This window comes from Pseudomonas xantholysinigenes, assembly GCF_014268885.2.
Classification (GTDB): Bacteria; Pseudomonadota; Gammaproteobacteria; order Pseudomonadales; family Pseudomonadaceae; genus Aquipseudomonas; species Aquipseudomonas xantholysinigenes.
In genome coordinates, this window is the sequence record NZ_CP077095.1 from 4,850,001 (window position 1) to 5,080,686 (window position 230,686).

198 protein-coding genes, 2 tRNA genes, 3 pseudogenes and 1 riboswitch (1 of these 204 running past the window's edge) are annotated in these 230,686 nt (G+C 64.8%); of the genes and pseudogenes, 95 read left to right on the forward strand and 108 right to left on the reverse strand.

Translation table 11 applies throughout. From position 1 onward, the window contains the following. Positions 1-8: 8 nt before the first annotated feature. Positions 9-1,502: a CoA-acylating methylmalonate-semialdehyde dehydrogenase gene (locus HU772_RS21650; RefSeq protein ID WP_186662640.1), complete on the reverse strand. Its 1,494-nt coding sequence runs from the start codon at positions 1,500-1,502 to the stop codon at positions 9-11. A gap of 71 nt (positions 1,503-1,573) precedes the next feature. Next, entirely contained in the window at positions 1,574-2,920 is a 1,347-nt protein-coding gene (aptA, locus tag HU772_RS21655) for an omega-aminotransferase AptA (protein WP_186662639.1), read from the reverse strand. Positions 2,921-3,039: 119 nt separating this feature from the next. On the opposite strand from aptA, the gene HU772_RS21660 reads away from it, so the two are divergent. The 6 genes from HU772_RS21660 (at position 3,040) to HU772_RS21685 (ending at position 8,865) form a co-directional block, all read left to right on the forward strand. Next, a complete protein-coding gene (locus HU772_RS21660; protein WP_186662638.1) occupies positions 3,040-3,957 on the forward strand; it encodes a LysR family transcriptional regulator in 918 nt (305 codons plus the stop codon). Positions 3,958-4,042: 85 nt separating this feature from the next. Continuing rightward, positions 4,043-4,705 (forward strand): TetR/AcrR family transcriptional regulator, encoded by a 663-nt coding sequence (locus tag HU772_RS21665; RefSeq protein ID WP_186662637.1) that lies wholly within the window; start codon positions 4,043-4,045, stop codon positions 4,703-4,705. Between the two features lie 9 nt (positions 4,706-4,714). Beyond that, positions 4,715-5,299: an IMPACT family protein gene (locus HU772_RS21670; protein WP_186662636.1), complete on the forward strand. Its 585-nt coding sequence runs from the start codon at positions 4,715-4,717 to the stop codon at positions 5,297-5,299. A gap of 371 nt (positions 5,300-5,670) precedes the next feature. After that, positions 5,671-6,357, forward strand: a complete 687-nt coding sequence (locus tag HU772_RS21675; protein ID WP_186662635.1) for an SDR family oxidoreductase — start codon at positions 5,671-5,673, stop codon at positions 6,355-6,357. A 120-nt stretch (positions 6,358-6,477) separates the two neighbouring features. Next, entirely contained in the window at positions 6,478-7,833 is a 1,356-nt protein-coding gene (locus HU772_RS21680; RefSeq protein WP_186662634.1) for an 8-oxoguanine deaminase, read from the forward strand. Between the two features lie 81 nt (positions 7,834-7,914). Continuing rightward, complete coding sequence (locus HU772_RS21685; protein WP_186662633.1) at positions 7,915-8,865, forward strand: adenosine deaminase; 951 nt, start codon at positions 7,915-7,917, stop codon at positions 8,863-8,865. On the opposite strand, the gene HU772_RS21690 is transcribed toward HU772_RS21685, so the two are convergent. The 3 genes from HU772_RS21690 to HU772_RS21700 all read right to left on the reverse strand — a co-directional run bounded on the left by HU772_RS21690 (position 8,862) and on the right by HU772_RS21700 (position 11,626). Then, positions 8,862-9,572 carry an ArsR/SmtB family transcription factor gene (locus HU772_RS21690; protein ID WP_186662632.1) on the reverse strand — a complete coding sequence of 237 codons (711 nt, stop codon included), beginning with the start codon at positions 9,570-9,572 and terminating at the stop codon, positions 8,862-8,864. The genes HU772_RS21685 and HU772_RS21690 overlap by 4 nt on opposite strands. Before the next feature lie 535 nt (positions 9,573-10,107). Continuing rightward, on the reverse strand, positions 10,108-11,289 hold the full coding sequence (locus HU772_RS21695; protein ID WP_186662631.1) for a multidrug effflux MFS transporter: 1,182 nt from the start codon (positions 11,287-11,289) through the stop codon (positions 10,108-10,110). A 139-nt stretch (positions 11,290-11,428) separates the two neighbouring features. Continuing rightward, positions 11,429-11,626, reverse strand: a complete 198-nt coding sequence (locus HU772_RS21700; RefSeq protein WP_186662630.1) for a heavy-metal-associated domain-containing protein — start codon at positions 11,624-11,626, stop codon at positions 11,429-11,431. Positions 11,627-11,773: 147 nt separating this feature from the next. Between HU772_RS21700 and HU772_RS21705 the strand changes: the two genes are divergently transcribed. Genes HU772_RS21705 through cueR form a run of 3 tightly spaced genes read left to right on the forward strand, consistent with a single transcriptional unit; the run spans position 11,774 to position 15,015 of the window. Continuing rightward, positions 11,774-12,160 (forward strand): hypothetical protein, encoded by a 387-nt coding sequence (locus HU772_RS21705; RefSeq protein ID WP_186662629.1) that lies wholly within the window; start codon positions 11,774-11,776, stop codon positions 12,158-12,160. 54 nt (positions 12,161-12,214) lie between these two features. Continuing rightward, positions 12,215-14,614 (forward strand): heavy metal translocating P-type ATPase, encoded by a 2,400-nt coding sequence (locus HU772_RS21710; RefSeq protein ID WP_186662628.1) that lies wholly within the window; start codon positions 12,215-12,217, stop codon positions 14,612-14,614. Next, positions 14,611-15,015 (forward strand): Cu(I)-responsive transcriptional regulator, encoded by a 405-nt coding sequence (cueR, locus tag HU772_RS21715; protein ID WP_186662627.1) that lies wholly within the window; start codon positions 14,611-14,613, stop codon positions 15,013-15,015. Before HU772_RS21710 ends, cueR begins: the two co-directional genes overlap by 4 nt. 24 nt (positions 15,016-15,039) lie before the next feature. On the opposite strand, the gene HU772_RS21720 is transcribed toward cueR, so the two are convergent. Further along, entirely contained in the window at positions 15,040-15,816 is a 777-nt protein-coding gene (locus HU772_RS21720; protein WP_186662626.1) for an AraC family transcriptional regulator, read from the reverse strand. A gap of 102 nt (positions 15,817-15,918) precedes the next feature. Continuing rightward, positions 15,919-17,196 carry an acetyl-CoA C-acetyltransferase gene (locus HU772_RS21725; protein ID WP_186662625.1) on the reverse strand — a complete coding sequence of 426 codons (1,278 nt, stop codon included), beginning with the start codon at positions 17,194-17,196 and terminating at the stop codon, positions 15,919-15,921. A 112-nt stretch (positions 17,197-17,308) separates the two neighbouring features. Between HU772_RS21725 and HU772_RS21730 the strand changes: the two genes are divergently transcribed. Genes HU772_RS21730 through HU772_RS21755 form a run of 6 tightly spaced genes read left to right on the forward strand, consistent with a single transcriptional unit; the run spans position 17,309 to position 21,851 of the window. After that, entirely contained in the window at positions 17,309-18,661 is a 1,353-nt protein-coding gene (locus HU772_RS21730) for a 3-oxoacyl-ACP reductase (RefSeq protein ID WP_186662624.1), read from the forward strand. A gap of 2 nt (positions 18,662-18,663) precedes the next feature. Next, positions 18,664-19,515, forward strand: coding sequence for a MaoC family dehydratase (locus HU772_RS21735; RefSeq protein ID WP_186662623.1), 852 nt, complete (start codon positions 18,664-18,666; stop codon positions 19,513-19,515). A gap of 56 nt (positions 19,516-19,571) precedes the next feature. Then, positions 19,572-19,877 (forward strand): MazG-like family protein, encoded by a 306-nt coding sequence (locus HU772_RS21740; protein ID WP_186662622.1) that lies wholly within the window; start codon positions 19,572-19,574, stop codon positions 19,875-19,877. Next, a complete protein-coding gene (locus HU772_RS21745; protein WP_186662621.1) occupies positions 19,874-20,623 on the forward strand; it encodes a methyltransferase domain-containing protein in 750 nt (249 codons plus the stop codon). The genes HU772_RS21740 and HU772_RS21745 overlap by 4 nt, the downstream gene beginning before the upstream one ends. A gap of 20 nt (positions 20,624-20,643) precedes the next feature. After that, a complete protein-coding gene (locus HU772_RS21750) occupies positions 20,644-21,270 on the forward strand; it encodes a DUF4136 domain-containing protein (protein WP_186662620.1) in 627 nt (208 codons plus the stop codon). A gap of 20 nt (positions 21,271-21,290) precedes the next feature. Next, entirely contained in the window at positions 21,291-21,851 is a 561-nt protein-coding gene (locus HU772_RS21755; RefSeq protein WP_186662619.1) for a DUF4136 domain-containing protein, read from the forward strand. A 35-nt stretch (positions 21,852-21,886) separates the two neighbouring features. Here the strand turns inward: HU772_RS21755 and HU772_RS21760 are convergent, their stop codons facing one another. Then, positions 21,887-22,858: an IS110 family RNA-guided transposase gene (locus tag HU772_RS21760; RefSeq protein WP_217858722.1), complete on the reverse strand. Its 972-nt coding sequence runs from the start codon at positions 22,856-22,858 to the stop codon at positions 21,887-21,889. 361 nt (positions 22,859-23,219) lie between these two features. On the opposite strand from HU772_RS21760, the gene HU772_RS21765 reads away from it, so the two are divergent. Next, positions 23,220-25,172, forward strand: a complete 1,953-nt coding sequence (locus tag HU772_RS21765) for a pilus assembly protein TadG-related protein (RefSeq protein ID WP_225923070.1) — start codon at positions 23,220-23,222, stop codon at positions 25,170-25,172. On the opposite strand, the gene HU772_RS21770 is transcribed toward HU772_RS21765, so the two are convergent. Continuing rightward, positions 25,157-27,781, reverse strand: coding sequence for a PAS domain-containing sensor histidine kinase (locus HU772_RS21770; RefSeq protein WP_189665125.1), 2,625 nt, complete (start codon positions 27,779-27,781; stop codon positions 25,157-25,159). The two genes, HU772_RS21765 and HU772_RS21770, sit on opposite strands and share 16 nt — an antisense overlap. Before the next feature lie 8 nt (positions 27,782-27,789). Beyond that, positions 27,790-28,233, reverse strand: coding sequence for a TadE/TadG family type IV pilus assembly protein (locus HU772_RS21775; protein ID WP_186662269.1), 444 nt, complete (start codon positions 28,231-28,233; stop codon positions 27,790-27,792). Between the two features lie 75 nt (positions 28,234-28,308). Between HU772_RS21775 and HU772_RS21780 the strand changes: the two genes are divergently transcribed. Together HU772_RS21780 and HU772_RS21785 are read left to right on the forward strand one after the other, a co-directional pair. Beyond that, positions 28,309-28,779, forward strand: coding sequence for an A24 family peptidase (locus HU772_RS21780; protein ID WP_186662270.1), 471 nt, complete (start codon positions 28,309-28,311; stop codon positions 28,777-28,779). A 112-nt stretch (positions 28,780-28,891) separates the two neighbouring features. Continuing rightward, the gene (locus HU772_RS21785) at positions 28,892-29,674 is read left to right on the forward strand and encodes a response regulator (protein ID WP_189665126.1); all 783 of its coding nucleotides are present in this window, start codon (positions 28,892-28,894) and stop codon (positions 29,672-29,674) included. 21 nt (positions 29,675-29,695) lie between these two features. On the opposite strand, the gene HU772_RS21790 is transcribed toward HU772_RS21785, so the two are convergent. From HU772_RS21790 to cpaB, 8 genes are all read right to left on the reverse strand, one after another. After that, complete coding sequence (locus HU772_RS21790; protein WP_186662272.1) at positions 29,696-29,953, reverse strand: DUF3613 domain-containing protein; 258 nt, start codon at positions 29,951-29,953, stop codon at positions 29,696-29,698. 13 nt (positions 29,954-29,966) lie between these two features. Then, positions 29,967-30,668, reverse strand: coding sequence for a tetratricopeptide repeat protein (locus HU772_RS21795; RefSeq protein WP_186662273.1), 702 nt, complete (start codon positions 30,666-30,668; stop codon positions 29,967-29,969). A gap of 90 nt (positions 30,669-30,758) precedes the next feature. After that, positions 30,759-31,646, reverse strand: coding sequence for a type II secretion system F family protein (locus tag HU772_RS21800; RefSeq protein ID WP_186662274.1), 888 nt, complete (start codon positions 31,644-31,646; stop codon positions 30,759-30,761). A 2-nt stretch (positions 31,647-31,648) separates the two neighbouring features. Further along, the gene (locus HU772_RS21805) at positions 31,649-32,527 is read right to left on the reverse strand and encodes a type II secretion system F family protein (RefSeq protein ID WP_186662275.1); all 879 of its coding nucleotides are present in this window, start codon (positions 32,525-32,527) and stop codon (positions 31,649-31,651) included. Next, positions 32,527-33,783, reverse strand: a complete 1,257-nt coding sequence (locus HU772_RS21810; RefSeq protein ID WP_186662276.1) for a TadA family conjugal transfer-associated ATPase — start codon at positions 33,781-33,783, stop codon at positions 32,527-32,529. Before HU772_RS21810 ends, HU772_RS21805 begins: the two co-directional genes overlap by 1 nt. Beyond that, the gene (locus tag HU772_RS21815; RefSeq protein WP_186662277.1) at positions 33,780-34,970 is read right to left on the reverse strand and encodes a CpaE/TadZ family protein; all 1,191 of its coding nucleotides are present in this window, start codon (positions 34,968-34,970) and stop codon (positions 33,780-33,782) included. The genes HU772_RS21810 and HU772_RS21815 overlap by 4 nt, the downstream gene beginning before the upstream one ends. Then, a complete protein-coding gene (locus tag HU772_RS21820) occupies positions 34,967-36,199 on the reverse strand; it encodes a type II and III secretion system protein family protein (RefSeq protein ID WP_186662278.1) in 1,233 nt (410 codons plus the stop codon). Before HU772_RS21820 ends, HU772_RS21815 begins: the two co-directional genes overlap by 4 nt. Before the next feature lie 18 nt (positions 36,200-36,217). Further along, positions 36,218-37,165 carry a Flp pilus assembly protein CpaB gene (gene cpaB / locus HU772_RS21825; protein ID WP_186662279.1) on the reverse strand — a complete coding sequence of 316 codons (948 nt, stop codon included), beginning with the start codon at positions 37,163-37,165 and terminating at the stop codon, positions 36,218-36,220. A gap of 290 nt (positions 37,166-37,455) precedes the next feature. On the opposite strand from cpaB, the gene HU772_RS21830 reads away from it, so the two are divergent. Continuing rightward, positions 37,456-37,638 carry a Flp family type IVb pilin gene (locus HU772_RS21830; RefSeq protein WP_186662280.1) on the forward strand — a complete coding sequence of 61 codons (183 nt, stop codon included), beginning with the start codon at positions 37,456-37,458 and terminating at the stop codon, positions 37,636-37,638. Between the two features lie 46 nt (positions 37,639-37,684). Next, on the forward strand, positions 37,685-38,092 hold the full coding sequence (locus HU772_RS21835) for a response regulator (RefSeq protein WP_186662281.1): 408 nt from the start codon (positions 37,685-37,687) through the stop codon (positions 38,090-38,092). 9 nt (positions 38,093-38,101) lie between these two features. Here the strand turns inward: HU772_RS21835 and HU772_RS21840 are convergent, their stop codons facing one another. Beyond that, entirely contained in the window at positions 38,102-39,769 is a 1,668-nt protein-coding gene (locus HU772_RS21840; protein WP_186662282.1) for a ShlB/FhaC/HecB family hemolysin secretion/activation protein, read from the reverse strand. A gap of 364 nt (positions 39,770-40,133) precedes the next feature. After that, positions 40,134-42,467, reverse strand: a complete 2,334-nt coding sequence (gene pbpC, locus HU772_RS21845; RefSeq protein WP_186662283.1) for a peptidoglycan glycosyltransferase PbpC — start codon at positions 42,465-42,467, stop codon at positions 40,134-40,136. Between the two features lie 68 nt (positions 42,468-42,535). Here pbpC and HU772_RS21850 point away from each other — a divergent pair, with 68 nt between their 5' ends. Next, on the forward strand, positions 42,536-42,829 hold the full coding sequence (locus tag HU772_RS21850) for a hypothetical protein (RefSeq protein ID WP_186662284.1): 294 nt from the start codon (positions 42,536-42,538) through the stop codon (positions 42,827-42,829). Between the two features lie 112 nt (positions 42,830-42,941). On the opposite strand, the gene HU772_RS21855 is transcribed toward HU772_RS21850, so the two are convergent. Beyond that, entirely contained in the window at positions 42,942-47,846 is a 4,905-nt protein-coding gene (locus tag HU772_RS21855) for an alpha-2-macroglobulin (protein WP_186662285.1), read from the reverse strand. 268 nt (positions 47,847-48,114) lie between these two features. Between HU772_RS21855 and HU772_RS21860 the strand changes: the two genes are divergently transcribed. Then, positions 48,115-49,452: an MATE family efflux transporter gene (locus HU772_RS21860; RefSeq protein ID WP_186662286.1), complete on the forward strand. Its 1,338-nt coding sequence runs from the start codon at positions 48,115-48,117 to the stop codon at positions 49,450-49,452. 131 nt (positions 49,453-49,583) lie between these two features. Here HU772_RS21860 and HU772_RS21865 read toward each other — a convergent pair whose 3' ends face one another. The 5 genes from HU772_RS21865 to HU772_RS21885 all read right to left on the reverse strand — a co-directional run bounded on the left by HU772_RS21865 (position 49,584) and on the right by HU772_RS21885 (position 54,606). Then, positions 49,584-50,039: an REP-associated tyrosine transposase gene (locus HU772_RS21865; RefSeq protein ID WP_186662287.1), complete on the reverse strand. Its 456-nt coding sequence runs from the start codon at positions 50,037-50,039 to the stop codon at positions 49,584-49,586. Between the two features lie 212 nt (positions 50,040-50,251). After that, entirely contained in the window at positions 50,252-52,165 is a 1,914-nt protein-coding gene (gene speA, locus HU772_RS21870; protein ID WP_186662288.1) for an arginine decarboxylase, read from the reverse strand. A gap of 153 nt (positions 52,166-52,318) precedes the next feature. After that, entirely contained in the window at positions 52,319-52,690 is a 372-nt protein-coding gene (locus tag HU772_RS21875; protein WP_186662289.1) for a translation initiation factor Sui1, read from the reverse strand. Positions 52,691-53,000: 310 nt separating this feature from the next. Beyond that, a complete protein-coding gene (locus tag HU772_RS21880; RefSeq protein WP_186662290.1) occupies positions 53,001-53,537 on the reverse strand; it encodes an NUDIX hydrolase in 537 nt (178 codons plus the stop codon). A 1-nt stretch (position 53,538) separates the two neighbouring features. Further along, on the reverse strand, positions 53,539-54,606 hold the full coding sequence (locus HU772_RS21885; RefSeq protein ID WP_186662291.1) for a DUF2333 family protein: 1,068 nt from the start codon (positions 54,604-54,606) through the stop codon (positions 53,539-53,541). A 250-nt stretch (positions 54,607-54,856) separates the two neighbouring features. Between HU772_RS21885 and HU772_RS21890 the strand changes: the two genes are divergently transcribed. From HU772_RS21890 to accC, 6 genes are all read left to right on the forward strand, one after another. Beyond that, the gene (locus tag HU772_RS21890) at positions 54,857-56,473 is read left to right on the forward strand and encodes a diguanylate cyclase (RefSeq protein WP_186662292.1); all 1,617 of its coding nucleotides are present in this window, start codon (positions 54,857-54,859) and stop codon (positions 56,471-56,473) included. 1,403 nt (positions 56,474-57,876) lie between these two features. Continuing rightward, positions 57,877-58,656: a methyl-accepting chemotaxis protein gene (locus HU772_RS25380; protein ID WP_437182455.1), complete on the forward strand. Its 780-nt coding sequence runs from the start codon at positions 57,877-57,879 to the stop codon at positions 58,654-58,656. Between the two features lie 207 nt (positions 58,657-58,863). Continuing rightward, positions 58,864-60,621 (forward strand): protein-disulfide reductase DsbD, encoded by a 1,758-nt coding sequence (locus tag HU772_RS21900; RefSeq protein WP_186662294.1) that lies wholly within the window; start codon positions 58,864-58,866, stop codon positions 60,619-60,621. Positions 60,622-60,799: 178 nt separating this feature from the next. Further along, on the forward strand, positions 60,800-61,252 hold the full coding sequence (gene aroQ, locus HU772_RS21905; RefSeq protein WP_011535870.1) for a type II 3-dehydroquinate dehydratase: 453 nt from the start codon (positions 60,800-60,802) through the stop codon (positions 61,250-61,252). 100 nt (positions 61,253-61,352) lie between these two features. Further along, positions 61,353-61,826 carry an acetyl-CoA carboxylase biotin carboxyl carrier protein gene (gene accB, locus HU772_RS21910; RefSeq protein WP_186662295.1) on the forward strand — a complete coding sequence of 158 codons (474 nt, stop codon included), beginning with the start codon at positions 61,353-61,355 and terminating at the stop codon, positions 61,824-61,826. 17 nt (positions 61,827-61,843) lie between these two features. Beyond that, positions 61,844-63,199 (forward strand): acetyl-CoA carboxylase biotin carboxylase subunit, encoded by a 1,356-nt coding sequence (accC, locus tag HU772_RS21915; RefSeq protein ID WP_186662296.1) that lies wholly within the window; start codon positions 61,844-61,846, stop codon positions 63,197-63,199. A gap of 94 nt (positions 63,200-63,293) precedes the next feature. Here the strand turns inward: accC and HU772_RS21920 are convergent, their stop codons facing one another. After that, positions 63,294-64,265 (reverse strand): IS110 family RNA-guided transposase, encoded by a 972-nt coding sequence (locus tag HU772_RS21920; protein WP_217858722.1) that lies wholly within the window; start codon positions 64,263-64,265, stop codon positions 63,294-63,296. Positions 64,266-64,723: 458 nt separating this feature from the next. Here HU772_RS21920 and prmA point away from each other — a divergent pair, with 458 nt between their 5' ends. The 8 genes from prmA to HU772_RS21960 all read left to right on the forward strand — a co-directional run bounded on the left by prmA (position 64,724) and on the right by HU772_RS21960 (position 75,308). Then, the gene (prmA, locus tag HU772_RS21925; protein ID WP_186660701.1) at positions 64,724-65,602 is read left to right on the forward strand and encodes a 50S ribosomal protein L11 methyltransferase; all 879 of its coding nucleotides are present in this window, start codon (positions 64,724-64,726) and stop codon (positions 65,600-65,602) included. A 42-nt stretch (positions 65,603-65,644) separates the two neighbouring features. Beyond that, positions 65,645-66,958 carry a DUF3426 domain-containing protein gene (locus tag HU772_RS21930; protein ID WP_186660703.1) on the forward strand — a complete coding sequence of 438 codons (1,314 nt, stop codon included), beginning with the start codon at positions 65,645-65,647 and terminating at the stop codon, positions 66,956-66,958. A gap of 205 nt (positions 66,959-67,163) precedes the next feature. After that, positions 67,164-68,177, forward strand: a complete 1,014-nt coding sequence (gene dusB / locus HU772_RS21935; protein ID WP_186660704.1) for a tRNA dihydrouridine synthase DusB — start codon at positions 67,164-67,166, stop codon at positions 68,175-68,177. Further along, positions 68,174-68,494 carry a DNA-binding transcriptional regulator Fis gene (gene fis, locus HU772_RS21940; protein WP_134692528.1) on the forward strand — a complete coding sequence of 107 codons (321 nt, stop codon included), beginning with the start codon at positions 68,174-68,176 and terminating at the stop codon, positions 68,492-68,494. Before dusB ends, fis begins: the two co-directional genes overlap by 4 nt. Before the next feature lie 79 nt (positions 68,495-68,573). Continuing rightward, complete coding sequence (purH, locus tag HU772_RS21945) at positions 68,574-70,181, forward strand: bifunctional phosphoribosylaminoimidazolecarboxamide formyltransferase/IMP cyclohydrolase (RefSeq protein WP_186660705.1); 1,608 nt, start codon at positions 68,574-68,576, stop codon at positions 70,179-70,181. A gap of 183 nt (positions 70,182-70,364) precedes the next feature. Then, positions 70,365-71,660: a phosphoribosylamine--glycine ligase gene (gene purD / locus HU772_RS21950; RefSeq protein WP_186660707.1), complete on the forward strand. Its 1,296-nt coding sequence runs from the start codon at positions 70,365-70,367 to the stop codon at positions 71,658-71,660. Positions 71,661-71,796: 136 nt separating this feature from the next. After that, positions 71,797-74,562, forward strand: coding sequence for a hybrid sensor histidine kinase/response regulator (locus tag HU772_RS21955; protein WP_186660709.1), 2,766 nt, complete (start codon positions 71,797-71,799; stop codon positions 74,560-74,562). 149 nt (positions 74,563-74,711) lie between these two features. Beyond that, complete coding sequence (locus HU772_RS21960) at positions 74,712-75,308, forward strand: MarC family protein (protein ID WP_186660711.1); 597 nt, start codon at positions 74,712-74,714, stop codon at positions 75,306-75,308. A gap of 46 nt (positions 75,309-75,354) precedes the next feature. On the opposite strand, the gene HU772_RS21965 is transcribed toward HU772_RS21960, so the two are convergent. From HU772_RS21965 to cobG, 5 genes are all read right to left on the reverse strand, one after another. Continuing rightward, positions 75,355-76,044 carry a hypothetical protein gene (locus tag HU772_RS21965; RefSeq protein WP_186660713.1) on the reverse strand — a complete coding sequence of 230 codons (690 nt, stop codon included), beginning with the start codon at positions 76,042-76,044 and terminating at the stop codon, positions 75,355-75,357. 96 nt (positions 76,045-76,140) lie between these two features. Next, positions 76,141-77,841, reverse strand: coding sequence for a precorrin-3B C(17)-methyltransferase (gene cobJ / locus HU772_RS21970; RefSeq protein WP_186660715.1), 1,701 nt, complete (start codon positions 77,839-77,841; stop codon positions 76,141-76,143). Continuing rightward, on the reverse strand, positions 77,829-78,563 hold the full coding sequence (locus tag HU772_RS21975) for a precorrin-2 C(20)-methyltransferase (protein WP_186660717.1): 735 nt from the start codon (positions 78,561-78,563) through the stop codon (positions 77,829-77,831). Before HU772_RS21975 ends, cobJ begins: the two co-directional genes overlap by 13 nt. After that, positions 78,560-79,186, reverse strand: a complete 627-nt coding sequence (locus tag HU772_RS21980) for a precorrin-8X methylmutase (RefSeq protein ID WP_011535884.1) — start codon at positions 79,184-79,186, stop codon at positions 78,560-78,562. Before HU772_RS21980 ends, HU772_RS21975 begins: the two co-directional genes overlap by 4 nt. After that, positions 79,179-80,504 carry a precorrin-3B synthase gene (gene cobG / locus HU772_RS21985; RefSeq protein WP_186660719.1) on the reverse strand — a complete coding sequence of 442 codons (1,326 nt, stop codon included), beginning with the start codon at positions 80,502-80,504 and terminating at the stop codon, positions 79,179-79,181. Before cobG ends, HU772_RS21980 begins: the two co-directional genes overlap by 8 nt. 215 nt (positions 80,505-80,719) lie before the next feature. On the opposite strand from cobG, the gene cbiE reads away from it, so the two are divergent. The 13 genes from cbiE to cycA all read left to right on the forward strand — a co-directional run bounded on the left by cbiE (position 80,720) and on the right by cycA (position 92,635). Further along, positions 80,720-81,931: a precorrin-6y C5,15-methyltransferase (decarboxylating) subunit CbiE gene (gene cbiE / locus HU772_RS21990; protein WP_186660721.1), complete on the forward strand. Its 1,212-nt coding sequence runs from the start codon at positions 80,720-80,722 to the stop codon at positions 81,929-81,931. Then, entirely contained in the window at positions 81,924-83,018 is a 1,095-nt protein-coding gene (locus HU772_RS21995) for a cobalt-precorrin-5B (C(1))-methyltransferase (RefSeq protein WP_186660722.1), read from the forward strand. The genes cbiE and HU772_RS21995 overlap by 8 nt, the downstream gene beginning before the upstream one ends. Further along, on the forward strand, positions 83,015-83,743 hold the full coding sequence (locus HU772_RS22000) for a cobalt-precorrin-6A reductase (protein WP_186660723.1): 729 nt from the start codon (positions 83,015-83,017) through the stop codon (positions 83,741-83,743). The genes HU772_RS21995 and HU772_RS22000 overlap by 4 nt, the downstream gene beginning before the upstream one ends. Before the next feature lie 83 nt (positions 83,744-83,826). Then, positions 83,827-84,057, forward strand: coding sequence for a type II toxin-antitoxin system VapB family antitoxin (gene vapB, locus HU772_RS22005; RefSeq protein WP_186660724.1), 231 nt, complete (start codon positions 83,827-83,829; stop codon positions 84,055-84,057). Continuing rightward, positions 84,057-84,467, forward strand: coding sequence for a type II toxin-antitoxin system tRNA(fMet)-specific endonuclease VapC (vapC, locus tag HU772_RS22010; protein ID WP_186660725.1), 411 nt, complete (start codon positions 84,057-84,059; stop codon positions 84,465-84,467). The genes vapB and vapC overlap by 1 nt, the downstream gene beginning before the upstream one ends. 73 nt (positions 84,468-84,540) lie before the next feature. Next, positions 84,541-84,978: an NfeD family protein gene (locus HU772_RS22015; protein ID WP_186660726.1), complete on the forward strand. Its 438-nt coding sequence runs from the start codon at positions 84,541-84,543 to the stop codon at positions 84,976-84,978. Positions 84,979-85,005: 27 nt separating this feature from the next. Next, entirely contained in the window at positions 85,006-85,860 is an 855-nt protein-coding gene (locus HU772_RS22020) for an SPFH domain-containing protein (protein WP_110735010.1), read from the forward strand. A gap of 185 nt (positions 85,861-86,045) precedes the next feature. Then, positions 86,046-86,435, forward strand: a complete 390-nt coding sequence (locus HU772_RS22025; RefSeq protein WP_186660727.1) for a DUF2946 domain-containing protein — start codon at positions 86,046-86,048, stop codon at positions 86,433-86,435. A 47-nt stretch (positions 86,436-86,482) separates the two neighbouring features. Continuing rightward, positions 86,483-86,965, forward strand: a complete 483-nt coding sequence (locus HU772_RS22030) for a copper chaperone PCu(A)C (protein WP_186660728.1) — start codon at positions 86,483-86,485, stop codon at positions 86,963-86,965. 24 nt (positions 86,966-86,989) lie between these two features. Then, positions 86,990-87,421, forward strand: a complete 432-nt coding sequence (locus tag HU772_RS22035) for a DUF2946 domain-containing protein (RefSeq protein ID WP_186660729.1) — start codon at positions 86,990-86,992, stop codon at positions 87,419-87,421. Between the two features lie 69 nt (positions 87,422-87,490). Next, positions 87,491-89,551, forward strand: coding sequence for a TonB-dependent copper receptor (locus HU772_RS22040; protein ID WP_186660731.1), 2,061 nt, complete (start codon positions 87,491-87,493; stop codon positions 89,549-89,551). 58 nt (positions 89,552-89,609) lie between these two features. Further along, positions 89,610-90,977, forward strand: a complete 1,368-nt coding sequence (locus HU772_RS22045; RefSeq protein WP_186660733.1) for a PepSY-associated TM helix domain-containing protein — start codon at positions 89,610-89,612, stop codon at positions 90,975-90,977. 242 nt (positions 90,978-91,219) lie between these two features. Then, complete coding sequence (cycA, locus tag HU772_RS22050; RefSeq protein ID WP_186660735.1) at positions 91,220-92,635, forward strand: D-serine/D-alanine/glycine transporter; 1,416 nt, start codon at positions 91,220-91,222, stop codon at positions 92,633-92,635. Positions 92,636-92,767: 132 nt separating this feature from the next. On the opposite strand, the gene HU772_RS22055 is transcribed toward cycA, so the two are convergent. Then, positions 92,768-93,067 (reverse strand): hypothetical protein, encoded by a 300-nt coding sequence (locus HU772_RS22055; protein ID WP_186660737.1) that lies wholly within the window; start codon positions 93,065-93,067, stop codon positions 92,768-92,770. 518 nt (positions 93,068-93,585) lie between these two features. On the opposite strand from HU772_RS22055, the gene urtA reads away from it, so the two are divergent. The 7 genes from urtA (at position 93,586) to HU772_RS22090 (ending at position 100,332) form a co-directional block, all read left to right on the forward strand. Next, complete coding sequence (gene urtA / locus HU772_RS22060; protein WP_186660738.1) at positions 93,586-94,851, forward strand: urea ABC transporter substrate-binding protein; 1,266 nt, start codon at positions 93,586-93,588, stop codon at positions 94,849-94,851. A gap of 138 nt (positions 94,852-94,989) precedes the next feature. Next, positions 94,990-96,477, forward strand: a complete 1,488-nt coding sequence (gene urtB / locus HU772_RS22065) for an urea ABC transporter permease subunit UrtB (RefSeq protein WP_186660739.1) — start codon at positions 94,990-94,992, stop codon at positions 96,475-96,477. After that, entirely contained in the window at positions 96,477-97,556 is a 1,080-nt protein-coding gene (gene urtC / locus HU772_RS22070; RefSeq protein WP_186660740.1) for an urea ABC transporter permease subunit UrtC, read from the forward strand. The genes urtB and urtC overlap by 1 nt, the downstream gene beginning before the upstream one ends. Beyond that, positions 97,553-98,410: an urea ABC transporter ATP-binding protein UrtD gene (gene urtD, locus HU772_RS22075; protein ID WP_186660741.1), complete on the forward strand. Its 858-nt coding sequence runs from the start codon at positions 97,553-97,555 to the stop codon at positions 98,408-98,410. Before urtC ends, urtD begins: the two co-directional genes overlap by 4 nt. A gap of 128 nt (positions 98,411-98,538) precedes the next feature. Next, a complete protein-coding gene (gene urtE, locus HU772_RS22080) occupies positions 98,539-99,237 on the forward strand; it encodes an urea ABC transporter ATP-binding subunit UrtE (RefSeq protein WP_186660742.1) in 699 nt (232 codons plus the stop codon). 31 nt (positions 99,238-99,268) lie between these two features. Continuing rightward, positions 99,269-99,793, forward strand: a complete 525-nt coding sequence (locus HU772_RS22085; protein ID WP_186660743.1) for a GNAT family N-acetyltransferase — start codon at positions 99,269-99,271, stop codon at positions 99,791-99,793. 5 nt (positions 99,794-99,798) lie between these two features. Further along, complete coding sequence (locus HU772_RS22090) at positions 99,799-100,332, forward strand: GNAT family N-acetyltransferase (protein WP_186660744.1); 534 nt, start codon at positions 99,799-99,801, stop codon at positions 100,330-100,332. 130 nt (positions 100,333-100,462) lie between these two features. Here the strand turns inward: HU772_RS22090 and HU772_RS22095 are convergent, their stop codons facing one another. Both HU772_RS22095 and cbpA read right to left on the reverse strand, forming a co-directional pair. Beyond that, positions 100,463-100,768 carry a chaperone modulator CbpM gene (locus tag HU772_RS22095; protein ID WP_011535907.1) on the reverse strand — a complete coding sequence of 102 codons (306 nt, stop codon included), beginning with the start codon at positions 100,766-100,768 and terminating at the stop codon, positions 100,463-100,465. Between the two features lie 2 nt (positions 100,769-100,770). Further along, on the reverse strand, positions 100,771-101,730 hold the full coding sequence (gene cbpA, locus HU772_RS22100) for a curved DNA-binding protein (protein ID WP_186660746.1): 960 nt from the start codon (positions 101,728-101,730) through the stop codon (positions 100,771-100,773). Between the two features lie 163 nt (positions 101,731-101,893). Here cbpA and HU772_RS22105 point away from each other — a divergent pair, with 163 nt between their 5' ends. Next, positions 101,894-103,159: an Hsp70 family protein gene (locus HU772_RS22105; RefSeq protein WP_186660748.1), complete on the forward strand. Its 1,266-nt coding sequence runs from the start codon at positions 101,894-101,896 to the stop codon at positions 103,157-103,159. A gap of 111 nt (positions 103,160-103,270) precedes the next feature. On the opposite strand, the gene HU772_RS22110 is transcribed toward HU772_RS22105, so the two are convergent. From HU772_RS22110 to HU772_RS22120, 3 genes are all read right to left on the reverse strand, one after another. Further along, positions 103,271-104,278: an AI-2E family transporter gene (locus tag HU772_RS22110; protein ID WP_186660749.1), complete on the reverse strand. Its 1,008-nt coding sequence runs from the start codon at positions 104,276-104,278 to the stop codon at positions 103,271-103,273. Positions 104,279-104,348: 70 nt separating this feature from the next. Beyond that, on the reverse strand, positions 104,349-104,642 hold the full coding sequence (locus tag HU772_RS22115; RefSeq protein WP_186660750.1) for a PsiF family protein: 294 nt from the start codon (positions 104,640-104,642) through the stop codon (positions 104,349-104,351). Between the two features lie 63 nt (positions 104,643-104,705). Beyond that, positions 104,706-105,494, reverse strand: coding sequence for an AraC family transcriptional regulator (locus HU772_RS22120; protein ID WP_186660751.1), 789 nt, complete (start codon positions 105,492-105,494; stop codon positions 104,706-104,708). A 203-nt stretch (positions 105,495-105,697) separates the two neighbouring features. On the opposite strand from HU772_RS22120, the gene HU772_RS22125 reads away from it, so the two are divergent. Next, positions 105,698-106,570 (forward strand): DMT family transporter, encoded by an 873-nt coding sequence (locus tag HU772_RS22125; RefSeq protein WP_186660752.1) that lies wholly within the window; start codon positions 105,698-105,700, stop codon positions 106,568-106,570. A gap of 114 nt (positions 106,571-106,684) precedes the next feature. Here the strand turns inward: HU772_RS22125 and HU772_RS22130 are convergent, their stop codons facing one another. Continuing rightward, the gene (locus HU772_RS22130) at positions 106,685-107,575 is read right to left on the reverse strand and encodes a lipase family alpha/beta hydrolase (protein WP_186660789.1); all 891 of its coding nucleotides are present in this window, start codon (positions 107,573-107,575) and stop codon (positions 106,685-106,687) included. Between the two features lie 124 nt (positions 107,576-107,699). On the opposite strand from HU772_RS22130, the gene osmE reads away from it, so the two are divergent. Next, a complete protein-coding gene (gene osmE / locus HU772_RS22135; RefSeq protein ID WP_186660753.1) occupies positions 107,700-108,041 on the forward strand; it encodes an osmotically-inducible lipoprotein OsmE in 342 nt (113 codons plus the stop codon). A gap of 27 nt (positions 108,042-108,068) precedes the next feature. Then, complete coding sequence (locus tag HU772_RS22140; RefSeq protein WP_186660754.1) at positions 108,069-108,596, forward strand: ferritin-like domain-containing protein; 528 nt, start codon at positions 108,069-108,071, stop codon at positions 108,594-108,596. Positions 108,597-108,709: 113 nt separating this feature from the next. Here HU772_RS22140 and HU772_RS22145 read toward each other — a convergent pair whose 3' ends face one another. Beyond that, entirely contained in the window at positions 108,710-110,776 is a 2,067-nt protein-coding gene (locus HU772_RS22145) for an AsmA family protein (RefSeq protein WP_186660755.1), read from the reverse strand. 340 nt (positions 110,777-111,116) lie between these two features. On the opposite strand from HU772_RS22145, the gene HU772_RS22150 reads away from it, so the two are divergent. The 3 genes from HU772_RS22150 (at position 111,117) to HU772_RS22160 (ending at position 113,568) form a co-directional block, all read left to right on the forward strand. Beyond that, positions 111,117-111,572, forward strand: coding sequence for a phage infection protein (locus HU772_RS22150; protein WP_186660757.1), 456 nt, complete (start codon positions 111,117-111,119; stop codon positions 111,570-111,572). A 123-nt stretch (positions 111,573-111,695) separates the two neighbouring features. Next, positions 111,696-112,328, forward strand: a complete 633-nt coding sequence (locus tag HU772_RS22155; RefSeq protein ID WP_186660758.1) for a TetR family transcriptional regulator — start codon at positions 111,696-111,698, stop codon at positions 112,326-112,328. 151 nt (positions 112,329-112,479) lie between these two features. Next, positions 112,480-113,568: an AGE family epimerase/isomerase gene (locus HU772_RS22160; protein WP_186660759.1), complete on the forward strand. Its 1,089-nt coding sequence runs from the start codon at positions 112,480-112,482 to the stop codon at positions 113,566-113,568. A gap of 117 nt (positions 113,569-113,685) precedes the next feature. On the opposite strand, the gene HU772_RS22165 is transcribed toward HU772_RS22160, so the two are convergent. From HU772_RS22165 to HU772_RS22190, 6 genes are all read right to left on the reverse strand, one after another. Beyond that, positions 113,686-114,453: an SDR family oxidoreductase gene (locus HU772_RS22165; RefSeq protein WP_094012220.1), complete on the reverse strand. Its 768-nt coding sequence runs from the start codon at positions 114,451-114,453 to the stop codon at positions 113,686-113,688. Positions 114,454-115,082: 629 nt separating this feature from the next. Further along, on the reverse strand, positions 115,083-115,799 hold the full coding sequence (locus HU772_RS22170) for an ABC transporter ATP-binding protein (protein WP_186660760.1): 717 nt from the start codon (positions 115,797-115,799) through the stop codon (positions 115,083-115,085). Beyond that, a complete protein-coding gene (locus HU772_RS22175; RefSeq protein WP_186660761.1) occupies positions 115,796-116,671 on the reverse strand; it encodes an ABC transporter ATP-binding protein in 876 nt (291 codons plus the stop codon). The genes HU772_RS22170 and HU772_RS22175 overlap by 4 nt, the downstream gene beginning before the upstream one ends. After that, positions 116,668-117,969 (reverse strand): high-affinity branched-chain amino acid ABC transporter permease LivM, encoded by a 1,302-nt coding sequence (gene livM / locus HU772_RS22180; RefSeq protein WP_186660762.1) that lies wholly within the window; start codon positions 117,967-117,969, stop codon positions 116,668-116,670. Before livM ends, HU772_RS22175 begins: the two co-directional genes overlap by 4 nt. Positions 117,970-117,971: 2 nt before the next feature. After that, a complete protein-coding gene (locus tag HU772_RS22185; protein WP_186660763.1) occupies positions 117,972-118,886 on the reverse strand; it encodes an ABC transporter permease subunit in 915 nt (304 codons plus the stop codon). 153 nt (positions 118,887-119,039) lie between these two features. Next, positions 119,040-120,176: a branched-chain amino acid ABC transporter substrate-binding protein gene (locus HU772_RS22190; protein WP_186660764.1), complete on the reverse strand. Its 1,137-nt coding sequence runs from the start codon at positions 120,174-120,176 to the stop codon at positions 119,040-119,042. A gap of 575 nt (positions 120,177-120,751) precedes the next feature. Here HU772_RS22190 and pncB point away from each other — a divergent pair. Both pncB and nadE read left to right on the forward strand, forming a co-directional pair. Continuing rightward, a complete protein-coding gene (pncB, locus tag HU772_RS22195; protein WP_186660766.1) occupies positions 120,752-121,957 on the forward strand; it encodes a nicotinate phosphoribosyltransferase in 1,206 nt (401 codons plus the stop codon). A 3-nt stretch (positions 121,958-121,960) separates the two neighbouring features. Next, on the forward strand, positions 121,961-122,788 hold the full coding sequence (nadE, locus tag HU772_RS22200; protein ID WP_186660767.1) for an NAD(+) synthase: 828 nt from the start codon (positions 121,961-121,963) through the stop codon (positions 122,786-122,788). Positions 122,789-122,898: 110 nt separating this feature from the next. On the opposite strand, the gene azu is transcribed toward nadE, so the two are convergent. Further along, positions 122,899-123,345: an azurin gene (gene azu / locus HU772_RS22205; RefSeq protein WP_050707129.1), complete on the reverse strand. Its 447-nt coding sequence runs from the start codon at positions 123,343-123,345 to the stop codon at positions 122,899-122,901. Between the two features lie 344 nt (positions 123,346-123,689). Here azu and HU772_RS22210 point away from each other — a divergent pair, with 344 nt between their 5' ends. Further along, the gene (locus tag HU772_RS22210; RefSeq protein WP_186660768.1) at positions 123,690-124,277 is read left to right on the forward strand and encodes a cytokinin riboside 5'-monophosphate phosphoribohydrolase; all 588 of its coding nucleotides are present in this window, start codon (positions 123,690-123,692) and stop codon (positions 124,275-124,277) included. A gap of 129 nt (positions 124,278-124,406) precedes the next feature. On the opposite strand, the gene HU772_RS22215 is transcribed toward HU772_RS22210, so the two are convergent. The 8 genes from HU772_RS22215 to rnr form a co-directional block, all read right to left on the reverse strand. Continuing rightward, positions 124,407-126,704 (reverse strand): YgiQ family radical SAM protein, encoded by a 2,298-nt coding sequence (locus HU772_RS22215; RefSeq protein ID WP_186660769.1) that lies wholly within the window; start codon positions 126,702-126,704, stop codon positions 124,407-124,409. Positions 126,705-126,917: 213 nt separating this feature from the next. Then, positions 126,918-128,315: a replicative DNA helicase gene (gene dnaB / locus HU772_RS22220; protein ID WP_186660770.1), complete on the reverse strand. Its 1,398-nt coding sequence runs from the start codon at positions 128,313-128,315 to the stop codon at positions 126,918-126,920. Positions 128,316-128,428: 113 nt separating this feature from the next. Continuing rightward, positions 128,429-128,875, reverse strand: coding sequence for a 50S ribosomal protein L9 (gene rplI / locus HU772_RS22225; RefSeq protein ID WP_134690280.1), 447 nt, complete (start codon positions 128,873-128,875; stop codon positions 128,429-128,431). 20 nt (positions 128,876-128,895) lie between these two features. Next, on the reverse strand, positions 128,896-129,762 hold the full coding sequence (locus HU772_RS22230) for a hypothetical protein (protein ID WP_186660771.1): 867 nt from the start codon (positions 129,760-129,762) through the stop codon (positions 128,896-128,898). A gap of 34 nt (positions 129,763-129,796) precedes the next feature. Beyond that, complete coding sequence (gene rpsR, locus HU772_RS22235) at positions 129,797-130,027, reverse strand: 30S ribosomal protein S18 (RefSeq protein WP_003249563.1); 231 nt, start codon at positions 130,025-130,027, stop codon at positions 129,797-129,799. Positions 130,028-130,056: 29 nt separating this feature from the next. Beyond that, complete coding sequence (rpsF, locus tag HU772_RS22240; RefSeq protein ID WP_011535936.1) at positions 130,057-130,482, reverse strand: 30S ribosomal protein S6; 426 nt, start codon at positions 130,480-130,482, stop codon at positions 130,057-130,059. Between the two features lie 241 nt (positions 130,483-130,723). Next, a complete protein-coding gene (rlmB, locus tag HU772_RS22245) occupies positions 130,724-131,470 on the reverse strand; it encodes a 23S rRNA (guanosine(2251)-2'-O)-methyltransferase RlmB (protein WP_186660772.1) in 747 nt (248 codons plus the stop codon). Beyond that, positions 131,467-134,043 (reverse strand): ribonuclease R, encoded by a 2,577-nt coding sequence (rnr, locus tag HU772_RS22250; RefSeq protein ID WP_186660773.1) that lies wholly within the window; start codon positions 134,041-134,043, stop codon positions 131,467-131,469. Before rnr ends, rlmB begins: the two co-directional genes overlap by 4 nt. A 271-nt stretch (positions 134,044-134,314) precedes the next feature. Here rnr and HU772_RS22255 point away from each other — a divergent pair. The 4 genes from HU772_RS22255 (at position 134,315) to HU772_RS22270 (ending at position 137,439) form a co-directional block, all read left to right on the forward strand. Continuing rightward, a tRNA-Leu gene (locus tag HU772_RS22255) sits at positions 134,315-134,401 on the forward strand. 88 nt (positions 134,402-134,489) lie between these two features. Further along, positions 134,490-134,576: transfer RNA gene (locus HU772_RS22260), tRNA-Leu, on the forward strand. A 284-nt stretch (positions 134,577-134,860) separates the two neighbouring features. Then, positions 134,861-135,874 (forward strand): extracellular solute-binding protein, encoded by a 1,014-nt coding sequence (locus HU772_RS22265; RefSeq protein WP_186660775.1) that lies wholly within the window; start codon positions 134,861-134,863, stop codon positions 135,872-135,874. Then, complete coding sequence (locus HU772_RS22270) at positions 135,874-137,439, forward strand: ABC transporter permease (protein ID WP_186660776.1); 1,566 nt, start codon at positions 135,874-135,876, stop codon at positions 137,437-137,439. The genes HU772_RS22265 and HU772_RS22270 overlap by 1 nt, the downstream gene beginning before the upstream one ends. Positions 137,440-137,740: 301 nt before the next feature. On the opposite strand, the pseudogene HU772_RS25385 reads toward HU772_RS22270, so the two are convergent. From HU772_RS25385 to HU772_RS22330, 13 genes and pseudogenes are all read right to left on the reverse strand, one after another. After that, a pseudogene (locus HU772_RS25385) lies at positions 137,741-138,256 on the reverse strand (methyl-accepting chemotaxis protein); the annotation flags it as partial. Positions 138,257-138,646: 390 nt separating this feature from the next. Then, positions 138,647-139,339 (reverse strand): annotated as a pseudogene (locus HU772_RS25390) (methyl-accepting chemotaxis protein); the annotation flags it as partial. A 609-nt stretch (positions 139,340-139,948) separates the two neighbouring features. Then, a complete protein-coding gene (locus tag HU772_RS22280; protein ID WP_186660778.1) occupies positions 139,949-141,241 on the reverse strand; it encodes an adenylosuccinate synthase in 1,293 nt (430 codons plus the stop codon). 56 nt (positions 141,242-141,297) lie between these two features. After that, positions 141,298-142,485: an ATP phosphoribosyltransferase regulatory subunit gene (locus HU772_RS22285; protein WP_186660779.1), complete on the reverse strand. Its 1,188-nt coding sequence runs from the start codon at positions 142,483-142,485 to the stop codon at positions 141,298-141,300. Between the two features lie 292 nt (positions 142,486-142,777). Then, positions 142,778-143,647, reverse strand: coding sequence for a protease modulator HflC (gene hflC / locus HU772_RS22290; RefSeq protein ID WP_134690290.1), 870 nt, complete (start codon positions 143,645-143,647; stop codon positions 142,778-142,780). Continuing rightward, positions 143,647-144,831 carry an FtsH protease activity modulator HflK gene (hflK, locus tag HU772_RS22295; protein ID WP_186660780.1) on the reverse strand — a complete coding sequence of 395 codons (1,185 nt, stop codon included), beginning with the start codon at positions 144,829-144,831 and terminating at the stop codon, positions 143,647-143,649. Before hflK ends, hflC begins: the two co-directional genes overlap by 1 nt. Positions 144,832-144,927: 96 nt before the next feature. Continuing rightward, positions 144,928-146,229, reverse strand: a complete 1,302-nt coding sequence (gene hflX, locus HU772_RS22300) for a ribosome rescue GTPase HflX (RefSeq protein ID WP_186660781.1) — start codon at positions 146,227-146,229, stop codon at positions 144,928-144,930. 15 nt (positions 146,230-146,244) lie between these two features. Further along, positions 146,245-146,505: an RNA chaperone Hfq gene (gene hfq / locus HU772_RS22305; protein WP_134690293.1), complete on the reverse strand. Its 261-nt coding sequence runs from the start codon at positions 146,503-146,505 to the stop codon at positions 146,245-146,247. A 94-nt stretch (positions 146,506-146,599) separates the two neighbouring features. Then, positions 146,600-147,571 carry a tRNA (adenosine(37)-N6)-dimethylallyltransferase MiaA gene (gene miaA, locus HU772_RS22310; RefSeq protein ID WP_186660782.1) on the reverse strand — a complete coding sequence of 324 codons (972 nt, stop codon included), beginning with the start codon at positions 147,569-147,571 and terminating at the stop codon, positions 146,600-146,602. A gap of 1 nt (position 147,572) precedes the next feature. Beyond that, positions 147,573-149,474 carry a DNA mismatch repair endonuclease MutL gene (gene mutL, locus HU772_RS22315; RefSeq protein WP_186660783.1) on the reverse strand — a complete coding sequence of 634 codons (1,902 nt, stop codon included), beginning with the start codon at positions 149,472-149,474 and terminating at the stop codon, positions 147,573-147,575. Then, a complete protein-coding gene (locus HU772_RS22320; protein WP_437182410.1) occupies positions 149,471-150,913 on the reverse strand; it encodes an N-acetylmuramoyl-L-alanine amidase in 1,443 nt (480 codons plus the stop codon). Before HU772_RS22320 ends, mutL begins: the two co-directional genes overlap by 4 nt. Then, positions 150,914-151,366: a tRNA (adenosine(37)-N6)-threonylcarbamoyltransferase complex ATPase subunit type 1 TsaE gene (tsaE, locus tag HU772_RS22325; RefSeq protein WP_437182456.1), complete on the reverse strand. Its 453-nt coding sequence runs from the start codon at positions 151,364-151,366 to the stop codon at positions 150,914-150,916. Positions 151,367-151,374: 8 nt separating this feature from the next. Beyond that, positions 151,375-152,235, reverse strand: a complete 861-nt coding sequence (locus HU772_RS22330) for an NAD(P)H-hydrate dehydratase (protein ID WP_186660787.1) — start codon at positions 152,233-152,235, stop codon at positions 151,375-151,377. A 64-nt stretch (positions 152,236-152,299) separates the two neighbouring features. Between HU772_RS22330 and queG the strand changes: the two genes are divergently transcribed. After that, entirely contained in the window at positions 152,300-153,364 is a 1,065-nt protein-coding gene (gene queG / locus HU772_RS22335; protein WP_186660788.1) for a tRNA epoxyqueuosine(34) reductase QueG, read from the forward strand. Between the two features lie 916 nt (positions 153,365-154,280). Here the strand turns inward: queG and HU772_RS22340 are convergent. Both HU772_RS22340 and orn read right to left on the reverse strand, forming a co-directional pair. Then, complete coding sequence (locus HU772_RS22340) at positions 154,281-154,892, reverse strand: trimeric intracellular cation channel family protein (RefSeq protein WP_023630647.1); 612 nt, start codon at positions 154,890-154,892, stop codon at positions 154,281-154,283. A gap of 92 nt (positions 154,893-154,984) precedes the next feature. Next, complete coding sequence (gene orn / locus HU772_RS22345; RefSeq protein ID WP_186662773.1) at positions 154,985-155,527, reverse strand: oligoribonuclease; 543 nt, start codon at positions 155,525-155,527, stop codon at positions 154,985-154,987. 108 nt (positions 155,528-155,635) lie between these two features. Here orn and rsgA point away from each other — a divergent pair, with 108 nt between their 5' ends. Together rsgA and HU772_RS22355 are read left to right on the forward strand one after the other, a co-directional pair. Further along, positions 155,636-156,667, forward strand: a complete 1,032-nt coding sequence (gene rsgA / locus HU772_RS22350; RefSeq protein WP_186662774.1) for a small ribosomal subunit biogenesis GTPase RsgA — start codon at positions 155,636-155,638, stop codon at positions 156,665-156,667. Between the two features lie 133 nt (positions 156,668-156,800). Then, the gene (locus tag HU772_RS22355; protein ID WP_186662775.1) at positions 156,801-157,280 is read left to right on the forward strand and encodes a molecular chaperone Tir; all 480 of its coding nucleotides are present in this window, start codon (positions 156,801-156,803) and stop codon (positions 157,278-157,280) included. Between the two features lie 104 nt (positions 157,281-157,384). Here the strand turns inward: HU772_RS22355 and motB are convergent, their stop codons facing one another. Further along, complete coding sequence (motB, locus tag HU772_RS22360; RefSeq protein ID WP_186662776.1) at positions 157,385-158,395, reverse strand: flagellar motor protein MotB; 1,011 nt, start codon at positions 158,393-158,395, stop codon at positions 157,385-157,387. Between the two features lie 3 nt (positions 158,396-158,398). Further along, on the reverse strand, positions 158,399-159,250 hold the full coding sequence (gene motA / locus HU772_RS22365; protein WP_186662777.1) for a flagellar motor stator protein MotA: 852 nt from the start codon (positions 159,248-159,250) through the stop codon (positions 158,399-158,401). Positions 159,251-159,380: 130 nt separating this feature from the next. Between motA and HU772_RS22370 the strand changes: the two genes are divergently transcribed. From HU772_RS22370 to asd, 3 genes are read left to right on the forward strand one after another with little or no spacing between them, the layout of a single operon-like run. Next, the gene (locus HU772_RS22370; RefSeq protein WP_186662778.1) at positions 159,381-160,916 is read left to right on the forward strand and encodes an HDOD domain-containing protein; all 1,536 of its coding nucleotides are present in this window, start codon (positions 159,381-159,383) and stop codon (positions 160,914-160,916) included. Positions 160,917-160,960: 44 nt separating this feature from the next. After that, positions 160,961-161,770: a thiosulfate sulfurtransferase gene (gene rhdA / locus HU772_RS22375; protein ID WP_186662779.1), complete on the forward strand. Its 810-nt coding sequence runs from the start codon at positions 160,961-160,963 to the stop codon at positions 161,768-161,770. Positions 161,771-161,779: 9 nt separating this feature from the next. Then, positions 161,780-162,643: an archaetidylserine decarboxylase gene (gene asd, locus HU772_RS22380; protein WP_186662780.1), complete on the forward strand. Its 864-nt coding sequence runs from the start codon at positions 161,780-161,782 to the stop codon at positions 162,641-162,643. 146 nt (positions 162,644-162,789) lie between these two features. Here asd and HU772_RS25050 read toward each other — a convergent pair whose 3' ends face one another. The 3 genes from HU772_RS25050 to serB form a co-directional block, all read right to left on the reverse strand. After that, entirely contained in the window at positions 162,790-162,972 is a 183-nt protein-coding gene (locus HU772_RS25050) for a hypothetical protein (protein ID WP_225923071.1), read from the reverse strand. A 60-nt stretch (positions 162,973-163,032) separates the two neighbouring features. Beyond that, entirely contained in the window at positions 163,033-163,761 is a 729-nt protein-coding gene (locus HU772_RS22385) for an IS110 family RNA-guided transposase (protein WP_225923072.1), read from the reverse strand. Between the two features lie 288 nt (positions 163,762-164,049). Then, complete coding sequence (serB, locus tag HU772_RS22390; RefSeq protein WP_186662742.1) at positions 164,050-165,264, reverse strand: phosphoserine phosphatase SerB; 1,215 nt, start codon at positions 165,262-165,264, stop codon at positions 164,050-164,052. Positions 165,265-165,399: 135 nt separating this feature from the next. Between serB and HU772_RS22395 the strand changes: the two genes are divergently transcribed. Continuing rightward, entirely contained in the window at positions 165,400-166,854 is a 1,455-nt protein-coding gene (locus HU772_RS22395; protein WP_186662743.1) for a histidine kinase, read from the forward strand. Positions 166,855-167,067: 213 nt separating this feature from the next. On the opposite strand, the gene HU772_RS22400 is transcribed toward HU772_RS22395, so the two are convergent. The 9 genes from HU772_RS22400 to HU772_RS22440 form a co-directional block, all read right to left on the reverse strand. After that, entirely contained in the window at positions 167,068-167,778 is a 711-nt protein-coding gene (locus HU772_RS22400) for a PqiC family protein (protein WP_186662744.1), read from the reverse strand. 174 nt (positions 167,779-167,952) lie between these two features. Further along, positions 167,953-170,211 (reverse strand): DNA topoisomerase IV subunit A, encoded by a 2,259-nt coding sequence (gene parC / locus HU772_RS22405; RefSeq protein WP_186662745.1) that lies wholly within the window; start codon positions 170,209-170,211, stop codon positions 167,953-167,955. Positions 170,212-170,221: 10 nt separating this feature from the next. Further along, entirely contained in the window at positions 170,222-170,740 is a 519-nt protein-coding gene (locus HU772_RS22410; protein WP_186662746.1) for a retropepsin-like aspartic protease family protein, read from the reverse strand. Continuing rightward, the gene (locus tag HU772_RS22415; RefSeq protein ID WP_186662747.1) at positions 170,737-171,723 is read right to left on the reverse strand and encodes an esterase-like activity of phytase family protein; all 987 of its coding nucleotides are present in this window, start codon (positions 171,721-171,723) and stop codon (positions 170,737-170,739) included. Before HU772_RS22415 ends, HU772_RS22410 begins: the two co-directional genes overlap by 4 nt. After that, positions 171,720-173,624, reverse strand: a complete 1,905-nt coding sequence (gene parE, locus HU772_RS22420; protein WP_186662748.1) for a DNA topoisomerase IV subunit B — start codon at positions 173,622-173,624, stop codon at positions 171,720-171,722. Before parE ends, HU772_RS22415 begins: the two co-directional genes overlap by 4 nt. A gap of 33 nt (positions 173,625-173,657) precedes the next feature. Further along, positions 173,658-174,266: a YqiA/YcfP family alpha/beta fold hydrolase gene (locus HU772_RS22425; RefSeq protein ID WP_186662749.1), complete on the reverse strand. Its 609-nt coding sequence runs from the start codon at positions 174,264-174,266 to the stop codon at positions 173,658-173,660. A gap of 556 nt (positions 174,267-174,822) precedes the next feature. Beyond that, entirely contained in the window at positions 174,823-175,626 is an 804-nt protein-coding gene (cpdA, locus tag HU772_RS22430; protein WP_186662786.1) for a 3',5'-cyclic-AMP phosphodiesterase, read from the reverse strand. 85 nt (positions 175,627-175,711) lie between these two features. Next, on the reverse strand, positions 175,712-176,164 hold the full coding sequence (locus tag HU772_RS22435; RefSeq protein ID WP_186662787.1) for a DUF1249 domain-containing protein: 453 nt from the start codon (positions 176,162-176,164) through the stop codon (positions 175,712-175,714). After that, entirely contained in the window at positions 176,155-176,772 is a 618-nt protein-coding gene (locus HU772_RS22440; protein ID WP_186662788.1) for an NUDIX domain-containing protein, read from the reverse strand. Before HU772_RS22440 ends, HU772_RS22435 begins: the two co-directional genes overlap by 10 nt. A 185-nt stretch (positions 176,773-176,957) precedes the next feature. Here HU772_RS22440 and HU772_RS22445 point away from each other — a divergent pair, with 185 nt between their 5' ends. Then, the gene (locus tag HU772_RS22445) at positions 176,958-177,704 is read left to right on the forward strand and encodes an RsiV family protein (protein ID WP_186662789.1); all 747 of its coding nucleotides are present in this window, start codon (positions 176,958-176,960) and stop codon (positions 177,702-177,704) included. Here the strand turns inward: HU772_RS22445 and cytX are convergent. Then, on the reverse strand, positions 177,673-178,956 hold the full coding sequence (cytX, locus tag HU772_RS22450) for a putative hydroxymethylpyrimidine transporter CytX (RefSeq protein WP_186662790.1): 1,284 nt from the start codon (positions 178,954-178,956) through the stop codon (positions 177,673-177,675). The two genes, HU772_RS22445 and cytX, sit on opposite strands and share 32 nt — an antisense overlap. 148 nt (positions 178,957-179,104) lie before the next feature. Beyond that, positions 179,105-180,985, reverse strand: a complete 1,881-nt coding sequence (thiC, locus tag HU772_RS22455; protein ID WP_186662791.1) for a phosphomethylpyrimidine synthase ThiC — start codon at positions 180,983-180,985, stop codon at positions 179,105-179,107. A gap of 155 nt (positions 180,986-181,140) precedes the next feature. Further along, positions 181,141-181,247: riboswitch (TPP riboswitch) on the reverse strand. A 163-nt stretch (positions 181,248-181,410) separates the two neighbouring features. On the opposite strand from thiC, the gene HU772_RS22460 reads away from it, so the two are divergent. Together HU772_RS22460 and HU772_RS22465 are read left to right on the forward strand one after the other, a co-directional pair. Further along, positions 181,411-182,844, forward strand: coding sequence for a TolC family outer membrane protein (locus tag HU772_RS22460; protein WP_186662792.1), 1,434 nt, complete (start codon positions 181,411-181,413; stop codon positions 182,842-182,844). 370 nt (positions 182,845-183,214) lie between these two features. After that, positions 183,215-184,186: an IS110 family RNA-guided transposase gene (locus HU772_RS22465; protein WP_217858722.1), complete on the forward strand. Its 972-nt coding sequence runs from the start codon at positions 183,215-183,217 to the stop codon at positions 184,184-184,186. Between the two features lie 41 nt (positions 184,187-184,227). On the opposite strand, the gene waaA is transcribed toward HU772_RS22465, so the two are convergent. Then, positions 184,228-185,499 carry a lipid IV(A) 3-deoxy-D-manno-octulosonic acid transferase gene (gene waaA / locus HU772_RS22470; RefSeq protein ID WP_186656155.1) on the reverse strand — a complete coding sequence of 424 codons (1,272 nt, stop codon included), beginning with the start codon at positions 185,497-185,499 and terminating at the stop codon, positions 184,228-184,230. 52 nt (positions 185,500-185,551) lie between these two features. Continuing rightward, complete coding sequence (locus tag HU772_RS22475) at positions 185,552-186,442, reverse strand: LysR family transcriptional regulator (protein ID WP_186656157.1); 891 nt, start codon at positions 186,440-186,442, stop codon at positions 185,552-185,554. Between the two features lie 89 nt (positions 186,443-186,531). On the opposite strand from HU772_RS22475, the gene HU772_RS22480 reads away from it, so the two are divergent. From HU772_RS22480 to HU772_RS22495, 4 genes are all read left to right on the forward strand, one after another. Then, positions 186,532-186,864, forward strand: coding sequence for a DMT family transporter (locus HU772_RS22480; RefSeq protein ID WP_023632892.1), 333 nt, complete (start codon positions 186,532-186,534; stop codon positions 186,862-186,864). Positions 186,865-187,029: 165 nt separating this feature from the next. Further along, the gene (locus HU772_RS22485; RefSeq protein ID WP_186656159.1) at positions 187,030-188,205 is read left to right on the forward strand and encodes an NAD(P)/FAD-dependent oxidoreductase; all 1,176 of its coding nucleotides are present in this window, start codon (positions 187,030-187,032) and stop codon (positions 188,203-188,205) included. Next, positions 188,202-189,014, forward strand: coding sequence for an aldo/keto reductase (locus HU772_RS22490; RefSeq protein WP_186656161.1), 813 nt, complete (start codon positions 188,202-188,204; stop codon positions 189,012-189,014). The genes HU772_RS22485 and HU772_RS22490 overlap by 4 nt, the downstream gene beginning before the upstream one ends. A 37-nt stretch (positions 189,015-189,051) precedes the next feature. After that, complete coding sequence (locus HU772_RS22495; RefSeq protein ID WP_186656164.1) at positions 189,052-190,005, forward strand: metal ABC transporter ATPase; 954 nt, start codon at positions 189,052-189,054, stop codon at positions 190,003-190,005. Positions 190,006-190,110: 105 nt separating this feature from the next. On the opposite strand, the gene hldE is transcribed toward HU772_RS22495, so the two are convergent. After that, positions 190,111-191,532, reverse strand: a complete 1,422-nt coding sequence (gene hldE / locus HU772_RS22500; protein ID WP_186656166.1) for a bifunctional D-glycero-beta-D-manno-heptose-7-phosphate kinase/D-glycero-beta-D-manno-heptose 1-phosphate adenylyltransferase HldE — start codon at positions 191,530-191,532, stop codon at positions 190,111-190,113. Positions 191,533-191,671: 139 nt separating this feature from the next. Then, the gene (msbA, locus tag HU772_RS22505) at positions 191,672-193,477 is read right to left on the reverse strand and encodes a lipid A export permease/ATP-binding protein MsbA (RefSeq protein ID WP_186656178.1); all 1,806 of its coding nucleotides are present in this window, start codon (positions 193,475-193,477) and stop codon (positions 191,672-191,674) included. Between the two features lie 147 nt (positions 193,478-193,624). Between msbA and HU772_RS22510 the strand changes: the two genes are divergently transcribed. Next, positions 193,625-195,469, forward strand: a complete 1,845-nt coding sequence (locus HU772_RS22510; RefSeq protein WP_186656194.1) for a bifunctional O-antigen ligase/aminoglycoside phosphotransferase family protein — start codon at positions 193,625-193,627, stop codon at positions 195,467-195,469. Between the two features lie 48 nt (positions 195,470-195,517). On the opposite strand, the gene HU772_RS22515 is transcribed toward HU772_RS22510, so the two are convergent. From HU772_RS22515 to putP, 9 genes are all read right to left on the reverse strand, one after another. Then, positions 195,518-196,402: a glycosyltransferase gene (locus HU772_RS22515; protein ID WP_186656196.1), complete on the reverse strand. Its 885-nt coding sequence runs from the start codon at positions 196,400-196,402 to the stop codon at positions 195,518-195,520. After that, positions 196,399-197,550 (reverse strand): glycosyltransferase, encoded by a 1,152-nt coding sequence (locus HU772_RS22520; RefSeq protein ID WP_186656198.1) that lies wholly within the window; start codon positions 197,548-197,550, stop codon positions 196,399-196,401. The genes HU772_RS22515 and HU772_RS22520 overlap by 4 nt, the downstream gene beginning before the upstream one ends. Beyond that, a complete protein-coding gene (locus HU772_RS22525; RefSeq protein WP_225923168.1) occupies positions 197,547-198,368 on the reverse strand; it encodes a DUF6625 family protein in 822 nt (273 codons plus the stop codon). Before HU772_RS22525 ends, HU772_RS22520 begins: the two co-directional genes overlap by 4 nt. 103 nt (positions 198,369-198,471) lie before the next feature. Then, positions 198,472-199,872 carry a PIG-L deacetylase family protein gene (locus tag HU772_RS22530; protein ID WP_186656209.1) on the reverse strand — a complete coding sequence of 467 codons (1,401 nt, stop codon included), beginning with the start codon at positions 199,870-199,872 and terminating at the stop codon, positions 198,472-198,474. Then, the gene (locus tag HU772_RS22535; RefSeq protein ID WP_186656211.1) at positions 199,869-200,765 is read right to left on the reverse strand and encodes an antimicrobial resistance protein Mig-14; all 897 of its coding nucleotides are present in this window, start codon (positions 200,763-200,765) and stop codon (positions 199,869-199,871) included. The genes HU772_RS22530 and HU772_RS22535 overlap by 4 nt, the downstream gene beginning before the upstream one ends. Then, positions 200,765-201,895 carry a glycosyltransferase gene (locus HU772_RS22540; protein WP_186656213.1) on the reverse strand — a complete coding sequence of 377 codons (1,131 nt, stop codon included), beginning with the start codon at positions 201,893-201,895 and terminating at the stop codon, positions 200,765-200,767. The genes HU772_RS22535 and HU772_RS22540 overlap by 1 nt, the downstream gene beginning before the upstream one ends. Beyond that, positions 201,879-203,636, reverse strand: coding sequence for a carbamoyltransferase family protein (locus HU772_RS22545; protein ID WP_186656215.1), 1,758 nt, complete (start codon positions 203,634-203,636; stop codon positions 201,879-201,881). The genes HU772_RS22540 and HU772_RS22545 overlap by 17 nt, the downstream gene beginning before the upstream one ends. Before the next feature lie 248 nt (positions 203,637-203,884). Next, a complete protein-coding gene (locus tag HU772_RS22550; protein WP_186656217.1) occupies positions 203,885-204,721 on the reverse strand; it encodes a 23S rRNA (adenine(2030)-N(6))-methyltransferase RlmJ in 837 nt (278 codons plus the stop codon). A gap of 163 nt (positions 204,722-204,884) precedes the next feature. Next, on the reverse strand, positions 204,885-206,363 hold the full coding sequence (gene putP, locus HU772_RS22555; protein ID WP_186656220.1) for a sodium/proline symporter PutP: 1,479 nt from the start codon (positions 206,361-206,363) through the stop codon (positions 204,885-204,887). A gap of 360 nt (positions 206,364-206,723) precedes the next feature. Between putP and putA the strand changes: the two genes are divergently transcribed. Next, a complete protein-coding gene (putA, locus tag HU772_RS22560) occupies positions 206,724-210,674 on the forward strand; it encodes a trifunctional transcriptional regulator/proline dehydrogenase/L-glutamate gamma-semialdehyde dehydrogenase (RefSeq protein WP_186656232.1) in 3,951 nt (1,316 codons plus the stop codon). 280 nt (positions 210,675-210,954) lie between these two features. Here putA and HU772_RS22565 read toward each other — a convergent pair whose 3' ends face one another. After that, positions 210,955-211,218 carry a DUF3077 domain-containing protein gene (locus HU772_RS22565; protein WP_050704112.1) on the reverse strand — a complete coding sequence of 88 codons (264 nt, stop codon included), beginning with the start codon at positions 211,216-211,218 and terminating at the stop codon, positions 210,955-210,957. Positions 211,219-211,371: 153 nt separating this feature from the next. Continuing rightward, the gene (locus tag HU772_RS22570) at positions 211,372-211,614 is read right to left on the reverse strand and encodes a hypothetical protein (protein ID WP_186656234.1); all 243 of its coding nucleotides are present in this window, start codon (positions 211,612-211,614) and stop codon (positions 211,372-211,374) included. An 818-nt stretch (positions 211,615-212,432) separates the two neighbouring features. Between HU772_RS22570 and HU772_RS22575 the strand changes: the two genes are divergently transcribed. Continuing rightward, positions 212,433-214,229, forward strand: a complete 1,797-nt coding sequence (locus HU772_RS22575) for an acyl-CoA dehydrogenase (RefSeq protein ID WP_186656236.1) — start codon at positions 212,433-212,435, stop codon at positions 214,227-214,229. Between the two features lie 128 nt (positions 214,230-214,357). On the opposite strand, the gene HU772_RS22580 is transcribed toward HU772_RS22575, so the two are convergent. Then, on the reverse strand, positions 214,358-214,807 hold the full coding sequence (locus tag HU772_RS22580; RefSeq protein WP_186656239.1) for a hypothetical protein: 450 nt from the start codon (positions 214,805-214,807) through the stop codon (positions 214,358-214,360). Next, on the reverse strand, positions 214,808-215,521 hold the full coding sequence (locus HU772_RS22585) for a hypothetical protein (protein ID WP_186656241.1): 714 nt from the start codon (positions 215,519-215,521) through the stop codon (positions 214,808-214,810). It abuts the gene before it with no gap. 124 nt (positions 215,522-215,645) lie between these two features. Here HU772_RS22585 and HU772_RS25395 point away from each other — a divergent pair. The 7 genes and pseudogenes from HU772_RS25395 to yccS all read left to right on the forward strand — a co-directional run. Further along, positions 215,646-215,765: pseudogene (locus tag HU772_RS25395) on the forward strand (hypothetical protein); the annotation flags it as partial. Positions 215,766-215,795: 30 nt separating this feature from the next. After that, positions 215,796-217,238 carry a TldD/PmbA family protein gene (locus HU772_RS22595; RefSeq protein ID WP_186656245.1) on the forward strand — a complete coding sequence of 481 codons (1,443 nt, stop codon included), beginning with the start codon at positions 215,796-215,798 and terminating at the stop codon, positions 217,236-217,238. After that, positions 217,238-218,569 (forward strand): TldD/PmbA family protein, encoded by a 1,332-nt coding sequence (locus tag HU772_RS22600; protein WP_186656247.1) that lies wholly within the window; start codon positions 217,238-217,240, stop codon positions 218,567-218,569. The genes HU772_RS22595 and HU772_RS22600 overlap by 1 nt, the downstream gene beginning before the upstream one ends. Positions 218,570-218,732: 163 nt before the next feature. Continuing rightward, on the forward strand, positions 218,733-220,160 hold the full coding sequence (gene mdtD, locus HU772_RS22605; RefSeq protein WP_186656249.1) for a multidrug transporter subunit MdtD: 1,428 nt from the start codon (positions 218,733-218,735) through the stop codon (positions 220,158-220,160). Positions 220,161-220,271: 111 nt separating this feature from the next. Continuing rightward, on the forward strand, positions 220,272-221,609 hold the full coding sequence (gene dbpA / locus HU772_RS22610) for an ATP-dependent RNA helicase DbpA (protein ID WP_230962665.1): 1,338 nt from the start codon (positions 220,272-220,274) through the stop codon (positions 221,607-221,609). Between the two features lie 126 nt (positions 221,610-221,735). Further along, positions 221,736-222,917, forward strand: coding sequence for a BaiN/RdsA family NAD(P)/FAD-dependent oxidoreductase (locus HU772_RS22615; RefSeq protein ID WP_186656251.1), 1,182 nt, complete (start codon positions 221,736-221,738; stop codon positions 222,915-222,917). 211 nt (positions 222,918-223,128) lie between these two features. Next, positions 223,129-225,312 (forward strand): YccS family putative transporter, encoded by a 2,184-nt coding sequence (gene yccS, locus HU772_RS22620; protein ID WP_186656254.1) that lies wholly within the window; start codon positions 223,129-223,131, stop codon positions 225,310-225,312. 118 nt (positions 225,313-225,430) lie between these two features. Here yccS and HU772_RS22625 read toward each other — a convergent pair whose 3' ends face one another. Beyond that, positions 225,431-226,168, reverse strand: coding sequence for a substrate-binding periplasmic protein (locus HU772_RS22625; RefSeq protein WP_186656257.1), 738 nt, complete (start codon positions 226,166-226,168; stop codon positions 225,431-225,433). A 212-nt stretch (positions 226,169-226,380) separates the two neighbouring features. Here HU772_RS22625 and HU772_RS22630 point away from each other — a divergent pair, with 212 nt between their 5' ends. Then, the gene (locus tag HU772_RS22630; RefSeq protein WP_186656259.1) at positions 226,381-226,833 is read left to right on the forward strand and encodes a GNAT family N-acetyltransferase; all 453 of its coding nucleotides are present in this window, start codon (positions 226,381-226,383) and stop codon (positions 226,831-226,833) included. Positions 226,834-227,004: 171 nt separating this feature from the next. Here the strand turns inward: HU772_RS22630 and HU772_RS22635 are convergent, their stop codons facing one another. The 4 genes from HU772_RS22635 to fba all read right to left on the reverse strand — a co-directional run. Continuing rightward, positions 227,005-227,307: a winged helix-turn-helix domain-containing protein gene (locus HU772_RS22635; protein ID WP_186656261.1), complete on the reverse strand. Its 303-nt coding sequence runs from the start codon at positions 227,305-227,307 to the stop codon at positions 227,005-227,007. Between the two features lie 14 nt (positions 227,308-227,321). Further along, a complete protein-coding gene (locus HU772_RS22640; RefSeq protein WP_186656263.1) occupies positions 227,322-227,822 on the reverse strand; it encodes a M48 metallopeptidase family protein in 501 nt (166 codons plus the stop codon). A gap of 39 nt (positions 227,823-227,861) precedes the next feature. Continuing rightward, the gene (locus HU772_RS22645) at positions 227,862-229,979 is read right to left on the reverse strand and encodes a putative bifunctional diguanylate cyclase/phosphodiesterase (RefSeq protein WP_186656265.1); all 2,118 of its coding nucleotides are present in this window, start codon (positions 229,977-229,979) and stop codon (positions 227,862-227,864) included. Between the two features lie 226 nt (positions 229,980-230,205). Continuing rightward, positions 230,206-230,686 carry the 3' end of a class II fructose-bisphosphate aldolase gene (gene fba, locus HU772_RS22650; protein ID WP_186656267.1) on the reverse strand. The gene runs 584 nt beyond the window's last position, so 481 of the gene's 1,065 nt are visible here — the last part of the coding sequence; its start codon lies off the right edge, out of view; the stop codon is at positions 230,206-230,208.

The following is a 230,686-nucleotide window of genomic DNA, read 5'->3' on the forward strand; positions in this document are numbered from 1 at the left end:
CCTATCCCTTACAAGCTAGGGAACGCAAACTGCGATGCCTCATGGCTAGCCCGCTGCGGCCAACGCTGGGTAATCGCCTTGCGACGGGTATAGAAGCGCACACCGTCCGGGCCATAAGCATGCAGGTCACCGAACAACGAACGCTTCCAACCACCAAAGCTGTGGTACGCCACCGGCACCGGCAGCGGTACGTTCACCCCAACCATCCCCACTTCGATCTCGTCGCAGAACAGCCGGGCCGCCTCACCGTCGCGGGTAAAGATGCAGGTGCCATTACCGTACTCATGCTCGTTGATCAGCTGCATCGCCTGCTCCAGGCTGTTCACCCGAACAACACACAGCACCGGGCCGAAGATCTCTTCCTTATAGATGCGCATCTCAGGCGTGACGTTGTCGAACAACGTGCCACCGACAAAGTAGCCATCTTCGTTACCTGCCACACGATAGCCACGGCCATCGACCACCAGCTTGGCGCCAGCGGCAACACCCTCATCGATGTAGCCAACTACCTTGTCGCGGGCCGCGGCAGTCACCAATGGCCCCATGTCCAACCCACAGGAAGTACCGGCACCAATCTTCAACGCCTTGATCTGCGGCTCCAGCTTGGCGATCAGGGCATCGGCCACCTGGTCACCCACGCAGACCGCCACCGAGATAGCCATGCAACGCTCGCCGCACGAACCATAGGCAGCGCCCATCAGCGCGCTGACCGCATTGTCCAGGTCGGCATCGGGCATCAGTACCGCGTGGTTCTTCGCGCCACCCAGGGCCTGGACGCGCTTGCCGCGCTTGGTGCCCTCGGCATAGATGTACTCGGCGATCGGGGTCGAACCAACGAAGCTCAGCGCCTTGACCTCCGGCGCCTCGATCAGCGCATCGACCGCCTCTTTGTCGCCATGCACGACGTTCAGGATGCCCTTCGGCAGGCCAGCTTCGAGCAGCAGCTGCGCGATGAACAGCGTAGAACTCGGGTCACGCTCGGAAGGCTTGAGAATAAATGCGTTACCACAGGCGATCGCCAGCGGGTACATCCACAGCGGCACCATGGCCGGGAAGTTGAACGGGGTGATACCAGCAACCACGCCCAGCGGCTGGAAGTCCGACCAGGCATCGATGTTCGGGCCGACATTGCGGCTGTACTCGCCCTTGAGCACTTCCGGGGCCGCGCAGGCGAACTCGACGTTCTCGATGCCGCGCTTGAGCTCACCGGCGGCGTCTTCCAGGGTCTTGCCATGCTCCTCGCTGATCATTTGCGAGATCTTCGCCTCGTTCTGCTCAAGCAGTTGCTTGAAGCGGAACATCACCTGGGCGCGCTTGGCCGGCGGGGTGTTGCGCCAGGCCGGGAACGCAGCCTTGGCCGAGTCGATGGCCTGCTGGACGGTGGCACGGCTGGCCAGCTCGACCTTGCGCACGGCCTGGCCGGTGGACGGGTTGAAGACGTCAGCGGTACGTTCGCCCTTGGTGACCAGCTCGCCGTGGATCAGGTGCTGAACAATGCTCATGCAAAACTCCATATAAAGAAGGTGGAGGCAGGCGCGCAAGGCTCACGCGCCCGACATCGAATTCGGAAAGATCAGTCGACCTTGTTCAGGGCTTCGCCCACCGCGTCGAACAGGCGATCCAGTTCCTGCGGCTGGGTGTTGAAGGTTGGCCCGAACTGCAGGGTGTCGCCGCCGAAGCGCACATAGAAGCCGGCTTGCCACAGCTTCATCGCTGCCTCGTACGGGCGAACGATGGCATCACCGTCGCGCGCAGCGATCTGGATCGCGCCGGCCAGGCCGTAATTGCGGATGTCGACGACATTCTTGGTGCCCTTGACACCATGCAGCAGCTTCTCGAAGTGCGGCGCCAGTTCGGCGGCGGACTGCACCAGGTTTTCCTTCTGCAGCAGGTCCAGCGCGGCGATACCGGCGGCGCAGGCAACCGGGTGTGCCGAGTAGGTGTAGCCGTGGGGGAATTCCACCGCGTACTCAGGGGTCGGCTGGTTCATGAAGGTCTGGTAGATCTCGCCGGTGGCGATCACCGCGCCCATCGGGATAGCGCCGTTGGTGACCTGCTTGGCGATGCACATCAGATCCGGGGTGACGCCGAAGGCTTCGGCTCCGGTCATGGCGCCCATGCGCCCGAAGCCGGTGATGACTTCGTCGAAGATCAGCAGGATGTTGTGCTGGGTGCAGATATCGCGCAGGCGCTTCAGGTAACCCTTCGGCGGCGGCAGCACACCAGCGGAGCCGGCCAGCGGCTCGACGATCACTGCGGCGATGTTCGAGGCATCGTGCAGCTCGATCAGCTTGAGCATCTCGTCGGCCAGGGCGATGCCGCCCTCTTCGGGCATGCCCTTGCTGAACACGTTGGCCGGCAGCACGGTGTGTGGCAGGTGATCGACGTCCAGCAGTTGGCCGAACAGCTTGCGGTTGCCGTTGACCCCGCCCAGGCTGGTGCCGGCGATATTCACCCCGTGGTAGCCACGGGCACGGCCGATGATTTTGGTCTTGGTGGCCTGGCCTTTCAGGCGCCAGTAGGCGCGCACCATCTTCAGCGCGGTGTCGGCGCACTCGGAACCGGAGTTGGTGAAGAACACGTGGTTGAGGTCGCCCGGCACCAGGTTGGCGATTTTCTCGGCCAGCTGGAAGGCCAGCGGGTGGCCGAACTGGAAGGCCGGCGAATAGTCGAGCGTCGCGACCTGACGAGCAACCGCCTCGCTGATTTCCTTGCGGGTATGCCCGGCGCCGCAGGTCCACAGGCCCGACAGGGCGTCGAACACCTTGCGGCCCTTGTCGTCGACCAGGTAGTTGCCTTCGGCCGCCACGATCAGGCGCGGGTCACGCTGGAAGTTGCGATTGGCGGTGTAGGGCATCCAGTGGGCGTCCAGCTTGAGCTGGCTGGCGATACCGGCGTGGGCGGTCTCGGGCATGTTCATCGGGCGGTTCCTCGAAAGACGATTAGGCAACGATGGATGTTGTTGCAGCTAAATTGGCACGGCGATAAAGTCCAGAAAACCCAACATTTCTAACCTTCATTCCGCAGCGTGCTAAACATATGAGCAGACGCCCCGATCCCCTCGCCCAGGTCAGCGACTTCGATATTCGCTTGCTGAAAATCTACCGCAGCGTGGTGGAGTGCGGCGGCTTCTCGGCGGCGGAGAATGTCCTCGGCATAGGCCGCTCGGCGATCAGCCAGCAAATGAACGATCTGGAACAACGCCTCGGCCTGCGCCTGTGCCAACGTGGTCGCGCCGGGTTTTCGCTGACCGAGGAAGGCCGCGAGGTGTACCACTCGGCCCTACAATTGCTCAGCGCCCTGGAAACCTTCCGCACCGAGGTCAACGGGCTGCATCAGCATTTGCGCGGTGAATTGAACATCGGCCTGACCGATAACCTGGTGACCCTGCCGCACATGCGTATCACCCATGCCCTGGCTGAACTGAAGGACCGAGGCCCCGACGTGCGTATCCAGATCCGCATGATCGCCCCGAGCCAGGTCGAGCAAGGCGTGCTCGACGGCAGCCTGCACGTCGGAGTGGTGCCGCAGACCAGCCCGCTGTCGGGGCTCGAGTACCAACCGCTGTACAGCGAACGCTCGTTGCTTTATTGCGCGGTCGGCCACCCGCTGTTCTATGCCGACGACCAACAGATCGACGATGAGCGCCTCAACGGCCAGGATGCCATCGCCCCGACCTTCCGCCTGCCCGCTGACATCCAGGCGCATTACCAGGCGCTGCACTGCACCGCCAGCGCCTCGGACCGCGAAGGCATGGCCTTTCTGATCCTCACCGGGCGCTACATCGGCTACCTGCCCGACCATTACGCCAGCTTCTGGGTGCAACAAGGCCGCCTGCGCGCCCTCAAGCCGGCGCAGCGCTTCTACGACCTGAGCCTGAGCTGGGTGACACGCAAGGGCCGGCGGCCGAACCTGGTGCTGGAAAGCTTCCTCGAAAGCCTGGCTGCGACACGTTGATACCCATCCGGGCCGCAAATGCTTGTCACTTCGGCCCAGGCAGGTAATCTGTCGGACATTCGTAACGACCCGTCCGGAATCGTCCATGACCCTAGAAGTCCCTGCGCATCGCTCCCCCGCCTCGGGCAAGCCCGCCGGCCGCATCCGCCAGAAGAACGAGCAGGCCATCATCCAGGCCGCCGAAGACGAATTCGCCCGCCACGGCTACAAGGGCACGAGCATGAACACCATCGCGCTCAAGGCCGGGCTGCCCAAGGCCAACCTGCACTACTACTTCACCAACAAACTAGGCCTGTACATCGCCGTGCTGAGCAACATCATCGAGCTGTGGGACAGCACCTTCAACGCCCTGAGCGTCGAGGACGACCCGGCCGAGGCACTGAGCCACTACATCCGTACCAAGATGGAGTTCTCCAGGCGTAATCCTCAGGCCTCGCGGATCTTCGCCATGGAAGTGATCAGCGGCGGCGAGTGCCTGAGCGAGTATTTCAGCGCCGACTACCGCGACTGGTTCCGTGGCCGCGCCGCCGTGTTCCAGGCCTGGATCGACGCCGGCAAAATGGACCGGGTCGACCCGGTGCACCTGATCTTTCTGCTGTGGGGCAGCACCCAGCACTACGCCGACTTCGCCACCCAGATCTGCCAGGTCACCGGCCGCAGCCGCCTGACCAAGCAGGACATGGAAGACGCCAGCAACAATCTTATCCACATCATTCTCAAAGGCTGCGGCATCACTACGCCTGCCTGATCCGGACCTATGCCTTCTACCCTGCTCGAGCTCTGCGAGTTCCGCGAGGACATTCGCAAGAGCCGTTTCATCACCCTCGCCGGCCCTATCAGCAGCACCGCCGAGGCAATGGCCTTCATCGAACGCCATAGCGACCTGGCCGCCACGCACAACTGCTGGGCCTGGAAGCTCGGTGCCCAGTACCGCAGCAGCGACGACGGCGAACCCGGCGGCACCGCAGGCCGGCCAATCCTTGCCGCCATCGAGGCCCAGGATTGCGACCAGGTCGTGGTCCTGGTGATCCGCTGGTATGGCGGTATCCAGTTGGGCACCGGTGGCCTGGCCCGGGCCTATGGCGGTGGTGCCAACAAATGCCTGCAACAGGCACCGAAGCGGCTGTTGGTGCAACGCAGCGAGTTCAGCTGCAGCTGCACCTTCAGCGAGTTGGCGCTGCTCAAGCTGCGCCTGGCCGAGGTGGATGGGCTGGTACTGGACGAACAATTCACTGCCAATGGCGTCGACCTGCAAATCGCCCTGGGTGATGCGCACCTGGACACTTTGCAACAGCAACTGGCCGACCTCAGCCGCGGGCGGATCCTGCTGGAACGCCGCTGAGGGTTGCCCACAACTACTGTGGGCGTGCCTGTGGATAAGCTTGGGGCATTTCGATACAGGCCTTTACCGGCAAGGCCTGCGAGGCTTTGAGCATATTTTGATCACAGCCGTATGACAGGCGCGCAAAGCGAACGGGATCAGTCAGTTATCCCCAACCTGTGAATGAAATTGCCCCCGGCACAAGCAATTTCAAGGCATTGCGCTTGCACACAGATACTGTGGAGCAGCTTGTGGATAACCCGTGAGGTAATGCGCCTGCCCCCGCAATTACGGGGCTCCGGCGGCACTGATCATTTTTTGACCGGCCCAGGCGTGGAGCCTTGGTCTGGAGTATGCTCCTGAGCCAGCACACACCTTTCAGGAGCCCCGCAATGACCGCACAGAAAACCGCCCTGATCATCGGCGCCTCGCGTGGCCTGGGCCTAGGCCTGGTACAACGGCTGCACGAGGACGGCTGGAACGTCGTCGCCACCGTACGCGACCCGCACAAGCCCGGCGCACTGGCTGAGGTCCCCGGCGTGCGCATCGAACGCCTGGAGATGAACGACACCGCGCAGCTCGATGGCCTCAAGCAACGTCTGCAAGGCGAGCTGTTCGACCTGGTATTCGTCAACGCCGGAGTCATGGGCCCGCTGCCGCAGGACCTGGAGCGCGTCCAGGCGCAGGAAGTCGGCGAGCTGTTCATGACCAACGCCGTGGCGCCGATCCGTGTTGCCCGCCGCCTGGCCAGCCAGGTCCGTCAGGGCAGCGGCGTGCTGGCGTTCATGAGCTCTATCCTCGGCAGCGTGACCATCCCCGACGGCGGTGAAATCTGCCTGTACAAGGCCAGCAAGGCCGCGCTCAACTCGATGATCAACAGCTTCGTGGTCGAACTGCAGCGCCCCGACCTGTGCGTGCTGGCCATGCATCCGGGCTGGGTGAAGACCGACATGGGCGGCGAAAACGCCGAGATCGACGTGCTCACCAGCACCCGCGGCATGCTCGAGCAGATCAAGGCGCACACTGGCAACGGCGGCCTGCGTTTCATCAACTACAAGGGCGAAGCGCTGACCTGGTGAATTGAAAGCCGCGTGGCGAGGCAGTAGACTCCAAGCCTCGCCCCCGCGGCGGACCTGGATCAGCAGACAGGGCAACACTGAGCTGGCTAACCTGAACCCACTTTCAGAGGAGCCGGCACCATGCCCGCGACCCGTATCTGGTTGAAATCCCCCCTTGCCATCTTCACCGCCAACGATGCCGACGCCCGAGGCGGCCTGGTCATCGAAGATGGCCGCATCGCCGAATTGCTCGGCGCCGGTCAATCGCCCAACCTCCCCTGCGACCAGGTGTTCGACGCCCGTGACCACGTGGTACTGCCCGGCCTGATCAACACCCATCATCACTTCTATCAGACCCTCACCCGCGCCTGGGCGCCGGTGGTCAACCAACCGCTGTTCCCGTGGCTCAAGACCCTCTACCCGGTGTGGGCGCGCCTGACCCCGGCCAAGCTGGAGCTGGCCAGCCAGGTCGCCCTGGCCGAGCTGCTGTTGTCGGGGTGCACCACTGCCGCCGACCACCACTACCTGTTCCCCGAAGGCCTGGACAACGCCATCGATGTACAGGTCGAAGCCGTGCGCAAACTGGGCATGCGCGCCATGCTCACCCGCGGCTCGATGAGCCTGGGGGAAAAGGACGGTGGCCTGCCGCCGCAACAGACCGTGCAGCAGGGCGAAGTGATCCTCGCCGACAGCCAGCGACTTATCCACAGCTACCACGAGCGTGGCGATGGCGCGCGCATCCAGATCGCCCTGGCGCCGTGCTCACCGTTCTCGGTCACCCCAGAGATCATGCGCGCCAGCGCCGACCTGGCTGAAGAACTGGACGTGCGCCTGCACACCCACCTGGCCGAAACCCTCGATGAAGAAGACTTCTGCCTGCAACGCTTCGGCCTGCGTACCGTCGACTACCTCGACAGTGTCGGCTGGCTCGGTCCGCGTACCTGGCTGGCCCATGGCATTCACTTCAACCCCGATGAAATCGCCCGCCTCGGCGCCGCCGGCACCGGCATCTGCCACTGCCCAAGCTCGAACATGCGCCTGGCCTCGGGCATCTGCCCGACCGTCGAGCTGGATGCCGCCGGCGCCACCGTGGGCCTGGGCGTGGACGGTTCGGCCTCCAATGACGCTTCGAACATGATTCTCGAAGCGCGTCAGGCCCTGTACCTGCAACGCCTGCGCTATGGCGCCGAACTGATCACCCCGGAACGCGCCCTGGGCTGGGCGACCCGGGGCTCGGCCAAACTGCTGGGCCGTAGCGATATCGGCGAACTGGCCGTGGGCAAGCAAGCCGACCTGGCGCTGTTCAAACTCGACGAACTGCGCTTCTCCGGCAGCCATGACCCGCTCTCGGCCTTGCTGCTGTGCGGCGCCGACCGGGCCGACCGGGTGATGGTCGGCGGCCAGTGGCGCGTCATCGACGGGCAGATCGAAGGCCTCGACGTGCAGGGCCTGATCGCCAACCACCGCCAGGCCGCCGCGCAACTGATCGCCGGTTGAGCAACCAGGGCCTGGCCGGGCGCAATGCCCGGCCAGGCCCTGTAGAATGTCGGCCAACCGTACCTGATCGAGATTGCACACATGTATGAATGGCTGAACGCCTTGCCCAAGGCGGAACTGCACATGCACCTGGAGGGTTCGCTGGAACCCGAACTGCTGTTCGCCCTGGCCGAACGCAACAAAGTCGCCCTGCCCTGGGCCGATGTCGACACCCTGCGCGGCGCCTACGCCTTCAACAACCTGCAGGAATTCCTCGACCTTTACTACCAGGGCGCCGGCGTTCTGCGCACCGAACAGGACTTCTATGACCTGACCTGGGCCTACCTGCAACGCTGCAAGGCGCAGAACGTGATCCATACCGAGCCGTTCTTCGATCCGCAGACCCACACCGACCGTGGCATCCCTTTCGAAGTGGTGTTGAACGGCATCAACCAGGCGCTCAAGGATGGCCGCGAACAACTGGGGATCGGCAGCGGCCTGATCCTCAGTTTCCTGCGCCACCTGAGCGAAGACGAAGCCCACAAGACCCTTGACCAGGCCCTGCCGTTCCGCGACGCCTTCGTCGCCGTAGGCCTGGACAGCTCGGAAAAAGGCCACCCGCCAAGCAAGTTCCAACGCGTGTTCGACCGTGCCCGCAGCGAGGGCTTCCTGACCGTTGCCCATGCCGGCGAGGAAGGCCCAGCCGAATACATCTGGGAAGCACTCGACCTGCTGAAGATCCAGCGTATTGACCACGGCGTGCGCGCCATCGAGGACGAGCGGCTGATGCAGCGCATCATCGACGAGCAAATCCCGCTGACGGTCTGCCCGCTGTCCAACACCAAGCTGTGCGTGTTCGACCACATGCGCCAGCACAACATCCTCGACATGCTCGAGCGCGGCGTGAAGGTCACGGTCAACTCCGACGACCCAGCCTACTTTGGTGGCTATGTCACCGAGAACTTCCACGCCCTGCACGAGCACCTGGGCATGACCCAGGACCAGGCCCGCCGCCTGGCGCAGAACAGCCTCGACGCGCGTCTAGTACGCTAACCGGCCTGGCGCGCCGACAAGCGGGCGATAGCATTGATCTGCCGCAACCCGGACGGTGTGAGTTGCACCGCCCGGTTGCCGTCCTGCTCACGGACCCAGCCCGACTGCAGGAACAATTTGAGAAACGCCTGCCCCAGACGCCCGCCCAGGTGCGCCCCCTGATCGCTCCACTCACTGCAATGGCAAGCCACACAACCACGCCTGCCATCGGGCACCAGTGCGTCGATGAACACCCCAAGGGCCTCCAGGCGCGCCTTGCCTTCGGCACTCACGCACAACTGCGGCGCGCTCCCCTCGAGCCAACCACTGTCAAGCAAGCGCTGGAACAACTCGGCAGCCACCTCACCGCCCAAGTGATCGCCACACAGCCGTGCCCTGCGCATCGACAGCGGAATTTGCAACGCAGTTGCCTTGCGCTCATTCCTTGCGGTCTCCAGGCGCACGCTGGCCAGTGCCTCGACCGCCGCACAGATCTCGGGCGTGGCCAGTCGGAAGTAACGCTTGCGGCCACGGGGCTCGAGCCTCAACAACCCAGCCGTGGACAGCAGCGACAGGTGCGCGCAGGCAGAAGCCGTGCTGAGCCCGGTGAGCAGTGCCAACTCATCCGCGGCCCGCGGCGTGCCATCGATCAGTGCCCATAACATGGCACTGCGCTTGGGATCGGCCATCAGGCTGGCGACCTGACTGATGCTGCGGACTTCGTTCATGAACCTGAGGCTCCCTGGTGACTCTAGCCGGTTGGGCGGGGAAATAGCGCTATCTGATACTGGATGCCGGGGCAGTATAAAACCTCTCGCCGCTGGCCTGCCGAGCCCTGTAGGAAATCGCCGGGCATCCTCCGACTTAGGTGTCCCGGCCCATGCCACACCAGCCAATACCTTGTGATACAGCGGCTGCAAGGCAACAGTCGTCAGTATCCCCACAGCCCTCAACTACAAGTCCTACAGACACGTTAAAAAATATCCACTTCAAAGCAGAATGCTCTCCTCCCGCCAACCGCCATGACCGTCAGTCAGGGTACTGATGCCGATCATGGCAAGCGCTTCGCATGGCGCTAAACTGCATCCGCTCTCGCTCACTGGAGGTTGATCACGATGAAAATTGTCGTCAGTGCGTCGAATCGAAATGCCACCTGCCCTTGGCAAGTCCAGCTGGACCAGCATGTGGTGAGTTTTCGCAACGAAGCCGAGGCACGAGCGTTCGTTGCCCTGCTGGAAGCGCGCCTGAACGCGCCGCATGCGCTTACCCCTGGCGCCTGGCCTGCGAACGTCGGGTCAACAGCGCGACACTGACCACCAGGGCGCCACACAGGCTGATCACCAGGGCCATGGGCACCGCGCTGCCGTCGTGCAGCACCCCGACCAACGCCGCGGCACCCGCGGCGACGCTGAACTGCAGGCAACCCATCAGCGCCGAGGCGCTGCCGGCACGGGCGCCCTGCCCACTCATGGCACACGCCGAAGCGTTGGGAATGATGCACCCAAGGCTGGCGATGCAGACGAACAGCGGCACCAGCAACGGCCACAGCTGCGCCGGGCGCAATGCCGCCACCAGCAGCAGCGCCAGCGCCGCCGCCAGGTACAACCAGACCGCGCGAGCCAGCAGGAAGGCCGGTCCGCGCTTGGCCAGCAGGCGCGCATTGACCTGGGCCATCAGGATGAAGCCGGCGGCATTGGTGCCGAACAGCCAGCCATAGTGCTCGGCGGGCACGCCATACAACTTGATGAAGACGAAAGGCGAACCGGCGATGTAGGCAAACATACCGGCAATGGCAATCCCGCCGGTCAGCGCGTGCCCGATGAACACCCGATCACCGAGCAGCCGCAGGTATTGGCGCAACGCTCCCGACAACGGCTGGCGCGGCACATGGGGCGGCAGGCTTTCCGGCAGGCCCAGGCCGACCGCCAGGAGGCAGGCGGCGCTGAACAGGCTCAGGGCCAGAAAGATCGACTGCCAGCCGGACACATTGACCAGCACGCCGCCAAGCATCGGTGCAAGGATCGGCGCCAGCCCCATTACCAGCATCAACTGCGAGAACACCTTGGCCGACGCCACCGCGTCGCACTTGTCACTGACGATCGCCCGCGACAGCACCATGCCCGCGCAGCCGCCCAATGCCTGGACGAAGCGCGCCACGATCAGGCTGTCGAGGTTCGGCGCGTAGGCGCAGGCCAGCGACGCCAGGGTGAACAAGGCAACACCGAACAACAGCGGCATGCGCCGGCCAAATCGGTCGGCGACCGGGCCGTAGGCCAGCTGGCCGAGGGACAGGCCGAGGAAATACGCGGCCAGGGTGGCCTGTACGTGCTTCTCGTCGGTGGCAAAGGCATGGGCCATCGCTGGGAAAGCGGGCAGATAGAAGTCGATCGCCAAGGGCCCGAACGCACTGAGTGCGCCGAGAATCAGCAGGGTTCGCAGGTTCATGGAGAATCCATAGCAGGCTAAGCAAGTCCGCTAGTCTACCTGCATGGGATCGCCGGGCGTTGAAAACCTTTGCAATAATTTCTCCGGTTTTTGCCCCTGTAGGCGCCTACGGCATGGCGTCTACAGGATCAAACCGTCATCAGGCCAACTCGGCCTGATAGCCCTCGTCGCGAATCGCCGCGAGGATCTGCTCCGAGGCCAGGGCACTCTGCACCCGTACCTGTCGCGCCGCCAGGTCCACTTCCACCTGCGCCGCCGCATCCTGCTCCTGCACCGCCCGGGTCACGCCTTTCACACAGTGGCCACAGGTCATGCCTTGCACATTGAACACTTGCATCGAAGTTACCTCCTGGCTGGGTTTTGCCCAGTCTCATCCTTGCCATCGGGGCAAGGTCAAGTTCTGCGTGCAGCGGCCGGGCTGGAAATCCGCGCGCGGCTCGGCCAAGCTGCGCCATTGACGATTTTGCCAAGCAGGAGATTCTTCATGATCAGGGCAGCATTGGGCCTTGTCGGACTACTGGGCGCGCTGGCCGTGGTGCCACCGGCCAGCGCCGAGGGCAACACCGACTACAGCGTGCTGATGATTTCCCGGGAGCGCCTGGAAGTGGCCACCAGTTGCGAGATCGGTATCTACCTCAACGATCAGTTGGCCGCGCGGCTGTTCCAGGAGCAATCCACCTCGTTCAACCTGCCGCCCGGCCCTGTCGATGTACGCATGCGCCTGCTGCCCGGGCAGATGCCCGGCTGCGCCGCGGGCGTCGAGGACCAACGCAGCACGCGCCTGAACCTCAAGGCCGGACAGATCAGCAAGTACCGCATCGCCACCGGTCCACATGGCCTGGAGTTGAGGCAGGCCAACCTGGGCTATTGACCTTGCCCGCATGGCAAGGTTGATGCTGGAGGCCAGTCCACGGAGGAGAGAGCCATGCCCGCATCCACCACCTTCGACCTGCCCATCGTCGGCATGACCTGCGCCAGTTGCGCAGGTCGGGTCGAACGCGCCCTGCGCAAGGTCACCGGCACCGAACATGTCAGCGTCAACCTCGCCACCGAGCAGGCCCGGGTCCAGGCCCCGGCCGACAGCCTGCCGGCGCTGGTCGACGCCGTGCGCGATGCCGGCTACAGCGTGCCCACCCGCACCCTTGAACTGCAGATCGGCGGCATGACCTGCGCCAGCTGCGTCGGCCGTGTCGAACGCGCCTTGCACAAGCTGCCGGGGGTGGAGCAGGTCAGTGTCAACCTGGCCAACGAGCGCGCCCACCTCGAAGTGCTGCAGGCGGTCGATGACGCCGCACTGATCGCCGCGGTGGAAAAGGCCGGCTACAGCGCCAGCCTGCCGCGTCGCGATCACGACGACCAGGCCCAGGCACAACGTCGCCTGCGCAACGAGCGCCTGGCGGTTGGCGTCGCCCTGCTGCTGGCCCTGCCCTTGGTCCTGCCAATGCTGGTGCAACCCTTCGGCCTGCACTGGATGCTGCCGGCCTGGGCGCAATTCCTGCTGGCCACACCTGTGCAATTCATCCTCGGCGCGCGCTTCTATGTCGCGGCCTGGAAGGCCGTGCGCGCCGGCGCCGGCAACATGGACCTGCTGGTTGCCCTGGGCACCAGCGCCGGCTACGGCCTGAGCCTGTACCAATGGGCCAACGCCCCTGCCGGTATGGCGCCGCACCTGTATTTCGAGGCTTCGGCGGTGGTGATCGCCCTGGTACTGCTGGGCAAGTACCTGGAGAGCCGCGCCAAGCGCCAGACCGCCAGCGCCATCCGCGCCCTCGAAGCCCTGCGCCCGGAACGCGCGATACGGGTGCTCGACGGCCGCGAGGAAGAAGTCGCGATCAGCCAGCTGCGCCTGGGTGACCGGGTGCTGGTCAAACCCGGTGAGCGTTTCCCCGTCGACGGTGAAGTACTCGAGGGCAACAGCCACGCCGATGAGGCACTGATCAGCGGCGAAAGCCTGCCAGTACCCAAGCAACCCGGCGATGCGGTCACCGGAGGCGCCATCAACGGTGAAGGCCGCTTGCTGGTGGAGACCCGCGCGCTCGGCACCGAGACCGTCCTGGCGCGGATCATTCGCCTGGTGGAAGACGCCCAGGCGGCCAAGGCACCGATCCAGAAGCTGGTCGACCGGGTCAGCCAGGTATTCGTCCCTGCGGTGCTGGTACTGGCCCTGATCACCCTGGTTGGCTGGTGGCTGGCCGGCGCACCACTGGAAACAGCCCTGATCAACGCCGTCGCCGTGCTGGTGATCGCCTGCCCTTGCGCTCTTGGCCTGGCCACGCCGGCAGCGATCATGGCCGGTACCGGCGTCGCCGCCCGCCACGGCATCCTGATCAAGGACGCCGAAGCCCTGGAGCGCGCCCATGCGGTAAACCGCGTGGTATTCGACAAGACCGGCACCCTGACCTCCGGCAGCCCGCGTATCGTCCATCGCCAGTCGGCGAGCGGCGATGACAGTGAGCTGCTACGCCTGGCCGGTGCCTTGCAACGCGGTAGCGAACACCCGCTGGCCAAGGCCGTGCTCGACGCCTGTGCCGAACAGAACCTGGAGGTGCCGCAGGTGGTGGCCAGCCAAGCGCTTGCCGGGCGCGGTATTGCCGGGCAGGTAGAGGGACGCGAACTGGCCCTGGGCAACCATCGCCTGCTCGACGAAAGCGCCCTGGCGCCCGGCGACCTGGCCGCCCGCGCGCAGGCCTGGGAAGCCGAAGGGCGCACATTGTCCTGGCTGGTCGAGCGCGGTAGCCAGGCGCGGGTCCTGGGCCTGTTCGCCTTCGGCGACAGCCTCAAGCCCGGCGCCGATGCCGCCATCGCCGCGCTGCACCAGCGGGGCATCAGCAGCCACCTGCTGACCGGCGACAACCGCGGCAGCGCCAAGGTGGTGGCCGAGGCCCTGGGTATCGACGACGTCCACGCCGAAGTGCTGCCGGCCGACAAGGCCGCCACCGTGACCGCCCTCAAGCGCGACGGCGTGGTGGCCATGGTCGGCGACGGTATCAACGACGCCCCGGCCCTGGCCGCCGCCGATATCGGCATCGCCATGGGCGGCGGCACCGATGTGGCCATGCAGGCCGCCGGCATTACCCTGATGCGCGGCGATCCGCGCCTGGTGCCCGCGGCCCTGGAAATCAGCCGCAAGACCTACGCGAAGATCCGCCAGAACCTGTTCTGGGCCTTCATCTACAACCTGGTCGGCATTCCCCTGGCCGCCCTCGGTTACCTCAACCCGGTTCTGGCCGGCGCCGCCATGGCCCTGTCCAGCGTCAGCGTGGTGAGCAACGCCCTGTGGTTGAAGACCTGGAAACCCACCGTCCAGCATCAGGAGGTGCCATGAACATCGGCCAGGCCGCCCGCCGCAGCGGGCTCAGCGCCAAGATGATCCGCTATTACGAGTCCATCGGCTTGCTGCGCCCGGCCATGCGCAGCGACAGCGGCTACCGCCTGTATCAGCAGGAGGACCTGCACAGCCTGGCGTTCATCAAGCGCTCGCGAGACCTGGGCTTTTCCCTGGAAGAAGTGGCCAGACTGCTCACCCTGTGGCAGGACCGCCAGCGCGCCAGCGCCGATGTGAAGGCCCTGGCCATCCAGCATATCGACGCACTGAACCGGCGTATCGAAGAACTGGTCAGCCTGCGCGACACGTTGGGCGAGCTGGTGGCGCACTGCCAGGGCGATGACCGTCCGGATTGCCCGATTCTCAAGGACCTGGCCAATGGCGGCAGCTGCTGCCATTGACCCAGAGGGCCTGCGCCTGGGCGCTCAAAGCCTGAGTTCCCCCGGCGTCGCTCCGAACAATTGCTTGAACGCGGCGATGTACGCCGAGGTCGAGTCATAGCCACAACCCAGCGCGGCCTGGGTCACGCTCTCCCCCACCTCCAGCAGCGCCAGCGACGATAGCAGGCGCATGCGCTGGCGCCAGTTGCGAAAGCTCAGGCCGGTTTCGCGCTGGAACAAACGCATCAGGGTCTTCTCCGACAGGCTCAGCTGCGCGGCCCATTGCTGGAGGGTCTGTGGCTGGTCGGGCGCGGCGATCAGGCCATTGCACAGTGCCAATAGCCCGGGGTGGCGCGGCAACGGCAACGAAAAGCCTACCTCGGGCAAGCCACGCAGTTGATCCAGCAACACTGCCACCAAGCGCGCCTCGACGCTGTCGCCTTGCGGGTAATCCACCGTGAAGGTGCAGAACTGCTTGATCAGCTCGCGCGCCAACGGCGTGACCTCCAGCACCCGACACTGCGCCACCGCCCAGGGGCAGGCATCGCTGCGCACATAAAGGCTGCGCATTTCGGCCTGCATCGATGTCACCACCTCATGCTCGGTGCCGGCCGGAATCCACACGCCCCACTGCGGCGGGGCGAAATAGCTGCCAGTGCTGGTGTAGACGCCCAATACGCCGCTGATGGCATAGGAGAACTGCACCCAGTCATGGCGATGGCGGGTCGTCCAGGAGCCGGCGTCCAGACGCTCGGCGCGGGCGTAGAGCGGCCTGGGAAGCTGGGTCAGGGCGGGGATCGTGCGTGGTCCGTTGGTCGACATGAGAACGCTCGATGATGCGAGGCGGACAAGCATACCAGCAGGCCCCACTTTAGTCGGCGAACACCGGCACAGCCGGTGCTCATCATCGCTGACTGCAACGGCCTAGCGCTCGATGATTGCCGTCACGCCCTGCCCGCTCGCCGCGCAGATGGAAATCAGCCCACGCCCCTTGCCCCGGGTCTTCAGCAGTTTGGCCATGTTCGCCAAGATACGGCCGCCGGTGGCGGCGAATGGATGCCCGGCGGCCAGCGAGCTGCCCTTGACGTTCAGCTTCGCCCGGTCGATGGCCCCCAACGGGGCGTCCAGGCCCAGCCGCGAGCGGCAATAGGCCGGGTCCTCCCAGGCCTTGAGGGTGCACAACACCTGGGCGGCGAACGCCTCGTGGATTTCGTAGTAGTCGAAGTCCTGCAGGCTCAGGCCGTTGCGCGCGAGCAAGCGCGGCACCGCATACACTGGCGCCATCAGCAGGCCTTCCTGGCCATTGACGAAATCGACCGCCGCCGTTTCGCCATCGACCAGGTAGGCCTGCACCTCGAGGCCATGGGCCTCGGCCCAGGCCTCGCTGCCCATCAGCACCATCGAGGCGCCATCGGTCAGCGGCGTGGAGTTGCCCGCGGTCAAGGTGCCCTGGCCGCTGCGGTCGAACACCGGCTGCAGCTTGGCCAGTTGCTCCAGGGTCAGGTCCGGACGCAGGTTGTTGTCACGGGTCAGCCCCAAATAGGGGGTCAGCAGGTCATCGTGCCAGCCCTCGGCGTAGGCCGCCGCCAGGTGCTGGTGGCTGAGCAGCGCCAGTTCGTCCTGCTCGGCGCGCTGGATGCTCCAGGTATGGGCCATGCGCTCGCAATGCTCGCCCATGGACAAGCCGGTGCGCGGCTCGCCGTTACGCGGCAGCTCGGGCTTGAAATGACGCGGGCGCAACTTCAGCAATGGCCACAGCCGATCGGCCAGGGTCTTGGCTCGGTTGGCCTGCAGCAGGATCTGGCGCAAGCCTTCATTGACCGCGATCGGCGCATCTGAGGTGGTGTCGACACCACCGGCAATGGCGCTGTCGATCTGCCCGAGGGCGATCTTGTTGGCCACCAGCAACGCCGCCTCCAGCCCGGTGCCGCATGCCTGCTGGATGTCGTAGGCCGGCGTCTGCGGCGACAGCCTCGAGCCGAGCACGCACTCGCGGGTCAGGTTCATGTCCCGCGACTGCTTGAGCACCGCGCCTGCCGCCACCTCGCCCAGGCGCAGGCCGTGCAGCCGGTAACGCTCCACCAGGCCTTCGAGCGCCGCCGTGAGCATCGCCTGGTTGCTGGCCTTGGCGTAAGCGCCATTGGAGCGGGCAAAGGGGATCCGGTTACCACCCAGGATCGCCACCCGGCGAGTTGAACGCATGCGTGTTCCTCCTGAAACAAAATTATCCGTGCTAGCTTCTTTTAGCTCATTCGAACGACCCTGCCACAACTTTGGTCCACACTTGCAAGCTTGCCTTCAGGGAGAACCGTACATGAGCGACCGCTATCTGGGCTTTGCCAACTCCACCCTTGGCCGACGTCTGGTCGAAGCCCTGGGCCTGCCGCGCCCGGTACCACTGGAACGTTGGCAGGCTGGCCGGCTGCGCCCGATCGAAGGGGCGCTGCTGCTCGGAGGCGGGCCATTGGCAGCCGAAGTGGCCGCCATCGCCCCCCGCCTGACCGCCGATTGCTACAGTTTCAACGGCGAGTCGCTCGCCGTGCCGGCCTGGGTTGCCGGCCTGGGACCGAAACTCAAGGCAGTGGTGTTCGATGCCAGCACGCTCTCGGACAGCGACGCGCTCAAGCAGTTGCGCGAATTCTTCCAGCCATTGCTGCGCAGCCTGGCGCCCTGTGCCCATCTGCTGATCCTCGGCCGCGCCCCGGAGCTTGTCGAAGACCCTGCGGCCAGTGTCGCCCAACGCGCGCTGGAAGGTTTCAGTCGCTCCCTGGGCAAGGAGCTGCGCAATGGCGCCACCGTCAACCTGCTGTATGTCGGCGCGGGCGCCGAGGCGCAGCTCGAAGGCGCGCTGCGCTTCTTCCTCTCGCCCAAGAGCGCATTCGTCTGCGGCCAGGTGCTGCGCCTGTCGGCCTGCGCCAGCCAGGTCGAAGACTGGACGCGCCCGCTGGCCGGGCGCCGGGCACTGGTCACCGGTGCCGCGCGGGGCATCGGCGCGGCCATTGCCGAAACCCTGGCGCGCGATGGCGCCGACGTGATCCTGCTCGACGTGCCCCAAGCCCAACGCGACCTCGACGCCCTCGCCGCACGCCTGGGCGGTGCGGCCCTGGCCCTGGACATCTGCGCCGGCGACGCGGCCGCGCAACTGGTCGAAGCCCTGCCGAGCGGCCTGGATATCCTCGTGCACAACGCCGGCATCACCCGCGACAAGACCCTCGCCAACATGACCCCGGAATACTGGGACGCAGTGCTGGCGGTCAACCTCAAGGCACCCCAGGTGCTGACCCAGGCGTTGTTCGAGGCCGACAAACTGCACGACGACGCGCGCGTCACCTTGCTGGCCTCGGTCAGCGGCATTGCCGGCAACCGCGGCCAGTCCAACTATGCCGCCAGCAAGGCCGGGCTGATCGGTTTCGCCCAGGCCTGGGCGCCGCGCCTGGCCACGCGGGGTGCCAGCATCAACGCGGTGGCACCGGGCTTCATCGAGACCCACATGACCGCCGCCATGCCCCTGGGCCTGCGTGAAGCCGGGCGACGCCTGAGTTCGCTGGGCCAGGGCGGTCTGCCCCAGGATGTCGCCGAAGCCATCGCCTGGCTCAGCCAGCCTGGTTCGGGGGCGGTCAACGGCCAGGCCTTGCGGGTCTGCGGCCAGGCGCTGATGGGAGCATGAGCATGAACCGTCCCTGGCATGACCTGCACCACCCCGACAGCCGCCTGGGCCTCTATTTGCGTGCCCTCGGCAAACGCCGGATCACGGGCAGTCAGCTGCCGGCGCAAGGGCTGCGCTGTTTCCTGCGGGTGGATCCAGGCAACCTGGCGGCCTACCGCCGGCTGTGCCACTTCGCCGACGACGGGCGCCTGCCTGGCACCTATCCCCATGTCATGGCCTTCAGTCTGCAATTGCAGCTGCTCACCGCCCGCGACTTCCCCTTCCCACTGCTGGGCCTGGTCCACCTGCACAACAGTGTGCAGGTCATGCGCCCGCTGGGAGGCATCGACGGTCTGCGCTTCGCTGTGCATGCCGACAACCTGCAAGCCCACGCCAAAGGCGCTACCTTCGACCTGGTCACCACGGCCGAGGACGGCCTCGGCCTGCTGTGGCGCGAAACCAGCCGCATGCTGGTGCGGGGCCTGAAGCTGGAACAACAGGCCGATGCCGTGCCTGAAGCACCGCCCGAACTGCTGCCGGAGGCGACCCGCTGGTACGCCGACAGCGACATCGGCCGGCGCTACGCACGGGTCTGCGGCGACTACAATCCGATCCATCTGAGCCGCCTGAGCGCGCGCCTGTTCGGTTTCCCCCGGGCCATCGCCCACGGCATGTGGAGCCAGGCCATGGCCCTGGCGGCATTGTCCGGGCACCTGCCCACGGCGGGTTATACCTTCGAGGTCGACTTCCGCAAACCGCTGCGCCTGCCCTCAGAGGTGGTGTTGAGCGCCAGCGCAGCCGGCCCGAGCGGTGCCCTCAGGCTCGATGGCCATGGCGGGCTGGTGCATATGGTCGGTGCCTGGCATTCACACTGACACCCCTTGCTTTGCAACGGACCTCGCCGGAAGCTATGCGCCACGAGGAGACCCCGATGAACCTGCAAGAACTGACCGAACGCCTGCACCGTATCCGCGACAACAACGACTGGCGCGGCTTCCACAGCCCAAAGAACCTGGCCATGGCCGCCAGCGTCGAAATGGCCGAACTGGTGGAAATCTTCCAGTGGCTGAGCGAGGACGAGTCCCGTCAGCTGCCCGCCGACAAACTCGCCCACGCCGGCCAGGAAGTGGGCGATATCGTCCTCTACCTGTTGCTGCTGTGCAGCGAACTGGGGCTGGACATGGATGCCGTGGTGCGAGCCAAACTGGCCGACAGCGAGAGGCGCTTCGCCAAATGAACGACCGTCACTTCGATGAACTGGCCAGCCGCTTCGCCGAGAAGATCTACGGCGGCGCCAAAGGCGCGATCCGCCTGGCGGTGCTCCAGGCGGACCTGGCCGAAGCCCTGCCCGAGCGCCCGCTGCGCGTGCTCGACATCGGTGCCGGGCTGGGCCACATGGCCCTGTGGCTGGCCCAGCGCGGCCATCAGCTGACCCTCGCCGAGCCCGCCGCGCCGATGCTCGACGGCGCCCGCGCACGCTTTGCCGAAGCCGGCGCGACAGCGACCTTCATCCAGGCGCCATGGCAGGACCTGCTCGGCCAGCTCACCGAGCGCTACGACCTGGTGCTGTGCCATGCCGTGCTCGAATGGCTGGCCGAGCCCGAGAGCATCCTGCCGGTGCTGCACCAGTTGACCGCCCCGGGCGGCTGGCTGTCGCTGGCGTTCTACAACCGCGACGCGCTGGTCTATCGCAACTTGCTCAAGGGCCATTTCCGCAAGCTGCGCAGCAACCGCCTGGCCGGCGAGAAGCAGAGCCTGACCCCACAGAAACCGCTTGATCCGCGTGAGCTCAAGGCGCAACTTGGAGCTGACTGGCAGGTCGAAAGCGAAAGTGGTGTACGGGTCTTCCATGACTACATGCCCAAGCAATTCCAGGACCAGGCCGAACTGCTCGACCTGCTGGAAATGGAGCTGGCGCACCGCCGCCACCCCAGCTTCGCCGGGCTGGGCCGCTACCTGCACTGGATCTGCCGGCCACACTGAAGCATCCGCCAGGAGGATTAATGGCGTACCGTCTGTTCTGCCTGGCCCTGCTACCCTTCGCCCTGGCTGCCTGCCAGGGCGCCAACCCCTATGTCGCCAGCAGCCAGCCACTGCCGCCGGCACCGCCCCAGGCCGCCAGCACCTTCGACGCCAGCGCCTACCCGGCGCCACCGCGCGACTATGGCCGCTACCGCAGCTGGCGCTGGCGCAACGATCAGTTGCCCAATGGCCTGGTCAACGCGGCCCCAGGCCAACTGGCCGACGCCGTGAGCAGCGCGCTCGACCAGCACGGCTTGCGCCCGGCCCATGGCACTGCCGCCGACCTGCTGGTCAGTGCCGATGTGCGCCTGGAGCGACGCCTGCGCCAGGTGCGCGACTACGACCCCTACTATGGGCCCTATCCCTATGGCGGCATCGGCTACAGCGGCTACCGCAATGGCTATGGCGCCTATGGCAGCGTGCCGATCGTGCGCACCTACGAAGTCGAGGTGATGGTGGTGCGCATCGACCTGTACGACGCTCGCGACGGCCGACCGGTGTGGAGCGCCAGCGCCGAAAGCGGCAGCGACAAGGACGCGCCGCGTGAGCGCGAAAGCGCCCTGCGCGAATCGGTGAGCAAGGCGATGAGCGGCTATCCTCCCAGTTAATCTCGAACCGGAGAACCATCATGTTGCGCCGTCTCATTCTACTGTCCCTGGCCCTGTTGCTCAGCGCCTGTTCGAGCAACAACGTGCAACAGGACTTCGATGCCAGCCGTGACTTCGCCGCCTATCGCAGCTGGGCCTGGCAGGAGCCAGGGCTGCAATACCGTCCGGACGACCCACGGATCAAGAGCGACCTGACCGAGCAGCGTATCCGTCAGGCTGTGGCCGGCCAGCTCGACCAGCGTGGCCTGCGCCCGGTGCAGGGCAATGCCCGGCCTGACGTCAAGGTGCGCGCCTACCTGATCGTCGAGCAACGCCAGCAGCAGATCACCACCAACTATGGCGGGGCCTGGGGCGGCTATTGGGGAGGCTACTGGGGCGGGCCGATGTACAACGAGACCCGCAGCGTCGACTACAAGGTGGCGACCATCCAGGTCGACCTGTTCGATGGCCGCGACGGCAAGCTGGTGTGGCGCGGCAGTGCCGAGCAGATCATGAACAACTACCCACCCAGCCCGCAGGAGCGCAACGCCGCGATCCAGAAGACCGTGACCCAGGTGCTGAGCAACTATCCGCCGCACTGAGGCCTGCGCGTGCCCTGTAGATACCGTCTTGACCCTCACCCCGCAAGAGGGATTTTGGGGTCAAACGGTATCCCCGACTTCACCACCCCGTAAACCAGGTGCAGCAGCTTGCGCATCGCCGCGCAGACGATCTGTTTGTAAGCTTTGTGCCGGCTGCTCAACCGCTCTGCCAGTTCCTTCACAACAGGGTTATGTCTGATTGAGACAGTGCCTGACATCCACAAGCCTGCACGCAGCCTTGAGGCGCCTGTACGCGAAATAGTGCTCTTACCTATGAACTCTCCCGATTGCTGCACCACTGGGTTTAAGCCTGAAAACGCGACAATCGCAGAAGGGCTTTGGTATTTCAGTGGATCGCCCAGTTCGGCGAGCAGCAACGTAGCAGTGGTGTCACCCAAACCATCAATCGAGGTAATCAGCTCACGTCGCTTGCGCAGGTCTGGATCATCATCGATCGTCTGCTCGATGGCCTTCCTGGTCTTTTCCAGCTCTTCGTTGATGTGCCCGATTACGTCTTGAATCGACTGCTGTACCGCATCTAGTGCGACATCCAAACGATTCTGCTCCATCTGGCGCATTTCCTTGAGGTCGTCCAGTCGCCGCACCAGAGCACGCAAGCGGCGCTGCGCAGGGGGCTCAGGCTCCCACTGGCGAAGCGAGACAGCCTTTTGTTGGCCATAGGCAGCAATGACTTTGGCGTCAGCCTTATCTGTTTTGACGCGCCGAAGCTCCACGTCAGCGAATTTCGCAATCACCGCCGGGTTCAGAATGCACACCCGATAACCTTGGTTGTGACAGTGCTCGGCCAGCGCTTCGTGATAGATGCCTGTAGCCTCCATAACAATCCAGGCGCCTGGTTCAGCATGGCGCTCAAGCCAGTCGCTAAACTGCCTGAACCCTCCAGGATCATTGGACAGCTTGGCTTTGGTGCGCATCTTGCCATTGGGGAGCGGGATGGCAATGTCGAAAGATTTTTTGGCGACATCAACGCCAACAAAGACGGACATGATCTCCTCCTTCAAACTACGAAAGTCGATCACCCTACACTCAGTTCAACCTTGTTAATGCGTGCTCACGCCGGGGGCGGGCACTAGATACCGTTCGAACTCGTCGAGTGGGGTTGGAAGACCAGAGCGTTATCTACAGTGCGGGCTTGATGCCCTTGGAGCGGCTCTGCTTCAAGGCCTTCCCTCGATGATCAGTCGAGAACTTTCGCCTCTAGGGAGGCGAAAGTCGAGATACAAGGAGCGGCCTTGTGCCGCTCCTACAAAGGCCACAGCCAACAAGCAAGGCAACTTGCCATCATCTTGACTACACTCCTTGCACCGCCGCCGCGCTGCCGGGCCTCTGGCCGGCAAAGGAGTGCCCGTGGTTACCCGTTCCGCTGTGCGCCAACGCGGCGCGATCGGCCTGATGGCCGTCTTGACCCTCGGCCTGGCCCTGGTGTTCATGCTGCTGACTGTCGACGGCGGGCGGCTTTACCTGGAGCAGCGCAAGCTCCAGCGCATCGCCGATATGGCGGCCCTGGAGGCCGCGGAACATGGCGGCCAGTGCGGCGGCAGCGGCACCCAGGCCAGCACCCTGGCACGCACCGCGGCCACCCGCAACGGCCATTCCCCGCTCAACCCGCTGACCGCCAGCTGCGGTTACTTGCGCACCGGCAACAACAACCTGCGCACCTTCATCGCCGACGCCACGCGCCATGAGGCGATCAAGGTCGAAGTCAGCAACGTCGTGGTCACCAGTGTGGCCGGTGGGGTCTATGCCCTGGTACAAGGCGGCGCGCTGGCGCGGACCACCACCCTGCATGCCAGCGCGGTGGCTGCCAACCCCGGCCCACCCCAGGCGATGCTGAGCATTCGCACCACGCTGGCCACGGTCAACTCGAACCAGGGTTCGCTGCTCAATGGCTTGCTCAAGGCCCTCGGCGGCTCGACGCAAATCGACCTGCTCGGCTGGCAAGGCATCGCCACGACCCGCCTCAACCTGCTGCACTACCTCGATCAGCTGGCAATCGACCTGAACTTGAAAGTGGGCGACTACCAGCAGCTGCTGAACCTCGACACCAGCGCCACTGTCTTGCTGCAAGCGGCGGTCAAGGTGCTGCAGCAAAGCGGCGCCGCCGCCGATGTGATCACCAACCTGGGCAAGGTGGCGCTGGACCTGCCTGCCGGCGGCTTGCGCCTGGGCGAGCTGCTGGACCTGCAGAATGGCACCGCCCAGGCCGGCCTGGATGCCAGCATCCAGCTGCTACAACTGGTGCAGGGGGTGATCCAGCTGGCGGCCAGCGAACGGGCGGTGAACGCCGATCTGCCGATCAGTGTGCTTGGCCTGGCCAATGGCCGGGTACAACTGCGGGTGATCGAGCCCCAGCAGATTTCCTCGGTGGGTGATCCTCGCAGCGACGCGCTGCGCGTGCACACCGCCCAGGTCCGCGCCCTGGTATCCCTCGACCTGCCGCTGCTGAGCGGCATCGCCGGCCTGCTCAACGCCGTGCTGGACCTGGCGGCGCCACTGACCAACGTGCTCAACAACCTGCTTAGCCTCAACCTGCTGGGCACCGTGCAATCGCTGACCTGCGCCCTGGGCGTGCCGTGCAAGGTCAGTGACATCAAGTTGCTGGACACCCAGGTGCATATCGACATCGGCCTGGAGGTCGCCGAGGGCACCAGCCGCCTACGCCCGGCACCGCCCGACAACTACAGTTGCACGCCCAGGAGCCTGACCACCCTCACCCAGCGCTCGGCGGCGAAGATCGCCATCGGCAAGTTCGACTCACCCGCGGACTTCCTCAGCAACGGCACCGCCGTGGTCAAGGCACTGCCGCTGATCGACATCGGCACCAATACCTGCAGCCGTCTGCTGATCCTGCCGCCGTCCTGCGGCACCCGGGTGCCCTATGCCGGCGGTGGCATCGGCCTGAGGGTCGACGCCAAGGTGCTGGGCAGCGGGCCCACCGAGAAAGCCCTGGTGTTCGCCCGGACGACGCCGACCTGGGAAATTGGCGACGAGCCGTTCTTCCAACGCATGGACAACGACTCGACACAGGTGGTCGCCAGCCTTACCGATACCTTGGCCGGGATTCATCTGGAAGCCTACCGGCCCACCGCGAACAGCGGGTTGGGCCAGGTGCTGGTGCTGACCGCCGGGTTGCTGGACGGGGTGAAGAACATCCTCGAGCCACTGATCAAGAACCTGCTCAGCCCACTGCTCGACCCGCTGCTCAACACCTTGCTCAAGGTGCTGGGCATCGACCTGCTCAATGCCGAGGTCGGCGCCAACCTCAGTTGCACCAGCGGCCACGCTCAGCTGGTGATGTGAAGCGGTAGCTCGATACAGAAACAAGCCCCTTCACCGGCGTTGGCCACCGTCAAGCTGCCACCCATGTGGGCGACGATGCCGTGGCTGACCGACAGCCCGAGCCCGGTCCCGACCCCAGCGGGCTTGGTGGTGAAGAAGGGCTCGAAGATGCGCTCATGCAACAGCGGATCGATGCCGCCAGCGTTGTCGTCCACCAGCAGGCGTACACACTGCCGGTCGAGCAACTGGCGCACGCGGATCCACGGCTGTGCGCGACCCTGCTCGAGCAAGGCATCGCGGGCATTGACCAGCAAGTTGATCAGCACCTGCTCCAGCTGGTCCTGATGCCCAAGCACCTGTGGCTGCTCGCCGGGGCATTCGAGCCGCAACGCCACGCCCTTGCCGCGCAAGCCTTCCTCCAGCAATGCCCGGGCCCCTTCAACCGCGGCCCAGGCACGGAACGGCACATGTTCGAGCGCCGAACGCCGGCCATACACACGCATGTGCTCCACCAACCGCGCGGCGCGCTCGACCTGCGCCTCGATACGGCGCAGCTTGTCCTCCAGGTAGGCCGGGTCGGCTACGCCGTTTTCCAGACGTTTGAGGGTATTGGCCACCGCCATGCGCATCACGTTGAGCGGTTGGTTGATCTCGTGCACCAGGCCGGTGGCCAGCTCACCGAGGGTGGCCATCTTGGCCCCTTGCAGCAGCTGCTGCTGGCTGCGCCGAACCTCAGTGTTGTCGCGCCCCACGGCCTGGACCTCGAGCAAGCGTCCGGCGTCATCGAACAAACCGCGCTCGGCCCACACCCACCAGGCATGCTCGCGCCCCGGCAGCTGCAGGCAGATTTCCGCGCTGCTCAACGGCTGTTCCGGGGTGAGCGTGCGCAAGCGCGACACAAAGGCTTCGCGTTGGCCAGCGGACAACCACTGCCCCAGGTCGGCGCCTTCCAGCTGTGCCGGTGTGCAGCCCAGGTAGTCGGCCAATGGCCGGTTGCCGAACAGCACGGTCAAGTCCGGGCGGTAACGGCAGATCATCGCCGGCGAATCCTCCACCAGCACCCGGTAGCGCTCTTCGCTCTGGCGCATGCGCTCGGCCGCCTCGGTGGCCTCGCTGACATCCAGCCACAGGCCAACCACCTCCACCGGCTGGCCGAGGTCGTCGCGCAGCAAGCGCGCTTCATCGAGCATCCAGTGGTAGCCGCCCAACTGGTCGCGCAGCCGATAGCGACACCGCACCTGGCCTTCGCGCAACAAGTCGCGGGTGCGCTGCAGCCATAGCGCGCGGTCGTCCGGATGCACCGCCAGGCCGGGCTGGCGCGCCTGTTCGCTGTCCGCCGCCCAGCCCAGCAACGGCGCCAGGCTGGCACTGAAGAAGGTGCTGTGCAGCGCGCCCTCGGCATAGTGCTGTACGTAGATCACCGCAGGCGAGCTGGCGATCAGGTTTTCCAGCCGCGCCCGGGCAGCGCCGGCCTGCTGTTCCTGGGCCTTGAGGGCACTGATGTCGAGCAGGAAGCCACGGACCTGGCCGCCGCGCCCATGGCCAGCCCAGTGCAGCCAGCGGGGCGCCTGCTGACTGTCGCCGGTCAGTAGGCGCAGGTTCAGGCCCAGCACCTGCCCTTCGCGGGCCTGGGCCAACGCCAGCTGCGCCGGCTCGCGGTCGGCCGGGTGCAGATGCGCCAGCCACTGCGGCTCGCTGATCCGGGATGGCAGCGCGAGGGTGCGGGCCAGGGCCGGGTCCAGTTGCAGGTCGCCCTGCGCCGGCCATTGCCACCAGCCCGCGCCCAATTGCTGCTGCAAGTCGTCCAGATGGCCGGCCTGCTCATGCAACTGCTGGCGCCGATGGCGAACCAGCAAAGGTTCGATCAGGGTACGCGCCAGGGCCAGGGCCATGTCGGCCGGCGGCGCCTGGGGAGCGCCGGCGCACAGCAGCCATGCCTCGGCGTCCTGGCCCAATCGGCACGGCACCATGAACAGCGAGATGCCGCCGCACAGGGCCAGCAACTCCTGGTCGTCATTGGCCTCGACCAGGCCCTGGGCCGACAACGCCTGCAACCGCGCCTGCAAGACCTGCTCGGCGGGCCAGGGCCAGGCGCCCTCGCTGCTGACATAGTGACGCCAGCCCTCGGCCTCGCGCAGCATCAGGCGCAACGACCTGGCCTGCCAATGATCGGCCAGTACCTGCAATTGCTCCTGGGTGGTCTGCGCCAAGCGTGAAACCCCGCATTCACGCAGGGCGTGGCCGATCTCGCCGAGCAAGGGGCGCTGGCGGTCCCAGCGCTGCTCGCGCAGCAAGTCGCCGATATCGAACAGCTGCAACAGCCAGCCCTGGGCCTGGCGCAGCAGCCAGCCGCGGGTGTGCAGGGCATGGCCCATGACCGTGTGAAAATCCAGGTCCAGCGGCTGGCCCTGCCAATCGGCGGGCTCGCCCTCGAGCACCAGCCAACTGTGCCGTAGCAAATAGTCGTGCACCTGCGCGCCAGGCTGACCCGGCAGTGCCAGCAAGGTGCGCAGCGGGCCGGCCAGGCGCAGCACCCGCGCCTGGTCATCGAGCCACAGTTGCAGGCCGACCGCCGCAGGCGCCTGCGGTTCGGCAACAGCCGTGGGCGCCGTGCGCCAGCGATCGAACAAGCCACCACTCACAGTTGCAGGCTCGCCGTGGCCTGCAGGCGTGCAGGCAGCTTCGGCACCTCGCCCACCAGCGGCAGCACCAGGGTCGGCAAGACCCGGGTGAGGCGGTCGCGCGGATAGTCGATAACCACTGTCAGCACCTTGTCGGCACCGACGCTGACCCGGGTATCGGTGATCACGCTGAAGCCCAGGGCGTTGGGCATCCACGCCAATTGCTGGCCAATCACCTGGCGGGCCACGCCCTGCACATCCAGCGCGTAGGTCTGGCTGCTCGGGTCCACCGCCACGCAGCGGCGCACCGCCTCGCTGCTGGCCTGGTTGAAGGACTGCAGCATCAGCATCGGCAGGGCATAGCTGACCAGGCCATAGAACACCGCGAAGAACACCATGAATACCGCGACAAACTCGATGGCTGCCGCGCCTTTTTGCTGTCGCGCCGGGCTTGCTTTCATGATCGCGTCTACCCTGACTCTGAGACCTGAGTGAAAGCATAGATCCGTTCAACGAATAGGGATGGCCATTTGCCAATGCACAGCATTGTTCTCCTGATGTGGCTTGCCTTGTGCACCGAACAAGATGTCCGTGAACGACAGATCTCCAACAGCCTCACCCTCGGTGTGGCCGCCTGTGCGCTGGTCTGGCTGTTCGCCACCGGGCGCAGCTGGATCGGCGCCGAGGCCAGCGAGGCGGGTTGGGCGCTGGCCATCGTCATGCTGCTCACCCTGCCCGGCTACATGCTTGGCCGGTTCGGCGCAGGCGACGTCAAGCTGATGGGTGCCCTGGCCCTGGCCACCAGCCCGCAATATGTGCTCGGCACCTTCATCGGCGCCGGGGTCACGGTCGTGGCCTGGCTGCTCAGCCGTCGCCGCCTGTGGACCCTGCTCAATCCCAAGGTGAAGAAACGCTTGCAGGCGCTGGCCGAACAAGTCGGCGACAAGCAGCCGTTCGCCCCTTATGTGCTGGCCGGCTTCCTGCTGACCGCCGTCTGGATCCAATAATCGACCGTACGGTCGGATGCAGGACAAGGCCGATGTACATAATTGCAAAGTGCGACTACTTTTCTACCTGCCGGAGCGCCTGGCCCGGGAGCAGGGCCGATACAACAGGGAGTTGATCGTGAACAAGTCCGTCAGTGAGGTGAAGATTCTGGTTGTCGACGACCAGCCGCTGATCGTCGAAGAGTTGTGCGAGTTCCTCGAACGCGAGGGTTATCGCTGTGTCCCGGCCCATTCCACGGGCCAGGCCATCGACTGCTACAAGGCCGACGAAACCATCGGCCTGGTGCTGTGCGACCTGCACATGCCCGAGCGCGATGGCATCGAGCTGGTCCGCGCCTTGAAGCAGATCACCGGAGCACAGCGGATGTTCGAGGCGATCATGCTGACTGGCCGTGCCGACAAGCAGGATGTGATCCGCGCGCTGCGCGAAGGCTTCGCCGATTACTACCAGAAACCCATGGACCTGGACGAACTGCTCGAGGGCGTGCGCCGCCAGGAGGCCGCGCTGCTGGAGCGGCGCCGCAATTTCCGCGAACTGGGTAGCCTCAACCAGCGTCTGCAGGAGCTGGCCGAATCCATCGACGACCTTTACCAGGACCTGGAAAAAGCCCGCGGCCAAGGTGCCCACCGGCGCGCCACCGATGTCGAGGAGAGCGAGCAGGAATTGCCGGCGGCGTTCGAGAAGCTGTCACCGCGGCAGCTGGAAGTCGCCCGGCTGGTGAGCAAGGGCAAGACCAACTACCAGATCGCCTGCGAGCTGGGCATCACCGAAAACACCGTGAAGCTCTACGTGTCACAGGTACTGCGCCTGACCCACATGCACAACCGCACGCAGCTGGCGCTGGCGATGGCACCGCGTACGTCGCCGGTGCACCAGCGCTTTACCACGCACTGAGGGGCGCCTGCGCCAGCCGCATCAACCGCCATTGTTCGATGAACTGATCTTGGTCCAGCGGTAGAAGTCCGGAATCGCATACTTGTAGCTGTCCAGCCAGCGCTGCATGGCCTGGTCACGCTCCTTGTCGGTCTGCACCTGGCGCACCGGGGACGCCTGGCGGTTGCTCGCCTGCACCTGCAACAACGCTTCGGTGGCGGTTTGTGCCTGCGGCGGGTCGTCGGCCATGGCCAGCAGGGGGGTAATGACACACGCCAGAACGATGCTTGGCTTGAACATGCTCACCTCCAGGTCAATTGAGCGTTGCCGCCGATGGCGTTCCCGTCAGCGCCAGCGGCCCACGCCCGCTGGCCCGGATGCGCTGCGCCCGGGCCTGGGCCTCGGCGAACTGCGCCGGCTGCAAGTGCAGGCGCTTGACCAGGTCCTCGGCCTGGTCCCAGTGATCCTGCAGCAACGACAAGGTCACCAGGTTCACCGCAGGCAAGGGGTTGTCGTCCCTGAGTTCGATGGCGGTGAGGAACTCGAAGCGCGCCTGCTCGTGATTGCCCAGGTTCATCTGCACCACGCCCAGGTCGTTGCGTACTTTTTCATCGGTGGGCGCCAGGCGCGCCGCCCGTTGCAGGTTGCGCAGGGCCTGGACGTCGTCGCCACGGGCCGCGGCCAACTGCCCCAGGCCATGCTCGCCTTCGGCCGCCAGGCAGCCGCCGAGCAGGCTGCGGTACAGCGGCTCGGCCTCGCCGCGGCCAAGCAGGCGCAACACCTTGGCCTTGCGCAGACGCACCTGGTCGAGGGTGTCGGGCAATTGCTCGAGGTGGGCAAGCCCGGCGTGGGGGCGGCCTTCGTTGATCATCTGGTCGGCCATGTCCAGGCTCAGTTGCTGGTCGGCATCAGGCTTGCCGCAGCTGCCGCCAAACAGGTGGGCCAAGCCATCGGGTTGCTGACCGGCGCAACCGGCGAGCAGTAGCAGACTGCTGAACAACAGGATCGCTTTCATTGCCCTTCTCCCTTTCACTGCACCGCTCTCATGCAACAAACGTCACGCTTTCATTGAGGGTGACCTGTGGAAGCGAACAGTCCCCCGCGTTCACGACCCCAATGCCCGCGCCAACGCGGAAAAACCCGGCCCGGCCAGGACGATGAGCAAGGCCGGGAACAAAAACACCATCATCACCGCCGACATCTTCGCCGACATCTTCGACACCCGCTCCTGCAAGCCGGTCAGGCGTCGGTCGTCGAGCAGCTCCTTGAGCGCCAGCAGCGACTTCATCGAACCACTGCCCTGCACCAGCAACTGCTGCAAGATCACGCAGGTGTCGATCAATTCATCCACCGCCAGCAGCCGCGCGCTCTTCTCCAACTCCGGTCCCAGGGCCAGGCCCGAATCTACCCGCTGCAACACCAGGCGCAGCTCGTCACTGATGTTCGGCACTAGGCTGCGGCCCTCGTGGGCCAATACCCGCAAGGCCTGCTCCACGGCCAGGCCGGTCTCGAACAGGATGCGCAACAACGGGATCAACAAGCTGACTTCCGCGGCGATCTGCCGCTGCCGGCGTGCCGCCGCGACCGCCAGCAGGCGCTTGGGCAACAGGTAGCCCGCCCCCAGGGCGCACAGCACCAGCACGCTCCAGTGCCCACGGCTCTCCCCCGGCACGCCGTGCGCCAGCAACACCACCACGCCCACCGCCAGCAACGGCAACCCCAACTGCACGGCGGCGAACAACGCCCGCTGCCGGCTGCGTCGCCAGCCGAGCCGATCGAGCAAGGCCTGGGTCTCGCCATCGAGCCGCTGCAGGCGCCGCCCCAACGGGCTGCTGCCCAGCCACTGCAACCAGTCGCCCAGGCGTTCATCGCGTCCCAGACGCCCCTGCAAACGCCGCTGCACCCGCTGGCGAGCCTGCACCTGGCGCGCGGCCTGCCAGGCCAGCAAGGCGAAACCGGCGAACAGGCACAGGGCGCAGAGCAACAGGGCCATGTTCACAAACTCCTCATCATGCGCCACAGCACCAGGCAGCCAACGGCCTGCAGGGCGAAGGCGAACAGCAGCATCATCTGCCCGCTGCCATCGCGCCACATGGCCAGCAGGTAACCGGGGTTAGCGATCAGGAAGTAGCCGACCATCGCCATCGGCAGCGCGCCGAGGATCCACGCGGTGATGCGCGTCTCACCGGTCATCGCGCGCAGTTGGCGGTCGCCTTGCTCGTGCTCGCGAATCAGCTTGATCAGGTTTTCCAGCAGCTCGCTGGCGTTGCCACCATGGCGCTGGTTGATGCGCAGACCCAGGGCGAACATGCGCAGCTCGGCCTGGCCGTAGAGTTCGGCCAGTTCACTGACCGCGTCCTCCAGCGGCACGCCCAGCTGCACGTTGCGCCGCACCCGCAGCATTGCTGAGCGCAGCGGTTCACGGGTGCTGTCGACACCGCCGAGCACTGCCTCGCTGAGGGTGCGCCCGGCCTTGAGGCTGCGCACGCTGTAGTCGAGCAACCCCGGCAGTTGCTGGATGATCCGCTGCAAGCGACGGCGGCAACGCCAGCTCAGGTACAGGTGCCCCAGCAGCGGCAGGCCGAGCAGAACCATCAACGCCGCCACCCAGCCGCCAGCCAAGCCCGCCAGCAGGGTCGACGCCAGCCAGGCCGCCAGCCACGGGCGCGGCGAAAAGTCGGCGTGGGCCAAACCGGCGCGCTGCAACAGTGGATCGAGCCAGTCACGCCGGGCGTTGCCGCTGCGCACGGCACGATAGGCGCGGCCCAGACGCTGGAGGATGCGTTCCTCGCCCCGCTTGTACAGGCCCAGGCGCAACAGCAGCAACGCCATGCCCAGGCACAGCGGGGCCAACGCCAGCAGCAGCGGCCCCATTACAGCACCCCCTCGTGGCGCAGCTTGCTGCCCGCCGGGTTCGGCGCCTCGCGCAGAAAGCCATCGCCGCTGCACCGGTCGAGGCGGAACAGGGTGTTGGTGACATACACATCGTCGCGCACGCCGACCACCTCCAACACCTCGCTCACGCAGCGCCGGCCGTCGGCCAGGCGGGTCAGCTGGATCACCACGTCCAGGGCGGCGCAGATCATCTGCCGCAGGGTCTTCTCGGCCACCTGGCGCCCGGTGAGACCCACCAGGGTTTCCAGGCGCAACAAGGCATCCTGGGCGGTGTTGGCGTGCACCGTGCTCATCGAGCCGTCATGGCCGGTGTTCATCGCGGTCATCACATCGAGCACCTCGGCGCCGCGGATCTCGCCGAGGATGATGCGGTCGGGGCGCATGCGCAGGGCGTTGCGGATCAGCTCGCTGGCCTTGATCTCGCCATGCCCTTCGGCATTCGGCGGGCGGGTCTCCAGGCGCACCACATGCGGATGGTGCAGTTGCAGCTCGGCCACATCCTCGATGGTCACCAGACGCTCCTGGGGCGCGATCATCTGGCTGAGGATGTTCAACAGCGTGGTCTTGCCGGTGCCGGTGCCGCCACTGACGAGAATATTGCAGCGCCGGCCCACGGCCCGTTCAAGGAAATCGTAGATGGCCTGGTCGATGGCCCGGGTGGCCAGCAGGTCGGCGCTCTTGAGCATGTCCTGGCGAAACTTGCGAATCGACAGGCAGGGCCCGTCCAACGCCACCGGCGGGATGATGGCGTTGACCCGGCTGCCATCGGGCATGCGCGCGTCGACCATCGGCGACGACTCGTCCAGGCGTCGGCCCAGCGGCGCCAGAATGCGCTGCATCACTCGCTCGACATGGTGCGCGTCGATGAAGCGCAGGTCGGTCTGCTGCAGCAACCCGGCACGCTCGACGAACACCCGGTACGGGCCGTTGACCAGGATCTCGGTGACACTCGGGTCACGCAACAGCACTTCCAACGGCCCATAGCCGGTCAGTTCGTCGACGATCTCCTCGGCCAGGCGCTCCATTTCGTAACGCGACAACGCCAGGCGCAGCCGTGCCACGTAGTCGCCCACCTGTTCGAGGATGAATTGCGCTAGCGCCGGTCGTGGGCCTTCGAGCAGGTTGCGGCCGCTGTCCTCGATGGCATCGATGACATGCCGGTGCAAGGCGCGCTTGAGCACCTGCGGGTCGCTCGCCGCATGGCGGGGCCCGCCGAACGGTTCCTCGAGGCTCATCGGTTGCCCCACAGCCGGCGCAGCCAGGCATGGGCCGGCGGCGCCAGGTTTTCCGAGCGGCGCGCCAGGCGCTCGCCGAGCCCGCGCAGAGCCTGGGTCAGGCCTTCGCGCGGGGCCAGTTCGAACAGGCTCAGGCCTTGGTTCTTGGCGTTCAGGCGGACCTCCGGGCTGTGCGGCATGACATTGAGCAGAGGCAGGCCATAGCGCTTGGCCAGGGTCTCGGCGTCCGGCGCCACATGGCGCAGGTAGCGATCCACCAGCAGGCTGGCATGCTCGAGCTTGATGCCACGGTCACGCCACTGCTCGAGCACGTCCAGGTTGCGCCGGCAATCGAGGATGTTCTGGTCGGTGTACAGGATCAGCTTGTCGCAATGGCTGACGATGGTGCGCAGCGCCTCGCTGTCGGCCTGCCCGGTCAGGTTCACGACGATGTGCTGGAAGTGCTGGCGCAGGGCACCGAGCAGCATGTACAGCTCGGCGGCGCTGGTCTGGCCGAGGGATTCGTCGCTGTCGGCGTAGGCGAGGATACGCAGGCCGCCTTTGTCACGGCTGAAGGCGCTGTCGATCAGGGTCGCGTCGAGCCGGCGCAGGTGACGCAAGGCGTCGCCAAAGTGGAACGAAGCCTCCAGCCCCAGCAACGCCAGGCTGTCGCCGCGCGGCAGGCCGAGGTCGAGCAGCAAGGTCTGCTGGCCGCTGTCCTGTACCACCCGCGCCAGATGGGTGGTGAGCAACGCGCCATCGGCGCCATGCTGGGCGCCGTAGAGCACGGTGAGACCGCCCAGGTTGGGATTGCTGGCCACCGTCGGCAGGCGTTTGCCCAGGCGCCGCACCAATCCGGCCACCTCGCTGGCACGCGAGCCATAGGCGACGAAGTCTCGGGCCCCGGCACGCATGGCGTGCAGCACCAGCTGGTTGTCCATGCCATCGCCCAGGGCGACGATCGCCAGCATCGGCTTGGCCTCCAGCAGGCCTTCGATCAGCGCGCACTGGCCGATCAGTTGCTCGCGGTCCAGGCCGATGAACACCAGGTTGCTGAAGGTCATGTCGACCAGCGCCAGCAACTCATCGAGGCTCGGGTTGCTGGCCCCGATCACTTGGCCGAGGGGCGCCAGGGCGCCCTGCAGCCAGTGCAGGTCTTCCTCGTTGCGGGTCAGGGCCAGGTAGGTGTGGTTCAGGCTCTCGTTCATTGGGACAACCCGCCACGGCTTTCGAGGTTGCCGTTTTCCATGAAGAACAGCCGGCCCCAGCTGGGGTCGTAGGTGCGCAGGCGCTCGCCGGGCAGCTCGGGCAGGCGCGCATTGGCGGCCAATGGCTGGACCAGGTGCGGGGTGACGATCATCAGCAGTTCGGTCTCTTCGCGGTTGAGCGTCGACTGCCGGAAGAACGCACCGATGATCGGCAGGTTGCCCAGGCCTGGCAGCTTGTCCACGTTGGAGCGCACATTGCTGCTGATCAGGCCACTGATGATGAAGCTCTCGCCGTCGGCCAGGGAGATGCTGGTGTCGGTGCGGCGCACGCTCAACCCCGGCACCCGGGTGCCGGCAATGACCACCGCGTTGTTGAAATCAAGCTCGCTGACCTCCGGCGCCACCTTCAGGGTGATGCGGTCGCGGCTGACTACCGTTGGGGTCAGCGCCAGGCGCACGCCGAACTCCTTGTACTCGATCGACACGTTGTCGCTGCCGCTGCTGGGCACCGGAATGGGAATCTCGCCACCGGCCAGGAAACTTGCGGTCAGGCCGCTGAGCACCGTGAGGCTTGGCCGCGCCAGGGTGTAGGCGAAACCGCTGTTTTCCAGGGCGTTGATCATCGCCAGGAAACGCCCGTTGTTGCCGCCCAGGACGATGTTGAACACATCGTCCTTGAGCGGGATGCCCGCGATATCGGTCGGCCGCACCGAGGTCCCGGGCACGGTGCCCGGCGAACCGATCAGGCTGTTGGAGCCCTTGAAGAACAGTCGGGCACCGGCCTCCTTGTACTTGAGTCGGCGCACCTCGACGAAGCGAATATCGGCCTGTACCTGTACCGGAAGGTCCGCCTGCGCCGAAGGCAGTTGCGCGGTCTCGGTCATGTCGGCGCTGGCCCGGCCCTTGACGAACAGCATGGCCCGGTGCGGCTGCGCGGCACAGTGGGTCCACAGCATCAGGCTGGTGCTGCCCTGCCCCACCGCCGTCAGCAGCACCGCCCGTTCGCCGCTGGGCTGGACATCGGCGACCTTCGGCTCGCCCACCGCCGCGCGGGTGATCGTCAGCGGCAGGCGCAGTTCCTGCTGCAGGCCCTGGTCCAGCTCGATCACCGAGGGCAACTGGTCGAAGGCCGCGCAGCCCTTGCCAGCCGCCTGTGCCAGCGGCGCCAGCAGTGCCAGGCCCAGCAGCAGCCACCCAGTGCCTGGGGAGATACGCAAAGAACGTCGCATGCAATGCATCCTTGCCGGTCAGGGAGTCTTGTGGTTGTCGCCGCTCTGCGCGCCGCGAATGATCTGCATGGCGGGCGCACCGCCAGCGGCGATCGCCGCGGAGCTGGCCAGGGGCACCTGGGACAGCTGGCTGAAGCGATAGAGGCTGCGGTTGGCGTTGTCCAGTTGCGCGCTGGCATCCTGGCCGGACCAATAGGCCGCCAGGCGCTGTTCGTCGGCACTGCGCACCGCCAGGCGCAAGGTGCCGGCCTGGGCGGCCAGCATCAGGCGGCTGGCCAGGGCCTCGGGCACGGCCAGGCCGACGGTGCGGGTCGTGTTGCTGCTTAGCGCCTGCTGCTCGCGACGGGCCTTCTGCTCCTCGGCGGTCTGTGCCGGACGCCCATCGTTGGCCAAGCCGGTCTGCTGGTCGACGCTGAGCACGCGCAAGGCGGGCAACACCACCTGGGCGGACGACTGCGGGTTGTTGTTCTCTTCACGCAGGAACAGCAGCACATCGACATAGTCGCCGGGGCGCAGTTGCCCGGCGGCGCCGATCACATCGTCCACCGCCACGGCCACCGCTCGCTCATGGGGGCGGATCATCCGCGCCAGCGGGCCACCGGCCTGAAAGCTCGATTCATCCAGCCAACTGCCCGCCGCCAGCGGCCGCGCACTGCTGCGCCCAAGCGCCTGGTCGATTTGCTGGAAGGCCCCGGCAGGCACGACCTGCAGGCGTTCTACAAGAAGGTCGTCAACGCTCAGTGGGGTATTGGCCGGTACCGCCCGACGCAGCACCACGATGGGCGAGCGCGCAGGCTCTGGAGGGGCGGCGGGGATCACCGGGGCGGGCGCGGCAACTTCATTGGGTGCCATTGGCGGTGCTGCGGGCAGCTCGGCCGGGCGGCTCAGGCGCAGCCCCCAATAGCCGGCCAACAAGGCCGCGAAGAGGAACAGGCCGGCGAGGATCAGGGTCAGGCGACTGCTCATTTGCACGCTCCCTCCACGCCCGAAACCAATGATGGCAAAAAGTAACTATTTCGCTATTGGACGGTAGCTGAGCCGCCATCTTTCGCCATTAGCTGTGCCGTTTTTTTCGAGCCATGAAATTGACGCGCAAACAAAACAGGCACTTGGACTCACTACTTGCGAACAATACTTTTGGATTAATGCCTTGTTACATTTGCAGCCTGCCACGGCTTGGCGATGCTCTGATGGCAAAGGGGTATCACTGAGCCAGCCCCGACTACCGGCGCCCAACGAGCGCAAGGAGCACTGCCATGCTGCTGCAACAGATCCTCATCCATTGCAAAGCCTTCCTGCACAGCAAGGACGGCGCGTCCGGCATCGAGTACGCGGTGATCGCGGCCATGGTCGCGGTGGTGCTGGCCGGGTTCGTCACGCCCATCTCCACCGAGGTCTCGGCGATCATGACCACCATAAAGACCGCGATCACCCAATAACCCCCGGCGGGATGCATGACCCGTAGTCCCTGACCAGGAGCCGACCATGCCCCATTCTTCCTTGCGGCAACAGATCCTGCTGGTGGACGACGAGGAAGAGGCCTTGCTGGAACTGGCCGAGCTGCTGGAGAACGAAGGCTTCAGTTGCCATACCGCCACTTCGGTGAAAGCCGCCCTGCAACAACTGACCCGGCACCCGGACGTGGCGCTGGTGATCACCGACCTGCGCATGCCCGAGGAAAGTGGCATCGGCCTGGTCCGGCGCTTGCGCGAGCACACCGCGCGCCAGCACCTGCCGGTGATCGTCATGTCCGGGCATGCCGACATGGACGATGTCAGCGACCTGCTGCGCCTGCAGGTGCTGGACCTGTTCCGCAAGCCGATCTACCACGCACGCCTGCTCGAGACATTGGAGAACCTGTTTCCCAAGCCGTTGATGCAGGCCGTCAAATAGCGAGCGCTCCTACAGCTGATAACTGAAACTCAGGTTCAGCCGTGGTCGCCGGTTGAGGCTGTCCAGGGCGATGTCCGACATTGGCTTGGCCACCTCGACCGCGATGTTGTAGTGGCGCGCATCGCCAAAGCGCAGCCCCATTGCCGCCGATGACAGCTTGGTGTCCTTCACCGCCAGTTCGTTGAACCAGGCCCGCGCCGTGTCGAGTACCACGTACGGCTGCACGACCTTGAGCCATCCACCGTCACGGTGGACGCTGTAGTTGACCTCATAAGCCAGCCCCCAGCCCTTGTCGCCGGAGCCTTGCTCATTGGGATAACCGCGCCCGAAGTGCTGCCCGCCAAACCATGCCCGCTCGCTGTCGGGCAGGCTGTCGTTGCTCCAGTAGGCCGCCGCCGAGAGCACGCCCTGCCAGTCGTCGGTGAAGTTGTCGCTCTGCACGCCCGCAACCCGCAGGCGCAGAAAGTCCAGGTCGTGGTCGCCATTGCTGTTCGCGCCCAGGCGGTCGAGGCCCTGGTAGACCCCGGCACTGAGGATGCGCAGGCGCCGCGCCTCGGCCTTGTGCCAGTCGCCCTCAAAGGACAGCGCGCGAATGTCGGTCGCGCTGTCCAGGCGCAGCGGAACGCCCATTGCCTGATAGTCGATGCGCTCATCGACCACATAGAAGCGCCCGACCACCTCCAGCCATTCGCTGGGCGAGGCGATCAACGATTGGCTGATGCCCACCGAGTAACGTTCGCTCTCGCGGTGCGGGCTCAGGTCGATGCCGTTGTCCAGGCGCACACGCACCCTGGAATCACTGCGGTAGCGCGAGGCCGACAACAGCAGCCGCGAGCCCTCGGTATCGAGGAACTGGCTGTAGTCGAGACGGTAGTAATGCGCCTTGTCCTCGCCGGGCGGCACCAGCACGCTGGCGCTCAGTTGCTCGGCGAAGCGGGTCTGCGCGTTGCTGCTGGCGCCCAGCAGCGCCTGCAGATCATCGCGGCTGCCGTCGTTGAGGCTCAGTGAGGTGCTGAACGGCGCGCGCGCGACCTGGGCCAGCAGCCGGGTGGCGCCGTCCGTGCTGGCCGGGGGCTGCACCAGGGCCTGGAAGCTCACCCCGGGGATACGCCCGGCCAGGCTGGTATAGCGTTCGAGACTCTCGCGGGTCAGCGGACGCTCGGCCTTTAGCCGGTCCATCAGTTGACCGAGGTAGGCCCGCGCCGCGCCGATATCGCCCTCGATCCGGTAGTCGTGGATATAGCCTTCCACCAGCACCACCCGCACCCGGCCATCGGCGAAGTCCTGGGGTGGCAGGTAGGCGTACGACAGCAAGTAGCCGTCCTGCTGGTAGCGTTGGGTCAGGCGGTGGGTGACCTCGGTCAGCTCGGCGAGGGTCACCTCGCGGCCGATCAGTGACTGGTAGTGCTCGCGCAGGTCGCTCAGGGGGTAGACGGTACCGCCTTCGAAGCGCACCTTGCGCACCGCCACCGGCGTGCCCATCAGCAGCGGTTGGCGGGCGCTGCCAAGGGTGGCTACATGCAAGTTGACGGGGCCGGGACGATAGGCGTCCAGCGGCAGGTTCGGCGCAGGCAGGCAGCGCTCGGTTTCGTTGCTGTTGAGGAAACCCGGCAGGGATTCGGCCCGGGCCAGGCTGGCCATGGACAGCGCCAGCATCGTCACCAGCAATCGGCGCATTCGGACACTCCATGATCCTCAGGTGGCTGGGTGACCGACGCATGGCGCCGGCCGCTCTCACTCACCTTGAGCGTAGCCCGTCGCACCAGCATGTACTGTCTGTGGGCCCTTTCGCGGGTAAACCCGCTCCCACAGGAGATGCACTTGCCCTGAGATCAGGGCGATCCCTGTGGCCACAGCCACCAAGGCTGGCTCCTAGAGGAGGAGCACCTGCGCTGAGATAAGTGCAATCACTGTGGGAGCAACTGTCTTGCTCAATTTCTAGAATCTGGCGCGATCCGTGTGGGAGCGGGCTTGCCCGCGAACACCGGCACAGCCGGTGCCAGGCACCGCTTGCTTCACGGATAACCCCGTTACCACGGTGTTACTCGCTGACCTGAAACGCCACCCGCGCCGTCTCGCCGCTCTCATCCAGCGCACTCAACTCGATACTGCCCGCCTGTTCGAAACGCACCGGCAAGCTGTCCTGCCCCTGGGTCTCACCCAGCGGCTGGCCATTGAGGAACCACCAGCGGCGCCCCGCGCCGCCCAAGGCCGATACCCGCAACTGCAAAGGCTCGTGACTGGTAGCCGGGCGGCGCAGGTTGTCGCCGGCGCGCACGCCGACGATCGACAGCGGCGGCGCGCTGGCCAGCACCTGCGGCGGGCAGGCCGGATCTACCGCGGGCAGCCGCGCCGCGCGTCGCTCACCTCGAGGCAGCCAGGGCTCCAGCGGGGCCGGCCACAAGACGACATCGTGGGCCTTGGCCCCGGGACAGCCAACGTCGACGCGCAGGCCCTGGTCGTTGCGCCACACCGTCTCGCGCAAGCCCAGCCCAAGGGGCTGGTCAGCCGCCAGCAAGGTCGGCGGGGTGGTGCCGTCCAGGGTCCAGGCGAAGCGCTGACGGCGGCAGTTGGGGTCCTGGCGGTTCATCGGCTGGCCCAGGGGCCAACAGATCGCCGCCACGCCCACCGACGCCGGCACTGGTTCGACCTGCACCTCGATGCCGCGCTGGCTGTCGCGATTGCTCAGCAGGTCGTGCACCTGCAGCATCAGCGGCGCCGCCGAGGCCAGACCGAACTGGCCCGGTACCGGCGTGCCGTCGGGGCGGCCAATCCAGACGCCGATCAGGTAGCGCGGGCCGACGCCCACCGACCAGGCATCGCGAAAGCCGTAGCTGGTACCGGTCTTCCACGCCAGTTGCGGGCGCTGCACCAGTTCGGCATGGGGATCGCGGTCTGGCCGGGCCTGGCCGCTGAGGATGCGCCGGGTGATCCAGGCCGAGCCTGGCGACAGCAGGCGCCGCTCCAGCAACGGATCCTGGGGTTGCAGGCGAATCTTCGCGCTGTTGCCGCCACGGCCGAACGCGGCGTAGCCACCGACCAGGTCCTCCAGGCGGCTGCCCGCGCCGCCGAGGATCAGCGACAAGTTCGGCTCGGCCAGCGGCGGCAACACCAGCGGCATGCCGCCCATGCGCATCTGCGCGGCGAAGCGCTTCGGGCCGTAGGCCTCGAGCAGCTGCACCGCCGGCAAGTTGAGCGACAACGCCAGCGCCGAGCTGGCCGACACCGGGCCGCTGAAGCCCATGGAGAAGTTGCCGGGGCGGTAGTCGCCATAGCGCCGGGGCACATCCTGCAGCAGCGATTCGGAATGGATCAGGCCGTCGTCCATGGCCATGGCATAGAGGAACGGCTTGAGGGTCGAGCCGGGTGAGCGCAAGGCGTGGATCATGTCGACATGGCCGAAGCGGCGCTCGTCGCCCAGGTCGATGGAACCGAGATAGGCGCGTACCGCCATGTTCGGGGTTTCCACCACCAGCAGCGCCGCCGAGGTGCGCTCGGGCAGGCGCGCACGCCAGCCCAGCAGCAGGTCTTCGAGACGCCGCTGCAGGGCGGCGTCGATCGTGGTGCGGATCAGTGGCGGGCTGTTTGCTGTGTTCAGGCGCCGGGCCAGCAAGGGTGCCAGCGCCGGCTCCTGGCGAGGTGCGAGCAGCAAGGGCTCTTCGCGGGCCTCGTCGATACGCTGGGCCGGCCACACCTGGTATTCGGCCAGGCGTTGCAGCACCTTGTCGCGGGCACGCTGGGCACGCTCGGGATGGCGATCCGGGCGCAGGCGACTCGGCGCCTGGGGCAGCACGGCGAGCAACGCGGCCTCGGCCGGGGTCAGGTGCTGCGGCGACTTGCCCAGGTAGGCCCAACTGGCCGCGGCCACGCCCTGCAAGGTGCCGCCGAACGGGGCCCGGTTGAGGTACAGCTGCAGGATCTCGGCCTTGGACAGGTGCCACTCCAGCTGCGCGGTGCGCCACAGTTGGCGCAACTTGCCGGCCAGGGTGCGATCGTGTGGATCGAGCAGGCGCGCCACCTGCATCGACAGCGTGCTGCCGCCAGACACCACCCGCCCGCCCCGCAGGTTGAGCCAGGCCGCGCGGGCCAGGGCCATGGGGTTGACTCCGGGATGCTGATAGAACCAGCGGTCCTCGTAGGCCAGCAGGGCCTCCAGGTACAAGGGCGAGACTTGTTCCGGGCTGACCGGATAGCGCCACACGCCGTCGGCATCGGCGAAGCGCCACAACGGCGTGCCGTCCTCGGCCAGCACCACCCGCGCCAGGTCGTCGCCGGGCATGGGCAACGGCCACAACCGATCGGCCAGCCACAACAAGGCCAGGATCACCAGCAGCGTGGCCGCCGCACGACGCAGCGGGCGCGCTAAGCTTGGCATCGGGAACCGACCGGGCCAGGTGATGGCCAAAGGCTGGGAGTCCGTGATTCGTTGATCAGGAAGCGACTATGCATGTAGAAGGTTTTTTCGAGTGGCTGGGCCAGGTACTGGGTTCGGTGATCCGCTTCATCGTCGACGGCCTGGGCGGATTGTTCAACCTGCTGGCCAACGCCGGTGGCAATTTCATCGATGGCCTGGCGCGCACGCTGGGCATGGACACCTCGCTGGTCAGCATCCTCGCGCTTATCGTTGGCCTGATGCTGCTGTACGCGGCGGTGCGCGCATTCATGCGGGCGTCGATCATCCTCGGGATCATCTGGGCGTTGCTGGGGTTGTGGGTGTTGAGTTGGGTCGTCCATTGAACATCGCATAGACGGATACAGAATCCTGTGGGAGCGGGTTTACCCGCGAATGCGATGGTGGCATCACCGACGTATTCGCGGGTAAACCCGCTCCCACAGGGGCTGTGCTGATCTAACGACCTCTTACAACCATCTCACCCTGGCTGTCGCCAATCGCCTGCAGGGTCGGCCGGTACATCGACTCCACCTGCGGCGGCGGGATGCGGTAGCTGCCCGGGGTCACCGCGCGGGCCAGGTAAAGCAAGTGAGTGGTGCCGTAGCTGTCGAGCTTGAGCGCGGCCACGTAGCGATCGTCACGGTACTCCTGGTGCACCACGCTGGCGTTCTGCATCGACTCGCGCCATTGCTTCACCGCACTGCTGGCGTTGTCCAGGCTGGCGGCACTCTGCGCCAGGTTCTGGTTTTCCAGCTCCAGGCCCGCTGGCAGCAGGTCCACCACCAGGGCATCCGGTACCTGGTCCTGGGCCTTGAGCGCCAGGTGCACCAGCACCAGGTCGCCGCTGCGCAGGTTGCGTACATCCAGCGCCTGGCCGTTCATGCCCAGGTACTCGCGGCGGATCTCCATGCCATTGCCGCTGGCGGCCGGGGCCTGGCGTGGGTAACCAGACAAGGTCAGTTGCTGGTACAGGGTGTCGCCACCCTGGTTCTGCACGGTCAGCGGCGAGGCCAGCAGCGGGCCTTCTAGCTTCATGCCGGTATCGTTGTTATCGAACTCACGCACTTCACCGGCGCTGTCCAGGCGGGCTTTCCAGTTGCCTTCCGGCTTGCCCAGCAGGCCACGGCCGGCGAGGAACAGCGCATTGCGCTCCTGGGTCGACAGCCAGCGGTTGGCGGCCAGCTCGTCGGACAGGCCGAACAGGCGCTGGTCGACCTGGTTGCCGGCGAGGTTGTTCTCCTGCAGCAGGGCGAGGATCAGCGCCTGGTCACGCAGGGCGCTGCCATAATCGGCCATCCAGCCTTTGCTGCGGGTCACCGCCAGGCCGGCCTGCAATGCCTGCTGCGCACGCTGCTTGTCGCCCATCTTGTCCAGTGCCACCGCCAGCTGCACCAGCGGCAGGCCCGAGCGGGCATCGGCGCGGCGCTCGAACAGGCTGCGCAGGGCGCCCAGCGGCGCCTGTTGGCTGCGCGCCAGCACCAGGCCGGCGTAGGCCTGCACGGCAAAGCGGGTGTGGTCGGCGTTCTGGCTGTAGTCGACCTCGATCAGGTTGCGCTCCTGCACATAACGCAGCAGGCGCTCGCTGGCCTTTTTCAGCACTTCGGCCGGTACGCCGTAGCCTTGCTCACGGGCACGCAACAGAAAGTCGGTGACATAAGCCGTCAGCCAGTACTCTTCCTCGCTGTCCGAACTCCACAGGCCGAAGCTGCCGTTGTAGCGCTGCATGCCCAGCAGGTGCTCGATGCCCATCTCGATCTTGCGCTTGCGCACATCGGCCGGCTCGCCCTTGATGCCCAGGCGCTTGAGGCTGTCGGCATCGGCGTACAGCGACGGGTACAGGCCACTGGTGGTCTGCTCCAGGCAGCCGTAGGGGTAGGCTTCCAGGGCGCGGATCTGTTCAGCGAGGTTCAGTGGTGGGCGGCTCGACAGCGCCAGGCTCGCCTCCAGGCCCGCCGGTTCGAACTCGGCCAGGTCGCTCTCCGGCAGGCTCCAGGGTTGGTCCTTGAGGGCCACGCGGTAGTGCTTGAGCATGGCCGGATAGGCCGGGCGCACGCCCAGTGTCCATTCACGCTCGAAGGCGTTGGCCGGCTCTCCCGGCAGTTGCAAGCCCTCGACCCGCACCCGCACCTTGCCCTGGCCCAGGCCGCCCTGGGCCTGCACCGGGATCATCAGGGTGGTGCGCTGGCCCTCGGCCAGGCTGACGTTCTGCTGGGCACCGCCGACCAGGCTCAACTGCCCTTCAGCGATCAGTTGCACACTCAGTTGTTGGGCGCGACCGGACAGGTTGGCCAGGTCCAGCGCCAGGCTGGTGCGGTCGCCACCGGCCAGGAAGCGCGGCGCGGACAGCTCGGCGATCAGCGGCGCGGCGACCACGGTCTTGCCCTCGGCCATGCCGAAGTGTTCGTCGGTCCAGGCCTGGGCCATCAGGCGCAATTCACCGTTGAAGTCGGGGATCTCGACAGTGGCCTGGCCTTCACCTTTTTCGTCGAGGGTCACTGGCAGGCTTTGCTGGGCAACGATGGTTACCGTGGTATTCGGGCGCTTGCCACCCTTGGCCATGGCCGCGTCGCCACCGAAGGCCAGGCTGGCCAGGCGGCCCTGGCCGGCTTCGATCAGTTGGCCGTAGATATCCAGCTGGTCGGCGCCGTAGGCCTTGCGCCCGAACAGGCTGGCGAACGGGTCGGGGGTCTTGAAATCAGTGATATTGAGGATGCCTACATCCACCGCGGACAACAGCACATGGATCTGCTTCGGCACGCTGCCGTCAGCGTTGGCGGCCTTGAACTTCACGGTCAGCGGCTGCTTGGGCCGCATCTTCTCAGGCGCCTGCAACGACACCGCCAGCTTGCGCTCGGCGCGGTCCAGCGGCAGGTGCAGCACGCCCACGGCGCGTTTCGGCGTGGCATTGGCCTTGCGCTCGCCCGGGCGGATCACCAGGGCGCTGATGTACAGGTCGTGGCGCGCCCACTTCTTGTCCAGTTCGACATCGAAGGTCTTGCCCTCGGCGGGCACGTCGATCTCCTGCCACCACAGCGGGCCATCGGCGGACTCGATCATCAGGTAACCGCTACCGGCGGCCGGCGGGGTGACGGTGACCTTGGCGGTGCCGCCATCCTTGTAGGCCGGCTTGTCCAGGGCGATCTTGACCTGGTCGGGGCGCACGGCGCCGCCCTCGGCGTTGTCCTGGGCACGGTAGCCGGCCCAGAAGCGCGCGCTGGAAACCAGGCCGGTCTGCGGGTCTTCCACTTCGACACGGTACGGCCCCCACTCCACCTGGAAGTTCAGCTTGGCAGTGGAGCCCGCCTTGACGCTGACGGTCTCCTCGGCCTGGGTGAGGAATTTCTCGTTGTAGTTGTAGCTCCAGCCGTCGCTCTGCGAGTAGTTCCAGTAGTAGTCGCGGCGCTCGCGGATCAGGCGCACCTTGAGGTTATCGGCGGCGAGCTTGTTGCCGTTGCGGTCGGCGACCAGGAACTCGAATTCCACCGGGCCGTCGCCATCGGTCTCTTCGCCATCGAACAGGCCGCGCAGGCCCGGCAGACGCTCGGCGGGCCAGATCGGTTGCTCCAGGCGGCGGGTGATCGGCCGTCCGCCAGACTCCTGCAGGCTGGCCTGCACGGTCAGTTGCAGCGGCGAGCGGGCCTCGGCCCAACGGCTCTCGATATCGATGCGGGCCTTGCCGTTCTGATCGAGGGTGACTTCGTCCAGCTCCAGGTCCTGGTTCAGGTCGGTCTCGGTGACCGCGCCGAACTGGTAGCCCGGCAGCGCCGGCACCGCTTCGCGCAGCGGGCGCACGTAGGCCTGGCCGCTGAGGCGGTTGCCGGCGGCCGGGGCGCCGTAGAGGTAACGGCCATTGACCTGGATGCTGGCGGTTGCGTCCGGGGACAGCGGTGCGGCACTGCCTTTGAGTTCCAGCGCCAGGCGTTCCGGGAGGAAGTCCTCGACGAGGAATTCATAGACTTGCTTGCGCCCACCGCCCAGGTCCAGCAGCAATTGCCAGCGACCGGTCGGGGCCTCGCTGGCCAGTTGCAGCTGGTACTGGAACAGGCCGTTCTGGTCGGCCTCCCAGACGAACTTGCGGCTGACCTGCTCGTCCGGGCGGCGCACTTCCACGCTCACCGGCTGGGCCTTGACCGGTTTGCCGTCCTGGTCACGCAGCAGGCCATTGAGCAGTACGGTCTCGCCTGGGCGATAGAGGTCGCGCGGGCCGAAGATGAAGAACTGCAACGGATTGGCCTGGGGGCCGGTGATGTCGAACTCGGCCAGGTCCAGGGCGGCGGTGTTCAGGCGCAGCAAGGTGGTGTGCACGCCCTGGGTGGCGATCAGGGTATCGGCCTTGGCGGTGATCGGCAGCTGGGCATGGCCGTCGCCGTCGGTCTTGGCCTGGGCCAGCAGCTTACCCTTGTCATCGTGCAATTCAAGAGTCACGTCCTTGAGCGCCTTGCCGCCTTCCAGGGCCTGGGTGAACACGTCCAGGCGGTCGCGGTAGCGGTGGGCGGAGACGCCGATGTCGCTGAGGGTGAACAAGGTCGCCGGCTGCGAATAGTCGTAGGTGCCAGAGGCGCGCATCACCGCCAGGTATACCCCAGGCTCCTGCAACGGCTTGATCCCGGCGATCGGCAGCAACACGGTCTCGCGGGTGTTGCGCGCAGGGTTGAGGTCGAAGCGGCCGCTGTAGACCAGCTCGGCCATGTCCAGGGTTTCCTTGGACTGGTAATAGTACAGGCTGGAATTGCGGCCCCAGTTGACCAGGAAGGTCGAGAGCATGTCCGGCTTGATGCGGAAGAACTCGACATCGACCTTGTCGACGTTCAGGGCGATCACCGGCAGGCCTTCGGCCAGGCGCGTGGGCAGCAGCGAGCCGCGGCTGGCGAAGCCCACGGTGGCTTGCATGTCGCGGGTCTCGAAGCGGCTGACCGATTCGGCCTGGAGCTGGTTGCCATTGACCGAGAGCAGGCCCTTGTCGATGGTCAGGACCATCTTGCGCTGCGGTTCCAAGTGGCGCAGGCGCAGCTCCATCTGGTTGTCGGAGAGTTCCCAGGCGCCGTCGACCTTACCCTTCACCGTGTCCACCAGGTGCAGCTTGGCGGCGAAGTCCTGGTTGGCGTCCAGCGGCGCGGAGACGCTGACCGACAGGGTGCTGGCACCGTCGAGCTGGACCTCCGAGACATCCAGCACGCTCAGCTCGCGACCGGCGTAGCGCTTGGCGAGCAGCGCCGGATCTTCGCGCTTGGCTGCCTTGGTTTCGGCGGGCGCGACGGCGCTGGCGGCATCGGCCGGCGCCGCTGGCTTGTCCGGCGTGGAGGAATCACAGGCACTGAGCAGGGCCAGCGCGCAGGCCAGCAACAATCCTTTGTTGAGCATTTGAGAGGGGACTCTTCGGCAGCGTGTACGTGAAGGGGGCAACTATAGCGCAACGCCGCGGGGGTTACCTGGCGATGCACGGCAAGTGAGACCCTGTTCGCGCCGATTGGTTGCCGGGCGGGTAGAATGCTGGCCATTCGTCAAATGGGGCGCGCTGCGCACGCCTTTCGCGGCACAAGGCCGCCCACAGGAGTATGCAGTTTCCTGTGAGAGCGGCCTTGTGTCGCGAAAGGGCTGCGCAGCAGCCCCAAGTTCCTCAGGACCTCGCATGTCTTCACTGTCCAGCGCCTGGCGCGACCGCCCCACCCACCACAAGGTCTGGGCCCTGGCCGCACCGATGATCCTGTCCAATATCTCGGTGCCATTGGTGGCGCTGGTCGACAGCACGGTGATCGGCCACCTGCCTCATGCCCACCAACTGGGCGCGGTGGCCGTCGGCGCCACGCTGTTCACCTTCATGGTCGGCCTGCTGGGCTTCCTGCGCATGGGCTCCACCGGCTTCGCCGCCCAGGCCGCCGGACGCGCCGACGGCGCCGCGCTGCGTCAGGTTCTGGTCCAGGGACTGCTGCTGGCTCTGGCCTTCGCCCTGCTGATCGGCCTGCTCGCCCTGCCCTTCAGCCAATTGGCGCTACAGGCGATGCAACCCAGCGAAGCGCTGCATGCCTCTACCGAGGCGTTCTTCCACACTCGCCTGCTCGGCCTGCCGGCGGCGCTGGCCAGCTACGCCCTGGTCGGCTGGTTCCTCGGCACCCAGAACGCCCGGGCACCGTTGGCCATCCTGTTGACCACCAACCTGCTGAACATCGCCTTGAACCTGTGGTTCGTGCTCGGCCTGGACTGGGGCGTGGTCGGTTCAGCGCGGGCCTCGGTGATCGCCGAATGGACCGCCGCCCTGCTCGGCCTGGCCCTCACCCGCCCGGCACTGCGCGCCTACCCCGGGCACATCGCCTGGGCCGCGCTGAAGCGCTGGCAGGCCTGGCGGCCGCTGCTGGCGGTGAACCGCGATATCTTCCTGCGCAGCCTGGCGCTGCAGCTGGTATTCCTGCTGTTGACCGTGCAGGGCGCGCGGTTGGGCGAAGCCACGGTGGCGGCCAACGCCCTGCTGCTCAATGGCCTGCTGCTGACTGCCTATGCCCTCGATGGCCTGGCCCACGCGGTCGAGGCCTTGTGCGGCCATGCCATCGGCGCCTGCGATCGCCAGTCGCTGCAGCGGGCATTGGTGGTGGCCTGTGGCTGGTCGCTGATCGTCAGCCTGGGGTTCGCGGTGCTGTTTCTGCTGGGCGGCCATCTGTTCATTGACCAGCAGACCGATATCGCCAGTGTGCGCGAGGCGGCGTATCCGTATCTGCCGTATCTAGCGGTGTTGCCGTTGGTGGCGGTGTGGAGTTACCTGCTCGATGGGTTGTTCATCGGCGCGACGCGGGCGCGGGAGATGCGCAATGCGATGCTGGTGTCGGTGCTGATTGCGTTGCCCGTGGCGGTTGTCATGCGTGGGTTGGGCAACCATGGGTTGTGGTTGGCCTTCTTGCTGTTCATGGCGCTGAGGGCGGTGACCCTGGGGTGGGTGGGGTGGCGGTTGCAGGAAAAGGGGCGTTGGGTTCAGTGACGTCGGGGCCGCTGTGCGGCCCTTCGCGACACAAGGCCGCTCCAGGGGGATCGTGCATGGCAATTATTGCGCGATCGCCTGTAGGAGCGGCCTTGTGTCGCGAAATGAGGGCGAAGCCCTCACCTGCGGGCTCACAACCACACACAATCCCAGTGTGGGTACTCGCCGGCTCGCCTAACCAGTCCAGCCCGAATCGGGTTGGCGATGATGTAACGGGCAGCAGCCCTGACATCCTCGTCTTTGCGCAATGCCCGGTCGTAAAACCCAGGCTGCCAGATGTGCTTTCGCTCGGCACCTTTACGGTAAAGAGCACAGCTGCTTCGCGACTTGAAGGCACACATGAGTTTGTCCAGGCTGGTAGGCCCAAGCTCGATCAACCAGTGCAGATGGTCTGGCATCAGAACCCAAGCCAATGTACGGCAGCTACCTTCATGATCATTCAGACGCAATTGATAGATGGCCGCTCGCGCCAACCAAAGGTTCTGAAACAGTGGGTTCCGCTGGCGGGTAACGGTAGTTAGTAGATAAAGCCTGCCTGATTCTGAAAAGCGCCCTTGGCGCAGGCGATGATTACCGTGACGGTCCATGTCGACTTCCTTTGAACATTGCATTCGCAGGATAGGTGTCTCGATGAAGGATCGCGTAAGCGGATCATTACCGGGAATGACGCGGTGAGGGCTGCGCCCTCAGATCGCGACACAAGGCCGCTCCTACAGGGGGATCGCGTATGACAATTACTGCGCAATCGCCTGTAGGAGCGGCCTTGTGTCGCGAAAGGGCCGCAAAGCGGCCCCGGCGATTACGAAGACAAGTACGAAGACCGGGTCAACCCAAGCCGCAGCGCATCAAGGAACTGCGTACGCTCACGCGCGCTGATCCGTGCGCTGGCCACCTTGTCGCGGTAGTGGGTCATCAACTCCTCCGGCGACAGGTGCACATAACGCAGCATGTCCTCGATGGTGTCGTGGGTCTCGATACCGGCGTGGTACACGCTGCCGTCGGCGTTCTGGTAGATGTTCACCGAGTCGGTGTCGCCGAACAGGTTGTGCATGTCGCCGAGGATTTCCTGGTAGGCACCCACCAGGAACACGCCGAGCAGGTAGTCTTCGCCTTCCTTGACCGCGTGCACCGGCATGCTGGTCTCGATGCTCTGCTCGTCGACGTACTGGTTGATCTTGCCGTCGGAATCGCAGGTCAGGTCCTGCAGCACCGCGCGGCGCAGCGGCTCTTCGTCCAGGCGATGCAGCGGGATGATCGGCAGCACCTGGCCGATGGCCCAGGTGTCCGGCAGGCTCTGGAACACCGAGAAGTTGCAGATGTACTTGTCGGCCAGCTTGTCGTTGAGCTCATCCAGCACCTGGCGGTGCGAGCGCTGGCGAGCCTTGAGCGAGTTGTGCAGGCGCCGGCACACGGCAAAGTAGCACTGCTCGGCCAGGGCCTTTTCCGCCAGGGTCAGCTTGCCGTCGGCGTACTGCGCGGCCACGTCGCCCATGTAGTGGGTAGCACGCCAGTAGGTCTCGGTAACCATCTCGATGTCGGTGGGGCCGAGCAGGTCGGCCAGCCACTGCACGGTCTCGGGCAGCGCCTCCTTGTTCTCGATGGTCGGCACTTCGTCGTTGTGGCTCTCGACGTCGGTGACCTGGATCACCAGCATGGCGTGGTGCGCGGTCAGCGAGCGGCCGCTCTCGGAGAAGATGTGCGGGTGCGGCAGGCCCTGCGCGTCGCAGAACTCCTTGAGCATCCCGACCACCACCCCGGCGTAGTCGTCCATGTCGTAGTTGATCGAGCTGGCGTTGCGCGAGTGGGTACCGTCGTAGTCCACGCCCAGGCCACCACCGACGTCGATGTGGTCGACTGGCAGGCCCAGGGCACGCAGTTCGCCGTAGTAGCGAATGGCTTCCTTGAAACCGTGCTGGTAGTCGGCCAGGTTGGCGATCTGCGAACCCATGTGGAAATGCAGCAGGCGGATGCCCTGGTCGAGCCCTGCGTCACGGAAGCGCTGCACCACCGAGATCAGCTGGGCGGCGGACAGGCCGAACTTGGACTTTTCGCCCCCGGTATCGGCCCACTTGCTCGAGGCCAGCGACGACAGGCGCACGCGCAGGCCGACCTGCGGCTTGACCTTCAGGTCCGCGGCTTCCTCGATCACCAGGGCGACCTCGGATTCCTTCTCGATGACGATGAACACGTTGTGGCCGAGCTTCTGGCCCATCAGCGCCAGGCGGATGAACTCGCGGTCCTTGTAGCCGTTGCAGACGATGGTGCCGCCCTTCGGCGCCAGCGCCAGCACTGCCAGCAGCTCAGGCTTGGAGCCGGCTTCCAGGCCGATGGAGACGTTCTGGGTGGCGATGATGTTCTCCACCACCGCTTCCTGCTGGTTGACCTTGATCGGGTACAGCGCGGTGTACTGGCTCTGGTATTCCAGGCGTGCGATGTTGGCGTCGAAGGCGCCGGTCAGCTGGCGCACGCGGTCCTGCAGGATGTCCGGGAAACGCACCAGCAGCGGCAGCGACAAGCCGCTCTGGCGCAGCTCCTGGACCTGCTCGAACAGGTCGATCGGCGCGCTGTCCGGGCCGTTGGGGCGCACTTCGACGCGCCCGGCTTCATTGATGGCGAAATAACCTGCGCCCCAATGGCGGATGCCGTAAACACTGCGGCTGTCGGCCACGGTCCATTGGCTACCATCGTCTTTGCGTGTGCGTCGTACGGACATTCAAGTCCCCTGTATGAAAAGTCGATAACACTGCCCCGCTTCGGGCGCAGGCAGTGTAGATACTGAAAATGACGATTCTTCCGTGCCCAGGCATAGACCCTGGCCACCGGAACGAGTTTAGAAAGCACTGGGCAAAAAATCGCGCGGCTGCACTCAGCCGCCGGATTTCTTCGCCTTGAAACCCTGTTTGATCAGCTCGGCGAGCAGCAGCTCGACGTGGTCGCCCTGGATTTCAATGACGCCATCCTTGAGCGCGCCGCCGGTACCGCAGCGGCGCTTGAGCGTGCTGGCGAGCTCCTTGAGCGGCTCCAGCGCCAGCGGCACACCGGTGATGGTGGTCACGGTCTTGCCGCCACGGCCTTTGCTTTCACGGCGCACACGGGCAATGCCGTCGCCTTCGGGGATGACCTGCTGCTTGCAGACACAAGCATCCACCGGCTGGCCACAGTCGGGACAGTGCCGACCGACATCGGTGGAATATACGAGACCGCCAAGGGCGGCGAAGGAAGAAGCTTTCTTGGCCACTTTTGTTCCTCTGTGCTGAGGACAAAAACTGGTCGGCGGGTGCCGACCGCGAAGCCCCACTCTGGCAGGGGCGGCGCTACTGCCGCAAGGTCCTGCGGCAGCCCGAAAAGGGCGCGCAGTGTAACGATAAATCTGGCTGTTGCTAAGTACAGGATTGCGCCATTTTACGAAAGTTTTGCGACCTTTAGGTCACAGGGGCTGCTACGCAGCCCTTTCGCGACGCAAGGCCGCTCCTACAGGAGAACGTGATCCCCTGTGAGCGGCCTTGTGTCGCGAAAGGGGCGCAACACGCCCCCAACAGGCAACACCGCTAAATCAGACGGTTCCTGTACCGCTGCAACGCCACCAGCGAATCCGGGCAATACGGTCGCTGCGCGCTTTCCGCCTGGGCCTGCTCGACACTGATAAACCGCGCCTCGATGACCTCCTCGGGCTGCAAGCGTAGCGCTCCGTCCCACACCGCCGAATACACCGCGCACCACAAGCGGTTGCCCGGTTGCTCGAAGTAGAACGTCTCGTGAAAACGCAACTCGACGCCGCTCACCCCCAGCTCCTCGGCAAGCTCCCGGGCCGCCGAATCGGCGTAGGACTCCTGCACTCCGACCATGCCGCCGGCCGCCACGTCCCAGTAACCGGGATACAGCGCCTTGCTCAGGGTACGCCGGTGCACGCACAGCTCGCCCGCGCTATTGAACAGCAGGATGAAGGTGCAGCGGCCGATCAAGCCGCGCTCGCGCAGCTCGGCCCTGGGCAGGGCGCCAAGTGGCTGGTCATGTGCGTCGACCCAGGCCACCAGTTCGGCGTCGGAGGCCGCGCGGTGCGCGACCTCGGCAGGGTTGATCGGCATGTCAGCCCTGGGACAGCAGTTGGCGCAGGTCGATGACCGCAGCGTTGGCCCGGGAGATGTAGTTGGCCATTACCAGCGAATGGTTGGCCCACATGCCAAAGCCGCTGCCATTGAGCACCATCGGGCTCCACAGCGCTTCCTGCGAGGCTTCCAGCTCGCGGATGATCTGCCGCACGCTGACCGTGGCGTTCTTCTTCGCCAGCACGTCGGCGAAGTCCACCTCGATGGCGCGCAACAGGTGCGACAGCGCCCAGGCCTGGCCACGGGCCTCGTAGAACACGTTGTCGATTTGCAGCCACGGGGTCTCGACCACTTCCTCGTCGACCTGCGGCGCCTGGCCCGGAGCCACCGACTCGGTCTTCAGGGTGTTGTTCAGCTTGACTCGGCCGACACTGGCCGACAGGCGCTGCGACAGTGAGCCCAGGCGGGTGGCGACATCGCCCAGCCAGTTGTTCAGGTTGTCGGCGCGGGTGTAGAAGATCGCCCCTTGGTCACCCTTGGCCAAACGAGTCTGGTAACGGTTCAGCGACTTGATGCCCTCTTCGAACTCCGACTCGCTCGACGGCAGGATCCAGCTCTTGTTGTCGAAGTTGAAACGCGGCTCGGCCTTGGCCAGGTCGGCGTCCTCAGTGGACTGCGACTGCGAACGGGCGAAGTCCTTGCGCAAGGCGCGGGACAGGTCGCGGACCTGGACCAGCACGCCATACTCCCAGCTCGGCATGTTGTCCATCCACAGGCCCGGTGGGAAACGGTCGTTGGAGATATAACCACCCGGCTTGTCAAGCAGGGTGCCGGCCACGGTCTTGAGGGTTTCGACGGTGGTGTAGCCAACCACCATCTGCTGGCCGTTGCGCTCGGCGGCGGCCTGGGCGTTCTGCTGCACCGGGAACAGCGCCGGCTCCTGGCTCCAGTACCAGCCCAGGCCGATGCACACCAGCAGGTACAGGCCGATCAGGGTACCCAGGGCGCGGCTCCAGAGGCCACCCAGGTAGCTGCGGGTGGCGGCGCCACGGGTGTCGACCCGCTCACGGGGCTCGGCCTTGGCCTCGCGGTTTTTCCAATCCAGCATGGCATTGTCCTTAAGTTCAAACGCGACAGTTAGGGGCTTGGACCACGGGCTCGCGCCAGGGTGCCACGGCAAGCCCACGTGGCAGCACTATAAAGCAGACGTCGCCATTCGTATAAGCGACCATCAGGTCAGCAACTGAATAATAATTCCGTAAACACTTTGTTGACCCCAGGCATTCGCTTGTCGAAAAGCGGTGCTAGCATAGAGCCATCATCGAACCTGCACCCTCCCCCTTATAAGTAGTCAGGACATGACCCAGCCAGCCGAGCCCAGCCACGAGCGCCTCAAGCAGCACTTTGCCCAGCGGGTCATCCACCAGGCCCGACAGATCCTCGAGATCTGGCAGCGCCTGCAACGGGGGGAGTGGTCCAGTGGCGACCTGGGCGAACTGTGCGAGGCCAACCTGCGCCTGCAGCGCTACGCCGAACGCTTCGAACAGCCCGAGCATGGCAGCCTGTCGGCGGCCATCGGCCAGACCCTGCGCGCCATCGAGGCCAACAGCGCACGGCTCAACTCCGAACTGATCAGCGAGCTCAACCGGCTGATGCAGCGCCTGTCGCGCACGGGCCTGCGCAAGGGCGACCAGCTCGACAACGTGCCCCTGCCGCCGCTGCGCAAGCCCGTCTACATCCTGCTGCAGGACCACGAGCGCGCCGAACGCCTGGCCCAGCAGCTGGAGTTCTTCGGCCTGAGCGTGCAAGCACTGTACAGCGCCGAGGCTTTCCAGGCGTCGATGAGCGAACGCCTGCCATCGGCCATCGTCATGGACGTCGACTTCACCGGCAGCGGCCTCGGCCTGCAACTGGCAGCCCAGGCCCAGCAAGGCCTGGAGCAGCACATCCCGCTGCTGTTCTTCAGCCTGCACGAAACCGACACCCCGACCCGCCTGGCCGCCGTGCGCGCCGGCGGCCAGGAGTTCCTCACCGGCACCCTGGACGCCTCAAGCCTGCTGGAGAAACTCGAACTGCTGACCAGCGCCGCCCAGTATGAGCCGTTCCGCGTGCTGGTGATCGACGACTCCCGCGCCCAGGCCCTGCACACCGAACGCCTGCTCAACAGCGCCGGGATCATCACCCGCACCCTCACCGAGCCGATCCGCACCATGAGCGAGCTGGCCGACTTCCAGCCCGACCTGATCATCCTCGACATGTACATGCCCGCCTGTACCGGCACCGAGCTGGCCAAGGTGATCCGCCACAATGACCGCTACGTCAGCGTGCCGATCATCTACCTGTCGGCCGAGGACGACCTGGACAAGCAGCTCGACGCCATGAGCGAAGGCGGCGACGACTTCCTCACCAAGCCGATCCGCGCCCGCCACCTGATCACCACCGTGCGCAACCGCGCAGCACGGGCTCGCCACCTCAAGGCGCGGATGGTCCGCGACAGCCTCACCGGGCTGTACAACCACACCCATATCCTGCAACTGCTCGAGGATTGCAGCTTCCGCGCCCGCCGCGAAGCGCAGCCGCTGAGCTTCGCCATGCTCGATATCGACCACTTCAAGAAGATCAACGACCGCCACGGCCACCCCATGGGCGACCGGGTGATCAAGAGCCTGGCGCTGTTCCTCAAGCAACGCCTGCGCAAGACCGACTTCATCGGCCGCTACGGCGGCGAGGAGTTCGCCATCGTCATGCCCAACACCGGGCTCGAGGCCGCGCACAAGGTGCTCGATGAAATCCGCCGGCGCTTTGCCGAGATCCACTACCCGGCGCAACCCCACGACCTGCAATGCACCTTCAGCGCCGGGGTGGTGCAGCTGGACGACAGCCTCGATGCGCTGACCATGGCCAGTGCCGCCGACGAGGCGCTGTACCGGGCCAAGCATGCCGGGCGCAATTGCGTGGTCAGGGTCGAGCCATGATCGCCGACATCGTCCACTCTAATGGAAAACTCGTAATCCACTAATTTAACTCGACCCTGTAGGAGCGCCCTTTCGCGACGCAAGGCCGCTCCTACAGAGAGCAACCTTCAAACAATAGCGGCACTGTGCCACTTTTTTATGGCGCCAACCCGCCGTCGTCATCACCCCGTCACAAAACAGCAATAACTTCAGGCGCCTCCCCCCGCAGGAAGTTCGCGGCTATGCGCCTGAAGTGGCTGACCAATTTCAATACCCTGTTGCTGGTGACCGTGTGCATCGCCCTGGGCGCGACCCTCTGGTGGTCGCAACGCGCCCTGGAGCGCCCCTATCAATTGATGGAGCGCTACCTGGGCCTGTCGCAACAGTTCCAGAACGACGCCGCGCGCAATGTCCAGGCCTACCTGGCCAGCGGCGATGCCCTGCGCCATTCCGCGGCAGTGCAAGCCACCCAGCAGCTCCAGGGCGCATTGGCGGACTGGCCCGAGGACCTCTCGGCCAAGCTGCGTCCGAGCCTGGACAGCCTGCAGGCCTTCACTGGCAACGAACTGCTCGCCGCCGGCAAGCTGGCAGGCGACCCGCAAGCCCTGTTGCTGCAGGCCGAACGTGAACTGGGGGCGAACTTCGAACAGCTGTCGGCTTACGCCCGCGACAGCGGCAGCAGCGATGCCAGCCGTTACCTGGCGCCGCTGCTCGATGCCTCCGTGCACCTGGGCCGGCTATCGCTGGCCCGTGACAAGCTGGTCAGCAGCGGCCGCGCAGAACTGGCCGACGAAGTCGAGCGCGAGCTGCAACTGATCCGCGCCCAGGCCCAGGTGATCGACGCCCTGCCCTTGCTGGGCGTGACCCGCGCCGCCGAGTCCAATGCCGACGACTTCGCCGCCATGATGGGCCTGCAATCCCAGGCCAGCGAGCAGCAGGAGGACGTCGCCGTCGGCCTCAAGCGCGAACTGCAGAGCCTGCTGGGCCGCTACCCCGCCGAACTGCAGCGCACCCGCGAACAGATCGAGCGCCGCGCCGCCCTGGCCGCCAGCACCGGCGAGCGCCTGGAGGCCGTGCAACTCGCCATCGCCGGCCTCGAGCCGCAGGTACGCGCCCAGCACGGCAAGATCGCCGCAGAGGTGCGCATCATGCAGGGCCTGATGATCGGCCTGATCCTGCTCATCGCCCTGCTGATCGACACCCTGCAACGGCGCCTGGCCCGCACCCTGACCAGCCTGGCCCCGGCGCTATCGCGCTGGGCCGAGGGCGACTTCGCGCAGGCCATCGAGCTGGGCAGGACCAACCGCGAGCTGCATGACATCGAGGCATCGCTCAACCGCCTGCGCCAGTACCTGGTGGGGCTGGTCGACACGCTGCGCCACAACGCCGAACAAGTTGCCGGCAGCAGCCACGCCCTGGCCGGCATGAGCAGCGCCCTGCACGACGGCGCCGAGCGCCAGGCCGGCGATACCGCGCAGATCCGTGATGCCCTGGGTGAGCTGGAAGCGACCATCCAGCAAGTGGCCGGTGACGCCAGCGCCGCCGCCGACGCCAGCCGCGATGCCGGCCAGGCCGTCGAACAGGGCCAGGCGGTGATCGGCCAGAGCCTGTCCGGCCTGCGCGCCTTGGTCGACGAGGTGCAGGGCAACGCACGCATGATCGAACAGCTGGCCGAGGAGTCGGCCACCATCGGCGGCGTGCTCACGGTGATCCGCGCAATCGCCGAGCAGACCAACCTGCTGGCGCTCAACGCCGCCATCGAAGCGGCCCGGGCCGGCGAAATGGGTCGCGGTTTCGCCGTGGTGGCCGACGAGGTGCGTTCGCTGGCCCAGCGCACCACCGGCGCCACAGGGGAAATCCAGGCCCTGATCGACCGCCTGCAGCAAGCGGCCCGCGAGTCGGTGGTCGGCATGCGCGCGCAGCTGGAGCACGCCGAGGCCACCGCCAGCCAGGCGCAGTCGGCCGATGGCGCGCTGGATGCGATCGTCAGCGCCATACGCACCATTGCCGACACGGCGGTGCGGATCGCCGATGTAACCGCGCAGCAGACCGGGGCGGTAAGCGAGATTCGTGACCATAGTGAGCGGATTCACGCCCTGGGCGAGGACAACCTGCAACGCATTGGCGAAGGGCGTGAGCAGGGTGAGCAGTTGCTCAAGCTGGGCGGTGAGTTGAATACGGCGGTGCGGGCGTTCCGCCTGTGACGGCCTCTTCGCGGCGGTGCGGCGGTCCGACAAGCCCGCTCCCACAGGTGTGGTGCATGCCCTGAGGTCGGCGCGGTCCCTGTGGGAGCGGGTTTACCCGCGAAAGGGCCGGCACAGGCAGCCATGTGTCGCCCCTGCAGCCCACCTGCCCCCAATACTGGCCAACTCCGCTATCATGCCCGCCACGTTCCACCTCGCGAGTCCGCCATGCGCCGCCTGTTTTTCCTGCTGTTCCTGCTGCTGGCCAGCCCCGCCTTCGCCACGGGCCTGCTCGACAACCGCCCCAGCGCCACCCTCGGCGCCGTCTCCAACAGCGCCGATTTCCTGCCGGTGCACGAGGCCTTCAAGCTCAGCCTGGTCCAGGCCGATGCCCAGAGCGTCAAGCTGCGCTTCGTCGCCACCGACGGCTACTACCTCTATCGCCATCGTTTCCAGTTCCGCAGCGAACCTGCGGACATCAAGCTGGGCACGCCGAACATCCCCAAGGGCGAGGCCAAGCATGATGAGTTCTTCGGCGATGTCGAGGTGTATCACGGGGTACTCGATATCGAACTGCCCCGCAGCGATGCACGAGCCTTCACCCTGCTGGTGGGCTACCAGGGCTGCGCCGACAAGGGCCTGTGCTATCCGCCGGAAACCGCACGGCTGAGCATTGACGGCGAAGGCCCGGCACAGCCGGCCGCCAGCGAACCGGGCTGGAGCTGGAAATCCCTGGCGCTGTTCTTCCTCGCCGGGCTTGGCCTGACCTTCACCCCCTGCGTGCTACCGATGCTGCCGATCCTCTCCGGCGTGGTCCTGCGTGGCCAGGTCGGCGGCCTGCGCGGCTTGTCGCTGTCGCTGGCCTACGTCTTGCCGATGGCCGCCAGTTTCGCCGTGCTCGGCGCGCTGATGGGCCTGTTCGGTGCCGGCCTGAACCTGCAGGCACGGTTGCAGTCGGCCTGGGTGCTGGTGCCGTTCGCGGCATTCTTCGTGCTGTTCGCCCTGGCCATGTTCGGCCTGTTCGAGATCAAGCTGCCCCAGGCCCTGAGCAGCCGCCTGGACAGCGTCGCCAACCGCACCAAGGGCGGCTCGCTGCTGGGCGCAGCGATTCTCGGTGTGCTGTCCAGCCTGCTGGTGTCGCCCTGCGTCTCAGCACCGCTGGCCGGTGCTCTGCTGTACATCAGCGCCAGCGGCGATGCCCTTGGCGGCGCGCTCAAGCTGTTCGCCCTGGGCCTGGGCATGGGCGCTCCGCTGTTGCTGGTGGCGACTGGCGGCGCGGCCTGGCTGCCCAGGAGCGGCCCGTGGATGAACACCGTGAAGAACGCCATCGGCGTATTGCTGCTGGGCCTGGCCATCGGCCTGCTCAGCCGGGTGTTGCCGGGCCCTGTCACGCTGTTGCTGATCGGCCTGCTGGCCGCTGGCGTGGCGCTGTTCCTCGGCGCCCTCGAATTCGTGGTCAAGACCCCGCGCGAGCGCCTCGCGCAACTGCTTGGCCTGGCGTTGCTGGTCTATGCCCTGGCCTGCTGGTACGGCGCGCTGAGTGGCCAAGGTGATCCCCTGCGACCACTGCCAGCGCCGGCCTCGGCGAGCAGCACAGCCGTGGCCAAGGCCGATGCCTGGCACAGCATAACCACCCCGGCCGCCCTCGACGCGGCCTTGGCCTCGGCCAAGGCCGCCGGACAGCCGGTGCTGCTGGACTGGTACGCCGACTGGTGCATCAGCTGCAAGGTGATCGAGCACGACGTGCTCACCGCGCCAGCGGTGCAAGCGCAACTGGGCGCGTTCCGCCTGCTGCGCTTTGACATCACCGAGAGCAACGCCGCGCAGCGCGCCCTGCTCGACCGCTACCAGCTGTTCGGCCCACCGGCACTGATGTTCTTTGCGGCGAACGGCAGCGAAATGACCAGCGATCGCGTGATCGGCGAGATAAACGCCGGCGATTTCGCGCAGATCCTGGCCCGCGTGCGCGGTCAACTCGGGCTATAACTTCCCGCAGCCTGGGAAAAATCGGCGATCCAGTGACCAGAGTTAATTATCCGGTCACATACTTTGCGCGAACCTCGGACATCGTGCTGGCTATTGCCGGGAACTGGACACCCATCGCCGGTTCCGGCATAGTCGCCGCGCTATGTCGAATTGCCCTACAAAACCGAAGGAACTGCAGATGGCAACCCTACTGGTGCTGCACGGCCCCAACCTGAACCTGCTCGGCACCCGTGAACCGGGCCACTACGGCGCGGCCACCCTCGCCCAGATCAATCAGGACCTGGAGCAGCGCGCCCGCGCCGCCGGTCACCACCTGCAGTACCTGCAGAGCAATGCCGAGTACGAATTGATCGACCGGATCCACGCCGCGCGCAACGAAGGCGTGGACTTCATCCTGATCAATCCGGCCGCTTTCACGCATACCAGCGTCGCATTACGTGACGCGTTGCTCGCGGTGAGCATCCCATTCATCGAAGTGCACCTGTCCAACGTGCACAAGCGTGAACCGTTCCGCCACCACTCCTACTTTTCCGATGTCGCCGTAGGGGTGATCTGCGGCCTGGGCGCCACCGGCTACCGGTTGGCCCTGGAGTCCGCGCTGGAACACCTGGCTGCCAACGCACAGCCCTGATGACACAAGGCCTTGGCCCCGATGGGCCGAGGCCCGGAAGAAACGTTTTCGACACGTTTTCAAACTACGTCCCCGACCGAACCTTGGGAGTTGCTGATTAATGGATATCCGTAAAGTCAAAAAGCTGATCGAACTGCTGGAAGAGTCCGGTATCGACGAACTGGAGATCAAGGAAGGCGAAGAGTCCGTACGCATCAGCCGTCACAGCAAGACCCCAGCCGGCGCCCAGTACTTCGCCGCCCCGGCTCCGATGGCCGCTCCGGTTGCCGCTGCCGCACCTGTTGCCGCTGCTGCTCCAGCCGCTGAAGCCGCTGCCGCTGCCGCTGCTCCAGCCCTGAAAGGCACCGTGGTCCGTTCGCCGATGGTCGGTACCTTCTACCGCAAACCTTCGCCAACTTCGCCGAACTATGCCGAAGTCGGTCAAGCCATCAAGAAAGGCGACACCCTGTGCATCGTCGAAGCCATGAAGATGATGAACCACATCGAAGCCGAGATCGGCGGTGTGATCGACGCCATTCTGGTGGAAGACGGCCAGCCGGTTGAGTTCGACCAGCCGCTGTTCACCATCGTTTGATTCGCGGAGAACCAACGATGTCTGGGAAGCTTGAAAAAGTCCTGATCGCCAACCGTGGGGAAATTGCCCTGCGGATCCTGCGTGCCTGCAAAGAGCTGGGCATCAAGACCGTCGCCGTGCACTCCACGGCCGACCGTGAACTGATGCACCTGGGCCTGGCAGACGAGTCGGTCTGCATCGGTCCTGCATCGTCCAAGGAATCGTACCTGCACATCCCGGCGATCATCGCCGCCGCCGAAGTGACAGGCGCTACCGCCATCCACCCGGGCTACGGCTTCCTCGCGGAAAACGCCGATTTTGCCGAGCAGGTGGAAAAGTCCGGCTTTGCCTTCATCGGCCCGAAAGCCGACACCATTCGCCTGATGGGCGACAAGGTTTCGGCCAAGGACGCGATGATCAAGTCGGGCGTGCCGACCGTGCCGGGTTCCGACGGCCCGCTGCCGGAAGACGAAGAGACCGCGCTGGCCATCGCCCGCGAGGTTGGCTATCCGGTGATCATCAAGGCCGCCGGTGGCGGTGGTGGTCGCGGCATGCGCGTGGTGCACAAGGAAGAGGACCTGATCGAATCGGCCAAGCTGACCCGCACCGAAGCCGGTGCCGCGTTCGGCAACCCGATGGTCTACCTGGAAAAGTTCCTGACCAACCCACGTCACGTGGAAGTGCAGGTCCTGTCCGACGGCCAGGGCAACGCCGTGCACCTGGGCGACCGTGACTGCTCGCTGCAGCGCCGTCACCAGAAGGTCCTGGAAGAAGCCCCGGCTCCAGGCATCGACGAGAAGGCCCGCCAGGAAGTCTTCAAGCGTTGCGTCGACGCGTGCATCGAGATCGGCTACCGCGGTGCCGGTACCTTCGAATTCCTGTACGAGAACGGTCGCTTCTACTTCATCGAGATGAACACCCGCGTCCAGGTCGAGCACCCGGTCTCGGAAATGGTCACCGGCATCGACATCGTCAAGGAGATGCTCAGCATCGCCGCTGGCAACAAGCTGTCGTTCCGCCAGGAAGACGTGGTCATCCGCGGTCACTCGCTGGAGTGCCGGATCAACGCCGAAGACCCGAAGAAGTTCATTCCGAGCCCAGGCAAGGTCAAGCACTTCCACGCCCCGGGCGGCAACGGCGTGCGTGTTGATTCGCACCTGTACAGCGGTTACTCGGTTCCGCCGAACTACGACTCGCTGATCGGCAAGCTGATCACCTACGGCAAGGACCGCGACGAAGCCATGGCGCGCATGCGCAATGCCCTGGACGAGATCGTCGTCGACGGCATCAAGACCAACATCCCGCTGCACCGCGACCTGGTGCGTGATGAAGGCTTCTGCAAAGGCGGCGTCAACATCCACTACCTCGAGCACAAACTGGCCAACCAGGAGTGATCGCGTTAGCGTGATGCATGAAAACCCCGGCCCAGGCCGGGGTTTTTGTTGCCCGCAAGGCAGGCACGCCCCCCTGTAGATACCGTCTTGACCCTCACCCCGCAAGAGGGATTTTGGGGTCAAACGGTATCCCCGACTTCACCACCCCGTAAACCAGGTGCAGCAGCTTGCGCATCGCCGCGCAGACGATCTGTTTGTAAGCTTTGTGCCGGCTGCTCAACCGCTCTGCCAGTTCCTTCACAACAGGGTTATGTCTGATTGAGACAGTGCCTGACATCCACAAGCCTGCACGCAGCCTTGAGGCGCCTGTACGCGAAATAGTGCTCTTACCTATGAACTCTCCCGATTGCTGCACCACTGGGTTTAAGCCTGAAAACGCGACAATCGCAGAAGGGCTTTGGTATTTCAGTGGATCGCCCAGTTCGGCGAGCAGCAACGTAGCAGTGGTGTCACCCAAACCATCAATCGAGGTAATCAGCTCACGTCGCTTGCGCAGGTCTGGATCATCATCGATCGTCTGCTCGATGGCCTTCCTGGTCTTTTCCAGCTCTTCGTTGATGTGCCCGATTACGTCTTGAATCGACTGCTGTACCGCATCTAGTGCGACATCCAAACGATTCTGCTCCATCTGGCGCATTTCCTTGAGGTCGTCCAGTCGCCGCACCAGAGCACGCAAGCGGCGCTGCGCAGGGGGCTCAGGCTCCCACTGGCGAAGCGAGACAGCCTTTTGTTGGCCATAGGCAGCAATGACTTTGGCGTCAGCCTTATCTGTTTTGACGCGCCGAAGCTCCACGTCAGCGAATTTCGCAATCACCGCCGGGTTCAGAATGCACACCCGATAACCTTGGTTGTGACAGTGCTCGGCCAGCGCTTCGTGATAGATGCCTGTAGCCTCCATAACAATCCAGGCGCCTGGTTCAGCATGGCGCTCAAGCCAGTCGCTAAACTGCCTGAACCCTCCAGGATCATTGGACAGCTTGGCTTTGGTGCGCATCTTGCCATTGGGGAGCGGGATGGCAATGTCGAAAGATTTTTTGGCGACATCAACGCCAACAAAGACGGACATGATCTCCTCCTTCAAACTACGAAAGTCGATCACCCTACACTCAGTTCAACCTTGTTAATGCGTGCTCACGCCGGGGGCGGGCACTAGATACCGTTCGAACTCGTCGAGTGGGGTTGGAAGACCAGAGCGTTATCTACAGTGCGGGCTTGATGCCCTTGGAGCGGCTCTGCTTCAAGGCCTTCCCTCGATGATCAGTCGAGAACTTTCGCCTCTAGGGAGGCGAAAGTCGAGATACAAGGAGCGGCCTTGTGTCGCGAAAGGGCTGCATGGCAGCCCCGGCGGTTTTGCATGATGCCGATGCCTTGGGGCCGCTGCGCGCCCCTTTCGCGACACAAGGCCGCTCCTACAGGGACCGTGCCACCCTCTGGCTTCTCTACAAACCCCCAACACTCGCGTAAACTGCCAGCCTTTCGCGCAGCCTCGGGCTGCCCCTGTCAGATTTACCAAAGGTGCCCGCCATGCCCTGGCTGCAAGTACGCCTGGCCATCAGCCCGGAACAAGCCGAAACCTACGAAGACGCCCTGCTGGAAGTAGGTGCCGTCTCGGTGACTTTCATGGACGCCGAGGACCAGCCGATCTTCGAGCCGGACCTCAACACCACCCCGTTGTGGTCGCACACCCACCTGCTGGCCCTGTTCGAGGCCGATGCCGAGCCCGAGCAGGTGTTCGCCCACCTGCGCCTGCTGACCGGCGCCGAGCTGCCCGAGCACCAGGCCGAGGTGATCGAGGACCAGGACTGGGAACGCAGTTGGATGGACAACTTCCAGCCCATGCGTTTCGGCCAGCGCCTGTGGATCGTGCCAAGCTGGCATGAAGCGCCGGAGAAGGACGCGGTCAATCTGCTGCTCGACCCCGGCCTGGCCTTCGGCACCGGCACCCACCCGACCACCGCGCTATGCCTGGAATGGCTCGACGGCCAGCAGCTGCAAGGCACCCAGGTGCTGGACTTCGGTTGCGGCTCGGGCATCCTGGCCATCGCCGCGCTGCTGCTTGGCGCCCGCCACGCAGTCGGTACCGACATCGACGTGCAGGCTATCGAAGCCTCCCGTGACAACGCCCAGCGCAACGGCATCGCCGACGACCGCTTCGACCTGTACCTGCCCGAGCAGATGCCGGCCATGCAGGCCGACGTGCTGGTCGCCAACATCCTCGCCGGCCCGCTGGTGTCGCTGGCGCCACAACTGTCCGGCCTGGTGCGCCCAGGCGGGCTGCTGGCGTTGTCGGGCATCCTTGCCGAACAGGGCGAGGAAGTGGCCGCCGCCTATGCCGCCGACTTCGACCTTGACCCGATCGTCGTGCGCGACGGCTGGGTCCGCATCAGTGGTCACCGCCGCTAGGCGCGCCTAGACTCAACACCTGCCCAGCTTCCGGATCGCCGCATGACCGACAGTTTCGTCACCCAGTGCCCGCATTGCCAGACCAGCTTTCGCGTCACCCACCATCAGTTGAGCGTGGCGCGCGGCGTGGTGCGCTGCGGCAACTGCCTGCAGGTGTTCAATGCGGCAAAACAGTTGCTGGAGCAGAACCGCGCCGCCGCGCAACCCACGGCGCCGACGCCAACCGTCGCGCAACCAGCCAGCGAACCGCCAGCAGCCCTGCCGGCCGCCGCTGAGCGAGCGCCCATGAGCGAGGACGACTGGGCTGTTACCGCCGAACAACTGGACGCGCTGGACCTCGACCAGGAGCTGGCGCTCCTCGAACGCCGCAGCCCGGGCGACCGCCGCCAGGCTCCTGCACAGGGTGTGCTGCAAGCCCGCCGTGACGACCAGGGTACTGACGAAGCCGACGCAGAACCGTTCGGCAACGCCACCGATGACCGCCCAATGGCCACGCCGGAACCCGAAGAGGCACCGGTACTGGTCGAACAGGAGCTGCTGGACCTGGCGCCGGCCATCGCCACGCGCACGGAGCCGACCCTTGGCTCCACCGACTTGGACCTGGACGACGAACCGACAGTGCGCCACCCGTCGGACGACCGCGACCTCGACAGCCGGCCCGAAAGCCTGTCCAGCCACGACGACCCGCTTCCGGAACAAGGCTTGTCGGCCCTGGACGACGTGCGCGGCGAGCGCCTCTCGGCCCGCGACGAGGACGAAGCCGAGGTGCACCTGGCGCCAAGCCTGCCCCCCAAGGGCGAACGCCCACGCAAGGAGCCGTTGATCGACGTGGTCGACGATCCCCTGCAACTGGGCTGGGAAAAGCCGGCCCCCAATTGGGGCAAACGCCTGTTGTGGGGCCTTCTGACCCTCGTGGCGGCTGGCCTGCTGGCGTTCCAGTATGTCTGGTACCACTTCGACGAAATGGCCCGACAGGACCAGTACCGCCCTTGGTTCCAGCAGCTGTGCCCGATGTTCGGCTGCCAGGTGCCGACCCGCGTCGATATCTCGCGAATCAAGAGCAGCAACCTGGTGGTGCGCAGCCACCCAGACTTCAAAGGCGCGCTGATCGTCGACGCGATCATCTACAACCGCGCGCCCTTCGCCCAACCCTTCCCGCTGCTGGAACTGCGCTTCGCCGACCTCAACGGCCAGCTGATCGCCAGCCGCCGCTTCAAACCCAGCGAGTACCTCTCGGGTGAACTGGCCGGCCGCGGCGAGATGCCCAGCCAGACGCCGATCCACATTGCCCTGGATATCCTCGATCCGGGGCCGAAGGCGGTGAACTACAGCCTGAGCTTCCGTTCGCCGGAGTAAGCGACAAACGGTAAGCCTCAAGCCGCAAGTAAAAGCCTGTCCGCAGGCCTCTTGCAGCTTGAAGCTTGCCGCCTGGAGCCGGGTGTCATAACGCCGCAACTGTTCAGATTTTATCCAGATTCATCTTTATCCGGTCATCGAGAGCGGGTATCATGCCAACCCTTTTTCGAACTCCAATGATTCGGCCCCACAACAGGGAACACCTATGTCGGCGGTACGCATCGGCCCTTACACACTGCAGAACAACCTGATCCTGGCGCCCATGGCCGGGGTCACGGACCAGCCTTTCCGCACCCTGTGCAAACGCCTCGGGGCGGGCATGGTGGTGTCGGAGATGGTCTCCAGCGACATGCGCCTGTGGAACAGCCGCAAGTCGAGCCTGCGCCGCATCCACGAAGACGATCCCGAGCCACGCTCGGTGCAGATCGCCGGCGGCGACGCGCAGATGATGGCCGAGGCCGCACGCGCGAATGTCGCGGCTGGCGCGCAGATCATCGACATCAACATGGGCTGCCCGGCAAAAAAAGTCTGTAACAAGGCGGCCGGCTCTGCTTTATTGAGAGATGAAGCCTTGGTCAGCGAGATTCTCCACGCCGTGGTCGGCGCGGTGGACGTCCCGGTGACGCTGAAGATCCGCACCGGCTGGGACCGGGCGAACAAGAACGGCCTGAATGTGGCGAAAATCGCCGAGCAGGCCGGCATCCAGGCGCTGGCGGTGCATGGCCGCACACGCGCCGACCTGTACACCGGTGACGCCGAGTACGACACCATCGCCGCGATCAAGCAGGCGGTGTCGATCCCGGTGTTCGCCAACGGCGACATCACCTCGCCGGAAAAGGCCCGGGCGGTGCTGCATGCCACCGGTGCCGACGGCCTGTTGATCGGCCGTGCCGCCCAGGGGCGGCCGTGGATTTTCCGCGAGATCGAGCATTACCTGCGCACGGGCGAGCAGCTGCCCGCACCGGCGCTGGACGAAGTGGAACGCATTCTGCTGGAACACCTGGCCGCGTTGCATGCCTTCTATGGCGATGTGATGGGCGTGCGTATCGCCCGCAAGCACGTGGGCTGGTACCTGGCGACCCGACCCGGCGGCAAGGAGTTCCGCAGCCAGTTCAACGCGTTGCAAGAGACACAAGCGCAGTGCGCCAACGTTCAGGCATTTTTCGCCGAGCGTCGACAGAGCCTTGGGACAGAGGACGAACAAGGGGTGGCCGCATGACGATGATGACCGAGACATTAGTGAGTGGAACAACGCCCGTGAGCGACAACGTCAACCTCAAGCAGCACCTGAACACGCCGAGCGAAGAGGGTCAGACCCTTCGCGGCAGTGTCGAGAAGGCGCTGCACAACTACTTCGCCCACCTGGAAGGCGCCACCGTCACGGACGTGTACAACCTGGTGCTCTCGGAGGTCGAGGCACCGCTGCTCGAAAGCGTGATGAACTACGTCAAGGGCAACCAGACCAAGGCCAGCGAGATGCTCGGGCTCAACCGAGGCACGCTGCGCAAGAAGCTCAAGCAGTACGATCTGTTGTAAGGCCAGAACCCCAACCAGAAAAGGCGCTCATGCAAAGAGGCGCCTTTTTTGCTGACTCCACCGCGTTATGGAATCTGAAATGACCGACCAGACTACCCGCCTGCCGATCCGCCGCGCCCTGATCAGCGTCTCCGACAAGACCGGTATCCTCGAATTCGCCCGTGAGCTGCAACAGCTCGGTGTCGAGATCCTGTCCACCGGCGGCACCTACAAGCTGCTCAAGGACAACGGCGTCAACGCGGTGGAAGTGGCCGACTACACCGGCTTCGCCGAAATGATGGATGGCCGGGTCAAGACCCTGCACCCGAAAATCCATGGCGGCATCCTCGGCCGTCGCGGTACCGACGACGCCATCATGAACGAGCACGGCATCAAGCCGATCGACCTGGTCGCGGTCAACCTGTACCCGTTCGAAGCCACCATCAGCAAGCCGGGCTGCGACCTGCCCACCGCCATCGAGAACATCGACATCGGTGGCCCGACCATGGTCCGTTCGGCTGCCAAAAACCATAAAGACGTGGCCATCGTGGTCAACGCCAGCGATTACGCCGGCATCGTCGAAGGCCTCAAGGCCGGTGGCCTGACCTACGCCCAGCGCTTCGACCTGATGCTCAAGGCGTTCGAGCACACCGCCGCCTACGACGGCATGATCGCCAACTACATGGGCACCATCGACCAGGCCAAGCAGACCCTGTCGACCGAAGACCGCAGCGAATTCCCGCGCACCTTCAACAGCCAGTTCGTCAAGGCCCAGGAAATGCGCTACGGCGAGAACCCGCACCAGAGCGCGGCGTTCTACGTCGAGGCGAAGAAGGGCGAGGCCAGCATCTCCACCGCCATCCAGCTGCAAGGCAAGGAGCTGTCGTTCAACAACGTGGCCGACACCGACGCCGCGCTGGAGTGCGTGAAGAGCTTCGTCAAGCCGGCCTGCGTCATCGTCAAGCACGCCAACCCATGCGGCGTCGCGGTCGTCCCTGAAGACGAAGGCGGCATTCGCAAGGCCTACGACCTGGCCTACGCCACCGACACCGAATCGGCCTTCGGCGGCATCATCGCCTTCAACCGCGAGCTGGACGGCGAAACCGCCAAGGCCATCGTCGACCGCCAGTTCGTCGAAGTGATCATCGCCCCGAAAATCTCCCAGGCCGCCCGCGAAGTCGTGGCCGCCAAACAGAACGTGCGTCTGCTCGAGTGTGGCGAATGGCCTGCCGAGCGCGCCGCCGCCTGGGACTTCAAGCGCGTCAACGGTGGCCTGCTGGTGCAGAGCCGCGATAACGGCATGATCAGCGCCGACGACCTGAAGATCGTCACCAAGCGCGCGCCGACCGAGCAGGAAATCCACGACCTGGTGTTCGCCTGGAAAGTGGCCAAGTTCGTTAAGTCCAACGCCATCGTCTACGCCAAGAACCGCCAGACCATCGGCGTCGGCGCCGGCCAGATGAGCCGCGTCAACTCCGCGCGCATCGCCGCGATCAAGGCCGAGCACGCCGGCCTGCAGGTGCAAGGCGCGGTGATGGCCTCGGACGCGTTCTTCCCGTTCCGTGATGGCATCGACAACGCGGCTAAAGTGGGTATCAGCGCGGTGATCCAGCCGGGTGGCTCGATGCGTGATGCCGAGGTGATCGCTGCCGCTGATGAAGCCGGCATCGCCATGGTGTTCACCGGTATGCGCCACTTCCGCCACTAAACAGATGCCGGGCCGATCCCGGTCCTTGTAGGAGCGGCCTTGTGTCGCGAAAGGGGCGCGTAGCGGCCCCAGGTTTCAGCTTCGCAGCAGAAATTGCTGGGGCTGCTGCGCAGCCCTATCGCGACACAAGGCCGCTCCTACAGGGAACGCGGATCGCCGTAATACAGAATTCGAGGTTTTGACATGAAAGTTTTGATCATCGGCAGCGGCGGCCGTGAACACGCCCTGGCCTGGAAAGTCGCCCAGGACCCACGCGTCGAGAAAGTCTTCGTCGCCCCAGGCAACGCCGGCACCGCCACTGAAGCCAAGTGCGAGAACGTCGCCATCGACGTCACCGCCCTGGAGCAGTTGGCCGATTTCGCCGAAAACAACGTCGACCTGACCATCGTCGGCCCGGAAGCCCCGCTGGTCATCGGTGTGGTCGACCTGTTCCGCAGCCGCGGCCTGGACTGCTTCGGCCCGACCAAGGGCGCGGCCCAGTTGGAAGGTTCCAAGGCCTTCACCAAGGACTTCCTGGCGCGTCACAAGATCCCTACCGCCGACTACCAGAACTTCACCGAGATAGAGCCAGCCCTGGCCTACTTGCGTGAAAAAGGCGCGCCGATCGTGATCAAGGCCGACGGCCTGGCCGCTGGCAAGGGCGTGATCGTCGCCATGACCCTGCAAGAAGCCGAAGACGCCGTGCGCGACATGCTCGCCGGCAACGCCTTCGGTGAAGCCGGTTCGCGCGTGGTGATCGAAGAATTCCTCGACGGCGAGGAAGCCAGCTTCATCGTCATGGTCGACGGCCACAACGTGCTGCCCATGGCCACCAGCCAGGACCACAAGCGCGTCGGCGACCAGGACACCGGCCCGAACACCGGCGGCATGGGCGCCTACTCGCCTGCCCCGGTGGTCACCCCGGACGTGCACCAGCGCGTGATGGACCAGGTGATCTGGCCGACCGTGCGCGGCATGGCCGAGGAAGGCAACGTCTACACCGGCTTCCTCTACGCAGGCCTGATGATCGACAAGGCGGGCAACCCCAAGGTGATCGAGTTCAACTGCCGCTTCGGCGACCCAGAGACCCAGCCGGTCATGCTGCGCCTGGAGTCGAGCCTGGTGCTGCTGATCGAAGCCGCCTTCGCCAAGGCCCTGGACAAGGTCGAAGCGCAGTGGGACCCACGCCCGAGCCTGGGCGTGGTGCTGGCTGCCGGTGGCTACCCGGGCGACTACGCCAAGGGCGATGTGATCAATGGCCTGGACGCCGCGGCCAAGCACGAAGGCAAGGTGTTCCATGCCGGCACTTCGCTCAAGGACGGTAACGTCGTCAGCAACGGCGGCCGCGTGCTGTGCGCCACGGCCATGGGTGCCAGCGTCGCCGACGCCCAGCAGCAGGCCTACCGCCTGGCCAAGGAAGTGAGCTGGAACGGCAGCTTCTACCGTACCGACATCGGCTACCGGGCCATTGCCCGCGAGCGCGGTGAACACCAGCAGTAATGCTGCAGCGGATGGCCGCGGCGCCTGCCGCGCGCGGACTTCGGCTCGTCGACAAGGCCCTTCGGGGCCTTGCCTTCGCCTTGGCGCGCCGCGCATAGTTGTGCTCCGGCACATCAGCTAAAGAAGGGATTTCGTCGTGCGTCGGCTTCGGATTGCCACTGTTTTCATCGTCAGCCTGCTGACCCTGCTCTGCCTGCTTCCGGCGCAAGCCGAACCGGGCACTGGCTGGTCGGTGCTGCTCGACGAACAGGCCAACCTGCAACTCTCCGACGTGCGCTCCGAGCGTTACCGCAGCCAGTTCAGCCCCCTGGCGCTGAACGAGCTGGATGCCGCCCTCCCCGACCAGGCCTTGTGGCTGCACTATCGTCTACCCCCCGGCGAACAGGAACAACTGGTGCGGATCTTCGCTCCCGACCTGTCCCGCCTGGACCTCTATACCCTTGAAGGCGACAAACTGGTGCGCCAGTTGCACCATGGCCGACAGGGCGAGAACGCCAGCCCCACCTTGCATGGCAGCGACCATGTGCTGCCGCTGCCACGCAGCAGCCAGGCGCTGGACGTCTACCTGCGCCTGGTGTCGGAACACCAGCTGCGCCCGGCCATCAGCCTGGAACCGGCAGCCAGCGCCGCCGCCGACCAGCGCCAGCCGCTGCTGTTCGGCCTGCTGTTCGGCGGCCTGGTGATGCTGATCCTGCACAACCTGATCCGCTTCGCCTATACCCGCTCCACTACCACCTTGAGCCTGGCGCTGTATCACGCCCTGATGCTGCTCAGCGCCCTGATCCTGCTCAACCTCAGCGGCCCCTGGTGGCAGCTGTGGTACAGCGCCCAGACCCCGGCCGCCTACCTGACCCTGGTCCTGGCAGGGCTGGCCGGCCTGTTTTTCACCCTGCACTTCTTCACCCCGCGCAGCTCCGCCCGGCTCAACCGCCTGCTGCACCTGGAAATGCTGGTGGCCGGGGCCAGCGGCCTGGTGCTGCTGTTCGTCGACACCCTGCCGCTGAACCTGATGACCTACGCCCTGCTCGCCCTCGGCAGCTTGAGCATGCTGCTGATCAGCGGCTACCACTGGTACAAGGGCTATACCCCGGCACGGCTGTTCACCCTGGCCATGCTGGTGTTCAACCTCGGCGGCCTGGTGTTGCTGCCCGCCCTGCTGGGCCTCACCCGCACCAGCACGCCTTGGCTGCTGTGCGTGCTGCTGGCGCTGACCGTGGTCAGCGGCCTGCTGCTGAACCTGGCGGTCAGCGAACGCCTGCGACGAATCAGCGAGGAGCGCTTCAGCGCCAGCCGCGCCCTGGCCGCCAGTGACGCCGAAATCAACGCCAAGGCCGAGTTCCTGGCCAAGATCAGCCACGAGATCCGCACCCCCATGAACGGCGTGCTGGGCATGACCGAACTGCTGCTGGGCACGCCGCTGTCGGTCAAGCAACGCGACTATGTGCAGACCATCCACAGCGCCGGCAACGAGCTGCTGACACTGATCAACGAGATCCTCGACATCTCCAAGCTCGAGTCGCGGCAAATCGAGCTGGACGACGTGCAGTTCGACCTCAATGCGCTGATCGAGGACTGCCTGAACATCTTCCGGGCCAAGGCCGAGCAGCAGAACATCGAGCTGATCAGCTTCACCCAGCCCCAGGTGCCACGGGTGGTCAGCGGCGACCCGACGCGCCTGCGCCAGGCCCTGTCGAGCCTGCTGGACAACGCCCTGAAGAACACCACCCAGGGTGAGATCCTGCTGGTGGTGGCCCTGGACCAGCGCGGCGAGGCCCCACGCCTGCGCATCGCCGTGCAGGACAGCGGCGAGCCAATGCCGCCCGCCGAACGCGATGCCCTGCTGCAGGCCGAACTGCACAGCCGTCACTTCCTGTCCAGCAACAAGCTTGGCGGCCACCTCGGCCTGGTGATCGCCAAGCAACTGATCGGCCTGATGCAGGGCGAGTTCGGCATCAAGACCAGCGCCAACATGGGCAACACCCTGTGGCTGACCTTGCCGCTCGATCCCTTGCGCCTGGAGCAGCCGCCCACCGACCTCGACGGCCCCCTGCGCGATGCGCGGGTGCTGGTGGTCGACGACAACGACACCTGCCGCAAGGTCCTGGTGCAGCAGTGCAGCGCCTGGGGCATGAACGTCAGCGCGGTGCCATCCGGCAAGGAGGCCCTGGCCCTGCTGCGCACCAAGGCGCACCTGCGCGACTACTTCGACGCCGTGCTGCTGGACCAGAACATGCCCGGCATGACCGGCATGCAACTGGCGGCGAAAATCAAGGAAGACCCGAGCCTGAACCACGACATCCTGGTGGTGATGCTCACCGGCATCAGCAATGCGCCGAGCAAGATCATCGCGCGCAATGCCGGGGTCAAGCGCATCCTCGCCAAACCGGTGGCCGGCTACACGCTCAAGACCACCCTGGCCGAGGAACTGGCGCTGCGCGGTCGCGAACAGGCCGTGCCGCCCCTGCCGATCGGCACCCCGCCACCGCTGGATCTGCCACGCGACTTCCGCATCCTGGTGGCCGAGGACAACAGCATTTCGACCAAGGTCATCCGCGGCATGCTCGGCAAGCTCAATCTCGAGCCAGACACCGCCGCCAATGGCGAGGAAGCGTTGCAGGCGATGAAAGCGCGGCGCTACGACCTGGTGCTGATGGACTGCGAAATGCCGATCCTCGACGGTTTTTCCGCCACCCAGCAGATCCGTGCCTGGGAAACCGCCAACCAGCGCCCACGCACGCCGGTGGTGGCACTCACCGCGCATATCCTCAACGAACACAAGGAACGCGCGCGCCTGGCCGGCATGGATGGGCACATGGCCAAGCCGGTGGAACTGTCGCAGTTGCGCGAACTGGTGCAGTTCTGGGCGGGGCAGCGACAGGTGGTTACCGCGCCGCTTGAGTGAGGTTCCACCGCGACCGCGCTGGCTTTAGCAGTTGAGCAAGACAGTTGCTCCCACAGGGATCGCGCCAGATCGAAGCGTTCAGGCAAGGCAGTTGCCCACCAGGTTCCGTGCTATACAGGTGGCACCCCATCCGCCACGGACCCAGCGCCATGCTCCATGAGTTGTTCAGCGTCTACCTGAAAATGCTCGTGCTCTACAGCCCGTTCTTCGTGCTGTCGTGCTTCATCAGCCTGACCCGCGGCCACTCCAGCAAGGAACGCAAGCAACTGGCCTGGCGCGTGGCCATCGCCACGCTGATCGCCAGCGTGCTGCTGTACCTGTTCGGACGGGTCATCTTCGGCGTGTTCGGCATCACCGCCGATGCGTTTCGCATCGGCGCGGGCTCGGTGCTGTTCATCTCGGCGCTGGGCATGGCCCAGGGCAAATCGGCGATCCAGACCGACAACGTACAGCAGGACGTGACCATCGTGCCGCTGACCATCCCGCTGACGGTCGGCCCCGGCACCATTGGCGCATTGCTGGTCATGGGCGTTGGCCAGCCGCACTGGGACGACAAACTGCTGGCCATCGTCAGCATCGCCCTGGCCAGCTTCAGCGTCGGCCTGGTGCTGTACCTCTCGCACCGTATCGAACGGCTGCTCGGCGACCAGGGCCTGCAGATCGTCAGCCGGTTGATGGGGCTGTTCGTCTGCGCCCTGGCGGCACAGATCATCTTTACCGGAATCAAGGGCTACCTGGTGCCCTGACCCTGCTTAGCAGTGCCACGCCTGCATGGACAGCAGGCTGGCTGAATCAGAAATCGTATTCCAGGACGTTGTCGAACCGACGATCACCCAGGCGCTTCTCCACATACTCGCGCACGCGCGCGTAATGCTGGGTGTTGAACGCCAGCAACGCGGTACCCGAGTAGTGATATTGCGCCTGGTTTTTCCACTCGAAAGCTACTGTGTCCAGGTCCCGGACCATGCCTTTGGTGCTGACCGCGGTCTGCACCAGCATCACCTGGCCATCGTCCCTCTCAAGGCAAGCCGTCAGGCCGACGGTGCCACGCTCCTTATCCTTGAAATTGCGCTTGAACAGCTCCTGGGCCTCGGTGAAGGTGCCCAGCCCTTCGAGAGCCGACTCGGCGACGGCGCCCAGCGCCTCGGCAACGGGCCCACCGAACGCCGCTTCACCCACCACCTTCAGCGCCTTGAACGCGATAGCCCCCAGGACCAGCGATTGCTCGCCCGAATGCTCACGCTCATAGGTGCGACGCACGGTCAACCAGCCCAGGTCCTCCATCACCTTGAGGTTCTGTTTGTACCACTGCTCGCTCTGGTCCTCGCTGTCATACAGCTTGGACGCTACCAGCGAGGCGAACTGGTAGGAGTTCATGACATCGATGCGGCTCTGCAAGCTCATCCCAGCGGCAAAGGTCATCAGCGACTGCTCGACGACAGCGGCGGAGTGGGTATCGGTAATCACTTTGTCATTCATCATGCGAATCCTTGAGTAAGAACCCGGCGGGTGCCGGGTAGGACTCAGAGGTTATGCATGTAGGGAAGCGTCATTCAGCGGGTCGGCATTCCTCTTGGGTCAGGGTTTCACCGGGTACCAGCGCGGGGTGTATACCCACTCCCCCCCTTCGACACGGGGGAAGGTGCACGTGGTCGAGGAGCCGACCAGCACCATGGTGCGCATGTCGACCATGGCCGGCAGCAGTTCGCCCAAGGTCACCACCCGCAACGTCTGCCCCGGCCGCCCGATATCCCGGCCCAGCACCACCGGCGTATGCGCCTTGCGATGCCGGCGCACCACCTCCAGCGCCTGGCCCAGCTGATGCGGTCGAGCCTTGGAGATCGGGTTGTAGAACGCCAGCACCAGGTCCGCCTGGGCCGCGAGGTCGAGGCGCTGCTCGATGATCGACCAGGGCTTGAGGTTATCCGACAGCGACATCACGCAGAAGTCATGACCCAGCGGCGCCCCTGCCTGGGCGGCGGTGGCCAGCGAGGCCGAGACGCCGGGCAGGATCTGCAGCTCGACCCGCTGCCAGGCCGGATCACTGGACTCGTGCAGCGCTTCGAGTACCGCGGCGGCCATGGCGAACACGCCCGGATCACCCGACGACACCACCACCACCGATCGCCCCTGGGCCGCCAGCTCGAAAGCATGGCGAGCGCGCTGCATCTCTTCGCGGTTGTCGGTGCAGTGCAGCACCTGGTCGGCGCGGAACGGGCCGGCCATGCGTACATAGGTCTCGTAGCCGAGCACGTCCTGGGCACGGGCCAGCTCGGTCTTGACCGCCGGCACCATCAGCTCGGCGGCGCCAGGGCCCAGGCCAATCACGGCCAGGCGACCACGGCGATGGCCCAGTTGTTCGACCTCGACCGGCGCCGCAGCGATGGCCACGGCCAACCCGCCGACGCTTTCGATGCGGGCCTGTGGCAACACAGCGCCGAGCATCTGTTGCAAGCTCTCGGCGGCCGGGGCGAAGCGCAGGGCAACGTTCAGTGCCTGTGCCGCCTCGTGCAAGGAAGGCTCGGCCATCTCCACCTCGCTCGCCAGCAGGCAAGCCAACGCCGGTTCGGCGATACCTGCGGCCTGCAGGCTGTCGCGTACCTGTTGCAGCAGATCGGCTTCACCGACGGCAATCGCAACCACCACGCAGCGTGCATGGATCAACAACTCGTCGCGCTTGGCTGGACGCCTGGCGCAGCCGACATGGATGGTGCGTTGCGCATTGTCGCTGGCCGGCAGTTGTGCCAGGTCGAGCCAGGGGGCATCGCCTTCGACACGCACCGTCTCGCCCGCCAGCAAGTCGGAGACAAAGCGCTTGCCCTGCTCCAGGTCGGCCAGTGCGTAGCCCTCGGGCGGATTGAGCAGGCAGGTGCCGAAACGCAATTCGCCACTGGTGGTGATCGCCGCGTTCACGCCCAGCGCCTCGCCCAGCTCGCGCGCCATCACGTTGACCCCGCCCAGCCCACCCAGCAGAGGCACCACGGCGCTGCCGTCCTCGGCCACGGCCAGCACGGGAGGCTCGACGCCTTTTTCGCTCAGCAGCGGCGCCAGGGTACGAATGACGATACCCGCCGCGCACAGGGCGATGATCGGGGTGTCCTGCTGGTACAGCGCGCGCAGGGTGTCGCCGAAGACAGCGTAGTAACGATCAGCGCTGTCCACCCGCCCTTGCAGGCCGTGGATCACGGCCTGTGGATAACATTGCTGGATGCGCTGCGCGGTGGCCAGGCTGCCCTGGCCAAGCATGATGATTGCCGGCGCCTTATTCATCCCTGCCATTTCTCACCTGGCACGATGATCAGCGAGAAGTACGGCGAGGACTGCGGATCAACCGCGTCCAGCGCGACGATCTGCTGGTTGGCCATGGTCGCCCGCTCGACGTACAGCGCACGGTCGTTCAGCCCCAGTTCGGCGAGCACCTGGCGCACCTTGGGGAAGTTGCGGCCCAGCTTCATGATCACGGCGGCATCGGCGTCGGCCAGGCGGCGCTTGAGTTCGTCATGGGGCAGCACGCCCGAGAGCACGGTAAGGGTCTGGTTGCGATAGACCAGCGGCGCGCCGAGCACCGAGGCGCCGCCCAGCATCGAGCACACGCCCGGGATCACCTGCGCCTCGTAGCGCGCAGCCAGGCGGTCGTGCAGATACATGTACGACCCATAGAAGAACGGATCACCCTCGCAGATCACCGCCACATCGCGGCCGGCGTCCAGATGCTCGGCCACCTGCACGCTGGCTTCGTCGTAGAAGTCGCTGATCACCTGCTCATAGGACAGCGGCGCCGGCAGCGCCTCGGTGGTCACCGGGTACACCAGCGGCAGCAGGGTCTGTTCGGTCTGCAAGTGCGCCTCGATGATACCGAAGGCATTGCCACGCTTGCCCTTGGCCACGAAGTACGCCACCACCGGCGCTTCCCGCAGCAGGCGCAGGGCCTTGACCGTGATCAGCTCGGGGTCGCCCGGGCCCACGCCCAGGCCCAGCAGTCGTCCACGTGCGTGCATCATTCCACCTCCGTGGCCAGGGCGTTGACCGCGGCGGCGGCCATCGCGCTGCCGCCCAGGCGGCCCTGCATGATCACGAATGGCACGCCACGGCTGTCGGCGGCGAGCATCGCCTTGGATTCGGCGGCGCCGACGAAGCCCACCGGGAAGCCAAGGATCAGCGCCGGCTTTGGCGCCCCGGCATCGAGCATTTCCAGCAGGTAGAACAGCGCGGTCGGCGCGTTGCCGATCACCACCACGCTGCCTTCCAGGTGCGGACGCCACAGTTCCAGGGCTACTGCCGAACGGGTGTTGCCCTCGGCCTTGGCCAGGTCCGGCACGCTCGGGTCGCGCAGGGTGCAGATCACCGGGTTGTTGGCCGGCAGGCGGGCGCGGGTGATGCCTTCGGCGACCATGTGCGCGTCGCAGAGGATCGGCGCGCCCTTGGCCAGGGCCTCACGGCCGGCGGTGCCGGCACCTTCGGAGAACTGCAGGCCATCGATGGCCTCGACCATGCCGCAGGCATGGATCACGCGCACGGCGAGCTTTTCAAGATCGGCGGGGATCCGCTCGAGCCGGGCTTCCTCGCGGATGATCCGGAAGGAATTGCGATAGATCTCCTGACCATCGCGGATGTAGTCAATCATCAAGGTGCTCCGTCGGCAGGTCGAGCATGGCGCCTGCTTCTTCTGGGGTGAGGTCGGCGGCGCGCAGCCTGCCGAAGCCCGGCAGGCGCGCGTCGCGCAAGTAAAGGTCATAACGGCCCGGGGCACGGGCCAGCAGGGTCGCCGGGGCGGCGTGGGCCATGGCGCAGGAACGAGGGCAGGCGGACAGGTGCACACTGCCTGGTGCGCCTTGGTGCAACAGGTTGGCCAGGGTAACGGCATCGGCCTTGGTGTCGGCCAGGGCCTTGGCGCAGCCGCTGGAGCCGGTGCAGGCGACGATCCTCGCCAGGGGATGTTCGTTGTGGCAGAGCATGCCGGATGCCGCCAGCTGCGCGCGTGCGTTTTCCAGCTCGGTCGGCTCGAGGGAGGTCAGCACCAGGCTCTGCCAAGGCGTCAGGCGCAAGCTGCCATCGCCCCATTGCCGGGCGATACGTGCGGCACTGCGGAGCATTGCGCACGTCAGGCGCCCGAGAGGTGGCGCGACGCCCAGGGCCACACCCTGGCGCTGAGGTAGCACGCCCAGCCACGGGCTTGTCGTCGCCGGGCGCTGCCAGGGCATCGACGTGGTATCGATCGGGATCACCAGCCCTTCAAGAAAGTGCTCAACCGGGCATATCTGCAGCAATTGACGCATGCGCGACTGCTCGGGCGTCGCCAGGTCAAGGAAGCGCTCCAGCACCGCCCGCACCAAAGCCAGCCCTTGCTCCACCGGCACCGCACCCAGCGCCTGGCCATTCGACAGGCTGCTCGCGAGGCCGAATCGCAACCAGATGGACCCGTCGCGCTGCATGGCTGACAGCCACAGATCATGGGCGTGTTCGCGCATCGCCAGCGCTTCGCCGCCATCGAGCTGTACGGCGAACTTGGCCGAGAGCTTGTGGAACCTGGGTGTGCGTTCCAGCAGGTCGAGGATCTGCCCTGCCAATACTCGGGTGTCGAACAGCATGGCCGGATCGAGCCCGGCCAGTGGGCTGAGCATCAGATTGCGTACATCATCACCCGCCGCGTCACGCGGGCCGAGCCCTGCGGCCAGCAGGTGCTCGACCAGCCCAGTGTGGTCCTGGCCAATGCCGCGAATTTGCAAATTGGCCCGGTTGGTCGCCTCGATCACCCCACCGGCGAAACGCTCGGCAGCGTCGGCCACGGCATCGGCCTGGTCGGCCAGCAGCAGCCCACCGGGCAGTTTGATCCGGCAGATGCCGCCATCACGCGCGGCGACGATGCGCCACAACCCCGGACAGGCCGAGGGACGGGGCGAAACTTCGGGGGGCAGGGGCTGCGTCAAGGGGGCATCCGGCAATCGTGAAAGTGCGCTTCAGTGTAGAAGGCGCGGTATTATGCCTGCTTTGTCCGACGGCATGAAAAACCGGTGGTCGAACGTTCAATTTCGGGGCTGCTGTGCAGCCCTTTCGCGGCACAAGGCCGCTCCTACAGAGGTTGCGCAACACCTGTAGGAACGGCCTTGCGCCGCGAAAGGGGCACGCAGTGCCCCCATGCGGTATCGAAGAGGACCCAATGGCCCCCTGGCTGACAGTAATAGGCATCGGCGAAGACGGCTTCAGCGGCCTGGGCAAGCAGGCCCGGCGTGCCCTGCTGTCAGCCAAGCGAATCATCGGCGCGCCACGCCAACTGGCCCTGCTGCCCCGCTGCGTGACCGCCGAACAACTGCACTGGCCCAGCCCGTTCTCCCTGGCCCCGGTCCTGGCCCTGCGCGGCGAGCCCGTATGCGTACTGGCCAGCGGCGATCCAATGTTCTACGGCGTCGGCGCCAGCCTGGCGCGCCAACTGCCCGCCGAAGAGCTGCAAGTGCTGTCGATGCCCACCTCCTGCGCCCTGGCCGCCGCTCGCCTGGGTTGGCCGTTGCAGGATGTGCAGGTGGTCTCGGTGGTGGCCCGCCCGCTGGCCGCGCTCAATGCCCATCTGCACAGCGGCATGCGCCTGCTGGTGCTGAGCAACGACGAAACCAGCCCCGCAGCCATCGCCGCGCTACTGCGCGAGCGAGGCTTCGGCCCCAGCCGTCTCCATGTGCTGGAGCACCTCGGCGGCCCGCAGGAGCGCAGGCTGAGCGGCAGCGCCGACGACTGGCCACACCGCGACATCGCCACGCTCAACCTGGTCGCCATCGAATGCCAGGCCTCACCCGACACCCCACGTTTGCCTAGAGTAGCCGGGCTACCCGACAACGCCTTCCGTCACGACGGCCAACTGACCAAGCGCGACGTGCGCGCCATCACCCTGGCCCGCCTCGCTCCGCAACCCGGCGAATTGCTGTGGGACGTGGGCGCCGGCTGCGGCTCCATCGGCATCGAATGGATGCGCGCCCACCCCAGCTGCCGCACCCTGGCGATCGAGGCTGACGAAGGTCGGCAGGGCTACATCGAATACAACCGCGACAACCTCGGCGTACCCGGCCTGCAACTGGTCCGTGGCAAGGCACCCGACGCGCTGGCTGGACTGGAGCGCCCGGATGCAATTTTCATCGGCGGCGGCGTCACTCGCGAAGGCGTACTAGACCTGTGCTGGGAGCGTCTGCTGCCGGGCGGGCGACTGGTGGCCAACGCCGTCACGCTGCAAAGCGAGGTCGCCCTCGCCCAGTTTCGCGAACGGCACGGCGGCGAACTGACCCGCATCCACATCGCCCATGCCCAGCCACTGGGCAGCTTCGACACCTGGCGCCAGGCCCTGCCGATCACCCTGCTCGATGTGGTGAAGCCCCTCGATGCGTGAAGAAACCCGCGAACAACCTGCGCCGCTGCGCAGCGGCCTGACCACCGGCAGCTGCGCCACCGCCACCAGCCTGGCGGCGGCGCGCCTGCTACTGACCGGCCAACGACACGACGCCGTGGAAATCACCTTGCCCAAGGGCAAGGTGGTGCAGATGCGCCTGGAGTTCTGCCACCTCAAGGGTGACATGGCCGAGGCCGGCACCTTGAAGGATGCCGGCGATGATCCCGATGTCACCCACGGTGCCCTGCTCTTCAGCCAGGTGCGCCTGCGCGCCGAGCCCGGCGTTCGCTTCGTCGCGGGCGCGGGCGTGGGTACCGTGACCCGCCCGGGGCTGGTGCTGGCAGTCGGTGAACCGGCCATCAACCCGGTACCGCGCAAGATGATCAGCGACCATCTGCTGCAACTGGCCGGCGATTGCGCCTACCACGGTGGTTTCGAAGTGACGGTCAACGTGCAGGGCGGCGAGCAGCTGGCCCTGAAGACCATGAACCCACGCCTGGGCATCCTCGGGGGATTGTCGATCCTGGGCACCAGCGGCATCGTCCGGCCATTCTCCTGCTCGGCCTACATCGCCTCGATCCACCAGGGCATCGACGTCGCCCATACCAACGGCTACAGCCATATCGCCGCCTGCACCGGCAACGCCAGCGAAGACACCATGCGCCGGGTCTACAACCTGCCGGAGATCGCCCTGATCGAGATGGGCGACTTCGTCGGCGCCGTGCTCAAGCACCTGCGCAAGGTACCCGTGCCGCGCCTCACGCTGTGCGGTGGCTTCGGCAAGATCAGCAAGCTGGCGGCGGGGCACATGGACCTGCACAGCCGTCATTCGAGCATCGACCTGCCGCAACTGGCGGGCTGGGCGGCGGCCATTGGCGCGGACGCGGCACTGCAACAGGCGATCGTCGCCGCCAACACCAGCCAGCAAGCCCTCGCACTTGCTCATGCCGCCGGCATCGCCCTTGGTGACGAGGTGTGCCGCCACGCACTGGTGTTCGCCCGTAGCGTGGTGCCGGCCCAGGTGCAGGTGGAAGTGTTCGCCATCGACCGCCAGGGCGGCATCGTCGGCAAGGCAGGTGTGGCATGAAGGGTCGCATCCTGCTGCTCGGCGGCGTTACCGAAGCCCTGGCGATTGCTCGCCAGCTGGGTCCTCAGCATGTCTACAGCCTCGCCGGCATCGGTCGTGTACCCCAGGACCTCGCCTGCCAGGTGCGGGTCGGTGGCTATGGCGGCGCCGAAGGCATGGCCGAATACCTGCGCCAAGCCGGCGTCAGCCTGCTGATCGACGCCACCCATCCCTATGCCGCGCAGATCAGCCGCAACGCCGCCCTCGCCGCATGCAGCGCCGGCATTCCCTGCTGGGCCCTGCGCCGCCCGGCGTGGAGGGCGCAACCCGGCGATGACTGGCGCGAAGTCGAGGACTGGGGCGGGCTGATCGAAGCGCTGGCCCCGTTCGAGCGTCCCTTGTTCACCCTTGGTCGCGAACCCCTGCAACATCTGGACGAAATTCCGCCACACCAGTTCTGGACCCTGCGCGCCCTCGAGGCGTGTCCCGGCAATGAACGCTGCGAGGTGATTGGTGCGCGCGGGCCCTTCCTCATCGACGATGAACGTGCCCTGTTCGAACGTCGGCGGGTCGACGTACTGGTTAGCAAGAACAGCGGCAGCACGGCCACCGAGCCGAAGTTGGAAGTGGCGCGGGAGCGCGGGGTTCCAGTGCTGGTGCTCAAGCGGCCGGTACTGCCGGAAGTGGGTCGGGCGTTTCAGGATGCAGGGGCGCTACTGGAAGCACTCGGCCTGTCCAAAGCCTGAGTCGCACACTGTATATCCCATTGACATATCCATCCCTGGAATTAAACTCCGGACATACATTTGCGCTTTCAAGGAGGCCCTTCATGGAGCAAGGTGCAGTCTTCAAAAGCAACCGCAGCCAGGCTATCCGCATGCCCAAAGCCCTCGCTCTTCCAGAAGACGTCACCCGCGTGGACATCGTCGCGGTGGGCCGTTCCCGTATCATCTCGCCTGCCGGCGAAAGCTGGGACAGCTGGTTCGAGGGTGAGGATGTGAGTGCGGACTTCATGGCAAGCAGGGAACAGCCAGCCGACCAAGAGCGCGAAGGATTCTGATGCTCAGGTACATGCTCGATACCAACATCTGCATTTTCACCATCAAGAACAAGCCACAGGTAGTGCGCGAGGCATTCAATCGCTACCACGGCCAACTGGCCATCAGCACGGTAACCCTAATGGAGTTGATCTACGGTGCGGAGAAATCCGCCGCACCGGAACGTAACCTGGCCATTGTCGAGGGGTTCGCCGCACGTCTCGATGTGCTTGACTACGACATTCAGGGCGCAGCTCACACCGCGCAGCTACGTGCAGAGCTGGCCAAGGCCGGCACGCCCATCGGCCCCTACGACAGAATGATTGCCGGCCACGCCCGCGCTCGCGGCCTCACGCTGGTGACCAGCAATCTGCGCGAGTTCCAGCGTGTTCCTGGGTTGCGGGTGGAAGACTGGGTGACATCCCCACGCTGACGGTCACGAGATGGCCCTGTGCCTTGCTCCTGCCGTAGAATCACCTCTCCCTCTTCTGGAAGGCTCCACCCATATGGAAATGCAATGGTGGATCTGGCTCGTCTTCGGCGTGGCCCTGATCCTGCTGGAACTGGTGCTCCCCACCTTCTTCATCCTCTGGTTCGGCATCGGTGCCGTGCTGGTGTCGCTCGTCTCGCTGCTCGCCCCCAGCCTGCAACTCGATATGCAGGGCCTGCTGTGGGTGGTGTTCTCATCGATCACCACGCTGCTCTGGTTCAAGGTGTTCCGCCGCAAGAAGCCGGACGTGCGCTGGACCGCCGACAGCGTGATCGGCGAGGTCGGCCTGCTGACCGCCAATGTGTCGCAGTTCCAGAAAGGCCGGGTGCGCTTCCAGAAACCGATCCTCGGCAACGAGGAATGGACCTGCGTCGCCGACAGCGACATCCCCGCCGGCGAGCGCGTGCGCCTGGCCGCCATCGAAGGCAACACCGCCCGGGTCACCCGGGCCTGAATCCGCACTAAAAGGAAGTTCGCAAACATGACTAGCCTCATCGTCGTCGGCACCCTCGCCGCATTTGTCCTGATCACCGTGTTCAAGGGCGTGCGCATCGTGCCCCAGGGCGAGGAATGGATCGTCGAGCGCCTGGGCCGCTACCACAGCACCCTCAAGCCGGGCCTTAACATCGTCATCCCGTACATGGACGTGGTCGCCTACCGCCTGCCGACCAAGGACATCATCCTTGACGTGCAGCAACAGGAGATCATCACCAAGGACAACGCGGTGATCGTCGCCAACGCCCTGTGCTTCGCCAAGGTGGTCGACCCGCAGAAGGCCTCGTACGGCGTGCAGAACTTCTCGTTCGCGGTCACCAGCCTGACCATGACCTCGCTGCGCGCCATCGTCGGTGCCATGGACCTGGACGAGGCATTGTCCAGCCGCGAGCAGATCAAGGCACGCCTGCGCGAGGCGATGTCCGAGCAGACCGAAGACTGGGGCGTGACCGTGCGCTCGGTGGAGATCCAGGACATCAAGCCCTCGCCAAGCATGCAGACGGCCATGGAGCGCCAGGCGGCCGCCGAGCGTGAGCGTAAAGCCGACGTGACCCGCGCCGAAGGCAACAAGCAGGCGGCGATTCTCGAAGCCGAGGCGCGCCTGCAGGCGGCCAAGCTGGATGCCGAGGCCCAGGTCAACCTGGCCGAGGCGTCGGCGCGGGCGATCACCCTGGTCAAGGAAGCGGTGGGCAGCGAGACCGTGCCGGCCATGTACCTGCTGGGTGAGCGCTACATTGGCGCGATGGAGAACCTGGCGGGCAGCGACAACGCCAAGGTGGTGGTGCTGCCGGCCGACCTGCAGGAGACCGTGCGCGGGCTGATGGGGCGTGGCAAGGCTTGATATCTGCGTCACCTTCTTCGCGGGCAAGCCCGCTCCCACAGGGTTCGCGTCACCTGTGCGGGCTTGCCCGCGAAGACGCCAGCACAGGCCTCAAAGGACCCAGGTGCGGCACTTCACCGCACCCCGGCATTTTTACCTATACTCCGCCGTACAATAGCCATCACGATTCCTGACCGGATCTCTCCATGCCCCCACGTCGGCACATCGCCTGGATAGCCTGCCTTGCAGTGCTGTTCAACCTGCTGGCCATGCCGCTGTCTTCTGCCGCGCCGAAAGGCCCGGCCGAACAGCTGCTGTGGGGGGCTTTCTGTTCCAGCATGGCCAACAAGGCCAAGGTCGATGTCCAGGCCCTGGCCAAGATCGACCTGGGACCGCAAAGCGACGACAGCGCTAGCATGATGAACTGCTGGTGCTGCCTGGGCGCCGCGCCGCTGCTGGCGCTGCCCAGCTATCCGCCGCAACTGCACAACCCTCCCGTGCAGCCTGCCGCCCACCCAGCGCCACTCGCCGACTACCAACCCACGCCGCGCCAGCTATGGCCCGCGCTCAATCCCCGTGCCTCTCCGCTGGCCTGAGTTCACTACGCTGTCCATCAGAACCTGAACAGACCGGAGACTCACCCATGCTCAAGCAAGCCCTCGTCCTGGCCGCCCTGCTGCTGCCCGGTGCCTATGCCAACGCCCACGAATACAGCAAGGGCGACCTGCACATCGCCCATCCCTGGTCGCTGGAGCTGCCACCGAACGCACCCAACGTCGCGGCCTATTTCGTTGTGCACAACAACGGCAAGACCGACGACCGCCTGCTCTCGGCGGACACACCGATCAGTAGCGATGCCCAGTTGCACGAGCACGCGATGAGCGCCACCGGCGCCATGAAGATGCAGCAGGTGCAGAGTGTGGTGGTGCCCGCCGGCAAGGACCTGACCTTCGCCCCCAGCGCCTACCACGTGATGATCATGCAGCCCAAGGACCGCAGCCTGCTGACCGACGGCAAGCGCTTCCCGCTGACCCTGCACTTCGAGAAGGCCGGTGACATCACCGTCGAGGTCGCCGTGCAGAAGCAGCCGCCCGCCGACCAGGCGCAGCACGAGCACACGCACTGATTCGATAGCTGACTGGCGCTCGCCATGAGCCTGCCGCGCTACAGCTCCGCCCGCACTACCCGCCCTGATCGCAGGCGCGTCGGTGGCGGCTGGCTGAGCCTGTTCGCCATGTGGATGATCTTCATCGGCCCGCTGGTTTCCCAGTCGATGCCGATGGAGCATCACGCCGGCATGTCCATGCCCATGGACATGTCGATGAGCATGCCCATGGCGCACAGTCACGACGCGCACCACGGCCACGGCAACGATGGCCAGTTGCATGTGATGTGGGAGAAGTGCGGCTACTGCAGCCTGCTGTTCAACTGCCCCGCCCTGCCCCAGACCCTCAGCCCGCTCAGCGCGGGCAGCGTATCCCCACCCAGCCACCTCACTATCGCCACGCGCCAGGGCCATGCCCGGCAGGCTGTATTCCCCGGCGCCCGCAGCCGCGCACCGCCCCATTCGATCATCGCCTGAACACAACGCGATAACCGCCCGAAGCCAGGAGGCTTCGCGCTGACTCATGACTGATCGACTGGAATCATTATGTCCGGCTGCACCCCTGTTTTTGCCCTTTCCCTGCGCGGCACCGTCGCCGTGCTCTGCGGCTCGCTGCTCGCGCCACTGGCCTTGGCCGCCGAAACCGGCCATGACGGCCATGCGCACGACCCGGCCGAGCTGAGCCCGACGGTGATCACCGCCATTGCCCCGAGCTCGCCACTGACCGTGGTCACCAACCCCAAGGATCCGCGCCAGCCTGTACCGGCCAGCGACGGTGGCGACTATCTCAAGACCATCCCCGGCTTCTCGGTGATCCGTGCCGGTGGCACCAACGGTGATCCGGTGCTGCGCGGCATGTTCGGTTCGCGCCTGAACATCCTCACCAATGGCGGAGTGATGCTTGGCGCCTGCCCGAGCCGCATGGACGCGCCAACCTCGTACATCTCGCCAGAAACCTACGACCGCCTCACCGTGATCAAGGGCCCGCAAAGCGTGATCTGGGGCCCCGGTGGCTCCGCCGGCACCATCCTCTTCGAACGTGACCCGGAGAAATTCGGCGAGCTCGGCAGCCGGGTCAACGGCAGCGTGCTGGCCGGTTCCAATGGCCGTTTCGACAAGGTGCTCGACGCCGCGGCCGGCAACCAGCTCGGTTATGTGCGCTTCATCGGCAACCAGTCGCACTCGGACGACTTAGAGGACGGCAACGGCAACACCGTGCCGTCGCGCTGGGACAAGTGGAACGGCGATGTCACGCTTGGCTGGACCCCGGACGCCGACACCCTGCTCGAACTGACCGCCGGCAAGGGCGACGGCGAAGCCCGCTCCGCCGGACGCGGCATGGACGGCTCGCAGTTCAAGCGCGAGAGCCTGGGGCTGCGTTTCGAGAAATCCAACATCGGCGAGGTGCTCGACAAGGTCGAGGCGCAGGTCTACTACAACTACGCCGATCATGTGATGGACAACTACACCCTGCGTTCGCCCGGCATGATGGCCATGGTCAGCAATGTCGACCGCCGTACCCTGGGTGCGCGGATCAAGGCCACCTGGCGCTGGGCCGATATGCAGTTGATCAGCGGCATCGACGCGCAGACCAACGAACACCGCAAGCGCGGCGGCATGGGCATCGACGCCTACAAGGGCAAGCCCCGGGACAAGGACGCCGACTTCCATAACTACGGCGTGTTCGGCGAGTTGACCTGGTACGCCACCGGCGAGGACCGGTTGATCACCGGCGCGCGCCTGGACCGCGCCTCGGCCCGCGATTTCCGCACAGGCATCGCCACCAGCGGCGACACTCGCGCCGACACCCTGCCCAGCGGCTTCGTGCGCTACGAGCACGACCTGGCGGCGGTGCCCGCCACCACCTACATCGGCCTGGGCCACACCCAGCGCTTCCCGGACTACTGGGAGCTGTTCTCGCCGACCCTGGCCCCGACCGGTTCGGTGAATGCCTTCGACGGCATCAAGCCAGAAAAGACCACCCAGCTCGACTTCGGCATCCAGTACCGCGACGAGCGCCTGGAAGCCTGGGCCTCGGGTTACGTCGGGCAGATCCGTGACTACATCCTGTTCGACTATGTGCCGGGCAAAGGCGGCATGGGCAGCAAGTTGGTGTCCCAGGCGCAGAACATCGACGCGCGCATCATGGGTGGCGAACTGGGCGCGGCCTACAAGCTGACCGAGAACTGGAAGGCCGATGCCACCCTGGCCTACGCCTGGGGCAAGAACAGCAGCGACGGCAAGGCCCTGCCACAGATGCCACCGCTGGAAAGCCGCCTGGGCCTGACCTACAGCCGTGATGTCTGGAGCGTCGGTGCCCTGTGGCGCCTGGTCGCCGAGCAGAACCGCATCGCCAAGAACCAGGGCAACGTGGTCGGCAAGGACTACGACACAAGCTCAGGCTTCGGCGTGTTCTCGCTCAACGGTGCCTACAAGATCAACAAAAACTTCAAGCTCAGCGCCGGCGTCGACAACCTGTTCGACAAGGCCTACGCCGAGCACCTGAACCTGGCGGGGAATGCCGGGTTCGGCTACCCGGCCAGCGCCACGGAACCGGTGAACGAGCCAGGCAGGACCTTCTGGACCAAGGTCGACTTCAGCTTCTGACAACAACAAACGGGCGCGGGACCTGACCGCGCCCACTTAAGGTCTTCGGGAGGCTCCCATGAGCAAACCAAACGTTTCCTTCTACAACCTTGCGTGGCGCTGGCATTTCTATGCCGGGCTGTTCGTGGCGCCGTTCATGATCCTGCTGGCGATCACCGGGATCATCTACCTGTTCAAGCCACAACTCGACCCACTGATGTACCGCGAGCTGATGGTGGTCGAGGCCGGCCATCACCGGCAAAGCGCCGATTCCCTGCTGGCCAACGTACGCCAGGCTTATCCACAGGGCCATGTCGGCCAGTACCTGCCGCCGCTGAACGCCGAGCGCAGCGCGCAGTTCGTCGTGCACGATAGCGGTCGTGAGCTGAACGTCTTCATCGACCCGTACAGCGGCAAGGTACTGGGCGCGCAGGACGGCAAGCAGAACCTGCAGGCCATCGCCCGGGCCCTGCATGGCGAGCTGATGGTCGGCACGGTCGGCGACCGGCTGGTGGAACTGGCGGCGGGCTGGGGCATCGTCCTTGTCGTGTCCGGCCTCTATCTGTGGTGGCCACGTGGGCGCAGCAGCGCCGGGGTGCTGTGGCCACGCTTGAGCGCGCGCGGCCGGGTGCTGTGGCGCGACCTGCATGCTGTTACCGGGTTCTGGGGTTCGGCATTGCTGCTGTTGATGCTGATCAGCGGCATGACCTGGACCGGGCTGTGGGGCAAGCAATATGCCGATCTGTGGAACCGTTTCCCGGCGGCGATGTGGAACGACGTGCCCAAGTCCGATAAAGAAGCGCGCGACCTCAACAGCGCCCATCGCCAGACCGTGCCCTGGGCCATGGAGAACACCCCGATGCCGGTGTCCGGCGCCCATGCCGAGCATGCCGGGCATCACATGATGGATCATGCTCCCGCCGCGCCACAGGTCAGCCTGCAACAGGTCGAGGATATCGCCACCCTGCGCAAGGTCGAGCCGGGTTACAGCATCACCCTGCCAACCAGTGCCGACGGCGTATTCACTGTCGCGGTGTTCGCCGACGATCCGCGCAACGACGCCACCCTGCATGTGGACCAGTACACCGGGCAGGTGCTGGCCGATGTACGCTGGCAGGACTACAGCCCGGTGGCTCGCGCCACGGAGCTGGGGGTGATGCTGCACGAAGGGAAGATGTTCGGGCCGTTGAACCAGATCGTCATCCTGCTGGTGTGCCTGATGATCCTACTGGGCTCGGTGAGCGGGCTGGTGATGTGGTGGAAGCGCAAGCCCACTGGTGGACTAGGGGTACCGCCGCTGCGTCATGACCTGCCGCGCTGGAAGATGGCGGTGGGGGTAATGGTGGTACTGGGCGTTGCCTTCCCGCTGGTGGGGTTGTCCATGGTGGTGATGTGGGTGGTCGACAGCCTGGTGGTGCGGCGCCGCAGGATCATGGCCCAAGCCTGATTCCGCGCCGGCTTCTTCGCGGGTAAACCCGCTCCCACAGGTTCTGCGGCGCTCTCGGAACCTGTGGGAGCGGGTTTACCCGCGAAGAGGCCGGCACAAACAACCATTGATTCCCGTCATGTCGCCGCCCCCGCTGCACCGCCAAGATCGTGCCGATCTGCCACACCCGCGATCGGAACGCGACGTGATAGCCTACTCGGCTTTCGCTCACAAAAAGACTGACCCTCAATGGAATGCAGCCTATGACCCGGACCTCCCAGACACCCTCTGAAGAGCAGCACCTGCAACGCAACCTGACCAACCGCCACATCCAGCTCATCGCCATCGGCGGCGCCATCGGTACCGGCCTGTTCATGGGCTCGGGCAAGACCATCAGCCTGGCCGGCCCGTCGATCATCTTCGTCTACATGATCATCGGCTTCATGCTGTTCTTCGTCATGCGCGCCATGGGCGAGCTGCTGCTGTCGAACCTCAACTACAAGTCGTTCATCGACTTCTCCGCCGACCTGCTCGGCCCCTGGGCCGGCTACTTCACCGGCTGGACCTACTGGTTCTGCTGGGTGGTCACCGGCATCGCCGACGTGGTGGCGATCGCCGCCTATACGCAGTTCTGGTTCCCCGACCTTCCGCAGTGGATACCGGCGCTGAGCTGCGTGGCCCTGCTGCTGTCGCTGAACCTGGTGACGGTGAAGATGTTCGGCGAAATGGAATTCTGGTTCGCCCTGATCAAGATCATTGCCATCATGGGCCTGGTCGCCACCGGCCTGTACATGGTCATCACCGGCTTCCAATCACCGAGCGGCCATACCGCCACCCTGGCCAACCTGTGGAATGACGGCGGCATGTTCCCCAACGGCATGCTGGGCTTCTTCGCCGGCTTCCAGATCGCCGTGTTCGCCTTCGTCGGTATCGAACTGGTGGGCACCACCGCCGCCGAGGCGAAGAACCCCGAGCGCACCCTGCCGCGGGCGATCAACTCGATCCCGGTGCGCATCATCGTGTTCTACGTGCTGGCGCTGATCGCAATCATGGCGGTGACCCCATGGCGCGACGTGGTGCCGGGCAAGAGCCCGTTCGTCGAGCTGTTCGTGCTGGCCGGCCTGCCAGCGGCGGCGAGCATCATCAACTTCGTGGTGCTGACCTCGGCGGCCTCGTCGGCCAACAGCGGCGTGTTCTCCACCAGCCGCATGCTGTTCGGCCTGGCCCAGGAAGGCGACGCGCCCAAGGCATTCGAGAAACTGTCGAGCCGCTCGGTGCCGGCCAACGGCCTGTTCTTCTCCTGCGCCTGCCTGCTGCTGGGCGCGGTGCTGATCTACCTGGTGCCGAACGTGATCGAGGCGTTCACCCTGGTGACCACCGTGTCGGCGGTATTGTTCATGTTCGTCTGGACGCTGATCCTGCTGTCGTACCTGAGCTACCGCAAACAGCGCGCGGCGCTGCATGCGCAATCCACCTACAAGATGCCCGGCGGGCGCTTCATGTGCTACGTGTGCCTGGTGTTCTTCGCCGGCATCCTGGTGCTGTTGAGCCTGGAGGCCGATACGCGCTCGGCGCTGGTGGTGACGCCAATCTGGTTTGTGATCCTGGCGGTGACCTATCAGTTTGTGCGTAGCAGGCGCCAGCCGCGTGCGGCGGTGCGTGAAGCGTCTAACAACTGATCCGGCCAATGGGGCCGCTGCGCGGCCCTTTCGCGACACAAGGCCGCTCCTACAGGAGATCGCGTTCCCCTGTAGGAGCGGCCTTGTGTCGCGAAAGGGCTGCGCAGCAGCCCCAGGATTTTCAGCCAGGCACTAAGCCTGCTCCAATCCCTCGAGCACCGCCTCGGCCAGCGCCATGCCTTTCTCCAGCGAGTTCTCCGTCGCCGTCAGCAAACTGCGCAATGGCTCCCCCGCCTTCTCCAGCGCTGCGGCATTGGTTTCATACGCCGCCTTCAACGCCGCCACAGCGCACACCAGCGCATCCTCGCTATCAACGCCAGCACGTACCGAGAGAATCGGATCATGGGCGTGATTGCAGGTGCCAAAGTGGGAACAAGCGGTGACAGGACGTGATTTGCGGGGACTGTGGTTGACCAGCGATTCCTGGTTCATGGCTGCACCTCTCGATGAAAGGTGGCGATCTCGACAAATGCGAACGGTGGATCTGGAACGATCTTCTTGAGCATGGTGCATCTCCTTGCAGCTCTCTCTTTTAGAAGCTCCGCGCCCATACGCCAGGATGGGTGGACGAAGCCGTGCGGGTTGGCGTGCCGGCAGAGAGAACCGGTGAGCCCGAAGGCTCCCACACACGGCTCCGCCCATAACGGGTGCAGCCATGCAGAACACAATCGCGAAGTGCGTCAGTGCTCGATCTCTCTGAAAACGGGACGCCAATCCCGAACCGCAGAAACTACTGCGGTGCGGCACGGTACTCAAGTACCGCTTATGTGTCAAAAGTGTTCATCGCCCCCGACCCAATCCTGTGCAAGCCCAACCTGCAAGCACCACCCTGGCCCCACCTCGCGCCCCGATTCGTCGCACAACCGCTCTACCACGCACCTTCCATCGCTCGGCACAGCCTTTGCAATCTCCGATCTGGCCAACACCCACCATCACATCGGAGTGAGCACATGAAGCGACGCAGTCTGATCAAGGCCTTCACCCTCAGCGCATCGATCGCCGCGATGGGCCTGAGCTGGAGCATCCAGGCCGCCGAAACCATCAAGGTCGGCATCCTGCATTCGCTGTCGGGGACCATGGCGATTTCCGAGACGTCGCTCAAGGACATGGCGCTGATGACCATCGACGAGATCAACGCCAAGGGCGGGGTCAACGGCAAGATGCTGGAACCGGTGGTGGTCGACCCGGCATCCAACTGGCCGCTGTTCGCCGAGAAGAGCCGCCAGTTGCTGACCCAGGACAAAGTGGCGGTGGTGTTCGGCTGCTGGACTTCGGTGTCGCGCAAGTCGGTGCTGCCGGTGTTCGAGGAGCTTAACGGCCTGCTGTTCTACCCGGTGCAGTACGAAGGCGAAGAGATGTCGCCGAACGTCTTCTACACGGGTGCGGCGCCCAACCAGCAGGCGATCCCGGCCGTCGAATACCTGATGAGCGAGGACGGCGGCAGCGCCAAGCGCTTCTTCCTGCTGGGCACAGACTACGTCTATCCGCGCACCACCAACAAGATCCTGCGCGCCTTCCTGCACAGCAAGGGCGTGGCCGACAAGGACATCGAAGAGGTGTACACGCCGTTCGGCCACGCCGATTACCAGACCATCGTCGCTAACATCAAGAAGTTCTCCGCCGGGGGCAAGACAGCGGTCATCTCGACGGTCAATGGCGACTCCAACGTGCCGTTCTACAAGGAGCTGGCCAACCAGGGCCTGAAGGCCACCGAAGTGCCGGTGGTGGCGTTCTCGGTGGGCGAAGAAGAGCTGCGCGGCATCGACACCAAACCGCTGGTGGGGCACCTGGCGGCGTGGAACTACTTCGAGTCGGTGGATAACCCAGTGAACCAGAAGTTCGTCGCCGACTGGAAGGCCTACGCCAAGGCCAAGAACCTGCCAGGTGCCGACAAGGCGGTGACCAACGACCCGATGGAGGCCACTTACGTGGGCATTCACATGTGGGCGCAGGCGGTGCAGAAGGCCGGCAGCACCGATGTGGACAAGGTGCGCGAGGCGCTGGCCGGGCAGAGCTTCAAAGCGCCGTCGGGCTTCACCCTGACCATGGACAAGAGCAACCACCACCTGCACAAGCCGGTGATGATCGGCGAGATCCAGGATGACGGGCAGTTCAGCGTGGTGTGGCAGACCGAAGAGCCGTTGCGGGCGCAGCCTTGGAGCCCGTTCATTCCGGGCAATGACAAGCGGCCTGACTATGCGGTGAAAAGTAACTGAGTGCATGGGGCCGCGCTGCGGCCCATTCGCGGGTAAACCCGCTCCCACAGGGACCGCACAGGTTTCAGACCTTGCACCCTACCTGTGGGAGCGGGTTTACCCGCGAAGAATCCACCGTCGATTTCCAGGATTACTCGCATGCTCAGACTCCTGCTCACCCTCCTCCTACTTCTGCCCCTGGCATCCAAAGCCAGCGAGGGCGAGTTCTTCCTCAGCGCCAAGCCCGCCGAACAGGCCAACCTACTCGAAACCTGGGCCGCACAACCCGACGCCGCCCGCCTGCCGCTGCTGGACAACCTGCGCCAAGGCCGCATCGCCGAAAACGACACCCGCAAGCTACGCCTGAACAACCGCCTGCGCGGCCTGATCGACAACGCCCTGGCCAGCCATCAGCTGCTCAGCGACCAAGCCAACGTACGCCTGGCCGCCGCCCAGCAATTGCAGAAAACCGCGCAACCCGCGCAGATGGCCTTCCTCGACCGGCGCTTCGCCAGCGAACCGGACGCCGCCGTGCACGCAGCCCTAGGCCTGGCCCTGGCCAACCTGCAACTGGGCGCCAGCGAGCCTGCAGTACGCCTGGCCGCCGTGCGCCTGCTCGGCGAAACCGGCGACCCGCTGGCCCGCACCCGCCTCGAAGCGCTGCTGCAACCCGACGCAGAAAGCGACCCAGGCGTGCGCACCGCCGCCAAGACCAGCCTGGCCCAGGTCAAGCGCAAGCTGCTGGTCGGCGAACTGCTCGGCCAGGCCTTCAGCGGCCTGTCGCTGGGTTCGATTCTGCTGCTGGCGGCGCTGGGCCTGGCGATCACCTTCGGCCTGCTCGGGGTGATCAACATGGCCCACGGCGAGATGCTGATGCTCGGCGCCTACAGCACCTACATGGTCCAGGTGCTGCTGCAGCGCTACGCCCCCGGCGCCATCGAGTTCTACCCGTTGATCGCCCTGCCGGTGGCGTTCGCGGTCAGCGCCGGGGTCGGCATGGCCCTGGAGCGCACAGTGATCCGCCACCTCTACGGCCGCCCGCTGGAAACCCTGCTGGCGACCTGGGGCATCAGCCTGATCCTGATCCAGGCCATCCGCCTGCTGTTCGGCGCGCAGAACGTCGAGGTCAGCAACCCGGCCTGGCTGTCCGGCGGCATCCAGGTACTGCCCAACCTGGTGCTGCCCTACAACCGCCTGGTGATCATCGGCTTCGCCCTGGCGGTGGTGCTGCTCACCTGGCTGCTGCTCAACCGCACGCGGCTGGGCCTGAACGTGCGCGCGGTGACTCAGAACCGCAACATGGCGGCCTGCTGCGGGGTGTCCACCGGGCGGGTCGACATGCTCGCCTTCGGCCTCGGTTCCGGCATCGCCGGGCTGGGCGGGGTGGCCCTGAGCCAGGTCGGCAACGTCGGCCCGGACCTGGGCCAGAGCTACATCATCGATTCGTTCCTGGTGGTGGTGCTCGGCGGCGTCGGCCAGCTGGCTGGTAGCCTGTGGGCGGCCTTCGGCCTGGGCATCGCCAACAAACTGCTGGAGCCGCAGATCGGTGCGGTGCTGGGCAAGATCCTCATCCTTGCGTTGATCATTCTGTTCATCCAGAAGCGCCCGCAAGGCCTGTTCGCCCTCAAGGGACGGGTAATCGACTGATGAACCAGCCACTGCTTGTCACTGCTGCGCAAAAGGCCGGGCCACGGCTGTCGCTGGCCATCGGCGCGGTCGTCGTCCTGCTGCTGGTGGCCCTGGCGCTGCTGTCGCTGCTGCCGATGGACCACCCGCTGCAAGTCTCGGCGTACACCCTGACCCTGGTCGGCAAGATCCTCTGCTACGCCATCGTCGCCCTGGCCCTGGACCTGGTCTGGGGCTATGCCGGGCTGCTGTCGCTGGGCCATGGCCTGTTCTTCGCCCTGGGCGGCTACGCCATGGGCATGTACCTGATGCGCCAGGCGGCCGGCGACGGCCTGCCGGGGTTCATGACCTTCCTGTCGTGGAGCGAGCTGCCCTGGTACTGGGCCGGCACCCAGCACTTCGCCTGGGCGCTGTGCCTGGTGGTGCTGGCGCCGGGGCTGCTGGCGCTGGTGTTCGGCTTCTTCGCCTTCCGCTCGCGGATCAAGGGCGTGTACTTCTCGATCATGACCCAGGCCCTGACCTTCGCCGGCATGCTGCTGTTCTTCCGCAACGAAACGGGCTTTGGTGGCAACAACGGCTTCACCAATTTCCGCACCATCCTCGGTTTCGACATCACCGCCCAGGGCACCCGGGCCGTGCTGTTCCTGCTCACGGTGGGCCTGCTGCTGGGCAGCCTGTTCCTGTGCTGGCGCCTGACCCAGAGCAAGTTCGGGCGCCTGCTCACCGCCGTGCGCGATGCCGAGAACCGCCTGATGTTCTGCGGCTACGACCCGCGCGGCTTCAAGCTGCTGGTGTGGGTGCTCAGCGCCGTGCTGTGCGGCTTGGCCGGGGCGCTGTACGTGCCGCAGGTGGGCATCATCAACCCCAGCGAGATGTCGCCGACCAACTCCATCGAGGCCGCCGTGTGGGTGGCGCTGGGCGGGCGCGGCACGCTGATCGGACCACTGCTCGGCGCCGGCCTGGTCAATGGCATGAAGAGCTGGTTCACCGTGGCGTTCCCGGAGTTCTGGCTGTTCTTCCTCGGCGCGCTGTTCATCCTCGTCACCCTGTACCTGCCCAAGGGCGTGGTCGGCCTGTTGAAGAAAAGGAGCCAGCCATGAGAAGCGTGCCCCCGGTGCATCCGGAATTCATGCTGGAACCGATCTTCGACCAGATCGGCAGCGGGCGTGAGGCGATCGGCCTGGGCCGGCGCCGCGAGGCCGGGCTCGACACCCGCCACGGCACGGTGCTGAGCCTGGAGGGCATCAGTGTCAGCTTCGATGGCTTCAAGGCGCTCAACGACCTGAACCTGTACATCGGCGTCGGCGAGCTGCGCTGCATCATCGGCCCCAACGGCGCCGGCAAGACCACGATGATGGACGTGATCACCGGCAAGACCCGCCCCGACACGGGCACGGCCTTCTTTGGCGACACCCTCGACCTGACCCGCATGAACGAATGCCAGATCGCCCAGGCCGGGATCGGCCGCAAGTTCCAGAAGCCCACGGTATTCGAGGCGCTGACGGTGTTCGAGAACCTGGAGCTGGCCTTGAAGGCCGACAAGTCGGTGTGGGCCAGCCTGGCCGCGCGCTTGAGTGGCGAGCAACGCCAGCGCATCGACGAGGTGCTGAGCACCCTGCGCCTGCTGCCCCTGGCCCAGCGCCAGGCGGGGCTGTTGTCCCACGGGCAGAAGCAGTTCCTGGAGATCGGCATGCTGCTGGTGCAGGAGCCGAGGTTGCTGCTGCTCGACGAGCCGGTGGCCGGGATGACCGATGCCGAGACCGAGTTCACCGCCGAGCTGTTCCGCTCGTTGGCAGGCAAGCATTCGCTGATGGTGGTGGAGCATGACATGGGGTTTGTGGGCAGCATCGCCGACCATGTGACGGTGCTGCACCAGGGGAGTGTGCTGGCGCAAGGGTCGCTGGCGCAGGTGCAGGAGGATGAGCGGGTGGTCGAGGTGTACCTGGGCCGTTAGACAAGGACACCTGTGCCGGCCTCTTCGCGGGTAAACCCGCTCCCACAGGTACAGCACGGTCCACTGTGGGAGCGGGTTTACCCGCGAAAAGGCCAGCACAGGCAAAGCAGATCTGTCAGGAACTCCATATGCTGAAAATCGAAACCCTGCACCAGTACTACGGCGGCAGCCACATCCTGCGCGGCCTGTCCTTCGAGGCCAAGGTCGGCGAGGTCACCTGCCTGCTGGGCCGCAACGGCGTGGGCAAGACCACCCTGCTGCGCTGCCTGATGGGCCTGCTGCCGGCCCGCGAGGGTCGCGTGGAGTGGGAAGGCAAACCCATCACCACGTTCAAGCCCCAGCAGCGGGTCCAGGCCGGCATCGCCTACGTGCCCCAGGGCCGCGAAATCTTCCCGCGCCTGACCGTCGAGGAAAACCTGCTGATGGGCCTGTCGCGCTTCCCTGCCCGCGAGGCACGGGAAGTGCCGGCCTTCATCTACGAACTGTTCCCGGTGCTGGAGCAGATGAAACAACGCCGTGGCGGGGACCTCTCGGGCGGCCAGCAGCAACAGCTGGCCATCGGCCGCGCCCTGGCCAGCCGCCCGCGCCTGCTGATCCTCGACGAGCCCACCGAAGGCATACAGCCGTCAGTGATCAAAGAGATTGGCGCGGTGATCCGCAAACTGGCCGACCGGGGCGACATGGCCATCCTGCTGGTGGAGCAGTTCTACGACTTCGCCGAGGAGTTGGCCGACCAGTACCTGGTCATGGCCCGCGGCGAGATCGTCCAGCGTGGCCGGGGCGAAAACATGCAGGCCGAAGGTGTGCGCGGCCTGGTTACCATTTAATCTGCAACCACTTCCCTTGCGAGACGCTGTCATGAGTTACCAGATCCGCGACGCCCTGATCGACGACGTGCCGGGCATCCTCGACATCTACAACGACGCCGTGGCCAACACCACGGCGATCTGGAACGAAACCCCCGTGGACCTGGGCAACCGCCTGGCCTGGTTCGAGGCCCGCGCGCAGCAGGGCTACCCTATTTTGGTGGCAGTGGACGACAGCGGCGTGCTGGGCTATGCCTCATTTGGCGACTGGCGGCCGTTCGAAGGCTTCCGGCATACCGTCGAGCACTCGGTGTATGTACATGGCGACCAACGAGGCAAGGGCCTGGGTCCTGTATTGATGGCCGCGCTGATCGAGCGCGCGCGCCACTGCGACAAGCATGTGATGGTCGCGGCCATCGAGAGTGGCAATGCCGCGTCGATCCGCCTGCACGAACGCCTGGGCTTCAGCATCACCGGGCAGATGCCGCAGGTGGGAGTGAAGTTCGGGCGCTGGCTGGACCTGACCTTCATGCAGCTGTACCTGGATGACAACACCCTTCCCCCTTCAAGGACCTGAAGCCGATGAACACCGCCCAACTGCACCGCGTGCCCCACGAAGGCCTGGCGTACTACCGCGACGGCCTGGTGGCCCTTCTGCTCGATGCTGTGCACCAAGGCGCGTCGGTGGGGTTTCTGGCCGATATCGACGAACAGCAGGCCAAGGCCTACTTCGACGAGGTGAAGGCCAAGCTGGCCGGTGGCGAGCAGCTGCTCTGGGTCATTGCCCAGGGGCAGGAGGTGCTGGGCAGCGTGCAACTGGGGTTGTGCCTCAAGCCCAACGGGCTGAACCGGGGCGAGGTGCAGAAGTTGCTGGTGCACAGTGATGCAAGGCGGCGTGGGCTGGGGCAACAGTTGATGAACGCACTAGAGGCCGAAGCGCGGCGGATCGGGCGGGGGATGTTGTTTCTCGATACCGAGGCTGGGTCTGGGGCGGAGGCGTTCTATCGGACGCTGGGGTACAGCAAGGCGGGGGAGATTCCGGATTATGCCTGCGGACCGGGTGGGGTTTATCGGGCGACAGCGCTGTACTTCAAAGTGATCGCGAAAGTCTCGTGAACCTGGGGGCGCTTTGCGCCCCTTTCGCGACACAAGGCCGCTCCTACAGGCGACCGCGATCCCTTGTAGGAGCGGCCTTGTGTCGCGAAAGGGCTGCGCAGCAGCCCCGGGATTTCACAGGTAATACCCGTCACATCTGGGTAAACCTGCCCAACCGCTGCTTCAACATACTGTTCTCGCTACGCAACTGCTGCACCTCTTCCAGCAATTCCAGCGCCAGCGCCACCCCTTCCCACTCCAGCTCCAGCTCCTGATGCAGCTTCACCGCGCGCTTCAAGGTCACCGGCGCGCGATCATCGAACACCCACTCCTCCGGCGTTCGCCCCGAAGGTTCAACAATGCCGTGCTCGACTATCTCGATCACCCAGTCAGCCGATACATCGGCTTCCTGGCACAAGGTACGCATGTCCAGTTGAACGATCAGGGTGCTGCTCATGATCACTTACTCCATTGAGTCCTCGGGTTGAACGCGGCTTTCTCGGAGAGCTGGGTCCACAATGCGCGAGCTGCTTCGTCGGATTGGGCAGGCATCACTACCTTGAGCTGGGCGTACAGGTCGCCGCGCTCGCCCTGCTTGTTCAGCAAGCCCATGCCCTTGACCCGCAGGCGCTGGCCGCTCTGGCTGTCGGGGCGGATGGTCAGGTTGATCTTGCCGGTCAGGGTCGGCACGGCCACCTTGGCGCCGAGCGCCGCTTCCCACGGTGCCAGGGGCACGGTGATGATCAGGTCATGACCTTCGACATCGAACAGCGGGTGCGGTGCCATGCGGATGGTCAGGAACAGGTCGCCATTGGCGCCACCGCCCACACCGGGTGCGCCCTGGCCCTTGAGGCGGATGCGCTCGCCGTCGGTCACCCCAGCGGGGATCTTCACGTTCAGCGTCTTGGTGGTGAAGCCGGTGCGCTGCCCGGCACCGTTGGTCTGCGGCACCTGGAAGCTGATCTGCTTGGATTCCTTGTTCAGGGTCTCTTCGAGGAATACCGCCAGTTCAAGCTCCACGTCCTGCCCCCGCCTGCCGGCACTGCGTTGTTGCCGGCCACCGCCGCCACCGAAGGGGTTGCCACCCCGGGCGCCGAAGATCGAGCTGAAGAAGTCAGAGAAGTCGCCACCCTCGAAGCCGCCGCCAGCGCCGCCGCGCGACTCCCAGCCGGGCGGTGCCTGGAACGGCCGGCCATGCTGGCCGCCATACTTGCGGATCTCGTCGTACTCGGCGCGCTTGTCCTTGTCGCCCAGCACTTCGTAGGCCTCGTTGGCCTCCTTGAATTTGTCCTCGGCGTCACGCTCCTTGCTGACGTCGGGGTGATACTTGCGCGCGAGCTTGCGGTACGCGGCCTTGATCGCCTTCTCGTCCGCGCTCGGTTCGACGCCGAGTATCTTGTAGTAGTCTTTGAAGTCCATCTAGGGGTCACCCGTTCGAATACACGTATTGCCACTGAAGATTGGGGTCAAGCATAGACTTTCAAGGCGCACTTGGTGTTGCGCCATCGCAGACGACCGGTCTTGATTTAGCCGCAGACTGGCATAAACTGCGCGGCCGTTTTGCCTCCGGAAGCTCTCCCCCATGTCTGACGTATCCCCGGCCCGCGCCCTCGGCATCGACTTCGGCACCTCCAACTCCACGGTCGGCTGGCACCGCCCGGGCGTCGAATCGCTGATCGCCCTGGAAGACGGCAAGATCACCCTGCCCTCGGTGGTCTTCTTCAACATCGAGGAACGTCGCCCGGTGTATGGCCGCCTGGCCCTGCACGAATACCTGGAAGGCTACGAAGGCCGCCTGATGCGTTCGCTCAAGAGCCTGCTGGGCTCCAAGCTGATCAAGCACGACACCAGCGTGCTGGGCAGCGCCCTGCCGTTCAAGGACCTGCTGGGCATGTTCATCGGTGAGCTGAAAAAGCGCGCCGAAGCCGCTGCCGGCCGTGAGTTCGACCAGGTGGTGCTGGGCCGTCCGGTGTTCTTCGTCGACGAAGACCCCGCCGCCGACCAGGAGGCCGAGGACACCCTGGCCGATGTAGCACGCAAGATCGGTTTCAAGGACGTGTCGTTCCAGTACGAACCGATCGCCGCGGCGTTCGACTACGAGTCGGGCATCAGCCGTGAAGAGCTGGTTCTGATTGTCGATATCGGCGGTGGTACCTCGGACTTTACGCTGATCCGTCTGTCGCCCGAGCGCCACCTGGTGGCCGAGCGCCAAAGCGATATTCTCGCCACCGGCGGCGTGCACATCGGCGGTACCGACTTCGACAAGCAACTGAGCCTGCAGGGCGTGATGCCGCTGTTCGGCTACGGCAGCCGGATGAAGAGCGGCGCGCTGATGCCCACCAGCTACCACCTCAACCTGGCCACCTGGCACACCATCAACGCCCTTTACTCGCAGAAGTCGCAGTTGGCCCTGGGCAGCATGCGCTACGACATCGAGGACACGCTGGGTATCGACCGCCTGTTCAACCTGATCGAGCAGCGCGCCGGGCACTGGCTGGCGATGGAAGTGGAAGCGAGCAAGATCGAGCTGACCGAGCGCGACAGCCGCCGGATCGACTTTGGCCGCATCGAGCCTGAACTGTCGGCGGAGCTGACCCGGGCGCTGTTCGAAGACGCCATCGATGGTTTGCTGGAGCGAGTGCGCGGCAGCGTGACCGAGTTGCTGGCCAAGGCCGGCGTGAGCGAGGGGCAGGTGGACACGGTGTTCTTCACCGGTGGTTCCAGCGGGATTCCGGCGCTGCGCAACAGCGTGGCGGCGATGCTGCCCAATGCGCGGCATGTGGAAGGCAATATCTTCGGCAGCATCGGCAGCGGCCTGGCGATCGAGGCGCGCAAGCGTTACGGGTGAGCTACAAGCTGCAAGCTCCAAGCTCCAAGCTGGTTAAGGAACGCTTGTAGCTTGTAGCTTGTAGCTTGTAGCTTGCAGCTTGCAGCTTGCAGCTTGCAGCTTGCCGCTGCCTCAAACCAACTCCGCCCGCTTCAGCTCACTCTTCAGATAGGCGTAATAAATCGGTCCCGCCACCACCCCCGGCAGCCCGAACGCCGCCTCGAACACCAGCATCGCCAGCAATAGCTCCCAGGCCTTGGCACTGATCTGCCCGCCGACGATCCTCGCGTTGAGGAAGTACTCGACCTTGTGGATCACGATCAAATACCCCAGCGCCGCCGCCGCCACCCAGATCGACAGCGACATCCCGACGATGGTGATCAGGGTGTTGGACATCAGGTTGCCGATCACCGGCAGCAGCCCGAGCAGGAAGGTCAGCACGATCAGCGTCTTGGTCAGCGGCAGGTGCACGCCGAACAGCGGCAGCACCACAGCCAGGAAGATCCCGGTGAACACGGTGTTGAGCAGCGAGATCTTGATCTGCGCGAAGACGATGTTGCGAAACGCCTGCACCAGCAGGCTCAGGCGCTCGAACAGCGCCGCCGCCAGGGGCTTGCGTCGGGAGATGTCGGGGATGCGCTGCAGGGCGACGATGGCGCCAAGGATCATGCCGATCAGCAGGGTCACGAACATGTGCGCCATACCCTTGCCCACCAGCTGCAGGTCGCTCAGGTGGCTCTTGATCCAGTCACCGATGGCCACCTTGAACTCGGCGGCGCTGGCCGGCAGGTAGGCTTCGATGAACGGCGGCAACTGGCCTCGCGCGCGCTCGACCAGGCCCATGAACTTGTCCAGCGAGGCGCCGGGGTTCTCGGCCTCGTGCAGCAGGAAACTGAAGGCACCGGCGATCAGCAACGTCAGCGTGCTCACCACCAGGGTCCCGAGCAGCGCCACCGCCAGCCAGCGTGCGCGCTGCCCGGCGATCAGCGGTTGCAGGCGCGGGGTAAGCATGTTGACCAGCTCGTAGACCAGCAGGCCGGCCAGCAGGCTCGGCAGCAGCTTTAGCGGCAGCGCCAGCAACAGGCCCGCCATGACGATGATCCAGCTGGCCAGGGTGACCTGGCGGGGAGTGAAAGTCATACAGCCTCAACGGCAGACAGCGGAAAGTCCCGCAGTCTGCCAGCCTTAACGGCAGAGGCATAGGCGCAGGTCATTTCTTCTTCAGGCAGTCACTCATGAAGGTCTTGCGTTCATCGCCCTTGAGCGCCTTGGTGGTGGCGTCGGCGTTGCAGGTCTTCATCTTCTCCTGCTGGGTGGCGGGCTTGGCCGGCTCGGCCTTTTTCAGGCAGGTGCTCATGAACGCCTTGCGTTCGTCACCCTTGAGCGCCTTGGTGGTGGCGTCGGCGTTGCAGGTCTTCATCTTTTCCTGTTGCGCGGTGGCGGCGAATCCTTGCCCGGCGATCAACATGCCCAACACCAGCAGGGGTACGTGCAGCAGCTTCATGGAGTGGTCTCCTTGTTCCCGCGCCCGATGCGCGGTCGTCGAGCTGAGTGTAGACAAGAATTCTTACATCTCCGTGCGGGCGCGGCGCCGGTACTGCTCCGGGGTGCAATGGGCCTGGCGTTGGAACATGGCAATGAAAGCCGAGGCGCTGCTATAGCCGAGGTCGAAGGCGATGGCCTGGATAGGCAGCCCCGCCTCCAGTGCCTCGATGGCCCGCAGGAAGCGCAGGCGCAGGCGCCATTCGCCGAAACTGATCCCCAGCTCTTGCAGAAAGTACCGGGCCAGGGTGCGCTCGCTGACATGCACCTGGGCCGCCCACTCGGCCAGAGCACGGTTGTCGCCAGGCTCGGCATGCAGCGCCTCGAGTACTCGGCGCAGGCCGTCGCTACGAGCATAGGGCAGGTAGCAGGTCTGGGTCGGGGCCAGGTGCAACTGGTCGATCAGTACCTGGACCAGGCGCCGGTCACGCTCGTCCTGGGCGATGTGCAGGTCGCGGCGGGCAAAGTCGCCGAGGATCGCCTTGAGGATGTCGCTGATCACCAGGCTGCAGGGCTGCGTCGGCATTTCGGCGCACAGGCTGCGTTCCAGGTAGACCGAGCGGTAGATGATGGCCTGGGGGTTGTAGCAGCCGTGCTCGGTGTCCGGCGGTACCCAGACGGCGTAGTGCGGCGGCGAGATGAAGCGCTGGCCCTCGACGTCCAGGTGCATCAGGCCATGGGAGGCATAGTTGAGCTGGCCCCAAGGATGGCGGTGCGGCGGGCTGTGGGTGTCGGCGCCGAACTCGTCGTAGCGGAAGTACACCGGCGCGGGGAGCTGGTCGAATTGAGGGATGTCGAGGTACTTGCGGGCCATGCTGTCTGCTTCGCGGGGCTAGTTGTCTGGATAGAAGTATAGAGTTTCATACGGACAACCGATAATACCGAGCCATCAGGGCTGCTGCGCAGCCCTTCGCGGGTAAACCCGCTCCCACAGGATTCGCACTGTCCCTATGGGAGCGGGTTTACCCGCGAAGGGCCGCACAGCGGCCCCATTCTGTCACTGTGAGTACCCGTTGCATGAACTACCTCCTCCCCTTCCTCGCCATCCTCATCTGGGCCGGCAACACCGTGGTCACCAAGATGTCCGCCGGGGCCATCTTCCCCGCCGAGATCGGCTTTTATCGCTGGCTGCTGGCCGGCCTGCTGTTCACTCCTTTCCTGCTGCCCCAGGTCTGGCGCAACCGCGCAGCCATCCGCCCGCACCTGGGCAAGATCTTCGTGCTCGGCGTGCTGGGCATGGCCATCTACCAGAGCCTGGCGTACTTCGCCGCCGCCATCACCAGCGCCACCAACATGGGCATCATCCTCTCGCTGATGCCACTGATGTCGCTGGCCCTGTCCATCGCCTGGCTCGGCCAGCGCCTGACCTATGGCGCGCTGCTGGGCGCGCTGGTGTCGTTCTTCGGCGTGCTAGAGGTGGTCTCGGCCGGTCAACCCGGTGTGCTGCTGCACCAGGGGCTGAACGCCGGCGACCTGATGATGCTGGTGGCTACCTTGGCCTACGCGCTGTACAGCTTCCTGCTGAAGAAATGGCAACTGCGCCTGCCACCGCTGCAGTTGCTGTACCTGCAGGTGCTGGTGGCGATCCTGGTACTGCTGCCGCTGTTCCTGCTGTCGCCGAAGACTGGGCTGACCGGCCACAACATCGGCCTGGTGCTGTATGCCGGCCTGCTGGCCTCGATGGTTGCGCCGCGGGTGTGGATGCAGGCCGTGCACCGCCTGGGGCCAAGCCGCACGACGTTGTTCTTCAACTTGCTGCCAGTGGTCACGGCGGTGATCGCGGCGGTGGTGCTGGATGAGCAGTTGGCCAGTTATCACCTGGTTGGCGGTGTGCTGACGTTGGTCGGCGTGCTGCTGGCTGAGCGCTGGACCACTCCGGTACGTCGTTAGAACGCAGGGAGCGCTGCGCGCTCCTTTCGCGACGCAAGGCCGCTCAGGGGGATTGCGTTCATCTGTAGGAGCGGCCTTGTGTCGCGAAAGGGCTGCGAAGTAGCCCCAGGTTCGTCACAACCCCGCAGCCTTGAGCCGGGCGGCATGTTCAGTGAACAACCGCACCGGCTCGGCCCCCTTGCCCACCGCGCCCAACGATTGGTTGACGATATCCAGGTGATCGAGCGGATAGTCGTCGCCAATCACCTGCCCCAGGTGCGAGCTGAAGCGCCCGACCATGCCGTCGCATTGCCCCTTCTCCCTGACGAAGCTGCGGGCGAACAGCCGGCAAAAACGGTTGCTGCCATCAAAGCGGTTCAGGCCCTGGTCGGTACGCCCAGGCTGCAGGGTTCCGGACCACGAGTAATAGCGCACGCCGTTCACCTCGGGCGGCCCCTCGCCACCCCAAACCTGCGGCAGCCCCTGTGGATAAGCCTGGTTGAACAGCGCCACCCCGGCACTGGTCAGCGACTGGTGCGAAGCATGCACGTCGATCGGCAGCGGATCGCGGCGCCAGCCGGTTTCCAGCCAACCCAGCAATACCGCGAAACCATGCAGCGCCACCTTGAGGATACGCCCCCGGGCTGAGTCGCCTGGCGCCGTGCGCTCAAGATGATCGGCCAGCTCGGAACCATGGTTGGGACCGGCCACCGACGTCACCGACGCCACCCGGTCAGGCCGCTTCGCCGCCGCATAACGGGCACTGAGCGCGCCCTGGCTGTGGCCGATCAGGTTGACCTTGTCGGCCCCTGTGCGCTGGCAGATGTCCTCGATGATGCCCAGCAACTGCTCGCCCCGCACTTCACTGGAATGCAGTGGCGATACCTGCACCGGGAACACCTGCGCGCCGCCCCGGCGCAATGCCGGCACGATGCCGAACCAGTATGGATAAACCAGCGCCCGGACAAAGCCGAGCATGCCCGGCACCAGTACCAGTGGATAACGCGTGGCCAGTTCCCGACTCATCATCCGTGCCCTCATCCGTGAACAGTCCGGCCCACACTACCGTGCGCTCGAAGACACGCGCAATCGAACTCCCGACGCGCCGCGCGGTTCCAAGCAAAACAGACCCTGAGCAAGGAGCGGGACCATGTACACGCGAACCCTGGCCATCCTTCTGGCAAGCGCCACCCTCGCCGCCTGCGGCAGCCGCCCGGAAAACCCGGTGGACTACGTCACCTACCGCGACGAGCCGCTGGTCAAGCAGGTCGAGCACGGCATGACCATGCAGAAGGTCATCGCCATCGGCGGCAGCCCGTCGAACGTCATCGACCTGCCCCACGGTGGCACCTGCAACGACTACATCCTCAACCGCGATGGCCACCAGCAGCCCTACTACGTGCGCTTCGACGCCACCGGCCACGTCGATGCCAAGGGTTTCAAGACCTGCAAGCAACGCCAGCAAGATAGCGACGCCGTGCCCGGCGCCTGACCCCACCCGATGCTTACGGAGATGCACATGAGTGTTGAACTGACCGATGTGAAGACCCTGCGCGAACGTGCCCGCCAGCATGTCGAGCAAGGCGCGGTGACCGAGGGTTACCATGCCGATCGCGAGAAGATCCTGCGCCTGCTCAACGAGTCGCTGGCCACCGAGCTGGTCTGCGTGTTGCGCTACAAGCGTCACTACTTCATGGCCAGCGGCATCAAGGCCAGCGTCGCTGCCGCGGAGTTCCTCGAACACGCCAACCAGGAAGCCGAACACGCCGACAAGCTGGCCGAGCGCATCGTGCAGCTGGGCGGCGAGCCGGACTTCAATCCGGACAACCTGACGAAGAACTCCCACGCCCAGTACGTGGCGGGCAGTTCGTTGAAAGAAATGGTGCTGGAGGACCTGGTGGCCGAGCGCATCGCCATCGACAGCTACCGCGAGATCATCCAGTACATCGGCGACAAGGATCCGACCACCCGGCGCATCTTCGAGGACATCCTGGCGCAGGAAGAAGAGCACGCCGACGATATGTCGGACCTGTTGCAGGGGCTGTAAGTGCAAGGGGCTGCGTTGCAGCCCGTTCGCGGCACAAGGCCGCTCCTACAAGGGATTGCGTAACCTTTGTAGGAGCGGCCTTGTGCCGCGAACGGGCCGCAACGCGGCCCCCTTCACTTCTTGCCCTTCACCGCAGCTGGCGCCTTGCCGGCGCGCATCTGCTGCAGCAGCGGCGTGCACTGATTGGGCGCATCGCCACTGCTCGGCGCGATCAGCGCCAGCAGCCCAGCCGCAGGTCCGGCCACCACGCCCAGCGCCACCATCCCCGCGCCACGCAGCGCCAGCGGCACCGCCTGCACGCCGGCGCTCGGCTTGGCGAACGGGCCACGCACATACAGCGGCGAACGCAGCGAGAACAGACGCAAGCCCTTGGACTCGGGGGTAATCTTCAAATCCAGCTGCTCGCTGGCGAAGTTGGCCGTGCCATTGATGTAGATGATCGCGTTCTCGGTGTCGAAGACGAACAACCGGGTAGTGGCCAGGCCATCCTTGATCCCGACATCGGCCGCGGCGCAATTGATCTTCACGTCCTCATCGCCGAACAGCTTGCCGATCACGTAGTTGCCCACGTTGAGCCCGGCGATTTCCATCAGGCTGCGGCTGATCGCGCCATCGTTGATCAGCAGGCGCAGATCCCCGCTGGAAGTCCCCAGCAGCGCCGCCACCGAGTTGCCCCGGCCACTGATATCGGCATCGCCATTGAGTTCGCCAAAGCTGGTCTGCATCGGCGCAAAGCCAGGGAACAGTTGCTTGAGCTTGAAGCCTCGCGCGGTCAAGCGGGCGCGACCCTGCAACGGCGCGCTGCGCCCGTCCAGGCGGATGTTGGAGTCGAGGTTGCCACCGGCCACGCCGAAGCGCAGCGGCTCCAGGCGCAGCAGGCCGTCCTCGAGGATCACATGGGCGGACAGGTCGTTGAACGGCAGCTGCTCGCTGTGCACGATGCGCTTGCCGGCGAAGGTCACGTCGGCATCCATGGCTCGCCAGCGCTCGGTGCGGAATTCTTCCACCGGCAGTACCTTGCCGGCTGGCTGCTTGCTGGCGCCGCCACGGGCCTGCTGTTCACTGTTGGAGTCGGCGCCAATCAGCGGTGCCAGGTCCTTGAACAGCAACTGGTTGGATACCAGGTTACCGGACAGCTTCGGCCGCGGCTGGCTGGCGACGAAGGCCAGGTCACCGTGAATATCGCTGTTGCCGATCTTGCCGTTGAACCCCTCGTAACGGAACTGCGCGCCTCCGGCAGCGTGCAGGTTGGCCGTCAGATGACCGTCGGTGGAATACGCGGGCGAATCGGGCAGGGTCACGCCGGTCAATGGGTAGAGGTTGCCCAGGCTGCTGCCGGAGAGTTTCAGGCGCAGGTCGAGGGCGCCGAGGTTGCGCGGGTCGGTCAGGGTCCCGGCCAGCGCGACCTGGGTGTCGCCGATACGCACCTCGGCCTGCAGCGGAAACGGCTGGCTGGCGTCCTGCAGCGCCAGCAGGCCGCCGATCTTGCCGGTGCCGGCCACCGCCAGGCCTTTGTAGCGACCCTGGGCCTTGAAGCCGAAAGCGTAGTCCTGGGCATTGCCAGCCTTTTCAGCGCGGGCCTTGCCGACGATGTCGCTGAACGGAATCGGCTTGCCCAGTGGATCGACCTGCACCTTCATGCTGGTCTTCAGGGTCTGGTCGTCGAAGCTGACATTGCCCTGGTCGAAGCCGATGGCGCCGATGTCCAGCAGCCACTTCGACGGCTCTTCGCTCTCATCCTTGGGCCCGAGATCGAACACCCAGTTGGCCCGGCCATCGGCCAGTCGGGTAAGGCTGGCGCTGGGCTTGACCAGGTCGATTCGCGGGATGCTGATGCGCTGGACGATCAGCGGCAACGGTGCCAGGCGAAAGTCCACGCGCTCCAGGGCGACCATGCGCGGCTCCTTGAGCCAATCGGGGTTGCCCAGGGTGAGGTCTTCGGCGGTGAAGTGCGGCCACGGCACGAAGGCACGCCAACCGCCCTCCTCGGGTTCGGTGCGCCAATGCACGGTGAGGTTGCCATTGATCGCGAACGGCCGGTGCAGGGCTTCAGAAACTTTCTCGTTGAGCAGCGGCTTGACGCGGTTCCAGTCGAAGGTGGCGATCACCACCACCAGGATCGCCAGCAGGGTGGCGAGGGTGGCGAAGGTCCAGATAAGGATTCTGGCAGGGCGCGTCATTGCGTGATTCTCCTGACTACATGGCACATAGGCATTACTGAGGTGGCACTTACTAACTCGGACTGATGAAACCGCGCCGGGTTTAATCCGCTGGGCATGATAACCAGGTTTTTCCTGGCGGTTTTCTCAGCTTTTGGTCGGTGAACATCGCCAGTGTTACCGGGGTGTTGGCGTGCCACTTTTCTGGACAAGCCCCCGTAAACACTGAGGTAGAGCGGCTACGACACAGTATCAATTGCGTCGATTGTTACCATTATCCTGATGAACTTCTCTCTTAAGTTACCGAGCGTAGCATTGGCTTCGTACCCACTTTTCCAGCCCCCGAGAGGAGCACCGAATCATGAAACGCCAACTGCTGCTGAGCCTGACCCTGTCTGTCCTTGCCGCCAACGCCTTCGCCCTGCCGGCCGCCGACCAGCACCTGACCGCCGAATCGCGCTCCAGCGCTGCCACCGTCAGCCAACCGCTGAACACCCTGGCCGAAGGTGGCGCAGAACGCCTGCAAGAACGCGCCGGCCGTGTTGCCGAAGGTGGCTCGGACCGCCTGATCGAGCGTAACAACCGCGTCGCCGAGGGCGGCTCGGATCGCCTGATCGAGCGCACCAACCGCGTCGCCGAAGGCGGTTCGGATCGCCTGATCGAACGCAACAACCGTGTCGCCGAAGGCGGTTCCGAACGCCTGCAGGAACGCACCAACCGCGTCGCCGAAGGCGGTTCGGATCGCCTGATCGAACGCAACAACCGTGTCGCCGAAGGAGGCTCGGACCGCCTGGTCGAACTCAGCCGCGTGAGCTGATCACCATGGCCGAGCACAACAACCCGCCGTGTCGCGCCTGCGCCCCTCCCAGCCCGGTCCATTGACCGGGCTTTGTTTTTTTATCCACAATCGCAGGCCGTCCCATCAAAGAATGCCTGCCCCATGCTGCCGCGCGCCGAACAGAAGCTACAAACCCGCCAGGCCTTGCTGGATGCCGCCTGCCAGCTCATGGAGAGCGGCCGGGGCTTTGGCAGCATCAGCCTGCGTGAGGTGGCCAAGGCGGCTGGCATCGTCCCCACCGGCTTCTATCGCCACTTCCCCGACATGGACGCCCTGGGCCTGGCCCTGGTGGCCGAGGTCGACACCACGTTCCGCCAGACGATCCGCCTGGTACGGCACAACGAATTCGAACTGGGTGGCATCACCGACGCCTCGGTACGCATCTTCCTCGATGTGGTCGTCGCCCACCGCGCGCAGTTCCTGTTCCTCGCCCGCGAACAGTACGGTGGCTCGCAAGCGGTACGCCAGGCCATCGCCCGCCTGCGCCAGGACATCAGCAGCGACCTGGCCACGGACCTGGCGCGCATGCCGCGCTGGCAGCACCTGGACGGCGCCGCGCTGGCGGTGATGGCCGACCTGGTGGTCAAGACCGTGTTCGCCACCCTGCCGGAGCTGATCGACAGCCCCGAGCCAGGCCATCCCCTGGCCCTGACCGCGCAGGAAAAGATCACTCAGCAGCTGCGCTTCATCTTTGTCGGCGCGCGGCATTGGCAGGGCCTGGGCAGCCCCGGCTAACCACACCGGCCTCTTCGCGGGTAAACCCGCTCCCACAGGTTATGGAGGTGCTCCTGTGGGAGCGGGTTTACCCGCGAAAGGGCCGCCACGAACAACCCACAACCACACTTCTGCTACCATGGCGCCCTGCCCGACCGTCATGAGCGTCACCATGTCCGACCCCTGCCCTGCATTGACCCGTTTCCGCCAGCATTTCGCCGAGCGCATCGTGCCGCTGTGGCAAGGCCCAGGCTGGAACGCCGACATGGCACTGCCCTACGAGGCCCTCGACGCCGAGCACCGGCCGCTGCCGGTGCAACGCTACCGAGCCATGGCCTGCGCCCGCCAGCTGTACCTGTTCAGCAGCCGCATCGAACAGCCGGGCGCCGCCGAGCGCGCCGCGGCGCTGTTCCGCTCGCTGCAGAAGCACTTCCACGACGCCGAGCACGGCGGCTGGTTCTACAGCATCGACGCCCAGGGCAAGCCCCTCGACCGGCGCAAAGACCTCTATACCCATGCCTTCATCGTCTTCGCCTGTGCCCACTACTGGGGCAAGGTTGGCGAAGGCCTGGTCGAGGCCACGCTCAACGGCGCCCTCGAAGTCGTTGCCGAGCAGTTCGCCCGCGATGATGGCCTGTACGAGGCCAGCCTCGACGAGGACTGGTCGGACCTGGGCAGCGGCCCGCTGCAGAACCCGCAGATGCACCTGGCCGAGGCCTTCCTGCAGGTGCTGGCGGTACGTGAGGATGAAGAGGTGCGTCACTCGCTGTTGCAGCTGTGCGACGGCTTGCAGGCGCAGTTCATCGAGCCGCAACACGGCCTGATGCTGGAAAAACCGCGCGGGGCTGTGGATAACTGGTTCGAGCCGGGTCACCAGTTCGAATGGTTCTACCTGCTGGATACCTCGCCACTGCTGCGTGGCACGCCGCTGCATGCCTCCATCGACCGCGCTTTCGCCTATGCCGAGCAGAGTGGCGTGAAGGATTCGGCGGTGCTGGCGATGCTGGATGTGGATGGCAAGGTGCTCGATGCGACCCAACGGATCTGGGCGCAGGCCGAATACTTGCGGGCTTTGGCCTTGCGCCCTGCCAACGAAGCGAAGCTGCAGGCCCAGCTACAGGCGCTGGAGTCGCGCTTCCTGCATGCCGGTGGCTGGCATGAGTGCCGGGATGGCGAAGGCGCTGTTAGCCGGCACGACATGCCTTCGACTACGCCGTATCACCTGGCGACCTGCCTCGAAGGCTTGCAACGCCAGGCCTGACGCATTCGCGGGTAAACCCGCTCCCACAGGGGCGGCGCCAGCTTCAGGATCGGCGCCCTGCCTGTAGGAGCCGGCGTTACCGGCGAACGGCCCGCAAAGCGGGCCCCATCACAGAATTCAGCCCTTGACCGAGCGGTCGATCGAGAACCCTGCCCAATCCTGACTGACCGGCATCAGCTCGAGGCTGTTGATGTTGATGTGCGCCGGCTGGTTGAGGATCCAGAAAATGGTCTCGGCGATGTCCTGCGGCTGGATCGGCTCGGCGCCGGCATAGGTGGCGTCATACTTGGCCTGGTCACCACCGAAGCGCACCAGCGAAAACTCGCTCTCGCACAACCCTGGCTCGATATTGCTCACCCGTACCCCGGTACCGCGCAGGTCGCAGCGCAGGCTCAGGGAGAATTGGCCGACGAAGGCCTTGGTGCCGCCATATACGTTGGCGCCCGGGTACGGGTAGTTGCCCGCCACGGAACCGACGTTGAGGATCGACGCGCCGCGCCCATGGGCGATCAGCCGTGGCAGCAACAAGCGGGTGGTGTACATCAAGCCCTTGATGTTGGTGTCGACCATGGTTTCCCAGTCGTCCAGGCTGCAGTTCTGCGCGGCATCGACACCCAGCGCGAGACCAGCGTTGTTGACCAGGCCCTGGAGCTTGTCGAAGCTCGGCGGCAGGCTGGCGATGGCGGCTTCCATCGCCTGGCGGTCACGCACATCGACCACCAGGCCGTGCACTTCGGTCTTGGCCGACAATTCCTGGCACAGCGCGTCCAGACGCTCCTTGCGTCGACCGGTGAGCACCAGCTTCCAGCCGGCATCGGCGAAACGGCGGGCGGTGGCCTCACCGAAACCGGAAGTCGCGCCAGTGATGAATACGGTGGACGTCATGCTCTTCTCCTTAGCTGTGGATTGCCAATGGCAGGCCACGCAGCATGCCCGGCGCAGGGCGCGGCGACAACCATTTCAGCGACTGGTCAAAAAACGAGCAAACCGTCCAAACCCCCGGAATAGATAGCCTTGGCAAGGCTATGCGCACCTTATCCACAGGGCTTTCCCCACGCATTGGGGGCAACTTGTCGGGCCAGGGGAACCCGATGCGGCTGTGGACATCTGCGCATGATGGCGCAACGCTTTCAATCATGCCGCCTGCGGCAGTCTGTCCAAAGTTTTTACACAGAGTTATCCACAGACCGCCGAATGCTGTGCGACCAGCGTAGCTGTTCGAAAAAACACGGCTGAAGCCTGTATAAAACGCATCTGATCAAAAAACGAACAAAGCCATACAGGCTTTGATATTCGAGGGCTTTAGCGAGGTGCCACCATGTTTTCCACAGGCGGTTCCACATAATCCGTGGAAAGTTTTGTACCTGTGGAAACAAGCGCTTGCGAGCGGATTGTGGAGTGCTTCGAGAAAGATATGCGACAAGTTGTCCACATCCATCAAACGCATGGCGGGGCAAGCCCGCTCCCACGACCTGTGGGAGCGGGCTTGCCCCGCCATGTCTGCACAATGTGAGTCAGTGCCCGCCCAGGTAGGCGTTGCGCACCTCCTCGTTGACCAGCAGTTCCTGCCCGGTCCCGGTCATGCGAATCTGCCCGTTGACCATCACATAGGCGCGGTCCGACAGCTTCAATGCATGGTTGGCGTTCTGCTCGACCAGGAAGATGGTCATGCCGGTCTGCGCCAGTTCGCGCAGGGTCGCGAAGATCTGCTTGACCACGATCGGCGCCAGCCCCAGCGACGGCTCGTCGAGCAGCAGCAGTTTCGGCCGGCTCATCAGCGCCCGGGCAATCGCCAGCATCTGCTGCTCTCCGCCCGACATGGTCATCGCCCGCTGGTTGCGCCGTTCCTTGAGCCGCGGGAACAGTTCGTACATGCGCTGCATGTCGGCATCGGCATGCTTGTCGCCAATGGGGATGGTACCCATCATCAGGTTCTCCTCGACGGTCATGTCGGGGAACACCCGGCGCCCTTCCGGGGACTGGGCAATACCGTTGGAGGCAATGTAGTGCGACGACTTGCGGGTGATGTCAGTGCCACGGTAGACGATCTGCCCGGACGCCGCCCGTGGCTGGCCGAAGATCGACATCAGCAGCGTCGACTTGCCCGCGCCGTTGGCGCCGATCAGGCTCACCGTCTCGCCCTCGTCAATGTGCATCGAGACCTTCTTCAACGCCTGGATCGGCCCGTAGAACACGTCCAGGTCCTTCAGCTCGAGAATGGGTGCACTCATACCAGTTCCTCTTCGTCGGCACCCAGGTAGGCGGCGATCACCGTCGGGTTGTTGCGGATGTCCTGCGGTGCGCCCTCGGCGATCACGTTGCCGTGGTCGAGCACGACGATATGGTCGGAGATGCTCATGACCATGCCCATGTCGTGCTCGATCAGCACCACGGTGATGTCGTGCTCGTCGCGCAGCACGCGGATCATGCGGCTCAGGGCCTCGGTTTCCTGAGGGTTGAGGCCGGCGGCCGGCTCATCCAGGCAGATGATCTTCGGCCGCGTGCACATGGCCCGGGCGATTTCCAGGCGCCGCTGCTGGCCGTAGGAAAGCTCGCCGGCCAGGCGGTTGGCGCAATCCACCAGATCGACTACCTCCAGCCAGTAGAAGGCATGATCCAGCGCGTCGCTCTCGGCCTTGCGGTAACCCGGGGTGTTGAGCACGCCAGCCAGCAGGTTGCGGTTGACCCACATGTGCTGGGCCACCAGCAGGTTCTCCACCACCGACATTTCCTTGAACAGGCGAATGTTCTGGAAGGTGCGGGCAAGACCTGCGCGGTTGACCAGGTGGGTGCCGCCGAACATCTTGTAGTACATGCGGTTGGCGAAGCGCGCCGGGGATACGAAGTCGGCCGCCTGGAAGCGCTCGCCAAGCAGCTGGATGACATTGGTGGTGCTGCCACGCAGGTTCAGCTCGATGCGCCCGCCGCTGGCCTTGTAGAAGCCGGTCAGGCAGTTGAACACTGTGGTCTTGCCAGCGCCGTTGGGGCCGATCAGGGCGAAGATCTGGTTGCGCCGGACCTTCAGGCTGACATCACTGAGCGCCTTGATCCCACCGAACTGCATCATCAGGTTGTCGACCGACAGAATGATATCGTCGCTCATGGCGCCACTCCTTTACGCGGGACCACGCCGGTACGGCTGATGCGGATCAGCCCCCGCGGTCGCCAGATCATCATCAGCACCATCAGCACGCCGAACAGCAGCACCCGGTATTCCGAGAAGCTACGCAGCAACTCCGGAGCCACGGTCAGCACAAAGGCCGCGATCACCACGCCCACGGTCGAGCCCATGCCGCCGAGCACGACGATGGCCAGGATCAGCGCCGACTCGAAGAAGGTGAACGACGATGGATTGACGAAGCCTTGGTAGGTGGCGAAGAACACCCCGGCCAGACCGGCGGTGGAAGCACCCAGGGTGAACGCCGACAGCTTGACCAGCACGTGGTTGAGGCCCATCGAACGGCAGGCGATCTCGTCCTCGCGCAGCGCTTCCCAGGCGCGCCCCACCGGCATGCGAGTCAGTCGGTGCTTGATGTACAGCACCGCCAGCACCACCAGGAACAGCACCGCGTAGATGAACACGAACTTGAGGTTGGCGTTGTACTCGAAGCCAAAGAACTCGTGGATCGGCACCCCGCCGTCCTTGGCCCGGCGCCCGAACTCCAGGCCCAGGAAGGTCGGCGACGGCGCCGGCATACCGTTGGGGCCACCGGTGAACGACAGCCAGTTGTTCAGCACCAGGCGGATGATCTCACCGAAGCCGAGGGTGACGATGGCCAGGTAGTCGCCATGCATCCTTAGCACCGGGAAGCCGAGTATGCACCCGGCCAGCGCCGCGGCGATGGCCGCCAGCGGCAGCACGCTCCAGAAGCCCAGGCCCAGGTACTGGTAGCCCAGCGCCAGGCCATAGGCGCCGATGGCGTAGAACGCCACGTAGCCGAGGTCGAGCAGGCCGGCCAGGCCGACCACGATGTTCAGGCCCAGGCCCAGCAGCACGTAGATCAGGCCGAGGATAACCACCGTCAGCAGGTACTTGTTGGCGAAGATCGGGAACACGATGGCGATCACCACAAGCGCCGGGATGATGTAGCGCAGGCGGGACTTGTAGTCCGGCGCCAGCACGTGCACGCCCGAACCGCCGCTGTCGAAGCCCTGGAGCATGCGCTGGCCCGCCGCGGTCTGCAGGTACAGGCTGAGCAGGAAGCGCCCTAGCATCACCCCGCCGACCAGCCAGGCCACGCGGGTGGGTTCGGCGTTGAAGCTGTAACCGTCGAGCACCACGCCGACGATCGGGCCAAAGACAATCAGGGCCAGCAGGCCGGCGACCACGGTCTCCAGCAAGCTGCGTTTGAGGTCGAACCCTTTGGTCTGGGTCACGGAGGCAGTATTGGCAGCAGACATGTTCACACCTTAGCCACGAGCGGGCGACCCAGCAGGCCCTGGGGACGGAAGATGAGGATGATCACCAGCAGCGAGAAGCTGAACACGTCCTTGTAGTCGGAGTTGATCATGCCCGAGAACAGCGATTCGGAAATGCCCAGGATGATCCCGCCGAGCATGGCCCCCGGCAGCGAGCCGATGCCGCCGAGCACCGCGGCGGTGAACGCCTTGATGCCGATGATGAAGCCGGCGTAGAAGTCGAAGGTGCCGTAGTTCATGGTGATCAGCACACCGGCCAGCGCAGCCATCACCGCACCGATGACGAACACGTAGGAGATCACCCGGTCGGTGTTGATGCCGAGGATCGAGGCCATCTTGCGGTCTTGCTGGGTGGCACGGCACATGCGGCCGAGTTTGGTGTACTTGATCACGTAGGTGAGCAGGCCCATGCCGACGAAGGCTGCGACCAGGATGAAGATCTTGGTGTAGGTCAGTTGCACGAAGCCGGTGCCAACCTCGATGCGCATGGCGCCTTCGAGCAGGGTCGGCACGCCTTGCTGGCGGGCGCCCTGGCTGATCTGCGCGTAGTTCTGCAGGATCAGCGAAATGCCGATGGCGCTGATCAAGGGCGCCAGGCGGGTGGAGTTGCGCAGGGGTTTGTAGGCGATGCGTTCGATGGTGAAGCCATAGACGCCGGTGACGACGACGGTGAACAACAGCGTGCCGAGCATCAGCAGGGGAAATGACTCGATGCCGAAATAGGCCAGCAATGCCAGGCTGATCGCCGCCAGGTACGCGGAGATCATGTACACCTCGCCGTGCGCGAAGTTGATCATGCCGATGATGCCATAGACCATTGTGTAGCCGATGGCGATCAGGCCGTAGACCGACCCTAAGGTCAGGCCGTTGACCAGTTGCTGCAGGAAAATACCATCCATAACGCAATCTCACCTGATTGAGATTGCACGAGCGCCGACCACGCAAGGCCCGGATGCAGCGGCCCTCGCAGCGCAGAACTGTGCAGATCTACTGACAATGACAGGTACCGCGGGGCAATGGCCCGGGCAACGCGCCCGGGCCGGATGCCGTTGTTATTGTTGTTTTTCCAGCTGGTGGTACTTGCCGTTGGCATCCCACTGGTAGACCACGTAGTCGGAGACGGTCAGGTCGCCCTTACTGTCCCACTTCTTCTCGCCCATGACAGTCTTGACCGGGTTGGCCTTGAGCCACTTGGCGGCGTCCTCGCCCTTGTTCGACTTGGCGCCGTTGAAGGCGGCGGCCAGCGCCTGGACCGAGGCGTAGGCATACAGGGTGTAGCCTTCGGGCTCGGTGCCGTTCTTGCGGAACTCCTCGACCACTGCCTTGCTGTCGGGCAGCAGGCGTGGGTCGGCGCCGAAGGTCATGTACACGCCGTTGGTGTACTGGGCGCCGCCGGCGGTGGCCACCAGTTCGTCGGTAACGATGCCGTCGTCGGACATGAACGCCACGTCCTTCAGGCCCTGCTCGCGCAGCTGGCGCACCAGCGGGCCGGCCTCGGGGTGCAGGCCGCCGAAGTAGACGACGTCGGCACCGGCGGCGCGGATCTTGGTGACCACCGCGCTGAAGTCCTTCTCGCCACGGGTCAGGCCTTCGTACAACACCGGGGTGACACCACGCTTGATCAGCTGCGCCTTGGTCGCGTCGGCCAGGCCCTGGCCGTAGGTGTCCTTGTCGTGCAGCACCACCACCTTCTTGCCCTTGAGCACATCGACGATGTAGTTGCCGGCGACGATGCCCTGCTGGTCGTCACGCCCGCACATGCGGAACATCGCCGACAGGCCGCGCTCGGTCACCTGCGGGTTGGTCGAGCCCGGGGTGATGGCGATCACGCCGGCTTCGTCGTAGACCTCGGAAGCGGGGATGGTGTTGGAGGAGCAGAAGTGGCCGACCACGCCAATCACCTTGTCCTGGTCGACCAGGCGGTTGGCCACGGCCACGGCCTGCTTCGGCTCGCAGGCGTCATCGCCCTTGACCAGTACGATCTTCTCGCCGTTGACGCCACCGGCCTTGTTGATCACATCGGCCGCGGCCTGCGCACCCTTCATGTACTGCTCGCCAAACGCTGCGTTGGCCCCGGTCATGGGGCCTGCGACGCCAAACTTGACGTCGGCCTGAACATACGAAGAAACACCCAGTGCCGTGGCCACGGCCAGTGCCAGGAAACCTTTCTTGTAAAACGTCTGCGACATGAGGTGGTGCTCCTAGAGTATTTTTTTTGGTTGGCACTACAACTTCTCAGCCCTGTGCTCCGAGCAAGGGCCGTGCCAGTGGATTTGTCTTCCGGGAAAACACACGATGAGGGGCGCGATGAGGCGACCGGCGGCCTTTTCTTTATTGAGCGTGCAACCGTCTGCCATGAGGCAAGCGCCACCGACACGCCTAGACAAGGAGCAACCGTCGAGCGCCATCATTGCAACCCCGGCAAGTGTTAACGTGCAACCAGCCTGTAACAGCGGACGTCACCGAACTGCACACCGCTGGTGCGCGACTGCTACAGGGAGCACTGTTTGAAGGCTAGCCGGTGCACGGAAAAACACCTGTTTTGCCTGAGCCGGCCTCTTCGCGGGTTTACCCGCTCCCACATGAGCCGCGCGACGCCTGAGCCTCACTTGTAGGAGCCAGCGTCCACAAAAGACAGTTGCTGTCACAGGATGGCACTCTACCTGTGGGAGCGGGTTTACCCGCGAAGAGGCCGGTACAGGCGCAATATCACCCCAAAGGCTGGCACAATACCCGCCATTGCCCGCCCTGGAGCTTCCCCCTGATGAGCGAGAGCGCATTCGCCGAGCGCATCGTGCACAACCTGCTCGACACCGACTTCTACAAACTGACGATGATGCAGGCCGTGCTGCACAACTACCCGGACGCCGACGTCGAATGGGAGTTTCGCTGCCGCAACGGCGAGGACCTGCGCCCCTACCTGGGCGAGATTCGCCACCAGCTCGAGCTGCTCAGCGAACTCACCCTGGATGACGGCCAACTGGCCTTCCTCGAACGCATCAGCTTCCTCAAGCCGGACTTCCTGCGCTTCTTGCGTCTGTTCCGCTTCAACCTGCGCTACGTGCGCATCGGCATCGAAAACGACCAGCTGTTCCTGCGCCTGAAAGGCCCCTGGCTGCATGTGATCCTGTTCGAGGTGCCGTTGCTGGCGATCATCAGCGAGGTGCGCAACCGCCACCTGCACCCGCGCATGCGCCTGAGCGAAGCCCGCGACCAGCTGCAGCGCAAGTTCGACTGGCTGCGCGCCCATGCCAGCGCCGACGAGCTGGCCGAGTTGCAGGTGGCCGACTTCGGCACCCGCCGGCGCTTCTCCAGCCGGGTGCAGGCCGAGGTGGTGCGGGTGCTGCGCGATGATTTCCCGGGGCGCTTCGTCGGCACCAGCAACGTCGACCTGGCCTGGAAGCTGGATCTCAAGCCCCTGGGCACCATGGCCCACGAGTGGATCATGGCCCACCAACAGCTCGGCCCGCGGCTGATCGACAGCCAGATCGCCGCGCTGGACTGCTGGGTTCGCGAGTACCGCGGCCTGCTCGGTATCGCCCTGACCGACTGCATCACCATGGATGCCTTCCTGCGCGATTTCGACCTGTACTTCGCCAAGCTGTTCGATGGCCTGCGCCACGACTCGGGCGATCCAGTGCAATGGGCGGAAAAGGCCATCGCCCATTACCAGAAGCTCGGCATCGACCCGATGACCAAGACCCTGGTGTTCTCCGACGGCCTGAACCTGACCCGTTCACTGGAAATCTTCCGTGCCCTGCGCGGGCGCATCAACGTCAGCTTCGGTATCGGCACCAACCTGACCTGCGACATACCGGGCGTGGCGCCGATGAACATCGTGCTTAAAATGACCGACTGCAACGGCTCGCCGGTGGCGAAGATCTCTGACGAAGCCGCCAAGACCCAGTGCCGCGACGCCAACTTCGTCGCCTACATGCGCCACGTATTCAAAGTCCCCAGCAAGGAGTAACCCATGCAAGCCGTACAGCAAGAGATTGCCCAGGCCCTCAAGGTGCAGCCGCCGTTCGCTGATGCCGCCGCGCTGGAGACCGAAGTCGCCCGCCGCGTGGCCTTCATCAAGGACTGCCTGGCCAACGCCCGGCTCAAGACCCTGGTGCTGGGCATCAGCGGCGGCGTCGACTCGCTGACCGCCGCCCTGCTCGCCCAGCGCGCCATCAATGAGCTGCGCAGCGAGACCGGCGACCAGGCCTACACCTTCATCGCCGTGCGCCTGCCGTACCAGGTGCAGCACGATGAGCACGATGCCCAGGCCTGCCTGGAGGTGATCAAGGCCGACGAGGTGCACACCATCGACATCGCCCCGGCGGTGAAGGCCCTGGCGGCGGAAGTTCAGGAGCTGAAAAACGGTTCGCCGAGCCTGGTGGACTTTGTCGTCGGCAACGTCAAGGCGCGTACCCGCATGGTCGCCCAGTACACCATCGCCGGCGCCCGCGCAGGCCTGGTGATCGGCACCGACCATGCCGCCGAGGCGGTGATGGGCTTCTTTACTAAGTTCGGTGATGGGGCCTGCGACCTGGCGCCGCTGAGCGGGCTGGTGAAGAACCAGGTGCGGGCGATCGCGCGCAGCTTTGGCGCGCCAGAGTCGCTGGTGGAGAAGGTACCGACCGCGGACCTCGAAGACCTGGAACCGGGCAAGCCGGACGAAGCGTCCCACGGCGTGACCTACCAGCAGATCGATGCCTTCCTGCATGGGCAGCCGGTCGATCAGGAGGCGTTCGACATCATCGTCGCCACCTACCGCAAGACCCAGCACAAACGCGAACTGCCGTTCGCCCCATAAAAGCTTCGCGGCGGTTCGGCGCCCCGACAAGCCCGCTCCCACAGGATTTCACATCACCTGTGGGAGCGGGCTTGCCCGCGAATAGGCCCTAAAGCCCTAGACCGCTGTCATTACTTGACGACGACCTTGCCCTTCATCATCGAGATGTGGCCCGGGAAGGTGCAGAAGAAGCTGTAGTCGCCACCGGCTTCCAGCTTCGAGGTGTCGAGCTTGATGGTGTCTTTTTCGCCGGCACCGATCATCTTGGTGTGGCCGATGATCGCGGCGTTGTCGGCCTTGATGTAGTCCTTGTCCAGCCCCTGGGACATGCCCTCGGTAGCGATGGCCTGCATGTCGGCGGTCTTGCTGATCACCAGGTTGTGGCCCATGACGTTCTTCGGCAGGCTGCCGCCGTGGGTCAGTTCGATCTCGACGGTCTTGCAGCTCTTGTCGATGGTGAATTCCTTGGTGTTGAACGACATCTGGTCGGTCGAGTCGACAGTCACCTTGCAGTCGGCGGCAAAGACAGAGGCGCTGGCGAGGGTCAGCAGGGATACCGCTACAGCTTTCGCAAACATCATGAATCTCCTTGGCAGGGTTTTATCAATTGCGAGACTGCCTGAAAACAGGACGCCCGTACCTGATGTGGGTCAAGGGGTGTCAAGTGGCCAGCCAGTAAATTTGTTCAATGGATTGTATACAACCATTCAAAGTGCACATCATGCCCTCTTGATAGACGATGGGACAACCTCTCATTTAGGAGTTGAATGAAATGTCCCTCTCCAATTTCATGAACAGTCTGCTCGCCGCCTATGCCCACGGCGCCAGCGGTGCAATCTGCGAGTTCGCCCGCCCCGAGTGATCCCCCTTGGAAGTGACAGGCATGCGCCTTACCCTGTGCGCCAGTAAAGGGAGAGAAGCTATGCCTGTACGTTCCGTTTGTGTGTTCTGTGGCGCCAGCATCGGCGCCAACCCCGCCTACCGTGAAGCCGCCGTCGCCCTCGGCGAGGCCATCGCCCGTCGCGGCCTGACGCTGGTCTACGGTGGTGGCGCGGTCGGCCTGATGGGCACCGTGGCCGACGCCGCCCTGGCCGCCGGTGGCGAAGTGGTCGGCATCATTCCCCAGAGCCTGATGAACGCCGAAATCGGCCACAAAGGCCTGACCCGCCTGGAAGTGGTGGATGGCATGCACGCGCGCAAGGCGCGCATGGCCGAGCTCAGCGATGCCTTCATCGCCCTGCCGGGTGGCCTGGGCACGTTGGAGGAACTGTTCGAGGTGTGGACCTGGGGGCAACTGGGCTATCACGCCAAGCCGCTGGGGCTGCTGGATGTGAACGGGTTCTATGAAAAGCTGGGCGGGTTCCTCGACCATATCGTCGAAGAGGGCTTCGTGCGGCCGCAGCACCGGGCGATGCTGTTGCTCGGGCAGCAGCCGGATGAGTTGCTGGAGGGGATGGACAGGTTCGAGTCGCCGGTATTGCCGAAGTGGGTCGACAAGCAGCCGGATTGAAGGCTGAAATCCTGGGACCGCTTCGCGGTCCTTTCGCGACACAAGGCCGCTCCTACAGAAGATCGCATTCGCCTGTAGGAGCGGCCTTGTGCCGCGAAAGGGCTGCATAGCAGCCCCAAGAAAGATCAATCAACGCGGAATGACCGGCTGGCGCGGCTTCTTGCCCTTGCCGCCCTTGGCTGCCTCTTTACGCTCCTTGGCCGCCTGCTGGTTGCGGGCGAACGCCTCGGCCTTGGCCTTCTCGCGCTTGTCCCACGGCTTGCTGCCGTCGCTGGCGCGCGGTGGCAGGCCGGTGTGCTGGGTGAGGATCTTCTGCTCCTTGCCCACCTTGTGGCTGCCGGCCGGGGTCGAGTTCTTGCGTCGCGCACTCTGGTAAGTGTCGGTCTGCGGCTGGTGCAGCGGGATCAACTGGTGCTTGCCCGGCCCGATCAGGTCGGCACGGCCCATGCGCTGCAGCGCTTCCCGCAGCATCGGCCAGCCCTTCGGGTCGTGGTAGCGCAGGAACGCCTTATGCAAGCGGCGCTGTTCCTCGCTCTTGACGATCTCCACCCCTTCGCTCTTGTAGGTGACCTTGCGCAACGGGTTCTTGCCCGAGTGGTACATGGCGGTCGCCGAAGCCATCGGTGACGGGTAGAACGCCTGCACCTGGTCGGCACGGAAGCCGTTGCCCTTGAGCCACAGGGCCAGGTTCATCATGTCTTCGTCGGTGGTGCCCGGGTGCGCGGCGATGAAGTACGGGATCAGGTACTGTTCCTTGCCCGCCTCTTTCGAGAACTTCTCGAACATGCGCTTGAAGCGGTCGTAGGTGCCGATGCCCGGCTTCATCATCTTGTCCAGCGGGCCACGCTCGGTGTGCTCCGGGGCGATCTTCAGGTAACCACCAACGTGGTGGGTCACCAGCTCGCGCACGTACTCCGGCGATTCCACCGCCAGGTCGTAGCGCAGGCCCGAAGCGATCAGGATCTTCTTCACCCCCGGCAGGGCACGGGCCTTGCGGTACAGCTCGATCAGCGAGCTGTGGTCGGTGTTGAGGTTCTCGCAAATGCCGGGGAACACGCACGACGGCTTGCGGCAGTGCTTCTCGATGTCGTGGCTCTTGCAGGCGATGCGGTACATGTTGGCGGTCGGCCCGCCAAGGTCGGAGACCACGCCGGTGAAGCCCGGCACCTTGTCACGCATCTCTTCGATCTCGTGCAGGATCGATTCGTGCGAACGGTTCTGGATGATCCGCCCTTCGTGCTCGGTGATCGAGCAGAAGGTGCAGCCGCCGAAGCAGCCACGCATGATGTTCACCGAGAAACGGATCATCTCGTAGGCCGGGATGCGCTCCTTGCCATAGGCCGGGTGCGGAATGCGCGCGTAGGGCATGCCGAACACGTAGTCCATTTCCTCGGTGGTCATGGGAATGGGTGGCGGGTTGAACCACACATCCACTTCGCCATGCTTCTGCACCAGGGCGCGGGCGTTGCCCGGGTTGGTCTCCAGGTGCAGCACGCGGTTGGCGTGCGCGTAGAGCACCGGGTCGTTGCGCACCTTCTCGAACGACGGCAGGCGGATCACCGACTTTTCACGGGTGACGCTCGGGCTGTCGAGAATCTGCACCACCTTGGCTTCGTTCGGGTCTTCCTGGTCGCCCTTGGCCTGCTCGATGGCGCAGGCCTGGGTGTCCTGGGTGTTCACGTACGGGTTGATGATCTTGTCGACCCGGCCTGGGCGGTCGATGCGGGTGGAATCGATCTCGAACCAGCCCTGCGGGGTGTCGCGGCGAATGAACGCGGTGCCACGCACATCGGTGATCTGCTCGATGCTCTCGCCCTGGGACAGGCGCTGGGCGACCTCGACGATGGCGCGCTCGGCGTTGCCGTACAGCAGGATGTCGGCGCTGGCGTCGACCAGGATCGAGTGACGTACCTTGTCCTGCCAGTAGTCGTAGTGAGCGATTCGACGCAGCGAGGCCTCGATGCCGCCCAGCACGATCGGCACGTGCTTGTAGGCTTCCTTGCAACGCTGGCTGTACACCAGGCTGGCGCGGTCCGGGCGCTTGCCGGCCAGGCCGCCAGGGGTATAGGCGTCGTCGGAGCGGATCTTCTTGTCCGCGGTGTAGCGGTTGATCATCGAGTCCATGTTGCCTGCCGCAACGCCGAAGAACAGGTTCGGCTCGCCGAGCTTCATGAAGTCGTCTTTCGACTGCCAGTTCGGCTGGGCGATGATGCCTACGCGGAAACCCTGGGCTTCCAGCAGACGACCAATGATGGCCATGCCGAACGAGGCGTGGTCGACATAGGCGTCGCCGGTCACGATGATGATGTCGCAGGAATCCCAGCCGAGCTGATCCATTTCCTCCCTGCTCATCGGCAGGAACGGTGCCGGCCCGAAGCATTCGGCCCAGTACTTGGGATAGTCGTAGAGTGGTTTGGCTGCTTGCATGTCAGTGACCGGTTCTGGTGTGCAGGAAAATCGCGGGCGCGGAATATAGCACAAATTTTGACCAAATCCGACGGTGGTGGTCGGATTCATGAGGATCATCCAAAAAGAGTACTGGCCCCTGTGGGAGCGGGTTTACCCGCGAATGCGTCGGTGACCCCACCATCGCATTCGCGGGTAAACCCGCTCCCACAGGGGCCAGGCAAGCCTGATGGCTTATTCGTCGTCGTCGAAGTTGTACATGCCCGGCGCCAGGTTCTCGAAGCGCGTGTACTTGCCGATGAACGCCAGGCGGATAAAGCCGATGGGGCCGTTACGCTGCTTGCCGATGATGATCTCGGCCACGCCCTTGTGCTCGGTCTCTGGGTGATACACCTCGTCGCGGTAGACGAACATGATCACGTCGGCGTCCTGCTCGATCGCTCCGGATTCACGCAAGTCGGAGTTGACCGGGCGCTTGTTCGGGCGCTGCTCCAGGGAGCGGTTGAGCTGCGACAGGGCGATCACCGGGCAGTTGAATTCCTTGGCCAGGGCTTTCAACGAGCGGGAGATCTCGGAAATCTCGTTGGTGCGGTTATCGCCAGCAGAGCCCGGAATCTGCATCAGCTGCAAGTAGTCGACCATGATCATGGCGATATCGCCATGCTCACGGGCCAGGCGGCGGGTGCGCGCGCGCATCTCCGACGGGCTGATGCCGGCAGTGTCGTCGATGAACAGCTTGCGGTCGTTGAGCAGGTTCACCGCCGAGGTCAGGCGTGGCCAGTCGTCGTCGTCCAGCTGGCCGGAACGCACCTTGGTCTGGTCAATGCGGCCGAGGGACGAAAGCATACGCATGACCAGCGATTCGCCGGGCATCTCAAGGGAGAACACCAGCACCACCTTGTCGCTGCGCAGCACGGCGTTTTCCACCAGGTTCATGGCGAAGGTGGTCTTGCCCATCGATGGACGGCCGGCAACGATGATCAGGTCGGCCGGCTGCAGGCCGCTGGTCTTCTCGTCCAGGTCGGTGTAGCCAGTGGAGATACCGGTGATGTCGCTGTCGGAGTTGAACAGCGTGTCGATGCGGTCGATGGCCATGGTCAACAGCTCGTTGACCCCCACCGGGCCGCCGGTCTTCGGCCGCGCCTCGGCGATCTGGAAGATCTGCCGCTCGGCGTCGTCGAGGATTTCCTCGGCATTGCGCCCCTGCGGGTTGAAGGCGTTGTCGGCGATGTCGGTACTGATACTGATCAGCTGGCGCAGCGTGGCCCGCTCGCGAATGATCGCGGCGTAGGCCTTGATGTTGGCCACCGACGGGGTGTTCTTGGCCAGTTCGGCCAGATACGCCAGGCCGCCGACCTGGGTCGACAGGCCTTCCTTGTCCAGCTGCTCGTGCAGGGTCACCACGTCGAACGGCTGGTTCTGATCCGCCAGCTTGTGGATGGCGCGGAAGATCAGGCGGTGGTCATGCCGATAGAAGTCACCGTCCGAAACCTGGTCCAGCACCCGCTCCCAGGCACTGTTCTCCAGCATCAGGCCACCGAGCACGGCCTGTTCGGCCTCGATGGAATGCGGCGGCACCTTCAGGGCAGCGGTTTGCAGGTCGAGCTGTTCGGAGGTAGAGATCTCGTTCATGGCCACGAAAGAATTCTGGAAGATGAAAAAGACAAAGGGCACGGCCTGTAGGAAACAGGACCGTGCCCGATGTTAACCGCCCGGCCCACGAGGGGCCAGCCGATTAAGGCCGCTTAGGCAGCGACGACAACCACGCGTACGGTGGCTTCAACGTCGCTGTGCAGGTGCACGGCTACGTCGTATTCGCCAACCTGACGGATGGTGCCGTTCGGCAGACGAACTTCAGCCTTGGCCACTTCAACGCCGGAGGCGGTCAGGGCGTCAGCGATGTCGTGGGTGCCGATCGAACCGAACAGCTTGCCTTCGTCGCCAGCGGTGGCAGTGATGGTCACTTCCAGCTCGGCCAGTTGGGCAGCGCGGCTTTCAGCCGAAGCTTTCTTGTCTGCTGCAGCTTTTTCCAGCTCGGCGCGGCGCTCTTCGAACGCGGCCAGGTTGGCGGCGTTGGCAACGGTGGCCTTGCCGAACGGCAGCAGGTAGTTACGGCCGTAACCAGCCTTAACGTTTACTTTGTCGCCCAGGTTGCCCAGGTTGGCGACTTTTTCCAGCAGGATCAGTTCCATTTGGTAAAACCTCTTAACTTTTAACCTTCACCGTTCGCGGAGTCGTCACCCTGTGAAGGGGACTTGCGACCGCGAAAATCAATCAGGCTGTCGACAATGGCCAGAACCACGAGCAACGGATACATCAACTGCATGAGCAGCGGCAGCGTCACGTACAGCCCCACCAGCCAGAAGCCGGCGATTCGCCGCTGCGCCACCAGCCCGTGAACCAGGGCGATGGCTGCCAGCAGTAGCACCAGGCTGGAGGCCGATGCCAGCACGATGAACTGCGGTCCGAGGAACGGACCCAGCACCATCAGTGACACCAGTGCCAGCATGGGCACTTTCGGCAACCGCAGTTCGCGAAACTCGCGACCGAAGCCACCGGGGTTGTACAACGCCGCTTGCCAGTAACGCGCCAGCATCAACGCCAGCACACTGAACAACTGCAGCATTACTGCACTGGAAGCGATCAGCAGCGGGCCGATCAGCTCACCGGGCAGCACCGGCTTGCCTTCGAACTGCGGCAGGGCTTTTTCAAGCGCCTGGGCCAGCACCTCGAAGGTGTCACGCAGCACCACATCAAGGACCAGGCTATACAGCAGCGCCAGCACGATACTTGACAGCAGTATCCGGGCCCAGCTGTGCTCGGCGCGCAACAGCGCGGCCAGCCCCAGCGTCCCCAGAAACACCAGCAAGGTGCTTGGCTCGCCGAATACCCACATCGCCACGCCGGGCAAAAGGCCCCAGGCAATGACCGATGACGCATCCTTGAACCCGCGCCGCAGGAACACCAGGCTCCCGGCGGCGGCACTCAACCAGAACAGCAGCGGCAGTACCGCGCTGATGACCACCACGAGGGTGGCCTGCACACGACCGCGCATGATGAAACTTGCTAACGCTCGCATGCGTATCCCTTGCTACCTAGTCGACGACCCGGTCTCAGCGGCCGTGGCTGTCGGTGTAGGGCAGCAGGGCCAGGAAGCGGGCGCGCTTGATAGCGGTAGCCAGCTGACGCTGATAACGAGCTTTGGTACCGGTGATGCGGCTTGGAACGATCTTGCCGGTTTCGGATACGTAAGCTTTCAGGGTGTTGAGATCTTTGAAGTCGATCTCTTTCACGTCTTCAGCAGTGAAGCGGCAGAATTTACGACGACGGAAGAAACGTGCCATGTGATTGGCTCCTCAAGAAGGTCCGTGGATTACTCGTCAGCGTTGTCGCTGTTGTCGCTGTCATTGCTGTCGTCGCCTTCGGCGCCATCAGCATGCTCAGGACGTTCACGACGCTCACGGCGCTCGCTGCGGTTCTCTTCGGCCTTGAGCATCTCGGACGGGCCGGTGACGGCTTCGTCGCGACGGATGACCAGGTTACGGATCACGGCATCGTTGTAGCGGAAGTTGTCTTCCAGCTCGGCCAGGGCCTTGCCGGTGCACTCAACGTTCAGCATCACGTAGTGAGCCTTGTGAACATTGTTGATTGCGTAGGCCAGCTGACGGCGGCCCCAGTCTTCCAGGCGGTGGATCTTGCCACCATCTTCTTCGATCAGCTTGGTGTAACGCTCAACCATGCCGCCGACTTGCTCGCTCTGGTCCGGGTGAACCAGGAAGATGATTTCGTAATGACGCATGAATGCTCCTTACGGGTTAGTAGTCTGCCAGCAACCTGGTCAGACAAGGAGTGAATGACACTGTATGTCTTGCCCTGAGCGAAGACGCATGCGCGCCTGCCAGCTCGGCAAGGGGCGCAATTGTAGAGAAGGCCGGGGGGACAAGCAAGGCAGGTGAAGCTTCAAGTTACAAGCGGCAAGCTGCAAGTTGAAGGCAGTCAGGACCCGACCCCGCTTCTTCTTGCCGCTTGCAGCTTGGCGCTTAAGGCCGAAGGCCGCGCTGCCTTACGGCCTCGAACAAGCAAACCCCGGTCGCCACCGAGACATTCAGGCTGCTGACGCTGCCCGCCATCGGCAGTTTGACCAGGAAATCGCAGTGCTCGCGGGTCAAGCGGCGCATGCCCTTGCCCTCGGCGCCCATGATCATCACCAGCGGACCGGTCAGGTCCTGCTGGTAGACCTCCTGCTCGGCCTCGCCAGCGGTACCCACCACCCACAGCCCACGCTGCTGGAGTTTCTCCAGGGTGCGAGCCAGGTTGGTCACGGCCACCAGAGGAATCACCTCTGCGGCGCCGCACGCCACCTTGCGCACGACCGGCGTGAGGGTCGCCGACTTGTCCTTGGGCACCACCACCGCCGTGGCACCGGCGGCATCGGCGGTACGCAGGCAGGCACCGAGGTTGTGCGGGTCGGTGACGCCATCGAGCACCAGGATCAGCGGCGGCGTTTCGGTGCGCTCGAGCAACTCTTCGAGCATCAACTCGCCCCACACCTGACTCGGGCTCACCTCGGCGACCACGCCCTGGTGCACGCCCTCGACCCAGGCATCGAGCTCGCGGCGCTCGGCCTGGCCGACCTGCACGCGGTTCTGCGCGGCCAGCTCCAGCAGGGCCTGGATACGCGGCTCGCTACGCCCTTCGGAGAGCCAGATCTGCTTGACCCGCTTGGGGTGATGCTGCAGCAGCGCCTGGACGGCGTGCACGCCGTAGATCTTTTCCAGCTGACTCATGACTTGCTCTTGCCCTTACGTGGCGCGCCGGACTTCGACGGCCCCTTGCGATGCTTGGTCTTGCCCGACGCCTTGGCGCCTTTCTCCGGTTTGCTGCCGGCGTGGCGCGCCTCGCCCATCAGGGCTTTTTTCATTTCGCGACTCTTGCGCACTTCGGCGTTGCGCTGCACGGCGTCTTTCGGGAAGTACGCCTCGGCGGTCTCGCTCTTGCGGCTGCGCGGCTTGGGCGAGATCTTCGCCTCGGGCGCAGGAGCAGGCTCGGGCGCGGCCATACCGGCCGCGGTTTTACCTGAGGCGGCAGGCTTGCGGCCGACCGGCGCGTTGACGGTAGCCTCGGACATCTCGAAATCGATCTTGCGCTGCTCGAGGTCGACGCGCATGACCTTGACTTCCACCGTGTCGCCCAGGCGGAAGCTGCGGCCACTGCGCTCACCCGACAGGCGGTGGTGCACCGGGTCGAAGTGGTAGTAGTCGCCCGGCAAGGCGCTGACATGCACCAGGCCTTCGACATAGATATCGGTCAGCTCGATGAACAGGCCAAAACCGGTCACCGCGGTGATCACACCAGGGAAGGTCTCGCCGACGCGGTCGCGCATGTATTCGCACTTGAGCCAGTTGACCACGTCGCGGGTGGCCTCATCGGCGCGGCGCTCGGTCATCGAGCACTGCTCGCCCATCTGCTCGAGGCTGTTCTCGTCGTAGGGGTAGATACGCGCCTTGGGAATGCTCATGGCACCGGCACGCTTGACGTGCGGGGTGTCGACCTTGGAGCGGATCACGCTACGGATGGCACGGTGCACCAGCAGGTCCGGGTAACGGCGGATCGGCGAGGTGAAGTGGGTGTAGGCCTCGTAGTTCAGGCCGAAGTGGCCGTTGTTCTCGACGCTGTACACCGCCTGGCTCAGCGAACGCAGCATGACGGTCTGGATCAGGTGGAAGTCCGGGCGCCCGGCGATGCTCGCCAGCAGGGCCTGGTAGTCCTTGGGCGACGGGTCCTTGCCCTTGTGCAGGGTCAGGCCCAGCTCGCCGAGGAAGGCGCGCAGCTTTTCCAGGCGCTCCGGCGGTGGGCCATCGTGCACGCGGTACAGCGCCGGCACGTTGTGCTTCTGCAGGAACTCGGCGGTGGCGACGTTGGCCGCCAGCATGCATTCCTCGATCAGCTTGTGGGCGTCGTTGCGCACAGTCGGACGAATTTCGTCGATCTTGCGGTCATCGCCGAAGATGATCCGGGTTTCCTGGGTTTCGAAATCGATCGCGCCACGGGTGTGACGAGCATCGACCAGCACCTTGTACAGGTTGTACAGGTTCTTCAGGTCCGGCAGGACCTCCTTGTACTCCTCGCGCAGCGCCTTGCCTTCACGGGTACGGGCATGCTCGAGCATGCTGCTGACCTTGTTGTAGGTCAGGCGCGCGTGGGAGTGGATGACACCCTCGTAGAACTGGTAGTCGACCATCTGGCCGGCCTTGTTCATGGTCATTTCGCAGACCATGGCCAGGCGATCGACATGCGGGTTCAGCGAGCACAGGCCGTTGGACAGCTCCTCGGGCAACATCGGGATCACCCGCTCAGGGAAGTACACCGAGTTGCCGCGCTGCTGGGCCTCGACGTCCAGGGCCGAGCCCAGGCGCACGTAGCTGGACACGTCGGCGATCGCCACATACAGGCGCCAGCCGCCGGAGAACAGGCGCAGCTTGCCCAGCGGTTCGCAGTAGACGGCGTCGTCGAAGTCGCGAGCGTCCTCGCCGTCGATGGTGACGAACGGCAGGTGGCGCAGGTCGATGCGCTTTTCCTTGTCCTTCTCTTCGACTTCGGAGCGGAACTTGCGCGCTTCCTTGATCACATCCTGCGGCCAGACATGCGGGATGTCGTAGCTGCGCAGGGCGATGTCGATCTCCATGCCCGGCGCCATGTAGTTGCCGATCACCTCGACCACGTCACCCTGGGGCTGGAAGCGCGGGGTGGGCCAGTGGGTGATCTTGATCGAGACGAACTGGCCGATCTTCGCGCCACCGTTGCGCCCGGCGGTGACCAGCACTTCCTGCTGGATCTTCGGGTTGTCCGGAGTCACGTAGCCAATGCCGCCTTCCTCGAAGTAGCGGCCGACCACGCTTTCATGGGCACGGGAGATGACTTCCACCAGCACGCCTTCACGGCGGCCACGGCGGTCGACGCCGGAGACCCGGGCCAGGCCACGGTCGCCATCGAACACCAGGCGCATCTGTGCCGGGCTGAGGAACAGGTCCTCGCTGCCGTCGTCAGGGATCAGGAAGCCGAAGCCGTCGCGGTGGCCGGACACACGACCACAAATCAGGTCGAGCTTGTCCACCGGGGCATAAGTGCCGCGCCGGGTATAGATAAGCTGGCCATCGCGCTCCATGGCACGCAGGCGCCGACGCAGGGCTTCGATCTGGTCTTCTTCATAAAGACCGAATTCTTCCGCCAACTGTTCGCGCGCGGCCGGCTCGCCACGGTCGGCGAGACGCTGCAGGATCAGCTCACGGCTGGGAATAGGATTGTCGTATTTTTCCGCTTCGCGAGCGGCCTCGGGATCGAGGGATTGCCAATCGGCCATCAGAAGGGGTTCACCTTGGGGTATATAGATAGGAATTCTGGCATAGGCGTATTGAAACCGGAAATGTCAGCCTTGGACAGCCCCGATAAGGTGTCCGCTGAACGGGAATAGGCCTGCGGAATCAACAAGTTGAATTTTTTGAATTTTTTTTCGATCGGGGGCTTTACAGGCATCAGGAGCGTCCGTATAGTGCGCACCACAACGACGGACAACCCCGAAGTTGTAGTAGAGATGAACGACGCTGTAAAGCATCTTGTAATCTCGAATGTGTGCCCAGGTGGCGGAATTGGTAGACGCGCTGGTTTCAGGTATCAGTGGCTTAACGGCCGTGGAAGTTCGAGTCTTCTCCTGGGCACCAAAATTTTTCAAGCAACAGATGACCAAGGATCTGTTACTACTGTGTGAAAGCGTACGATAGTCGCCTTCGACAGATGATGCAAAGCTTTGCCCAGGTGGCGGAATTGGTAGACGCGCTGGTTTCAGGTATCAGTGACTTAACGGTCGTGGAAGTTCGAGTCTTCTCCTGGGCACCATACAAAAACCCACTAGCTTGCTAGTGGGTTTTTTCTTGTCTGCGATTTTTGCAGCCGACCAACGCCCTCCCCCTGTAGGAGCGGCCTTGTGTCGCGAAAGGGGCGCGCAGCGGCCCTAGGTTTCAGCGTTCACGCCAAGATCGCCGGGGTCGCTGTGCGACCCTTTCGCGACACAAGGCCGCTCCTACACAGATCCCATGAATTTCCCGTCATCCGGCCACTTGAGAAACGATTTCGTTTACCATTGTTTCCAAATATGTAGCCGTAAGCGAGGAAGTACCCGCATGACGATCCGCCCGCAACCGCTGATGCGCACCCTGGCCGCTGCACTGCTGAGCCTGGTGATCGGCGCTCCGGCCGCCCTGGCAGACAGCCCGGTCACGCTGACGATGTACAACGGCCAGCACAAGGAAATCGGCGACGCCATCGCCAAGGCCTACGAGGCCAAGACCGGCATCCACATCAACATCCGCAAGGGCAGCAGCAACCAGCTGGCCAGCCAGATCATCGAAGAAGGCCAGCGCTCGCCGGCCGACATCATCTACACCGAGGAATCCCCGCCCCTGAACAATCTGGGCGAGCTGGGCCTGCTGGCGAAGATCGACGACGCCACCGCGAACATGATGCCCAAGGAATATGTAGGCGCCAACGGCACCTGGATGGGCATCACCGCCCGCACCCGCATCGTGGTGTTCAACCCGAAGAAGATCGACGAGAAAGACCTGCCGACCACGGTAATGGACTTCGCCAACCCCGAATGGGACGGACGCGTCGGCTATGTCCCTACCAGCGGCGCCTTCCAGGAACAGGCCGTGGCCATCCTGAAGATGCACGGGCGCGAAGCCACCGAAGAATGGCTGACCGGCCTGAAAGCCTTCGGCAAGACCTACACCAACAACATGGTTGCGCTCAAGGCCGTTGAAAAAGGCGAAGTGGCCGCGGTACTGGTGAACAACTACTACTGGTATGCCCTTGAGCGCGAGCGCGGCGAGCTGGATTCCAAGCTTTACTACCTGGCCGATGGCGATGCCGGCAACCTGGTCACCGTTTCCGGCGCCGCGGTGGTCAAGGCCAGCAAGCACCCCAAGGAAGCCCAAGCCCTGCTCAACTGGATGGCCAGTGAAGAAGGCCAGCGCGTGATCACCCAGACCACCGCCGAGTACCCGCTGCACAAGGGCATGGTCTCCGATCGCGGCCTGAAGCCGTTCGACGAACTGCGCCCGCCGAAGATCTCGGCCGCCGACCTGGGCAATGCCGAGGAGGCCATCGAGCTCGAACGTGAGGTTGGCCTGCTCTGATGACCGCCGCCCTGCCCTCACCCGCCTTGGCCCGCTTCGTTCCAAGGCGCAAGCGCCCATCCGTCTGGGTGGTGCTGCCTGTGCTGTTCCTGGTGGCCATGAGCGTGCTGCCTTTGCTGTACGTCGGGCTCAAGGCCTGGGATGCCGGCTGGCACGAGGCACTGCGCCTGCTCTGGCGCCCGTTCGTCTGGGGCCTGCTGCGCAACACCTTGCTGCTGATGGTCGGCGTCACCGCGCTGTGCCTGGTGGTCGGCGTGGCCCTGGCCTGGCTGCTGGAGCGCAGCGACCTGCCGGGCCGACGCCTGTGGGGCGTGGTGCTGTGCTTGCCGTTCGCCGTGCCATCGTTCGTCAGCAGCTTCACCTGGGTGTCGCTGAGCTCGGACTTCGAGGGCCTGGGCGGAGCGATCCTGGTGATGGCGCTTTCCAAGTACCCCTTGGTGTTCCTGCCGGTGGCCGCGACCCTGCGCAACCTCGACACCGCGCTGGAAGAGTCTGCGCGCACCTTGGGCTGCAGCCGCTGGGGCGTATTCCACAAGATCACCCTACCGCTGCTGTGGCCATCGATGCTCGGCGGCGCGCTGCTGATCGCCCTGCACATGCTGGTGGAGTTCGGCGCACTGTCGATCCTCGGCTTGCAGACCTTCACCACGGCGATCTACCAGCAATTCGAGCTGGAGTTCAGCAATGCCAACGCGGCCATGCTCTCGGCGGTACTGCTGGTGCTGTGCCTGGCGATGTTGTGGCTGGAGCTGCGAGTACGCGGCAAGGCGCGCCATGTGCGTATCGGCCAGGGCGTGGCACGCCGCGCGCAGCCGCTGCGCCTGCGTGGCTGGATGCCGCTGGGGCAGCTGTTCTGCCTGGCCCTGGCGGTCCTGGGCAGCGGCATTCCGCTGGCAATGCTCGGCTACTGGCTGAGCGTCGGTTCGTCGGCAGCCTTCCCGGTCGCGGCCATCAGCAAGGCCCTGGCCACTTCGCTGTCGGTGTCCCTGGGCGGCGCCGGCTTCTGCGTGCTGCTGGCCCTGCCGATCAGCTTCCTGGTGGTGCGCTACAAGGGACGCCTGGCAATCTGGGCCGAACGCCTGCCATACCTACTGCACGCCCTGCCGGGGCTGGTGATTGCGCTAACCCTGGTGTTCTTCGCCCTGCACTATGTGCCGGCGCTGTACCAGACCACCGCGCTGTTGATCCTGGCCTACGCCCTGCTGTTCCTGCCACTGGCCCAGTCGCCGGTGCGCACGGCGCTGAACAAGGCCTCGCCGACTCTGGAAGAGGCGGCCCGCACCCTGGGCGCGAGCAGTTTCGGCGCGTTTTGCCGGGTCACCCTGCCGATCATCTTCCCGGCGATGGCAGCGGCGTTCGCCCTGGTGTTCCTGGATGCGATGAAGGAGCTGACCGCGACCCTGCTGCTCAGCCCCACCGGCATGACCACCTTGGCCACCGAGGTGTGGGCGCATACCGCCAACGTCGAGTTCGCGGCGGCGGCGCCTTATGCGGCTTTGCTGATCGTGGTGTCGGGGCTGCCGGTGTATCTGCTGACTACGCGGATGTATCTGAACAAGGCGTGACACCTGCCGGGGCCGCTTTGCGGCCCTATCGCGACACAAGGCCGCTCCCACAGTGGCCGCGCCGACCTCAAGCCATGCGCTACGCCTGTGGGAGCGGGTTTACCCGCGAAGCGAACGCCGCGGTGTTTGGCACCGGCTACGCCGGTGTTCGCGGCTAAAGCCGCTCCCACAGGGATCGCGCCAGATTCTAGAAATTGAGCAAGACAGTTGCTCCCACAGTGGCCGCGTCGACCTCAAACCATGCGCTACGCCTGTGGGCGCGGCCTTGTGTCGCGATGCGAGGGCGCAGCCCTCGCCCAAGTCAGGCTCTGAACTGCCCCAGGCTGGCCCGCAACTGCGCCGCCAGGTCGTCCAGCACCTTGCTGCTGGCCGTGGTCTGCATCACCACCTCGGCCGAACGCTCGGCCTGGGCATGGATGGTCTCCACCCGCCCACGCACCGCCTGCGCGCCGTTGGCCTGCTGTTCGGCGGCACGGGTGGCCAGGCCGATTGCCGCATGCACCTGTTCCACGGCGGCCTGCACCGACTGCTGACGCCGCTCGTTGTCACGCAACACCAGCAATCCCTCGCTGGCCTGGCGCCCGGCCTGGCTGATGGTCGCCACCGCCTCCTTGGCCCCCTGCTGCAAGGCAGTGATGTGCGACTGGATATCCCCGGTCGAACTCTGGGTCTTGCTCGCCAGCGCGCGTACCTCGTCGGCCACCACGGCAAAACCACGCCCGGTCTCGCCCGCCCGCGCCGCCTCGATGGCGGCGTTGAGCGCCAGCAGGTTGGTCTGCTCGGCAATACCATGGATCACCGTCAGCACCACTTCGATCTGCTCGCTCTGCTTGGCCAGGCGCTCGATCACCTGGGAACCGGTCTGCACCTCGCCGGCCAGGTTCTCGATCAGCCGCGCCAGTTGCGTGGACGCCCGGCTGTTCTCGTCGGTGGCCTGGCGGATATCGACCACCTGCTGCAATGCAGCCTGCATCGCATGGCTCTCGGCCTGTGCCTCATCGGCCATGCTCGACAGGTCACGCAGGCTGGCCGCCACTTCGTCGCGCTGCAGCGCGGCGGCGGCATCGGCCCCCGCGTTGCGCTGGGCCATGCTGCCGATCTCGACACCCGTGCGCTGCGCCACCTCGCCGGCTTCGCGAACGATGGGCTGCAGCTTGTCGACGAAGCGATTGACCGCCGAGGCCATGTCGCCGATCTCGTCACGGCTGTCGAGCTTCACCCGCTTGGTCAGGTCACCTTCGCCGGCAGCCAGGTCGTTCAGCGCGGCGATCAGCAGGCCAAGCTTGCTCAGCACCCGACGCCCGAGCACCACGGCCACCACCAGCAACACACCCAGCCCGACCAGCACCAGGCCCAGGCCGATACGCCAGCGCAACTCGCCAGCGGCTTCGCGCACGGTCTGCGCGGTATTGGCCTGCATCGCCGTGGCGCTGTTCTGCGCGGTCTCCAGACGTGCGCGCAGAGCCTTGCCACTGTCGGCGGCAGCGGCCACCAGGCTGTCGCCGACCAGTTGCTCACCACTGGCTATCAAAGCGGCGAAACGCTGGTCGAGAGCCTTGAGTTCCTGGTCGACACCGGCGGTGGAAACGCCCATCAGCACCTTGCCGATCTCGGCACCGTTGGGGTTGATCGAGGCCTCGACGAAGTACACCGACGGATCCTTGCGCGCGGCATCCAGTACCTTGTCCAGCGCCCGCTCACCCTGCCCCTTGTCCATCAAAGCCTGGTTGATCGGATTCTGCCGATTGAGGTAACGGGTCAGGTGCTGACCCTGGGCGTCGTCATAGATCACGAACAGCACGTTGGGGTTGCGCTGGGCACGCCGGGCGAAGTCCGACAGCATCGGTACATCGTTGTCCCAGATCGCCCGCGGCGCGACCGAGGCCAAAAGCTCGGCCATGTCATTGGCCGAGTCCTTGAGGTTCTTCTCCAAGGTGGTGCGCAGTTGCTGCTGCTCGCCCTGCAAGCGCTCGGACAGGCCGGCACTGAGGCGCTGGCGCGTACTGGCCGACAAGCTGTCGAGCCCGGCGCGGACATCCTGCCCGGCCTGCTCCAGTTCGGCGGCCAGTTTCTGGCTGTCGTTGCCCAGGCGCGTGCCCAAATCGGCCTCCAGAGCGGTGACCGTGCTCCGTGTCAGCGCAACGGCGACCAGCACCTGCACCAGAAGAGCGATACCAAGCGCAACAAACACAGGCCGCAAGAGGCGGCTTCGTAACAGTGAAAGGATGGCAGACACGTTGTAACCCTCGTGTTTCTGGCGCCATTACTTTGATGGCATCTACAGAAACTTCTTACAGCAAGGGTTATGCCGAAGGCAGCAGGTAAAAACGCCAGGATCAGTGGCGTCAATACCACCCCCTTCGCGGGCAAGCCCGCTCCCACAGGTTTAACGTTGCTTCTGTGGGAGCGGGCTTGCCCGCGAAAGGGCCGATACGGTATGGCGCAGAAAAGAAAAACGCCGCGCTCCCTTGCGGGAACGCGGCGTTCAATCAGCTACCGAAGCGGCCGATCAGGCGAACGGATGACGCAGCACGATGGTCTCGTTGCGGTCCGGACCGGTCGAGATGATATCGATCGGCGCGCCCACCAGCTCCTCGATGCGCTTGATGTAAGCGCGCGCGGCAGCTGGCAGCTCTTCCAGGGTTTTCACGCCCAGGGTCGACTCGCTCCAACCTGGCATTTCTTCGTACACCGGCTCCAGGCCGATGTAGCTGTCGGCATCGGAAGGCGCGTCGATGACGGCACCGTTCTCGTTCTTGTAGCCCACGCAGATATTGATGGTTTCCAGGCCGTCCAGCACGTCCAGCTTGGTCAGGCAGATGCCCGAGATGCTGTTGACGTCGATGGCGCGACGCAGGATCACGGCATCGAACCAGCCGCAGCGGCGGGCACGGCCGGTGGTCGAACCGAACTCGTGACCACGCTTGGCCAGGGTGGCGCCAGTCTCGTCGAACAGTTCGGTCGGGAACGGACCGGAACCGACGCGGGTGGTGTAGGCCTTGGTGATGCCGAGGATGTAGTCCAGGTACATCGGGCCAACGCCGGAACCGGTGGAGATGCCGCCGGCAGTGGTGTTGGAGCTGGTGACGTACGGGTAGGTACCGTGGTCGATGTCCAGCAGCGAACCCTGGGCGCCTTCGAACATGATGTCCTTGCCGGCGCGGCGCAGGTTGTGCAGCTCGGCGGTGACGTCGAGCATCATCGGCTTGAGCTGCTCGGCATAGGCCATGCACTCGTCCAGGGTCTGCTGGAAGTCGATGGCCGGCTCTTTGTAGTAATTGACCAGCTGGAAGTTGTGGTAGTCCAGCAGCTCACCGAGCTTGGCGGCGAAGCGCTCGCGGTGGAACAGGTCGCCCACGCGCAGGCCGCGACGCGCGACCTTGTCTTCGTAGGCTGGGCCGATGCCGCGGCCGGTGGTGCCGATCTTGGCTTCGCCACGGGCCTTTTCACGGGCCTGGTCCAGCGCCACGTGGTACGACAGGATCAGCGGCGCCGCCGGGCTGATGCGCAGGCGCTCGCGCACCGGCACGCCCTTCTCTTCCAGCTTGGTGATTTCACGCATCAGGGCATCCGGGGCAACGACCACGCCGTTGCCGATCAGGCATTGCACGCCTTCACGCAGGATACCGGACGGAATCAGGTGCAGAACGGTCTTCTCACCGTTGATCACCAGGGTGTGACCCGCGTTGTGGCCACCTTGGTAGCGCACGACGGCGGCAGCATGTTCGGTCAGCAGATCGACGATCTTGCCTTTGCCCTCATCACCCCACTGGGTGCCCAGGACGACGACATTCTTACCCATTACATTTGTCCTCATTCACGCAAACTTGGTTGCCGGCCCATTGCCGGCGCAGAATCTCACTGGGTCAGCGGCAGAACCTGCCAGCGCCCGTCTTGCTGAATCAATTGCCGATCACAATCCGCCTCGAGAGCAGCACTCAGCGGCTGGCCAGGCAGGGCCTGGACCACACGCTGGCCCTCGTTGCGCAACTGGCAGACCATCTGCCAGAGGGCCGCATCGCTGCTGTCAGGCATCCAGATGCCGCCAGCTGGCAATACGACCTCCGCTCGCCCCAGTGTGACCAGGGTCTTCAAATCCGTAGAGAAACCAGTGGCCGGGCGAGCCCGGCCAAAATCGGCGCCGATGTCGTCGTAGCGCCCGCCCTGGGCGATCGATTGACCCTCGCCCGGCACGAACACGGCGAACACCACGCCGGTGTGATAGTGGTAGCCGCGCAGCTCGCCGAGGTCGAAGTACAGCGGCAGGTCCGGGTAACGCGCGGCCAGGCGGTCGGCGATCGCCAGCAGATCATCCAGCGCCGCCAGCACGCTGGCCGGGGCACGACCCAGGCGCACGCGGGCCTCGGCCAGCACTTCACGACCACCGCACAGCTCGACCAGGGCGCGCAGCATGTTGCCCAGATCCTTCGGCAGGTCGGCGGTCAGCGCCTGCACCTCGTCGACGGCCTTGCGCTGCAGGGCGTCGAACAGCTGCTGCTCGACCGCGCCGGACAAGTTGGCAGCACGGGCCAGGCCACGGTAGATGCCGACATGGCCGAGGTCCATGTGTACATCCGCCACATCGGTCAATTGCAGTGTGGCGAGCATCAGGCTGATGACTTCGACATCACTGGTCGGGCTGGCATCGCCATACAGCTCGGCGCCCAGCTGGATCGGGCTGCGCGAGGTGGACAACGCGCGAGGCTGGGCGTGCAGCACGCTGCCGGCGTAGCACAGACGGCTCGGGCCTTCGCGACGCAGGGTGTGGGCGTCGATGCGCGCCACCTGCGGGGTGAAGTCGGCGCGGAAGCCCATCAGGCGGCCCGACTGCGGGTCGACCACCTTGAAGGTGCGCTGGTCCAGGTCCTGGCCGGCGCCGGTGAGCAGCGACTCCAGGTACTCGATATGCGGCGTGACGACCAGTTCGTAACCCCAACTCTGGAACAGGTCCAACACCTGGCGCCGCGCGATTTCAATGCGCGCGGCCTCAGGTGGCAGTACTTCCTCGATGCCATCTGGCAGCAGCCAGCGGTCTACCGTTGCCATTACGCCATTTCCCCTCTGGTCCGGGCGGCCTGCCAGCTGGCGAGCCGTGAGTAAAGCAGGCATTGGCGCACAATAGCGGGCAGCACCGATCCCAGCGCAACCACCGTAGCCAATACCCTCGAATTGCCTTGCGTCCTGACCAAACCGTCAACCAGCCAGCGGCCAATCAACCTTGCAGACGCAAAAAAGCCGGGAATTTCCCGGCTGCCGCATCATACACCCCTTTTCATTCAGGATGCACCCCGCCTAGCATTTTAGCTGCCAGACGGGGCGTCCCCTCATGCGGGTGCCATCAGGGCTTGCTCTTGTCCAGGTAGCGGAAGAACTCGTTCTTCGCGTCCAGGACCAGCACGTCGCTCTTGCTGGAGAAGCTTTCGCGATAGGCCTTGAGACTACGGTAGAACGCATAGAAATCGGCGTCCTGGGTGTAGGCCTTGGCATAGATGGCGGCCGCCTGGGCGTCGCCATCACCGCGGGTCTCTTCCGCTTCACGATACGCTTCGGCCAGCAGCACGCGGCGCTGACGGTCGGCGTCGGCACGAATACCTTCGGCCAGCTCATTACCCTTGGCGCGGTGCTCGCGGGCCTCACGTTCACGCTCGGTGCTCATGCGGTCGAACACGCTGCGGTTGACTTCCTTCGGCAGGTCGATGGCCTTGACGCGCACGTCGACCACCTCGATGCCCAGCTCCTTGCTAGCCATGCGGTTCAGCGAAGCGGTGATGTCAGCCATCAGCGCGTCACGCTCACCGGACACCACCTCGTGCAGGGTACGCTTACCGAATTGGTCACGCAGGCCGCTTTCCAGACGACGCGACAGGCGCTCGTCGGCGATCTGCTTCATACCCGAGGTCGCGGTGTAGAAACGCTCGGCGTCCTTCACCCGCCACTTGGCGTAGGCATCGACCATCACTGCTTTCTTCTCCAGCGTCAGGAAACGCTGGGTCGGGGCGTCGAGGGTCATCAGGCGAGCGTCGAACTTGCGCACCTGGTTGACGTACGGCACCTTCACATGCAGGCCAGGCTGGACATCGGCCTTGACCACGCGACCGAACTGCAGCAATACCGCGCGCTCAGTCTGCGAAACGATGTAGAAGCAGTTCCAGGCGACGATCGCCAGCACCACGGCGCCGATCAGGGCGAACAGCGATTTATTGCTCATCAGCGGCTCTCCCTGGAACGCAGCGGCGGTTGTGGTTGCAGGTCCTGGGCGGCGCGCGCGGCGGCGTCATTGACCGACGGCGAAACGCTGCTGACCGGCGCTGCAGGGTTGCTGCGGCTGCCTTCGACCATCTTGTCCAGCGGCAGGTAGAGCAGGTTGTTCTGCCCATCCTTGGCCGTGACCAGAACCTTGCTGGAGTTGCTGTACACCTCCTGCATGGTTTCCAGGTACAGGCGCTGACGCGTGACCTCCGGGGCCTTGCGGTACTCGGTGACCAGCTTGCTGAAGCGGTCGGCCTCACCCTTGGCGCGGGCGATGACTTCGTCGCGGTAGCCGTTGGCGTCCTCGATGATGCGCTGCGCCTGGCCACGGGCCTCCGGCACCACGCCGTTGGCGTAGGACTCGGCCTGGTTGCGCGCCCGCTGCTCGTCTTCACGGGCACGGATCACGTCGTCGAAGGCTTCCTGCACTTCACGCGGGGCTGCCGCGCTCTGCACGTTGACCTGGGTGACGGTGATACCGGTGCGGTAGGTGTCGAGGAAACGCTGCAGGCGCTCGCGGATGTCCACGGCCATCTGCTCACGGCCTTCGGTCAGCACCTGGTCCATCGAGGTGGAACCCACCACGTGGCGCAGGGCGCTGTCGGTCGCATGCTGCAGGCTGACTTCCGGCTGGTCGACGTTGAGCACGAAGTCCTGCAGGTTGCTGATGCGGTACTGCACGGTCAGCGGCACCTCGACGATGTTCTCGTCTTCGGTGAGCATCTGCCCCTGCTTGGTGTAGGCCCGCTCGCGGGTCACGTTTTCCATGTACTTGCGGTCGATCGGCGGGAAATAGATATTCAGGCCCGGACCGACGGTCTCGTAGTACTTGCCGAAGCGCAGCACCACGGCCTGCTCCTGCTCGTCCACCACGTACACGGCGTTGTACAGCCAGATGGCTGCCAGTACCGCCAGGCCGATGCCCAGCAAGCCATAGCTGCCGCCCTTGCCGATATTACGGTCGCCACCGCCACCGCGTTTCTTGCCACTGCCGAACATGCCGTTCAGGCTGTCCTGCAGCTTGCGGAAGGCCTCGTCCAGATCCGGTGGACCTTTCTTGTCGCCACCACCGCCGCCGCCGTTACGGCGACCGCCCCAGGGATCCTGATTGTTCGAGTTGCCACCCGGCTCGTTCCAAGCCATAGCGCTCTCCATCTGATAAAGCAAAGACGCGCCCACGGCGCGCCGTCCAATGCTACAGAATGCCTGTCACCGCTGCCCGCCGACCTCGACGGGCATTTATTGCAAAGTGTGTTGCTCGACAAACACTTGCGGCTCGATGCCTTCGCGGCTGACCAGGCGATTCAGCTCGACCCTGGGCAGTCGCACGCTCAGCAGGCTGCGCCCTTCTTCATCATGCTCTTCACTCTGCACGGCACCCAGGGCAAAGAATTGCGCGCGCAGGCGGGCAAATCGCTGCTCCAGGCACAAGGTACCGACATACAGGTCGTCCCCCAGCAACTCGGCAACCGCCTGGCCAACCAGCTCCAGGCCTCGTCCATCGCGTGCCGATACCCAGACCCGCTGCGGCTTGCCGTCGGCATCGCGCTGGATCTGCGGCTCGACATCTTCGAGCAGGTCGAGTTTGTTATACACCTCGAGGATCGGCAAGCTCTCGGCACCGATCTCGCCCAGCACCGCCAGCACCTGCTCGATCTGCTCCATCCGCTCGGGCTCATGGGCGTCGATCACGTGCAGCAGCAGGTCGGAGTTGCTCGACTCTTCGAGCGTAGCCCGAAATGCCTCGACCAGCTTGTGCGGCAGGTGGCGAATGAAGCCCACGGTGTCGGCCAGCACGATCGGCCCCAGGTCGGCCAGCTCGAGCCGGCGCAGGGTCGGGTCGAGGGTGGCGAACAGCTGGTCCGCAGCATACACCTCGGATTGGGTGAGGGCGTTGAACAGGGTCGACTTGCCGGCGTTGGTGTAGCCCACCAGCGACACCGATGGGATGTCCGCGCGCTTGCGCCCGCGACGGGCCTGCTCGCGCTGGCTGCGCACTTTTTCAAGGCGCGCCTTGATCTGGCGCAGGCGCACCCGCAGCAGACGGCGGTCGGTTTCCAGCTGGGTCTCACCCGGGCCGCGCAGGCCGATACCACCTTTCTGTCGTTCAAGGTGGGTCCAGCCGCGCACCAGCCGCGTGCTCATGTGCTCGAGCTGGGCCAGTTCGACCTGCAGCTTGCCTTCGTGAGTACGCGCCCGCTGGGCGAAGATATCGAGAATCAGCCCGGTACGGTCCAGCACGCGACACTCGAAGACTCGTTCGAGGTTGCGTTCCTGGCTGGGCGTGAGGGTGTGATTGAAAATCACCAGGTCGGCTTCGGCCGAATGGACCAGGTCGCGTAGCTCCTCGACCTTGCCACTGCCGATCAGAAACTTGGCGGTGGGCTGATGCCGCGCCACTGTTACCAGCGAGACGATATCGGCTCCGGCCGACAGCGCCAGCTCCTGAAACTCCTGCGGGTCTTCGCGCGCCTCAGGGTTCTGACCTTCCAAGTGAACGAGCAACGCTCGCTCACCACCACCGTGGCGCTCAAAGAACAATGCAGGCTCCTACTTTCAAGCGTTGCCTGGCTCGCTATCGCCGTGATCGGCATCAGTCGGGCTTGGCAGGCGAACCGGACGGGCAGGGACGACGGTCGAAATGGCGTGCTTGTAAACCATCTGGCTGACGGTGTTCTTCAGCAGCACAACGAACTGGTCGAAGGATTCGATCTGGCCCTGCAGCTTGATCCCGTTGACCAGATAGATCGAAACCGGGACTTTTTCTTTTCTCAAGGTGTTCAAGTAAGGGTCTTGTAGCGAATGCCCTTTTGACATATGCCGCACTCCTGTAAGGATCAATAGTAGAAAATCAAGAAAATCGATAAATTATGCCGCCCCTTCGCAAGAATAGACGGCATTTGGCAGGGACTCAGCTCAATATGGAGACGGTCCCCAGGTATTTCAAGGTGCGGGACAGATTGTCGCAGGCCAGGCTATCCAGCCAGTGCACGCCTTCCCAGCCGCGCAACCAGGTGAATTGGCGCTTGGCCAGCTGGCGCGTGGCAATGATACCGCGTTCACGCATCTCATTCTCAGACAGCTTGCCGTCGAGATAGTCCCAGACCTGTCGATATCCCACTGCCCGTATAGACGGCAGTTCCGCGTGCAAGTCACTTCTGTCTCGCAGCGTTCGGACCTCGTCGATGAAGCCCTGTTCCAGCATCTGCGAAAATCGTAACGCAATTCGCTCATGCAAAATGTGACGATCTGTAGGCGCTATCGCCAGGCTGGCGACAGTATAGGGCAAATGCCCGTCCGCGCCTGCGTCTGCGCCGCGACTTTCCGCGAATTGACGCTGGCGGTGGGCGGTCATGCTCTCGCCGCTGACACGGTACACCTCGAGCGCGCGAATCAGCCGCTGTGGGTCATTCGGATGGATGCGCGCGGCGGATTCCGGGTCCACTTCGGCCAATTGCCGGTGCAGTTCGGCCAGGCCCAGGCTGGCGGCCTGGGCCTCGAGTTCGGCGCGCACCGCAGGGTCGGCGGCTGGCATGTCGGCCAAGCCTTCGACCAACGCCTTGTAATAAAGCATGGTGCCGCCGACCAGCAGCGGGATCTTGCCGCGCGCGGTGATCTCGGCCATGGCCTCGAGGGCATCGGTGCAGAAGCGCTTGGCCGAGTAGCTTTCGGCGGGGTCGAGAATATCGATCAAGCGGTGCGGGTGGGCCGCCAGCACCGCTTTGGAGGGTTTCGCGGTGCCGATGTCCATGCCGCGATAGACCAGGGCCGAGTCGACGCTGATCAGCTCGCAGGGCAGCACCTTGGTCAGCTCGATGGCAAGGTCGGTCTTGCCGGCCGCGGTCGGGCCCATGAGGAATATCGCCGGGGGTTTCGCGCTCATCTCATCGGCCCCGCAGGAACAGCTTGTCCAGGTCGTCCAGGCCCATCTGGGTCCAGGTCGGCCGGCCATGGTTGCACTGGCCGCTGCGCTCGGTGTTCTCCATGTCGCGCAGCAGCGCATTCATCTCCGGGATGGCCAGGCGTCGGTTGGCGCGCACCGCGCCATGGCAAGCCATGGTCCCGAGCAGTTCGTTGAGGTGCGCCTGGATACGGTCGCTGGTGCCGTACTCCATGAGGTCGGCGAGCACATCCTGGACCAGGCGATTGGCCTCGGCCTGCTTGAGCAGTGCCGGAATCTGCCGGATCGCCAGGGTCTCGGGCCCCAGGCGCTGCAGCTCGAAGCCCAGACGCTGGAACCACTGGGCGTGTTCCTCGGCGCAGTCGGCTTCGCGCTGGCTCAGCGCCAGCGATTCAGGCACCAGCAGCGGCTGGCCACTCAGGCCTTCGCTGGCCATGGCCACCTTGAGGCGTTCGTACATGATGCGTTCGTGGGCCGCGTGCATGTCCACCAGCACCAGGCCGACCGCATTCTCGGCAAGGATATAGATACCCTTGAGCTGGGCCAGGGCATAGCCCAGCGGCGGGATGTCGCCCTGGCTCTCTGGCAGGCTGACGGGCGTCGCGCTGCCGTTGTCGAGCGGCGCGTAGAATTCGCGGTATACCGCCTGGGTCTCACCCGTGTTCAGTGGCTGCGAAGGCCGCGGTGTGTACTGGTACTGATAGCCTGCCCCCGCGCCGCTGGCCGAGAATGTCGGCCGCTGCTCGCCTTGAGGCTGCTCGAGCACCGCTGCCGCCAGGCGCATCTCGCCCTGGGGGCCAAACTCGCCGGCCTGCAAGCCACTGGGGCGGACCAGTTCGGTGGTTGCCGCAGGCGCCGCCAGTTGGTCTTCGGGGCGTACATCAGCCAAGGCGCGGTGCAAGGTGCCATAGAGGAAATCATGCACCATGCGCCCTTCGCGAAAGCGCACCTCGTGCTTGGTCGGGTGCACGTTGACGTCAACGCCGGTGGGGTCGCACTCGAGGAACAGCACGAAGGTCGGGTGGCGGCCATTGAACAGCACGTCGCGATAGGCCTGGCGCACCGCGTGGGCGACCAGCTTGTCGCGTACGGCGCGGCCATTGACGAAGAAGTACTGCAGGTCGGCCTGGCTGCGCGAGAAGGTCGGCAGGCCGACCCAACCCCACAGCCGCAGGCCGTTGCGCTCGACGTCGATAGGCAGCGCCTGTTCGAGGAAACCCGGGCCGCAGATGGTGCCGACGCGTCGCGCCCGGGCCATCTCGTCGGCGGCCTCGTGCAGGCTGAAGACGGTCTTGCCGTTATGCCGCAGATGGAAGCCAACATCGAAGCGCGCCAGCGCCAGGCGCCGGATCACTTCCTGCAGGTGGTCGAATTCGGTCTTCTCGGCCTTGAGGAACTTGCGCCGCGCCGGGGTATTGAAGAACAGGTCGCGCACTTCCACCGAAGTGCCGACCGGGTGCGCCGCGGGCTGCACCCGAGGGAGCATATCGCGGCCTTCGGTCTCCACCTGCCAGGCTTCGCTGGCATCGGCGGTGCGCGAGGTCAGGGTCAGGCGTGCCACCGAGCTGATCGAGGCCAGTGCCTCACCGCGAAAGCCCAGGCTGAGCACCCCTTCGAGGTCTTCCAGTTCGCGGATCTTGCTGGTGGCGTGGCGCGCCAGGGCCAGCGGCAGGTCGTCGGGGGCGATGCCGCTGCCATTGTCACGCACCCGCAGTAGCTTCACCCCACCCTGCTCGACCTCGACCTCGATGCGCCGGGCACCGGAGTCGAGGCTGTTTTCCAGCAGTTCCTTGGCCACCGACGCGGGGCGCTCGACCACCTCGCCGGCGGCGATCTGGTTGGCCAGCCGCGGGCTGAGCAGTTGGATGCGCGAACCGCCACTCATTGCTGCGACGCCAGGGCGGTGGTCGGAATATCCAGGTGCTGGCCGACCTTCAGCTCGTCGCTCTTGAGGCTGTTGCTGCTGCGCAGGGCGGCGACGCTCACCTGGTAGCGCACGGCTATCATCGCCAGCGTCTCGCCGGGGCGCACGGTGTGTTCGCGCGGGCCCTGGGCGATCTTGCCGCTGTCACGCAGCCAGGCAATGTAGGTACCCGGCGGCGGGTTCTGCTGGAAGAACTGGCGTACCCCGGTGTGGATCGATCGCGCCAGCGCCTGCTGATGGCTGCTGGTGGCCAGTTTGGCGGCCTCGTTGGCATTGGAGATGAACCCGGTTTCAACCAGGATCGACGGGATGTCCGGCGATTTCAACACCATGAACCCGGCCTGTTCCACACGCTGTTTGTGCAGCGGGGTGACCCGGCCCATGTTGCCCAGCACCTTCTGCCCGACATTGAGGCTGGAGCTGAGGGTGGCGGTCATCGACAGGTCGAGCAAGACGCCCGCGAGCATGCGGTCCTTGTCGTCGAGGCTGACGTTGCCGGCGCCGCCGATCAGGTCGGAACGGTTTTCCGTATCGGCCAGCCAGCGCGCGGTCTCGGAGGTGGCGCCACGGTCGGACAGGGCGAACACCGAGGCACCGAAGGCCGCCTTGGACGGCGCGGCGTCGGCGTGGATCGAGACGAACAGGTCGGCGCCTTTCTTGCGGGCGATCTCGGTGCGCTTGCGCAGCGGGATGAAGTAATCGCCAGTGCGGGTCAGCTCGGCGCGGTAGCCCTTCTCGGCATTGATCTGGCGCTGCAACTCCTTGGCGATCTGCAGCACGATGTCTTTCTCGTGCTGACCGCGCGAGCCCGAGGCACCCGGGTCCTCGCCGCCGTGACCGGCGTCGATGGCAACCACGATGTCACGCTTGCCGGCGGGTGCCGGTGGCAGCTTGATCGCCGGTTGCGCCGGTGTCACCGGCACGGCCGGGGTGGTCGCCGGCGTTTGCGGCGCCGGTGGCGGGGTCGGGTTGCTGGCGGCGATGGCGTCGGCTTCCTGGTCGTACAGGTCGACCACCAGGCGGTTGCCATACTGGGCATTCGGCGCCAGGGTGAAGCTCTTCGGCGATACGGCTTTCTTCAGGTCGACCACCACCCGCAGGTCGGTGGGTGTGCGCTGCGCCGAGCGCACGCTGGTGATCGGCGTGTTCGAGGTAGAGACGTTCAGCGGCGCGCCCAAGGTGGCGCCGTTGATATCGATCACCAGACGATCAGGTGCGGTCAGGGTGAATACGCTGTGCTGCACAGGCCCGGACAAGTCGAAGACCAGCCGCGTGTTGTCCGGAGCGCGCCACAGGCGCATGCTCTTGACTTGAGTGACGGCCAGCGCGTCGACGGTCACCGCGGTCAGCAGCAGCCCAACGACGGCGACCAGTGCGCGTATGCGCATACCTTTCCCCACTTACTGTTTGAATTCTTCGGCCAGAACGGCACACCAGGCTTCGCCGCGTGCCCCCTGCGGCGACAGGTTCAGCGAACGTCCGCCCGCTTGCGGGCTTATGGTAATGGTCAGGTCGGGCTTTGGCAAAACGCCCGCACCTTTATCGGGCCATTCGAACAGGCACAGCGCATCGCCCTCGAAATAGTCGCGGATGCCCATGAACTCGAGTTCTTCCGGATCGACCAGGCGATACAGGTCGAAGTGAAAGACGCGGATATCGCCGATTTCGTAAGGCTCGACCACGGTAAAGGTCGGGCTTTTCACCGCGCCCTCGTGACCCAGGCCACGGATCAAGCCGCGGGAAAGGGTGGTCTTGCCGGCGCCCAGGTCGCCCTCGAGAAAAATCACGCCATGACCTTTGGTCACTTCGGCCAGCTTCGCGCCAAAGGCGACGGTGGCTGGCTCGTCGGCCAGAAACAGGGTTACACCTGACACGCTGAATGCTCCTCCAATAACGCTCTAATGACCGGGACCAGATCACTGGCCGCCAGCCCTCTACCTTTTACCCCCAGACGCTCGCCGGCGCAGGCGTGCAGCCACACCCCCAGGCACGCCGCCGACCAGGCTTGCAGCCCTTGAGCCAGCAACGCGGCCAACACCCCGGTCAGCACATCGCCCAGCCCGGCGCCGGCCATCGCGGGATGACCACGCCCGCACAGCGCCAGCTGGCCGGTGGGGTCGGCCACCAGTGTACCGGCACCTTTGAGCACGCAGACGCTGGCGTAGCGCCGCGCCAGCTTGCGCGCAGCCCCTGGCCGGTCGGCCTGCACTGCTTCGGTGGAAATACCCAGCAGGCGCGCCGCCTCGCCCGGGTGCGGGGTGAGGATGCTGCCGCTGGGCAAAGCCAACGGCGTGCGCGCCAGCAGGTTGAGGGCATCGGCGTCCCACACCTGTGGCTGCCGCGCGTTGGCCACCGCCGACAACAGGCTGCGGCCCCAGGCCGCCTGGCCAAGCCCGGGGCCGACCACCAGCACCGTGGCCCGCTCAAGCGCTGCCATCAACTGGTTGGCCGAGCTTGCCCCCAGCCACATGGCCTCGGGCAGGCGCGCCAGGCCTGCGGCCAGATGTTCGGGACGGGTCGCCACGCTGACCAGTCCGGCGCCGCAGCGCAGCGCCGCCTCGGCACTGAGCAGCACGGCACCGCCGGTCCCCAGGTCGCCGCCAACCACCAGCACATGGCCGAAGTCACCCTTGTGGGCGTTCGCCGCGCGCGGCGCCAGGCTCGGCAGCGTGAGGCTGCCGAGGATGTGCGGGGCGTTCTGTGGGTGTTTGGTCTGAGGCATGGGGTCAAAGGCTCCGATGTCTGGCAGAATTATACGCACCTCCGCCTGTAATGCTTGTTCATCCATGTCCGCCGAACTTCCAGACATCGCCACACTGGCCCAATCGATCAAGGATTGGGGCCGCGAACTCGGTTTTGCCCACGTCGGCATCGCCGGCGTCGAGCTTGGCGAGCATGAACAGCACCTGCAACGTTGGCTGGCGGCCGGCCACAACGGTGAGATGGAGTACATGGGCGAGCATGGCGCCAAGCGCTCACGCCCGGCCGAGCTGATCCCGGGCACTGTGCGGGTGATTTCGCTTCGCATGGACTACCTGCCTGGCGACACGCAGATGGCCCAGCGCCTGGCCCAGCCGGAAAAGGCCTATATCTCGCGTTACGCCTTGGGCCGCGACTACCACAAGCTGGTGCGCAAGCGCGTGCAGCACTTCGCTGATCGTATCCAGGAGGCCATCGGTCCGTTCGGCTATCGCGCCTTCGTCGACAGCGCGCCGGTGCTGGAGAAGGCCCTGGCCCAGGAGGCCGGTCTTGGCTGGATCGGCAAGAACACCTTGCTGCTCAACCGCAAGGCCGGCAGCTACTTCTTCCTTGCCGAGTTGTTCGTCGACCTGCCGCTGCCGATCGACGGTGTGCAGGGCAGCGATCATTGCGGGCGCTGCCAGGCGTGCCTGGACATCTGCCCGACCCAGGCCTTTGTCGGGCCTTACCAGCTCGATGCGCGGCGTTGCATCTCGTACCTGACGATCGAGTTGCGCGGTGCCATTCCACTGGAACTGCGGCCATTGATCGGTAACCGGGTGTTCGGTTGCGACGATTGCCAGATCGTCTGTCCTTGGAACCGTTTCGCCAAGACCACTACCGAAGACGACTTCATGCCCCGCCGGGGGCTGGACAATATCGAGCTGGCCGAGCTGTTCCTGTGGGATGAAAAGCGTTTTCTCGGCTGCACCGAAGGCTCGCCATTGCGCCGGGCGGGGTATGAACGGTTCCTGCGCAACCTCGCCGTAGGGCTAGGTAATGCGCCGTCGACCATTCCCGTGCTAGAGGCGCTCAATGCACGGCGGGATGACCCTTCGGAACTGGTACGCGAACATGTGGAGTGGGCCCTGGCTCGCCACGACGCCCTTTGACGCTTGCCGCTTTTGGCTTTGGCTTTGGCTTTGGCTTTGGCTTTGGCTTTGGCTTTGGCTTTGGCTTTGGCGATCAGAAGATTAACTCCACAGCCAACTAGCGACAGCTGCGTCAGCCCAGGCGCCGCCCGTACTTTCGCGACTTCAGTAGGCCGAACGCAGGCCTTGCGGAGGGAGGTGACGGGCATGGATGCCCGTCAAGCGCTGGGGCCCAGGATGGGCCCTGCAGCGCGGTCCTCCCGGGAGCAAGGCCGGAGTGAGGGAACCCGGAGCGTAGCGGAGGGCCGGATGAATGGAGCGCAGCGTTTTTTGGTTACTTTTTGTCGCGTTTGACAAAAAGTGACTCGCCGTAAGGGCGAAAAGGTGACTATGCGTCAGTGTAGCCAATGAATGCGCTTACATCTGTATAAACCCACACCGATCGCATTTGACTTTGACTTTGACTTTGACTTTGACTTTGACTTTGACTTTGACTTTTAGAGCATGTGTTCTGAAAGCTATATGCGCATTCATTCGCGATGGTGACGCGAAGTCACCTTTCCGCCCTTACGGCGGGTAACTTTTTGAAGGATCAAAAAGTCACCAAAAAATCCTCGCTCCATTCATCCGGCCCCTACGCTTCGCTCCGGGGTTCCCTCGCTCCGTTCTTGCTCCCGGGAGGACCGCGCTGAACGCCCCATCCTGGGGCGCAGCGCTTGACGGGCATCCATGCCCGTCACCTCCCTCCGCAAGAACTCCGCTCGGCCTCCTGAAGTCGCAATTGGCGGCGCCTGAACTATCGCGCACTTAGAAGCAAGACCAACATCAACAGACATGAACCAACTATTGGACCACTGATGGTGCAGCTAAGTTATAGGCTCTCGGCGACTAGCCGGCCCCCACAGGGATAACTGCCCCCTCAAAGCGCAGCGCTAATTTACTGTTGATCGTTGTAATGAAACTTCGGCATCTCCCAATGAAACCGGATCGCCAACAACCGCACCAGAAAACCACCAAACAATGTCAGCAACATGGCCTGCTCCGCCGGCACCTTGAAGTAAACACACCCCAGGTAGAACCAAGCCGCCGCAAACGAAACACTGGCATAGAGCTCACGCCGAAACACCAGCGGAATATCGTTGCAGAAGATATCCCGCAGAATGCCGCCAAACACCCCGGTGATCACCCCGCTGATCGAGGCAACCAAAAACCCCTGCCCCATCTCCAGCGCCGTCATGCATCCAATCAAGGTGAACGCCACCAACCCCAGGGCATCGAGCACCAGGAACAGCGAACGCAGGTGGCGCATCAACGGCGCAATGAAGATCGTCAACAGCGCGGCAAAACTGGTCAGCACCAGGTACTCAGGGTGCTTCACCCAGGTCAGCGGATAGTGCCCCAGCAACACATCGCGCACAGAGCCACCACCCAGCGCGGTGACGCAGGCGATCAGCACTACGCCGAACCAGTCCATGCCGCGGCGGCCGGCGGACAGGGCGCCGGTCATGGCTTCAGCGGTGATCGCGATGAGGTAGAGCATCAGCAACATGGTGCAGGTCCGTGCGGGAAAGGCGCGCAGTCTAACCAGTCGCGCGGGGCACCAAAAGGGGGCGCGCCGACGATCGTCGGCGCACGGCAAGGTCAAACCTTGATGAAATGCTCGCGATAGTGACGCAGCTCGCCAATCGACTCGCGAATGTCGTCCAGCGCCAAGTGGGTGCTGCCCTTCTTGAAGCTGTCACGCACCTCCGGCGCCCAGCGAGCAGCCAGCTCCTTGAGCGTGGAAACATCCAGGTTGCGATAGTGGAAGTAGTTTTCCAGCTCGCGCATGTGCCGGTAGAGGAAACGACGGTCCTGGCAGATGCTGTTGCCGCAGATCGGCGACTTGCCCTTCGGTACCCACTGTTCGAGGAAGGCAATGGTCTGCGCCTCAGCCTCGGCCATGCTCACCTTGCTCTCGCGCACGCGCTGGGTCAGGCCCGAGGCGCCGTGGGTGCGGGTGTTCCACTCGTCCATGCGCGCCAGCACTTCATCGCTGTGATGGATGGCGATCACCGGGCCTTCGGCCAGAGTGTTCAGTTCACTGTCGGTGACAATGGTTGCCATCTCGATGATGACGTCGCTGTCCGGATCCAGGCCGGTCATTTCCAGATCGATCCAGATCAGGTTCTGTGGGTTGTGCATGCAGGTGCTCCTCGAATAGCCCGTCATATTAGCCTAGCCAGGCGGCTCATGGGCGTACCGTGCTAAACTGCCGCCGTTTTCTTTCTGCCCCGCCGACACGGAACCTCCATGGCCAAACGCCAGCTCAACCGCCGCCAGAACTGGCGCATCGAAAAGATCCAGGGTGAACGCGCCGCCCGCGCCGCCAAACGCGAGCAGCACGTGCTGCAGGAGCTGGAAGGCGGCGACCTGGGGCCAGAGCAACTGGGCCTGGTGATTGCGCACTTCGGTGTGCAGGTCGAGGTCGAGGCCCAGGACGGCGACGCCGCCGGCCAGGTGTTCCGCTGCCACCTGCGAGCCAACCTGCCTGCCCTGGTCACTGGCGATCGCGTGGTCTGGCGCGCGGGCAACCAGGGCATCGGCGTGATCGTCGCGCAGATGCCACGCAGTACCGAGCTGTGCCGGCCAAACAACCATGGTCAGCTCAAGCCGGTGGCGGCCAACGTCGACCTGATCGTCATCGTCTTTGCCCCCGCGCCTGAGCCGCACCCGAACCTGATCGACCGTTACCTGGTAGCCGCCGAGCACGCTGGCATTCGCCCATTGCTGCTGCTGAACAAGGCCGACCTGATCAACGAAGAGAATGCGCCCACCCTCAACGCCATGCTGGAGGTGTACCGCAACCTCGGCTATCCGTTGCTGGAAGTCTCCGCCCATCAGGGCGACGGCATGCAACGCCTGCAACAAACACTGGATGGCCATATCAGCGTGTTCGTCGGCCAGTCGGGCGTGGGCAAGTCGTCGTTGGTCAACAGCTTGTTGCCCGACGCTGGCACCCGTGTCGGCGACCTGTCGGAATGGTCGGGCCAAGGCACCCACACCACCACCACCGCACGCCTGTATCACTTTCCCAACGGCGGCGACCTGATTGACTCGCCGGGCATCCGCGAGTTCGGCCTGGGCCACGTCAGCCGTGACGACGTCGAGGACGGCTTCATCGAGTTCCGTGAGCTCATCGGCAATTGCCGCTTCCGCGACTGCAAGCACGACCGCGAGCCGGGCTGCGCACTGCTCAAGGCCCTCGAGGATGGCAGCGTCACGCAACAGCGGATGAACAGCTACCGCTCGATCATCGCCAGCCTGCCGGAAGACAGCTACTAACCCCGCCTGAGTGTAGGATGCATTACTGGGCGGTGTAAGACCGCTCCGGTTTTGCGGTCACCTATTGTCCTGCCCCTGGCTTTCCCCGATGGTCATGGCTTCCTATCGGCCTGGATCAGGGAGGGTAACGCCAATGCCGGTCTTCATCAGCTACCGTCACGCGGGGCGGCTCGACGCCTTCATTCTCAACGAACGCCTGCTGCTCGAAGGCATCCCCACGCAACTGGTGCTGTTCGACAGCCAGGGGCAGACTTTCGACGACCTGCATGGCGGTTTTTGCCAGCAGATGGCCGATGCCACCCATTGGATAGGGGTGCTGGGCGCAGACGAAGCTGAGGACTGGTGGACAGCCTGGCTGCTGGGTGCAGTGGCGATGACGGGCCGACGGGCGAGTTTCTATCTGGGTTGCCCGGCACAAATGCCACAACGCCTGAGCAAGTGGCCGGTGATGCGCGAGCGGGGGCATATCGATCTGTTCGTCCGGGCGTACCATGACGAGCAGACATTTGGCCGAGGGATGCAGTCGGCACTACCACGAGGGAGTGCCGCGGACCGGGACAATGCCGATTTCTTCCATGCCGATCTCAAGGCCAAGATCAGGCGGGGGTTCTGATCCAACCTCGCGCAGAAGCCGGCCTCGCCGGCGAACACCGGCGCGGCCGGTGCCATCCGCCGCGTCCCCTGGGTTCGCCAGCAAGGCTGGCGCCCACAGCTTTCTTACTGGTCCTTGGACTCATCCATCTTCAACACGCCATCCTCGAAGATGTTCAGCTTCTGGCGCAGCTCGCGGGGCTGCATCGGCGCATCACTTGCCCCTGGCGCTGGCGCCGCGCCGGCAGGCGGTGTGGCTTCCGCCGGCGGGGTCTGCCCTGGCGTGCCTTGCTCGCCTTCGATGTCGCGCTGAGCCTTCTTGGTCAGGACGATGATGTCGATTCGCCGGTTCACCGGGTTGAACGGGTTGGCCCGGTCGAACAACGACGACGACGCATAACCGACCACCCGCGCCACCTGCTCGTCCGGATAGCCACCGGCCACCAGCGCCCGACGCGCGGCGTTGGCGCGGTTGGCGGACAGCTCCCAGTTGCCGAAGTCGCCCGTACCGCTATACGGCTTGGCGTCGGTATGACCACTGATGCTGATCTTGTTCGGCACCGCCTTGATGGTATCGGCCATCGCCAGCAGGATGTCTTCGAAGTACGGCTGCAGACGCGCGCTGCCCAGGTCGAACATCGGCCGGTTCTCGGCGTCCATGATCTGGATACGCAGGCCATCCTGGGTAATCTCGAACAGGATCTGGTCCTTGAACTTCTGCAGTTGCGGGTTTTCCTCGACCTTGTTCTGCAGCTCTTGCAGCAACAGTTCCAGACGCTCGCGCTCGACCTGCTCGGCCATGGTCTCGACCTTGTCCTTGTCCAGCTGCAGGCTGGTGTCGGGCGTCGGTTCGGACTTCACTTCCGGGTTGATGGTCTTTTCCGGCGCCAGTTGCGGCGAACCGCCCAGGTCGATGATGTAGGGCGTGCCGCTCTCGGAGAAGCCGATCGGATCCTTGAAGTAGCCGGCGATGGCGATCTTCTGCTCGGGCGTGGCGGTGGACATCAGCCACAGCACCAGGAAGAGCGCCATCATCGCCGTGGCGAAGTCGGCGAAGGCGATCTTCCAGGCGCCGCCGTGGTGGCCGTCGCCAAAGCGCTTGACGCGCTTGACGATGATAGGCTGGTTGTTCTCCATGGCTTAGCGACCGCGTACTGCTTGTTCCAGCTCGGCGAAGCTCGGACGGTGCGCCGGGAACAGCACCTTGCGCCCGAACTCCACGGCCAGCGACGGCGGCATGCCGGAGGCCGAGGCCACCAGCGAGGCCTTGATCGCCTCGTAGACGTTCAGCTCTTCCTTGGCGTCGTGGCGCAGGGAATTGGCCAGCGGGCCGAAGAAGCCGTAGGCGGCCAGAATACCGAAGAAGGTACCAACCAGCGCCGCACCCACGTGCAGGCCGATGGCCTTCTGGTCGCCGTCCCCCAGCGAAGCCATGGTCACCACGATACCCAGTACCGCCGCGACAATACCGAAGCCGGGCATGCCGTCGGCGATACCGGTGACCGCGTGCGACGGGTGTTCGAGCTCTTCCTTCATGCTCAGCAGCTCCATGTCGAACAAGCCTTCGAGCTCATGGGGCGCCATGTTGCCGGTGGACATGATGCGCAGGTAGTCGCAGATGAACGCGGTCATGCGCTCGTCGCCGAGTACCGCAGGGTATTTGGCGAAGATCGGGCTGGCCGCCGCGTCCTCGATGTCGCCCTCGATGGCCATCATGCCTTCACGACGGCTCTTGTTGAGGATCTCGTACACCAGGCCCAGCACTTCCAGGTAGAAGGTGTGGGTGAAACGGGTGCCAAACATCTTCAGCGACTTCTTGATCACATGCATGGTCATGTAACCAGGGTTGGCCTGGAGGAACGCGCCGAAGGCCGCACCGCCGATGATCAGCACCTCGAACGGTTGGATCAGGGCCGCGATCTTGCCGTGGGAAAGCACGTAGCCGCCGAGCACGCTCGCGAATACGACGATGATGCCGATAATTTTAGCCATAAGTTGGAAGCACTTGCTGTCGTGGTCAGGATGGGGGACGGAAGCTTGAAAACTCTTCTTCTACTTATCGGCAGAACTGCGCCAGACTATAGCCACTCATTGCGAAAAGCCAGTTCGGACTGATGTCAATATGCCAATTGAAACCAAGGTGCCAAGTCAGCCGCCATCGAGTCTAGAGGCCTGGGTAAAGCTGCTCGACGGGATTCGGGTACCGGTGCCAAAAGAAAGCCATGACCGTGTTTTGCAGGCCATCAACGACAGCCGTCGGTCCCTGCGCGACATCGCTGAACTGATGCAGGATAGCCCCGCGCTGGTACTGTGCGTGATGCGCGAGGCCAACCACTCGGCCAACGCCAGCCAGGCAGAGCCGGCCGAGAGCCTGGAAGTCGCCCTCAACCGTCTGGGCCTGGGCCGCACCAGCCAACTGCTGGCGCGCCTGCCGGCGCTGCCCGGCGAGGAGATTCCGCCAGTGCTGCGCCAGTTCCTGTTGATCAGCCAGCATGCCACGCAGCAGGCCAACGGCCTGTTCGCCAGCCGCCTGGCCAGGCTGTGGCAGGAAATCCATTGGGGCAGCCTGTTGTTCCTCTCGCCGATGTGGCCGCTGGCCCTGGCCTATCCCAAGCTGCTCGACACCTGGGAGTTGCGGGTTATCCACAAGGGCGAGGACGCCGCCGAGGTCGAGCAGGCGCTGTTCGGGGTACGCCTGATGCAGCTCTGCCGCAGCCTTGCTGAACACTGGCGGCTGCCCGAGTGGGTCATCCAGGGCTATCGCCTGCTGCTCGAAGAGCGCGAACAACTGGCCCAGGTGCTGAACATCGCCCGCGAACAGGACCCGCTCGTCCAGCAACAGCGCCTGGACGACGAGCCGGCCTTGCGCCGCTGGTTCAACCAGCCACCGAATACCGTGTTGCTGGCCAACGGCCTGGCCCTGGCCGCCCAGGTCGGCTGGGACAATCCACACCTGCTGCGCTGGCAGTTGCTGACCGCGCTGTACCTGCAGACCAGCCTCGACGATGTCCAGCAGCAGGTTCACCAGCAGGCTGCGGCCAGTGCCCGCCATCATGCCCGCCATGCCCTGTTCCACCCCGCCGAAGCGCTGATCTGGCCCTGGAATCAGCGTCGCCCGCACCCGGACATGCTCACGCCGCCACCGCCCAGCACCGAAGACCTCGGCCGCTGGCGCGCGCTGTGCCAGACCTTGCTGGCCCAGCCCAGCCCGTTCAGCAACGGTGTGCACCTGGCCAGCCAAGCCCGTGATGCCTTGCTGGCCTGCGGCATGCAGCGGGTGATGCTGTTGAGCCTGGACAAGGCCACCGACTACCTGCGCGTGCAGCAGACCGCTGGCCTGCCGAAGGAAGCCGCCACTATTGCCTTGCCGGTAGCCCAGAACAAGCTGCTGCAAAAACTGATGAGCAAGGCCGGCCAGTTGCGCCTGACACCCGACAATCACGCCCAATTCAGCGTCCTGCTGCCGGCGCCGCTGCGCGCGTTCTTTCGCAGCGAGCATCTGTTGCTGCGCTCGCTGGCGGTCGGCGAACAGGTGCTGATGCTCGCGGTGGCCGATCAGGACGGCAAACCCCTGGCCGACGTCAGCGTGCAAGCATTCGGTAAAACCGCGCAATGCATCGAGCGAGCGCTGGCCGTGTTTGCCATCCGCAACGGCTGACCCTTGCGCTACAATCGCCCCTCTTTCCACCCTGGAGACCGTGGATGACTGACTTTTCCGGCTTGCCCCTGGTGATCGAACCCGAGGATCTGCTGCCGCGCCTGGATTCGCCACGGCTGATCCTGGTCGACCTGACCAGCGCCAACCGCTATGGCAGCGGGCACATCCCGGGGGCTCGCTTCGTCGATCCGAAACGCACCCAACTGGGCCAGCCCCCGGCCCCGGGCCTGCTGCCGGCCCGCGCCGACCTGGAAAAACTGTTCGGCGAACTCGGCCACCGTGACGACGCGGTCTACGTGGTCTACGACGATGAAGGCGGCGGTTGGGCCGGGCGCTTCATCTGGCTACTCGACGTGATCGGCCACCAGGGATACCACTATCTGAACGGCGGCATCCAGGCCTGGCCGGCGGACAAACTGTCCACCGATACCCCGGACGCCGTCGGTGGCCCGGTGAGCCTGCACCTGCATGCTGAACCCACCGCCACCCGCGAGTACCTGCAAAGCCGCCTGGGCGCCACCGACCTGGTCATCTGGGACGCCCGCGGGCCGTTGGAATACAGCGGCGAGAAAGTGCTGGCGGCCAAGGGTGGGCACATCCCCGGCGCGATCAACTTCGAGTGGACCGCCGGCATGGACCTCAACGACCACCTGCGCATCCGCAAGGACATCGCCGAAGTGCTGCAAAACCTGGGCATCACCCCCGACAAGGAAGTGATCACCCACTGCCAGACCCACCACCGTTCCGGCTTCACCTACCTCGTGGCCAAAGCCCTCGGCTACCCACGGGTCAAGGGCTACGCCGGCTCCTGGGGCGAATGGGGCAACCACCCCGACACGCCCGTCGAAGTTTAAGGACACTCAATGAAATCCCGCTTGTTCATCATCAGCCAGTACCTGCTGCCGCACCACTTGCTGTCGCGGCTGGCCGGCTGCGTCGCCGAGTGCCGCGCGCGCTGGTTCAAGAATGCCTTCACCGCCTGGTTCGCCAAGCGCTACCAGGTGAACATGAGCGAGGCACTGGTCGAAGACCTCAGCGCCTACGAGCACTTCAACGCCTTCTTCACTCGTGCCCTCAAGCCGGGTGCCCGGCCACTGGACGAAACCCCTGGGGCGGTGCTCTGCCCAGCCGACGGCGCCGTCAGCCAACTCGGCCCGATCGAGCACGGCCGCATCTTCCAGGCCAAGGGCCACAGCTTCAGCGCCCTGGAGCTGCTGGGCGGCGATCCGGCCCTGGCCGCGCCGTTCATGGGCGGCGAATTCGCCACCATCTACCTGTCGCCCAAGGACTACCACCGCGTGCACATGCCGCTGGCCGGTACCTTGCGCGAGATGGTCTACGTGCCGGGCCGGCTGTTCTCGGTCAACCAGACCACCGCGGAAAACGTCCCTGAGCTGTTCGCCCGCAACGAGCGCGTGGTCTGCCTGTTCGACACCGAGCGCGGGCCGATGGCCGTGGTGCTGGTCGGCGCGATGATCGTTGCCTCGATCGAGACCGTCTGGGCGGGCCTGGTCACGCCGCCGAAGCGCGAGCTGAAGACCTTCCGCTACGACGAAGCCAGCCGTGCGCCGATCCACCTGGAGAAAGGCGCCGAACTGGGGCGCTTCAAACTGGGTTCCACCGCCATCGTGCTGTTCGGCCCGGAGCAGGTGAAGTGGGCAGAGAGCCTGGGTGCCGGCTCCGCAGTGCGCATGGGTGAGCTGCTGGCGCAGCCGAGCCAGGCCTGACCATCCGGCAATAAAAAGGCCCTGCATGATTCATGTCATGCAGGGCCTTTTTTTGCCTTGGGATTGCTGGGAGGGCTTCGCCCTCCTTTCGCGACGCAAGGCCGCTCACAGGGGTACGCGATCATCTGTAGATACCGTCTTGACCCTCACCCCGCAAGAGGGATTTTGGGGTCAAACGGTATCCCCGACTTCACCACCCCGTAAACCAGGTGCAGCAGCTTGCGCATCGCCGCGCAGACGATCTGTTTGTAAGCTTTGTGCCGGCTGCTCAACCGCTCTGCCAGTTCCTTCACAACAGGGTTATGTCTGATTGAGACAGTGCCTGACATCCACAAGCCTGCACGCAGCCTTGAGGCGCCTGTACGCGAAATAGTGCTCTTACCTATGAACTATCCCGATTGCTGCACCACTGGGTTTAAGCCTGAAAACGCGACAATCGCAGAAGGGCTTTGGTATTTCAGTGGATCGCCCAGTTCGGCGAGCAGCAACGTAGCAGTGGTGTCACCCAAACCATCAATCGAGGTAATCAGCTCACGTCGCTTGCGCAGGTCTGGATCATCATCGATCGTCTGCTCGATGGCCTTCCTGGTCTTTTCCAGCTCTTCGTTGATGTGCCCGATTACGTCTTGAATCGACTGCTGTACCGCATCTAGTGCGACATCCAAACGATTCTGCTCCATCTGGCGCATTTCCTTGAGGTCGTCCAGTCGCCGCACCAGAGCACGCAAGCGGCGCTGCGCAGGGGGCTCAGGCTCCCACTGGCGAAGCGAGACAGCCTTTTGTTGGCCATAGGCAGCAATGACTTTGGCGTCAGCCTTATCTGTTTTGACGCGCCGAAGCTCCACGTCAGCGAATTTCGCAATCACCGCCGGGTTCAGAATGCACACCCGATAACCTTGGTTGTGACAGTGCTCGGCCAGCGCTTCGTGATAGATGCCTGTAGCCTCCATAACAATCCAGGCGCCTGGTTCAGCATGGCGCTCAAGCCAGTCGCTAAACTGCCTGAACCCTCCAGGATCATTGGACAGCTTGGCTTTGGTGCGCATCTTGCCATTGGGGAGCGGGATGGCAATGTCGAAAGATTTTTTGGCGACATCAACGCCAACAAAGACGGACATGATCTCCTCCTTCAAACTACGAAAGTCGATCACCCTACACTCAGTTCAACCTTGTTAATGCGTGCTCACGCCGGGGGCGGGCACTAGATACCGTTCGAACTCGTCGAGTGGGGTTGGAAGACCAGAGCGTTATCTACAGTGCGGGCTTGATGCCCTTGGAGCGGCTCTGCTTCAAGGCCTTCCCTCGATGATCAGTCGAGAACTTTCGCCTCTAGGGAGGCGAAAGTCGAGATACAAGGAGCGGCCTTGTGCCGCGAACGGGCCGCAACGCGGCCCCAGGGATCAAGATCAACCGCGCGCTTCGCGATCACGCACGCCGAGCAGATAAAGCACGCCGTCCAGGCCCAAGGTCGAAATGGCCTGCTTGGCCGACTGGCGCACCAGTGGCTTGGCACGGAACGCCACGCCCAGGCCCGCCAGCGACAGCATCGGCAGGTCGTTGGCGCCATCGCCCACGGCAATGGTCTGCTCCAGCTGCAAGCCTTCTTCGCTGGCCAGTTGCTGCAACAGCTCGGCCTTGCGCTGGGCGTCGACGATCGGCTCGACCGCTACACCGGTGACCTTGCCGTCGACCACTTCCAGCTCGTTGGCGAACACATAGTCGATGCCCAGGCGGGCCTGAACCTGCTTGGCGAAGTAGGTGAACCCGCCGGAGAGGATGGCCGTCTTGTAGCCCAGGCGCTTGAGCTCGGCGAACAGGTGCTCGGCGCCCTCGGTCAGGCGCAGCGAGGCGCCGATCTGGTCGAGCACGCCCACGTCCAGGCCCTTGAGCAGCGCCATGCGCTCCTTGAAGCTGGCGCGGAAGTCCAGCTCGCCGCGCATGGCCCGCTCGGTGATCGCCGCCACCTGCTCGCCAACGCCGGCAGCCTTGGCCAGCTCATCGATCACCTCGGCCTCGATCAGCGTCGAATCCATGTCGAACACCGCCAGGCGACGGTTGCGGCGGAACAGATCGTCACGCTGGAAGGCGATGTCGATGTTCAGCTCCTCGGACAACGCGAAGAACGCCGCGCGCAAGGCCTGGGCGTCGCCCGGTTCGCCGCGCACGGAGATTTCCAGGGCCGACTTGCCCTTCTCGCTCGGCGCGTTCAGCGCCACGCGGGCCGACAGGCGCTCGATGCGCTCGATGGTCAAGCCGGACTGGCTGATGATTGCGCTGACCCGCTGCAGTTGCTCCGGGGTGACGCGACGGCTGAGCAGGGTGACGATATGGCGTGCCTCGCCCTGGCTGTCGGCCCAGTGCTGGTAGTCGGCCTCGGAGATCGGCGTGTAGCGCGCCTGCAGGTTCAGCTCGTGGGCCTTGGCCTGCACGCTTTGCAACAGCGCGGTGGCCACTTCGTTGTCAGGGATGTCGACCAGGATGCCGAACGACAGCGTGCCGTGCATGACCGCCAGGCCGATGTCGAGAATGTTCACACCGCCCTGGAGCAGGACGCCGGTGATGGCCGCGGTAAGACCTGGACGGTCTTCACCAGTGATGTTGATCAGGACGATTTCGCGCAAGACCGGGCTCCGACTCGATGAAAAATGCGCATTCTACCGATTTTCCATGACCATCGGGCGCCAACGCTACTTTGCCGACAAAACACGTATCGCTATACTGCGCAGCAACTTACTCGCCATGAAGAGCCGCGCTCTGTGAACCGGCCCACGCCCGTCAAACCCGACAATTTCTTCCTGATGATCTACCGAGCCCTGAGCCAGCGCCGAATTCCCTTGGCCCTGCGCATCGCCAGCCACAATATTTTCCTGGTGGCCCTGGCCCTGGTGATCTACGCCTGTGTCATGGGCCTGCAGTTCAAGCAGGCCATGCATGAACAGGCCGACGCCGTGGGCCAGAGCCTGACCACGCAGACCGCCACCTCGGCCACCGAGCTGCTGGTGTCCAACGACATCCTCAGCCTCAACGTACTGCTCGGCAACCTGGTGAAGAACCCGCTGGTGGCCCATGCCGCCATCTACAGCGTGGACAACCGGATCCTCGCCGAGGCCGGCCAGCGCCCGCGCAACAGCTTGCTGGGCGAAGCCGAAGGCGTGTACCAGACCAAGATCACCTTCCAGGACGTGACCGCCGGCCAACTGCGCATCAGCCTGGACATGAGCCAGTTCCAGCAGCCGATGCTGATCAGTCTGCAGAGCATGGGCATTCTCGCCGCCATTCTGCTGGCCCTGGCCTTGACCCTGAGCCTGCGCCTGGGGCGTTTCATCTCCACCCCGCTGCTGCAGCTACGCGTGTGGCTGCGTGATCCGCACCCCTATACCCCGGCCATTGAGCGCCAGGACGAGATCGGCGATCTCGCCCGCCAGCTGCATGCGCGCCTGGCCCCACCGCCGCCACCGGAACCCGAGGTCGAGGACGAGGAAGACGACTTCGACGACCTGCCGGCGCCCAAGGCAGCCCCGAAAGCGAAAGCCGTCGCCTTGACCCAGGCGCATGACGAGGACGACGACGATGCCTTCGCCGACCTGATGGACGAACAGAGCGAGCCGGCCAAGCCGGCCGTGGTCGAGTCCGACGAGCCGCAGCACAGCGCCGTGCTGGCCGTGCAACTGGGCTCCCAGGAGCAACTGCGACGCCTGCCGCGCACGCGCCTGACCGAGCTGCTGGAGCGCTACCGCGACTGCCTGGACCAAGCAGCCTCGCTGTACGAAGGGGAAGTCCACACCCTCAACGACGGCAGCACCCTGCTGCTGTTCCACAGCCGTGACAGCGGTGAAGACTATCTGACCAACGCCATCTGCTGTGGCGAGCTGTTGCGCGCCCTGGGTCATGCCCTGCAGATCGAAGTGGCCGATAGCGGCATCACCCTGCAATTGCAGCTGGGGTTGGTGCTGGCCGACGACCTGCAAGGCCTGGATCAGGTCGACCTGCTGATGACCGAACAAGCCCAGGACGCCCTGGCGCTGTCGCAGCACAGCCGCAACCTGCTGCTGGTGGAGCGACGCATCAGCGATGACGCCCTGGTGCGCCAGCGCGCCCGCATCCGCCCGATCGCCAGCCCCGAGGGCGCCTGCTGCGTGGAGCGCCTGATGGAGCCGTACCCGTCGATGCTCGAGCGCCAGCTGGCGCGGATGGACGAGCGCCGGGGCTGAGATTTAGGGGTTACGCGATCCCTGTAGGAGCGGCCTTGTGTCGCGAAAGAGGTGCGAAGCGCCCCCAGGGTCTTCGTTCTATCTGAAATCCCCGGGGCTGCTTTGCAGCCCTTTCGCGACACAAGGCCGCTCCTACAGGGGATCGTGCTCCTGGCTGGGACAAGTCACACAAAAAAGCCCGCATCGCTGCGGGCTTTTTTGTTTCTGCGAGTATCAGAAGCGGAACACTTCCATATCGGTACGAATCGGCGAGGCCATCGGGATCTTCGGCTTCTCCGGCTCTTTCTTCACCTGTACCGGCGCGGCCTGCTTGCGCGGGGCCTCTTCGGCGATGGCCGGTTGGTTGGCCAGTGGCTTGACCGCCGTGCTCAGCTGTTCGGCCAGCTTCTGCAGCAATTGCCCTTGGGCCTGGACCTGGGCCGACTCACTGCCGGCATGCGGCTGCTCGAGGTGGACGATGCGGTTGTCACGCACCTGGCCGCGACGATCGAGCACGCGCCACTGGGCGTCGAGAATCGCCGGCTGGTTCTTGCCGGAGTCCAGGCGGGTGATCGACAGCAGCACCTGCACGTCCGGGGTGAAGCCCGCACTGGCCGGCGCCAGGACCACGCGTTGGCTATCCAGGCGCCAGGCCAGCTGGCGCACCAGCAACTGGTCGATATCCGACGAAAGGCTGCCAGCCCAACGACCGTCGGTCGCCGCGGTCAGGCTGCCATCGGTCTGGCGTTGCAAGAAGGTTTCGCGTTGCAGGTAATCGGCCACCGACACGGGGCCAAGCACCACCGCCATGCCCGCCGCCTGGGTCGGCTGGCCGGGTTCACCGCTGTCGAGCTGATACAGGGCGACCGGCTGGTGCATGCTGCACCCGCTCAGGCCCAGCAAGCCAGTCATCAGCAGCGCAAATGGAAGGCGCAGAAATTTCATTCATCCCATCCAGGCGGTCGTCACGGACAGACCGCAGTGATACTCGTATAGATTCAATCGGGCACTCGGCCACGCCGGCGCCGCAAGGGCACTATCATCCGCGAAATAGCGGCCAGACTCCAGCATTTCCGCCTGAAGCGGCGCCGAAAGCGCCGCTGCAGACGGCCCACTCACTCAAGCGGGGGTTTCCACCAGCAGCGCATCGACGCGCTGGAAACCACGTGGCAATTTGCTACCACGACGCCCTCGCTCGCCCTTGTAATGTTCCAGGTCATCCGGCTTCAGAGACAGCGTACGCTTGCCTGCCTGCAATACAAGGGTCGAGCCCTCGCTGATCACCGCCAGGTCGGTGACGTACTCTTCGCGGCTGGCCACCCGGTCGCCCGGTACGCCAATGATCTTGTTGCCCTTGCCCTTGCCCAGCTGCGGCAGGTCGGCCACCTTGAACACCAGCAGGCGGCCCTCGGTGGTCACCGCGGCCAGCCAGTCCTGCTCGCGGTCGGTGACCGGGCGCGGGGTCATGACCTTGGCGCCGTTGGGCAGGCTGAGCAAGCCTTTGCCTGCCTTGTTCTTGGCCTGCAGGTCTTCGCCCTTGACCACGAAGCCGTAGCCGGCATCGGAGGCCACCACGTACAGCGCATCGTCCTCGGGCAGCAACACGCACTCGAAGGTGGCGCCCGGCGGTGGCGTCAGACGCCCGGTCAACGGCTCGCCCTGGCCACGGGCCGACGGCAGGCTGTGGGCGGCCAACGAGTAACTGCGGCCGGTGGAATCGATCATCACCGCAAACTGATTGGAACGGCCGGCCGCGGCGGCCTTGAAGCCATCGCCGGCCTTGTACGACAGCCCGGTGGCGTCGATATCGTGGCCCTTGGCGCAGCGCACCCAGCCCTTCTCTGACAGCACCACGGTGACCGGCTCGGTCGGCATCAGCTCGTTTTCCGACAGGGCCTTGGCTTCGGCACGCTCGACGATTGGCGAGCGGCGCTCGTCGCCATAGGTCTCGGCGTCTTCGAGCAGTTCGCTGCGTACCAGCTTGCGCAGCTTGGCGTCGCTGCCCAGCAGGGTGGTCAGGCGCTTCTGTTCCTTGAGCAGCTCATCCTGCTCGCCACGGATCTTCATCTCTTCCAGACGGGCGAGCTGACGCAGGCGAGTCTCGAGGATGTAGTCGGCCTGGATCTCGGTGAGGTCGAAGCGGGCGATCAAGGCCTGCTTGGGGTGCTCCTCGGTGCGGATGATATGGATCACTTCATCCAGGTTGAGGAAGGCGGTGAGCAAACCATCCAACAGGTGCAGACGCTTCTCGACCTTGTCCAGGCGATGCTGCAAGCGACGACGAACGGTACCGACCCGGTACTCCAGCCACTCCAGCAGCAGCTGGCGCAGGTTCTTCAACTGCGGCCGACCGTCAAGGCCGATGATGTTGACGTTGACCCGGTAGGTACTCTCCAGGTCGGTGGTGGCGAACAGGTGCTGCATCAGCTCGGCGGCGTCGACGCGGTTGGAACGCGGGATGATGACGATGCGGCAGGGGTTCTCGTGGTCCGACTCATCACGCAGGTCGGCGACCATCGGCAACTTCTTGGCCTGCATCTGCGCGGCGATCTGTTCCAGCACCTTGGCCCCGGAAACCTGGTGCGGCAGCGCGGTGACGACGATATCGCCGTCCTCGATGCGGTACACCGCACGCATGCGGATCGAGCCCTTGCCGCTCTCGTACATCTTCAGAATGTCGGCGCGCGGGGTGACGATCTCGGCCTCGGTCGGATAGTCCGGGCCCTGGATATGCTCGCACAGCTGCTCGAGGGTGGCCTTGGGCTCGTCGAGCAGGCGCACGCAAGCGCTCGCCACCTCCCGCAGGTTGTGCGGCGGCACGTCGGTGGCCATGCCCACGGCGATGCCAGTGGTGCCATTGAGCAGGATGTTCGGCAAGCGCGCCGGCAGCACCGCCGGTTCCTGCAAGGTGCCGTCGAAGTTAGGCACCCAGTCGACGGTGCCCTGGCCCAGTTCGCTGAGCAGCACTTCGGAATAGCGCGACAGGCGCGCCTCGGTGTAACGCATGGCGGCGAACGACTTCGGATCGTCCGGCGCACCCCAGTTGCCCTGGCCGTCGACCAGGGTGTAGCGGTAGCTGAACGGCTGGGCCATCAGCACCATGGCCTCGTAGCAGGCCGAATCGCCGTGGGGGTGGAACTTGCCGAGCACGTCGCCGACGGTCCGCGCCGACTTCTTGTGCTTGGAATCGGCGTCCAGCCCCAACTCGCTCATGGCATAGACGATGCGCCGCTGGACCGGCTTGAGGCCGTCGCCGATGTGCGGCAGCGCGCGGTCCATGATCACGTACATGGAGTAGTTGAGGTAGGCCTGTTCGGTGAAGTCAGCCAGGGAACGGCGTTCGACGCCTTCAAGGCTGAGTTCGAGTGAGTCGCTCATGCGGGCCTCGTCATTTCAGGTTCTGGCGCAGCAGCATGGTGCCGCCGCGCTGGGTAAATTCAAGTTGTTTCAGGGCGCTCATGCCCAGCAGCACGGCCTGGCCATCCAGGCCGGGCACCACCAGCGCGCGCACGTCGCGCAGCTGGATGTCGCCCAGTTGCAAGCTGTCGAGCCGGGTGCGATAGCCCTCGGTGCGGCCATTGGCGGTGCTCAATTGCACCGGGGCGCCACGGGCCAGGTCCAGGTCGTGGGCCAGGGCCTCGGGGATCGCCACGTCGGTAGCACCGGTGTCGAGCATGAAATGCACCACGCGGCCATTGATCGCGCCGTCGGCAACGAAATGCCCCTGGCCGTTACTGAGCAGGCGCACCTCGATGAAACCGTCGCCCTGTTCGCTCTGCACCACGGCGTTGGGGTTCTGCTGGCGGTCTTCCCATTGGCCGAAAAAGCGCGTGGCAAGGAACATCGCCGCCGCCCAGGCGACGATCAGCAATACCCTTCCTGCGCGCTTGCCTGGGGGCTGGCTCATGGCCGGGCGCTCCAGCCACCTTGCGGTGCGGCGAAGCGCCAGACCACCGGGCGGGTTTCGCCGTCGCTGCGTGGGCGATCATTGTTGTCCACACCGATCCAGGCGCCCTCCTTGTCGACCACCAGTGCCTCGGCCAGACCATAGGGCTGTGAGTAACGCCGCGACTCCACCAGGGCATCGGCGGCGAACGACCAGCAACGCTCGACCGCGCCGCTGTCGGCGTCACGCCGGCAAATGCGGTAGGCATTGCGCTCGAGGGTATACAGCTTGCCCTCGAACCAAGCCAGGTCGGCGAAATCCCGCGATACCGGACGCGCGCCGGGAAACTGCGGCGGCTGCATCTCGACTCCGGCCTCGCTGAGCAGCACGCAGCTGCGCCCGCAGGTCCACACCGACTGCTGGCGCTGGACCGCCAACAACCCGCGGCGCTCCCGCTCGGCGGCCAGCCACAGGCGGTCGCCCGCCGGATTGATCGCTAAACCTTCGAACAGGGCATTGAAGTGCAACAGCATGCCGCTGGCCCGCGCCTGGCGGACCATGGCCTGGTCGATGCGCAGCCAGTCCGGCTCGCCTTCCAGCGGCAGCTGCAGCACTGCGGCATGAGCCTCGCTGACGATCAGGATGTTGCCAGCCTGATCACAGGTGATGCCTTCGAAATCCAGCGCGCCGCCCCGGATATAGGACGCCGCCCAGTTGCGCGACTTCAGGCCCCAGGGCAGGCCGGTATCCGGCGGCTCGGGTGGGGTGAAGGCCAGCGGCTGGGCGCGCCAGGCAGCCGGCTCCTGCTCAAGCCGGTAGATGCGGTCGTCGTCGCGGTCGGACACCGCCCACAATGCGCCACGGCAAAACGCCAGCCCGGACAGGTTGCCGCCGCGCATGCCATCGACCACGTGCTCGCCGGTCAGCTTGAGCTGCGGCCAGTCGTCGGCCCGGGCCTGCAGGGCGAACAGCGCCAGGCAGGCCAGCAGCAGCGGACGAATCAAACCAGGACCTCGGCCAGGTTGCCTTTGGTCTCCAGCCAGTTCTTGCGGTCGCCCGCGCGCTTCTTGGCCAGCAGCATGTCCATGATCTCGGTGGTGCCGGCCAGGTCGTCCAGGGTCAACTGGACCAGGCGCCGGGTGTTCGGATCCATGGTGGTCTCGCGCAGCTGCGGCGGGTTCATCTCGCCGAGGCCCTTGAATCGGGTGACCTGCGGCTTGCCGCGTTTCTTCTCGGCGACCAGGCGGTCGAGGATACCGTCACGCTCGGCGTCATCCAGGGCGTAGTAGATTTCCTTGCCCAGGTCGATGCGGTACAGCGGCGGCATGGCCACGTAGACGTGCCCGGCCTCGACCAGCGGGCGGAAGTGCTGGACGAACAGCGCGCACAGCAGGGTGGCGATGTGCAGGCCGTCGGAGTCGGCGTCGGCGAGGATGCAGATCTTGCCGTAGCGCAGTTGGCTGAGGTCGCTGGCGCCCGGGTCGACGCCAATGGCCACGGCGATGTTGTGCACCTCCTGGCTGGCCAGGACCTCACCGCCATCGACTTCCCAGGTGTTGAGGATCTTGCCGCGCAGCGGCAGGATCGCCTGGTATTCCTTGTCCCGCGCCTGCTTGGCCGAACCACCGGCCGAGTCACCCTCGACCAGGAACAGCTCGGCGCGCATCGGATCCTGGCCTGCGCAGTCAGCCAGCTTGCCCGGCAGCGCCGGGCCCTGGGTGATGCGTTTTCGCTCGACCTTCTTGCTCGCTTTCAGACGACGGCCGGCGTTGCTGATGGCCAGCTCGGCCAGTTGCATGCCTAGCTCGGGGTGGGCGTTGAGCCACAGGCTGAAGGCGTCCTTGACCACGCCAGAGACGAACGCCGCCGCTTCGCGGGACGACAGACGCTCTTTGGTCTGGCCGGAGAACTGTGGCTCCTGCATCTTCATCGACAGCACGAAGCTGATGCGCTCCCAGACGTCCTCGGGGGCCAGCTTGACCCCGCGCGGCAGCAGGTTGCGGAACTCGCAGAACTCGCGCATCGCATCCAGCAGGCCTTGGCGCAGACCGTTGACGTGGGTGCCGCCCTGGGCGGTGGGAATCAGGTTGACGTAGCTCTCCTGAACGCTGTCGCCACCCTCGGGCAGCCACAGCAAGGCCCAGTCGACGGCCTCCTTGTTACCCGCCAGGCTGCCGCAGAACGGCTCGTCAGGCAGGCGCAGGAATTCGCTGACCGAGTCGACCAGGTATGAGCGCAGGCCGTCCTCGTAATGCCACTCGACCTTTTCGCCGGTGCCTTTGTCCTCGAAGCTGATCGACAGCCCCGGGCACAGCACGGCCTTGGCCTTGAGCACATGCTTGAGGCGGCTGATGGAGAATTTTGGCGAGTCGAAGTACTTCGGATCGGGGGTGAAGTACACGCTGGTGCCGGTGTTGCGCTTGCCGACGCTGCCGACCACTTCCAGCTCGCTGGCCTTGAAGCCGTCGGCGAAGGTCATCTGGTATTCGTTGCCATCGCGCTTGACCCGCACGCGGACCTGGCTCGACAGGGCATTGACCACCGAGATGCCGACGCCGTGAAGGCCGCCGGAGAACTGGTAGTTCTTGTTGGAGAACTTGCCGCCGGCGTGCAGCTTGGTGAGGATCAGCTCGACACCGGACACGCCCTCTTCGGGGTGGATGTCCACCGGCATGCCGCGGCCATCGTCGCTGACCTCCAGCGAATGGTCGGCGTGGAGGATCACCTGCACCGAACGGGCGTGGCCCGCCAGGGCTTCGTCGACACTGTTGTCGATGACTTCCTGGGCCAGGTGGTTCGGCCGGCTGGTGTCGGTGTACATGCCCGGCCGCTTGCGGACCGGGTCAAGGCCCGAGAGGACTTCGATGGCGTCTGCGTTATAGGCGCTAGCGCTGGGATTGGCCATGGGTTCTCGTCGTCAGTCTGGTGAGTGCAAAAGTCAAAATACAGAAAAATCCAGCGCCGCATACTGCCCGCGGGCAATTCCGGCGAAGGCCAGCAGCGCCGGCAATTGCCTGGCAAAGCCCTGGTAGCTGTGGTCGCCACCGGCCTGGATGCGCAGGGCGCAAGCACGGTAATAGCGCTCGGCGTGGCGATAGTCCAGGGTTTCATCGGCGGTCTGCAACCACACTTGATAGCGGGTGGCGTCCTGCGGCGGCGGTACTTCCAGTTCGGCCAGGGCGTCCACGTGATCCTGGGTCAGCTCCCAGGCCTCATCGGTATACAGGTTGCGCTGGGTGCCGAGGTAGCCGTCGAACAGGCGGTGCGGGGCTACTGCCGGGTTGACCAGCAAGGCCTTGAGCCCGTGGCGCTCGGCCAGATGGGTGGCATAGTAGCCGCCAAGGGAGCTGCCGACCAGCAGCGGCGCACCAAGCTCGGCGATGGCCGCCTCGAGCTGGGCGATGGCCTGGCGAGGATGGTGGTGCAGGGCCGGAACCCGCAGCTGGTCGGCCAGGCCGAGTTGCTGCATCAGCGCCTCGAGCTGGCGGGCCTTGGTCGACAGCGGCGAGCTGTTGAAGCCGTGGATATAGAGGATGGAACCCGACATGCTGCCCCCCGGACGCAAAGATGCGCAGTGTAGCGTGTTGGAAGGGCATTGGCGCAGCATGGGGTTTTTCGCAACAAAATCTGAGACAGGGTACTGCCCCCTGCGGGAGCGGTTTACCCGCGAAGCAAGCGACGCGGTGTTTGGCACCGGCTACGCCGGTGTTCGCGGCTGAAGCCGCTCCCACAGGGACCGCGCCGACCTAGGGCATGCACCACACCTGTGGGAGCGGGTTTACCCGCGAAGCAAGCGCTGCGGTGGCTGGCACCGGCTACGCCGGTGTTCGCGGCTGAAGCCGCTCCCACAGGGACCGCGCCGACCTTAGAGCATGCACCACACCTGTGGGAGCGGGTTTACCCGCGAAGCAAGCGCTGCGGTGGCTGGCACCGGCTACGCCGGTGTTCGCGGCTGAAGCCGCTCCCACAGGGACCGCGCCGACCTTAGAGCATGCACCACACCTGTGGGAGCGGGTTTACCCGCGAAGCAAGCGCTGCGGTGGCTGGCACCGGCTACGCCGGTGTTCGCGGGTAAACTCGCTCCCACAGGGAACACGACGCACTTAATAGCCTGGACTATCGAAGTCCAGGCTCACCTCGAAATCGCGCGCCCGCTCCACCCCAGTCTCCAACCGTCCGTCGTCATGCAGCCGCAGCCAGCGATACCCCGGCTGCTCTTCGCTCACCTTGAAATCTTCGCTGCGCGGCGCGAACTGGATGCAGGTCGATGGCGTGGCGAGAAAACGCATACCGTCGCGCACCTCATCCCATTCCTGATGGATATGCCCCCACAGCAGCGCCTTCACCTGTGGATAACCGCGCAAACGCTGCAAAAGTTCATCGGCGTTGCGCAGCCCTATCGGCGCGATCCAGGCACAACCGATATCCACCGGCTGGTGATGGCAGCACACCAGGCAATAGCGTCCACCAGCGCCGGCCAGCGCCTGGTCGAGCAGCACCAGTTGATCGTCGGCCAACAACCCGAACGTGGCGCCGACCACCGCCGAATCGAGCATGACAATCCGCCAGGCACCGATATCGGTCACGGTCTGCAGCAACTCCGGCGCCACCTTGGCCATCACCTGTGCTTCGTCATGGTTGCCCGGCAGCCAACGCGACGGCGCGCCCAATACCTGGGTCATATCTCGAAAGGCTTCATAGGAGGCGACACTGGCATCCTGGGACAGGTCGCCGGTGCACAGCAGCAGGTCGATGCGCGGCTGCTCCCGGCGCACTTGATCGATGACATGGCCGAGGCTGTCGCGGGTCTTCAGGCCCAGCAAGCTGCCCACCGGGTCGGCGAACAAGTGGGCATCGGTCAATTGCACCACATGGACGGGTGACGGGGGATTGGGTGGCTGCGGCAACGGCCGTCTCCTCGAGCGGATTCAGCACGGATTATGGCTGCGGATCGGCTTGGCGCAAACACTCGAAACCGACGCCCGTCACATTTCAGCGCACCGCTTCGAGCTCGTGGCCGCAGGCCAGGCAGTGGCTGAGCCATTCACCGAGGAACAGGTTGAGCTGGGCCTTTTCGTCGGGCTGGTGCATCGCCGTGTTGGGGTACGGGTAAATGCTGCGCAGGCGACGCGTATGCTCGGCGCTGACCACCTCGGCCATGCGCGCGTCGTGGTACACCTGCACTTCCAGTTCGGGCACCGGCAGCCAGGGCAGGCTGTGCTCCTGACGCACCTTGAGGGTGGTGGTATAGGGGCAGGCCAGCAGCACTTCGAGCACCAGCACGCCGAGCATCTGGTCGCCCTGGGTCATGCCGATGCGGCGCGAGCTCTGGGTGGTGCGCATGTCGGGCAGCAAGCGCATCAGCCGGGCATAGTTGGCCTCGCAGGCCGATTGCAGCCCGACCAGGTCGACCCGATAGCGCTCGCGCAGCAGGTTCACTTCCACATACCTCGCACTTCATCACGATTGAGCGCCAACCATTGCAGGCCAATGATCGCCGCTGCATTGCAGATACGCCCATCACGCACCGCCTGCAGCGCATCCTCGAACGGCCACACGCGCACGCGAATGTCTTCGCTTTCTTCTTCCAGGCCATGCAGGCCACCGGCGCCTTCGCTGACGCAACGGCCCAGGAACAGGTGGACGTACTCGTCGCTGCCGCCCGGAGACGGGAAGTACTTGGTCATTGGCCACAGCGCCGAAAAACTCAGGCCGGCTTCTTCCTCGGCTTCGCGGTGGGCGACCTCTTCAGGCTGCTCGTCCTTGTCGATCAGGCCAGCGACCATCTCGATCAGCCAGGGATTATCGACCTTGCCCATGGCGCCCACGCGGAACTGCTCGATCAGCACCACTTCGTCGCGCTGCGGGTCATAAGGCAGTACGCAGACCGCGTCATGGCGCACGAACAGCTCGCGGGTGAATTCGCGGCTCATGCCGCCGGCGAACAATTCGTGACGCAGGTGCAGCTTGTCGAGCTTGTAGAAGCCCTTGAACAACGGCTCCCGCCGCACGATTTCGACCTGCGTCGGTACTGGATTCAACGTGTCCGTCATGCCAACTCCTTGATGCCGCGTTTAGCGCATCGCGCAATCCTACTCTGCGAACCGCCCGGTTTCATCCCTTTCCGTCGACCATTCGGGCGGTCGGGACAGGCGCGGCGCTCTCTGTTAGCTTAGTGGCGAACCGAAGGCCGCGCAGGCGGTCCAAGGCCGATCATCACTGCCCCGCAAGGATCAACATGAGGCTAGTCAAACTGACTTCCGTGGCCGTTCTGGCGCTGGCGCTCGGCGCCTGCCAGAGCCTGTTCACGCCCAACTACCGGGCTCCGCTCGAGGTCAAGCGCGAGGCCTGGGAGCACGTGAAGCCCGGCTGCAGCGAAAGCGACTGCCCGCTGGTGAACATCGATACCGTGCACTTCCCGGCCCTGCCGAAACTCGACGCCATCGTCGAGAAGCGCCTACTGCAACTGACCGAGGACAACCAGCGCGGTACCCCGCCGGCCTCGCTGCAAGCCTATGAACAGACCTATCTGGCCCGCGCCGACAAGCGCAACAGCAGCTACCTGCAGGCCAAGGTACGTGAACAGCATGACGGGCTGGTGATCGTCGAGCTGTCCAGCTACCTCGACAGCGGCGGCGCCCACGGCATGCCGGGGCGCGGCTTCATCAACTACTCGCGCAAGCTCGACAAGGTGCTCACGCTGCAGGACATGCTGCTGCCTGGCCAGGAGGCGACCTTCTGGAAGACCGCCGAGGAGTCGCACCGTGCCTGGCTGATCAGCACCGGCATGGACAAGGACCCTGAGTTCGTCAAGACCTGGCCGTTCAAGCAATCGCCGCACATTGCCCTGACCTACGGCGCCGTGGTGATCAAGTACGAGGTGTATGCCATCGCCCCCTACTCCATGGGCCACGTCGAGCTGAAGATCCCCTATCCGCGCCTCAATGGCGTGCTCAAGCCCGAGCTGTTTCCTGGCCGCGGCTGATTGCCAGCAGCCGGTATAGCCCCCCTGCCAGCAGCAGTGCCGGCAGGGTCGCGCCCAGTTCCGGCGCCAGGTTGGCCATCAGGTGATAGGCCGCCACCCCCGCCGCCCAGGCCAACAACGCCTGCCAATGCAGCGCCTCGACCAGGGTCGGCGAACGCCGACGACGCACCACGAAGTGGTCCACCAGCACCACGCCGAACAACGGCGCGAACACCGAACCGATCAGCAGCAGGAAGTTCTGGTACTGGGCCAGCGGCGCCAGCAGGGCGATCAAGGTGCACAAGACGCCAATGGCCAGGGCCAGGTGCTCGACCTTGAGCTTGACCAGCAAGCCGCTGGAGACGGCCGCCGAGTGGATATCGGCAAAAGCGTTCTCCGACTCGTCGAGCAAAATCAGCAGCAGCGGAATCCCCAGCCCAGCACCAGCCAACGCCAGCAGCAGCGCGTTCACTTCGCCACTTGGAGCGAACGCCAGGGTGTAGGCCACGCCCAGGCTCATCAGCCAGGCATTGCCAAGGAAGAAGCCCAGCGCCGTGCCGCCGAACACCCGGCTGGCCCGCTGGCCGAAGCGGGAGTAGTCGGCGATCAGCGGCAGCCACGACAGCGGCATGGCGATGACGATGTCGAAACCCAGGGCCAGCGATAGCGAGCCATCGCCCGGACGCCGCCACAACTCAGCCAGGTCGGCCTTGGCGAACAGGTTCCAGGTCAGCCAGACACAGGCGCCGAGCAACAGCCAGATGCCCCACTTGCGCAATACCTTGCGCACGAACGCCAGCGGTCCGCTGACCGCCAGCAGGGTGGCCAGGGCGCCGAAGCACAGGGTCCACAACAGCGGGCTGCTCCAACCGCTGCCTTCGCCAAAGGCACGCGCACCGAGCAGGCTGGCGGCATCGCGCATGACGATGATTTCGAACGAACCCCAGCCGATCAGTTGCAGCAGGTTGAGCACCGCCGGCAGGCGTGCGCCGTGGCGGCCCAGGGTCAGGCGCAGGCTGCCCATCGCCGACAGGCCGGTGTCGCTGCCGATTACTCCGGCCGCGGCCAGCAGCAGCACGCCCACCGCCGTGCCGAGGGTGATCGCCAGGATCGACCCGGCCAGGCCCAGGCCCGGCGCCAGCAGGCCGCCGACCTGCAGGACCATCAGGCCGATGCCAAGGGAGAACCACAGTGAGAACAGGTCGCGGGCACCGAATTGGCGGTGATGGGTGGGGACGGGGTGATCGGGGGAGAAGTGGCTAGTTGAAGTCATGGGGAGGTTCGCCGGAATGTTGGGGGTGGCGCTGGCGAGGACTGCGTCCTCGTTTCGCGGCACAAGGCCGCTCCTACAGGAGACCGCAATTCCCTGTAGGAGCGGCCTTGTGCCGCGAAAGGGCCGCAACGCGGCCCCCAAGGTCTACTTACACCTTCTGGTAAAGCTGGCTGCCTTCCTGGCGGAACCGCTCGGCCTGCTCACGCATGCCCTGCTCGACCGTGACATCCACGGTCTCGATCTTGGCCGCGTACTCACGCACTTCCTGGGTGATCTTCATCGAGCAGAACTTCGGCCCGCACATCGAGCAGAAGTGCGCGACCTTGGCCGATTCCTTGGGCAGGGTCTCATCGTGGAATGAGCGCGCGGTGTCCGGATCAAGGCCCAGGTTGAACTGGTCTTCCCAGCGGAATTCGAAACGCGCCTTGGACAGCGCGTTGTCACGAATCTGCGCGCCCGGATGCCCCTTGGCAAGGTCGGCGGCGTGCGCGGCGATCTTGTAGGTGATGATGCCGGTCTTCACGTCATCCTTGTTCGGCAGCCCCAGGTGTTCCTTGGGCGTGACGTAGCAGAGCATGGCGCAACCGAACCAGCCGATCATCGCCGCACCGATGCCGGAGGTGATGTGGTCGTAGCCCGGGGCGATGTCGGTGGTCAGCGGGCCGAGGGTGTAGAACGGCGCCTCGTCGCAGCACTCGAGCTGCTTGTCCATGTTCTCCTTGATCAACTGCATCGGCACGTGGCCCGGGCCTTCGATCATGCACTGCACGTCGTGCTTCCAGGCGATCTTGGTCAGCTCGCCGAGGGTTTCCAGCTCACCGAACTGGGCGGCGTCGTTGGCGTCGGCGATCGAACCGGGGCGCAGGCCGTCACCCAGCGAGAAGCTGACGTCGTAGGCCTTCATGATTTCGCAGATCTCGTCGAAGTGCGTGTACAGGAAGTTCTCTTTATGGTGCGCCAGGCACCACTTGGCCATGATCGAACCACCACGGCTGACGATGCCGGTGACGCGCTTGGCGGTCAGCGGTACATAGCGCAGCAGCACGCCGGCGTGGATGGTGAAGTAGTCCACGCCCTGCTCGGCCTGTTCGATCAGGGTGTCGCGGAACAGCTCCCAGGTCAGGTCCTCGGCCACGCCATTGACCTTTTCCAGGGCCTGGTAGATCGGCACGGTACCGATCGGCACCGGCGAGTTGCGGATGATCCACTCGCGGGTTTCGTGGATGTGCTTGCCGGTGGACAGGTCCATGACCGTATCCGAACCCCAGCGAATGCCCCAGGTCAGCTTGGCCACCTCTTCCTCGATCGAGGAACCCAGGGCGCTGTTGCCGATGTTGCCGTTGATCTTCACCAGGAAGTTGCGGCCGATGATCATCGGCTCCAGCTCGGTGTGGTTGATGTTGGCGGGGATGATCGCGCGGCCACGGGCGATCTCTTCGCGGACGAACTCGGGGGTGATTTCTTTCGGGATGCTGGCACCAAAGCTGTGGCCGGCGTGCTGCTGGCTGAGCAGGCCGGCGGCACGGGCTTCCTGCAGCTTCATGTTCTCGCGGATGGCGACGTATTCCATCTCGGCGGTGATGATGCCCTGACGGGCATAATGCATCTGCGTGACATTGGCGCCGGCCTTGGCCCGGCGCGGGTTGCGCACGTGGGCGAAGCGCAGCTTGGTCAGTTCCGCGTCGTTCAGGCGCTGCTGGCCGAAGTTCGAGCTCAGGCCGTCGAGGCGCTCGGTGTCGCCACGGGCGTCGATCCAGGCCGAGCGCACATCGCCCAGGCCCTTGCGCACGTCGATGATGACATTCGGGTCGGTGTATGGGCCCGAGGTGTCATACACCAGCACCGGGGCGTTCTTCTCGCCGCCGAAATCGGTGGGGGTGTCGTGCAGGCTGATCTCGCGCATGGGCACGCGGATGTCGGGGCGCGACCCCTGGACATAGACCTTGCGCGAATTGGGCAGTGGTTGCACGGACTGCTGGTCGACTTGCGCCGACTCGCTGAGGTGGATCGATTTTTCTTGTTTGCTCATCACAGGCTCTCCAGACAGCTTCCAGGCGTGGAATGTCGGGGTGAACCTGAAAGGCGTGGACGCACTCGGGGTGACGAGTGCAGTGCCGGACATGGGGTGCCGTGGGCTGCAAGCAGCTGTGGCGATCCCGGACCTGGCACAAGAGGCTCCCGGGATGTGAGAGCAATCTTGTTCCCTACGCAGGCGCTAACCTGATCAGGTTCAACGGGATCCGCACCTCTGCGATCTCAGCCTTTGCTTCAAGGCACCCCGACAAGAACATGCGCAGTCTAGACTGGAGTGGTCGGCAAAGCCAAGCGAGTAAATCCAGCAGTGATAAATGGCGCAAGCAGCGGATTGTTGATGGAGGCGCGCGGCACTACACTGGCCCATCGCTCGATACCCGACAGTACAGTAAATAAATCTCGATCAAGGATTGCCCTATGCTGCTGCGCAAACTCTCACTGGCGATTGCCGTGTCTTGTGCGTCCAACGGAGTGGTCTGGGCAGCGGATACGCCCACGACGGTGAAGACCGACCTGGTCAGCGTCTACCAGGAGGCGGTCGACAACAACGCCGACCTGGCGGCCGCCCGCGCCGACTACGGCGCCCGCCGCGAAGTGGTGCCCCAGGCCCGCGCCGGCCTGCTGCCCAACCTCTCGGCCGGCGCCGAGATGATGAACACCCGCACCAAGCTCGACGAACCGTCGGTCACCTCCAACCGCAGCGGCAATGCCTGGAGCGCCACCCTGGCGCAACCAATCTTCCGCGCCGACCGCTGGTTCCAGTTGCAAGCCGCCGAAGCGGTCAACGAACAAGCCGCGCTGGAGCTGTCGGCCACCGAACAGAACCTGATCCTGCAGACCGCCGAGAACTACTTCGCCGTGCTCCGCGCCCAGGACAACCTGGCTTCGACCAAGGCCGAGGAAGCCGCCTTCAAGCGTCAGCTGGACCAGTCCAACGAGCGCTTCGACGTCGGCCTCTCGGACAAGACCGACGTGCTGCAATCGCAAGCCAGCTACGACACTGCCCGGGCCAACCGGATCATCGCCGAGCGCCAGGTGCAGGATGCCTTCGAGGCCCTGATTACCCTGACCAACCGCCAGTACAGCGCGATCCAGGGCGTGGTCCACAGCCTGCCGGTGCAAGTGCCGACGCCCAATGACGCCAAGGCCTGGGTCGAGACCGCCGGGCGGCAGAACCTGAACCTGCTGGCCACCAACCACGCCGTGGCCGCGGCCGAAGAAACCGTGCGCCAGCGCAAGGCCGGCCATGCGCCGACCCTGGACGCGGTGGCCAAGTACCAGAAAGGCGACAACGACAACCTGGGCTTCACCAACCCCTCGCAGAACGGCGTGCGCTATGGCGGTGACGTCGAGCAGACCAGCGTCGGCCTGCAACTGAACATCCCGATCTACAGCGGTGGCCTGACCAGCTCCCAAGTGCGCGAAGCCTATTCGCGCCTGACCCAGAGCGAGCAGCAGCGCGAGAGCCTGCGCCGCCAGGTGGTGGAGAACACCCGCAACCTGCACCGCGCGGTGAACACCGATGTCGAGCAGGTGCAGGCGCGCAAGCAGTCGATCATCTCCAACCAGAGCGCGTTGGAGGCCACCGAGATCGGCTACCAGGTCGGCACCCGCAACATCGTCGACGTGCTGGATGCGCAGCGCCAGCTGTACACCTCGGTGCGCGACTACAACAACAGCCGCTACGACTACATCCTCGACAACCTGCGGCTCAAGCAGGCCGCCGGCACACTCAGCCCGCAAGACCTGCAGGACCTGGGGCGGTACCTGAAGGCCGACTACAACCCGGACAAGGATTTCCTGCCGCCGGACCTGGCGGCCGCGGCGGCGAAGAACTTCGAACGCCGGCCTTGAGCCGAGGAAGCACGCGGCCGGTGTAGGAGCGGCCTTGTGTCGCGAAAGGGCCGCACAGCGGCCCCGGCGATCTTGCGGGAATGCGCCGATCCTGGGGGCGCTTCGCCCCCCTCTCGCGACGCAAGGCCGCTCCTTGTATCTCGACTTTCGCCTCCCTAGAGGCGAAAGTTCTCGACTGATCATCGAGGGAAGGCCTTGAAGCAGAGCCGCTCCAAGGGCATCAAGCCCGCACTGTAGATAACGCTCTGGTCTTCCAACCCCACTCGACGAGTTCGAACGGTATCTAGTGCCCGCCCCCGGCGTGAGCACGCATTAACAAGGTTGAACTGAGTGTAGGGTGATCGACTTTCGTAGTTTGAAGGAGGAGATCATGTCCGTCTTTGTTGGCGTTGATGTCGCCAAAAAATCTTTCGACATTGCCATCCCGCTCCCCAATGGCAAGATGCGCACCAAAGCCAAGCTGTCCAATGATCCTGGAGGGTTCAGGCAGTTTAGCGACTGGCTTGAGCGCCATGCTGAACCAGGCGCCTGGATTGTTATGGAGGCTACAGGCATCTATCACGAAGCGCTGGCCGAGCACTGTCACAACCAAGGTTATCGGGTGTGCATTCTGAACCCGGCGGTGATTGCGAAATTCGCTGACGTGGAGCTTCGGCGCGTCAAAACAGATAAGGCTGACGCCAAAGTCATTGCTGCCTATGGCCAACAAAAGGCTGTCTCGCTTCGCCAGTGGGAGCCTGAGCCCCCTGCGCAGCGCCGCTTGCGTGCTCTGGTGCGGCGACTGGACGACCTCAAGGAAATGCGCCAGATGGAGCAGAATCGTTTGGATGTCGCACTAGATGCGGTACAGCAGTCGATTCAAGACGTAATCGGGCACATCAACGAAGAGCTGGAAAAGACCAGGAAGGCCATCGAGCAGACGATCGATGATGATCCAGACCTGCGCAAGCGACGTGAGCTGATTACCTCGATTGATGGTTTGGGTGACACCACTGCTACGTTGCTGCTCGCCGAACTGGGCGATCCACTGAAATACCAAAGCCCTTCTGCGATTGTCGCGTTTTCAGGCTTAAACCCAGTGGTGCAGCAATCGGGAGAGTTCATAGGTAAGAGCACTATTTCGCGTACAGGCGCCTCAAGGCTGCGTGCAGGCTTGTGGATGTCAGGCACTGTCTCAATCAGACATAACCCTGTTGTGAAGGAACTGGCAGAGCGGTTGAGCAGCCGGCACAAAGCTTACAAACAGATCGTCTGCGCGGCGATGCGCAAGCTGCTGCACCTGGTTTACGGGGTGGTGAAGTCGGGGATACCGTTTGACCCCAAAATCCCTCTTGCGGGGTGAGAGTCAAGACGGTATCTACAGGGATCGCACCATTTCACAGGTCAGCGGATCAACGCAGCCAACCCATCCAGCAACCTTTGCAACGCCCCCTGGTTAGCCCGCATCACCGCCCTGCCCGCCTCGCCCATGCGCCGCGCATCCTGCGGCAACTCGACCAAGCGACGCACCGCGCCAGCCAAACCCTCGGCATCGTCCACCTGCTGCAACGCCCCCGCCTCGCGCAACATCGCGCTGATTTCAAGGAAGTTGAACACGTGCGGCCCCATGATCACCGGCAACGCCAGTGCCGCCGGTTCCAGCGGATTGTGCCCGCCTGTGGGCACCAGGCTGCCGCCAACGAAGGCGATGTCGGCCAGGGCATAGAGGAACAGCAATTCACCCATGGTGTCGCCCACCAATACCTGGGTGCCGGCCTCGACCGCCGAGCCGCCCGAGCGGCGCACCGTGGCGAACTGCTCGACGCACAGCCCGTGCACGGCATCGAAGCGCTCGGGATGACGCGGCACCAGGATCAGCAGCGCATCGCTGTGCACCTTGAGCAGCTCACGGTGGGCCTCGAGAATCAGCGCATCTTCGCCGTCATGGGTACTGGCGGCGATCCACACCGGACGCTGCGTGGCGCCCCACTGCCCACGCAGCGCCTGGGCGCGGGGCAACAACTGCTCGTCGATCTTCAGGTCGAACTTGATCGAACCGGTCACCTGCACGCACTCCGGACGCGCGCCCAGGTCGCGGAAGCGCTGCGCCTCGGTCTCAGTCTGCACGGCGATCAGGCTCATCTCCTCGAGCATCGGCCGGGTCAGGCCGGCGAAACGGGCATAGCCACGGGCCGAGCGCGCCGACAGCCGCGCATTGGCCAACGCCACCGGAATGCCGCGCCTGGCGCACTGGTGAATATGATTGGGCCACAGCTCGGTTTCCATGATGACCCCCAGCCGCGGGCGCACGTGGTCGAGAAAGCGCCCGGCCGCCCAGGGCAGGTCGTACGGCAGGTAGCAATGCTGTACTCGCGGCTCGCCTTCGAACATCGCGCGGATGCGCTCGGAGCCGGTCGGCGTCATGCAGGTGAGGGTGATCGGCATGTCCGGGTACTGCTTGAGCAGGGCGCGGACCATTGGCGCGGCGGCGATGCTTTCGCCCACCGACACCGCATGCACCCAGATCCCCCCCTGGCGCAGCGCCGGCAGCCGGCAGGCGAAGCGTTCGCCGATGCGCTGGCGGTAGGCCGGCGCCTTGCGTCCGCGCAGGAACAGGCGCAGCGCGACCAACGGCAGGCCCAGGTGAAACAGCAAGGTATAGAGAGTTCTGTTCATGGCGGCGGAGTTTACTAGGAAGCGCGGCAAAAGGCCTGCACCCGGTCAATCCTCAACCGATCGCCCGCAGGTGCACGGCGAAGCGCTCGGCCAACCATTGCGCCGCAGGGCCCAGCGGCGCATCGCGGCGCCAGGCCAGCTCCGCCACCAGCGCCGGCGGGCGCCACTCGCTGTCGAGCTCGACCATCTGCGTCTGGTATGTGGGGTACTGCACCACATGACGCGGCAGCCAGGCCCAACCCAGGCCGCGCATCAGCAATTCGGCCATGGCGTAGAAACTGTCGCAGCGCCAGACCTGCGGGCTGATCGCCTCGCCGCCGGGGTAGCCGCTCTGCTGCGGGGTGATCAACAGTTGCCGGTGGCGGGCCAGTTGCTGGCGAGTGACCTTGGCCAGGTGTGCCAGCGGATGATCGATGGCGCAGACCGTGACCATCTCGACGCTGCCCAGGGCCCGTCGCTCCAACGAGGCGGGCATGCTTTCGTGGTGAAAGAACAGCCCCAGGTCGGCGCGCCGCTCCACCAGCTTGCGCGCCACATCGCCCTGGGCGCCGCTGGCCAGCTGCACTTCGAGGTACGGATAGCGGGCGGCGAGTTCATCCAGGCTGTCGATCACCGGCTGGTAGGGCATGGCCTCGTCCTGGGCCACCCGCAGCAACGCCTCCTGGCCCCGCATCAGCGCCAGCGCGCGACCGTCGAGGCGCTCGCACTGGCGCAGCAGCTCGCGGGCGTCCTCGAGCAGCGCGGCGCCGCTTTCGGTCAGCCACGGCTGGCGACCACTGCTGCGCTCGAACAGGGTCACGCCCAGGTCTGCCTCGAGCAGCGCGATGGCGCTGCTCACCGCCGATTGCGCCTTGCGCTGCTCCCGGGCCACGGCCGAGAACGAACGCAGCTCGGCGGTGCGCACAAATAGACGAAGCTGGTCCAGATTCCACTGCTCGGCCATCACAACCTATCTCCAATACAGATAGGAAATGACTTTACCGCATCCAGGGATTCCCTAGAATGCCCATCCAGCAACGGAGGACCCGCACCATGAACGCCTATACCTATCTCGCCATCGCCATCTGCGCCGAAGTCATCGCCACTGCGTCGATGAAGGCCGTCAAGGGCCTGAGCACGCCGCTGCCGTTGCTGCTGATGGTGTGCGGCTATGGCGTGGCGTTCTGGATGCTGACCCTGGTAGTGCGCAGCATTCCGGTGGGTATCGCCTATGCCATCTGGTCGGGCCTGGGCATCGTGCTGATCAGCGTGGCGGCGCTGGTGATCTATGGGCAGAAACTGGATGTGCCGGCGATGCTGGGCATGGCCATGATCGTCGGTGGCGTGGTGGTGATCCAGGTGTTTTCCAATACTGCCGGGCATTGATGCTCCCCTGAGGAATTTGCGGCCATGCCGGCCCCAGGATTCACGCGATCCCTGTAGGAGCGACCTTGTGTCGCGATAGGGCTGCACAGCAGCCCCCGGATCGCAAAACCCATGCCGGTCCGACGCTGTATACTGCGCACCTGTCCCAGTCTTCGAGGTGCCCGCATGCCATCCGCCATTTCCACTGACGTGCTGATCGTCGGCGCCGGGGTCGCAGGTCTCTGGCTCAATGCCCGGCTGCGCCGCCAGGGCTATTCGACCGTGCTGGTGGAGCGCGCCAGCCTGGGCGGCGAGCAGACCATCAAGTCGCAAGGCATCATCCATGGCGGCACCAAGTACGCCCTGCACGGCGCCCTTACCGGTGCCTCCGAGGCCATCGCCGACATGCCACGGCGCTGGCGCGAAGCGCTGGCCGGCGATGGCGAACTGGACCTCACCAGCACCCGCCTGCTGTCCGATGCCCATTACTTGTGGTCGCCCGGCACCCTGGCCGGCAACCTCACCAGTTTCTTCGCCAGCAAGGCCGTGCGCGGCCGGGTCGACCAGGTCAAGGGCGAGCTATTGCCACCAGCCCTGCAGGATCGCGCCTTCAAGGGCAAGGTCTACCGCCTGGCCGAACTGGTCATCGACGTGCCTAGCCTGCTGGCCAACCTGGCCCAGTTGGCTGGCGACAGCCTGCTGGCCGGCGAACGCATCGAACCGCTGCGCGACGGCGATGAGCTGGTCGGGCTGATCGTCGATGGCCGCGAAATCCGCGCGCAACGCATCGTCCTCAGCGCCGGTGGCGGCACCGAAGAGCTGCTGCGCGCCCTCGGCCTCAGCCAGCCAGCCATGCAGCGCCGACCGCTGCACATGGTCCTGGCCAAGGGCCCGAACCTCAAGCCACTGTACGCCCACTGCCTGGGCGGCGGACCCAAGCCACGCATCACCGTGACCACCCACCCGGCGGCTGACGGCCAGTGGGTGTGGTACCTCGGTGGCGACCTGGCCGAAGCCGATGGCGTGGCCCGTGAGCCCGCCGCGCAGATCGCCGCGGCGCAAAAGGAAGTCGCCAGCCTGATGCCCTGGGTCGACCAGAGCCAAATGCATTGGGCAACCCTGCGCATCGACCGTGCCGAGCCCGCGCAATCAGGCCTGGTGCGCCCAGACAACGCGTTCCTCGCCGAGCAGCAACGCCTGCTGGTGGGCTGGCCGACCAAACTGGCCCTGGCGCCGGACTTCGCCGACCGTGTACTGGCCGCCTTTGAACGCGATGGCATTCGCCCGGGCGCGCACCCCGCGCTCACCGACCTGCCTCGTCCAGCACTGGGCATCCCGGCCTGGGAGCAACTGCTGCCATGAGCCTGCCGACCCTGCACGATCATCACCGCCCGCTGGGCAGCACCGGCCTGCGGGTTTCGCCACTGGGCCTGGGCACGGTCAAGCTTGGCCGCGACCAGGGTGTGAAGTACCCCAACGGCTTCACCATTCCCGATGACGAAGCCGCTCGCCTGCTACTGGCCCAGGCCCGCGAGCTGGGCATCAACCTGATCGACACCGCGCCGGCCTATGGCCGCAGCGAAGAACGCCTCGGCCCGTTGCTGCGCGGTCAACGCGAACAGTGGGTGATCGTCAGCAAGGTTGGCGAAGAGTTCGACGACGGCCGGTCGCACTTCGATTTCAGCGCCGCGCATACCCGCCTGTCGGTGGAGCGCAGCCTCAAGCGCCTGGAAACCGACCGTATCGAACTGGTGCTGGTGCATTCCGACGGCAACGACCTGGCGATCCTCGAGCAGCAAGGGGTCTACGAGACACTCGCGGCGCTCAAGCAGGAAGGCAAGATCCTCGGCTATGGCCTGTCGGGCAAGACCGTCGCCGGTGGCCTCAAGGCGCTGGAGCAAGGTGATTGCGCCATGGTCACCTACAACCTCAACGAGCAGGCGGAGCGCCCGGTGCTCGACTACGCTGCCGAACACGGCAAGGCCATCCTGGTGAAGAAAGCCCTGGCCAGCGGGCACATCTGCCTGGCGCCGGGGGTTGACCCGGTACAGGCCAGTTTCGAGCTGCTGTTTGCCCACCCCGGCGTGAGCAGTGCCATTGTCGGCACCATCAACCCGGTGCACCTGGCCCACAACGTGGCCACCGTCGCCCGCATCCTCGGCCGCCACTGAGCCGCAGGGGCGGGGATTCAATGCAAGGAGGAGCCTCGTGCCGCGAACGCTGATCCGCAAGAATCCGAGCAACTTCAAGACCCTGCCGCTGCACGTCGAGGCCACGCCCGATGGCCTGACCTACCAGAGCATCGGCATGCCGCTGAATTTCGCCCAGACCCTGCAGCGGCGCAAGGCCATCCAGCTGGCCGACCCGGAACGTTTCGTGGTCGAGCTGGCCAACCTCGGCGTGTCGGTACGCCTGACCCTGCACTGGCAAGGCCGCGACTACTGGGTGCTGGTGCGCCAGCGTCGCCAGGACCGTGGTGATGTGGTGCTCAAGCTGATCTCTGGCTACGTGCCCGCCCATGAGCTGAACCTGCCGCTGCACACCGCCATCCAGGAAGTAGCCGAGGAATGCTTGCTGGAAACGCCGGAAGGCTGGCTTGGCGGGCGCTTCAACGACACCTGGCTACCGGCGCCCTATGCCGCCGCCCTGCACTACCGTGAAGCCCTGCCCTTCGTGCTGACGCCGGCATCCGGCGCCGCCCGCCCGGTGCATTGCGCCAACCTGATGCTGCTCGAGCGGCCACGCGCTTACGTGCACCTGCCCACGGCGTCGCTGCAGCTGATCTACGACCTGCGCTTGCAGGTGCCCCGGGAGGCCAAGTCGTTGAGCCTGTTCCATGTCGATGAACGGCTCGAAGGCGACCAGTTGGTGGCACGACTCAACCGCAAGCGGCCGGATCTGTACCTGATGCCGTTGCAGGACGGTCAGCCGCTGGCCGAGCTGTTCACCCTGAGGAAGGACCAGTTGCTGCCAGCGAGCACACGTGGCTTGTGGCTGGCCGAGAGCTTTGCCCAGCAGGAAGGTTGGGTAGTGCGGGATGAACGGGTGCGCTGGAAGGACTGGCTCAAGCAACAAGGCCTGGTCGAGCGCAAGCGCGAGCCGGCGTCACACCTGGAGCGGTTCAGTGACAAGGCGAAAAAACTGCTCGCCCGCGTCCTCTAGCGCACACTACAGCGCCTGGCTCGCCAGCAAGGCTGGCTCCCACGCCCCCAAGGACAGGTGCTATAGGAGCCGGCTTTGCCGGTGCCAAGCCCACGATGATCCGGCTCAGTGCTTACGGATCTTCTCGACGATCGCCGTGGTCGAGCTGTTTTCCACCAGCCCCAGCACCTTCACCGTGCCGCCATAGGCCTTGACGATATCCGCGCCGACCACCTGGTCGATGCCATAGTCGCCGCCCTTGACCAGCACATCCGGCTTGACCTGGCGCAGCAGGTTCTCGGGGGTGTCCTCGGGGAAGCTGATCACCCAGTCCACCGCGCCGAGGCCGGCCAGCACGGCCATGCGCCGGTCGACGCTGTTGATTGGCCGGCCCGGGCCTTTCAGGCGGCTGACCGAGGCATCGTCGTTGATCGCGACGATCAGGCGGTCGCCCTGGGCACGCGCCTGCTCCAGGTAGGTGACATGGCCAGCGTGGAGGATATCGAAGCAGCCGTTGGTGAAGACGATCTTCTCGTTGTGCGCACGGGCATCGTCAATGGCCAGCAGCAGTTGCTCCAGGCCCAGCACACCGCGCTCGGAACCTTCCTCGCGCTGGATCGCCCGGCGCAGCTCAGGCGCACTGATGGCGGCGGTACCCAGCTTGCCAACGACGATACCGGCGGCCAGGTTGGCCAGGGCCACGGCATGGGGCAGGTCCTCGCCAGCGGCGATGGCGGCGGCCAGGGTGGAAATCACCGTATCGCCGGCACCGGTGACATCGAACACTTCGCGGGCACGGGCCGGCAGGTGCAGGGCCGGGTGGCCGGTGCGCAGCAGGGTCATGCCGTGTTCGCCACGGGTCACCAGCAAGGCGCCCAGGTCCAGCTCCTCGAGCAATTGCAGGCCCTTGGCGACCAGCTCAGCCTCATCGGCGCAACGGCCAACGATGGTTTCGAACTCGCTGAGGTTCGGCGTGATCAGGCTGGCGCCGCGGTAGATCGAGAAATCCTTGCCCTTGGGGTCGGCCAGCACCGGAATGCCCTTGCCGCGAGCAGCCTGGATCAGCGCCTGGTGGTTCTTCAGCGCGCCCTTGCCGTAGTCGGACAGCACCAGCACCTTGACGCCTTCGAGCAGGCCGTCGACCTCAGCGCCCAGCGACAGCGGGTCGGTGGCGAAGGGTTCTTCGAAATCGATGCGCAGCAACTGCTGGTGACGGCTCATCACCCGCAGTTTGACGATGGTCGGCTGGTGGGCGATGCGCTGGAAGATCGAGCGCACGCCGGCGGCCTGCAGGCTATTGGCAAGGCTGTCGGCCGCCTCGTCCTGGCCGGTGACACCGACCAGCGCGGCCGGCGCGCCCAGAGCGGCGATGTTCAAGGCAACGTTGGCCGCGCCGCCGGGGCGGTCCTCGATCTGGTCGACCTTGACCACCGGCACCGGCGCTTCAGGCGAAATTCGCGAAGTACCGCCATGCCAGTAGCGGTCGAGCATGACATCGCCGACCACCAATACGGGGGCTTGATCGAAACGCGGCATGGACAACTTCATGGGCAACCCATATTGGAAAAGTGAACAGGGGCAGGATATTAGCACAGGCGAACAAACGTCTGACCGCAGCGGTTCAGGCATCTGTCGGGGATTGGCGCGACGGCGGCGGGCCTGGTGGGCACCGCCGCCCGGCCAGGCGTCAGGTCATGTCGGCGGTGTCGGGCTCGTCCAGACCCATGGCATGCAGGCGGGCGTAATAGCCGTTCTGCGCCATCAGCGTGGCGTGGTTACCGCGCTCGACGATGCGGCCCTGGTCCATCACCAGGATCATGTCAGCCTTTTCGATGGTCGACAGACGGTGAGCGATCACCAGGGTGGTGCGGCCCTTCATGACATGGTCCAGGGCGGCCTGGATATGCCGCTCGGACTCGGTATCCAGGGCCGAGGTGGCCTCGTCGAGGATCAGCAGCGGCGCGTCCTTGAGCAGCGCCCGGGCGATCGCCAGACGCTGGCGCTGGCCGCCGGACAACAGCACGCCGTTTTCCCCGACCTGGGTGTCGAAGCCGTGCGGCAGTTGCTCGACGAAGTCCTTGGCGTAGGCCGCCTCGGCCGCGGCCTCGACGGCTTCGCGCGGGGCGCCGGCCAAGTCGCCATAGGCGATATTGTTAGCAATCGTGTCACTGAACAGGGTGACATGCTGGGTCACCTGGGCAATGTGCCGGCGCAGGTTGAGCAGCTTGAAGTCCTCCACCTCGACACCGTCGAGCAGGATCTCGCCCTGGGTGTGGTGGTAGAAGCGCGGAATCAGGCTGGCCAATGTCGACTTGCCGCTGCCCGAACGCCCGACCAACGCCACCATCTGGCCCGGCTCGGCCACGAAGTTGATGTCGCTGAGCACCTGGCGTTCGGTGCCTGGGTAGGTGAAGCTGAGGTTGCGTACCTCGAGGCGGCCACTCAAGGTGTCGCGCTCGACGGTGCCCTGGTCGATTTCCTGCGGCTCGTCCAGTTGCTCGAAAATGCTCTCGGCACCGGCCACGCCTTTCTGGATGGTCGAACTGACCTCGGACAACTGGCGAATCGGCTTGGGCAACAGGCCGGCCAGGGTGATGTAGGCCACCATGTCGCCAGCCGAGGAGTCGCCGCGAAGGTACAGCACCAGGAACATCAGGATGGCCATGGCGATATAGATGACCAGCTGCAGCAGCGGCGTGTAGATGGCGCCGGTGCGGGTCATGCGCAGTTGCTTGTCGGTGTTGCTCTGGCTGGCCAGGAGGAAACGTTCGCGCTCGTAGCCTTCGCCACCGAAGCTGCGCACCACGCGATAGCCCTGGATGGTTTCCGAGGCGACATGGGTGACATCGCCCATAGCCACCTGGATCTTCTTGCTCTGCTTGCGGAACTTCTTGCTGGCCCGACCGACCATGAAGGCGATCAGCGGCAAAATGGCGACCATCACCAGGGTCAGGCGCCAGTTCATCAGCAGCAGCGAGCCGAACAGGAAGACCACGGTCATGCCTTCGCGGATGACTACCTTGATCGCATCGGTGGCCGCGCCGGTGACCATGGTCACGTTGAAGGTGATCCGCGAGATTAGGCGCCCGGAGTTGGTCTGGTCGAAGTAGCGGTTCGGCAGGGTCAGCAGGTTGTTGAACAACTGCACCCGCAGGTCATGGACCAGGCCCAGGGAGACCTTGGCCAGGAAGTAGTTGCCCAGGTAGGAGCCCAGCCCCTGCCAGGCGGCGATCAGGATGATCAGCACCGGCACCGTGTGCAGCAGTTGCAGGTCGCGCAGGTAGGGCACGTTGGGGAACAGGCTGGCCTCGGGGTTGGACAGCCCGTCGACGAAATACTTGAGAATGTAGCCGAGCATCGGCTGGGTCGAGGCGAAGATCAGAAAGCCCACGATACTCAGCAGGAACAGGCCGATATAAGGCCGCACGTAGCCGAGCAGGCGGAAGTAGATCTTCAGGCACGAAGGGCTGGAGGAGCCGCTGGTTTCGGTCATGACAGGTGAGCAATCTATAGTGGGACGCAGACTTTACCACAGCTTCCCGGCGCCACCGGCACTCCGTCGACGCTGGCCAGATGACAGCGCGCCGCCCGGCAACTTGCGCTAACATGGCCGCCCCTTTTTCAACCATCGTTCCCTGCCATGCATCTGAGTTGCGTCAAGACCGGGGCCAATCGCCTCTTCGATACGATCAGCCTGTGGCTGCTGCCGGCCGGCTTGTTCTTCCTGCTCAGCGCACTGTTCCTGTTCCCAGAGCGCAGCTTGCAGCACAAGCTCTACTACGCACTGTTCAGCATCCCGACGCTGCTCGCCCTGTGCGTGCGTCCAGGCGAACTCAAGCCGTTGCTGCGAGAACCGCTGGTGCTCCTGTTCGTGCTGTTCGCCGCCATCGCCCTAATCAGCCTGGGCTGGAGCGGTACCGAAGACAGCGCCTCCAGCCTGGCCAAGCGCCCGTTGCATATTTTCATGCTGTTCGCTGGCATGACCCTGTTGGTACGGCACCGCCTGGAGGCGTTGCAACCGGTGCTGCTGGCCAGTGCGCTGGTGGCGCTGTTCGGCACACTGCCCGCGCTGATCGAATTTTTCCAGCACCCGCCGATTGATCAACGCCTGATCGGTGGCGGCGCACTGGACAACCCGCTGCTCAGCTCGCACCTGTTTGGCTTCTTCAGCATCTATTGGCTTGTGCTCTGCATGACCTGCCGCGACTTGCGGATACTGGCACTCAGTGGCTGCGCCCTGGCGGTGATGTGCGGGCTGATCCTGACCACAGGGTCACGCACCCCGCTGCTGGCCATGACCCTGGCGGCGATCTGGCTGGCCTGCCTGCGCCGCGACGGCCGCGCCAAGCTCCTGCTGGCCGGCCTGGTGGTGGCCGCGGTGGCGACCGTGCTGCTGTTCGGGCAGATGATTCTGGAGCGCGGCTCGTCGTTCCGCTTTGAAATCTGGCGCATGGTGCTCGAGCTGATCAGCCAGCGTCCACTGCTGGGCCACGGCTATGACACGTCGCTGGCACTGGATCCTGGCACCGGCTACACCTTGAGCGAACCGCACAACTTCGCCTTGGGCGTGCTCTACGATGTGGGCCTGGTCGGCCTGCTGCCGTGGCTTGGGCTGCTGGGATACGGCCTGTACAGCGGCTGGCGCCATCGCGCTCAGCCTCTGTTCGTGCTGGCCTCGACCCTGTTGATGTACGGGATCGGTGCCGGCCTGACCGAGGGCGGCGGCATCATGTCCCGCCCCAAGGAGCACTGGTTCCTGCTGTGGATCCCGCTCGCCCTGATTGCCGCCCTGAACATCGCCCGACGCACCGGCTACCTGCCGCGCCAGGTGATGCAGGCCCTGGCCCCGGAACCTGCACGCCAACTCATGGCCGATGCCCAGGTCATCGAGGAAGACGGCCTGGGGCCGAAAGTCCTGCGCCTTGCCGATGGCAGCTTCCTCAAGCTGTTCCGCCGCCGTCGCTGGTTCACCTCTGGCAGCTTCAACCCCTATGCCACACGCTTTGCCAACAACAGCCAACAATTGGTTACCCTGGGCTTCGTGGCGCCGCGCATCCTCGGCCTGTACCGCTTCACCGATGGCAGCAGCGCCGTGCACTACCAGCCGCTGCCGGGGCAGACCTTGCGCCAGGCCCTGGAACAGGCGCCCTCGGCACAAGCGCGGCAGACCCTGACCCTCGCCTTCGGCCGCTACCTGGCACGCCTGCACGAGCACGGCGTGTACTTCCGCTCGCTGCACCTGGGCAATGTATTGGTGAACCAGGGTGAGCTGGCCCTGATCGATGTGGCCGACATGCGCATCCTGCCGTCGTCACTGTCGCTGGAGCTGCGCCAGCGCAACCTGCGCCATATGCAGCGCTACCAGGAAGACCGTGGCTGGTTGTTCGAGGAAAACGCCGCGCAACTGCTCACCGGCTATGCCGAGCAGGCCAGCGCCCGGGCCGTGGCGCGCCTGGAGCGCCACATCCAGGTCGCCAAGGCCTGATATCCAGACAGCACAAGGGGCGCATCGCGCCCCTTGTGCATTGTGAGTTCAGCTACGGTCCAGCGGGCTGAAATACAGCCGCCCCAGGCCACGCCAGGTCTTGCGGGTAAAGCGCCGCAACGGGATCTGCGCGAGCAGCTCGCGCGCCAGCACCCGGTCACGGTTGCTGGTTTTCAGGAACATCGAGTTCAACGCCTTGTACTTCACCTCTTCATAGCAGGGGTGGTCGCGGAACAAGGCGTAGGTGCGCATGATGTTGTCGATCATGAAGCGGTGGTTCTTGTAGGAGTTGGTCGCGTGCTTGCGGTAACGCGCCATGACCACGCTCAGGCCATCGATGAAGTAGCCGGCACGGGTGACCTTCAGCTCGATGAGCAAGTCCTCGAGGCGAATGTTCGGGTCGAAACCGCCGACCTTCTCCAGGGCTTCGCGGCGGAACAGCAGCGTGGGCGCCGGCGGATAAGGCTTGCGCTCGAGGAACATGTCCTCGAAGTCCAGGCGCCGGAACGGCACGTTACGGCGCTGACGCTCCTCGGGGAACAGCGCGCCCTGCGAATCGATCAGTTCGATGTTGCCGGCGCAGATCCCTACTTCCGGCTTGTCGGCCATGTACTCGACCTGGATGGCGATACGATCCGGCATCATGATGTCGTCGGAACCGAATGGCGCGATCAACTCGCCCTTGGCCCGGGCCACCGCGCTGTTGAGCGTGTGGGTGAGGCCCATGTTCTTCTGCACGCGAAAATCGAAGCCGTATTGCTCCTGCAGCCGCTGGATGCGCTCCACGCTGTCGTCGGGCGAGCCGTCATCCACGACCAACAGCTCGATGTTCGGGTAGGTCTGGTTGAGCACACTGAGGATGCTTTCCTCGATGTAGGGCCCGTGGTTGTACGATGCGATGATCACCGTCACCAGGGGTTGGTACGCAGTCATTTCGACTCCTTTGCAGCGGACAAGCCCGACTCGATCAATTTCAGATACTTCTGGCGGAACACTTCGATGTCGTGGTGGTGGTTGAGATACTCGAACGCCTGTTCGCCCTTGGCACGCAGAGCCTGGTCGTCAAGGGCCAGGTAGCTGTCCAGGGCCGCGGTCAGGCTGGCCACGTCGGCGGGCTTCACCGCCAGGCCTCCGGCCCCTTCGATCAGCGGCAGCATGGCCGGCACGTCGCTGGCGATCACCGGCAGGTGGCCACTCATGCCCTCCAGCAAGGCCAGGCCGAGCCCTTCGGCCAGCGATGGCATGGTCCACACATCGAAGGCGCGGACATACTGCAGGGCGTTCTCGCGGAATCCCAGCAGGTGCGCCCGCCCGTCCAGGCCCAGGCGCTCGATCTCTGCCTGCAGACGTGCCTGCTCGCGCCCGGCACCAATGATGGCCAGTTGCGCGTCGGGGTACTTGTCCTTGAGTGCGGCGAACGCCTGGATCAGATAGGTGTGTCCCTTGACCGGCACCAGTCGCCCGAGCGCGCCGATCAGGCGGGCATCCTGTGCCAAGCCGAGTCGCTGCCGGGCCTCGGCGCGGTCAAGCTGCAGGGCTTCGGCCTGCTCGATATCGATGGCATTGGTGATGCCATGGGTGTTGGCATCGGTAAAGCCACACTTGCAGTCAAGCAGGTACTGCTTGACTGCGGGAGAAACACCGACGAACTGCCAGGCAGGACCGATCAGGCGCTGCGCCTGGCGCCGGCGATAAAACCGGTCGTATTCGCCGAAACCATGGGAAATACCGATGCACAACGGGATCTTCAGCCAGCGGTTCAGTTGCAGCAGCATGTTCACCGGCTTGAAGCGGTTGCAGATGACCACGTCGAATTTTTCTCGCCGGCAAAACTGGAACAGCTGCCAGGAAGCTTTCAGGCGCATGCCTTTGAGCGCCTTGTCGGAGAATTCGAAGTACACCGAGCGGTCGGCCCGGCTCACCGGCTGGCCAGGGCCCGGCTTGCCCTTGAGAAACGCCATCGTGGTGTCGAAGCGCTCGGCCGGCAGCGCCTTGAAGATCTGCTCGGCCAGGTCGGCGAAATCATGCTGCTTGATGTTGTAGTCCGGCTGCAACTGCAAGACCTTGTAGCGCTGCTTCATACGTTTTCCTGATGAAAACCGCGGTCGGTAATGACCCAGTTGGGCGCGGCGGCCATTTCACGTACCTGCTGCGGGTCGGGCTTGGGCAGCGCCGACCATTCGTTGCGCTTCCAGCACACGAAATGGAAATAAGGGAAGGTACGCTCGCCATCCAGGTCGTTGCTCAGGCGCCCTTCGCGCCAGTACCAGGCCTTTGGGAACACCGAGCTGCCGTCATGCCAGGCAATGCAGCCGTCTGGTGTGCTGTAGGCCTCGGTGAAATCACTGCGCCGCCGCAACGGGTTCAACTGGCCAAACAGCTTGAACAACGGCTTGGGCAGGTTCTTGCGGCGCAGGAACAGGCGGCTGAATGCCCCTTCGTCGAGGGCATGGTGCTCCTGATCGGTGAACCGCGTGCGCCAGCCCTTCATGCCCATGAACAAGGCGCGCTTGCACGGCGTGTTGCGCATCAGGCACAGGTGTCCGGCCACGCGTCGCTCATGGGTGGAGAAGAAGTCGAACCGCGCTAGGCGCTGATTGGTGAAATACGCCCGCAGGTCGCCATACACCAGGTCGATATCGCCGAAGCCCCAGAAGTCATAGCCTTCCAGACGGTCGGCATGGATATAGCCCAGGGCGGGCTTGATATCGCACAGTTTGTACGGCTGCTCGGGCGCGAAATCGATGCCCAGGCGCGCGGACACCAACTTGCAGTAGTCGGTGTAGCTGATCGCCTCGATGCGCACGTTGGCCGGCACATCGGCGGGCATGCCGCAGTCGCTGAACAACAGCCAGTCGATATCCGCGTTGCGTCGGCAACTCTCGAGGAAGAACGGCATCCAGAACGGCCATTGCCCGAAATACGGGATGACGAACAGGACACGAGGAGTCGGTAGGTTCACTTGAAGCTCACTTTATCTGATGTATCCGTACATCGCTTTTCTACTTGAGGATCCAGAACAGCTCGTGACGACGCACTGCTTTGCGGAAGAACTCGTTCTCGCCGAACGGCGAGGCGCGACGCCCGGCCAGGCAGCGCTGGATCAGCCGACGCAGGCGGCGCTTGAACGGCAGCCGCGGCTGCAAGTCATGCATCATACCCAGCGCCATGGCCTTGTCGTATTGCCGTTGCGGGTCAAGCGACAGGCTGCAGGGCGTGCCCAGCGCCTGCGCCTCGATCACCGGCGGCAATGCCACCCCCGCGCCGCTGTCGCCCATCGGCCAGCGGTCGTTGTCGTGCAGGTGGTTGGCGTAGCCGAGGAGCAGTTGCGGCTGCCACTCGAGCCCCTGCAGGGCCTCGCGCACCGCCTGCTGGGCGCAGACATGGTCGGGGTGCGGGTCGAGGATCGGGTGCGGCATGACGATGACCTGTGGGCGCGCCTTGAGCAGCAGCGCACGCAAATCGGCCAGCAGGTTGTTCCAGCTCGGCACGCCATCGTCGCCCGGCAGGGCCAGGCTGTTGAATTGACGGAACAGCCGGGTATCGAGCAGGTCGGCTTCCCGCGAGCCCACTGCTTGCTCCGGTGCCTCGCGCATGGCCGGCAGTTGCAGGCAGAAGTACCCCAATTGCACGCAGCGCTCTTGCGCCACGCCGGCCCAGCGCGGCACCGCCAGGCTGTCCCAGGCTCGCAGGCGCCCTTTCAGGCGCGCGGCCTCGACGCGGGTCAGGCCCATCTGCTGGTAATGCTCGGCCTCGATTTCGCCTGCGGTCAGGGTCACGATCCAGGCTTCGTCGGCCTGGCTGTACAAACCAAAGGCCGCCAGTTCGGCATCATCGGCGTGGGGCGCGATGACCATGACCCGTTGCCGACGGGGATCGGCCTGGCGGAACAGCCACAAACGCGGTTGGCCAACCAGCCGGCAGAAGCGCCCCTTCAAGCTCAGGCGCCCTTCGGCCAAGGCTTGTTCCAGACCACCGAGGTTGAGGTAGCGCAAGCCACGCACGCCGCGCTCGAACACCTGCAGGTCTTCGCCCTCGGTACTGGACAGGCGCACGCCGGGGTCAAGGAAACGCCCGAGCCAGCCACAGCGCAGGCCGACCTGGACCATCAGGGTCTCGTTACCCTCCAGCTGCAAGCCGGGCGCGACCAGCCGCCCCGCCTCGAGCGTGACCCCAGGGACTTCATCGGCCTGAGCGAAGTCGTAGGCGTAGTCGTCGTCCGCGGCATAGAACAGATGGTCGGCGAACCAGGCTTCATGGGCCACCCAGAGCAGCGGCAGCAACAGCAGCGGCAGCCACCACCAGGTGCAGACGCCCAGCGCCAGCAGTACGCCCAACGCCACCAGCAAGCCGATGCGCTTGTTGCGTCGATGACGCTTGAGCAGTTGCTGCTTGCGGCTCATGACTGGAACACCGGCACAGGGTTGCACCAACGGTCCTTGTACTCACGATCGGCACGCCCGAAGGAGAAACGTAGTGCCTTGCCGCGAGCGTTGGCATCTTCCCAGGCCGCCTGGGTATTGAGGAAGCTCAATACGCTGCCGGGGCTGAACGCCTTGGTTTCAGGGTCGACTCCGCCGTTGACGTACTCGACGCTGATCCACTGCGTGGACTCGACGCGGTACACCAGTTGGATGGCGATCGGCGCGCCGTCCAGGAACAGTACCGAGCCAATCAACAACTCACGCAAGCGCTCGACCACCTCAGCCATGCGCGCTGCCCCCGTGGCCGGGAACCCCCAGCGACGCTGGAACAGATCGCAGTACATGGCGGCGATCTCGGCGGCGCTGAAGTCACTGATCGGTCGCACCAGGCCGCCGGCTTCTTCCAGCAGGCGCAGTTCGCGTCGCTGGTTATAGCGAAACTTCTTCGACAAGTCCTCGTGCGGGCGGGCCATGGCCAACTGCTCGGGTTGCGCCTTCAGGCCAGTGAAACGACCCTGGTTCAACGCCGACAGGTAGCGCCCGGCGTGACGCAGGGGTGCTGCGGCATCATCGGCGGCCGGCAAGATGATCTCGGCATTGCCCAGGTCGAACAGGCCTTTCTTGCCATGGCGCTTGAGCACATCCTTGGACAGCGCCAGATGACGCCCCCAGGCCGGCAGCGCGGCCTTGAGCTCGCCACCCTGGGTCCAGCCCAGATAGCGCACGGGAATCTGCGCCAGTTCAGCCAGTTGCTCGATCACCAACGGGTGCGTGGCGACACTGCCGCCGAAGCGCTGCCACGCCTCGCGGTAGGCCGCGGCGTCGATCACCTGCCAACCGCGCTCACGCCAGGCTTGAATAGAGTTGAGCATCAAGCCTCCGCGACCAGCGCACGTACTTGCGCCAGCTCCCAGAAGGCATCACGCACCGCCTGGTCGCTGAAACGCTGGTGCAGACGCTGCAGCATGTGCTGGGCGCAGGCCTCGCGCTGCGACGCATCCAGCCCGGCCATGTGCTGCAGGCCCTGGGCCAGTTGCGTGGCATCGCCCAGCGGGAACAGCACGCCCACGCCCTCGACCACTTCGCGAGCGCCGCCACAGGCGGTGGCCAGCAGCGGCACGCCGGCGACCATGGCTTCGAGCAGGACCATGCCGAACGGTTCATGGTCGGAGCTCAGGGCGAACACGTCGAACGCCTGGAAATAACGCCGCGCATCCGCCACCTGGCCGAGGAAATCCACTTGGCCAGCGATACCCAGCTCCTCGGCCAGGGCCTTGAGCTTCGATTCGAGACGGCCTTTGCCGAGGATCGCCAGGCGCGCACCTGCCGGCAACCCCGGCAAGGCCTGGGCGAATCCGCGCAGCAGTGTGGCCTGGTCCTTGTCCGGGTGCAGGCGCCCGACGTTGCCGACCACCCAGGCCTGCTCATCCAGGCCCAGGGCACGGCGCGCTTCGGCGCGCGGGACCAGGCTGGCCTGCAAGGCTTCGACATCGATGCGGTTGTACAGGGTCTGGATACGCTCTGCCGGCCATTGCGCCAGGCAACGACGCATATCGTCGCGTACCGCGTCCGACACCCCCAGCAGGCTCAAACGCTTGCGAAACAGGTTGGCGAACAGCCGCCGGCCCTTGCGTTGGTAGTCGCCGAAGGCATGGTGCACACCGATCACCGGCAGGCCGGTGCCCAGCAGGGCAACATAGATCGGCTTGAACCGGTGGGCGATGCAGAAACTGAACTGGCGCTGCGCGGCAATCTTGCGCAGCGCGGCGATGGCGCCCAGCTTCAGGCCGCGCACGGCCTTGGAGCTGAACTCCAGGAACAGCACCTCGTCCGAGGCGCAACCGGCGGCAACCTGTGCGTCGGCGGCCCCGGTGAGAAATACCGTGGTGACTTTGTAGCCGTGGCCCTGGAACAGGCTCGCGTACTGACGGGCACAGTCCAGGAACGGCCCGTCATAACCATGGCAGAACTGCAGGATGCGCGGTTCAGATCGGTTGGTCATAAAGCGCGGCGCCGTCCTTGACCACCAGGATGTCTTCCATGATCAGGTACTGCAGGTCCGAGCCGAAGAACATGTTCAGGGCATCGGTCGGCGAGCAGATCATGGGTTCGCCACGGCGGTTGAGCGAGGTGTTCAGCGACACACCGTTGCCGGTCAGGTACTCGAGGGCCTTCATCATGTCGTAGTAGCGCGGGTTGTACTCGCGCTTGAGCACCTGGGCACGGGACGTACCGTCCTCGTGGACCACTTCCGGTACACGGGTCTTCCACTCTTCAGCCACTTCGAAGGTGAAGGTCATGAACGGCGCCGGATGATCGACCTTGATCATCTGCGGGGCGACAGTGTCGAGCATCGACGGGCAGAAAGGCCTCCAGCGCTCGCGGAACTTGATCTGTTCGTTGATGCGGTCGGCCACGCCCGGCACGCTCGGGCAGCCGATGATCGAACGACCGCCCAGCGCGCGCGGACCGAACTCCATGCGGCCCTGGAACCAGGCCACCGGGTTGCCGTCGACCATGATCTTGGCGATGCGCTGCGGCATGTCGTCGAGCTTGCGCCATTTCGGCGCGTTCGGGTGACGGGCGCAGGCGGCGATCACGTCCTCGTTGGAGTACGACGGGCCGAGGTAGACGTGTTCCATCTTCTCGACCGGCACGCCACGGGCGTGGGAGACATAGGCCGCGGCGCCAACGGCGGTACCGGCGTCGCCGGAGGCCGGCTGCACGAACAGTTCTTTCACATCGTCACGGGCGATGATCTTCTGGTTCAGCTTGACGTTCAGTGCGCAGCCGCCGGCGAAGGCCAACTTGCCGGTTTCTTTCAGCGTGTCGCCCAGGTAGTGGTCGATCATCTGCAGGGCGAGCTTCTCGAACAACGCCTGCATGCTCGCCGCGTAGTGAATGTACGGCTCGTCGGCGATGTCGCCTTCGCGCTTCGGACCCAGCCACTCGATCAGTTTTGGCGAGAAGTAGAAACCCTTGCCCTTTTCTTTATAGCGACGCAGGCCGATGACGTTGGCGTACTCGGTGTTGATCACCAGTTCGCCGTTTTCGAAGCTGGCCAGGCGCGAGAAATCGTACTTGCTGGCATCGCCGTACGGCGCCATGCCCATGACCTTGAACTCGCCGTCGAGCATCTCGAAGCCGAGGAACTCGGTGATCGCGCCATACAGGCCGCCCAGCGAGTCCGGGTCGTAGAATTCCTTGAGCTTGTGGATCTTGCCGTTTTCGCCATAGCCGAAGAAGGTGGTGGCGTACTCGCCCTTGCCGTCGATACCAAGGATCGCGGTCTTCTCTTTGAAGCCCGAGCAGTGGTAGGCGCTGGAGGCGTGGGCCAGGTGGTGCTCGACCGGCTCGATCTTGATCTTCTTCGGATCGAAGCCCAGTTGCTCCAGGCACCAGACGATCTTCTTGCGGTAGCGCTTGTAGCGGCGGTTGCCCATCAGCAGCGCGTCGAGGGCGCGGTCCGGGGCGTACCAGTAGCGCTTGGCGTAGTGCCAGCGGGCCTTGCCGAACAGGCTGATCGGGGCGAACGGAATGGCGACCACATCGACGTCGGACGGCTTGATGCCGGCCTGTTCCAGACAGAACTTCGCCGACTCGTAGGGCATGCGGTTCTTCGCATGCTTGTCACGCACGAAGCGCTCTTCTTCGGCGGCGGCAATCAGCTTGCCGTCGATGTACAGGGCCGCGGAAGGGTCATGGCTAAGGGCGCCGGACAGGCCAAGAATCGTCAGTGCCAAGGGTCTAGCCTCTCAAATCGGTATGAAGTGCGCCAACGGCCACTCGGGCGGATGGCGGCTAAAGGGCGGGATTATAACGCAAAGATGGCGGACACACCGCCCCCTTGTAGGAGCGGCCTTGTGTCGCGAAAGGGCTGCGCAGCAGCCCCGGCGATTTCGATGGCGGAGCTGAAACCTGGGGCCGCTTTGCGGCCCTTTCCGGCCGGTCCGGCGCCCCGGCAAGGCCGCTCCTACAGGGTTCGTGCGGGTTATTCGGCGATCAGCCAATCCATGCGGAAGCTGCCGGCGGTCTGCGCCAGCTCCTTGGCCAGCCACGGCAGCAAGGTCTTGAGCTCGTCCTCCAGGCCCCATGGCGGGTTGGCGATGGCCAGGCCCGAGCCGTTCAGCCCCTGCGGGCTGTCCTGGTGGTGCACGTACAGCTCGACCCGCAGCAACTTGGGCGCGCCGGTGCTGGTCAGGTCCTGGTAGAAGCGGGTCAGCGAGCGCTGGTCCTTGATCGGGTACCAGATGGCCGCGACGGTCTGGCGCATGCGACCGATCGCCTCTTTCATCGCCACGGTGCAGCGCTTGAGCTCGTCGGCCTGCTCGAATGGCGGGTCGATCAGCATGATCGCGCGCTTTTCCTGCACCGGCAGCAGCGCCCGCGGGATGTGCCAGCCTTCGCCCAGATGAACGGTGACCCGTGGGTCCTTCTTCATGTTCTCTTTGAGCAGCGCCCCGTCTTCAGGGTGCTTCTCGTTGAGCAGGGCGCGGTCCTGCTGGCGCATCAGGCGACGCGCCAACTCGGGCGAGCCGGGGTAGTAACGCAGCTCACCATCCTGGTTCAGGCGCTTGATGATGCGCAGGTAGTCGGCGGTCACTTCCGGCAGGTCGTCGCGGTTCCACAAGCGGGCGACACCTTCGAGGTATTCACCGGTACGGCTCGCCTGGTCGCCCTGCAGGTCGTAGAGACCCAGGCCGGCGTGGGTATCGATGTAGGCGAACGGCTGCTCCTTGCGCGACATCAGGGCGATGAGGCGGGTGAGCACGATGTGCTTGAGGACGTCGGCGTGGTTGCCGGCGTGGAAGGCGTGACGATAGTTCATGAGGACTCCTGCGGGGGCGCCAAGTTTACCTTGTCGCGAGGGAGTCGTCAGGTACGGCGGTCGGCACTGAAGCATTCGCGGGTAAACCCGCTCCCACAAGGCCGGCGAAAGACCTTTGGGAGCGGGTTTACCCGCGAAGCAAGCGATGCCGCTTCAGCAGGCGTTACTTGTCGGCGTGGTATGCCGCATCAGCGCTTTCAAAACGCGAAACCATGCTGCCGGACGGCTTGCCCAACTTGCTCACCACGAAGATGGCGATGCTGGCGAACAGGAAGCCCGGGATGATCTCGTACAGGCCCAGGCCCACGTAGTTCTTCCACAGGATCACGGTCAGCGCGCCAACCACGATACCGGCCAGGGCGCCGTTGCGGGTCATGCCCTTCCACAGCACCGAAATCAGCACCACCGGACCGAAGGCGGCACCGAAGCCGGCCCAGGCGTAGGCCACCAGGCCCAGCACGCGGTTTTCGGGGTTGGCGGCCATGGCGATGGCGATCAAGGCAACGGCCAGGACCATCAGGCGACCGACCCAGACCAGCTCGGTCTGCGAAGCGTTCTTGCGCAGGAACGACTTGTAGAAGTCTTCGGTCAGGGCGCTGGAGCACACCAGCAGCTGGCAGCTCAGGGTGCTCATCACCGCGGCCAGGATGGCCGACAGCAGCACACCGGCGATCCATGGGTTGAACAGGATCTTGGCCAGCTCGATGAACACGCGCTCATGGTTCTCGGTGACCGGGCCCGCCAGGTCAGGGTGCGCCGAGAAGTAGGCGATGCCGAAGAAGCCGACGGCACAGGTACCGCCCAGGCACAGGATCATCCAGGTCATGGAGATGCGCCGAGCCTTGGCGATCGACTTGACCGAGTCGGCGGCCATAAAGCGCGCCAGGATGTGCGGCTGGCCGAAGTAGCCCAGACCCCAACCCATCAGCGAGATGATGCCGATGAAGGTCGCGCCCTTGAACATGTCGAAGTGCGCCGGGTTCACCGCCTCGATCGCCAGGAAGGTGGTGTCGAAGCCACCGGTGGAGATCAGCACGATGATCGGGGTGAGGATCAGCGCGAAGATCATCAGCGAAGCCTGCACGGTGTCGGTCCAGCTCACCGCCAGGAAGCCACCGACGAAGGTGTAGGCGATGGTCGCGGCGGCACCGGCCCACAGGGCAGTCTCGTAGGACATGCCGAAGGTGCTTTCGAACAGGCGGGCGCCAGCAACGATGCCGGAGGCGCAGTAGATGGTGAAGAACACCAGGATGACGATCGCCGAGATGATCCGCAGCAGGCCGGTCTGGTCTTCGAAGCGGCTGGAGAAGTAGTCCGGCAGGGTCAGGGCGTCACCGTTGTGCTCGGTCTGCACACGCAGACGGCCGGCGACGAACAGCCAGTTCAGGTAGGCGCCGACGGTCAGGCCGATGGCGATCCAGGCCTCGGAAAGGCCCGCGAAGTAGATGGCGCCCGGCAGGCCCATCAACAGCCAGCCGCTCATGTCCGATGCGCCGGCGGAAAGCGCGGTGACCACGCTGCCGAGGCTACGGCCGCCGAGAATATAGTCGGAAAGGTTCTTGGTGGAGCGATAGGCGGCGAAGCCGATCAGCACCATTGCCGCAATGTAGACCACGAAGGTGATCGTTAGTGGATTGCCCATGAGTTGTGCCCTGGCGTTGTTTTTATCTCTTGCGACCGCCGTGCAGCAGACGGTTGCACCCAGGCGGCGCATCCTATGCAACAACATGAATCAGGTGCAACCATTTTTCATTTGCAAGTTGCACCCGACCCTGCATTTTCAGAAAAAACCCTTTTCTTGCTCCATTTCGGAGCAAAAACAGCCTTTTTCATACTTAAATGCACCAAAGACGGCCATTTCGGCTGTTCAGAAATGCCCTTCAGACGAGTTGCACCCCAGGCATGAAAAATTCGGGTTGCACCCGGTTGCACCCAATTTGTCCTACAGGCTAATCTTGCCGTCAGCTTAGGCCACATCCGTGGCCAATAACGAGGATAAGAAATGGCGACGACCACCCTTGGGGTCAAACTCGACGACCCGACCCGTGAGCGACTCAAAGCAGCTGCGCAGTCCATCGACCGCACGCCGCACTGGTTGATCAAGCAAGCGATCTTCAACTATCTCGAGAAGCTCGAGGGTGGCGCCACCCTGAACGACCTCAACGGCCATGCCGCCGCTGGCGACGACGCCGGCGAAGTCACCGCCGACCACGCCCACCAGTGCTTCCTGGAATTCGCCGAAAGCATCCTGCCGCAGTCGGTACTGCGCTCGGCAATCACCGCTGCCTACCGTCGCCCCGAGCAGGAAGTGGTGCCGATGCTGCTGGAGCAGGCCCGCCTGCCGGCCGCCCAGGCCGAAGCCACCAACAAGCTGGCCGCAAGCCTGGCCGACAAGCTGCGCAACCAGAAGAGCGCCGGCGGCCGTGCCGGCATTGTCCAGGGCCTGCTGCAGGAATTCTCGCTGTCGTCCCAGGAAGGCGTGGCGCTGATGTGCCTGGCCGAAGCCCTGCTGCGCATCCCCGACAAAGGCACCCGTGACGCGCTGATCCGCGACAAGATCAGCACCGGCAACTGGCAACCGCACCTGGGCAACAGCCCGTCGCTGTTCGTCAACGCCGCCACCTGGGGCCTGCTGCTGACCGGCAAGCTGGTCAGCACCCATAACGAATCCGGCCTGACCTCCTCGCTGACCCGCATCATCGGCAAGAGCGGCGAACCGATGATCCGCAAGGGCGTCGACATGGCCATGCGCCTGATGGGCGAGCAGTTCGTCACCGGCGAGACCATCGCCGAAGCCCTGGCCAACGCCAGCAAGTTCGAAGCCAAGGGCTTCCGCTACAGCTACGACATGCTCGGCGAAGCCGCGTTGACCGAGCACGATGCACAGAAATACCTGGCCTCCTACGAGCAGGCGATCCACTCGATCGGCAAGGCCTCGCACGGCCGCGGCATCTATGAAGGCCCGGGCATCTCGATCAAGCTCTCGGCCCTGCACCCGCGCTACAGCCGCGCCCAGTACGAGCGCGTGATGAGCGAGCTGTACCCACGCCTGCTGTCGCTGACCCTGCTGGCCAAGCAGTACGACATCGGCCTGAACATCGACGCCGAGGAAGCCGACCGCCTGGAGCTGTCGCTGGACCTGCTCGAGCGCCTGTGCTTCGAGCCGTCGCTGGCCGGCTGGAACGGCATCGGCTTCGTCATCCAGGCCTACCAGAAGCGCTGCCCGTACGTGATCGACTACGTCATCGACCTGGCCAAGCGCAGCCGTCATCGCCTGATGATCCGCCTGGTGAAAGGCGCCTACTGGGACAGCGAGATCAAGCGCGCCCAGGTCGAGGGCCTGGAAGGCTATCCGGTCTACACCCGCAAGGTGTACACCGACGTGTCCTACGTCGCCTGCGCCCGCAAGCTGCTGGCCGTGCCAGAAGCCATCTACCCGCAGTTCGCCACCCACAACGCCCACACCCTGTCGGCCATCTACACCATCGCCGGGCAGAACTACTACCCGGGCCAGTACGAGTTCCAGTGCCTGCACGGCATGGGCGAGCCGCTGTACGAGCAAGTCGTGGGCAAGATCTCCGAGGGCAAGCTGAACCGTCCGTGCCGCGTGTACGCACCGGTCGGCACCCACGAAACCCTGCTGGCCTACCTGGTGCGCCGCCTGCTGGAAAACGGCGCCAACACCTCGTTCGTCAACCGCATCGCCGACCACTCGATCTCCATCCAGGAGCTGGTCGCCGACCCGGTCGCCAGCATCGAGCGCATGGGCACCCAGGAAGGCAGCATTGGCCTGCCGCACCCGCGCATCCCGATGCCGCGTGAACTGTACGGCAGCGAGCGGGCCAACTCGGCCGGCATCGACATGGCCAACGAACACCGCCTGGCGTCGCTGTCCTGCGCCCTGCTGGCCACCGCCCACAATGACTGGAAAGCCGCCCCGCTGCTGGCCTGCGCCGCCAGCGAGCAGCCGGCCGCGCCAGTGCTCAACCCGGCCGACCACCGCGATGTCGTGGGTCACGTGCAGGAAGCCACCGTCGCCGACGTCGACAACGCCATCCAGTGCGCGCTGAACGCCGCGCCGATCTGGCAGGCCACCCCACCAGCCGAGCGCGCCGCGATCCTCGAACGCGCCGCCGACCTGATGGAAGCCGACATCCAGCCGCTGATGGGCCTGCTGGTGCGCGAAGCCGGCAAGACCTACGCCAATGCCATCGCCGAAGTGCGCGAGGCGGTGGACTTCCTGCGCTACTACGCGGTGCAGGCACGCAACGACCTGCGCAACGACAGCTGCCGCCCGCTGGGCCCGGTGGTGTGCATCAGCCCGTGGAACTTCCCGCTGGCAATCTTCTCCGGCCAGGTGGCCGCAGCCCTCGCCGCCGGCAACCCGGTTCTGGCCAAGCCGGCCGAACAGACCCCGCTGGTCGCCGCCCAGGCCGTGCGCCTGCTGCTGGAAGCCGGCATCCCCGAAGGCGTGCTGCAACTGCTGCCAGGCCAGGGCGAAACCGTCGGTGCCGGCCTGGTCGGTGACGAACGCGTCAAGGGCGTGATGTTCACCGGCTCCACCGAAGTCGCCCGCCTGCTGCAGCGCAACATCGCCGGGCGCCTGGACAACCAGGGCCGTCCGATCCCGCTGATCGCCGAGACCGGCGGCCAGAACGCCATGATCGTCGACTCCTCGGCGCTCACCGAACAGGTGGTGATCGATGTGGTCTCCTCGGCCTTCGACAGTGCCGGCCAGCGCTGCTCGGCCCTGCGCGTGCTGTGCCTGCAGGAAGACTCCGCTGATCGCGTGATCGAAATGCTCAAGGGCGCCATGGCCGAAAGCCGCCTGGGTAACCCCGAGCGCCTGTCCGTGGACATCGGCCCGGTGATCGATGCCGAAGCCAAGGCCGGCATCGAGAAGCACATCCAGGGCATGCGCGACAAAGGCCGCACCGTCTACCAGGTAGCCATTGCCGAGGGTGAGGAGATCAAGCGCGGCACCTTCGTGATGCCGACCCTGATCGAGCTGGACAGCTTCGACGAGCTGCAGCGCGAAATCTTCGGTCCGGTGCTGCACGTGGTGCGCTACAACCGCAAGGACCTGGACCAGCTGATCGAGCAGATCAATGCTTCCGGCTACGGCCTGACCCTGGGCGTGCACACCCGCATCGACGAGACCATCGCCAAGGTGGTGGACAACGTCAACGCCGGCAACATGTACGTCAACCGCAACATCGTCGGTGCCGTGGTCGGCGTGCAGCCGTTCGGCGGTGAAGGCCTGTCGGGCACCGGCCCGAAAGCCGGCGGCCCGCTGTACCTGTACCGCCTGCTGTCGACCCGCCCGGCCGACGCCATCGCCCGCCACTTCCAGGCCGACGATGCGCGCAGCAAGGCCGACACCACACTGCGCGACCAGCAGCTCAAGCCGCTGACCACCCTCAAGACCTGGGCGGCCAGCAGCCAGATGAGCGACCTGGTCGCGCTGTGCGAGCAGTTCGCCGAGCAGTCGCAGAGCGGCATCACCCGCGTGCTGCCAGGCCCGACCGGCGAGCGCAACACCTACAGCGTGCTGCCACGCGAACACGTGCTGTGCCTGGCCGACAACGAGGCCGACCTGCTGGCCCAGCTGGCGGCGGTACTGGCCGTGGGCAGCTCGGCGGTGTTCCAGGACGGCGAGCCGGCCAAGACCGTGCGCGGCCGTCTGCCCAAGGAGCTGCAAGCGAAGATCAAGCTGGTGGCCGACTGGAGCAAGGACGACGTGGCCTTCGACGCGGTCATCCACCACGGTCACTCCGACCAGCTGCGCGGCGTCTGCGAGCAGGTGGCCAAGCGCGCCGGCGCGATCGTCGGGGTGCACGGGCTGTCGAGCGGCGATCAGCAGATCGCCCTGGAGCGGCTGGTGATCGAGCGGGCGGTGAGTGTGAACACCGCGGCGGCGGGCGGTAACGCCAGCTTGATGACCATCGGCTGACACTGACGGTCGTTGAACGGAAAAGGAGAGCTCAGGCTCTCCTTTTTTGTGGGCGCAACTGTCTTGCCGAGATTTATCAGCCTGGCGCGATCCCTGTAGGAGCGGCCTTGCGTCGCGAAAGGGCCGCAAAGCGGCCCCGGCGATCTTTGCAACAACGCTGAAATCCCGGGGCTGCTGCGCGGCCCTTTCGCGACACAAGGCCGCTCCTACAGATTTTTCACCCTCTTCAAGCCTCCCGTAGGGCTTGCCCGCGAAGAGGCCGGCACTGACAGCACAAGTCTCAATGCTTCATGCCTAGCTCGGCATCATCCATCAGCGCCTTGGCCAGGGCGCTCAGGTAATACGACGCCCAGAGCAGCTGGGGCTTTTCCTCCATGATCCCGGTGATGGTCAGGTCGCGTACGCAGCCCATCAGCTCTGACGCCTGGTCGCGGGCGTGCTGGCATGGGATGCCGGGTTCGATGCAGAACAGCGGGTCGGTCATGCCTTCGCCCTGGTAGAACTTGGTCTTGCCGACGGTGGTGGGGGTGTTGTCTGTGGTCATGGTTTTTCTCCCTGAAAGGGTCGGTGCCTGTGCGGGCCTCTTCGCGGGCAAGCCCGCTCCCACAGGCACGGCGCTGGCTCCAAGACACAGGTGAACCTGTGGGAGCGGGTTTACCCGCGAAAGGGCCCGACCAGGCAACACATGCCTTACGGCCTAATGCAACGTGGGCGCCTGCGCCGGCATCTGCACCTGGATCAACGCCGCTTCGAGCAACACACGCAGCGACTCCATTTCATGCATCGACGCCATCATCAACACGGCAGCCGGCGACCTGGGTTTGAGCTGTACGGCGTGATGGGCCACGGTCAACGCGCACAGGCCGTACTCGGTGGCCTGGATGAGGGTGTCTTCGAGGGAATGAGGGTTGTGGGGTGGATCGGGAACGATCTTTAGCATGGTATGGCTCTCTCAAAATGGGCCACCACCATCTGCTGTCAAACAAAAGGGTGGCAGCTGTACGTGGGTTGACAGACCGGTGAGAGAACCTAACCCGGCGCACACAAGGTGCCCCACGCACAACCGCCATAACGCGCAAGCCATGCGCAAGGTTCTCAGCGGCCTGTCAAAGCCGATCGCTGCATTCGCAACGACCGCCCGAGACTAGTGACCAACCCAAAGCACCGCAATGGCTTGTAAGGGGGCAGAAGTATGTTTGGGAAATGGACTACATGGAATAGGGGAAGTCTCGGGATTTGCGTAGGAAACGCGACGGAGGTAACCCTTGGATCCAGCGCTTCCAGGTCCATAGCTACGATCGCATGAGGGCGTCCAGGCGCAGGGCGAAAGCCTTGCAGCGCCTGTGAGATCGAGCGCCGCCCGCGCGGCGCATCGCGACGCAAGGCCGCTCCTACATCTGTTTCGGGCCAATGAGTCCTGTGAAAGTACCGCTGCCCGCCTTGGCGCATGTCTCAAGACTGGTGGGGCGGCAGTGGTGCCCACGCTGAAACCGCGTCGTGCCAACAAGGCGGACCAGGTAATGGCACAGGATTGACTGGCCCGAAACAAATGTAGGAGCGGCCTTGCGTCGCGATGCGCCGCGCGGGCGGCGCTCGATCTCATAGGCGCTGAAGAACTTTCGGCGAACACCTGGCAGCCCTCACCCAATCCTCTCCGAAAACGCTGCCTTCTAAAGTCATATCACCCAAACCAATTAACCTGTCCCCTGCCCTATCACCTTGCCTAGACTCGCTGCATCCCGAACCAGGAATGCCGCCATGTCCGAGCAACTCCTCAGCCCCCGCAACCTCGCCTTCGAACTTTACGAAGTCCTCGACGCCGAGGCCCTGACCCAGCGCCCGCGCTTCGCCGAGCACAGCCGCGAGACCTTCGACGCGGCGCTGACCACCGCCCGCACCATTGCCGAAAAGTACTTCGCCCCGCACAACCGCAAGGGCGATGAAAACGAGCCGCGCTACGTGAACGGCCGTGCCGAGCTGATCCCTGAGGTGAAACCGGCCGTAGACGCCTTCCTCGAAGCAGGCTTTCTCAACGCCAACCGCGACTTCGAAGTCGGCGGCATGCAACTGCCCAGCCTGGTATCGCAAGCCTGCTTCGCCCACTTCCAAGCCGCCAACGCTGGCACCACGGCCTACCCGTTCCTGACCATGGGCGCGGCCAACCTGATCGAGAGCTTCGGCAGCGACGAACAGCAACGCCTGTTCCTGCAACCGATGATCGAGGGCCGCTACTTCGGCACCATGGCCCTGACCGAGCCCCATGCCGGCTCGTCGCTGGCCGACATCCGCACCCGCGCCGAACCCGCAGGCGACGGCACCTACCGGCTCAAGGGCAACAAGATCTTCATCTCCGGCGGCGACCACGAGCTTTCGGAGAACATCGTGCACATGGTCCTGGCCAAGCTGCCGGACGCGCCGCCCGGGGTGAAGGGCATCTCGCTGTTCATCGTGCCCAAGTACCTGGTCAACGCCGACGGCAGCCTGGGGCCGCGCAACGATGTACTGCTGGCCGGACTGTTCCACAAGATGGGCTGGCGCGGCACCACCTCCACCGCGCTGAACTTCGGCGACAACGGCCAGTGCGTCGGCTACCTGGTGGGCCAGCCGCACCAGGGCCTGGCCTGCATGTTCCAGATGATGAACGAGGCGCGCATCGGCGTCGGCATGGGCGCGGTGATGCTGGGCTACGCCGGTTACCTCTATTCGCTGGAGTACGCCCGCCAACGTCCCCAGGGCCGCCTGCCGGACAACAAGGACCCGCACAGCCCCGCCGTGCCGATCATCGAGCACAGCGATGTGAAGCGCATGTTGCTGGCACAGAAGGCCTACGTGGAGGGCGCTTTCGATCTTGGCCTGTACGCGGCCCGGCTGTTCGATGACACCCACACCGCCGCGGATGCAGATGTACGCCGGCAAGCCCTTGAACTGCTCGACCTGCTCACCCCTATCGTCAAGTCCTGGCCTTCGGCGTTCTGCCTGAAAGCCAACGAACTGGCGATCCAGATCCTTGGCGGCCACGGCTACACCCGCGAGTACCCGGTCGAGCAGTACTACCGCGACAACCGCCTCAACCCGATCCACGAAGGCACCGAGGGCATCCAGTCCCTTGACCTGCTCGGACGCAAACTGGCACAGAACAACGGCGCCGGACTCAAGCAACTGATCCGCCTGATGGCCGGCACCTGCGAGCGCGCCAGCCATCACCCGAACCTCGATCCGTTGCGCCAACCCCTGGAACACCTGATCAACCGCCTGCAGAGCGTGACCCTTGCCCTGCTCGGCGACCTGACCGCCGGCAAGGTCGCCGGCGCGCTGGCCAACTCGGCACTGTACCTCAAGGTGTTCGGCCACTGCGTGATCGGCTGGCGTTGGCTGGAACAGGCCATCCATGCCGAGGTCGGCCTGCTCAAGGGCAGCGATCGCGACTTCTACCTGGGCAAGTTCCAGGCCGCGCGTTATTTCCTCACCTGGGAAGTGCCGGGCTGCCATAATGACCTCGCTTTGCTCGAGGCCCGCGACGATACGTGCCTTGCCATGCAAGACGGGTGGTTCTAATGGAGCAGTCACGGTCAAAACAGAGGTATCCCTATCCACGATGGATACCCCGGCAAGTCAGTAATTTCTCAAAAACTCATAACGTTCCTATCCTTATTGCCCAAAACAGGACTACTAGCCAGCCAAGGTCAGGCAGCATCGAGGTTGCGTAATTTCCTTTCATTAAAGAACCATAGACTCCAGACTTTCGCCAACTCAGAAGCAACCACGAGCAAAAAAAATGTGACGGACGCTCTTGAAAAGTGAGAGCCCAAATAAATAAATAGCACTGAGGCTGATGGTAAAAGCAGAAACAACCTAAATGGCAGCTGCAACCAGACCAGTCGCCGCCCCCATCTGCTTCCACGCAAAAGCAATACACAACTTGCGAACACCGATAACTGCAGCCCCCATCCAAACGCCATAAGCACTGCCGCGTAGCCACCATGATCTTCAATTATATTTAATGCGCTTAGTGCATCCGTATAAAAAGGGAAATCACCCTGTAGTAGTTCTCTCACAATGTAGTTCAGTATATAAATAGCGTCCAGTCCGCCCCACCCCCACCAAACGTACTTGCTTGCCATGTCCTTATTCATTTACTCCCTCAACTCGAAGATTACATTAGGTGTCGCAGGCACCCAATGCCAGGACTGCCCTGTTATTGCCCAATGGTCATCGGAACCCACATACTTTTGAGCGGTCTTTTTCAAGTCACCGTAGCGATGAATAGCCGAACGAGACTCAAAATGCATCTCATCTGCGCTCAATCGCACCCATTCATGTATCAGAGTACGGCTTGTATTTGCCCAGTCCTTACCCTCCGAAAAAATAACACTCCCTTCATTGGCGATCGTGCCACTCCTATTTGCAATAATAGCTAACGTATTCCGGAAGGCATCATGGTCTATTTCTTTTAACACCCATTTCCCAGCCCCTGCATCCACTATCTTTTGCGACGCAGACTTACCAATTTCTGACGGCTCCTCCCTTACGCCTCCCACAAAGCGGTCTTTCCCGAGAGAGGGCTGTTCAGACCAAAATTCAACACCGCTAGGCGTAAAAGGACTAAACGGCCTTGAGCAAACCAGCAACCAGTCCGCGTCACTCACTTTTTTCAAAATAGCGTTCTTGGGATATTCGCGTAGGCAGTTCTGAATCGAGGAGCCACATTCGTGGATCAATTCAATTAATCCTGGCAAGTCATAAGGCCTGAACAGGGCGCCAGCCACCTCAGAAACGGCAAAAAAAGGCTTTTCGAAACTGCCCGGACGATATTTTCTTGCTTCTTTACGGGGAATAAGACGCTTCACATGGGCACCATGTTGATTAAAAAGCCATCAAACCCGCCACATCCACAAAAAGCCCGCCGTCTAATTCTTGATCTTTTGTAGGAATTTTCTCTTGCAGGCGAGCTGCGTCGGTGTCAGCGATATCGGCAAGCTCCAGGCCGCGCGTTATTTCCTCACCTGGGAAGTGCCGGGCTGCCATAATGACCTCGCGTTGCTCGAGGCCCGCGACGACACCTGCCTCGCGATGCAAGAGGGGTGGTTCTAGGGGGAACCACCGCACACACGGAGGTTTCCGATGTTCGACTCCAGCACCCTGCTGCGCCAGCGCTTCGCCGCGCTGCGCAGCACGGCCGAACTGTTCTCGCTTCGCCATGTGAAGCAATCGCACCAGTCACTGTCGGTACGGCGCAACGTCGCCGAGCCGCCCTTCTTCAGCCAGGATGAAGGCGCCATGCTCACCGTGCGGGTGAATGGCGTCGAGGCCTACGCGGCCACCGCCGACCTGTCCCAGGCTGGCCTGCAACGCGCCCTGGAACAAGCCGAGACACTGGCCCGACGGATCAAGGCCAGCAGCCTGCTCGACCTGAGCGACCAGCCAGCCCCAAGCGAGCGCCACGACCATGTCTCGCCCCACTTCGAGCAGCCCCTGCCCAACCTTGCAGACTGCCTGGACCTGCTGGCCGCCGAATCGGCCAGCGTGCCCAAGGACGAACGCCTGGTGGACTGGCAGGCCAGCCTGGGCATCAGTGTGGTCGAGCAGACTTACCTGAACTCCGCCGGCGCCGAGCTGCGCCATGCCCAGCGCTTCGTCTACCCGGGCCTGGGCGTCACCGCCAGCGACGGCCAGGACAGCCAGAGCCGCAGCCTGGGCCGGGAGAACTTCGGCCAGCAGGGCGGCTTCGAGGTGATCGAGCGCTGCGGTCTGGTCGGCGCGGCCCGCCGGGTGGCCGATGAGGCGCTGCAACTGCTGCTGGCGCCCAACACGCCGAGCGGCCGCCGCGACCTGCTGCTGATGCCCGACCAGATGATGCTGCAGATCCACGAGTCCATCGGTCACCCGCTGGAGCTGGACCGAATCCTCGGCGATGAGCGCAACTACGCCGGTACCAGCTTCGTCAAAGCCAGCGACTTCGGCCATCTGCAATACGGCTCGAAGCTGCTCAACGTGACCTTCGACCCGACTATTCGCGAGGAACTGGCCAGCTACAGCTTCGATGACGACGGCACCCCGGCCAGCAAGCAGTTCCTGATCCGCGACGGCCTGCTGGTGCGCCCCCTGGGCGGCGCCCTGTCGCAGCAGCGTTCAGGCCTGGACGGCGTGGCCAACAGCCGCGCCTGCGGCTGGAACCGCGCGCCGATCGACCGCATGGCCAACCTCAATGTCGAGCCAGGCGACCAGTCGCTTGAGCAACTTGTCAGTGGCATTGAGCACGGCATCCTGATGCGCACCAACCGCTCCTGGTCGATCGACGATGCGCGCAACAAGTTCCAGTTTGGCTGCGAGTGGGGACAGTTGATCGAAAACGGCGAGCTCAAGGGCGTGGTGAAGAACCCGAACTACCGGGGCATCTCCGCCGACTTCTGGCGCAACCTCTCGGCCGTGGGCGACAGCAGCACCTTCCAGGTACTCGGCACACCCAACTGCGGCAAGGGCGAGCCCAACCAGGTGGTGCGCGTCGGCCATGCCTCGCCGGCCTGCGTGTTCCGCCAGATCGACGTATTCGGGGGAGACGCCTGATGGGCAGCCTGTACCAGCAACGCTTCGCAAACCTGCTCGACAGCCTGAACGCCGCCGTGCAAGCGGGCGAGCAGTTCACCCTCGGCTACAGCGCCGAACATTCGCAGTTCGTGCGCTTCAACCATGCCAAGGTGCGCCAGGCCGGGCTGGTCAGCCAGGCCAGCGTGCACCTGCGGCTAGTGCGCGAAGGGCGCCAGGCCGAGCAGCAGATCACCCTGGGCGACGATGCCGAGCTCGACCAGCGGCGTCTGCACGACGCCCTGGCGCAATTGCGCCAGACCTTGCCATTGCTGGCGGTGGATCCCTACCTGAACCTCGATGACAGCGCCTGGCACAGCCATAGCCTGCTGGAGCAGCCATTGCCCGAGCTGGACGAAGTGCTGGCCCTGGTCGAGCGCGAAGCCGCTGACCTGGACCTGGTCGGCATCTATGCCGCCGGCCCCATCTGCCGGGGCTTCGCCAGTTCCTTCGGGGCCTTCGGCTGGCACCAGGCCAACAGCTTCAACTTCGACTGGAGCCTGTTCCACGCCAACGGCCAGGCGGTCAAGGCCAACTATGCCGGACAGGCCTGGAGCGCCGAGGCCTTCGCCGCGCGCCTGCGCCAGGCCCGCGAACAGCTGGCGCACCTCGGGCGCCCGGCCATCACCCTCGAGCCCGGCAGCTACCGCGCCTACCTGGCGCCGGCGGCGATGGACGAGATTGCCGGCATGCTCTGCTGGGGCGGTTTCTCCGCGCAGGCCCTGGCCACCGGCAACAGCCCGCTGCAGCGCCTGTACAGCGGCGACGCGCAACTGAGCCCGCAGGTGAGCTTCAGCGAGCAGATCAGCGGTTCGCTCAGCCCGGCGTTCTCCGACGAAGGCTCGCCCCGCCGCGACCTGCTGCTGATCGGTGAAGGGCGTGGCCTGGAGCGGCTGGTGAGCGCGCGCAGCGCCGCCGAGTTCAAGCTCGTGGCCAACGGCGCCGACAGCCACGAATCGCCCTGCGCGCTGAGCCTGGCGCCGGGCAATCTGCCCAACGCACAGATCCTCGAGCGCCTCGGCACTGGCCTGTACATCAGCAACCTCTGGTACCTGAACTATTCGGACCTGCCAGCAGCACGCATGACCGGGCTGACCCGCTTCGCCACTTTCTGGGTGGAGAACGGGCAGATCCAAGGGCCGGTGAGCACCATGCGTTTCGACGATAGCCTGTACAACCTGCTGGGCAGCCAGCTGGAGGACCTGACCCAGGAGCGCGAGATGATCCTCTCGACCAGCACCTACGGGCAGCGCAGCACCGGGTCGAGCCATCTGCCAGGGGCGTTGGTCAAAGGGCTGACCCTGACATTGTGATCGACAGGATAGGCCCCTTCGCGGGCAAGCCCGCTCCCACAGGTTTGGGCCCCCCCAGGGAGTTGGGCACCAACCCAACCCTGGGGGTTTACCGATAACCCTGTGGGAGCGGGCTTGCCCGCGAAGGGGCCCGCACAGGCACCACAAGACAGAGAGGTAGCTGATGCCCGACCGTGCCCCGCTGGACCCTGTAACCGCCCGCTGGATCCCCTGGGTGGTGGCCATCGCCTTCTTCATGCAGTCGCTGGACGGCACCATCCTCAACACCGCGCTGCCGGCCATGGCCCGCTCCCTGGCCGAAGACCCACTGCGCATGCAGGGGGTGATCATCGCCTACATGCTCACCGTGGCCCTGCTGATCCCGGCCTCGGGCTGGATCGCCGACCGTTTCGGCACCAAGCGCATCTTCTTCAGCGCCATCCTGCTGTTCAGCTTCGGTTCACTGCTGTGTGCCATGGCCAACAGCCTGGGTTTCCTGATCTTCGCCCGGGTGGTGCAGGGCCTGGGCGGGGCGCTGATGCTGCCGGTAGGCCGGCTGGTAGTGCTGCGCGCCTACCCGCGCAGCGAACTGGTGCGCATCATGAGCTTCATCACCATCCCCGGCCTGCTCGGCCCGCTACTCGGCCCAACCCTCGGCGGCTGGCTGGTGGAGATCCTGACCTGGCACTGGATCTTCCTGCTCAACCTGCCGGTGGGCGCCTTGGGCTGCTATGCCGTGTGGAAGTTCATCCCCGACCTGCGCGGCGCCGAACGCACCCGTTTCGATACCCCGGGCTTTTTGCTGTTCGGCGCGGCGATGGTGCTGATCACCATCGCCATGGAGGGCCTGGGCGAACTGCACCTGCCGCACCTGCGGGTGATGCTGTTGCTGTTCGCCGGCATGGCCTGCCTGGCCGCCTATTGGCTGCGCGCCGGGCGTGATCCGGAGCCTTTGTTCTCACCCTCGCTGTTCCGCGTACGCACATTCGCCATCGGCATTCTCGGCAACCTGTTCGCCCGCCTGGGCAGTGGTGCCCTGCCCTTCCTCGTGCCCTTGCTGTTGCAGGTGGCGCTGGGCTATTCGCCGGCCCAGGCCGGCATGAGCATGATCCCGCTGGCGGCGGCGGCGATGCTCGCCAAATCCATCGCCAGGCCGCTGATCGAGCGTCTGGGCTACCGCATCGTGCTGACCGGCAACACCCTGCTGCTGGGTCTGCTGCTGGCCAGCCTGGGGCTGGTAGACGAGCAGACGCCCTATGCCGTGCTGCTGGTGCAACTGGCGCTGCTGGGGGCGGTCAACTCGATGCAGTTCACGGCAATGAACACGGTGACCCTGATCGACCTCGACGATGCCAGCGCCAGCAGCGGCAATAGTCTGCTGTCGGTGGTCGCGCAACTGTCGCTGAGCCTGGGCGTGGCCTGCGCCGGCGCCTTGCTCGGCGGCTTCACCGCGGCCGGCAGCGGCGATGGCGTGGAGAGCACCTTGGGCGCCTTCCAGCTCACCTTCGTCACCATCGGCGTGATGGCCATGCTGGCGGCGGCGATCTTCCTGCAACTAGCGCCGACAGACGGAAGGCGCGCTCGTCGTCCGGAAGAGCACGTCGAGTCGTAGGGCGAATGGCCATGAGGCTGGTAGACTGTGCGACATTTTTCGCTCCAGCCGCAGGCCCGCCTCGTGACCGTTGAAACCACCGCTTTTGCCACCCTACCGCTGTCCGCCGCCATGCTGGCCAACCTGGACGCCCTGGGCTACGCCTCGATGACACCAATCCAGGCCCAAAGCCTGCCGGTCATCCTCAAGGGCCAGGACCTGATCGCCCAGGCCAAGACCGGTAGCGGCAAGACCGCCGCCTTTGGTATCGGCCTGCTCAACCCGATCAACCCGCGCTACTTCGGCTGCCAGGCGCTGGTGCTGTGCCCGACCCGGGAGCTGGCCGACCAGGTGGCCAAGGAGCTGCGCCGCCTGGCCCGCGCCGAGGACAACATCAAGATCCTCACCCTGTGCGGCGGCGTCTCGCTCGGCCCGCAGATCGCCTCGCTGGAGCACGGCGCGCACATCATCGTCGGCACCCCGGGGCGCATCCAGCAACACCTGGACAAAGGCACCCTGGTGCTCGACGGCCTCAACACCCTGGTCCTGGACGAAGCCGACCGCATGCTCGACATGGGCTTCTTCGACGCTATCGCCAGCATCATCCGCAAGACCCCGTCGCGCCGCCAGACCCTGCTGTTCTCCGCCACCTACCCGGCCGGTATCGAGCAACTGGCCAAGGACTTCATGCGCCAGCCGCAGCAGGTCAAGGTCGAGGCGCTGCACAGCGACAGCCAGATCGAACAGCGCTTCATCGAGATCGACCCGCAGCAACGTCTTGAGGCCGTGACCCGCGTGCTCGGCCACTACCGCCCGCAGTCCTGCGTGGCGTTCTGCTTCACCAAGCAGCAGTGCGAGGACCTGGTCACCCACCTGACCGCCAAGGGCATCGTCGCCCAGGCCCTGCACGGCGATCTCGAACAGCGTGACCGCGACCAGGTGCTGACGATGTTCGCCAACCGCAGCAGCTCGGTGCTGGTGGCCACCGACGTGGCCGCCCGCGGCCTGGACATCGACGGCCTGGACCTGGTGATCAACGTCGAGCTGGCCCGTGACGCCGAGATCCACGTGCACCGCGTCGGCCGTACCGGCCGCGCCGGCGAGAAAGGCGTGGCGATCAGCCTGGTGGCCCCGGCCGAAGGCCACCGCGCCCAGGCCATCGAAGACCTGCAGAACAAGCCGCTGCGCTGGGAACAGCTGGACAACCTCAAGAGCAAGGGCGGCGAGCCACTGCTGCCGGCGATGACCACCCTGTGCATCGGCGCCGGGCGCAAGGACAAGCTGCGTCCGGGGGATATCCTTGGCGCGCTGACCGGCGACGCCGGGCTGCCGGGCAAGCAGGTGGGCAAGATCGCCATCTTCGACTTCGTGGCGTTCGTGGCCGTGGAGCGGGCGGTGGCCAAGCAGGCCATGCAGCGGCTGAACAGCGGCAAGATCAAGGGTCGCGCCCTGAAAGTCCGTATCGTCTAAAGGCTTGGCAAAAGATCCCTGTGGGAGCGGGTTCACCCGCGAATACGATGGTGCGGCCACTACCGTATTCGCGGGTAAACCCGCTCCCACAGGGGCCGATGCTCCATTCATAAAAGGTTTACCACCGTGCACTCCACCGACGTGATCATCCTCGGCGCCGGCGCCGCCGGCCTGATGTGCGCCCAGCTCAGCGCACGCCGCGGGCGCCGGGTACTGTTGCTCGACCACGCCAACAAACCGGGCAAGAAGATCCTCATGTCCGGCGGCGGGCGTTGCAACTTCACCAACATGTACACCGAGCCGGCCAACTTCCTCTCGCACAACCCGCACTTCTGCAAGTCGGCGCTGGCCCGCTACACCCAGTGGGACTTCATCGAGCTGGTGTGCAAGCACGGCGTGCCGTACCACGAGAAGAAGCTCGGCCAGCTGTTCTGCGACAACAAGTCCAGCGACATCCTCGACATGCTCCTGGCCGAGTGCGACGAAGCCGGCGCCGAGCTGCGCATGAACACCAGCATCGAACAGATCGAGAAGACCGAGGCCGGCTACACCCTGCAGACCAGCGCCGGCCCATTTGCCTGCCAGTCGCTGGTGATCGCCACCGGCGGCCTGTCGATCCCGACCCTGGGCGCCACCGGCTTTGGCTACCAGGTCGCCCGGCAGTTCGGTCACGAACTATTGCCGACCCGCGCCGGGCTGGTGCCGTTCACCATCACCGAGCCCCAGCTCAAGGCGCTGTGCACTGAATTGTCGGGCACATCACTGGACTGCGTGGCCAGCTGCAATGGCACGAGCTTCCGCGAGAACCTGTTGTTCACCCACCGCGGCCTGAGCGGCCCGGCAATCCTGCAGATCTCGTCATTCTGGGAAGCCGGCGACACGGTGGAGATCAACCTGCTGCCCGACCGCGATGCGCTGGAGTGGCTGCAAGGCCAGCAGGTCGAACGCCCCAACAGCGAGCTGAAGACCGTGCTGGGCGAGGTGTTCACCCGCAAGCTGGCCAACCTGCTGGCCGAGCAGTGGTTCGTTTCGAAACCACTGAAGCAGTACACCCCGGCAGAATTGACCCAGATCGCCGAGAAACTGTCGGCCTGGCAGGTGGTACCCGCAGGCACCGAGGGCTATCGCACCGCCGAGGTGACCCTGGGCGGCGTGGATACCCGCGAGGTGTCGTCCAAGACCATGGAATCGCTGAAAAGCCCCGGTCTGTACTTCATCGGCGAGGTGCTCGACGTGAGCGGGCACCTGGGCGGTTTCAACTTCCAGTGGGCCTGGGCTTCGGCCAACGCGGCGGCGCAGTTCGTGTAGAGTAGAATCCATTCAGCAGCACGGAACGCTTCTTGCTGGTCTGTGCTTGGGGCTGTCATTTTTGGGGCTGCTGCGCAGCCCTTTCGCGGCACAAGGCCGCTCCTACAGAGGGACGCGATCTCCTGTAGGAGCGGCCTTGTGCCGCGAAAGGGCCGCAAAGCGGCCCCAACGGCCCCGCTAGGTATCCATTCGAACACAGCCCAGGGCCATCATGTCATCGAGCTCGTTCCGCCATTCACTGCGTCGCCTGTGGGGCCAAGACAAGTTCAGCTACGCCATCCGTGTGACCATCGCCCTCACCGGCAGCATGGCCTGGTGCTGGTACCAGAACGAGATGAGCCTGCTCATCCCGCTGTTCCTCGGCATCATCGCCAGTGCCCTGGCCGAAACCGACGATGGCTGGCAGGGCCGGCTCAGCGCCCTGGCCGTGACCCTGGTGTGCTTCGCCATCGCCGCGCTGTCGGTGGAGCTGCTGTTCCCCTACCCCTGGATCTTCGCCGCTGCCCTGGCCCTGGCGGCTTTCGGCCTGACCATGCTCGGCGCCCTGGGCGAGCGCTACGGGGCGATCGCCTCGGCCACGCTGATTCTCTCGGTGTACACCATGATCGGTGTCGACCAGCGCGGCGGCCAGGTCAGCGACTTCTGGCACGAACCCTTGCTGCTGGTGGCCGGGGCGGCCTGGTACGGGCTGCTGTCGGTGTTGTGGCAGGCGCTGTTTTCCAACCAGCCGGTGCAGCAGAGCCTGGCCAAGCTGTTCTTCGAGCTGGGCAGCTACCTCAAGCTTAAGGCCAGCCTGTTCGAGCCGGTACGCACCCTCGATGTCGAGGCCACGCGCCTGGAACTGGCCAAGCAGAACGGCAAGGTGGTGGCCGCGCTCAACGCTGCCAAGGAAATCATCCTGCACCGGGTCGGCAACAGCCAGCCCAACTCCAAGGTCAGCCGCTACCTCAAGCTGTACTTCCTGGCCCAGGACATCCATGAGCGGGTCAGCGCCTCGCATTACCCCTACAACGCGCTGACCGACGCCTTCTTCCACAGCGACGTGATGTTCCGCTGCCAACGCCTGCTGCGCAAACAAGGCTCGTCGTGCCAGGAGCTGGCCCGCTCGATCCGCCTGCGCCAACCGTTCGTGCTCGCCAGCGGCTACCCCGAAGCCCTGGAAGACCTCAATGCCTCGCTCGAGCACCTGCGCATCCAGAGCAACCCGGCCTGGCGCGGCCTGCTGCGCTCATTGCGGGCGCTGGCCGCCAACCTGGCCACCCTCGACCGGCTGCTCAGCGCCGCGAGCAATCCCGACAGCCTGGCCGATGCCAGCGACAGCAGCCTGCTCGACCGCTCGCCACGCAACCTCAAGGATGTGTGGAAACGCCTGCGTACCCAGCTGACACCCACCTCGCTGCTGTTCCGCCATGCCCTGCGCCTGTCGCTGGCGCTGTCGGTGGGCTACGGCATGGTGCACCTGATCCACCCGACCCAGGGCTACTGGATCATCCTCACCACGCTGTTCGTCTGCCAGCCCAACTATGGCGCGACCCGACGCAAACTGGTGCAGCGGATCTTCGGCACCGCCATCGGCCTGACCGTGGGGTGGGCGCTGTTCGACCTGTTCCCCAACCCGCTCGTCCAGTCGCTGTTCGCGGTGGTCGCCGGAGTGGTGTTCTTCGTCAACCGCACCACCCGCTACACCCTGGCCACGGCGGCGATCACCCTGATGGTGCTGTTCTGCTTCAATCAGATCGGCGATGGCTACGGCCTGTTCCTGCCGCGCCTGTTCGACACCCTGGTGGGCAGCCTGATCGCTATCCTCGCGGTGTTCCTGTTCCTGCCCGACTGGCAAGGGCGGCGGTTGAACAAGGTGCTGGCCAACACCCTGGCCTGCGCCAGCGAGTACCTACGCCAGATCATGCAGCAGTATGCCCATGGCAAGCGTGACGACCTGGCCTACCGCCTGGCCCGGCGCAACGCGCACAATGCCGATGCGGCGCTGTCGACCACCCTGGCCAACATGCTGATGGAGCCGGGGCATTTCCGTAAGGAAGCCGACGTCGGCTTCCGCTTCCTAGTGCTGTCGCACACCTTGCTCAGCTACCTTTCGGGGTTGGGCGCGCACCGCGACACGGCGCTGCCGGCTGAAGTCCACGAACAGCTCATCGAAGGCGCCGGCAAGACCCTGGCAACGAGCCTCGACGAGATTGCCAACGGCCTCGCGGCGCGGTTACCGGTGGCGATCCACAGCGATGCCGAGGAAGCGCTGGCCAATGCGCTGGAGCAAATGCCCGAGGAGCTGGACGAGCATCAGCGGCTGGTGCAGACGCAGTTGGCGCTGATCTGCCGGCAACTGGGGCCGCTGCGCACCTTGGCCGGGCATTTGATCAAGGAAGGCGAGCCGGCTTGAATTCGTTGTAGGCAGTACCGGCCTCTTCGCGGGCAAACCCGCTCCCACAGATTGGAGCAGTGCCACAGCTCTGTGGGAGCGGGCTTGCCCGCGAAGAGGCCGGTACAGGCAGCCGAAATTAGAAGCCATGCTGGCGCAGCAGCCGGTCGTAGCTGCCATCGGCCTTCATCTGGGCAATCGCCTTTTCGAAGCGAGCGACGATCTTGCGGTGCTCCGGGTGCTTGAGGCTGACCAGGATGTGCAGGCTGTTCTCGCTCAGCGGCGGGTCGACGAAAGCCACTCCTTCCCGCACTGGCTGTGGCTCACGCTGCAGGTTGTAGCGCGCCACGTACTCATCCTCCACCGCCAGGTTGACCCGCCCGGCCGCCAGCATGCGCACCGCCGACGAAAAGCTGCGCACCGGCACCTTGTTCAGGCGTTCGTCGCTGTCGAACTCGGGTGAGTAGGCATAATCGCGCACCACCGCGATGGTGTAGGGATACAAGTCGGCCTGACGCTGGTAGGTGAAAGCCTCGCCCTGGCGCTTGAGCAGGCGGATGCGGTTGACCAGATAGGCACCGGAAAACTGCCCGATGCGCTTGCGCTCATCGTTGTACCAGGCGTTGATCAGCACATCGTAGCGCCCCTCGCCCACGCCCATCAGCGCGCGGGCCCAGGGCACCTCCTCGAACTCGGTGCCATAGCCGGCGCGGTTCAGCGCGGTGGTGACGATGCTGGTGGCCAAGCCACCACCGGGCATGCCGGTGTCGGTGAACGGTGGCCAGTTGTCAGCCACCAAGCGCAACTTGCCATGGGCCAGGGCCGGCCCCGCGCACAACAGTCCCAGTAATCCAAGAACGCAAAGCAGTGGCCGCATGCTCAAATCCTTTCGCAGTTGGGGGCCCACGCTGATGATGGCGATCTCTACTTGCAACCACGATTGCAGATTACACAAGCCGCCTCCTGGCGACAGCGGACGATAGTGTCATTTAGCCTCTATTTTGGCCGAACCTAGTACGGTGGCATTGGCCCTCGTCGGGCTGGGCCGGATTTGCGATGATCGCGGGTCAACCCAAGGAGTCCCTGTCCATGTCCATCGAGTGGATTTGCAAGCACCATACCGACCTCACCAAGGAACAACTCTACGCCATCCTGCAACTGCGCACCGAGGTGTTCGTGGTGGAACAACGCTGCGCCTACCAGGAAGTCGACGGGCTGGACCTGTGCGGCGATACCCTGCACCTGATGGGCTGGGACGGTGAGCGGCTGGTGGCGTACCTGCGCTTGCTCGATCCGCAGGCGCATGAGGGCGAGGTAGTGATCGGACGGGTGGTGACGTCACCAGGGGCACGCGACATGAAACTGGGCCATCCGCTGTTGCTCAAGGGCCTGGAAGCCGCCGGCCATTGCTGGCCTGGCGTATCGATCTACCTGTCGGCGCAGGCGCATTTGCAAGGGTTTTACGCTCGCCATGGTTTCGAAGCGGTCGGCGAGGAATATCTTGAGGACGATATTGCTCACATTGGGATGCGTAAGAGCTGAAGTTGCTGGGGGCGCTGCGCACGCCATCGCGGGCTTGCCCACGAAGCAAGCGACGCGGTTTGGCACCGGCTGCGCCGGTGTTCGCGGCTGAAGCCGCTCCCACAGAGACCGCGCTAGCTTTGGCAGTTGAGCAAGGCAGTTGCTCCCACAGGAAACAGGTGATGACTCTTTTCAGGGATAACCCAGCACTTCGCGCAGCTGGCGCAGGTGCTGGATGATCCACTGCTTGTCGATCGCGCCCCAGTCCCTAATCCGGTAATGCCCGGCATGGTTGCGCGCCCCGGGCTGCTGTTCGAATTCGCAGACGATGTCCAGGTCGGACAGCGCGGCGATGGTGTCCTGGGCCGTGCGCCGGGGCATGCCGGTGGCTTCCATCAGCGCCGGCACACTGGTGGCGGTCTGGCTGTCGATCAGCCAGGCCACGTACAGGCGGCGATAGAAACTGCTGCGGGTCTTGCTCACTTCCGTGGTCATGGGGTGCGTGTCCCTCAGGTGTTGCCCGGCAGCTCCCGATAGGTCAGGTAGACGCGCAGGTCGAATTCCAGTTGATGGTAGTCCGGCTCCATGTGCTGGCAGAGCTGGTAAAACGCCTTGTTGTGATCGCGCTCCTTCAAGTGCGCCAGTTCATGCACCACGATCATGCGCAGGAACTGCGGCGCCGCCTCCTTGAACAGCGAGGCGATGCGGATTTCCTTCTTGGCCTTGAGCTTGCCGCCCTGCACGCGCGACACCGCAGTGTTCAGGCCCAGGGCGCGATGGGTCAGGTCCAGACGGTTGTCGAACAGCACCTTGTCCAGCGGCGGCGCGCTGCGCAGGTATTCCTGCTTGAGCGCCTGGGCATAGCCGTACAGGGCCTTGTCGCTCTGCACGCCATGGCCCTCGGGATAGCGTTGGCGCAGGTAGGCGCCCAGGCGATCGCTGGCGATCATCTGGCGCACCTGCTCCTGGAGGTGGGGCGGATAGGCTTGCAGGTAACGTAGGGCGGTCATGGCGGACTGGTCGGCACAGGAAGACGCGAGTTTAGCCAATCACGACGCCCATGGGAAAACCGCCGGGAAGTTGCCGGCATCCGCGGCAATCATCGGGCGCGCTACCAAGAAGCCCTGCACATAGGCACAACCGTTGTCCTTGAGCCATTGGGCCTGGGCCTGGGTTTCCACGCCCTCGGCGATCACGGTGATGCCATAGGCCGCGCACAGGCCGATGACGCTGCGCGCCAGGGCGATGTCCGTCGCCGAATCCGGCAGGCGCGCCACCAGGTGACGGTCCAGCTTGAGGGTGTCGATGGGCAGGTCGCGCAGCATGCGCAGGGCGCAGTCACCGGCGCCGAAATCATCCAGCGCCACGCGGATCCCCAGGTCGCGCAGGCGGTGCACTTGTTTCACCGCGGCATCGATGTTGTACATCAACGAGGTTTCCGCCACCTCCACTTCAAGCTGGGACGGTTGCAGCTGTTGCTCGTCGATGACCCGCGCCAGCTCGTCCACTAGCCCGGGCATGGTGAACTGCGCGCGGCTGAGGCTGATGCCCAGCACTAAATCCGGGCCAAAGCGCTCCCCCCACTGGCGACGCTGGGCGGCGCCCTTGCGATAGATCCAGCTGGCCAGCCGGTTGATCAGGCGGGCCTCTTCCAGCAATGGGATGAACAGCCCCGGCGGCACATCGCCAACACTGGGGTGCTTCCAGCGCAGCAGCGCCTCGAACCCGCGCAAGCGGCCATCGTCGAACGCGACCTGAGGCTGGTAGACCAGGCCGAAATCGTTCTGCTCAATGGCCGTGCGCACGCTGTCCTCGAGCATCAGCCGCGAACGCGCGCGTCCGTTGAGTTCCTGGTCATAGAAGCGATACTGCTGGCGCCCAGCCTGCTTGGCGGCGTACATCGCGGCATCCGCGGCGTGCAGCAGGCCTTCGACATTGGCCCCGCAATCGGGATAGGTGGCAATGCCGATGCTGACCCCCAGGTTGACCTCCAGCCCCTCCACCTGCTGGAAACTCGACATACGCTCCAGCAGTTTTTCGGCATAGCGCCCCGCCTGCTCGGGGTAAGGCAGGCCGTCGAACAACGCGGTGAATTCATCGCCGCCCATGCGTGCCAGCAAGGCTTCGCTGCCCAGGCACTCCTTGAGCTGCTCGGCGACCCAGCGCAGCACCTTGTCGCCGGCATCGTGGCCAAGCAGGTCGTTGATGCGTTTGAAACCGTCCAGGTCCATGTACATCAGGGCCTGGGCCTTGTCCGAACGCTCCGCGCGCAGCAGCGCGCCCTCGGCGGCCTGGTAGAAGCCACGGCGGTTGAGCAGGCCGGTCAGCGGGTCGGTCACCGCCTGGTGCTCCAGCTGCTGGTGCAGGCTGCGCACCACCGACATGTCCAGCACCGTCACCACCATGGCCTTCTGTTCGGCCGGCAGCGGCGCGCAGGACAGCGCCACCGGCACCAGCTGGCCGGTGACCGTGCGCAACTGGGCATCATGCACGCGGAAGATCTGCCGGCCGAGGTAGGCCCGATAGAAGTCCGACTCGAGCCAGAGGTTGGCGCATGGCAGCTGGATCAGGTCCAGTACGTGGGCGCCCTGCAGCTTGTCCACGGGCGCATCGAGCAGACGCGAGATAGCCGGGTTGGCAAAGCCGATGGTGCCCGCCTCGTCCAGCACCAGGATGCCTTCGGCGGCGTTTTCCAGGATCGAGGCATTGAACGCCCGCGCCGACTCCAACTCTCGCGTCAGCCGTTGCAGCATGCGCCGATTGCGCTGCTGTTCCAGCTGGGCCTGGACCTTGGGCTTGAGAATCTGTGGGTCGAAGGGTTTGAACAGGTAGTCCACCGCGCCACTGGCATAACCCTTGAGCACTGCGGCATCGGACTGTTCGTTGGCGGTGAGGAAGATGATCGGGGTCAGCCGGGTACGCTGGCTGCCACGCATCAGCCGAGCGACTTCGAAACCGTCCATCTCGGGCATCTGCACATCGAGCAGGACCAGGTCAACGTCGTGTTCGAGCAGGGCGCTCAGGGCTTCCATCCCCGAACTGGCGGTCACGACCTGCCAATCCTGGCGGGACAGCAGAGCCCGCATGCTGATGAGGTTTTCCGGGTAGTCGTCTACGACCAGCAGCACCGAACTGCTTTCCGGAGTGTGTGAATAAGCGCCATCCATGTTGCTTCTCTGTGTAAGTCCGACTGCGACTTGCGATTGGATCCGATTGTTACTCTAGCCCCGACGGGTAAAGACGCAATGGGCGCAGATGGCTATAAGCCATCCACGGTGATGTTAGCCGACTAACGGTATAAGCAAGCTGCCCGCGCAGTTCAGGCGCCCCTATGGAAGGACGCTCAGGCATAAAAAAACCCGCATCGCTGCGGGTTTTTTTACCAGTGCCAGATCAGTTGACCTTGGCTACCAGTTCGCCTTTGGCGTAGCGCTGGAACATGCCTTCCAGGGAGATCGGCTTGATCTTCGAGGCATTGCCAGCGGTGCCGAAGGCTTCGTAACGGGCGATGCACACGTCACGCATGGCCTTCACGGTTTCGGCGAAGAACTTGCGTGGGTCGAACTCGCTCGGGTGCGCGGCCATGTAGCGGCGGATGGCACCGGTGGAAGCCAGGCGCAGGTCGGTGTCGATGTTGACCTTGCGCACGCCGTACTTGATGCCTTCGACGATTTCCTCGACCGGCACGCCGTAGGTTTCTTTGATATCACCACCGAACTCGTTGATGATCTTCAACCACTCTTGCGGCACCGACGAGGAACCGTGCATCACCAGGTGGGTGTTGGGGATGCGCTTGTGGATTTCCTTGATGCGGTCGATCGCCAGGATGTCGCCGGTTGGCGGCTTGGTGAACTTGTAGGCGCCGTGGCTGGTG

Excerpts from the sequence above, each read along its gene's own strand:
- dnaB (WP_186660770.1), bottom strand. The coding sequence starts at position 128,315 with ATGAACGAGATCTCTACCTCCGAACAGCTCGACCTGCAAACCGCTGCC.
- HU772_RS22095 (WP_011535907.1), bottom strand. The coding sequence starts at position 100,768 with ATGAGCAGCACCCTGATCGTTCAACTGGACATGCGTACCTTGTGCCAG.
- HU772_RS22150 (WP_186660757.1), top strand. The coding sequence starts at position 111,117 with ATGAAACGCCAACTGCTGCTGAGCCTGACCCTGTCTGTCCTTGCCGCC.
- HU772_RS22645 (WP_186656265.1), bottom strand. The coding sequence starts at position 229,979 with ATGGATGGCGCTTATTCACACACTCCGGAAAGCAGTTCGGTGCTGCTG.
- HU772_RS22330 (WP_186660787.1), bottom strand. The coding sequence starts at position 152,235 with ATGCCTCAGACCAAACACCCACAGAACGCCCCGCACATCCTCGGCAGC.
- rpsF (WP_011535936.1), bottom strand. The coding sequence starts at position 130,482 with ATGCGTCATTACGAAATCATCTTCCTGGTTCACCCGGACCAGAGCGAG.
- fis (WP_134692528.1), top strand. The coding sequence starts at position 68,174 with ATGACGATGATGACCGAGACATTAGTGAGTGGAACAACGCCCGTGAGC.
- HU772_RS22045 (WP_186660733.1), top strand. The coding sequence starts at position 89,610 with ATGAGCAAACCAAACGTTTCCTTCTACAACCTTGCGTGGCGCTGGCAT.
- mdtD (WP_186656249.1), top strand. The coding sequence starts at position 218,733 with ATGCCCGACCGTGCCCCGCTGGACCCTGTAACCGCCCGCTGGATCCCC.
- rhdA (WP_186662779.1), top strand. The coding sequence starts at position 160,961 with ATGACTGACTTTTCCGGCTTGCCCCTGGTGATCGAACCCGAGGATCTG.
- HU772_RS21975 (WP_186660717.1), bottom strand. The coding sequence starts at position 78,563 with ATGATGCACGCACGTGGACGACTGCTGGGCCTGGGCGTGGGCCCGGGC.
- purH (WP_186660705.1), top strand. The coding sequence starts at position 68,574 with ATGACCGACCAGACTACCCGCCTGCCGATCCGCCGCGCCCTGATCAGC.
- accC (WP_186662296.1), top strand. The coding sequence starts at position 61,844 with ATGTCTGGGAAGCTTGAAAAAGTCCTGATCGCCAACCGTGGGGAAATT.
- HU772_RS22525 (WP_225923168.1), bottom strand. The coding sequence starts at position 198,368 with ATGCCGTTCTTCCTCGAGAGTTGCCGACGCAACGCGGATATCGACTGG.
- HU772_RS22105 (WP_186660748.1), top strand. The coding sequence starts at position 101,894 with ATGTCTGACGTATCCCCGGCCCGCGCCCTCGGCATCGACTTCGGCACC.
- HU772_RS22030 (WP_186660728.1), top strand. The coding sequence starts at position 86,483 with ATGCTCAAGCAAGCCCTCGTCCTGGCCGCCCTGCTGCTGCCCGGTGCC.
- HU772_RS21790 (WP_186662272.1), bottom strand. The coding sequence starts at position 29,953 with ATGTTCAAGCCAAGCATCGTTCTGGCGTGTGTCATTACCCCCCTGCTG.
- HU772_RS21890 (WP_186662292.1), top strand. The coding sequence starts at position 54,857 with ATGACCCAGCCAGCCGAGCCCAGCCACGAGCGCCTCAAGCAGCACTTT.
- putA (WP_186656232.1), top strand. The coding sequence starts at position 206,724 with ATGGCGACGACCACCCTTGGGGTCAAACTCGACGACCCGACCCGTGAG.
- HU772_RS22410 (WP_186662746.1), bottom strand. The coding sequence starts at position 170,740 with ATGAGCCAGCCCCCAGGCAAGCGCGCAGGAAGGGTATTGCTGATCGTC.
- HU772_RS22595 (WP_186656245.1), top strand. The coding sequence starts at position 215,796 with ATGTTCGACTCCAGCACCCTGCTGCGCCAGCGCTTCGCCGCGCTGCGC.
- HU772_RS21775 (WP_186662269.1), bottom strand. The coding sequence starts at position 28,233 with ATGAAAGCAAGCCCGGCGCGACAGCAAAAAGGCGCGGCAGCCATCGAG.
- HU772_RS22580 (WP_186656239.1), bottom strand. The coding sequence starts at position 214,807 with ATGAATAAGGACATGGCAAGCAAGTACGTTTGGTGGGGGTGGGGCGGA.
- pbpC (WP_186662283.1), bottom strand. The coding sequence starts at position 42,467 with ATGCCAAGCTTAGCGCGCCCGCTGCGTCGTGCGGCGGCCACGCTGCTG.
- HU772_RS21680 (WP_186662634.1), top strand. The coding sequence starts at position 6,478 with ATGCCCGCGACCCGTATCTGGTTGAAATCCCCCCTTGCCATCTTCACC.
- thiC (WP_186662791.1), bottom strand. The coding sequence starts at position 180,985 with ATGAGCAAACAAGAAAAATCGATCCACCTCAGCGAGTCGGCGCAAGTC.
- HU772_RS22190 (WP_186660764.1), bottom strand. The coding sequence starts at position 120,176 with ATGTCGCAGACGTTTTACAAGAAAGGTTTCCTGGCACTGGCCGTGGCC.
- cbiE (WP_186660721.1), top strand. The coding sequence starts at position 80,720 with ATGGCCCCCTGGCTGACAGTAATAGGCATCGGCGAAGACGGCTTCAGC.
- HU772_RS22445 (WP_186662789.1), top strand. The coding sequence starts at position 176,958 with ATGAGGCTAGTCAAACTGACTTCCGTGGCCGTTCTGGCGCTGGCGCTC.
- HU772_RS21795 (WP_186662273.1), bottom strand. The coding sequence starts at position 30,668 with ATGAAAGCGATCCTGTTGTTCAGCAGTCTGCTACTGCTCGCCGGTTGC.
- mutL (WP_186660783.1), bottom strand. The coding sequence starts at position 149,474 with ATGAGTGGCGGTTCGCGCATCCAACTGCTCAGCCCGCGGCTGGCCAAC.
- HU772_RS22440 (WP_186662788.1), bottom strand. The coding sequence starts at position 176,772 with ATGACGGACACGTTGAATCCAGTACCGACGCAGGTCGAAATCGTGCGG.
- HU772_RS22215 (WP_186660769.1), bottom strand. The coding sequence starts at position 126,704 with ATGCAAGCAGCCAAACCACTCTACGACTATCCCAAGTACTGGGCCGAA.
- pncB (WP_186660766.1), top strand. The coding sequence starts at position 120,752 with ATGAGCGAGAGCGCATTCGCCGAGCGCATCGTGCACAACCTGCTCGAC.
- HU772_RS22465 (WP_217858722.1), top strand. The coding sequence starts at position 183,215 with ATGTCCGTCTTTGTTGGCGTTGATGTCGCCAAAAAATCTTTCGACATT.
- HU772_RS21740 (WP_186662622.1), top strand. The coding sequence starts at position 19,572 with ATGAACCTGCAAGAACTGACCGAACGCCTGCACCGTATCCGCGACAAC.
- HU772_RS21835 (WP_186662281.1), top strand. The coding sequence starts at position 37,685 with ATGCCCCATTCTTCCTTGCGGCAACAGATCCTGCTGGTGGACGACGAG.
- cbpA (WP_186660746.1), bottom strand. The coding sequence starts at position 101,730 with ATGGACTTCAAAGACTACTACAAGATACTCGGCGTCGAACCGAGCGCG.
- miaA (WP_186660782.1), bottom strand. The coding sequence starts at position 147,571 with ATGAGCGCGAAACCCCCGGCGATATTCCTCATGGGCCCGACCGCGGCC.
- livM (WP_186660762.1), bottom strand. The coding sequence starts at position 117,969 with ATGTCTGCTGCCAATACTGCCTCCGTGACCCAGACCAAAGGGTTCGAC.
- HU772_RS21720 (WP_186662626.1), bottom strand. The coding sequence starts at position 15,816 with ATGTCGACCAACGGACCACGCACGATCCCCGCCCTGACCCAGCTTCCC.
- HU772_RS22370 (WP_186662778.1), top strand. The coding sequence starts at position 159,381 with ATGCCAATTGAAACCAAGGTGCCAAGTCAGCCGCCATCGAGTCTAGAG.
- HU772_RS21760 (WP_217858722.1), bottom strand. The coding sequence starts at position 22,858 with ATGTCCGTCTTTGTTGGCGTTGATGTCGCCAAAAAATCTTTCGACATT.
- HU772_RS22485 (WP_186656159.1), top strand. The coding sequence starts at position 187,030 with ATGCCATCCGCCATTTCCACTGACGTGCTGATCGTCGGCGCCGGGGTC.
- HU772_RS22630 (WP_186656259.1), top strand. The coding sequence starts at position 226,381 with ATGTCCATCGAGTGGATTTGCAAGCACCATACCGACCTCACCAAGGAA.
- hflK (WP_186660780.1), bottom strand. The coding sequence starts at position 144,831 with ATGGCTTGGAACGAGCCGGGTGGCAACTCGAACAATCAGGATCCCTGG.
- HU772_RS22210 (WP_186660768.1), top strand. The coding sequence starts at position 123,690 with ATGCCTGTACGTTCCGTTTGTGTGTTCTGTGGCGCCAGCATCGGCGCC.
- HU772_RS21745 (WP_186662621.1), top strand. The coding sequence starts at position 19,874 with ATGAACGACCGTCACTTCGATGAACTGGCCAGCCGCTTCGCCGAGAAG.
- msbA (WP_186656178.1), bottom strand. The coding sequence starts at position 193,477 with ATGACCGAAACCAGCGGCTCCTCCAGCCCTTCGTGCCTGAAGATCTAC.
- HU772_RS21830 (WP_186662280.1), top strand. The coding sequence starts at position 37,456 with ATGCTGCTGCAACAGATCCTCATCCATTGCAAAGCCTTCCTGCACAGC.
- yccS (WP_186656254.1), top strand. The coding sequence starts at position 223,129 with ATGTCATCGAGCTCGTTCCGCCATTCACTGCGTCGCCTGTGGGGCCAA.
- putP (WP_186656220.1), bottom strand. The coding sequence starts at position 206,363 with ATGGGCAATCCACTAACGATCACCTTCGTGGTCTACATTGCGGCAATG.
- HU772_RS22280 (WP_186660778.1), bottom strand. The coding sequence starts at position 141,241 with ATGGGTAAGAATGTCGTCGTCCTGGGCACCCAGTGGGGTGATGAGGGC.
- HU772_RS22185 (WP_186660763.1), bottom strand. The coding sequence starts at position 118,886 with ATGGATGGTATTTTCCTGCAGCAACTGGTCAACGGCCTGACCTTAGGG.
- HU772_RS21730 (WP_186662624.1), top strand. The coding sequence starts at position 17,309 with ATGAGCGACCGCTATCTGGGCTTTGCCAACTCCACCCTTGGCCGACGT.
- HU772_RS21920 (WP_217858722.1), bottom strand. The coding sequence starts at position 64,265 with ATGTCCGTCTTTGTTGGCGTTGATGTCGCCAAAAAATCTTTCGACATT.
- rnr (WP_186660773.1), bottom strand. The coding sequence starts at position 134,043 with ATGGCCGATTGGCAATCCCTCGATCCCGAGGCCGCTCGCGAAGCGGAA.
- HU772_RS21735 (WP_186662623.1), top strand. The coding sequence starts at position 18,664 with ATGAACCGTCCCTGGCATGACCTGCACCACCCCGACAGCCGCCTGGGC.
- HU772_RS21755 (WP_186662619.1), top strand. The coding sequence starts at position 21,291 with ATGTTGCGCCGTCTCATTCTACTGTCCCTGGCCCTGTTGCTCAGCGCC.
- HU772_RS22115 (WP_186660750.1), bottom strand. The coding sequence starts at position 104,642 with ATGAAGCTGCTGCACGTACCCCTGCTGGTGTTGGGCATGTTGATCGCC.
- HU772_RS21840 (WP_186662282.1), bottom strand. The coding sequence starts at position 39,769 with ATGCGCCGATTGCTGGTGACGATGCTGGCGCTGTCCATGGCCAGCCTG.
- HU772_RS22110 (WP_186660749.1), bottom strand. The coding sequence starts at position 104,278 with ATGACTTTCACTCCCCGCCAGGTCACCCTGGCCAGCTGGATCATCGTC.
- HU772_RS25380 (WP_437182455.1), top strand. The coding sequence starts at position 57,877 with ATGAGCAGCGCCCTGCACGACGGCGCCGAGCGCCAGGCCGGCGATACC.
- HU772_RS21995 (WP_186660722.1), top strand. The coding sequence starts at position 81,924 with ATGCGTGAAGAAACCCGCGAACAACCTGCGCCGCTGCGCAGCGGCCTG.
- HU772_RS22515 (WP_186656196.1), bottom strand. The coding sequence starts at position 196,402 with ATGACTGCGTACCAACCCCTGGTGACGGTGATCATCGCATCGTACAAC.
- motA (WP_186662777.1), bottom strand. The coding sequence starts at position 159,250 with ATGGCTAAAATTATCGGCATCATCGTCGTATTCGCGAGCGTGCTCGGC.
- cueR (WP_186662627.1), top strand. The coding sequence starts at position 14,611 with ATGAACATCGGCCAGGCCGCCCGCCGCAGCGGGCTCAGCGCCAAGATG.
- hflC (WP_134690290.1), bottom strand. The coding sequence starts at position 143,647 with ATGAGCAATAAATCGCTGTTCGCCCTGATCGGCGCCGTGGTGCTGGCG.
- urtC (WP_186660740.1), top strand. The coding sequence starts at position 96,477 with ATGAACCAGCCACTGCTTGTCACTGCTGCGCAAAAGGCCGGGCCACGG.
- HU772_RS21850 (WP_186662284.1), top strand. The coding sequence starts at position 42,536 with ATGCATGTAGAAGGTTTTTTCGAGTGGCTGGGCCAGGTACTGGGTTCG.
- waaA (WP_186656155.1), bottom strand. The coding sequence starts at position 185,499 with ATGAACAGAACTCTCTATACCTTGCTGTTTCACCTGGGCCTGCCGTTG.
- HU772_RS22575 (WP_186656236.1), top strand. The coding sequence starts at position 212,433 with ATGTCCGAGCAACTCCTCAGCCCCCGCAACCTCGCCTTCGAACTTTAC.
- HU772_RS22340 (WP_023630647.1), bottom strand. The coding sequence starts at position 154,892 with ATGTTGCTGATGCTCTACCTCATCGCGATCACCGCTGAAGCCATGACC.
- hfq (WP_134690293.1), bottom strand. The coding sequence starts at position 146,505 with ATGTCAAAAGGGCATTCGCTACAAGACCCTTACTTGAACACCTTGAGA.
- HU772_RS22640 (WP_186656263.1), bottom strand. The coding sequence starts at position 227,822 with ATGACCGCCCTACGTTACCTGCAAGCCTATCCGCCCCACCTCCAGGAG.
- HU772_RS22085 (WP_186660743.1), top strand. The coding sequence starts at position 99,269 with ATGAGTTACCAGATCCGCGACGCCCTGATCGACGACGTGCCGGGCATC.
- rplI (WP_134690280.1), bottom strand. The coding sequence starts at position 128,875 with ATGGAACTGATCCTGCTGGAAAAAGTCGCCAACCTGGGCAACCTGGGC.
- dusB (WP_186660704.1), top strand. The coding sequence starts at position 67,164 with ATGTCGGCGGTACGCATCGGCCCTTACACACTGCAGAACAACCTGATC.
- HU772_RS21930 (WP_186660703.1), top strand. The coding sequence starts at position 65,645 with ATGACCGACAGTTTCGTCACCCAGTGCCCGCATTGCCAGACCAGCTTT.
- rlmB (WP_186660772.1), bottom strand. The coding sequence starts at position 131,470 with ATGAGTCAGCTGGAAAAGATCTACGGCGTGCACGCCGTCCAGGCGCTG.
- azu (WP_050707129.1), bottom strand. The coding sequence starts at position 123,345 with ATGTTTGCGAAAGCTGTAGCGGTATCCCTGCTGACCCTCGCCAGCGCC.
- aroQ (WP_011535870.1), top strand. The coding sequence starts at position 60,800 with ATGGCAACCCTACTGGTGCTGCACGGCCCCAACCTGAACCTGCTCGGC.
- HU772_RS21750 (WP_186662620.1), top strand. The coding sequence starts at position 20,644 with ATGGCGTACCGTCTGTTCTGCCTGGCCCTGCTACCCTTCGCCCTGGCT.
- HU772_RS21660 (WP_186662638.1), top strand. The coding sequence starts at position 3,040 with ATGAGCAGACGCCCCGATCCCCTCGCCCAGGTCAGCGACTTCGATATT.
- cobJ (WP_186660715.1), bottom strand. The coding sequence starts at position 77,841 with ATGGCAGGGATGAATAAGGCGCCGGCAATCATCATGCTTGGCCAGGGC.
- rsgA (WP_186662774.1), top strand. The coding sequence starts at position 155,636 with ATGGCCAAACGCCAGCTCAACCGCCGCCAGAACTGGCGCATCGAAAAG.
- accB (WP_186662295.1), top strand. The coding sequence starts at position 61,353 with ATGGATATCCGTAAAGTCAAAAAGCTGATCGAACTGCTGGAAGAGTCC.
- motB (WP_186662776.1), bottom strand. The coding sequence starts at position 158,395 with ATGGAGAACAACCAGCCTATCATCGTCAAGCGCGTCAAGCGCTTTGGC.
- HU772_RS22035 (WP_186660729.1), top strand. The coding sequence starts at position 86,990 with ATGAGCCTGCCGCGCTACAGCTCCGCCCGCACTACCCGCCCTGATCGC.
- HU772_RS22020 (WP_110735010.1), top strand. The coding sequence starts at position 85,006 with ATGACTAGCCTCATCGTCGTCGGCACCCTCGCCGCATTTGTCCTGATC.
- osmE (WP_186660753.1), top strand. The coding sequence starts at position 107,700 with ATGTACACGCGAACCCTGGCCATCCTTCTGGCAAGCGCCACCCTCGCC.
- urtB (WP_186660739.1), top strand. The coding sequence starts at position 94,990 with ATGCTCAGACTCCTGCTCACCCTCCTCCTACTTCTGCCCCTGGCATCC.
- HU772_RS21865 (WP_186662287.1), bottom strand. The coding sequence starts at position 50,039 with ATGGACCGTCACGGTAATCATCGCCTGCGCCAAGGGCGCTTTTCAGAA.
- HU772_RS21965 (WP_186660713.1), bottom strand. The coding sequence starts at position 76,044 with ATGATGAATGACAAAGTGATTACCGATACCCACTCCGCCGCTGTCGTC.
- HU772_RS21710 (WP_186662628.1), top strand. The coding sequence starts at position 12,215 with ATGCCCGCATCCACCACCTTCGACCTGCCCATCGTCGGCATGACCTGC.
- HU772_RS22090 (WP_186660744.1), top strand. The coding sequence starts at position 99,799 with ATGAACACCGCCCAACTGCACCGCGTGCCCCACGAAGGCCTGGCGTAC.
- HU772_RS22510 (WP_186656194.1), top strand. The coding sequence starts at position 193,625 with ATGCATCTGAGTTGCGTCAAGACCGGGGCCAATCGCCTCTTCGATACG.
- HU772_RS22625 (WP_186656257.1), bottom strand. The coding sequence starts at position 226,168 with ATGCGGCCACTGCTTTGCGTTCTTGGATTACTGGGACTGTTGTGCGCG.
- HU772_RS21705 (WP_186662629.1), top strand. The coding sequence starts at position 11,774 with ATGATCAGGGCAGCATTGGGCCTTGTCGGACTACTGGGCGCGCTGGCC.
- HU772_RS22165 (WP_094012220.1), bottom strand. The coding sequence starts at position 114,453 with ATGACGTCCACCGTATTCATCACTGGCGCGACTTCCGGTTTCGGTGAG.
- HU772_RS25050 (WP_225923071.1), bottom strand. The coding sequence starts at position 162,972 with ATGTCAGGCACTGTCTCAATCAGACATAACCCTGTTGTGAAGGAACTG.
- HU772_RS22550 (WP_186656217.1), bottom strand. The coding sequence starts at position 204,721 with ATGAACTATCGTCACGCCTTCCACGCCGGCAACCACGCCGACGTCCTC.
- HU772_RS22140 (WP_186660754.1), top strand. The coding sequence starts at position 108,069 with ATGAGTGTTGAACTGACCGATGTGAAGACCCTGCGCGAACGTGCCCGC.
- HU772_RS21695 (WP_186662631.1), bottom strand. The coding sequence starts at position 11,289 with ATGAACCTGCGAACCCTGCTGATTCTCGGCGCACTCAGTGCGTTCGGG.
- HU772_RS22145 (WP_186660755.1), bottom strand. The coding sequence starts at position 110,776 with ATGACGCGCCCTGCCAGAATCCTTATCTGGACCTTCGCCACCCTCGCC.
- HU772_RS22635 (WP_186656261.1), bottom strand. The coding sequence starts at position 227,307 with ATGACCACGGAAGTGAGCAAGACCCGCAGCAGTTTCTATCGCCGCCTG.
- HU772_RS22570 (WP_186656234.1), bottom strand. The coding sequence starts at position 211,614 with ATGCTAAAGATCGTTCCCGATCCACCCCACAACCCTCATTCCCTCGAA.
- HU772_RS22425 (WP_186662749.1), bottom strand. The coding sequence starts at position 174,266 with ATGTCGGGTTCCATCCTCTATATCCACGGCTTCAACAGCTCGCCGCTG.
- HU772_RS22385 (WP_225923072.1), bottom strand. The coding sequence starts at position 163,761 with ATGTCCGTCTTTGTTGGCGTTGATGTCGCCAAAAAATCTTTCGACATT.
- HU772_RS22130 (WP_186660789.1), bottom strand. The coding sequence starts at position 107,575 with ATGAGTCGGGAACTGGCCACGCGTTATCCACTGGTACTGGTGCCGGGC.
- HU772_RS22265 (WP_186660775.1), top strand. The coding sequence starts at position 134,861 with ATGACGATCCGCCCGCAACCGCTGATGCGCACCCTGGCCGCTGCACTG.
- urtA (WP_186660738.1), top strand. The coding sequence starts at position 93,586 with ATGAAGCGACGCAGTCTGATCAAGGCCTTCACCCTCAGCGCATCGATC.
- HU772_RS21780 (WP_186662270.1), top strand. The coding sequence starts at position 28,309 with ATGCACAGCATTGTTCTCCTGATGTGGCTTGCCTTGTGCACCGAACAA.
- HU772_RS22000 (WP_186660723.1), top strand. The coding sequence starts at position 83,015 with ATGAAGGGTCGCATCCTGCTGCTCGGCGGCGTTACCGAAGCCCTGGCG.
- HU772_RS22270 (WP_186660776.1), top strand. The coding sequence starts at position 135,874 with ATGACCGCCGCCCTGCCCTCACCCGCCTTGGCCCGCTTCGTTCCAAGG.
- cytX (WP_186662790.1), bottom strand. The coding sequence starts at position 178,956 with ATGACTTCAACTAGCCACTTCTCCCCCGATCACCCCGTCCCCACCCAT.
- HU772_RS22155 (WP_186660758.1), top strand. The coding sequence starts at position 111,696 with ATGCTGCCGCGCGCCGAACAGAAGCTACAAACCCGCCAGGCCTTGCTG.
- urtD (WP_186660741.1), top strand. The coding sequence starts at position 97,553 with ATGAGAAGCGTGCCCCCGGTGCATCCGGAATTCATGCTGGAACCGATC.
- HU772_RS21980 (WP_011535884.1), bottom strand. The coding sequence starts at position 79,186 with ATGATTGACTACATCCGCGATGGTCAGGAGATCTATCGCAATTCCTTC.
- speA (WP_186662288.1), bottom strand. The coding sequence starts at position 52,165 with ATGTCCGTACGACGCACACGCAAAGACGATGGTAGCCAATGGACCGTG.
- HU772_RS22355 (WP_186662775.1), top strand. The coding sequence starts at position 156,801 with ATGCCGGTCTTCATCAGCTACCGTCACGCGGGGCGGCTCGACGCCTTC.
- urtE (WP_186660742.1), top strand. The coding sequence starts at position 98,539 with ATGCTGAAAATCGAAACCCTGCACCAGTACTACGGCGGCAGCCACATC.
- HU772_RS21820 (WP_186662278.1), bottom strand. The coding sequence starts at position 36,199 with ATGCGACGTTCTTTGCGTATCTCCCCAGGCACTGGGTGGCTGCTGCTG.
- hldE (WP_186656166.1), bottom strand. The coding sequence starts at position 191,532 with ATGAAGTTGTCCATGCCGCGTTTCGATCAAGCCCCCGTATTGGTGGTC.
- HU772_RS21700 (WP_186662630.1), bottom strand. The coding sequence starts at position 11,626 with ATGCAAGTGTTCAATGTGCAAGGCATGACCTGTGGCCACTGTGTGAAA.
- HU772_RS22400 (WP_186662744.1), bottom strand. The coding sequence starts at position 167,778 with ATGAAATTTCTGCGCCTTCCATTTGCGCTGCTGATGACTGGCTTGCTG.
- dbpA (WP_230962665.1), top strand. The coding sequence starts at position 220,272 with ATGCTGGCCAACCTGGACGCCCTGGGCTACGCCTCGATGACACCAATC.
- rpsR (WP_003249563.1), bottom strand. The coding sequence starts at position 130,027 with ATGGCACGTTTCTTCCGTCGTCGTAAATTCTGCCGCTTCACTGCTGAA.
- HU772_RS22520 (WP_186656198.1), bottom strand. The coding sequence starts at position 197,550 with ATGAAGCAGCGCTACAAGGTCTTGCAGTTGCAGCCGGACTACAACATC.
- orn (WP_186662773.1), bottom strand. The coding sequence starts at position 155,527 with ATGCACAACCCACAGAACCTGATCTGGATCGATCTGGAAATGACCGGC.
- HU772_RS21670 (WP_186662636.1), top strand. The coding sequence starts at position 4,715 with ATGCCTTCTACCCTGCTCGAGCTCTGCGAGTTCCGCGAGGACATTCGC.
- HU772_RS22600 (WP_186656247.1), top strand. The coding sequence starts at position 217,238 with ATGGGCAGCCTGTACCAGCAACGCTTCGCAAACCTGCTCGACAGCCTG.
- HU772_RS21815 (WP_186662277.1), bottom strand. The coding sequence starts at position 34,970 with ATGAACGAGAGCCTGAACCACACCTACCTGGCCCTGACCCGCAACGAG.
- HU772_RS21855 (WP_186662285.1), bottom strand. The coding sequence starts at position 47,846 with ATGCTCAACAAAGGATTGTTGCTGGCCTGCGCGCTGGCCCTGCTCAGT.
- HU772_RS22040 (WP_186660731.1), top strand. The coding sequence starts at position 87,491 with ATGTCCGGCTGCACCCCTGTTTTTGCCCTTTCCCTGCGCGGCACCGTC.
- HU772_RS21665 (WP_186662637.1), top strand. The coding sequence starts at position 4,043 with ATGACCCTAGAAGTCCCTGCGCATCGCTCCCCCGCCTCGGGCAAGCCC.
- HU772_RS21675 (WP_186662635.1), top strand. The coding sequence starts at position 5,671 with ATGACCGCACAGAAAACCGCCCTGATCATCGGCGCCTCGCGTGGCCTG.
- HU772_RS21685 (WP_186662633.1), top strand. The coding sequence starts at position 7,915 with ATGTATGAATGGCTGAACGCCTTGCCCAAGGCGGAACTGCACATGCAC.
- vapB (WP_186660724.1), top strand. The coding sequence starts at position 83,827 with ATGGAGCAAGGTGCAGTCTTCAAAAGCAACCGCAGCCAGGCTATCCGC.
- HU772_RS21810 (WP_186662276.1), bottom strand. The coding sequence starts at position 33,783 with ATGAGCCTCGAGGAACCGTTCGGCGGGCCCCGCCATGCGGCGAGCGAC.
- cycA (WP_186660735.1), top strand. The coding sequence starts at position 91,220 with ATGACCCGGACCTCCCAGACACCCTCTGAAGAGCAGCACCTGCAACGC.
- HU772_RS22285 (WP_186660779.1), bottom strand. The coding sequence starts at position 142,485 with ATGGCAACGGTAGACCGCTGGCTGCTGCCAGATGGCATCGAGGAAGTA.
- HU772_RS22125 (WP_186660752.1), top strand. The coding sequence starts at position 105,698 with ATGAACTACCTCCTCCCCTTCCTCGCCATCCTCATCTGGGCCGGCAAC.
- HU772_RS22175 (WP_186660761.1), bottom strand. The coding sequence starts at position 116,671 with ATGAGCGACGATATCATTCTGTCGGTCGACAACCTGATGATGCAGTTC.
- HU772_RS22170 (WP_186660760.1), bottom strand. The coding sequence starts at position 115,799 with ATGAGTGCACCCATTCTCGAGCTGAAGGACCTGGACGTGTTCTACGGG.
- HU772_RS21725 (WP_186662625.1), bottom strand. The coding sequence starts at position 17,196 with ATGCGTTCAACTCGCCGGGTGGCGATCCTGGGTGGTAACCGGATCCCC.
- HU772_RS22015 (WP_186660726.1), top strand. The coding sequence starts at position 84,541 with ATGGAAATGCAATGGTGGATCTGGCTCGTCTTCGGCGTGGCCCTGATC.
- HU772_RS21880 (WP_186662290.1), bottom strand. The coding sequence starts at position 53,537 with ATGCCGATCAACCCTGCCGAGGTCGCGCACCGCGCGGCCTCCGACGCC.
- HU772_RS22535 (WP_186656211.1), bottom strand. The coding sequence starts at position 200,765 with ATGCTCAACTCTATTCAAGCCTGGCGTGAGCGCGGTTGGCAGGTGATC.
- HU772_RS22540 (WP_186656213.1), bottom strand. The coding sequence starts at position 201,895 with ATGACCAACCGATCTGAACCGCGCATCCTGCAGTTCTGCCATGGTTAT.
- vapC (WP_186660725.1), top strand. The coding sequence starts at position 84,057 with ATGCTCAGGTACATGCTCGATACCAACATCTGCATTTTCACCATCAAG.
- HU772_RS22490 (WP_186656161.1), top strand. The coding sequence starts at position 188,202 with ATGAGCCTGCCGACCCTGCACGATCATCACCGCCCGCTGGGCAGCACC.
- HU772_RS21800 (WP_186662274.1), bottom strand. The coding sequence starts at position 31,646 with ATGGCCCTGTTGCTCTGCGCCCTGTGCCTGTTCGCCGGTTTCGCCTTG.
- HU772_RS21885 (WP_186662291.1), bottom strand. The coding sequence starts at position 54,606 with ATGCTGGATTGGAAAAACCGCGAGGCCAAGGCCGAGCCCCGTGAGCGG.
- HU772_RS21805 (WP_186662275.1), bottom strand. The coding sequence starts at position 32,527 with ATGGGGCCGCTGCTGCTGGCGTTGGCCCCGCTGTGCCTGGGCATGGCG.
- HU772_RS21650 (WP_186662640.1), bottom strand. The coding sequence starts at position 1,502 with ATGAGCATTGTTCAGCACCTGATCCACGGCGAGCTGGTCACCAAGGGC.
- parC (WP_186662745.1), bottom strand. The coding sequence starts at position 170,211 with ATGAGCGACTCACTCGAACTCAGCCTTGAAGGCGTCGAACGCCGTTCC.
- HU772_RS22480 (WP_023632892.1), top strand. The coding sequence starts at position 186,532 with ATGAACGCCTATACCTATCTCGCCATCGCCATCTGCGCCGAAGTCATC.
- HU772_RS21960 (WP_186660711.1), top strand. The coding sequence starts at position 74,712 with ATGCTCCATGAGTTGTTCAGCGTCTACCTGAAAATGCTCGTGCTCTAC.
- HU772_RS22475 (WP_186656157.1), bottom strand. The coding sequence starts at position 186,442 with ATGGCCGAGCAGTGGAATCTGGACCAGCTTCGTCTATTTGTGCGCACC.
- HU772_RS21690 (WP_186662632.1), bottom strand. The coding sequence starts at position 9,572 with ATGAACGAAGTCCGCAGCATCAGTCAGGTCGCCAGCCTGATGGCCGAT.
- prmA (WP_186660701.1), top strand. The coding sequence starts at position 64,724 with ATGCCCTGGCTGCAAGTACGCCTGGCCATCAGCCCGGAACAAGCCGAA.
- cpaB (WP_186662279.1), bottom strand. The coding sequence starts at position 37,165 with ATGAGCAGTCGCCTGACCCTGATCCTCGCCGGCCTGTTCCTCTTCGCG.
- parE (WP_186662748.1), bottom strand. The coding sequence starts at position 173,624 with ATGGCCAATCCCAGCGCTAGCGCCTATAACGCAGACGCCATCGAAGTC.
- HU772_RS22530 (WP_186656209.1), bottom strand. The coding sequence starts at position 199,872 with ATGAGCCGCAAGCAGCAACTGCTCAAGCGTCATCGACGCAACAAGCGC.
- HU772_RS21900 (WP_186662294.1), top strand. The coding sequence starts at position 58,864 with ATGCGCCGCCTGTTTTTCCTGCTGTTCCTGCTGCTGGCCAGCCCCGCC.
- aptA (WP_186662639.1), bottom strand. The coding sequence starts at position 2,920 with ATGAACATGCCCGAGACCGCCCACGCCGGTATCGCCAGCCAGCTCAAG.
- asd (WP_186662780.1), top strand. The coding sequence starts at position 161,780 with ATGAAATCCCGCTTGTTCATCATCAGCCAGTACCTGCTGCCGCACCAC.
- nadE (WP_186660767.1), top strand. The coding sequence starts at position 121,961 with ATGCAAGCCGTACAGCAAGAGATTGCCCAGGCCCTCAAGGTGCAGCCG.
- HU772_RS22025 (WP_186660727.1), top strand. The coding sequence starts at position 86,046 with ATGCCCCCACGTCGGCACATCGCCTGGATAGCCTGCCTTGCAGTGCTG.
- HU772_RS22055 (WP_186660737.1), bottom strand. The coding sequence starts at position 93,067 with ATGAACCAGGAATCGCTGGTCAACCACAGTCCCCGCAAATCACGTCCT.
- HU772_RS22565 (WP_050704112.1), bottom strand. The coding sequence starts at position 211,218 with ATGACCACAGACAACACCCCCACCACCGTCGGCAAGACCAAGTTCTAC.
- purD (WP_186660707.1), top strand. The coding sequence starts at position 70,365 with ATGAAAGTTTTGATCATCGGCAGCGGCGGCCGTGAACACGCCCTGGCC.
- HU772_RS21860 (WP_186662286.1), top strand. The coding sequence starts at position 48,115 with ATGTCTTCACTGTCCAGCGCCTGGCGCGACCGCCCCACCCACCACAAG.
- HU772_RS22160 (WP_186660759.1), top strand. The coding sequence starts at position 112,480 with ATGTCCGACCCCTGCCCTGCATTGACCCGTTTCCGCCAGCATTTCGCC.
- queG (WP_186660788.1), top strand. The coding sequence starts at position 152,300 with ATGTCCGCCGAACTTCCAGACATCGCCACACTGGCCCAATCGATCAAG.
- HU772_RS22230 (WP_186660771.1), bottom strand. The coding sequence starts at position 129,762 with ATGCGAGCGTTAGCAAGTTTCATCATGCGCGGTCGTGTGCAGGCCACC.
- HU772_RS22120 (WP_186660751.1), bottom strand. The coding sequence starts at position 105,494 with ATGGCCCGCAAGTACCTCGACATCCCTCAATTCGACCAGCTCCCCGCG.